This is a genomic window from Robbsia betulipollinis (assembly GCF_026624755.1).
Lineage (GTDB): Bacteria > Pseudomonadota > Gammaproteobacteria > Burkholderiales > Burkholderiaceae > Robbsia > Robbsia betulipollinis.
The window spans coordinates 747011-977696 of record NZ_JAPMXC010000001.1 but is presented as its reverse complement, the minus strand read 5'-3'; the positions used below and the strand labels follow the sequence as shown (position 1 = coordinate 977696).

At 66.2% G+C, this 230686-nt stretch carries 179 protein-coding genes, 7 tRNA genes and 8 pseudogenes (2 of these 194 cut by a window edge); 120 read left to right on the top strand and 74 right to left on the bottom strand.

Annotated elements, in window-relative coordinates; translation table 11 throughout:
• The 11 genes from truA to OVY01_RS04160 form a co-directional block, all read left to right on the top strand.
• Window positions 1–472, top strand: partial view of a tRNA pseudouridine(38-40) synthase TruA gene (gene truA / locus OVY01_RS04210; RefSeq protein ID WP_267845868.1) — the 3' portion only. Its footprint begins 329 nt before the window's first position; the window shows 472 of its 801 coding nt (coding positions 330–801); its start codon lies beyond the left edge, outside the window; it ends in the stop codon at window positions 470–472.
• Complete coding sequence (locus OVY01_RS04205) at window positions 460–1218, top strand: phosphoribosylanthranilate isomerase (protein WP_267845866.1); 759 nt, start codon at window positions 460–462, stop codon at window positions 1216–1218. Before truA ends, OVY01_RS04205 begins: the two co-directional genes overlap by 13 nt.
• 130 nt (window positions 1219–1348) lie before the next feature.
• Window positions 1349–2542 carry a tryptophan synthase subunit beta gene (gene trpB / locus OVY01_RS04200; RefSeq protein WP_267845864.1) on the top strand — a complete coding sequence of 398 codons (1194 nt, stop codon included), beginning with the start codon at window positions 1349–1351 and terminating at the stop codon, window positions 2540–2542.
• Between the two features lie 38 nt (window positions 2543–2580).
• Window positions 2581–3480: a DNA-methyltransferase gene (locus OVY01_RS04195; RefSeq protein ID WP_267845862.1), complete on the top strand. Its 900-nt coding sequence runs from the start codon at window positions 2581–2583 to the stop codon at window positions 3478–3480.
• Window positions 3467–4288, top strand: a complete 822-nt coding sequence (gene trpA, locus OVY01_RS04190; protein WP_267845861.1) for a tryptophan synthase subunit alpha — start codon at window positions 3467–3469, stop codon at window positions 4286–4288. Before OVY01_RS04195 ends, trpA begins: the two co-directional genes overlap by 14 nt.
• Window positions 4288–5172, top strand: a complete 885-nt coding sequence (gene accD / locus OVY01_RS04185) for an acetyl-CoA carboxylase, carboxyltransferase subunit beta (RefSeq protein ID WP_267845859.1) — start codon at window positions 4288–4290, stop codon at window positions 5170–5172. The genes trpA and accD overlap by 1 nt, the downstream gene beginning before the upstream one ends.
• Window positions 5173–5176: 4 nt before the next feature.
• A complete protein-coding gene (gene folC, locus OVY01_RS04180; protein WP_267845858.1) occupies window positions 5177–6493 on the top strand; it encodes a bifunctional tetrahydrofolate synthase/dihydrofolate synthase in 1317 nt (438 codons plus the stop codon).
• A gap of 213 nt (window positions 6494–6706) precedes the next feature.
• Window positions 6707–7633 carry an SPOR domain-containing protein gene (locus OVY01_RS04175; RefSeq protein WP_267845857.1) on the top strand — a complete coding sequence of 309 codons (927 nt, stop codon included), beginning with the start codon at window positions 6707–6709 and terminating at the stop codon, window positions 7631–7633.
• 155 nt (window positions 7634–7788) lie between these two features.
• On the top strand, window positions 7789–8352 hold the full coding sequence (locus OVY01_RS04170; protein ID WP_267847664.1) for a CvpA family protein: 564 nt from the start codon (window positions 7789–7791) through the stop codon (window positions 8350–8352).
• 131 nt (window positions 8353–8483) lie between these two features.
• The gene (gene purF / locus OVY01_RS04165; RefSeq protein WP_267845856.1) at window positions 8484–10031 is read left to right on the top strand and encodes an amidophosphoribosyltransferase; all 1548 of its coding nucleotides are present in this window, start codon (window positions 8484–8486) and stop codon (window positions 10029–10031) included.
• A 6-nt stretch (window positions 10032–10037) separates the two neighbouring features.
• The gene (locus tag OVY01_RS04160) at window positions 10038–11282 is read left to right on the top strand and encodes an O-succinylhomoserine sulfhydrylase (RefSeq protein WP_267845855.1); all 1245 of its coding nucleotides are present in this window, start codon (window positions 10038–10040) and stop codon (window positions 11280–11282) included.
• A 345-nt stretch (window positions 11283–11627) separates the two neighbouring features.
• Here OVY01_RS04160 and OVY01_RS04155 read toward each other — a convergent pair whose 3' ends face one another.
• On the bottom strand, window positions 11628–11834 hold the full coding sequence (locus OVY01_RS04155) for a hypothetical protein (RefSeq protein WP_267845854.1): 207 nt from the start codon (window positions 11832–11834) through the stop codon (window positions 11628–11630).
• Between the two features lie 76 nt (window positions 11835–11910).
• Here OVY01_RS04155 and OVY01_RS04150 point away from each other — a divergent pair, with 76 nt between their 5' ends.
• The 4 genes from OVY01_RS04150 (at window position 11911) to OVY01_RS04135 (ending at window position 15502) form a co-directional block, all read left to right on the top strand.
• Window positions 11911–12648 carry an ABC transporter permease gene (locus OVY01_RS04150; protein ID WP_267845853.1) on the top strand — a complete coding sequence of 246 codons (738 nt, stop codon included), beginning with the start codon at window positions 11911–11913 and terminating at the stop codon, window positions 12646–12648.
• A gap of 88 nt (window positions 12649–12736) precedes the next feature.
• Window positions 12737–13672, top strand: coding sequence for a glycine betaine ABC transporter substrate-binding protein (locus OVY01_RS04145; protein ID WP_267845852.1), 936 nt, complete (start codon window positions 12737–12739; stop codon window positions 13670–13672).
• Between the two features lie 10 nt (window positions 13673–13682).
• Window positions 13683–14336: an ABC transporter permease gene (locus OVY01_RS04140; RefSeq protein WP_267845851.1), complete on the top strand. Its 654-nt coding sequence runs from the start codon at window positions 13683–13685 to the stop codon at window positions 14334–14336.
• Window positions 14333–15502, top strand: a complete 1170-nt coding sequence (locus OVY01_RS04135) for an ABC transporter ATP-binding protein (RefSeq protein WP_267845850.1) — start codon at window positions 14333–14335, stop codon at window positions 15500–15502. Before OVY01_RS04140 ends, OVY01_RS04135 begins: the two co-directional genes overlap by 4 nt.
• Here OVY01_RS04135 and nagA read toward each other — a convergent pair.
• A complete protein-coding gene (nagA, locus tag OVY01_RS04130; RefSeq protein WP_267847663.1) occupies window positions 15499–16611 on the bottom strand; it encodes an N-acetylglucosamine-6-phosphate deacetylase in 1113 nt (370 codons plus the stop codon). The two genes, OVY01_RS04135 and nagA, sit on opposite strands and share 4 nt — an antisense overlap.
• 81 nt (window positions 16612–16692) lie before the next feature.
• Window positions 16693–17031, bottom strand: a complete 339-nt coding sequence (locus OVY01_RS04125) for an FKBP-type peptidyl-prolyl cis-trans isomerase (protein WP_267845849.1) — start codon at window positions 17029–17031, stop codon at window positions 16693–16695.
• A gap of 193 nt (window positions 17032–17224) precedes the next feature.
• Here OVY01_RS04125 and OVY01_RS04120 point away from each other — a divergent pair, with 193 nt between their 5' ends.
• Window positions 17225–18049 carry a sensor histidine kinase gene (locus OVY01_RS04120; RefSeq protein ID WP_267845848.1) on the top strand — a complete coding sequence of 275 codons (825 nt, stop codon included), beginning with the start codon at window positions 17225–17227 and terminating at the stop codon, window positions 18047–18049.
• 81 nt (window positions 18050–18130) lie between these two features.
• Here OVY01_RS04120 and treY read toward each other — a convergent pair whose 3' ends face one another.
• The 8 genes from treY to glgA form a co-directional block, all read right to left on the bottom strand.
• Window positions 18131–21097 (bottom strand): malto-oligosyltrehalose synthase, encoded by a 2967-nt coding sequence (treY, locus tag OVY01_RS04115; protein ID WP_267845847.1) that lies wholly within the window; start codon window positions 21095–21097, stop codon window positions 18131–18133.
• Complete coding sequence (gene malQ, locus OVY01_RS04110) at window positions 21094–23757, bottom strand: 4-alpha-glucanotransferase (protein WP_267845846.1); 2664 nt, start codon at window positions 23755–23757, stop codon at window positions 21094–21096. Before malQ ends, treY begins: the two co-directional genes overlap by 4 nt.
• Complete coding sequence (gene treZ / locus OVY01_RS04105) at window positions 23754–25643, bottom strand: malto-oligosyltrehalose trehalohydrolase (protein WP_267845845.1); 1890 nt, start codon at window positions 25641–25643, stop codon at window positions 23754–23756. Before treZ ends, malQ begins: the two co-directional genes overlap by 4 nt.
• A gap of 149 nt (window positions 25644–25792) precedes the next feature.
• Window positions 25793–27979, bottom strand: coding sequence for a glycogen debranching protein GlgX (glgX, locus tag OVY01_RS04100; protein WP_267845844.1), 2187 nt, complete (start codon window positions 27977–27979; stop codon window positions 25793–25795).
• 132 nt (window positions 27980–28111) lie between these two features.
• Window positions 28112–30409 (bottom strand): 1,4-alpha-glucan branching protein GlgB, encoded by a 2298-nt coding sequence (gene glgB / locus OVY01_RS04095; RefSeq protein ID WP_267845843.1) that lies wholly within the window; start codon window positions 30407–30409, stop codon window positions 28112–28114.
• Entirely contained in the window at window positions 30399–33788 is a 3390-nt protein-coding gene (treS, locus tag OVY01_RS04090; RefSeq protein ID WP_267845842.1) for a maltose alpha-D-glucosyltransferase, read from the bottom strand. Before treS ends, glgB begins: the two co-directional genes overlap by 11 nt.
• Window positions 33785–37399, bottom strand: coding sequence for a maltotransferase domain-containing protein (locus tag OVY01_RS04085; RefSeq protein WP_267845840.1), 3615 nt, complete (start codon window positions 37397–37399; stop codon window positions 33785–33787). Before OVY01_RS04085 ends, treS begins: the two co-directional genes overlap by 4 nt.
• Window positions 37400–37634: 235 nt before the next feature.
• On the bottom strand, window positions 37635–39254 hold the full coding sequence (glgA, locus tag OVY01_RS04080; protein ID WP_267845838.1) for a glycogen synthase GlgA: 1620 nt from the start codon (window positions 39252–39254) through the stop codon (window positions 37635–37637).
• A gap of 410 nt (window positions 39255–39664) precedes the next feature.
• Between glgA and OVY01_RS04075 the strand changes: the two genes are divergently transcribed.
• Window positions 39665–40873, top strand: a complete 1209-nt coding sequence (locus OVY01_RS04075) for a DNA topoisomerase IB (protein WP_267845837.1) — start codon at window positions 39665–39667, stop codon at window positions 40871–40873.
• Between the two features lie 53 nt (window positions 40874–40926).
• On the opposite strand, the gene OVY01_RS04070 is transcribed toward OVY01_RS04075, so the two are convergent.
• A complete protein-coding gene (locus OVY01_RS04070; RefSeq protein WP_267845835.1) occupies window positions 40927–41085 on the bottom strand; it encodes a DUF3309 family protein in 159 nt (52 codons plus the stop codon).
• 96 nt (window positions 41086–41181) lie between these two features.
• Window positions 41182–41409, bottom strand: a complete 228-nt coding sequence (locus tag OVY01_RS04065; RefSeq protein ID WP_267845833.1) for a hypothetical protein — start codon at window positions 41407–41409, stop codon at window positions 41182–41184.
• A gap of 38 nt (window positions 41410–41447) precedes the next feature.
• Here OVY01_RS04065 and OVY01_RS04060 point away from each other — a divergent pair, with 38 nt between their 5' ends.
• Window positions 41448–41939 carry a hypothetical protein gene (locus OVY01_RS04060; protein ID WP_267845831.1) on the top strand — a complete coding sequence of 164 codons (492 nt, stop codon included), beginning with the start codon at window positions 41448–41450 and terminating at the stop codon, window positions 41937–41939.
• Between the two features lie 29 nt (window positions 41940–41968).
• Here the strand turns inward: OVY01_RS04060 and OVY01_RS04055 are convergent, their stop codons facing one another.
• On the bottom strand, window positions 41969–43273 hold the full coding sequence (locus OVY01_RS04055; protein WP_267845829.1) for an EAL domain-containing protein: 1305 nt from the start codon (window positions 43271–43273) through the stop codon (window positions 41969–41971).
• A gap of 296 nt (window positions 43274–43569) precedes the next feature.
• Here OVY01_RS04055 and OVY01_RS04050 point away from each other — a divergent pair, with 296 nt between their 5' ends.
• Window positions 43570–43956 carry a hypothetical protein gene (locus OVY01_RS04050; RefSeq protein WP_267845827.1) on the top strand — a complete coding sequence of 129 codons (387 nt, stop codon included), beginning with the start codon at window positions 43570–43572 and terminating at the stop codon, window positions 43954–43956.
• Between the two features lie 97 nt (window positions 43957–44053).
• Entirely contained in the window at window positions 44054–45289 is a 1236-nt protein-coding gene (bamC, locus tag OVY01_RS04045) for an NlpB/DapX family lipoprotein (RefSeq protein WP_267845826.1), read from the top strand.
• A 50-nt stretch (window positions 45290–45339) separates the two neighbouring features.
• Here bamC and OVY01_RS23225 read toward each other — a convergent pair.
• From OVY01_RS23225 to OVY01_RS04025, 5 genes and pseudogenes are all read right to left on the bottom strand, one after another.
• Window positions 45340–45438, bottom strand: a pseudogene (locus OVY01_RS23225) (pentapeptide repeat-containing protein); the annotation flags it as partial.
• A 19-nt stretch (window positions 45439–45457) separates the two neighbouring features.
• Window positions 45458–45724, bottom strand: a complete 267-nt coding sequence (locus tag OVY01_RS04040; protein WP_267847662.1) for a DNA-binding protein — start codon at window positions 45722–45724, stop codon at window positions 45458–45460.
• Between the two features lie 235 nt (window positions 45725–45959).
• Window positions 45960–46793, bottom strand: a complete 834-nt coding sequence (locus tag OVY01_RS04035) for a YdcF family protein (RefSeq protein WP_267845825.1) — start codon at window positions 46791–46793, stop codon at window positions 45960–45962.
• Between the two features lie 109 nt (window positions 46794–46902).
• Window positions 46903–47157, bottom strand: coding sequence for a hypothetical protein (locus OVY01_RS04030; protein WP_267845824.1), 255 nt, complete (start codon window positions 47155–47157; stop codon window positions 46903–46905).
• Between the two features lie 205 nt (window positions 47158–47362).
• A complete protein-coding gene (locus OVY01_RS04025; protein WP_267845822.1) occupies window positions 47363–47761 on the bottom strand; it encodes a transposase in 399 nt (132 codons plus the stop codon).
• 459 nt (window positions 47762–48220) lie between these two features.
• Between OVY01_RS04025 and OVY01_RS04020 the strand changes: the two genes are divergently transcribed.
• The 10 genes and pseudogenes from OVY01_RS04020 to OVY01_RS23220 all read left to right on the top strand — a co-directional run bounded on the left by OVY01_RS04020 (window position 48221) and on the right by OVY01_RS23220 (window position 60796).
• On the top strand, window positions 48221–49141 hold the full coding sequence (locus OVY01_RS04020) for a LysR family transcriptional regulator (RefSeq protein ID WP_267845821.1): 921 nt from the start codon (window positions 48221–48223) through the stop codon (window positions 49139–49141).
• 103 nt (window positions 49142–49244) lie between these two features.
• Window positions 49245–50498, top strand: a complete 1254-nt coding sequence (locus tag OVY01_RS04015) for a pyridoxal phosphate-dependent aminotransferase (RefSeq protein ID WP_267845819.1) — start codon at window positions 49245–49247, stop codon at window positions 50496–50498.
• Between the two features lie 329 nt (window positions 50499–50827).
• Window positions 50828–51341 (top strand): annotated as a pseudogene (gene scpB / locus OVY01_RS04010) (SMC-Scp complex subunit ScpB); the annotation flags it as partial.
• 198 nt (window positions 51342–51539) lie between these two features.
• The gene (locus OVY01_RS04005) at window positions 51540–53330 is read left to right on the top strand and encodes a pseudouridine synthase (RefSeq protein ID WP_432422180.1); all 1791 of its coding nucleotides are present in this window, start codon (window positions 51540–51542) and stop codon (window positions 53328–53330) included.
• Between the two features lie 589 nt (window positions 53331–53919).
• Entirely contained in the window at window positions 53920–54387 is a 468-nt protein-coding gene (gene rimP / locus OVY01_RS04000) for a ribosome maturation factor RimP (protein WP_267847660.1), read from the top strand.
• On the top strand, window positions 54384–55868 hold the full coding sequence (nusA, locus tag OVY01_RS03995; protein WP_267845818.1) for a transcription termination factor NusA: 1485 nt from the start codon (window positions 54384–54386) through the stop codon (window positions 55866–55868). Before rimP ends, nusA begins: the two co-directional genes overlap by 4 nt.
• Window positions 55869–56000: 132 nt before the next feature.
• Window positions 56001–58973: a translation initiation factor IF-2 gene (gene infB, locus OVY01_RS03990; RefSeq protein ID WP_267845816.1), complete on the top strand. Its 2973-nt coding sequence runs from the start codon at window positions 56001–56003 to the stop codon at window positions 58971–58973.
• 123 nt (window positions 58974–59096) lie between these two features.
• Entirely contained in the window at window positions 59097–59471 is a 375-nt protein-coding gene (rbfA, locus tag OVY01_RS03985; RefSeq protein ID WP_267845814.1) for a 30S ribosome-binding factor RbfA, read from the top strand.
• 8 nt (window positions 59472–59479) lie between these two features.
• A pseudogene (gene truB / locus OVY01_RS23135) lies at window positions 59480–60469 on the top strand (tRNA pseudouridine(55) synthase TruB); the annotation flags it as partial.
• 132 nt (window positions 60470–60601) lie between these two features.
• A complete protein-coding gene (locus OVY01_RS23220; protein WP_432422219.1) occupies window positions 60602–60796 on the top strand; it encodes a tRNA pseudouridine(55) synthase TruB in 195 nt (64 codons plus the stop codon).
• A gap of 72 nt (window positions 60797–60868) precedes the next feature.
• Here OVY01_RS23220 and OVY01_RS03975 read toward each other — a convergent pair whose 3' ends face one another.
• The 4 genes from OVY01_RS03975 to OVY01_RS03960 are packed head-to-tail and all read right to left on the bottom strand — an operon-like array spanning window position 60869 to window position 65782.
• Complete coding sequence (locus OVY01_RS03975) at window positions 60869–62428, bottom strand: DHA2 family efflux MFS transporter permease subunit (RefSeq protein ID WP_267845811.1); 1560 nt, start codon at window positions 62426–62428, stop codon at window positions 60869–60871.
• A 12-nt stretch (window positions 62429–62440) separates the two neighbouring features.
• A complete protein-coding gene (locus tag OVY01_RS03970) occupies window positions 62441–63685 on the bottom strand; it encodes an HlyD/EmrA/EmrK family protein (protein ID WP_267845810.1) in 1245 nt (414 codons plus the stop codon).
• A 25-nt stretch (window positions 63686–63710) separates the two neighbouring features.
• Entirely contained in the window at window positions 63711–65213 is a 1503-nt protein-coding gene (locus OVY01_RS03965; RefSeq protein ID WP_267845808.1) for an efflux transporter outer membrane subunit, read from the bottom strand.
• A 56-nt stretch (window positions 65214–65269) separates the two neighbouring features.
• The gene (locus OVY01_RS03960) at window positions 65270–65782 is read right to left on the bottom strand and encodes a MarR family winged helix-turn-helix transcriptional regulator (RefSeq protein ID WP_267845806.1); all 513 of its coding nucleotides are present in this window, start codon (window positions 65780–65782) and stop codon (window positions 65270–65272) included.
• Window positions 65783–66146: 364 nt separating this feature from the next.
• Between OVY01_RS03960 and typA the strand changes: the two genes are divergently transcribed.
• From typA to OVY01_RS03930, 6 genes are all read left to right on the top strand, one after another.
• Window positions 66147–67967, top strand: coding sequence for a translational GTPase TypA (gene typA, locus OVY01_RS03955; RefSeq protein WP_267845805.1), 1821 nt, complete (start codon window positions 66147–66149; stop codon window positions 67965–67967).
• 395 nt (window positions 67968–68362) lie between these two features.
• Entirely contained in the window at window positions 68363–71218 is a 2856-nt protein-coding gene (locus OVY01_RS03950; RefSeq protein WP_267845803.1) for a 2-oxoglutarate dehydrogenase E1 component, read from the top strand.
• Between the two features lie 129 nt (window positions 71219–71347).
• Window positions 71348–72619 (top strand): 2-oxoglutarate dehydrogenase complex dihydrolipoyllysine-residue succinyltransferase, encoded by a 1272-nt coding sequence (gene odhB / locus OVY01_RS03945; protein ID WP_267845801.1) that lies wholly within the window; start codon window positions 71348–71350, stop codon window positions 72617–72619.
• A gap of 9 nt (window positions 72620–72628) precedes the next feature.
• Entirely contained in the window at window positions 72629–74059 is a 1431-nt protein-coding gene (gene lpdA / locus OVY01_RS03940; protein ID WP_267845800.1) for a dihydrolipoyl dehydrogenase, read from the top strand.
• 125 nt (window positions 74060–74184) lie between these two features.
• Entirely contained in the window at window positions 74185–75282 is a 1098-nt protein-coding gene (zapE, locus tag OVY01_RS03935) for a cell division protein ZapE (RefSeq protein WP_267845798.1), read from the top strand.
• A gap of 189 nt (window positions 75283–75471) precedes the next feature.
• Window positions 75472–76251: a transposase gene (locus tag OVY01_RS03930; RefSeq protein WP_267845796.1), complete on the top strand. Its 780-nt coding sequence runs from the start codon at window positions 75472–75474 to the stop codon at window positions 76249–76251.
• 52 nt (window positions 76252–76303) lie between these two features.
• Here the strand turns inward: OVY01_RS03930 and OVY01_RS03925 are convergent, their stop codons facing one another.
• A complete protein-coding gene (locus OVY01_RS03925; RefSeq protein ID WP_432422179.1) occupies window positions 76304–76891 on the bottom strand; it encodes a DUF2147 domain-containing protein in 588 nt (195 codons plus the stop codon).
• Window positions 76892–77345: 454 nt separating this feature from the next.
• On the opposite strand from OVY01_RS03925, the gene OVY01_RS03920 reads away from it, so the two are divergent.
• Complete coding sequence (locus tag OVY01_RS03920) at window positions 77346–78284, top strand: 2-hydroxyacid dehydrogenase (protein ID WP_267845794.1); 939 nt, start codon at window positions 77346–77348, stop codon at window positions 78282–78284.
• 68 nt (window positions 78285–78352) lie between these two features.
• On the opposite strand, the gene OVY01_RS03915 is transcribed toward OVY01_RS03920, so the two are convergent.
• Window positions 78353–79402, bottom strand: a complete 1050-nt coding sequence (locus tag OVY01_RS03915; protein WP_267845792.1) for an aldo/keto reductase — start codon at window positions 79400–79402, stop codon at window positions 78353–78355.
• Window positions 79403–79577: 175 nt separating this feature from the next.
• Between OVY01_RS03915 and OVY01_RS03910 the strand changes: the two genes are divergently transcribed.
• Complete coding sequence (locus OVY01_RS03910; protein WP_267845791.1) at window positions 79578–81008, top strand: MFS transporter; 1431 nt, start codon at window positions 79578–79580, stop codon at window positions 81006–81008.
• An 86-nt stretch (window positions 81009–81094) separates the two neighbouring features.
• Here OVY01_RS03910 and OVY01_RS03905 read toward each other — a convergent pair.
• Window positions 81095–81179: transfer RNA gene (locus OVY01_RS03905), tRNA-Leu, on the bottom strand.
• A gap of 104 nt (window positions 81180–81283) precedes the next feature.
• Window positions 81284–81368: transfer RNA gene (locus OVY01_RS03900), tRNA-Leu, on the bottom strand.
• A gap of 290 nt (window positions 81369–81658) precedes the next feature.
• On the opposite strand from OVY01_RS03900, the gene rnr reads away from it, so the two are divergent.
• The 4 genes from rnr (at window position 81659) to rpiA (ending at window position 87613) form a co-directional block, all read left to right on the top strand.
• Window positions 81659–84160 carry a ribonuclease R gene (rnr, locus tag OVY01_RS03895; protein ID WP_267845789.1) on the top strand — a complete coding sequence of 834 codons (2502 nt, stop codon included), beginning with the start codon at window positions 81659–81661 and terminating at the stop codon, window positions 84158–84160.
• A gap of 118 nt (window positions 84161–84278) precedes the next feature.
• The gene (gene rlmB / locus OVY01_RS03890) at window positions 84279–85022 is read left to right on the top strand and encodes a 23S rRNA (guanosine(2251)-2'-O)-methyltransferase RlmB (protein ID WP_267845787.1); all 744 of its coding nucleotides are present in this window, start codon (window positions 84279–84281) and stop codon (window positions 85020–85022) included.
• 172 nt (window positions 85023–85194) lie between these two features.
• Window positions 85195–86838 (top strand): HrpF/NolX family T3SS translocon protein, encoded by a 1644-nt coding sequence (locus tag OVY01_RS03885; RefSeq protein WP_267845785.1) that lies wholly within the window; start codon window positions 85195–85197, stop codon window positions 86836–86838.
• An 85-nt stretch (window positions 86839–86923) separates the two neighbouring features.
• A complete protein-coding gene (gene rpiA, locus OVY01_RS03880; protein ID WP_267845783.1) occupies window positions 86924–87613 on the top strand; it encodes a ribose-5-phosphate isomerase RpiA in 690 nt (229 codons plus the stop codon).
• A 15-nt stretch (window positions 87614–87628) separates the two neighbouring features.
• On the opposite strand, the gene OVY01_RS03875 is transcribed toward rpiA, so the two are convergent.
• Entirely contained in the window at window positions 87629–87907 is a 279-nt protein-coding gene (locus tag OVY01_RS03875; RefSeq protein WP_267845781.1) for an oxidative damage protection protein, read from the bottom strand.
• A gap of 63 nt (window positions 87908–87970) precedes the next feature.
• Window positions 87971–89341, bottom strand: coding sequence for an amino-acid N-acetyltransferase (gene argA / locus OVY01_RS03870; RefSeq protein ID WP_267845779.1), 1371 nt, complete (start codon window positions 89339–89341; stop codon window positions 87971–87973).
• A 22-nt stretch (window positions 89342–89363) separates the two neighbouring features.
• Between argA and hrpA the strand changes: the two genes are divergently transcribed.
• The 5 genes from hrpA to OVY01_RS03845 all read left to right on the top strand — a co-directional run bounded on the left by hrpA (window position 89364) and on the right by OVY01_RS03845 (window position 97788).
• Entirely contained in the window at window positions 89364–93743 is a 4380-nt protein-coding gene (gene hrpA, locus OVY01_RS03865; protein WP_284700738.1) for an ATP-dependent RNA helicase HrpA, read from the top strand.
• Window positions 93744–93840: 97 nt separating this feature from the next.
• A complete protein-coding gene (locus OVY01_RS03860; RefSeq protein ID WP_349293485.1) occupies window positions 93841–95013 on the top strand; it encodes a YVTN family beta-propeller repeat protein in 1173 nt (390 codons plus the stop codon).
• Between the two features lie 16 nt (window positions 95014–95029).
• On the top strand, window positions 95030–96061 hold the full coding sequence (locus OVY01_RS03855) for a sterol desaturase family protein (RefSeq protein WP_267845776.1): 1032 nt from the start codon (window positions 95030–95032) through the stop codon (window positions 96059–96061).
• A 64-nt stretch (window positions 96062–96125) separates the two neighbouring features.
• Window positions 96126–96941, top strand: a complete 816-nt coding sequence (locus tag OVY01_RS03850) for an EI24 domain-containing protein (protein ID WP_267845775.1) — start codon at window positions 96126–96128, stop codon at window positions 96939–96941.
• A gap of 37 nt (window positions 96942–96978) precedes the next feature.
• Window positions 96979–97788, top strand: a complete 810-nt coding sequence (locus tag OVY01_RS03845; RefSeq protein ID WP_267845773.1) for a competence/damage-inducible protein A — start codon at window positions 96979–96981, stop codon at window positions 97786–97788.
• A gap of 5 nt (window positions 97789–97793) precedes the next feature.
• Here OVY01_RS03845 and OVY01_RS03840 read toward each other — a convergent pair whose 3' ends face one another.
• Window positions 97794–98258 carry a rhodanese-like domain-containing protein gene (locus tag OVY01_RS03840; RefSeq protein WP_267845771.1) on the bottom strand — a complete coding sequence of 155 codons (465 nt, stop codon included), beginning with the start codon at window positions 98256–98258 and terminating at the stop codon, window positions 97794–97796.
• 422 nt (window positions 98259–98680) lie between these two features.
• Here OVY01_RS03840 and glnA point away from each other — a divergent pair, with 422 nt between their 5' ends.
• The 3 genes from glnA to ntrC all read left to right on the top strand — a co-directional run bounded on the left by glnA (window position 98681) and on the right by ntrC (window position 103100).
• The gene (glnA, locus tag OVY01_RS03835) at window positions 98681–100096 is read left to right on the top strand and encodes a type I glutamate--ammonia ligase (RefSeq protein ID WP_267845770.1); all 1416 of its coding nucleotides are present in this window, start codon (window positions 98681–98683) and stop codon (window positions 100094–100096) included.
• A gap of 243 nt (window positions 100097–100339) precedes the next feature.
• The gene (glnL, locus tag OVY01_RS03830) at window positions 100340–101485 is read left to right on the top strand and encodes a nitrogen regulation protein NR(II) (protein WP_267847657.1); all 1146 of its coding nucleotides are present in this window, start codon (window positions 100340–100342) and stop codon (window positions 101483–101485) included.
• A 73-nt stretch (window positions 101486–101558) separates the two neighbouring features.
• Entirely contained in the window at window positions 101559–103100 is a 1542-nt protein-coding gene (ntrC, locus tag OVY01_RS03825; protein ID WP_267845768.1) for a nitrogen regulation protein NR(I), read from the top strand.
• Between the two features lie 12 nt (window positions 103101–103112).
• On the opposite strand, the gene xth is transcribed toward ntrC, so the two are convergent.
• Window positions 103113–103928 (bottom strand): exodeoxyribonuclease III, encoded by an 816-nt coding sequence (gene xth / locus OVY01_RS03820; RefSeq protein ID WP_267845766.1) that lies wholly within the window; start codon window positions 103926–103928, stop codon window positions 103113–103115.
• Window positions 103929–104061: 133 nt separating this feature from the next.
• Here xth and OVY01_RS03815 point away from each other — a divergent pair, with 133 nt between their 5' ends.
• Together OVY01_RS03815 and OVY01_RS03810 are read left to right on the top strand one after the other, a co-directional pair.
• Complete coding sequence (locus tag OVY01_RS03815; protein ID WP_267845765.1) at window positions 104062–106305, top strand: VTT domain-containing protein; 2244 nt, start codon at window positions 104062–104064, stop codon at window positions 106303–106305.
• 42 nt (window positions 106306–106347) lie between these two features.
• The gene (locus tag OVY01_RS03810) at window positions 106348–107085 is read left to right on the top strand and encodes an endonuclease/exonuclease/phosphatase family protein (RefSeq protein ID WP_267847656.1); all 738 of its coding nucleotides are present in this window, start codon (window positions 106348–106350) and stop codon (window positions 107083–107085) included.
• Between the two features lie 68 nt (window positions 107086–107153).
• Here the strand turns inward: OVY01_RS03810 and fabI are convergent, their stop codons facing one another.
• Window positions 107154–107945, bottom strand: coding sequence for an enoyl-ACP reductase FabI (gene fabI / locus OVY01_RS03805; protein ID WP_267845762.1), 792 nt, complete (start codon window positions 107943–107945; stop codon window positions 107154–107156).
• A 98-nt stretch (window positions 107946–108043) separates the two neighbouring features.
• Here fabI and OVY01_RS03800 point away from each other — a divergent pair, with 98 nt between their 5' ends.
• The 5 genes from OVY01_RS03800 (at window position 108044) to OVY01_RS03780 (ending at window position 114924) form a co-directional block, all read left to right on the top strand.
• Window positions 108044–109960, top strand: a complete 1917-nt coding sequence (locus tag OVY01_RS03800) for an extracellular solute-binding protein (RefSeq protein WP_267845761.1) — start codon at window positions 108044–108046, stop codon at window positions 109958–109960.
• A 187-nt stretch (window positions 109961–110147) separates the two neighbouring features.
• The gene (locus OVY01_RS03795; RefSeq protein WP_267847655.1) at window positions 110148–111203 is read left to right on the top strand and encodes a microcin C ABC transporter permease YejB; all 1056 of its coding nucleotides are present in this window, start codon (window positions 110148–110150) and stop codon (window positions 111201–111203) included.
• Window position 111204: 1 nt separating this feature from the next.
• Entirely contained in the window at window positions 111205–112380 is a 1176-nt protein-coding gene (locus OVY01_RS03790) for an ABC transporter permease (protein ID WP_267845759.1), read from the top strand.
• A complete protein-coding gene (locus OVY01_RS03785; RefSeq protein WP_267845758.1) occupies window positions 112377–113972 on the top strand; it encodes an ABC transporter ATP-binding protein in 1596 nt (531 codons plus the stop codon). Before OVY01_RS03790 ends, OVY01_RS03785 begins: the two co-directional genes overlap by 4 nt.
• A gap of 202 nt (window positions 113973–114174) precedes the next feature.
• Window positions 114175–114924, top strand: a complete 750-nt coding sequence (locus OVY01_RS03780; RefSeq protein WP_267845757.1) for a C40 family peptidase — start codon at window positions 114175–114177, stop codon at window positions 114922–114924.
• Between the two features lie 201 nt (window positions 114925–115125).
• Here the strand turns inward: OVY01_RS03780 and OVY01_RS03775 are convergent, their stop codons facing one another.
• Window positions 115126–116184 (bottom strand): patatin-like phospholipase family protein, encoded by a 1059-nt coding sequence (locus OVY01_RS03775; RefSeq protein ID WP_432422178.1) that lies wholly within the window; start codon window positions 116182–116184, stop codon window positions 115126–115128.
• A gap of 275 nt (window positions 116185–116459) precedes the next feature.
• On the opposite strand from OVY01_RS03775, the gene gltX reads away from it, so the two are divergent.
• The 6 genes from gltX (at window position 116460) to OVY01_RS03745 (ending at window position 118929) form a co-directional block, all read left to right on the top strand.
• Window positions 116460–117932, top strand: a complete 1473-nt coding sequence (gene gltX, locus OVY01_RS03770) for a glutamate--tRNA ligase (RefSeq protein ID WP_267845755.1) — start codon at window positions 116460–116462, stop codon at window positions 117930–117932.
• A gap of 161 nt (window positions 117933–118093) precedes the next feature.
• Window positions 118094–118169, top strand: a tRNA-Ala gene (locus OVY01_RS03765).
• Between the two features lie 12 nt (window positions 118170–118181).
• Window positions 118182–118257 (top strand) — tRNA-Glu (locus OVY01_RS03760).
• Between the two features lie 83 nt (window positions 118258–118340).
• A tRNA-Asp gene (locus OVY01_RS03755) sits at window positions 118341–118417 on the top strand.
• Window positions 118418–118691: 274 nt separating this feature from the next.
• Window positions 118692–118767 (top strand) — tRNA-Glu (locus OVY01_RS03750).
• An 85-nt stretch (window positions 118768–118852) separates the two neighbouring features.
• A tRNA-Asp gene (locus OVY01_RS03745) sits at window positions 118853–118929 on the top strand.
• Window positions 118930–118993: 64 nt separating this feature from the next.
• Here the strand turns inward: OVY01_RS03745 and OVY01_RS03740 are convergent.
• The 5 genes from OVY01_RS03740 to trxA form a co-directional block, all read right to left on the bottom strand.
• Window positions 118994–120331, bottom strand: a complete 1338-nt coding sequence (locus OVY01_RS03740; RefSeq protein ID WP_267845753.1) for an MATE family efflux transporter — start codon at window positions 120329–120331, stop codon at window positions 118994–118996.
• Window positions 120332–120429: 98 nt separating this feature from the next.
• Window positions 120430–122160: an ArnT family glycosyltransferase gene (locus tag OVY01_RS03735; RefSeq protein ID WP_267845751.1), complete on the bottom strand. Its 1731-nt coding sequence runs from the start codon at window positions 122158–122160 to the stop codon at window positions 120430–120432.
• A gap of 342 nt (window positions 122161–122502) precedes the next feature.
• Window positions 122503–122805 (bottom strand): type B 50S ribosomal protein L31, encoded by a 303-nt coding sequence (locus OVY01_RS03730; RefSeq protein WP_267845749.1) that lies wholly within the window; start codon window positions 122803–122805, stop codon window positions 122503–122505.
• 213 nt (window positions 122806–123018) lie between these two features.
• Complete coding sequence (gene rho, locus OVY01_RS03725) at window positions 123019–124308, bottom strand: transcription termination factor Rho (RefSeq protein ID WP_267845746.1); 1290 nt, start codon at window positions 124306–124308, stop codon at window positions 123019–123021.
• 206 nt (window positions 124309–124514) lie between these two features.
• Complete coding sequence (gene trxA, locus OVY01_RS03720; protein WP_267845744.1) at window positions 124515–124841, bottom strand: thioredoxin TrxA; 327 nt, start codon at window positions 124839–124841, stop codon at window positions 124515–124517.
• 371 nt (window positions 124842–125212) lie between these two features.
• Between trxA and rpsF the strand changes: the two genes are divergently transcribed.
• The 7 genes from rpsF (at window position 125213) to OVY01_RS03685 (ending at window position 130070) form a co-directional block, all read left to right on the top strand.
• Window positions 125213–125605, top strand: coding sequence for a 30S ribosomal protein S6 (gene rpsF / locus OVY01_RS03715; RefSeq protein ID WP_267845741.1), 393 nt, complete (start codon window positions 125213–125215; stop codon window positions 125603–125605).
• A 66-nt stretch (window positions 125606–125671) separates the two neighbouring features.
• Window positions 125672–125971, top strand: a complete 300-nt coding sequence (gene priB / locus OVY01_RS03710; protein ID WP_267845739.1) for a primosomal replication protein N — start codon at window positions 125672–125674, stop codon at window positions 125969–125971.
• 3 nt (window positions 125972–125974) lie between these two features.
• On the top strand, window positions 125975–126250 hold the full coding sequence (gene rpsR, locus OVY01_RS03705) for a 30S ribosomal protein S18 (RefSeq protein ID WP_267845737.1): 276 nt from the start codon (window positions 125975–125977) through the stop codon (window positions 126248–126250).
• Between the two features lie 27 nt (window positions 126251–126277).
• Entirely contained in the window at window positions 126278–126730 is a 453-nt protein-coding gene (gene rplI, locus OVY01_RS03700; protein ID WP_267845735.1) for a 50S ribosomal protein L9, read from the top strand.
• Window positions 126731–126864: 134 nt separating this feature from the next.
• Window positions 126865–128250, top strand: coding sequence for a replicative DNA helicase (locus OVY01_RS03695; RefSeq protein WP_267845734.1), 1386 nt, complete (start codon window positions 126865–126867; stop codon window positions 128248–128250).
• Window positions 128251–128419: 169 nt separating this feature from the next.
• Window positions 128420–129046 (top strand): DUF47 domain-containing protein, encoded by a 627-nt coding sequence (locus tag OVY01_RS03690; RefSeq protein ID WP_267845732.1) that lies wholly within the window; start codon window positions 128420–128422, stop codon window positions 129044–129046.
• Window positions 129047–129059: 13 nt separating this feature from the next.
• Window positions 129060–130070, top strand: a complete 1011-nt coding sequence (locus OVY01_RS03685; RefSeq protein ID WP_267845730.1) for an inorganic phosphate transporter — start codon at window positions 129060–129062, stop codon at window positions 130068–130070.
• A gap of 109 nt (window positions 130071–130179) precedes the next feature.
• On the opposite strand, the pseudogene OVY01_RS03680 reads toward OVY01_RS03685, so the two are convergent.
• A pseudogene (locus OVY01_RS03680) lies at window positions 130180–130956 on the bottom strand (C40 family peptidase); the annotation flags it as partial.
• A 272-nt stretch (window positions 130957–131228) separates the two neighbouring features.
• Between OVY01_RS03680 and OVY01_RS03675 the strand changes: the two are divergent.
• A complete protein-coding gene (locus OVY01_RS03675) occupies window positions 131229–133280 on the top strand; it encodes a hybrid sensor histidine kinase/response regulator (protein ID WP_267845728.1) in 2052 nt (683 codons plus the stop codon).
• A 162-nt stretch (window positions 133281–133442) separates the two neighbouring features.
• Here OVY01_RS03675 and OVY01_RS03670 read toward each other — a convergent pair whose 3' ends face one another.
• The 10 genes and pseudogenes from OVY01_RS03670 to OVY01_RS03625 form a co-directional block, all read right to left on the bottom strand.
• The gene (locus tag OVY01_RS03670) at window positions 133443–135599 is read right to left on the bottom strand and encodes a PhoH family protein (RefSeq protein WP_267845725.1); all 2157 of its coding nucleotides are present in this window, start codon (window positions 135597–135599) and stop codon (window positions 133443–133445) included.
• A 486-nt stretch (window positions 135600–136085) separates the two neighbouring features.
• Entirely contained in the window at window positions 136086–136550 is a 465-nt protein-coding gene (locus OVY01_RS03665; RefSeq protein WP_267845723.1) for a peroxiredoxin, read from the bottom strand.
• Between the two features lie 18 nt (window positions 136551–136568).
• A complete protein-coding gene (locus OVY01_RS03660) occupies window positions 136569–137462 on the bottom strand; it encodes a polysaccharide deacetylase family protein (protein WP_267845721.1) in 894 nt (297 codons plus the stop codon).
• Between the two features lie 4 nt (window positions 137463–137466).
• Window positions 137467–138513, bottom strand: coding sequence for a bifunctional UDP-4-keto-pentose/UDP-xylose synthase (locus OVY01_RS03655; RefSeq protein WP_267845720.1), 1047 nt, complete (start codon window positions 138511–138513; stop codon window positions 137467–137469).
• A complete protein-coding gene (locus tag OVY01_RS03650; RefSeq protein WP_267845719.1) occupies window positions 138510–139514 on the bottom strand; it encodes a formyltransferase in 1005 nt (334 codons plus the stop codon). The genes OVY01_RS03655 and OVY01_RS03650 overlap by 4 nt, the downstream gene beginning before the upstream one ends.
• A 236-nt stretch (window positions 139515–139750) precedes the next feature.
• Window positions 139751–140722 (bottom strand): annotated as a pseudogene (locus OVY01_RS03645) (glycosyltransferase); the annotation flags it as partial.
• A 2-nt stretch (window positions 140723–140724) separates the two neighbouring features.
• Window positions 140725–141897: a DegT/DnrJ/EryC1/StrS family aminotransferase gene (locus OVY01_RS03640; RefSeq protein WP_267845718.1), complete on the bottom strand. Its 1173-nt coding sequence runs from the start codon at window positions 141895–141897 to the stop codon at window positions 140725–140727.
• Between the two features lie 130 nt (window positions 141898–142027).
• Window positions 142028–142399, bottom strand: coding sequence for an SMR family transporter (locus OVY01_RS03635; protein ID WP_267845717.1), 372 nt, complete (start codon window positions 142397–142399; stop codon window positions 142028–142030).
• The gene (locus OVY01_RS03630; RefSeq protein ID WP_267845715.1) at window positions 142399–144114 is read right to left on the bottom strand and encodes a glycosyltransferase family 39 protein; all 1716 of its coding nucleotides are present in this window, start codon (window positions 144112–144114) and stop codon (window positions 142399–142401) included. The genes OVY01_RS03635 and OVY01_RS03630 overlap by 1 nt, the downstream gene beginning before the upstream one ends.
• 92 nt (window positions 144115–144206) lie before the next feature.
• Window positions 144207–144584, bottom strand: a complete 378-nt coding sequence (locus OVY01_RS03625) for an Mth938-like domain-containing protein (protein ID WP_267845714.1) — start codon at window positions 144582–144584, stop codon at window positions 144207–144209.
• A gap of 436 nt (window positions 144585–145020) precedes the next feature.
• Between OVY01_RS03625 and OVY01_RS03620 the strand changes: the two genes are divergently transcribed.
• The 7 genes from OVY01_RS03620 (at window position 145021) to clpB (ending at window position 154200) form a co-directional block, all read left to right on the top strand.
• Entirely contained in the window at window positions 145021–146247 is a 1227-nt protein-coding gene (locus OVY01_RS03620) for a pyridoxal phosphate-dependent aminotransferase (protein ID WP_267845713.1), read from the top strand.
• Between the two features lie 75 nt (window positions 146248–146322).
• On the top strand, window positions 146323–147699 hold the full coding sequence (locus tag OVY01_RS03615) for a homoserine dehydrogenase (protein ID WP_267845710.1): 1377 nt from the start codon (window positions 146323–146325) through the stop codon (window positions 147697–147699).
• Between the two features lie 8 nt (window positions 147700–147707).
• Window positions 147708–149219, top strand: a complete 1512-nt coding sequence (gene thrC / locus OVY01_RS03610) for a threonine synthase (protein ID WP_267845709.1) — start codon at window positions 147708–147710, stop codon at window positions 149217–149219.
• Window positions 149220–149290: 71 nt separating this feature from the next.
• Window positions 149291–150679 (top strand): molybdopterin molybdotransferase MoeA, encoded by a 1389-nt coding sequence (locus OVY01_RS03605; protein ID WP_267847653.1) that lies wholly within the window; start codon window positions 149291–149293, stop codon window positions 150677–150679.
• A gap of 8 nt (window positions 150680–150687) precedes the next feature.
• Window positions 150688–150945: a molybdopterin converting factor subunit 1 gene (gene moaD, locus OVY01_RS03600; protein WP_267845707.1), complete on the top strand. Its 258-nt coding sequence runs from the start codon at window positions 150688–150690 to the stop codon at window positions 150943–150945.
• Between the two features lie 37 nt (window positions 150946–150982).
• Window positions 150983–151498, top strand: coding sequence for a molybdopterin synthase catalytic subunit MoaE (gene moaE, locus OVY01_RS03595; RefSeq protein WP_267845705.1), 516 nt, complete (start codon window positions 150983–150985; stop codon window positions 151496–151498).
• Between the two features lie 95 nt (window positions 151499–151593).
• A complete protein-coding gene (gene clpB / locus OVY01_RS03590) occupies window positions 151594–154200 on the top strand; it encodes an ATP-dependent chaperone ClpB (protein ID WP_267845703.1) in 2607 nt (868 codons plus the stop codon).
• A gap of 32 nt (window positions 154201–154232) precedes the next feature.
• Here clpB and OVY01_RS03585 read toward each other — a convergent pair whose 3' ends face one another.
• Window positions 154233–155345 carry an aldose epimerase family protein gene (locus tag OVY01_RS03585; RefSeq protein ID WP_267845701.1) on the bottom strand — a complete coding sequence of 371 codons (1113 nt, stop codon included), beginning with the start codon at window positions 155343–155345 and terminating at the stop codon, window positions 154233–154235.
• Window positions 155346–155545: 200 nt separating this feature from the next.
• Here OVY01_RS03585 and OVY01_RS03580 point away from each other — a divergent pair, with 200 nt between their 5' ends.
• Complete coding sequence (locus OVY01_RS03580) at window positions 155546–156016, top strand: gamma-glutamylcyclotransferase family protein (protein ID WP_267845699.1); 471 nt, start codon at window positions 155546–155548, stop codon at window positions 156014–156016.
• Window positions 156017–156156: 140 nt separating this feature from the next.
• On the opposite strand, the gene OVY01_RS03575 is transcribed toward OVY01_RS03580, so the two are convergent.
• Window positions 156157–157665, bottom strand: a complete 1509-nt coding sequence (locus OVY01_RS03575) for a DEAD/DEAH box helicase (RefSeq protein WP_267845698.1) — start codon at window positions 157663–157665, stop codon at window positions 156157–156159.
• Between the two features lie 498 nt (window positions 157666–158163).
• Here OVY01_RS03575 and tsaB point away from each other — a divergent pair, with 498 nt between their 5' ends.
• The 4 genes from tsaB (at window position 158164) to OVY01_RS03555 (ending at window position 161957) form a co-directional block, all read left to right on the top strand.
• Complete coding sequence (gene tsaB, locus OVY01_RS03570) at window positions 158164–159051, top strand: tRNA (adenosine(37)-N6)-threonylcarbamoyltransferase complex dimerization subunit type 1 TsaB (protein WP_267845696.1); 888 nt, start codon at window positions 158164–158166, stop codon at window positions 159049–159051.
• A 119-nt stretch (window positions 159052–159170) separates the two neighbouring features.
• Window positions 159171–159656 carry a ribosomal protein S18-alanine N-acetyltransferase gene (gene rimI, locus OVY01_RS03565; protein WP_267847652.1) on the top strand — a complete coding sequence of 162 codons (486 nt, stop codon included), beginning with the start codon at window positions 159171–159173 and terminating at the stop codon, window positions 159654–159656.
• The gene (locus OVY01_RS03560) at window positions 159643–160653 is read left to right on the top strand and encodes a uracil-DNA glycosylase (protein ID WP_267845695.1); all 1011 of its coding nucleotides are present in this window, start codon (window positions 159643–159645) and stop codon (window positions 160651–160653) included. The genes rimI and OVY01_RS03560 overlap by 14 nt, the downstream gene beginning before the upstream one ends.
• Window positions 160650–161957 carry a DUF1853 family protein gene (locus tag OVY01_RS03555; RefSeq protein WP_267845693.1) on the top strand — a complete coding sequence of 436 codons (1308 nt, stop codon included), beginning with the start codon at window positions 160650–160652 and terminating at the stop codon, window positions 161955–161957. Before OVY01_RS03560 ends, OVY01_RS03555 begins: the two co-directional genes overlap by 4 nt.
• Here OVY01_RS03555 and thiD read toward each other — a convergent pair.
• Window positions 161945–162751: a bifunctional hydroxymethylpyrimidine kinase/phosphomethylpyrimidine kinase gene (thiD, locus tag OVY01_RS03550; RefSeq protein ID WP_267845692.1), complete on the bottom strand. Its 807-nt coding sequence runs from the start codon at window positions 162749–162751 to the stop codon at window positions 161945–161947. The genes OVY01_RS03555 and thiD overlap by 13 nt on opposite strands.
• A 35-nt stretch (window positions 162752–162786) precedes the next feature.
• Complete coding sequence (gene lplT / locus OVY01_RS03545; protein WP_267845691.1) at window positions 162787–164094, bottom strand: lysophospholipid transporter LplT; 1308 nt, start codon at window positions 164092–164094, stop codon at window positions 162787–162789.
• A 369-nt stretch (window positions 164095–164463) separates the two neighbouring features.
• Here lplT and radA point away from each other — a divergent pair, with 369 nt between their 5' ends.
• The gene (gene radA, locus OVY01_RS03540) at window positions 164464–165879 is read left to right on the top strand and encodes a DNA repair protein RadA (protein WP_267845690.1); all 1416 of its coding nucleotides are present in this window, start codon (window positions 164464–164466) and stop codon (window positions 165877–165879) included.
• 51 nt (window positions 165880–165930) lie between these two features.
• Here the strand turns inward: radA and OVY01_RS03535 are convergent, their stop codons facing one another.
• Both OVY01_RS03535 and OVY01_RS03530 read right to left on the bottom strand, forming a co-directional pair.
• Window positions 165931–167532 (bottom strand): peptide chain release factor 3, encoded by a 1602-nt coding sequence (locus OVY01_RS03535; RefSeq protein ID WP_267845689.1) that lies wholly within the window; start codon window positions 167530–167532, stop codon window positions 165931–165933.
• A gap of 89 nt (window positions 167533–167621) precedes the next feature.
• On the bottom strand, window positions 167622–169700 hold the full coding sequence (locus OVY01_RS03530) for an ATP-binding cassette domain-containing protein (protein ID WP_267845688.1): 2079 nt from the start codon (window positions 169698–169700) through the stop codon (window positions 167622–167624).
• A 197-nt stretch (window positions 169701–169897) separates the two neighbouring features.
• Between OVY01_RS03530 and OVY01_RS03525 the strand changes: the two genes are divergently transcribed.
• The gene (locus OVY01_RS03525; protein WP_267845686.1) at window positions 169898–170389 is read left to right on the top strand and encodes a glutathione peroxidase; all 492 of its coding nucleotides are present in this window, start codon (window positions 169898–169900) and stop codon (window positions 170387–170389) included.
• 88 nt (window positions 170390–170477) lie between these two features.
• Here OVY01_RS03525 and cls read toward each other — a convergent pair whose 3' ends face one another.
• From cls to dapC, 6 genes and pseudogenes are all read right to left on the bottom strand, one after another.
• Window positions 170478–171911: a cardiolipin synthase gene (gene cls, locus OVY01_RS03520; protein WP_267845684.1), complete on the bottom strand. Its 1434-nt coding sequence runs from the start codon at window positions 171909–171911 to the stop codon at window positions 170478–170480.
• Window positions 171912–171999: 88 nt separating this feature from the next.
• Window positions 172000–172893 carry a 50S ribosomal protein L3 N(5)-glutamine methyltransferase gene (gene prmB / locus OVY01_RS03515; protein WP_267845683.1) on the bottom strand — a complete coding sequence of 298 codons (894 nt, stop codon included), beginning with the start codon at window positions 172891–172893 and terminating at the stop codon, window positions 172000–172002.
• A gap of 175 nt (window positions 172894–173068) precedes the next feature.
• Window positions 173069–174217: a succinyl-diaminopimelate desuccinylase gene (gene dapE, locus OVY01_RS03510; protein WP_267845681.1), complete on the bottom strand. Its 1149-nt coding sequence runs from the start codon at window positions 174215–174217 to the stop codon at window positions 173069–173071.
• A 170-nt stretch (window positions 174218–174387) separates the two neighbouring features.
• Window positions 174388–174726 (bottom strand): annotated as a pseudogene (locus OVY01_RS03505) (Spx/MgsR family RNA polymerase-binding regulatory protein); the annotation flags it as partial.
• Window positions 174726–175562, bottom strand: a complete 837-nt coding sequence (dapD, locus tag OVY01_RS03500; RefSeq protein WP_267845679.1) for a 2,3,4,5-tetrahydropyridine-2,6-dicarboxylate N-succinyltransferase — start codon at window positions 175560–175562, stop codon at window positions 174726–174728. The gene dapD and the pseudogene OVY01_RS03505, both read right to left, overlap by 1 nt.
• Before the next feature lie 58 nt (window positions 175563–175620).
• The gene (gene dapC, locus OVY01_RS03495; RefSeq protein ID WP_267845677.1) at window positions 175621–176826 is read right to left on the bottom strand and encodes a succinyldiaminopimelate transaminase; all 1206 of its coding nucleotides are present in this window, start codon (window positions 176824–176826) and stop codon (window positions 175621–175623) included.
• A 214-nt stretch (window positions 176827–177040) separates the two neighbouring features.
• Between dapC and smc the strand changes: the two genes are divergently transcribed.
• The 4 genes from smc to def all read left to right on the top strand — a co-directional run bounded on the left by smc (window position 177041) and on the right by def (window position 185353).
• On the top strand, window positions 177041–180607 hold the full coding sequence (smc, locus tag OVY01_RS03490; RefSeq protein WP_267845675.1) for a chromosome segregation protein SMC: 3567 nt from the start codon (window positions 177041–177043) through the stop codon (window positions 180605–180607).
• A 776-nt stretch (window positions 180608–181383) separates the two neighbouring features.
• Window positions 181384–182637 carry a cell division protein ZipA C-terminal FtsZ-binding domain-containing protein gene (locus OVY01_RS03485; protein WP_432422218.1) on the top strand — a complete coding sequence of 418 codons (1254 nt, stop codon included), beginning with the start codon at window positions 181384–181386 and terminating at the stop codon, window positions 182635–182637.
• A 53-nt stretch (window positions 182638–182690) separates the two neighbouring features.
• On the top strand, window positions 182691–184826 hold the full coding sequence (gene ligA, locus OVY01_RS03480) for an NAD-dependent DNA ligase LigA (protein ID WP_267845674.1): 2136 nt from the start codon (window positions 182691–182693) through the stop codon (window positions 184824–184826).
• Window positions 184823–185353: a peptide deformylase gene (gene def, locus OVY01_RS03475; RefSeq protein ID WP_267845664.1), complete on the top strand. Its 531-nt coding sequence runs from the start codon at window positions 184823–184825 to the stop codon at window positions 185351–185353. The genes ligA and def overlap by 4 nt, the downstream gene beginning before the upstream one ends.
• Before the next feature lie 44 nt (window positions 185354–185397).
• Here def and OVY01_RS23125 read toward each other — a convergent pair whose 3' ends face one another.
• The 3 genes from OVY01_RS23125 to map form a co-directional block, all read right to left on the bottom strand.
• Window positions 185398–186306: a pseudouridine synthase gene (locus OVY01_RS23125; protein WP_349293484.1), complete on the bottom strand. Its 909-nt coding sequence runs from the start codon at window positions 186304–186306 to the stop codon at window positions 185398–185400.
• Between the two features lie 1008 nt (window positions 186307–187314).
• On the bottom strand, window positions 187315–189849 hold the full coding sequence (locus OVY01_RS03465; RefSeq protein WP_489886428.1) for a [protein-PII] uridylyltransferase: 2535 nt from the start codon (window positions 189847–189849) through the stop codon (window positions 187315–187317).
• Window positions 189850–189994: 145 nt separating this feature from the next.
• Window positions 189995–190798: a type I methionyl aminopeptidase gene (gene map, locus OVY01_RS03460; RefSeq protein ID WP_267845661.1), complete on the bottom strand. Its 804-nt coding sequence runs from the start codon at window positions 190796–190798 to the stop codon at window positions 189995–189997.
• Window positions 190799–191157: 359 nt separating this feature from the next.
• On the opposite strand from map, the gene rpsB reads away from it, so the two are divergent.
• From rpsB to OVY01_RS03380, 16 genes are all read left to right on the top strand, one after another.
• Window positions 191158–191910, top strand: coding sequence for a 30S ribosomal protein S2 (rpsB, locus tag OVY01_RS03455; RefSeq protein WP_267845660.1), 753 nt, complete (start codon window positions 191158–191160; stop codon window positions 191908–191910).
• A gap of 80 nt (window positions 191911–191990) precedes the next feature.
• Entirely contained in the window at window positions 191991–192872 is an 882-nt protein-coding gene (gene tsf / locus OVY01_RS03450) for a translation elongation factor Ts (RefSeq protein ID WP_267845658.1), read from the top strand.
• 207 nt (window positions 192873–193079) lie between these two features.
• Complete coding sequence (gene pyrH, locus OVY01_RS03445) at window positions 193080–193793, top strand: UMP kinase (protein ID WP_267845657.1); 714 nt, start codon at window positions 193080–193082, stop codon at window positions 193791–193793.
• Window positions 193794–193900: 107 nt separating this feature from the next.
• Complete coding sequence (gene frr / locus OVY01_RS03440; protein ID WP_267845656.1) at window positions 193901–194461, top strand: ribosome recycling factor; 561 nt, start codon at window positions 193901–193903, stop codon at window positions 194459–194461.
• 31 nt (window positions 194462–194492) lie between these two features.
• Window positions 194493–195281 carry a polyprenyl diphosphate synthase gene (uppS, locus tag OVY01_RS03435; protein ID WP_267845655.1) on the top strand — a complete coding sequence of 263 codons (789 nt, stop codon included), beginning with the start codon at window positions 194493–194495 and terminating at the stop codon, window positions 195279–195281.
• Complete coding sequence (locus OVY01_RS03430; protein WP_267845653.1) at window positions 195275–196096, top strand: phosphatidate cytidylyltransferase; 822 nt, start codon at window positions 195275–195277, stop codon at window positions 196094–196096. Before uppS ends, OVY01_RS03430 begins: the two co-directional genes overlap by 7 nt.
• Window positions 196097–196156: 60 nt before the next feature.
• Entirely contained in the window at window positions 196157–197353 is a 1197-nt protein-coding gene (locus OVY01_RS03425) for a 1-deoxy-D-xylulose-5-phosphate reductoisomerase (RefSeq protein ID WP_267845652.1), read from the top strand.
• A 38-nt stretch (window positions 197354–197391) separates the two neighbouring features.
• The gene (gene rseP / locus OVY01_RS03420) at window positions 197392–198891 is read left to right on the top strand and encodes an RIP metalloprotease RseP (RefSeq protein WP_267845651.1); all 1500 of its coding nucleotides are present in this window, start codon (window positions 197392–197394) and stop codon (window positions 198889–198891) included.
• Between the two features lie 130 nt (window positions 198892–199021).
• The gene (gene bamA / locus OVY01_RS03415) at window positions 199022–201256 is read left to right on the top strand and encodes an outer membrane protein assembly factor BamA (protein ID WP_267847650.1); all 2235 of its coding nucleotides are present in this window, start codon (window positions 199022–199024) and stop codon (window positions 201254–201256) included.
• Window positions 201257–201344: 88 nt separating this feature from the next.
• On the top strand, window positions 201345–201869 hold the full coding sequence (locus tag OVY01_RS03410; RefSeq protein WP_267845650.1) for an OmpH/Skp family outer membrane protein: 525 nt from the start codon (window positions 201345–201347) through the stop codon (window positions 201867–201869).
• A 9-nt stretch (window positions 201870–201878) separates the two neighbouring features.
• Entirely contained in the window at window positions 201879–202979 is a 1101-nt protein-coding gene (gene lpxD, locus OVY01_RS03405) for a UDP-3-O-(3-hydroxymyristoyl)glucosamine N-acyltransferase (protein ID WP_267845649.1), read from the top strand.
• 2 nt (window positions 202980–202981) lie between these two features.
• On the top strand, window positions 202982–203506 hold the full coding sequence (fabZ, locus tag OVY01_RS03400) for a 3-hydroxyacyl-ACP dehydratase FabZ (protein WP_267845647.1): 525 nt from the start codon (window positions 202982–202984) through the stop codon (window positions 203504–203506).
• A gap of 4 nt (window positions 203507–203510) precedes the next feature.
• On the top strand, window positions 203511–204311 hold the full coding sequence (gene lpxA / locus OVY01_RS03395; protein ID WP_267845645.1) for an acyl-ACP--UDP-N-acetylglucosamine O-acyltransferase: 801 nt from the start codon (window positions 203511–203513) through the stop codon (window positions 204309–204311).
• An 11-nt stretch (window positions 204312–204322) separates the two neighbouring features.
• On the top strand, window positions 204323–205486 hold the full coding sequence (gene lpxB, locus OVY01_RS03390; protein ID WP_267845643.1) for a lipid-A-disaccharide synthase: 1164 nt from the start codon (window positions 204323–204325) through the stop codon (window positions 205484–205486).
• On the top strand, window positions 205486–206181 hold the full coding sequence (gene rnhB / locus OVY01_RS03385; protein ID WP_267845642.1) for a ribonuclease HII: 696 nt from the start codon (window positions 205486–205488) through the stop codon (window positions 206179–206181). The genes lpxB and rnhB overlap by 1 nt, the downstream gene beginning before the upstream one ends.
• A complete protein-coding gene (locus OVY01_RS03380) occupies window positions 206178–206978 on the top strand; it encodes a TrmH family RNA methyltransferase (RefSeq protein WP_267845640.1) in 801 nt (266 codons plus the stop codon). Before rnhB ends, OVY01_RS03380 begins: the two co-directional genes overlap by 4 nt.
• A gap of 6 nt (window positions 206979–206984) precedes the next feature.
• On the opposite strand, the gene ppsR is transcribed toward OVY01_RS03380, so the two are convergent.
• Window positions 206985–207803: a posphoenolpyruvate synthetase regulatory kinase/phosphorylase PpsR gene (ppsR, locus tag OVY01_RS03375; RefSeq protein ID WP_267845639.1), complete on the bottom strand. Its 819-nt coding sequence runs from the start codon at window positions 207801–207803 to the stop codon at window positions 206985–206987.
• A 303-nt stretch (window positions 207804–208106) separates the two neighbouring features.
• On the opposite strand from ppsR, the gene ppsA reads away from it, so the two are divergent.
• From ppsA to OVY01_RS03360, 3 genes are all read left to right on the top strand, one after another.
• Window positions 208107–210506: a phosphoenolpyruvate synthase gene (gene ppsA / locus OVY01_RS03370; RefSeq protein WP_267845637.1), complete on the top strand. Its 2400-nt coding sequence runs from the start codon at window positions 208107–208109 to the stop codon at window positions 210504–210506.
• Window positions 210507–210677: 171 nt separating this feature from the next.
• Entirely contained in the window at window positions 210678–211199 is a 522-nt protein-coding gene (locus OVY01_RS03365; protein WP_267845635.1) for an NfeD family protein, read from the top strand.
• Between the two features lie 80 nt (window positions 211200–211279).
• Complete coding sequence (locus OVY01_RS03360; RefSeq protein ID WP_432422217.1) at window positions 211280–212194, top strand: SPFH domain-containing protein; 915 nt, start codon at window positions 211280–211282, stop codon at window positions 212192–212194.
• Between the two features lie 42 nt (window positions 212195–212236).
• On the opposite strand, the gene smpB is transcribed toward OVY01_RS03360, so the two are convergent.
• The gene (smpB, locus tag OVY01_RS03355) at window positions 212237–212683 is read right to left on the bottom strand and encodes an SsrA-binding protein SmpB (protein ID WP_267845633.1); all 447 of its coding nucleotides are present in this window, start codon (window positions 212681–212683) and stop codon (window positions 212237–212239) included.
• A 90-nt stretch (window positions 212684–212773) separates the two neighbouring features.
• Between smpB and OVY01_RS03350 the strand changes: the two genes are divergently transcribed.
• Window positions 212774–213214, top strand: a complete 441-nt coding sequence (locus OVY01_RS03350) for a type II toxin-antitoxin system RatA family toxin (protein WP_267847648.1) — start codon at window positions 212774–212776, stop codon at window positions 213212–213214.
• Between the two features lie 49 nt (window positions 213215–213263).
• Window positions 213264–213584, top strand: coding sequence for an RnfH family protein (locus OVY01_RS03345; RefSeq protein WP_267847647.1), 321 nt, complete (start codon window positions 213264–213266; stop codon window positions 213582–213584).
• On the opposite strand, the gene OVY01_RS03340 is transcribed toward OVY01_RS03345, so the two are convergent.
• Window positions 213581–214543 carry a DMT family transporter gene (locus OVY01_RS03340; RefSeq protein WP_267845631.1) on the bottom strand — a complete coding sequence of 321 codons (963 nt, stop codon included), beginning with the start codon at window positions 214541–214543 and terminating at the stop codon, window positions 213581–213583. The two genes, OVY01_RS03345 and OVY01_RS03340, sit on opposite strands and share 4 nt — an antisense overlap.
• A 108-nt stretch (window positions 214544–214651) precedes the next feature.
• Here OVY01_RS03340 and guaB point away from each other — a divergent pair, with 108 nt between their 5' ends.
• The 3 genes from guaB to guaA all read left to right on the top strand — a co-directional run bounded on the left by guaB (window position 214652) and on the right by guaA (window position 218520).
• Window positions 214652–216112 carry an IMP dehydrogenase gene (gene guaB, locus OVY01_RS03335; RefSeq protein ID WP_267845629.1) on the top strand — a complete coding sequence of 487 codons (1461 nt, stop codon included), beginning with the start codon at window positions 214652–214654 and terminating at the stop codon, window positions 216110–216112.
• 3 nt (window positions 216113–216115) lie between these two features.
• The gene (locus OVY01_RS03330; RefSeq protein WP_267845628.1) at window positions 216116–216787 is read left to right on the top strand and encodes a hypothetical protein; all 672 of its coding nucleotides are present in this window, start codon (window positions 216116–216118) and stop codon (window positions 216785–216787) included.
• Between the two features lie 149 nt (window positions 216788–216936).
• A complete protein-coding gene (gene guaA / locus OVY01_RS03325; RefSeq protein WP_267845627.1) occupies window positions 216937–218520 on the top strand; it encodes a glutamine-hydrolyzing GMP synthase in 1584 nt (527 codons plus the stop codon).
• 141 nt (window positions 218521–218661) lie between these two features.
• Here guaA and OVY01_RS03320 read toward each other — a convergent pair.
• Together OVY01_RS03320 and OVY01_RS03315 are read right to left on the bottom strand one after the other, a co-directional pair.
• Window positions 218662–218986 (bottom strand): annotated as a pseudogene (locus tag OVY01_RS03320) (transposase domain-containing protein); the annotation flags it as partial.
• Complete coding sequence (locus OVY01_RS03315) at window positions 218962–219114, bottom strand: hypothetical protein (RefSeq protein WP_267847763.1); 153 nt, start codon at window positions 219112–219114, stop codon at window positions 218962–218964. The pseudogene OVY01_RS03320 and the gene OVY01_RS03315, both read right to left, overlap by 25 nt.
• Window positions 219115–219381: 267 nt before the next feature.
• On the opposite strand from OVY01_RS03315, the gene OVY01_RS03310 reads away from it, so the two are divergent.
• Both OVY01_RS03310 and OVY01_RS03305 read left to right on the top strand, forming a co-directional pair.
• The gene (locus OVY01_RS03310; RefSeq protein ID WP_267845626.1) at window positions 219382–220383 is read left to right on the top strand and encodes a glycosyltransferase family 2 protein; all 1002 of its coding nucleotides are present in this window, start codon (window positions 219382–219384) and stop codon (window positions 220381–220383) included.
• Window positions 220376–221938 (top strand): ArnT family glycosyltransferase, encoded by a 1563-nt coding sequence (locus tag OVY01_RS03305; RefSeq protein WP_267845625.1) that lies wholly within the window; start codon window positions 220376–220378, stop codon window positions 221936–221938. The genes OVY01_RS03310 and OVY01_RS03305 overlap by 8 nt, the downstream gene beginning before the upstream one ends.
• Window positions 221939–222013: 75 nt before the next feature.
• Here OVY01_RS03305 and OVY01_RS03300 read toward each other — a convergent pair whose 3' ends face one another.
• On the bottom strand, window positions 222014–222400 hold the full coding sequence (locus OVY01_RS03300; RefSeq protein WP_267845624.1) for a GtrA family protein: 387 nt from the start codon (window positions 222398–222400) through the stop codon (window positions 222014–222016).
• Between the two features lie 750 nt (window positions 222401–223150).
• Between OVY01_RS03300 and OVY01_RS03295 the strand changes: the two genes are divergently transcribed.
• Window positions 223151–223795, top strand: coding sequence for a glycosyltransferase family 25 protein (locus OVY01_RS03295; RefSeq protein WP_349293483.1), 645 nt, complete (start codon window positions 223151–223153; stop codon window positions 223793–223795).
• Window positions 223788–224018: pseudogene (locus OVY01_RS03290) on the top strand (transposase); the annotation flags it as partial. The gene OVY01_RS03295 and the pseudogene OVY01_RS03290, both read left to right, overlap by 8 nt.
• On the opposite strand, the gene OVY01_RS03285 reads toward OVY01_RS03290, so the two are convergent.
• On the bottom strand, window positions 224002–224418 hold the full coding sequence (locus OVY01_RS03285) for a hypothetical protein (protein ID WP_267845621.1): 417 nt from the start codon (window positions 224416–224418) through the stop codon (window positions 224002–224004). The pseudogene OVY01_RS03290 and the gene OVY01_RS03285 overlap by 17 nt on opposite strands.
• A gap of 171 nt (window positions 224419–224589) precedes the next feature.
• Window positions 224590–226461, bottom strand: a complete 1872-nt coding sequence (locus OVY01_RS03280) for a site-specific integrase (protein ID WP_267845620.1) — start codon at window positions 226459–226461, stop codon at window positions 224590–224592.
• A 656-nt stretch (window positions 226462–227117) separates the two neighbouring features.
• Between OVY01_RS03280 and OVY01_RS03275 the strand changes: the two genes are divergently transcribed.
• Window positions 227118–227693, top strand: coding sequence for a flavin reductase family protein (locus tag OVY01_RS03275; RefSeq protein WP_267845618.1), 576 nt, complete (start codon window positions 227118–227120; stop codon window positions 227691–227693).
• A 35-nt stretch (window positions 227694–227728) separates the two neighbouring features.
• On the opposite strand, the gene blaOXA is transcribed toward OVY01_RS03275, so the two are convergent.
• Window positions 227729–228550, bottom strand: a complete 822-nt coding sequence (gene blaOXA / locus OVY01_RS03270; RefSeq protein WP_267845617.1) for a class D beta-lactamase — start codon at window positions 228548–228550, stop codon at window positions 227729–227731.
• Between the two features lie 14 nt (window positions 228551–228564).
• The gene (locus tag OVY01_RS03265) at window positions 228565–229503 is read right to left on the bottom strand and encodes a LysR family transcriptional regulator (protein WP_267845616.1); all 939 of its coding nucleotides are present in this window, start codon (window positions 229501–229503) and stop codon (window positions 228565–228567) included.
• 123 nt (window positions 229504–229626) lie between these two features.
• Here OVY01_RS03265 and OVY01_RS03260 point away from each other — a divergent pair, with 123 nt between their 5' ends.
• Complete coding sequence (locus tag OVY01_RS03260) at window positions 229627–230562, top strand: DMT family transporter (protein ID WP_267845614.1); 936 nt, start codon at window positions 229627–229629, stop codon at window positions 230560–230562.
• A gap of 72 nt (window positions 230563–230634) precedes the next feature.
• Window positions 230635–230686: the 5' end (the start) of a glutathione transferase gene (gene yfcF, locus OVY01_RS03255; protein ID WP_267845612.1), read on the top strand. The gene runs 575 nt beyond the window's last position; only the first 52 of its 627 coding nucleotides appear in the window; its start codon is at window positions 230635–230637; its stop codon lies beyond the right edge, outside the window.

Genomic DNA, 230686 nt, shown 5'->3' with positions numbered 1-230686 from the left:
CGACTACGTGCTCTACGTTCATCCGGTGAATCCGACGCTGCTCGCCGGCCGGGTCGGATGGGTGCATACTCCGCTGGATGTGGACGCGATGCGCGCGGCGGCGGCGCGGCTGGTCGGCCGGCACGATTTCTCGGCATTCCGCTCGTCGGAGTGTCAGGCCAAATCGCCGGTAAAAACGATGCACGAGATCCTGGTGGCGGCGAACGGTCCCTTCATTCACTTCCGTTTCACCGCATCGGCGTTCCTGCACCACATGGTGCGCAACCTGGTGGGGTGTCTGATCGCGGTGGGACGCGGCAAGCAGGCGCCGGCCTGGATCGACGCGCTGCTCGAACACGGCGACCGCCGCCGCGCGGCGGCCACCTTCATGCCGGATGGCCTGTATCTGAGCCGCGTCGGCTATCCGGCGGAATTCGAGATACCTGCGCCGAATCTGGCGGCGCGCCCGGGAACCTGGCAATGGCCGAATTGAACCGTTCGCACGACACGGATGACGCCCGCGACGCGGACGACGGGCATCGCGCGAGCAATGTATCCGGCGTGCATGGCGCGCATCGTACCCGCATCAAGCTGTGCGGCATGACCCGCGCGGCGGACGTCGATCTCGCCGTGCGGCTTGGCGCCGACGCGATCGGCCTGGTGTTCTACGAGAAAAGCCCGCGCGCGGTGAGCGTCACGCAGGCCGCGGCGCTCGCGCGCCGTCTGCCGCCGTTCGTCGCGACGGTCGGTCTGTTCGTCAACGCCGACGCGGCGAGCGTCTGCCGGGCCGCGGAAGCGGGGCAGTTGTCGCTGTTGCAGTTCCATGGCGACGAGACGCCGGCGCAGTGCGCGCGCCTCGCCGACGCCGCGCGTTTGCCCTGGATTCGCGCGCTTCGCATCGGATCGACGACGACGCCCGCCGATTTGCTAAAATACGTGTCTCTCTATGCCGCCGCGCGTGGGCTGGTGCTCGATGCACTGGTCGACGGCTATGGCGGCGGCGGTCATCCTTTTGATTGGTCATGCATTCCAAAAGAACTCGGGCATCAGGTCGTTTTGGGTGGTGGATTGGACGCGCGAAACGTCGCTGACGCGGTTCGCCGGGTACGCCCTTACGCGGTGGATGTATCAAGCGGCATCGAAGCCGCGGGCGACGCGCAGGTGAAAGGCGTGAAAGATGCCGCGCGCATGGCGGCCTTCGTGCAGGCCGTGCGCGCGGCGGACCGGGACGCGGCGTGAGTATTGCGCGCCGCCCCCTGGTTCCCGTCGGGCACACGCGCCACCGATGCCTTCGCCCGATTCCGAACACCCGCGGTTGCCGACGCGGGTCCGACGATGTCCGGCACGAGCCGGACTCACTGGAGTGACCATGTACGATTTTCCCGATGCAAGCGGCCATTTCGGCAGCTACGGCGGCGTGTTCGTCGCCGAGACCCTGGTGCACGCGCTCGACGAGCTGAAGCGCCAGTATGAGAAATACAGCAACGATGCGGCGTTTCTCGCCGAATACCATTACGAGCTGAAACACTTCGTCGGCCGCCCCTCGCCGATCTATCACGCGAAGCGCTGGAGTTCGGAGCTGGGCGGCGCGCAGATCTTCTTCAAGCGCGAGGACCTGAATCACACGGGCGCGCACAAGATCAACAACGTCATCGGCCAGGCCCTGCTGGCGCGCCACATGGGCAAGACGCGCGTCATCGCCGAGACCGGCGCCGGGCAGCACGGCGTGGCCACCGCGACGATCGCCGCGCGCTTCGGCATGGAATGCATCGTCTACATGGGTTCCGAGGACGTGCGCCGCCAGGCGGCCAACGTCTACCGGATGAAACTGCTGGGCGCGACGGTGATCCCGGTCGAGTCGGGGTCGAAGACCCTGAAGGACGCGTTGAACGAAGCGATGCGCGACTGGGTGTCGAATGTCGAGAATACTTTCTACATCATCGGCACGGTCGCCGGTCCGCACCCCTATCCGATGATGGTGCGCGACTTCCAGCGCGTGATCGGCGACGAGTGCAAGGTGCAGATGCCGGAGATGACCGGGCGCCAGCCGCACAGCGTGATCGCCTGCGTGGGCGGCGGTTCGAATGCGATGGGCATCTTCTATCCGTACATCGATCTGCCGGACGTGGAACTGATCGGCGTCGAGGCCGCCGGGGACGGCATGGACTCGGGCCGGCATTCGGCATCGATCACCGGCGGTTCGCCCGGCGTGCTGCACGGCAACCGCACCTATCTGCTGCAGGACGAGGACGGTCAGATCATCGAGACCCACTCGGTCTCGGCCGGGCTGGACTATCCCGGCGTGGGGCCGGAGCACGCCTGGCTGAACGATCTAGGCCGCGCGAAGTACGTGACGATCACCGACGAGGAGGCGCTCGCCGCGTTCCACGACTGCTGCCGGATCGAGGGCATCATCCCGGCGCTCGAATCCAGCCACGCGATCGCCCACGCGGTGAAGATCGCCCCCACGCTGGCGAAAGATCAGTTGCTGCTGGTCAATCTGTCGGGCCGGGGCGACAAGGACATGCATACCGTCGCCGAACGCGGCGGCATCGTTTTCTAGTGTCTACGGGACCGTTCCTCCGCCCGCCATCGTCGTCGGTGATCGAGAATCTCGATTACTGCGCCGAGGTCGGCTCGATCGCGCGCGAATCGGTCGACCTGATCATCGCCGATCCCCCGTACGGGCTCGGCAAGGATTACGGCAACGATTCCGACAAGCTCGACGCCGACGATCACCTCGAATGGACCGAGCACTGGCTCGAAATGTCGATCCCGCTGCTCAAACCCAGCGGCTCGATGTACATTTTCTGCAGCTGGCAGTTCGCGCCGGAAATCTTCAGTTTCCTCAAGCGCCGGATGACGATGATCAACGAGATCGTCTGGGACCGGCGCGTGCCGAGCATGGGCGGCACGACGCGGCGCTTCAGTTCGGTGCACGACAATATCGGGCTGTTCGTGCGCAGCCGCCATTACCATTTCGATCTCGATCCGGTACGCGTGCCGTACGACGCGGCCACCAAGAAGGCGCGTTCGCGCAAGCTTTTCGCGGGCAGCAAGTGGCTGGAAATGGGCTATAACCCGAAGGATGTGTGGTCCGTGTCGCGGCTGCATCGCCAGCACGGCGAGCGCGTCGCGCATCCCACGCAGAAACCGCTGGAGATCATCGAACGCATGGTGCTGGCGAGTTGCCCGCCGGGGGGCACCGTGCTCGATCCCTTCATGGGCAGCGGCACGACGGCCGTGGCCTGCGCGCGGCAGGGCCGCCATTTTCTCGGGTACGAGATCAACGCCGACTATTGCGCGCTGGCACGGCAGCGGCTCGCGGCGCTGAGCGAGCCGTCCGCGCAACCGCTGCAGGCATCGCTGCGCGCGGGTGCCCCCGACCCCGCCGGCCATGCCGGTGCCGCAGCAGCCGGCGATGCCTTGCTCGCCGAGTATGACGACGACGCCGACGATGGCGCATCTTCTTCTGGGATTCCCACTCATGTCTCGTATTGAAAAGAGGTTCGCGGCGCTTCGGGCCGCGGGCAGGAAGGGCTTGATTCCCTTCATCACCGCGGGCGACCCGGATCCGGCGCGCACCGTGGAATTCATGCATGCGCTGGCCGCCGGCGGCGCCGACGTGATCGAGCTCGGCGTGCCGTTCTCCGACCCGATGGCCGATGGCCCCGTGATCCAGCGGGCCTCGGAGCGGGCGCTGTCGCACGGCGTGCGGCTGCGCGACGTGCTGGCCGACGTGCGGCGTTTCCGGCTCGACGACGATACGACGCCCGTGGTGCTGATGGGCTATGCGAATCCGATCGAGCGCATGGGCGTGAGCGAGTTCGCCGCGGCCGCCAGCGCGTCGGGCGTCGATGGCGTGCTGGTGGTCGACTATCCCCCGGAGGAATCGGTCGATTTCGCCCGGATCATGCGGGAGGCCGACATCGATCCCATTTTCCTGCTGGCGCCGACGTCGTCTGCGCAGCGCATCGCCGCGGTCGGCAAGATCGCCAGCGGCTACGTCTATTACGTGTCGCTCAAGGGCGTCACGGGCGCGGGAAACCTGGACGTCGCCGCGATCGCGGGTAGAATCCCGTCCATTCGCGAAACGGTGCCGTTGCCGATCGGCGTGGGCTTCGGCATTCGCGACGCACAGACCGCGCGGGCGGTGTCCGAAAGCGCCGACGCGGTGGTGATCGGCAGCCGGATCGTGCAGTTGCTCAGCGAGGCGCCGCCGGTCGAAGCGGTGCCGACGCTGACCCGTTTCATCGCAGAAGTCCGTGCGGCGCTGGACGCCCCGGCGAGAACCCAGGAGTCCCACTGATGAGCTGGCTCGATAAACTGCTGCCGCCCAAGATTCAACAGAACAACCGGGCCGGGCGCCGCGGCATTCCCGAAGGCCTGTGGATCAAGTGCCCGTCGTGCGAGGCAGTGCTGTATCGCACTGATGTCGAGGCGAACATGTATGTGTGTCCGAAGTGCGACCATCACATGCGCATCGGGGCGCGCGCGCGCATCGACACGCTGCTCGACGCCGAGGGCCGTTACGAACTCGGTCAGGAGATCGTGCCGGTCGACGCGCTGAAGTTCAAGGACAGCCGCAAATACCCGGAGCGCCTGAAGGACGCGATGGACGACACCGGCGAGACCGATGCGATGGTCGTCATGGGCGGCACCATCCATACGCAGCCGGCGGTGCTGGCCTGCTTCGAATTCTCCTTCATGGCCGGTTCCATGGGCTCGGTGGTGGGCGAGCGCTTCGTCCGTGGCGCGCAGAATGCGCTGGAACAGAACGCACCCTTCATCTGCGTGGCCACGTCCGGCGGCGCCCGGATGCAGGAAAGCCTGCTGTCGCTGATGCAGATGGCGAAGACCACGGCGATGCTCACGCGGCTGTCGGAGGCGAAACTGCCGTTCATCTCGATCCTCACCGATCCGACGATGGGCGGCGTGTCGGCGAGCTTCGCCTTTCTCGGCGATGTCGTGATCGCCGAGCCCAAGGCACTGATCGGCTTCGCGGGCCCGCGCGTGATCGAACAGACGGTGCGCGAGAAGCTGCCGGAGGGGTTCCAGCGCTCGGAGTTCCTGCTGCAAAAGGGCGCGATCGACATGATCGTCGACCGGCGCAGGATGCGCGACGAGGTGGCGCGCCTGATTGCCTTGCTGGGCCGCCAGATGCAGGACCCCGTGACCACGTCACCGGTCTGACGATATGCGCACCTTCCCGACGCTCGCGGCCTGGCTCGCCCATCTGGAAACCGCGCATCCGGTCGGCATCGACATGGGTCTCGCGCGCGTGCGGCGCGTGCAGGAGGCGCTCGATCTGACGCTCGACTGTCCGGTGATCACCGTGGCCGGCACCAACGGCAAGGGTTCGACCTGCACGCTGCTCGAGTCGATCCTGCTCGCGGGCGGCTACAAGGTGGGGTGCCACACGTCGCCGCATCTCCTGACGTTCAACGAACGGGCGCGGGTGAACGGCGAGTCGGCGAGCGACGCGGCGCTGCTGCCGCATTTCGAGGCGGTGGAGCGCGCGCGCGCGGGGTTGCGCGAACCGGTGTCGCTGACGTATTTCGAATTCACGCTGCTGGCGATCCTGCGGCTGTTCGCGACCTCGGGGCTGGACGTCGCGATCCTGGAAGTGGGCCTGGGCGGCCGGCTGGACGCCACCAACATCGTCGACGCCGACGTCGCGGTCATCACCAGCATCGATATCGACCATACCCAGTACCTGGGCCACACCCGCGAGGAGATCGGCCTGGAGAAGGCGGGCATCTTCCGCGCGGGACGCCCGGCGATCGTCGGCGACCCGCTGCCGCCGGAGAGCGTGATTCGCTACGCGCAGTCGCTGGGCGCCGATCTCTGGCTGGTGGGCCGGGATTTCCGCTACGAGACGATCGAAGGGGACCGTCAGCAGTGGTCCTACCTCGGGCGCTCGGCAAACCGCCGGGCGCTGGCGTTTCCCGCGCTGCGCGGGGCGAACCAGTTGCTCAACACCACCGCGGCCCTCGCGGCGCTGGAGGCGCTGCGCGCGCGCCTGCCGGTCACCGCGCAGGACGTGCGCAACGGCCTGGCGACGGTCGACCTGCCGGGGCGCTTCCAGGTGCTGGCGGGACGGCCGACGACGATTCTCGACGTCGCCCACAACCCCCACGCGGCGGCGGTGCTGGCGCAGAATCTCGGCAGCATGGGGTATTTCCCGTTCACCCATGCCGTGTTCGGCGCGATGGAAGACAAGGACATCGAGCGCATCGTCGCCACGCTCAAGGACGACATCGATCACTGGTACGTGACCGATCTGCCGACGCCACGCGCGGCCAGCGCGGCGCGCCTCGGTGCGGTGGCGCGCGACGCGCTGGGTGCCGCGGCGCTCGCGACGCCGGATCATTCGGTGAGCGAATTCGCCGCACCCGAACTGGCCTACAAGGCGGCGCTGGAGCGGGTGACGGAGAGTGATAGAATCGTCGTCTTCGGTTCGTTCGTCACCGTCGCCGGTGTGATGTCGTACCGCAGGTTGCAACAGCACTGAAGCGGGCCGTTCCTTTTCGGGACGGTCTCGCGCGTGCGTCAAATGGTCGCATCGTCCGACCACAACGGCCTGGGTCAGACCTGGGGCAGAGGGATTCAGCTGAGCTTTATGGGCATTTTTTCGTTCGGCAGGAAGAGGGGGGATGCGACGGCGGATTCGGTGCCGAATTCGACGTCGCGTCGCGGCAGGTCGACGCGGGCTGCGCGGTCCGAGATGCGGGACGCGGGTAGCGACGATGACGAAAGCGTGGCGCGCATCGCACGGGCATCGGCCGCACGCGAGCGTTCCGGGCGCAAGGTCGGCCAGGAAGCGATGCTCGATCCCACCCTGCCGGAAAAGCAGCGTGCGCGCCGCCGGCTGGTGGGCGCCGTCGCGCTGGTGCTGGCCGCCGTCGTGATCCTGCCGATGGTGCTGGATGCGCATCCCAAACCAGTCACTGGCGACATCGCGATTTCGATTCCCGCGCAGGACGCCCCGGCCGCGAGCGCCAAGCGCAGCAAGGTCGCGGACGGCGACGCGGATGCCGGCATCGCGAACCCGGGCGAGGCCGCCGCGCCCGACGCGGCGCCCGGCACGACCGAACTGCGTGGCAACGCCCCGGTGCCGGGCGGCGCGGAGGCGAACGCCGCGAATTCGGCGAAAACCGGCACGCCGGCAGCGAATACGGCGAATACGGCGAATACGGCGAATACGGCGAATACGGCGGTCGCCACCGGGACGGGCAGCGGTTCGGCCAGCCGGACGAACGGCGCTGCGCGCAGCGTGGGCGGAGCGGACACTGTCGCGAAGACGGGAGCCGTGCAGAGTCTGGCGTCGAAATCGTCCGCCACCGCCGCAGCGAAGCCTGCACGGCCAACGTCGGCGGGCGCGTCCGCCACCGCGGCCACGCTGCCGCCCACGCCTGCGACGCCCGGCAGCCGTTACGTCGTGCAGCTCGGCAACTTCGAGAGCGAGGCCGCGGCGCGGGACTGGGTCGGCAAGTTGAAAAACATCGGCGTGCCCGCATATGTCGAGCATACGAAACAGGCGGACGGCACGATGCGCGTGATGCTGCGCGCGGGTCCGTTTGCGGATCGCACGGTGGCGCAGGCGGCGGTGCTCAAGGTCCGACAGGCCGGCCTGTCGCAGGCAGGGCGCTAGAGCGTGTTCCTCCAGGGCCGTCGTGACCGCGCATCGACGACGCTTTCTACAAGGCGGGCCATCGGGGCCATCGGACTTATCCGTGACATCCCGGATGACCGGCCATGGCCCCGGACCCGGTGAGTGCCATGGCGAACGCGGCGGCGACGGGCGGAATGCTCACGGTGTTCGACTACGCGGTGCTGGCCGTCATCGTCCTCTCCGCCTTGCGGGGCGCGTGGCGCGGGCTGATCGCCGAAGCGTTCTCGCTGGTGGGCTGGATCGTCGCCTTCGTGCTGGGCGCACGCTACGCCGCGCGCATCGCGCCGTGGATTCCGGCGAACTGGCCCGGCGGCGCGTTGACGCAATGGCTGGTAGGATTCGCCGCGGTGACGATCGGGGTGATCCTGATCGCGGGTGTCGGCAATGCCTTGCTGGGCCGTCTGACCGAGGCGAGCGGGCTGCGCTCGGTGGACCGCTCGCTGGGGCTGCTGTTCGGCCTGGGGCGCGGTTTGCTGCTGGTGCTGCTACTGTACGTCGCGGCCGGATTCACCGAATTGCCGACGCTGCCTTTCTGGCGCGATGCCTTGCTGCGGACCTATGTCGAGCAGGGCGTGCTGAGCGCGAGGCCCTTCCTGCCGGCGCCGCTCCAGGCCTATGCACGGGTGGACGCGCGCAGCGGGCCGCCGCGCGCGTCGGACCCCGCCATGCAGGGCGATCCGATCGCGCCGCGGCCGTGAAGCGTGCAGGGCGCGCCCGAGCCGTGGACGGCGGCGCGAACGTTTTCCGGTAAGTTTCTTGCGCGGGCGCGGCTGGCGTTCCAGCCGTGCCCGCGGACGTTTTGCATTTTCTTTTAGGGATGGTTCCTGCCATGTGCGGCATCGTCGGCGTAGTCTCCAAGTCTCCCGTCAACCAGTTGATCTACGATAGCCTGCTGCTGCTCCAGCATCGCGGTCAGGATGCGGCGGGTATCGCAACGGTCGATGGCCGTAACTTTCATATGTACAAGGCGAACGGCATGGTGCGCGACGTGTTCCGCACGCGCAACATGCGCAGCCTGCCCGGCACCACGGGGATCGGCCAGGTTCGCTACCCGACGGCGGGTTCGGCGAGCAGCGAGGAGGAAGCGCAGCCGTTCTATGTGAACGCTCCTTACGGCATCATCCTCGCGCACAACGGCAATGTGACGAACACCGCGCAGTTGAAGGACGAACTGTATCGGATCGACCGCCGGCACATCAATACCAGTTCCGATACCGAGGTGCTGCTCAACGTCTTCGCGCACGAGCTGCAGTCGGCCAGCCCGGGCTACACGCTGGAACCCGATGCGCTGTTCAGCGCGGTGAGCGGCGTGCACCGGCGTGTCAAGGGTTCGTACGCCATCGTCGCGCTGGTGGCCGGTTTCGGCCTGCTCGCGTTCCGCGACCCGTTCGGCATCCGGCCCCTGTGCATCGGCCGCAACGACGGCCCGAACGGCACCGAGTGGATCATGGCGTCGGAATCGGTGGCGATCGAGGGCATCGGCTTCGAATTCGTGCGCGACGTCGCCCCGGGCGAGGCGGTCTTCATCGATCTCGCCGGCGAGTTCCATTCGCAGCAATGCGCGCTGGCGCCCAGCCTCAACCCCTGCATCTTCGAATACGTCTACCTGGCGCGGCCCGATTCCTGTCTCGACGGCGTGCCGGTCTACAACGCCCGGCTGAAGATGGGCGACTACCTCGCCAGCAAGATCCAGCGCGAGATGTCGCGGGGCGACATCGATGTCGTCATGCCGATTCCCGATTCGAGCCGTCCGGCGGCGATGCAGGTCGCCAACAGGCTCGGCGTCGAGTATCGCGAGGGCTTCTTCAAGAACCGCTACGTGGGCCGTACCTTCATCATGCCGGGCCAGGCGGTGCGCAAGAAATCGGTGCGCCAGAAGCTCAATGCGATGGGCATCGAGTTCAAGGGCAAGAACGTGCTGATCGTCGACGACTCGATCGTGCGCGGCACCACCAGTCACGAGATCGTCCAGATGGCGCGCGACGCCGGTGCGAACAAGGTCATCTTTGCCTCGGCCGCGCCGCCGGTGAAGTTCCCGAACGTCTATGGCATCGACATGCCGACGCGCGGCGAACTGGTCGCGCACGGCCGCACCGACGAGGAGGTCGCGCGCCTGATCGGGGCCGACGGACTGGTGTATCAGGACGTCGAGGACATGAAGCGCGCGGTGCGCGACATCAATCCGGCGTTGCGGGGTTTCGATGCGTCCTGCTTCGACGGCTGCTACATCACGGGCGACATCAATTCGGAATACCTGGACGTGCTCGAACGCGCGCGGCTCGCGCCCAACGCGCAGCAGGACCGCGAGGCGGCCGACGGCGGCAACGATTTCGAGCGCGTGCGTTCGCAACTGCATCTGCAACTCGCCGGAGACTGAACGCGCATGAACGACGAATCCACCCGCCGGCCCACGGATCTGCCGGCATCGGGCGACGCCGGGAGCCTGAATTTCGAGACGCTCGCGGTGCGCGCCGGCAGCCTGCGCACCGAGTTCAACGAACACGCCGAGGCGCTGTTCCTGACGTCGAGCTTTTGTTTCAAGAGTGCCGCCGAGGCCGCGCATCGCTTCGCCAACGCCGACGACGGGTTCACCTACTCGCGGGTGACGAACCCGTCGGTGGCGATGTTCCAGAGCCGTCTGGCCGCGCTCGAGGGCGGGGAAGCCTGTCTGGCGACCTCGTCCGGCATGAGCGCCATCCTGTCGGTGATGATGTCCGCCCTGCAGGCGGGGGATCACCTGGTTAGCTCGCGCAGCATCTTCGGCTCGACGATGCAGTTGCTGGCGAACATCCTCGTCAGGTTCGGCATCACCGCAACGTTCGTCGATGCGACGGATCTTTCGGCCTGGCGCGACGCGATTCGCCCGGAAACGAAACTGTTCTTCCTGGAGACGCCGTCCAATCCGCTGACGGAAGTCGCCGACATCACGGCCGTCGCGGAGATCGCGCACGCCGCCGGCCTGCTGTTCGTCGTCGACAACTGCTTCTGCTCGCCGGCCCTGCAGCGTCCGCTGGCGCTGGGCGCCGACGTCGTCGTGCATTCGGCGACGAAGTATATCGACGGGCAGGGGCGGGTGCTGGGCGGCGCGGTGGTCGGCTCGCGCGCGTTCGTGATCGATAAGGTATTTCCCTTCGTGCGCAGCGCCGGGCCGACGCTGTCGGCGTTCAACGCCTGGGTGCTGCTGCGCGGCCTGGAGACGCTGAGCCTGCGCATGGAACGGCAGTCGGCGAACGCGCTGGAGATCGCCACCTGGCTGGAAGCGCATCCGGGCGTGTCGCGGGTGTTCTATCCCGGCCTGGCGTCGCACCCGCAGCATGCCATCGCGATGCGGCAGCAAAGCGCGGGCGGGGCGGTGCTGGCGTTCGAGGTCGCGGGCGCGACGCCCGAGCTGCAGCGCGAGAACGCCTGGAGGGTCATCGATGCGACGCAGGTCTGCTCGATCACCGCGAATCTGGGCGACACGCGGACCACGATCACGCACCCGGCCAGTACCACGCATGGCCGCGTCACCCCCGAGGCACGTGCCGCCGCGGGGATCTCCGAAGGGCTGATCCGCCTGGCCGTCGGCCTGGAAAACGCCGGCGACGTGCGCGCCGATCTGGACCGCGGGCTGTCTGCCGCCGTCTAGGCGGACGCGCCGCATTGCCGCCGCCGGTGCGCCCTGCACCGCGCGGCGCGAGCGCACCGACATCTCTCCCCGTCGCCGCCGTTTCGTCGGCAGGCGGGCGCAACGAATGATTCGTCATGCTTATTTGAACGATACCGCATGGGCCCGGCGATCCCGTCAGCGGCCCCGCAGGAAGCGGCGATGCGTCAAGGGAAATGCGGTCGTATTTAAGATTAGTCTTCCTTTACAAAATCGCCAATTACCTGATTATGCTCGGGTAATTCCGAGATTCTCCGATGGCATTGGACAGCAATGTACTAATCGGTTACAATCCTGCCTCTACGAACAGTACGAAATCCAATCGCTTCAGCCCGCCAGGGTCGTTTTCTGTGCGCGGTGGAACGCCAGCATGACACGCTTCGCAGGTCGAAGCGTTGCCGCCGGACATCGGTCCGAAGGCAATTCAATCGCCGTCTTCAGGACGGTTTCCGTTTCGTCGTGAGCCGTACCGGCCTGTCCGGTGATCGGCTCGTCATCGGCGAACAGGCTCGGCAGGGCAGTCTTGTCTGTCATGCATTGTCAGCGCGACTCCGGTTCTTCCGGCATGCCTCGGCACGCCGTCGACCGGACTCGCCCACTCGGAATGGAAATGGAAAAAAACCTCTCGCACAAGGCGGGGAATCGCTACCGGCTCGGGCTGTCCGTCGCCGCCGTCGCGGTATTGTTGGCGGCGCTGCTGGCCTGGGTCGGTCCGAACACATTGCGTACCTATCACGAGGAGTTGTGGTTCGACCTCCGCGCGCATCTCTTCCTGGTGGGCTGGTCGATGCTTGCGGCCATTGCGACCGGCGTGCCGGCCGGCATCCTGCTCAGCCGGCCCCGGTTCGTGCGCCACGCGGAACGGCTCATGCAGATCTTCAACGTCGGCAACACGATTCCCTCGCTGGCGGTGCTGGTGCTCGCGCTCGCGGTGTTGGGCATCGGCAGCGGTCCCGCGATCCTGGCGCTCTGGCTGGCATCGGTGCTGCCGATCACCCGCAACACCTACGAAGGGCTGCGTCAGGTGCCGATGGCGATGCGCGAGGCGGCCACGGGCCTGGGCATGACGCGCACGCAGGCGCTGTTTCGCGTGGAGCTGCCCAATGCCCTGCCGATGCTGATGGGGGGCGTGCGTACCGCGCTCGCGGTGAACGTCGGTACCGCGCCGCTGGCGTTCCTGATCGGCGCGGACAGTCTCGGTACCCTGATCTTCCCGGGCATCTATTTGAACAACCACGCGGAATTGCTCCTGGGCGCGGTGGCGACGGCGCTGCTCGCCCTGGCTCTCGATCTGCTCGTCGTCGCCCTGACACGCGGCGCGCTCGCCGGACGCGGCGGCGCGCTTTGAAGACGGCGGCCGACGCCGTCGGCCGCGCTGCGGGATCGCGACACCGGCATGCTGCACGCTGCACGAAATGACATAGGAGTACGAATCGATGAAAAAGCATGGGTTGAAGCACTATTTTCTGTGGCTGTCCCTGATCGCGGCGCTATCGGTCGGGTTGCCGCTGCGCGCCGCGCGGGCGGCGGATGCGGCGGGCGCCGACACGCCGGTGGTGGTGGGCGGGAAGAATTTCACCGAGCAGTTGATCCTCTCGTCGATCACCGCGCAGTACCTCGATGCGCTTGGCTACCGCACGGTGTTGAAGAATGGCCTGGGCAGCACGCTGATGCGCGCCGCGCAGGTCAGCGGGCAGCTCGACGTCGTATGGGAGTACACCGGAACGTCGCTGATCCTCTACAACCACGTCAATGACCGGCTGGACGCGGCCGCCACCTATGCGCGCGTGAAAACGCTCGATGCCGCGCGTGGCCTGGTATGGCTCGATGAATCGGCGATCAACAATACCTATGCGATCGCGCTGCCGCGCGCCACCGCGGGGGACATGCGCACCCTGTCCGATCTCGCCGCCCGGATTCGCCGGGACGCGCCGAAGACGCGCCATCTGATCGCGATGGACGCCGAGTTCGCCGGCCGCTCGGACGGGCTGCGGCCGTTGTTGAAGCAGTACGGCATCGCGCTGCGCCGGCGCGACATCAAGCAGATGGACCCGGGGCTGGTCTATACCGCGCTCAAGAACGGGCAGGTGATGGCCGGCGTGGTCTACACCACCGACGGGCGCGTGCAGGGGTTCGGTCTGCAACTGCTCGAAGACGACGAGCATTATTTTCCCGCCTACCGCGCGACGCCGGTGGTGCGTCAGGCAACCCTCGACGCGCATCCGGCGCTCGCGGCGCAGCTCAACGCGCTGGCGGCGAAGCTTGACACGCCGACGATGACCGCGCTCAACGCGCGGGTCGACATCGATCAGCAATCGATCGCCCGGGTCGCGCACGACTTTCTGCGCAAGCAGCAACTGATTTCGCAATGAGGACCTACGCATGAATCTCGTCGCATTTCTTCGCGCCGACTGGCCCGAACTGCTTCACCTGACCCTGCAGCACGTCGAGCTGGTCGGCCTCGCGGTGGGCGCGGCCATCCTCGTCGGCGTGCCGGTCGGCGTGCTGATGAGCCGGCATCGCGGGCTGGCCTCGGCGATGCTGGCCGTGGGCACGGTGCTGCAGACCCTGCCGTCGATCGCGCTGTTCGGCCTGATGATCCCGCTGTTCTCGCTGATCGGCCAGGGCATCGGCACCCTGCCCGCGGTGGTCGCGGTGTTTTTGTACTCGCTGCTGCCGATCATGCGCAATACGCATCTGGCGCTCGTCGATGTCGACCCCGGCATTCGCGAGGCCGGCACCGGCATCGGCATGACCTTCGCGCAGCGCCTGCGGTATGTCGATCTGCCGCTGGCGGTGCCCGGCATCCTCAGCGGCGTGCGCACCGCGGTAGTGATGAACATCGGCGTGATGACGATCGCCGCGGTGATCGGCGCCGGCGGGCTGGGCGTGCTGATCCTGCATGCCATCAGCCAGAGCAATATGACCAAGGTCGCCGTGGGCGCGGTACTCGTGAGCGTGCTCGCGATCGTCGTCGACCTGCTGCTCGCGCGACTGCAACGGGCGCTGACGCCCAGGGGAATTCAACGATCATGATCGAACTACAAGGGCTGACCAAGACTTTCCGGCAAAAGGACGGCACCGAGGTGCATGCGGTGAACGCGGTCGACATGAAGGTGGAGGAGGGCGAGATCTGCGTCTTCCTGGGGCCGTCGGGTTGCGGCAAGACGACCACGCTGAAGATGATCAACCGCCTGATCACGCCCAGCGGCGGCCGGGTGCTGGTCAACGGCGAGGACACCGCGCAGGTCGACGAGGTGACGCTGCGCCGCCATATCGGCTACGTGATCCAGCAGATCGGCCTGTTCCCGAACATGACGATCGAGGAGAACATCACGGTCGTGCCGCGTCTGCTCGGCTGGGACAGGAAGCGCTGCCGCGAGCGGGCGCGCGAACTGATGTCGATGGTCGCGCTCGACCCGAACCGCTACCTGACGCGTTATCCGCGCGAACTTTCGGGCGGGCAGCAGCAGCGCATCGGCGTGATCCGGGCCCTGGCGGCGGACCCGCCCGTGCTGCTGATGGACGAACCGTTCGGCGCGGTCGATCCGATCAATCGCGAGTCGATCCAGAACGAGTTCTTCCAGATGCAGCGGCAGTTGAAGAAGACCGTGATCATGGTCAGCCACGACATCGACGAAGCGATCAAGCTGGCGGACAAGGTGGCGGTGTTCCGGGGCGGCCGGCTGGTGCAGTTCGACCATCCGGACACCCTGCTCGCACACCCGGCGGACGACTTCGTCAGCGCCTTTACCGGGCAGGACAGCACGCTCAAGCGCCTGCTGCTGGTGCGTGCCGGCGATGCGGCCACGCCCGCGCGCACGGTGCCCACGCACACGTCGCTCGAGCGGGCGCTGGCCCTGATGGACGACGCCGACGCGCGCTATCTGACGCTGACCGACGCCGGTGGCCGTGCGATCGGTTACCTCCGGCGGCGCGATGCCCGGGCCGCGGGCGGTGTCGCCGGAGACTGGCTCAAGGCGTTCTCGACGACCGCCGCGCCGGATGAAAATCTGCGCGTGGTGCTGTCGCGGATGTACGAGTTCAACGCTTCCTGGCTGCCGGTGATCGACGCGGACGGCGCCTATCTGGGCGAGGTGACGCAGGATTCGATCGCCGAATACCTGAGTTCCGGTCGCTCGCGCGGGCGCCTGCCGAACGCGGGCGCGATCGTCAGCCCGGCGGTGGCCGCGGCGGCCTAGGCCGGCACGCGTCGCCCTTCGACGTAGGTGGCGGCGACGGCCAGATCCGCATCGAGGATGACGATGTCGGCGAACGCGCCGGCCACCAGGTTGCCGCGTTCGCCGAGGCCGAGATACTCGGCCGGATAGCGCGACACGCGCGCCGACGCATCGGCGAGCGACAGCCCGATGGCGACCAGATTGCGCAATGCCTGGTCCATCGTCAGGGTGCTGCCGGCGAGGGTGCCGTCGGCCAGACGCACGGCACCCAGGCATTTGTTGACGGTCTGGCTGCCGAGCTTGTAGTCGCCATCGGGCATGCCGCATGCCGCGGTGCCGTCGGTGACGCAGTACAGCCGGGGAATCGCGCGCAGTGCCGCGCGGATCGCGCCGGGATGCACATGCAGGAGATCGGGGATCACCTCGGAGAACCGGGCATGGGCGAGGGCGGCGCCGACCGCCCCGGGCGCGCGGTGCAGCAGCGGCGACATCGCGTTGTAGAGGTGCGTGAAGCCCGCCGCGCCGTGCTCGAGCGCGCCGACCGCCTGCTCGTAGCTCGCGACGGTGTGCCCCAGCTGGACGCGAATACCGCGTTCGGCGAGCAGCGCGATCAGCGCGAGGTCGCCCTGGATTTCCGGGGCGAGCGTCACGACCCGCACCGGAGCGAGCGACAGGTAATGCAGGACTTCGTCGCGCACCGGTACCGCGGCCGCGTCGGGCTGCGCGCCCAGACGCGCGGGATTGATATAGGGGCCTTCCAGATGAATGCCGAGCACCCGGGCGCCGTCTCCCGGCGCTTCCCGGCAGACACGGCCCAGCTCGGCGAGCGTGACGTCGAGCACCGCGCGCGGCGCGGTCATCGTCGTCGCGAGCAGGCTGGTGGTGCCATGTTGTGCGTGCAGGCGCGCCATCGCGCGCAACGCCGCGCTGCCTTCCATGCAGTCCGCGCCGCCGCCGCCATGCACATGCAGATCGATGAAGCCCGGCACGATTCTCGGGCGGCCGGCTGCGGCAAACGGGGTCGCCGGGCTGGCCGGCGTGCCCTCGATCCGCCCGATGCGTCCCGTGCCGGTGTCGAAATGCAGTTTACCGTCGATCCAGCCGTCGGGCGTCAGGATGCAGCCGTCCAGCGCGGCATGCAGCGGATCGACGTGCGGATCGGCGGACGGGGTCGCGTGCACCGCGCGCGCCGGTGCCTGGTCCGGCATGCGTCAGACGGCGAGCAATTCGACTTCGAAGACCAGCGTCGCATTCGGCGGAATCACGCCGCCGGCACCGCGCGCGCCATAGCCGAGTTGCGCGGGAATCGTCAGGCGCCGTACGCCGCCGACCTTCATTCCCTGCACGCCTTCGTCCCAGCCGCGGATCACCATGCCGGAGCCGAGCGAAAACTTGAATGGCGCGTTGCGGTCCTTGCTGGAGTCGAATTTCTGTCCATCGGTGAGCCAGCCGGTGTAGTGAACGGTGACGTTGTCGCCGGATTTCGCCTCGGCGCCTTCACCGACGGTCAGATCGTCGTACTGCAGGCCGGATTCGGTCGTGACGGACATGCGCTTCTCCTGTGAATAAACGCTCATCTTACCTGATCGCCCCGCGACGAACCGCGCATGCCGAGGCACGGATTGACCGAAAACCCGACAAATGGCGGCCGTGTCGGAACAAACGGCGGTTGTATCGGAAGTGCGGCCACGAGTTTCCCTGTGCCGCATATAATGGCCGAGACTGCTCAGAGGAGATTCCACCTTGTCGAAGACGACCCCCGAACCCAGCGCCCTTGATCGACACGACGAGGGAACGCCAGGCATCGGCGCCACCAGTAGCGATATCCAGCAGGACTACGACATCGAGCACGCCGCGCGCGTGTCCGCCGAAGCCGCCGTGTTCATGCGCGATCGCGTACTCTCGATCGTCTCCCATGATCTGCGTGGTCCGCTCAATGCGATTCACAGTTGGGCGCATGTACTCGAACGCAAGCTGGCGAGCGAAGACCCCGGCATCGCGCGCGCAATCGCCGGGATCCGTACCGGTGTCGAGCAGCAGGTGAAATTGATCGAGGACGTGATCGACCGGACGCGTTCGGCCACGCGCAATCTGGTGCTGCATCAGGTGAGCGCGCCGATGCAGCCCCTGATCGAGGCGGAAGTGGCCAACATTCGCGCCACGGTCGCCCGCGCCCGGAACGTCGCCATCGCGCCGCAGTTGGCGCTCGACGGCGTGAGCGCGAATCTCGACACCGCGCGCTTCGGGCAGGCGATCTGGGCATTGCTCGCGTACGCGGTCGAAACCGTGGCGGCGGGCGGGACGGTCGAGTTGCTGGGCAAGATCGCGGGAGGACGTGTCGAGATCGCCGCGGTATTCGCGCCGGCGCCTGCGGACGCGACGCCGGGTGCCGCGCCGAAGACGGGCGGCATCTTCACCGAGACGCCCATCGATCTCGACAACGGCGCCTTGCCGCTGGCGCTGCCCACGCGCGTCGTCGTGGCGCACGACGGGGAGCTGTCCGACGAGGAGCTCGTGGACGGACGCCGCCGTATCGCCCTGCATTTCACAGGGCGACAGACGGGCTAGCCGGCCACGGCGAGGGAAGGGCCGGGAGGGCCGGGGTGACGACCGGCTGCGTTTCCCCGGACGTTCCCGGCCCTGCCTGCTTCAGGCTTCCACGGTCGACAACAGCGCGACGGGCAGTGCGGCCAACACTGCGCCGATCTCCAGCGTCGCCTGATTTCCGGCTGCGCGCTGCAAGCGATGCTGTACCTGTCCGAGGTGATCGAACAGCGCCGTTGCCTGCAACGCGGCCGGCAGCACCAGCCGGGTATCGCCCCAGGCCGCGGCGTCGACGCGCGGCAGCGTGGCCGCCACGCTGGCGCCGTCTCCGAGTGCATCGATCTGCTTGTCCGTTCCCAGCAGCCGCGCCGCCAGCCGCGTGACCACCGTGATCGCCCAGTGCGGGCCATGACGCCGTGCGAACGCCAGCACCGACCCCGCATGCGTGCCGGTCACTTCCAGCGGCAGGTAGTCGCCTTCCAGGAACAGCGCCGGCACGCGCTGGCGCAGCAGCAGCGCGCGATGAATCACGGTCTGCTTGATCTGTCCGTCCTGCCAGTGCGTGAGCATCTGCGCCGCCGGCAGGGCGGTTGCCTGTTCCAGCAAGCGGGCGCGCAGCGGGTAGTCGACCGGCCGCCGGTTGTCCGGGTCGACCAGCGTCATGTCCCACAATTCGGTGCCCTGGTACAGGTCCGGAATGCCCGGCGAGGTCAGCCGCAGCAAGGTTTGCTGCAGGCTGTTGATCACGCCCAGGGGCGCGAGCGCGCGGACGAAGTCGGACAACGCCTGCAGAAACCCGGCGCGCGCCTGCGGCGCCAGGATCGCGTTCAGAAAGGACCGACATGCCTTTTCGTACGGCTCGTTCGGCGCGAACCAGTCGGTGTCGAGCTTGGCTTCGCGCAAGGCTTTTTCCTGCCACGCCGCCACGCGCTCGGCAAGCGCCGCGATGGCCTCGGCGTCGTCCGCCGACAGGTCCGCCGGCCAGCACCCGAGCAGCGTCTGATACAGCATCGATTCGAAGCCCGGGCCCGGGCCGCCGTCGGCCGCCGGCGCATTCATCGCGGACCAGCGGTGCAGCGTCGCGGCCCATTGCGCGGGCAGCTCCGACAGCGCGGCGATTCGCGCGCGGACGTCTTCGCCGCGCTTGTGGTCGTGCGTCGCGGTCGTAAGCATCGCATGCGGGAAATGGGCCGCCCGGTCCGCATTGATCGCGTGAAACGCCGGCACTGACAAGGCGAAATCGTCCGGGTCGGCGCCTACCTCGTTGCGTGAGATCAGACGGCCGTAGCGGTAACAGGCGGTGTCCTCGACCGATTTCGCCGCCACCGGCGAGGTGAGTTGCGAGAACAACGTCAGTGCGATGCGGCGTTGCGCGATGCGTGGGTCGCGCGGGGTCTTGTCCGGTGCGCTTTCCAACCCGTCTTCGCCCGCGGCGTCGTCGTCCGGCGTTACCGCGTTGCCGGCACCCGGCTTGCCGGGTTTGGCGCCGTGCTTCGCGGGAGCGCCCAGCCATTCGTCGATCTGATCGAGCAAGGCATGATCCGCCGGCCGCAGGGCGGCCCGGGCGCCGTCGCGCGCGACCGAGAAGTACTTCTCGTCTTCCACGCTGCGGGTGAGTTCGACCGGATAGATCCGGTAGACGGGGTAATGCACGGCGAGTTCGGTCAGTACCCGGCGGATCGCGGTGAACGAGTAGTCGCGTGTGGACGGGTTGTCGCGTGCGATGCGGTGCAGGGCGCGCGCGGTGCGGTCGAGTTCGGCCGAGAGGTTTTCGGCCAGCACCTTGCGGCGCGCCGGCAGCGCTTCGTCGCTGAATCTCGGCGAGCGGCCGGAGACTTCCGCCCACGTTTGCGCGAGCGGCGCCGCGCCGTTCGCGTCATGCAGCAGCGCGCCGACGTCGTTCATGAAGTCGTAGCCCGTGGTGCCGTCGATCTGCCAATCCGTGCGCATCGCTTCGCCGCGGGCGAGGATTTTTTCCACGACCAGATAGGGCGGCATCGCGCGTAACGCCGCGGGGCGCTGCGCGTGCGCCGCTACCAGGCGTGCGGCCAGACGCTGACAATATTCGCGCGGCTCCGCCAGGCCGTCGACGTGATCGATGCGTACGCCGTCGATCAGACCCTCGGCGTAGAGCCGCAGCACCAGCGCGTGGCTGGCGTCGAAAACCTCCGCGCGTTCGACGCGCATTCCGGCGAGCGCGCTGATGTCGAAGAAGCGCCGCCAGTTGACCTCGTCGGCGGCCGCGCGCCAGGAGGACAGACGGTAATGCTGGTGATCGAGCAGGCGCTGCAGGGCCTCGCGCCCGGTCGGGGTGCCGGCGGCGAACGCTTCGAGCGCCGCGTCGACGGCCTTTCGACCGCTGTCGCTCGCGGCGAAATCGCGCAGCGCGTGCCGGCTCTGCTCGGCCTGCGCCTGGTCTTCGGGCGCGTTGCCGAGCCGTTCGAACTGCTCGCTCAGACGCCGCAGTTCGGGCGCCGCGGCGGATTCCAGGATGCGCGGGTAGTCGGTGGGACAGATGGGGAAACGATGCGAGTAGTAGTCGGCGTAGAAACGTCCGTCGGCGGCATCGAAATGCAGCACGATCTTCTCGCCCGCCAGCGCGTCGCCGAACGATTCGCCCAGAAAGGGCGCGAGCACCTTGCCGCGTAGCGCGGGGTCCGGCGAATGCCAGTCGATATCGAAGTAGCGCGCGTGCGCGGCATGTCGTCCCCATTCGAGGATGTCGCGCCACCACGCATTGTCGGCGCCGCCCACGCCCATGTGGTTGGGCACGATGTCGATGATCAGGCCCATGCCTTTCGTGCGCAGTGCCGCGACAAGCTGGCGCAGTCCGTCCTCGCCGCCCAGCGCCGCGTTCACGCGCGTGTAGTCGACCGTGTCGTAGCCATGGGTCGACCCCGGCTGCGAGGTGGTGATCGGCGAGGCGTACAGGTGGCTTACACCCAGCGCGGCGAAGTAGTCGATCGACTGCAACGCGTCGGCGAAGGTGTAATCCTTGTGGAACTGCAGGCGCAGGGTCGACTGGAGCGTCGAAGGCGGGGTCGGGTTCGGAGTCGGGATCGGGGAAGTCATGAACGGTGCGAGTGACGAGTCGAGTCGATGAGTCGGAGGCGCCCGTGCACCGGATCCGCATGCGGATCGGCGCCAAGCAGCCGGTTCAGGGAGAAAGGCAGGCGACGGCGCCAGTTGGGATGCTCGTCGGTCGAGCCAGGCAGGTTGGGCTGGTCCGCGAGCCCCAGCAGATCTTCCAGCGGGAACAGTGCGAGCGGCGCCGCGGTGGCCGCGACGAAACGCAGGATCGCATCCACCGGCGGGTGTTCGGGCTCGGGCGTACCGGCGGGGACGATCCCCGCGTCGCGCAAGGCGCGCCACAGCAGCGCACGGTCGCTCAGGCGCTCGGTCTGCTCGCGCTGCACGCCTTCCTGGCCGCCGCTGGACTGACCGATGCGCTCCCGCCAGACGATGTCGTGTCCCGCCCACCAGCCGGCGATGGTCGGCAGGTCGTGCGTGGTGGTCATGGCGATCGCGTCGGTGGACCAGGAATCCGGTGCGACGAACGGGTCGCGGACTTCGGAAACACGGTTCGCGAGGGACGCATCGTCGCCCGCGTCCGGTGCGTCGGGGGTGTCGGCGTCCAGGCTTTCAAGTTCCGCCTCCGGCTCGTCCGCCTCTGCCTGCGGCGCGTCCGCTTCCGGCGCCTCGGGCTCGTGCGCGTCGGCCTCGCCGGCCTCGTCGTTTTCGTCGTTTTCGTCGTTTTCGTCGGAGAGGCTGACGATGCCGGCGATATCGGTGACGGCCCCGAGGCCGGCCAGATCGCTCAGATCGGTGATGTCGGCGATGTCGGACGGGCCACCGATACGGGCACCCAGGACCGCATCATCCGTTCCCGGGACCTCGGGACTGGTACGTTCGAACCAGAGCACGCGCATGCCCAGCAGGCCGGCGCCCGCGAGCTGCTCGCGCAGCCCGTCCGGCACGGTGCCGAGGTCCTCGCCGATGACCACGGCATGGTAGCGCCAGGACTCCAGCGCCAGCAGCCGCAGCAGATCCTCGATCGGATACAGCAGGTAGGCGCCGTTGCGCGCGGATTCGCCTTCCGGAACCAGCCAGAGGCGTCGCAGGCCGAGGATGTGATCGACGCGGATCCCGCCCGCGTGGGCGAACGCATGACGCACCATATCGATGAAGGCGGCGAAACCGCCATTCACCAGCGCCCGGGGCGAGAAGGTGGTCAGGCCCCAGGCCTGGCCGGCCTGATTGAAAAGATCGGGCGGGGCGCCGACGGACAATCCCTGCAGCATCGATGCCGGATCGCTCCAGGTCTGGCTGCCGGAGGCATCGCATCCCACGGCCAGATCGGCGATCAGGCCGATCGGCATGCCCGCCTCGCGCGCGGCGCGCTGCGCATCCGCCAGGCCGGCGTCGGCCAGCCATTGCAGGAACAGGTGGAAGTCGATCTCGTCCCGGTGGGCGGTCGCGAAAGCGCTTACGTCCGGGCTGCCGACATCGCGCAGCGTGGCGGGCCAGCGGCGCCAGTCACGGGGATTCGGAGCATCTTCCGACGGCGACTCGGCACCCGTCCCGTTGGGCTCTTTCGCCTCGGCCGCCTGTGCGATCAGGTGCGCGTGCAGGGCCTCGAAGCGCGCGTGGTTTTCGAGCGCGTCGCCGCCGGCCTCGCAAAAACGCTTGAAGTCGTCGAGCATGGCGTCCTTGCCGGCACGCGCCTGATCGAACAGGACACGCAGGATGGCGAGGCGGGCCCGTGCAACGCCGGGCCAATCGATCAGCGGCGCGTTTTCCAGCTCGCTCAACGTCGGCGACAGGTCCAGCGAGGCGATGGCGGCGCGTGCGGCCTCCTGGCCGAACCGGGCCGCCGGGTCGATATGCAGCACGTTGACGAACAGGCGGCTCGACGGCGAGTACGGGCTGAACTTGCCGGGGTCGGCGGAAAACATCGCATGCATCGGGCTGATCGCCACCGCGCCGGCGCCCGCCTGCGCACCCTGGCGGGCGAGCATCTGCAAGGCGGTGAAGTCGCCCACGCCGGCGTCGCCCTCGCGGCGCAAACCGTAGACCTGGGCGCTGATGCCCCACACGCGCGGCGTGAACTGCACATGCGGCGTATGCGCGGGCAGCGCGCCCACGGCGCCGGCGGCCTCGGTCGCATCGGCTCCCGAGGCGGCAGGCGCATGGGCCAACGCATCGGCAACGCTGAAACAACGCGGCGGCGCGACGGCCAGGCGTACCTCGCGGTCGGCCAGTTTCAGGGTGTGATAGCCGGCGCGGTCGATCGGCGCGATCCGGACCGTGGCGGCGGTGGCGGCGGTGGCCGCATCGGCGGATGACGCCGCGGCGGTGCCGGGCAGGGCGGCGACGGTACCTTCGATACGCTCGCCATTCTCCAGCTCGACGCTATAGGGCGCGTGGGCCGGCACCAGGCCGGCGGGCAGCACGATATCTTCGCCGACCACCGCGGTCAGCAGGGGCGGCAGTCGCCGCGCGGGCGATTCGGCGTCCAGCGTGGCAAGGCTCTCGCGCAGCGTCGCCTCGCTGCGGCAGGGCAGTCCGAGCCGTTCGAGCAGCGTCGCCAGCATCGCGTCGGGAACGCGTTGCGCCGCGCCATGCGCGTCTTCCCAGTCGATCTGAAAGCCAGCGCGCTCGGCGAGCGTGGCGATGCCCGGCGGCAGGGCCGGTGCGTGATCGGGTTCGTGGTCCGGCGTGCGATCGTTCATTGTGGCGGCTCCGTGGTTCGTGCGGCATCGCCGGCCAGCTTCTCCAGCGTGACCACGCAGCTGTGCGCCGCCACGCGTCCCGCGGCAAGCGCCGCCCCGGCCTGTGCCGGGACTTGATAGATGGGCGTGGCCAACACCGCGGGCGCCGCTACGTCATCGGCCGACAGGTTGACGGCGATCGTGAGAATCGCGCCGGTGCCAAGCCGCCAGCGCGCGATGATGGCGCCGGCGCGGGGATCGGCGTCCGACGCCGCGAACACTTCGGCGCCAAGCGGCTGCGCGCCGCCATGCAGACCGGGAATCACGTGCTGGTGCCGGACCGCGAGCGCGTCGCGGTAGAACGCGAGCCAGGCCTGCGCATCGTCGTCGGTAGGCGTGCCCGTGGCCTGCGCGACGGCGTCGGCCGGCACGAAGCGCGGGCGCGAGCGCTCGAAGGTGCTCTCGGCGTTCGGGTCCGGAATTTCCTCCCGACGCGCTTCGTCGTTGAAGGCGGCGAACTTCGCGAATTCCTTGCGGCGTCCCTCGCGGACCGCATCCGCGAGCTCGCCGGAATATCCGGTGAAGAAGAAGAACGGTTCGCGCGCGCCGTTTTCCTCGCCCATGAACAGCATCGGAATTTGCGGCGAAAGCAGCATCAACGCGGTAGCCGCGCGCAGGGCATCGTCGTTGGTCAGGAGTCGCAAGCGTTCGCCGAAGGCGCGGTTGCCTACCTGATCGTGATTCTGCAGGAAGAAAACGAAGGCCGTCGGCGGCAGGGAAGCGCTCGGCTCGCCCCGGGTTTCGCCATCGTGAATCGGGGAAGCCTGACCCTGGTAGACGAATCCCTCGCCGAGCACGCGCGCGAGCTTGTGCAGCGGCTGCTCGGCGAATGCCTCGTAATAGCTTTCGGTCTCGCCGGTCAGCAGCACGTGCATCGTGTTGTGCGCGTCGTCGCTCCATTGCGCCTGGAAATGCTGAACCAGCAGGCTCGACGTGTTGCGCTCGTTTTCCAGTACGAGGTGCACATGACGGCCGTCTTCGACGCTGGACTGCACGCGCTCGGACAGCTCGCGCAGCCAGCCGTCGTTGTCGATCGCATGAACGGCGTCCAGGCGCAGGCCGTCGAAGCGGTATTCCATCAACCAGTACAGCGCGTTTTCGAAGAAGAAGTCGCGCACCTCGGGCCGGTCGAAGTCGATCGCGGGTCCCCACGGCGTGTGGGTACCGGCCTTGAAGAACGGTTCCGCGTATGCGTGCAGGTAGTTGCCGTCCGGGCCGAAGTGGTTGTAGACCACGTCCAGGAACACCATCATGCCCAGACCGTGCGCGGTATCGATCAGCGCTTTCAGCTCGTCGGGCGAGCCATAGGTCGCGTCGGGCGCGAAGGGCAGGACGCCGTCGTAGCCCCAGTTGCGCGCGCCCGGGAAATCGTTCAGCGGCATCAGTTCGACCGCGGTGACGCCTAGCGCCCGCAGCGCGGGCAGTTTTTCCATGACGCCGCGGTAACCGCCGCAGGCGCCCGCGTGCAGTTCGTACAGGACCGTTTCTTCCCACGGCAGACCGTGCCATTCGGGATGCTGCCAGTGGTAGCTGGTGGGGTCCACCACCACGCTCGGGCCATGCACGTCGTCGGGCTGAAAGCGCGACGCCGGGTCCGGCACGACGAGCGATTCGTCGAAGCGGTACTGGTAGCGCGCGCCGGGCTGGCAATCGGTTTCGATTTCGAACCAGCCGCCGGCGCCGGCGGTCATCGCGCGCGCGGGCTGGCCGTCGATTTCCAGCGCGACCGTGTCGCGGCTGGGTGCCCACAGGCGAAAGCGCGCGCGCTCCGCGCCGATCATCTGGGCGCCGAATGGCAGCGTGCGGGTGAAATGGTGACGGTTTGCGTCGATAGTATGTTCGGACATCCTCTTACTCCCTCGTTGGCGCCTGGTGTCCTGCGGGGCCCTCGCCACCGCACTACGCACGTGGCGCCCTGATGTTTGCGAATCCAGGTTTGCACATTCCGTGCCCGCTCCCATTGCCGCGCGACGTGACCCCGGCTATGACGTGCCTTTCACGGGTTCGTGACGCCCGGCATGGTCTGCGCGGCAGGGCGTACGGCACGCGCGGCCAGGATGGTCAATGCGTGCGCATGCATGAAGCAGGTATTGTCCACGGGCGGCGCCCAGGCCGGCGAGTCGGCCCGGGAACGGGGGGGTTCGGCGGTGTCGAGCACGATTCGCCAGTCGTAGGCCGGCGGCGGCAGCGTGAAAACCCCATCGGCGTCGCTTGCGTTGAACAGCAGCAGCAGGACGTCGAGCCGCCCGCTGGCCGATGCCCCGACGCGCCGACAGATGAGGGTGCGCCCCGTGGCGTCGTTCCATGCGTCGATCGTCATCGTTTGCCCCTGGTCGTCGAACCAGGCGACGTCGTGCAGGCCGGGCGCCAGCGCGTGCGTGCCGGTGAGGAAGTGCGGGTCGCGCAGTACGGGATAGGCGCGGCGCAACGCGGCCAGTTCGGCGACGAAGGTGGTGAGGGCGCGCTGTTCGGCACCGGCGGCCGCCTGCCAGTCGACCCAGGACAGGCTGTTGTCCTGGCAGTACGCATTGTTGTTGCCGTGCTGGCTGCGGCCGAATTCGTCGCCGGCGGCGAGCATTGGGGTGCCAAGCGAGACGAAAGGCATCGCGAGGATCGCGCGCAGCACCCGCGAGCGGCGCTGCACGATGGCCGGATCGTCGCTCGGACCCTCGACGCCCCAGTTCGCGCTGCAGTTTTCGTTGTGGCCGTCGCGGTTGTCCTCGCCGTTCGCGGCGTTGTGCTTGTGACAGTAGGTCACCAGATCGGTCGCGGTGAACCCGTCGTGCGAGGCGATATAGTTGATCGAGGCCCATGGCCGCCGGTGCCGGCGCTGGAAGAGGTCGGCCGAGCCCGTCAGGCGCGCGGCGAACTCGGGACGCTGGCCTGGGTCGCCGCGCCACAGGCGCCGCGCACCGTCGCGAAAGCGATCGTTCCATTCGCCGAAGCCTGGCGGATGGCAGCCCAGCTGATAGCCGCCGGGACCCAGGTCCCAGGGCTCCGAAATCAGTTTCAGGCGCGACAGTACGGGATCCTGCTGAATCGCGTCGAAGAAACCCGAGCCCGGATCGAAGCCCGTGCCTTCGCGACCCAGCGTGACGCCGAGGTCGAAACGAAAGCCGTCGATGCGAAACGCCTCGGCCCAGTAGCGCAGCGAATCCATCACCATCTGCAGCACGCGCGGGTGCGAGATGTTGACCGTGTTGCCGCAGCCGGTATCGTCGATATGGCGGCGCTCGTCGCCCGGCACGAGCCGGTAGTAACTGGCATTGTCCAACCCGCGCCACGAGAGCGTCGGCCCGAGCCCACTGCCCTCGCAGGTGTGGTTGTAGACGACGTCGAGGATGACTTCGATCCCGGCGGCGTGGAGCTTGCGGATCGCGACGCGCATCTCGTTGAGAGGCGGCAGGGTCGACAGCGAGGCGTTCGTCGCGGGGACCGAGCCCTGCGCGAGGTAGGAGGGCTCCGGGGCAAAGAACGACAGCGTGCTGTAGCCCCAGTAATTGCGCAGGCGTTTCTCGACCAGAAAGCGGTCCTGCAAAAAGGCGTGCACGGGCATCAGTTCGAGCGCGGTGACGCCGATCGCCAGCAGGTGATCGATGAAGGCGGGATGGGCCAGCGCGGCGAAGGTGCCGCGCTGGGGCGGCAGGACTTCCGCGCGGCTGGCGGAAATGCCGCGCAGATGGGCCTCGTAGATGACGGTATCGGACCACGGCCGCGCGGGGCGGCGGTCCTCGTTCCAGTCGAAATGGTCATTCACCACGACGCATTTCGGCATGCCCGCGGCGCTGTCGCGCCGGTCGAACGAAAGATCCTCGCGGTTGGAATTCAGCCGATAGCCGAACAGCGCGTCGGACCAGCGCAGGGCGCCCTGCAACTGTTTCGCGTAGGGGTCCAGCAGCAGCTTGTTCGGGTTGAAACGGTGCCCGTGATGCGGCTGGTAGGGGCCATGCGCCCGATAGCCGTAGAGCAGGCCGGGATGGACGTCGGGGAGATAGCCATGCCAGACCTCGTTGGTGCATTCGGGCAGCCGCAGGCGCGCGATCTCGCGTTTGCCGGACGGGTCGAAGATGCACAGATCGATCGCCGTGGCGTTCGCGGAGAAGACCGCGAAGTTGGTGCCGAGGCCGTCCCAGGTAGCGCCCAGTGGATAGGGCTGGCCGGAAAACAAACGGTCCGGAATCATCGAACACTCCTTGGCGGATACCGGCCGCACACGCATGCCGCCGCCCGGCGGCGGTGAACGCATGCCGCCGTGCAACATGACGTAACGGCCGCGCAGAATGCGCGGGCCTCATGCAGACGCCCGCGCGCAGGCTCAGGGTGAGGCGATGATGAGCGTCGCGAGCGGCGGCAGGGTGAAGGTCGCGGACCAGGGCTGACCGTGCGCGGGTTCGGCCGAGGCGCGCACGCCGCCGCCGTTGCCCAGGTTGGTGCCGCCATAGAGCGCCGCGTCCGTGTTGAGCACCTCGCGCCAGTAGCCCTCGTGCGGCAGGCCGATGCGGTAGTGTTCGCGCGGCACCGGCGTCAGGTTCGTGATCGCGACCACGGTGCTGTCGCCTTCGCGCCGCGCGAAGGCGAACACGCTGTTGGCCGAGTCGTTCTCGACCAGCCAGAAGAAACCGTCCGGATCGCTGTCGCTCGCGTGCAGGGCCGGCTCTTTCGTGTAGAGGCGGTTGAGGTCGCCCACCACGCGCTGGATGCCCGCGTGCAGATCGTCGTCGAGCAGATGCCAGTGCGGCATCGCGTCGTGGTTCCACTCGGCGAGCTGGCCCAATTCGCCGCCCATGAAGAGCAGCTTCTTGCCGGGGTGCGCCCACATGAAGCCGAGATAGGCACGCAGGTTCGCGAAACGTTGCCAGCGGTCGCCCGGCATCTTGCCGAGCAGCGAGCCCTTGCCGTGCACCACTTCGTCGTGCGAGAGCGGCAGCACGAAACGCTCGGAGTACGCGTACACCATGCCGAACGTCATCTCGTGATGATGATACTGGCGATAGAGCGGGTCGCACTGCATGAAATTGAGCGTGTCGTGCATCCAGCCCATATTCCATTTGAAATCGAAACCCAGACCGTTTTCGGCGACCGGCGCGGTCACCCCCGGCCAGGACGTGGATTCCTCGGCGACCGTGATCGCGCCCGGCGCATGCGCGTGCACTTCATCGTTCAGCCGGCGCAGGAAGGTGATCGACTCGTAGTTCTCGCGGCCGCCGTTGCTGTTCGGCACCCACTCGCCTTCCTTGCGGCTGTAGTCGCGATAGAGCATCGACGCCACCGCATCCACGCGCAGCCCGTCCACGTGAAAACGCTTCAGCCAGGACAGCGCCGAGGCCAGCATGAACGCCGAGACCTCGTTGCGCCCGAGGTTGTAGATCCAGGTGTTCCAGTCGGGGTGGTAGCCCTCGCGCGGGTCGGCATGCTCGTAAAGCGGCGTGCCGTCGAATTCGATCAGGCCGTGCGCATCGTTCGGAAAATGCGCGGGGACCCAATCGACGAGTACCGCTAGCCCCTCGTTGTGGGCACGGTCGACGAAGCGCGCGAATTGTTCCGGTGAACCGAAACGCGCGGACGGGGCGAACTGTCCCAGCGGCTGATAGCCCCACGAGCCGCCGAACGGGTGCTCGGCCAGCGGCAGGAATTCCAGGTGGGTGAAGCCGAGCGATTTCGCATACGGGATCAGCCGGTCGCCCAGTTCTTCCCAATTCAGCGCGCGGTTCTGTTCTTCCGGCAGGCGCATCCATGATTCGGCATGCACCTCGTAGATGGCGATCGGCGCGCTCGGCGTTTGCCGTGCGGCACGCCCGGCCATCCATTCGGCGTCGGTCCAGGTGACGTCCGCGTCGTCGGCGGCGACGATGGAGGCGGTGGCGGGCGGACGCTCGGTCTGGCGCGCGACCGGGTCGGCCTTGAGCGGCAGGACCCGGCCGTCGGCCGCGGCGATTTCGAATTTATAGCGCGTTCCTGCGCCGATGCCCGGAACGAAGATTTCCCAGACGCCGAAGCGCTGGCGCAGCCGCATCGGCTGCCGGCGGCCATCCCAGCCGTTGAAGTCGCCCACCACCGAGACCCGCCGCGCGTTCGGTGCCCAGACGGCGAAGCGCACGCCGCTCACGCCGTCGATCGTCAGCACCCGGGCGCCCAGGCAGAGCTCGACGCCAGCCGGATCGCCCCACGACAGGCGTTCCAGATCCTGGTCAGGCAGCAGCGTGCCGAACGCATAGGCGTCGGCGGTTTCCTGCGTGCCGCCGGCCCACTCGATGCGCAGGCGGTAGGGCGTGCTGCCCGCTGCCTGCCCGGGTGCCGAATCGAACGTCACCGGCCCGGCGAACAGGCCCGCCGGGTGCAGCAGCGTCAGCTCGCCGAGTGTCTTGCCCGTGGTGTCGATCGCCGTGACGCGTTGCGCGCCGGGCAGCATCGCGCGCACGAAGGTGCCGGCCTCGTTGGCATGCGCGCCGAGTACGGCGAATACATCCCAGTGGCGTGCTTCGACCAACGCATCGATGTCGTGCTGACCGAGGCCGGTCGCCGGCGACACGGCGGTCGCGGTGCCCGTCTCGATGGGGGACGCCGGCTCGATGGCCGGTGGCGTCTGCAACTCGCGCGGGGCCTTATCCTGCATGGTCTTCATCTCCGTCAAATTCAGTATTGCCCGCCACGTCGGAGGCGGCCGAGGTACTGGTGTCGCCCAGCAGGCGGGCGGCCAGCGCGGCCAGGCCGCGAATCGGCAGGTTCAGCCAGGTCGGACGATTGGCGGCTTCGTAACGGATTTCATAGGCGGCTTTCTCGACCAGGAAGAGATCGATCAACGCGCCCTCGGTCGCCGCGTCGGCAAGCGGCTGCGGTGCCTTGGCGATTTCCTGGCGATAGGCTTCCAGGAAGTGTTCGCGCGCCCGGGCGCTGAAACGCTCGAGCAGTGCGCGCCGGCGATCGGTGGCCGGCAGCGGCGCGAGTTCCGCGGGCATCGCGGCGGCGCCCGCGTAGGACAGGGAACGCAGCAGGCCGGCCACGTCGCGGAACGGGCTCATCTTGCGGCGCCGCTCGTCGACCGGCCGCGCAGGCTCGCCCTCGAAGTCGATCAGATAGGCGTCGAGCTGCGCCACCAGCACCTGGCCGAGGTGGAAATCGCCATGGATGCGCGTCTTCAGCGCCTGCGGCTTCTTGCCGACGATCTTGCCGACCGCGGCGAGCAGCTTCACGCGTCGCGCCAGCAGGCTCTCCGCGAGCGCCCGGCCGTCGGGATCGAGTTTGTCGAGACTGTGCGTCAGGATGTCGAGCGATTCGCTCAGGAGCGCATGGGTCTCGTCGACCCAGCCCTTGATGTCGGCCGCGCTCGCCACTTCGGGCGCGAACGCCGGATTGTCGCTGGGTTGCGCGAGCAACGCGTGCAGTTCGCCCAGACGCTTGCCGATCGAGCCGACCATCGCGCCGTAGTTCTCGATCGAATCGTGATACTCCTCGCTGCGCGCCGGCGTGGCGTTGGTGTTGGCGTCCATCGACACCGCCACGGCGAGGTCGTGCGTGACCCGGCGCAGATAATCGAGCGCCCAGTTCCACGCATCGCCCTGGTTCTCGATATATCCCTGCAGGATCGCCAGAGTGTTGGGCGTGCCGTGTTCGTCGACCCGCACCACCTCGCCGAGCAGCGGCGCGGTGTTGGCGAAGCCGCGTTCGGTCAGGTAACGGCTGACTTCCGCCTCGGGGTGGATGCCCGGCACGATGCGGCGCACCAGCTTGAGCACCGCCTGTTCGTCGATCACCAGCGAGCTGTTGCTCTGCTCGGCCGACAGCCAGCGGATCTCCAGCGGTTCGGCGAACTTCACCGCGTCGAGCGCCGAACTCGGTTCGAAGCGCACTTCGCCCTGCGGCGTCTGCACGCGCGCGTTCTCGCGCAGCATCCGGAGCATCGCCTCGGGAAGTTCGCGCAGTGCGAACGCGTCGGTCAGATGGCCGACGGTGCGTCCGCTGCGCAGACGGGCGAATGCCAGTTGCTGGGGCAGGGGCGACGTGGTCGAGCCGTCCCAGCAGATGCCCATCGGCAGGAAGTAGCGGTCGGTGCGCGTGCCCTGCTTGGTCTGCAGATCGACTTCGACCTCGGCCAGCATCAGGTTGGCGATGCCCGGCGCCATCAACGTGTAATACGGCAGGCGCACGGCCAGCAGCTTCGCGTCCTTGGCGGCGAACCAGCGGCGCATACCGAGATAGGTCGGCAGGACCTCGGTTTCGAGCGTGCGCTGCTGGGCGTCGGCGCTGGGCAGCTGCACGCCCTTGCGCACCACGAAGGTGACGAATTCGGAAAGTTGTTCGGAAGGCATGGTGCTCCATGTCGGACGTGCCGCGCCCGCACAAAGATTGAACCAGTAAAAGCCGTATGGCGGCAGCGTCAGCAGATAGGTCAGCTGGCCGATCGGCGGGAAGGCGGAGTCCGCGGTCAACTCCACCGGCACGTGTCCGGCGAACTCCGACAGATCGAGTTCGACCGCTTGCGGCGCGCTCGAGAGATTCGCCACGCACAGCAGCGGCGCTTCGCCGTCGAGTTCGCGCAGATAGGCCAGCACCTTGCGGTTGGCGGGCTTGAGGAAGCGCACCCGGCCCCGGCCGAACGCCTGTTTCGCGCGACGCGTGACCAGCATCCGACGCATCCAGTTCAGCAGCGAGTGCGGGTCGCGGCTCTGCGCCTCGACGTTGACCGCGTCGAAGCCGTACAGCGAGCCCATCACCGGCGGCAGCACCAGTTGCTCCGGATCGGCGCGGGAGAAGCCGCCGTTGCGGTCCGACGACCACTGCATCGGCGTGCGCACGCCGTCGCGGTCGCCGAGGTGGATGTTGTCGCCCATGCCGATTTCGTCGCCGTAGTAGATCACCGGCGTACCGGGCATCGACAACAGCAGCGAATTGATCAGCTCGATGCGTCGGCGATCGCGCTCCAGCAGCGGCGCGAGACGCCGGCGGATGCCCATGTTGATGCGCGCGCGGCGGTCGCTCGCATACGTGTTCCACAGGTAGTCGCGTTCCTTGTCGGTCACCATCTCGAGCGTCAGCTCGTCGTGGTTGCGCAGGAAGATCGCCCATTGACAGCCTTCCGGAATCTCCGGCGTCTGCCGCATGATGTCGGTGATCGGAAAGCGGTCCTCGCTCGCGATCGCCATGTAGATGCGCGGCATCAGCGGGAAATGGAACGCCATGTGGCATTCGTCGCCCTGGCCGAAATATTCCTGTACGTCCTCGGGCCATTGATTGGCTTCGGCCAGCAGCATCCGGTTCGGGAAGGCGGCGTCGAGACTCGCGCGGATCTTTTTCAAGACCGTATGCGTCTCCGGCAGGTTCTCGTTGTTCGTGCCGTCGCGCTCGACCAGGTACGGAATCGCGTCGAGCCGCAGCCCGTCCACGCCCATTTCCAGCCAGAACTTCATCACCGACAGCACTTCCTGCAGCACCTTCGGATTGTCGAAGTTCAGGTCCGGCTGGTGCGAATAGAAGCGATGCCAGTAGTAGGCGCCGGCGACCGGATCATGCGTCCAGTTCGAGGTTTCCGTATCGTTGAAGATGATCCGCGTGTCCTCGTACTTCTTGTCGGTATCGGACCAGACATAGTAGTCGCGGTGGTTCGAACCGGGCTTGGCCAGGCGTGCGCGCTGGAACCACGGATGCTGATCCGAGGTGTGGTTGATGACCAGTTCGGTAATCACGCGCAGCCCGCGTGCGTGCGCCTCGTGGATGAAACGCTTGAAATCGTTCAGCGTGCCGTAATCCTGATGCACGCCGCGGTAGTCCGAAATGTCGTAGCCGTCGTCGCGCCGCGGCGACGGGTAGAACGGCAGCAGCCAGATCACGTCCACGCCCAGTTCGGCGATGTAGTCGAGCTTGGACAGCAGACCGGGAAAATCGCCCACGCCGTCGTTGTTCGAGTCGAAGAACGATTTCACGTGAAGCTGATAGATGATCGCGTCCTTGTACCACAGCGCGTCGTCCTTCAATAAAGCCACTTTCTGGTGTTTCATTGTGCTGCTCCCAAGTCCTCTTCGTCGGCGTCGATGCGGCCGACGCCGCCCGGGATGCGTCCCGGAATCGCAGGCGCGAACACCCGACGGATCGCGAACGGCATGGCCTGCGGATCCAGACGGATGGTCTGGTATTTGCCGCGCAGTTCAAGCCGTTCGCCGCTGACCAGGTCGTCGGCGAGCAGCGCGTCATCGTCGCGCAGCTGCCATTTCCACAACGGCACTTCCACGTTCGATTCCTGTATCCCTTCCGGCACCAGCGAGATGGCGACCAGCAGCACGTTGTCGCGGTTCTCGGTCGCTTTCTCGAAGAACAATACGTTCGGATTCGACGATGGCAGGAACGTGATGTTCAGATGCGTGTGCAGCGCCGGATTGGTGCGGCGGATGCGGTTCAACAAGGTGATTTCGCGGATGATGTTGCCCGGGCGCTGCCAGTCCCAGCTACGGATCTGGTACTTCTCGGAATCCAGGTATTCCTCGCTGTTCGGCAGGGCCGCGGCCTCGCACAGTTCGAAGCCGCTGTAGACGCCCCAGACGCCGGCCAGCGTCGCCGCGAGCGCGGCGCGCAACACGAAGCCGGCGCGTCCCGAGCGCTGCAGAAAGCGCGGATTGATGTCCGGCGTGTTGACGAAGAAATTCGGCCGGAAATACTCGCGCACCGGCGTTTGCGTCAACTCCGTCAGATAGTCGACGAAATCCTGCTTGGTTTCGCGCCAGGTGAAATACGTGTAGGACTGCGAGAAACCCACCTTCGCCAGCCGGTTCATGACCTTGGGGCGCGTGAACGCCTCGGACAGGAAGATGACCTGCGGGTGCCGGCGGCGCACTTCGCCGATCATCCATTCCCAGAACGGCAGCGGCTTGGTGTGCGGATTGTCGACGCGGAAAATGTTGATGCCGGCGCCGATCCAGAACAGCACCACGTCGCGCAGTTGCAGCCACAGCTCGGGCACCGCGTCGGCCGCATAGAAGTCGGGGTTGACGATGTCCTGGTATTTCTTCGGCGGATTTTCCGCATAGCGCAGCGTGCCGTCCGGGCGCCAGGCGAACCAGGTCGGATGCTCCTGCAGCCAGGGGTGATCGGGCGAGCACTGAATCGCGAAATCGAGGGCGAGTTCCAGACCGTGGCAACGCGCGGCGTTGAGCAGGCTCTTGAAATCGTCGAAGCTGCCGAGTTCCGGATGAATCGCCGTGTGGCCGCCGTCCGCCGAGCCGATCGCGTAGGGGCTGCCGACGTCGTCGGGCCCCGGCGTCAGCGTGTTGTTCGGGCCTTTGCGGTTGGCCAAGCCGATCGGATGGATCGGCGGGAAGTACAGCACGTCGAAGCCCATCGCGCTGACGTCGGGCAGGCGCGGGATGACGTCGATGAACGTACCGTGGCGGTGCGGGTCGCCCGATTGCGAGCGGGGGAACAGTTCGTACCAGTTCGCATAACGCGCGGCCGCGCGTTCGGCCTGGATCGACAGCACGGCCGTGTGGCGCACCTGGAAATCGCGGTGCCGGGTCTGCGCGACCGCTGCGCGGGTCGCGTCGTCGAGCACGATCGCCAGCTTGCGTTCGGCCGAGGCGACGGCGAATTCCCGCATGACATCCTGCAGCGCCGCGGTCGGGGCAGTGATGGCGCGCTGGACGGTCTCGGGCTGGGCAACGGTTTTCGGAACGGCAGCCTTGACGGCGGGCTTCCTGCCCGCCCTGCGGTCCGCGGCCTGGACTTCCGGCGTCATCGCCGCTTCTTCCTCGCCGGCAATGCCGGCCGCGCCGACAGGGGCGGCAGCGTTCAGAATCGATTCGAACAGCAGGCGGGCTTCCTCGATCTCCAGCGCGACGTCCTGCTTGGCGGTCTGTTTCTTGACGATATGGTCGACCAGGGTGCCGAAGGTGTCGCGCCATGCTTCGATCGTGAACTCGTAGGCACCCAGGCGCAGCAGGGGCAAGCGCGTAGCCCAGCGGTCGTTGCCGAGCGGCCGCAACGGCAGTTCCCGCCATTCCTCGGTGCCCGCTTCGCGCCAGAGGGCGACCGCCGCGATCTTGTCGTGCCCGTCCATGAAGATGTCCGCTTCGAGCGGAACGCGTTCACCCACCACGCGTTTCGCCGGAAAGCGGCCACCGTCGACCGCCGGGCTGACCGCCTCGATGGCGATGCGCGGCACCTGCACGGCATCGATCGTCGAACGGCGATCCGTCGCCGCGTCGGCGGCGTTGCCGTGCGCCGGGGCATTGACGATCGCCGGCGAACGATGCGCGTCGAACAGGCGGATCGCGCCGGGCGCCAGGCGGAAGGGCCGCAGGGTCGCGAAACGGCCGGTATCGGAGGACGAGGCGGATTCGGCGCCGTGGTCGCTGCCGGAACCGAGCGACTGCAGCGGCGCGAACAGGGTGAACTCGCCGGGAATGCCTTCGATGAAGTGATGGGCGTTGGCGATCGTTTCCTGCTGCAAATCCGGGTTGACGACGATCAACACCGCACGTTCGGCCGTGCGCGGGTCGGGTCCGCTGGTACGCAGCAGGGCGGTGGCCCGCGCATCGGGTCCGGTCAGCGCGCTCAGTACGCCGGCACTGCCGAGCACCGGGACGCTCTGCATCAGGCGGTTCAATTCGGCGATCCGCTGCTGCAGGTCGAAACGGGGCTGGGCGAGGAGTTGTCGGAACTCGTCGCGTGCTACGTTGCGGGGGCCGTTGGCCGCGGTGTGATCGCGCCGGAAGGGCTGCGATGCGCCAAACTCGAAACCCATCGGCAACAGCCAGCCGGTGCCGATGCCGGCCACCGTGCTCAGCGCGCGTTCATAGGCGCGTTCGACGACCGCCACGCTCGCGGTGGCGGGCAGATCGGCGAACAGACGCCTGTCGAACGGCGCTTCGGGAAAACCGATCGGCGCCGCGACGCGGGCGAGCGCCGATTGTTCCTCGACCAGCCAGTCCGCGCGGAAATCCCACCAGCGCACCGACGAGAAGACCGAATCGAAACCCGCGTCCTCGAGGGCCGCGAGTTCGTCGCGTCCCAGACCGGGTGTCCAGGCGAGGAGGCGCGTCGGCGGATGGCTCTCACGCAGCGCCGCGCCCAGGCGGCGCCACACGTGGGCGGGAATGCCGCGCAGTGCGTCGAAACGGAAACCCGCGACGCCGACGTCGGCGTAACCGCGCAACTGGCCGGACCACCAGTCGATCAACTGGTCGGTCGCCTCCGGATTGCCGAAGTCGGCGAACGCGACGTGCTCCTGGCTGGGCGCGCGCGGGTCGATCCGGCGTTCGGGGCCGCCAGGCGGATGGAACCAGTGCGGCTGGTCGCGGTACAGTCCCGATTCGGCGGCGATGCGGTCGAGCGCGACGTCGAGCAATAGTGACATGCCGCGCGCGCGCGTGGCGTCCACCAGCCTGCCCAGCCAGGCGTTCGCATCTCCGTCGTCTTCGAGAGCGGGGTGCAGGCGATGATGGTCCTGGGTGACGAACAGATCGTTCGCGTCTCCAGGCAGGAATGGCGGGGCGATCAGTACGTGATCGAAGCCCATGGCCGCGGCGCGGTCCAGATGCGGACCCCAGTCGGTCAATGAGCCGAGAAGCAGGGGGTGGATGTAATAAATGCGGGGAGCGAAGGCGCTATCGAGGTCCATCGGCCGGATGTCTCCTGTTAAGGGCGATCCGTCGCGGCATGAAAGCGCATGTTCGGCCTGGTCGAACACGCGACTGCTTGCCCGGAAGATCGCCACGTTTATCACGTGACTCGACGATGCGGGGCAAAGGAAGCAGTCGCAGGGGCGTTGCTACTTCGTTTGTGTCTCCGACCACCGGTCTTGAATGTCGCCTGTTTGTCGTATTGTGTCGCATGCGGCGGTTCCGCCGCCGCACCTACGCGGTGCGTTGCGCGAGCACCGGCGTGTGCGCGCGCCGGCGGTCGCGTAGATCGTTCGCGGCGACCTGGCGCGCTACCGACGCCCGCACTTTCGGTAGCGATCGGCTCGGCCGTTCACCGCACAGGCCCGCGTACAGTGCCGCGTAGCGCGCTACCGGTGCGTCCCAGGTGAAGTCCGCGCGCATCGCGTTGCGTTGCAGGTTGCGCCAGGACGAGGGCCGCATGAATGCTTCGATCGCGCGGCTGGCCGCCTGCGTCATGGCATCCGCGGTCTCGCCGTCGAACAGAAAGCCGGTTGCCGCGCGCGGGAAGGGCGCGCCCGTGCGCTTGACGTCCGGTGCGGTATGCACCGACAGGTTGGGACCCTGGTCGACGATGCTGTCGGCCAGGCCGCCGACGCGCGACGCCACCGGAATCGTACCGTAGCGCATCGAGTACATCGGCGTCAGGCCGCAGGGCTCGAAACGGCTGCCATGCAGCAGGATGTCGGCGCCGGCATGCAGCAGATGCGCGCGCCGCTCGTCGTAGCCCACATACACCGCAACGCGGTCCGGATAGCGCTGCGCGAGGCGCATCATGGCCTGCTCGAGACGTACCTCGCCCTTGCCCAGCACGACCACCTGCAGACGCGGGTAATTTTGCATCAGGGCCTCGATCGAGTCGAGCGCCAGGTCGCCCATCTTCTGCCAGGTCAGGCGGCTGCCGATCGCCAGCAGCGGTACGAACGGGTCCGTCGGCAGGCCGAAGACCTGTTGCAACTCGCGCTTGCAGACGTGCTTGCCGCGCATTTCGTCGATACCGAAGTGCCGCGGGATCATCGGGTCGCGCGCCGGATCCCAGGTGTTGATGTCGATGCCGTTCATGATGCCGGAGACCTTCGCCGCGCATTCCTGCAGCACGCCTTCCATGAGATGGCCGAAACGCGGCGTCAGGATTTCGCGCGCGTAGGTCTCGCTCACCGTGGTGATGCGATCCGCATAGCGGATGGCGGCTTTCATGAAGCTCAACTGTCCGTAGAACTCGATGCTGTCGGACGAACGGGGATCGGCGGTCAGCAATTCCGCCGGAATGCCCAGTTGCGCGCCCATCTCGAGCGGATAGTTTCCCTGGAACGCGAGGTTGTGGATCGTGAAGACGCTGGGCGTCGTGACGCCGGCGAGTTTCATCAGCAGGGGCGTCAGACCGGCGTGCCAGTCGTGCGCGTGCACCAGATCGACCTTGCGCACGCCCGGCACACCCTGCGCCACGCGCACCGCGGCAGCGCTCAGCGTGGCAAAACGCACCGCATTGTCGGCCCACTCTGCACCATTTGGATCCTGGTAAAGGCTGCTGCGGTCATATAACGCATCGGCCCTGACCAGCAGCACCGGCATTCCGGTGTCGGGCATGCGGGCGCGCAGCAGCTCGGCGTCGCCGCCGGGCAGTCCCTCGAGCATGCAGACGTGCTCGACCTTGTCGGCGCGGGCGATCGCCTCGGGATAGCCGGGCAGGATGATCGTTGCATCGACGCCGCCTTCCTGCAAGGCCGGGGCGTATGCGCTCAGCATATCGCCCAGCCCGCCGGTCTTCGCTAGCGGCAGCGCTTCGGAGGCAACCAGAAGTACGTGAATTGGCAAGATAGTCTCCGGGGCTGGATCCAGCGTCGCTCCCTGGGGAGTCACGACGCGGCGTCGATTAATAATACTTCTTCGTTATTGTGTAAGCAATCGTCATGCCAGAATGGCCTCAGGCGAAACCCGCAGTCGATGCCATTGCTCCGTGGGGAGCGCCGGCGTCACCCCGCTTCGCCCGCTGTAAAACTGACATCGCGTGCTCGCCTTTTACACGCCGTTACACGGCTTGTGCGGGTTTTCGCACTGTGTCGCCCGGATGTTTCACGCGAGGAAAGTGTCGCGTTCCGGTCCGCGACGTTGCGTCACATCCCGCGACGGTCGAGCAGGGCAGTTTGGCATTTGGGCGTAGATTTTGCTAGTGCGACAGCCATCAGGATAGGATCGTGGCCAAGATAACCCCCTCAGCGCGCCCTGTGGCGCGCCCAATCGCCGACGCTGCCTGCCCGCCCTGTGCGGAAGCGCTGCCGGCGGATCTCCACTACGTAGACGATAGTCGGCCTGGCCTGACGCGGCGGCTCGTGCGCGGTGCATTCGCCTATTTCGATGTGCACGGACGGCCGGTCGATGCGCCGGCGGAAATTGCACGGATCCATGCGCTGGCCATTCCGCCTGCCTACCGGGATGTATGGATCTGCGCGGATCCCCGGGGTCATTTACAGGCGACGGGCCGGGACGCACGAGGTCGCAAGCAGTACCGCTATCATCCGCGGTGGCGTGAAGCACGCGATGCCAACAAATACGAACGGATGCTGGCGTTCGGCGCGGCGCTGCCCCGTATCCGCGCGCGCGTGAGCCGCGATCTGGCGCTGCGCGGTCTGCCGCGCGACAAGGTACTGGCCACCGTGGTGCGGTTGCTCGATACCACTTTGATCCGGGTGGGCAATGCCGACTATGCACGCGAGAACCATTCTTTCGGCCTGACGACCTTGCGTAACCGTCATGTGAAGATCCAGGCGGGGGCGGTGCGGTTTCAGTTTCGCGGCAAGAGCGGCGTCCACCACGACGTCGCGGTCACGGATCCCAAGGTCGCGCGCATCATCAAGCGTTGCATGGAGTTGCCGGGACACGAGTTGTTCCAGTATCTGGACGACGGCGGCGAGCGCCATACGGTGGACTCGTCCGCGATCAACGACTACCTGCGTGTCTGCTCGGGCGGCGAGTTCACCGCCAAGGATTACCGCACCTGGGCCGGGACCGTATTTGCGTTGGCGGCGCTACGTGCCCGGGCGTGGGATACGGTGGCCGACGCCCGCCATCATATCGTCGGTACCATCAAGGAAATCGCGACGCGCCTAGGTAACACGCCCGCCGTCTGCCGGCGCTGCTACGTGCATCCCGCCGTGCTTGAATACTACGAATCGGGCAGGTTGAATGCGGAGTCGGACAGTGCCTCCGTTCCGCTCGGCCGCGGCAAGCGCGGCTTGAAGCGCGACGAAGTTGCATTGACGGAATTTCTCAAGCAGTTGACCCGCGAGGCGAAACGCGTGACGCGGCAGGTCGCCCGGTCACCGGCGGCAACCATCGTGGGTGAGGAGAACGGCCGATTGAAGAAATTGCTGGAAGCATCGGCGGGCAAGCGTGCGCCGCGTGCAGGAGGTGGCCAGGATGGCAAGTGCGTGTGACACGCATCGGGCCGCCTGGCGCAGGGGGAGGCGCCAGGCGGCGCCCCGCGGACTTACAGGCGGCCGGTAAGTACCAGAATGATGACGATGATCACTACGATGCCGACGAAGCCGGTCGGACGATAGCCCCAGCTGCGGCTGTGCGGCCAAGCCGGAAAGGCGCCGATCAGCAACAGGATCAGGATGATCAGCAGAATGGTTCCAACGGTCATGATGCGTTCCTAGTGTGTGTTTGATTTTCTACCGCCAGCCTGACACCCCCGAGCGGTGGCATGATGGATCGCGGACTTCAATTGTATAAGCAATATTCAAACCAGTTGATTAATTACTATTAAAAACAGATACTTGAAAATAATTTCAAGCATCGCAGGGGAAAGCGCCGACAGGCTTTGCCAGGACGTTTCGGTATAATTTGCCGGATGCCGTGCACCGGCGCCGGGTTGCAGCATCGGGACGCGCGATGGCGGCGCGTGGCGAGCGATCCGTGACGTGAAGGCAGAACGCGACAATATGTTGATAATGAGAATTATTCTCATTAAACTGCATCCATTGTTCATTCGACCGGGCTTCCGCCATGACCCTCAGCAACGCTTCGATCGCAGCTTCCCGTCCCACGCGCGATGACGGCGCGCCTTCCGTGGTTCTGCTCGCCGGATCCGGCGATCCGGGTCATGCGTTTGCCTGGTGTGCGGCGATGCGCCGCTTGTTGGCGGCGGGGCAGCCCTTCGTCGTCGTGGATGATGGCGACCATACCGTAGAGAGCCCGGCCGACCGCCAGGCGCGGCGCTGCTGGATCCGTGCGCACGCCAGGGAACTGCAGGCCCGCTGTCTGGGATTGGTGGCGATCGAGCGCGAGGTCGAACGCCGCTCGCAAACGCGGCTGGCCCTCGGTGCGCTGGTCGAACCGCTCTCGGTGCGGGTGCTGGTGGTCTCTACCGAGGCGCTGGCGCGTCAACTGGCCGGCGTGTTGCTGATGGGCGCGCGCCCGGTCGCAACAACGCCGTGCGGCGACGGCAATCCGGCGCGGCGGGATACCGGGCCGTCCCGTTTGCGCAGCATCCGGTAGTCGCGGACGCCGAAATCGGCCCACGCGCGTCAGCGTACCGCCAGCTCCACCGGTGCATGCGTGGAGCGATCGTGGCGCGTCCAGTCGATGTCCGCGCACAGGACGTGCGTGTGGCCATCGGTCCCTGCATACGCCACCGAAAGCGTGACGCACAGATGGGCCTCGTTGATCGACAGATAGGGGCGCGTCGCCTGTACCTCGCCGCTGCCGGCAACCGCACGCTGGAAATAGGGGCGCCGGTCCCAGCGCGCGCCTTCCGAACTGAGCAGCGGCATGAAACGCTTTGCGCGCGGCCGCAGGGGCCGCATCGGCAACAGGTTGTCGCCGGTCTGCCGCCCGCGTTCGTCGAGTATGAAACAGCGCGCCGCGTCGGCCAGCCGCAGGAAGGGCGCGCACGCGTTCTCCACCGGCGCGCCTTCGGTCAGATGCCGTGCGGCGAGGGCCACGGCCGCCACGTAGGGCGCCAGTTCGTCCTTCTCGTCGCGCTCGCGTTCCGCGGTGCGCAGCCGGTATTGATCGATCAACTGATCGAAGCGCCGATAAGCTGCCGCGGGATCCGTTGCGCTGACGCTGGGCCGGGCGAAGTAGTGGCCCTGGACGAAGTCGACATTGGCCTCGATCGCGATCAGGGCTTCCTGTTCGCTGGCGATGCCCTCGACCAGTACCAGTCGTCCCGACTCATGAAGCAGGGCGACCAGGCCCGGCAGCACGCGCGCCACGTGGGGCTGCTGCGTGGCCTGCAACACCATGCTGCGGTCCAGTTTGACGATATCCGGCTGGACTTTCCACACGCGGTCGATATTCGAATGTCCGGCGCCGAAGCTGTCGATCGCGATCAGGAAGCCGTGACGCCGGAACAGCTGCACGGTTTCGAGCATCCGCCGTGGATCGAGATTGGGTTGTTCGAGCATTTGCAGGACCACGCGTTGCGGCGGAATGTCGAGGCGCTTCATTTCCTCGATGAGCGCAGTCCCGTGGCGGAAGTCGGCGATGGCGGCGGGATGGATGTTGAGGAACAGCCAACCCTGTTCCTGCTCCAGCCCGCGGAAATTGGCAAGGTGCAGCGACTGGCTCAGGCGGTCGAGTTCGAGCAGGTCGCCCAGGCGCGCGGCCTGGCCGAACACCTCCAGTGGCGAGACGCTTTGATTGAGTTCGTCGTGCGCGCGCAGCCGCGCCTCGTAGCCGGCGGCGCGCATGTGCGAGACGCTGAAGATCGGCTCGAAGGCGCTGAACAGCGTGAGGCCGCCGTAGCGGACGGTGCGCCGGCGGCCGTCGTCATCGATCAGCGGCCGCGGCGGCGTGGGCAGGTCTTCGGCGAGGGCAAAACCGATCATCGGCGGGTCCCCGCGTGGTGGACGTCCCTGGGATTCTCGAGCATGGTGTTCTCCGGGCAAGAAACGCCCTGTCTGGCGAGTCGAGAGCATAAAGCAAGGTTTGTGCGCGGTCGTCGCCCGCGCAATTTGTCGCGCGCGCCGGCAGTGCGGATGCGCGTCGCGGCATGGGGTCCTCATTCTGGTGCACGCGTCGGTGCGCTGGCGCACGTTAGCGTGCCTTGACAGCATTCTTTTGGCGCGGCGCAATGGAGATCCCTTCCCGTTCTCCGACACACATGCCAGGCAAATCACGCACTATGGATGCAGAGCGTTTCGTCGACGTCTGGGGCGCCGACATGGCGATGCTGATTCGCGAGGCATGGCCCGGGCTGCGCCATGTGGGTGCCCGCGTGATCGACGCGCAGCCAGGCTTCCTGCTCACGGCGGCGCGTCACGCAGCGGCGCCGTACGCGGCGCCGCTGGACGTTTTCCTGTTTCTCTCGCCTGCGGGCCTTGTCACCTTCGCGCAGGACGATCTGCGCGGCTATGCGCGCTTTACCGCGAATCTGCGGGGACTGGCGGCCTTGTGCGGTGCCTTCGAGGCGGATCTTCCGAGTGGTTCGCAACGCGCGCCGCGGATGCAGCGCGTGCCGTTCGACGCCTTCATCGCGCCCGGCGGCCCTTCGGAAATCGCCGGTAATTGACATGTCGAGCAAGTTTTTGGCACCTGACTGGAGGACATCGGTAAAATGCCCGGTTGATCCCCGCGGAAACAGGCCGTGGAGCCAGTCAAAGGATTCCATGAAACGTCAGTCAGTGTCATCTATCGAGGGTCGGTCGAATCGGCCCGCCCGCCGTTCGCTCAGCCGGGCAGCGGCGCGTTCGCTTCACTACGCCAGCGCAGCGCTGGTGTTGGCCACGCTGGTTTCGGCGTGCGGCACGCCGGATCCCCAGGCCATCGACTACAAGAGCACCGGCAAGCAGCCGAAGGCCCCGTCGCTCGCGATTCCACCGGACTTGCTGACCGATCCGCCCGCGCGTACCGACGCGCCTGCGGGTGGCGACGCTTCGTTGTCCGGATACAAGACCAGCCCCGGTACGCCGCCGATCGTTTCCCCGACGGTGTTGCCGCCGAGCCAGGGGCTGCACATCGAACGTGACGGCAGCCAGCGCTGGCTGGTCGTCACCGCGTTGCCGTCCCAGCAGCTCTGGGAGCGGATCCGTGCGTTCTGGCAGGAACAGGGCTTCGTGCTGACCGAGGATTCGCGCCAGCAGGGCGTCATGCAGACGGACTGGCTCGAAACGCATGCGCGGCTCGACCAGGGGCTGATCCGCAATACCTTGACGATGGCGGTCAACAACTCGTATGTGACCGGCGAGCGCAACCGCTTCCGTACCCGCCTGGAGAAAGGTCCGAACGGCGCGACGTATGTCTTCATCAGCCAGCAGGGGCTGCACGAGGTACTGACGGGCATGTCGAACGACGGCAGCCAGTGGGAAACCCGGCCGAACGATCCCGGCCTGGAAGCCGACTACCTCGGCCGTCTGCAGCGTGCGCTCGCCGAGGGGCCGAAGCGCGCGGCGGTGGGACCGGACAGCATGCCGGCACCGGCGCCCGCGGTGAAGGGGCGCGCGAAACCGGTCGCCGGCGACGAGCCGGTGGTGCCGCCTCCGGTATTGCCGGCCGGCGTCGCACCCACGGAAGGTGGCGTCGAGCTCGCCGAGGACTACGATCGCGCCTGGGCGCGCGTCGGTACGGCGCTCGACCGGGCCAATTTCACGGTCGACGGCCGTGACCGGGAGCATGGTTTGTACGCGATGCGCTATGTCGATCCGAACGATCTCGGCACCGCGGCCCAGGGCTTCTGGAATCAGGTGTTCCACGGCAAGAAGGAGAAGGTCGCCACGCAGTACGCGATCAACGTCCGCGCGCTGACGCCCAATTCGACCCGTGTGTCGATCCTCAACGCCCAGGGGCAGCCGGACAATTCGCAACTGGCCCAGCGCATCATGCGCCTGATCGTCGGCAATCTGTAACGAGTCGCCCACGATCGCGCCGTGCCGCTCTGCGCACGGCGCAAGCGCGTACGGCGCAAACGCGCACGGCGCAAACGCGCACGGCGCAAACGCGCACGGCGCAAACGCGCACGGCGCAAACGCGCACGGCGCAAACGCGCACGGCGCAAACGCGCACGGCGCAACGGGTCACTCCGTCTCGGGTATGTCCAGAATCAGGACGATCGTCCAGTCGGGACCGCCTTCGTGGTGGTACTGGCGCTCGACTACGATGAACGGCTGCTTGTTGTCGGCCGGGCCGAGGAACAGCACGTCGCCCTCGGCGGGCAGGCATTCGATCGGCGGCAGCGCGATCTGCGGCGGCTCGGCCGATTTCTGGCCGGTCGAGGGCATCAGGCGCTGGATCTTCTTCAGCGCGTCATCGGTCCATTCGATGTCGAATTCAATATTGCTCAGGGCAGGCTCCTCGCCGGACGCATCCGTTTGCACACCGAACCGGTGGGCATGGACCGTCCTGTGTATGGGGGTGATCGGGCGCGCGGTGCCATCGCCCGGTGGGCAACGGGCATGCCACGCCCGCCTTCATTATCGCTCAGAAGCGGGAGCAGGGCCGATGGCGAGCGGGCCGGCATGCCGCCATGCCGCCATGCCGCGTCCTGCAGTGCGTCCTACAGTGCATCCGGTAGTGCGTTCAGTAGATATGGAGCGCGTGATAAACGTGAAACTGCGCAATGCCGATCAGTTCGTGCACGGCCCCGCCGGCGCGATCGAGACCGCGGGCCGTCGGTAGCCAGCTGTAGCGCGGCGGGTAGGGCGGAGGCGTCACCGGCAGGGCGGAAAACCCGAAACGCTTGAAATACAGCAGCGCGCGCTGCATGTGCTGCGCCGTCGTCACGAGGACGATCGGGTCGTCCCGCGTATCGGGCAGCAGCGCCCGGACGAATTTCGCGTTCTGGTACGTGTTGAGGCTGCGGCGTTCGCGCAGGATCGACGCGGCCGGAACCCCGAGCGCGATGAGATCCGGGGCGTAATTGTCCGCTTCCGTCACGCCATGGTGTTGGGGGTTGCCGCCGCTGACGATGACCCGCACGGTTGCCGATCCCGTTTCCTTCCCCGTCGGCGCGCGTGCCGCGCTCGCTTGATGGTAGAGGCGCGCGGTCAGCGCGATCTTTTCGATCGCGTCGCCCTGGGGGCGCGGCGCGCCGCGCGGGCCGGTCAGCTCGGTGCCGCCACCCAGCAGGACGATCGTCGCGGAGGGCGGCGTCGCCGTGGCGGGCCATTGCGCGACATGCAGCATGCGGTCGTAAAGCGGGAGGGTCAGTCCCGTGCCGTTCAGCCAGATCCAGGCCGCCGCGGACAGGCTCGGCAGCGCCAGATGGCGCCGCGCGAAAGCGCGCGCCCGTGTTCCGGGTGGCAGGAAGCGGGGCGTTGTGGCCTTCCCGGTGTCTCCCGCAAAGGCGGCGTGCCAGCATGCGGCAACGCCAAGCAGCAGGAAGGGGAGCAGCGCGATTTCAAAGAGAATCATGGGAACCCGTCGGCAAATGCGTGCTCGCATTCTAGAGGGTGTGACGCGCCGCTTGTTCGAGGAATTTTCGGATCGGGCCATCCGCCGGGCTGGATGGCCCGCATGCGTGCTACGGGTTACGGTGCGGGGGCAGACCGCGGGATGCTTCCGCCACGTCCCGGCGCAGGTCGCCGCGTGGCGCGCCGAGCGATGCCGGCGAAGGGCGCGCACCGCCGTGCTCGACATGCGCCGACGTGCTGTCGACGGCCGTCGACCACGGAGTGTCGCTTGGCCAGTCGCCATGCAGTTGGGCTTGAACGGGAAGCGCGGTCGCTGCGGCGCTCAGTGCGCCGATCGCCAGGGCGATTCGAAGTGAGCGTGACATCGTATTCCTCCTGCCTCGGGGAGGCGATTGCGTCCGCTCGTGAGACGGACACGGTATACGATGACTTTACGGAACCCGGCACGGGCGTGCTGTAAATGTTGGTGACAAATGTATCGGCGGCGGGGGCCCTCGCCGCCGCGCTTTCGCAGCTGCCGTGGACGCGGGGCGCCGCTACCGGCTCGCGTGGCGGCCGATGCGGGAGGCGTCAGGCCATTTTGGCGGGCGCGCGCCAGGATTCGGGATTGGTCCAGAAGGCGCCCCGCAGACGGTCGCGGCTGGGCGGTGCAGGCGGCTTCACGGCGATCGATCCGGCGCGACCGCGCAGCGAGACGCTGCGGCCCGAGCAGGCCAGCAGCTTGACCATTTCCGTCAGCGTACCGTCGGTCTGCCATTCGTCGAAACGGCGCCGGCAGGTAGGGGGCGAGGGATAGCGACCCGGCAGTTTGGACCAGCCTTCGCCCGTGCTGAGCACCCAAAGCACCGCGTTCACGACGGCCCGTGGCTCGACGCGCGGACGACCGCGGCGTTCGCTGCGTTTCGGCTCATCGCTGAACAGCATCTCAACCAGTTCCCACTCGTGGTCTTTCAGGTCATCAAACAGCATGTCTCACCTCACGAAACAAATCGGGTCCGCCGTACTCGTTCGGCACCTGTCGTGCGTGCCTCCCCGTTCCGGCCCTGCGTCATACCGAGGCTCGTTCGAACCGACTCGATGCAGCGGCAGCATCGCGACTTCTGCATCCTCGGCGTTCGGTTTGCGTCTATGACCAGTAAAGCATCAGCCGTGCCATGTGCGGGAAAAGTGCCTGAAGAAGAACGTAAGCCTTTGTTATAAAAGGCATGGCGTGGCCGCAAGGATGCGCTCGAACCGGGATGTCGGACTATCGGGACAATCACCAATGTCGTGCATGCACCGGGGGCGTGCGCGATCCGCCCCGGCCCTTGCACCATCGCAGGCGATTTTCAGGGGCGCGCGCCGGCGCGGACGCATCGGGAACGGCGCGTCGCGGCGGATATGCTTTACTATCACCCGTCAATAAAAAGCGTTGTGCCCGAAAAACTTATGAACGTAACGTTGCGGCAGTTGCGAATTTTCGTGTCGGTGGCCCGGCACGGCAGCTTCAGCCGCGCGGGCGACGAGATCGGCCTGACGCAGTCCGCCGTGAGCCGGGGCGTGCGGGAACTGGAGGGGGAGCTGGGGTTGCGCCTGATGGATCGGACCACGCGCGACGTACAGCTGACCGGCGCGGGTCTCAATCTGCAGGCCACGGCCGCCCGTTTGCTGACCGATCTTGACGGCGCGTTGCGCGAAATCCGGGAAATCGGCGAGCAGCGGCGGGGCCGGGTCGTCGTCGCCGCGAGTCCGACCGTCTCCGCCCGCCTGATGCCCGTATGCCTTGCCCTCTGCGAGGTGCGCTATCCCTTCGTGAGCCTGGTATTGCGCGACGACGTGCAGCAGGACGTGATCGCCAGGGTGCGCTCCGGCGAAGCCGATTTTGGTGTGATCATCGGTCCCTTCGAAAGCGAGGATCTGATCGTCGAGGATGTCATGCGCGATTCCTTCGTGCTGATCTGCCGCTCGGACCATCCGCTGGCGGCCCGCACCGAAGTCGACTGGCAGGCGCTGTCCGGCATCAAGCTGGTGATGCTGGATCGCACGTCGGGGAGCCGGCCGGTGATCGACCGGCTGATGCGCCAGCGTGGCGTCGACGTTCACATCGTGCAGGAGCTGGCGCAGTCGGCAACGGTCTTCGGGCTGGTCGAGGCGGGCGTCGGTCTGAGCGTGCTGCCCTCGTTGTCGCTGCCGCTGCCCGCCGATGCCTCCCTGGTCGCGATTCCACTCGTGCCGCGCGGCGAGCGGACCATCGCCCGCGTGCGCCGCCGCGCGCGCTCGCTGTCCCCGGCGGCGGACGCGGTCTGGTCGCTGGTGGGCGAATGGCGCGACGGCAAACCGGTGCTCGTGCCGCCCGGTAAGGGCCCGTGAGCGCGCGGCGCCGGTACCTGCGTGCACCGCGCCGGCACCTGTACGCACCTGTTACCATGCCGGTTTTCCTCTCGCTTGCGAAGGATCGTCCAGGAACCCGCACATGAACCCTGCCGTCCCATCCGTCGCGTCCGCTGCGTCCGTCGAGTCCGTCGCGTCCATTACGCCGTCGGTGTCGACATCGCCGGTCGCGCGCGTCGCGGTCGCCGCGCTGCGCGCGTCGAAAATCCGGGAAGTCGCGAACGCGGGCCTGGGGCTGGCGGACGTGTTGCCGTTCTGGTTCGGCGAATCCGATCAACCCACGCCCGCCTTCATCGGCGACGCCGCACGGGCCTCGATCGCCGAGGGGCACACTTTCTACACGCACAACATGGGCAACGCGCCGCTGCGCGCCGCGCTCGCCGAGTATGCGACGCGCTTGCACGGCGCCACCGACAGTGAAAACGTCGCGGTGACCAGCGGCGGGGTCAGTGCCATCATGCTGGCCGCCCAGTTGCTGCTGGGCCCGGGCGACCGGCTGGTCGCCGTGACACCGGTGTGGCCGAACCTGGTCGAGATCCCGACATTGCTCGGCGCTGCGGTCGAGACCGTTTCGCTGGATTACGGCCCGCAGGGCTGGACGCTCGATCTGGACCGGCTGCTCGCCGCGCTCACGCCCGCCACCCGGGTGTTGCTGGTGAACTCGCCGAACAATCCGACCGGCTGGGTCATGCCGCGCGCCCAGCAGCAGGTCGTGCTCGATCACTGCCGCCGTCGCGGCATCTGGATACTGGCCGATGAGGTGTACGAACGCCTCTACTACGGAGCGGACGACGTTGCGCCGTCCTTTCTCGATCTCGCCGCGCGCGATGAACGCGTCATCGCCGTGAACTCGTTTTCCAAAGCCTGGCGGATGACGGGCTGGCGGTTGGGCTGGGCGGTCGCGCCCGCGGCGGTGATGCGGGACTGGGGCAAGCTGGCCGAATACAATACCTGTTGCGCGCCGGATTTCGTGCAGCGTGCGGGACTCGCGGCGGTGCGCGAGGGCGAGACGGTGGCGCAAACGTTGCGCGCGGAATTGCACGCCCGGCGCGATCATCTCGCGCGGGGCCTGTCGCAGGTGCCGGGCGTCGACGTGCGTGCCGCCGAGGGGGCGATGTATCTGTTCTTCCGCATCGCCGGCCATGTCGATAGCCTGGCTTTGTGCAAGGCACTGGTGCGGGACGCGGGTCTGGGCCTCGCGCCCGGTGCCGCTTTCGGCGATGAAGGCGAGGGCTTCGTGCGCTGGTGCTATGCCAGCGACATGTCCCGTCTGGACGAAGGCGTGCGGCGCTTGACGCGTTTCCTGGAAGCGCATCCGGGCACCGCCGGGACCTGACGCCCCGGCTGCCGCGACCGTGCGCGTCACGCGTCGCGCGAAGCGGCCGCGAGACGGGGCTTTACCCTCGCCGGTTTTTTTTGTAAGATGGTGGAAGATGCGAGCCGTCCGGTGCCTGACGACGTGCTCATCGTTCCTTCTGCCTCGCGCGGGTGCTGCTGGCGCTGCGCTCCAGACCCCGGTCCACGACGCGCGCGTTTCCGCTCGTACGCCGGCTGCACAACGCTTTCGTACCACAACGATCGATCGGCTATGGTCACTGCGCCTGCCATTCCCGCGCGCCGGTCCAGGTTGTTCGTATACGACCCAAAGGGTCCGACCTTGGTTTCATGAATACCCAAGAGGCGATGATCGTCCTCGAGACCGCGCTGATCTGTGCCCGCGAGCCGGTCAAGCTCGGCGAACTGCGACGTCTGTTCGACGAAGAGATATCGGCGGACACGGTGCGTTCCCTGTTGCAGGCGCTGGCGGAACGCTGGTCGGGGCGAGGCGTCGAACTGGTGGCGCTGGGATCGGGCTGGCGGTTTCAGAGCACGCCCGCGATGCAGCGCCACCTCGACCGGCTCATGCCCGAGAAACCGCCCAGATACTCGCGTGCCGTGCTGGAAACATTGGCGATCATCGCCTATCGACAGCCGGTCACGCGTGGCGACATCGAGGAAATCCGCGGTGTCACCGTCAACACTCAGATCGTCCGGCAGCTCGAGGACCGCGACTGGATCGAAGTCATCGGTCACCGTGATGTTCCGGGGCGGCCCGCCTTGTACGCGACCACCCGGCATTTCCTCGACGACCTGGGATTGAAATCGCTAGGCGATCTCCCGCCGCTGCTCGATCCGGCGCAAGCCGTCGACGGCGCACCGTCCGGGCCGACGTTCGCGGCGGTGGTCGAGCAGGCCGACCCGGCCGTCATCGGATCGCCCGATGCGCCGGATACGGATACGCCGGATTAAAACCTTGCCGCTCCCGGGACCCCGCTCGGGACCGGACGCCGCGCACGTCATGGACGACGCGGACCCTTCATTCATTTCAGAGGTGCTTTTGAAGCAGACCCACGACAGCGACGCCCCTCAGCAGGCGGACGACACCGGTGGCGCACGGCGCGAAAACTCTGGCCGCAACGATGGCATGCAGGGCGCCGCGCAGGACACGGGTGAAGAACGCCCGCGTCGCGGCCTGCGCCGCGGACCGCGCAGTCTGATCGCGCGGCGGCGTGCCGGCGGCGGCAAGAACAAGGCGGGCGATCCCGCGCAGCCACAGCCGCATGCGTCTCACGAGGCGGCGGGCGGTGCGCTGGCCGAAGGGGGCGAGGGCGCCGCCGCGGCACCGCCGCGCCGTGGCGCCCAGGGCCCGCGCGCGCCGCGTACGCCGCGCGCGCGAACCGGTGCCGACGCACCTGCCGGTACGACCCCGGCGCCGCGTGGCGCGCGTGCGCCGCGCGCACGCGAGGCCGCCCGGCCGGATGCCGCGGTCGCCGATACCAGCGACCTGTTCGCCTATGTCACCTCACCGGCGTTCGACGCCGACAATACGGATGCGTCGTTGCGGGCGCCGTTGCCGGGTCGCGGCCGCAAGCCCGCGCCCGTCAAGCGCGTGCTCGCGCCGGACGACGACGCGCCGAAGCTGCACAAGGTGCTGGCCGAGGCCGGCATGGGCTCGCGCCGCGAAATGGAAGAGTTGATCGTTGCCGGACGCGTAACGGTGAACGGCGAGCCCGCGCATATCGGTCAACGTATCCTGCCGGCCGATCAGGTCCGCATCAACGGCAAGCCGGTGCGCCGCAAACTTGCGAGCAAGCCGCCTCGCGTCCTCCTGTATCACAAGCCCGCGGGCGAGATCGTCAGTCATTCCGATCCGGAAGGCCGGGCATCGGTGTTCGACAAGCTGCCGTCGATGAAGACCGCCAAGTGGCTCGCCGTCGGCCGCCTCGACTACAACACGGAAGGGCTGCTGCTGCTGACGACGTCGGGCGATCTCGCCAACCGCTTCATGCATCCGCGGTACAACGTGGAGCGGGAATACGCGGTGCGCGTGATCGGTGAGCTGTCGGAGGCATCGCGCCAGCAACTGCTGTCCGGCGTCGAACTCGACGACGGTCCGGCGAGCTTCCTGCGTCTCTCGGACGGTGGCGGAGAAGGCACCAATCACTGGTATCACGTCGCGCTCGCCGAAGGACGCAACCGCGAGGTGCGCCGGATGTTCCTCGCCGTCGGTCTGACGGTGAGCCGTCTGATTCGCACGCGCCACGGTCCGATCACGTTGTCGCGCGCCGTACGCCGCGGGCGCTACGAGGAACTCGAGGAGTCGCAGGTCCGCGCATTGATGTCGATGGTAGGGCTCAAGGGCGCGACCGGCGACGAAGGCCGCGCCTCGCGCGCCGCCGCGGCGCCCGCGAAGCGCCAGCCGGATCCGATGCAGTCGTTCCTGGGCGTCATCGTCCCCGAGAACGGCGCAATGACCAATGCCGGCCGCTACAGTTACGGCAATGTCCGGCCGCGCCGTCCGTATGGCGCGCCGGGCGCCACGGGCGGGCCGGGCGGACCCGGCGCAGCGGGGGGAAAAGCCGGGGGCGGCGCACGCGTGCCGAGTCATGCCACGGCGAGCTTCCCGATGCGCGACCATTCGCGCGCCGCCGACCCCAACCGGCCGGTGCGCGAGGTCAACGGCAATGTGCGCGCCAAACCCGCGCGGCCTGCCACGCCGGGAGCCGCTCCCGGCGGCCGCGGCCGTAATGGCGGCGGAGGGCGTGGCGGCAATGGCGGCGGCAATGGCGGGCGCGGCGGCAGTGGCGGCGGCCACGGTGGAGGACACGGCGGCGGTCGCGGTCGCTGACGCGTTCACGACGCTTCCGGACGCTTCCGGACGCTTCCGGACGCGCGTCGCGTCGCGTCTTTTCGGCACCGATGACCTGTGCCAGTCAGCGTGTGAGGAGGTGGCCGACACCGCCACCCGGACGCTGCTGGATTGCTATTGCCCGCGAAAAAGCGTAGAATCCTAGCGTCGCCGAGGCTGAGTTTCCCGGCTGGCCGCCTTCTCCATCGAGCAGGACGAGCCAGCCGGGACGCGGCGGACCAGTCCGGGCGGAAACGTCGACCGGCAGGTTGGGCGGGAACGAAGGACCCGTCGTCCGCGAGGCCGGCGGGAAGTGATAAGCAGATGGGCGTGCGCCCATTTTTTTTTGCGCGAAATTTGTGCGAAGCACTTGGAAAGCGTTTTCTTGCAACGCTTTCACGGGTATTTTTCGCTACGAAACAGCGCGGCCGGCAGCGTCGATCTCGCATCAGACAGGTCGGACCCGAGGCGAGCGATCCGCATGTCGGACATCGCTCATGGGGTCCCGACGGCACGTGCGGGGCAGGAACGAAGCGCCGCGCCGGCAGCGGGCGGCGTCGCGCCCCGGCCAGGATTTACTGGGGTATTTGTGCAACTGACCGAACTGATTGAAACGGCTCTGGCCGGATTGGGCTATGAGCTTGTCGACCTCGAACGTTCGGGGGGCGGGCTGCTGCAGGTCTTCATCGACCATCCGAGCGGCGATGTCAGCATCGCGATCGAGGATTGCGAAAAGGCGACGCGCCAGCTGCAGCACGTCTTTACCGTCGAGAACATCGACTTCGATCGCCTCGAAGTTTCCTCTCCCGGCCTCGATCGGCCGCTCAAAAAGCTGTCCGACTACACGCGCTTCGCCGGCCTGGAAGTGGCGGTGACGCTGAAGCGCCCGGTCGACGGGCGCAAGAAGTTCGTCGGCGTGCTGCAATCGCCCCAGGGCGAAACCATCGGTTTGGAATTTGAAGGCAAGACGGGGCTCGCCGTGCTCGATTTTACGATCGCTGATGTCGATCGCGCGCGCCTGGTCCCCCACGTTGATTTTAGGAGCCGCAAACAATGAGTCGCGAAGTACTGATGCTGGTGGATGCGCTCGCTCGCGAGAAGAACGTGAACAAGGACGTCGTGTTCGCGGCGCTCGAAGCCGCGCTGGCGTCCGCCACCAAGAAGCTCTACGACCGCGACGTCGACGTTCGGGTTGAAATCGATCGGTCTTCCGGCGAGCACCAGACCTATCGTCGCTGGCTGGCGGTGCCGGACGAGGCGGGCCTGCAGGAGCCGGACAAGCAGATCCTGCTGTTCGAGGCGAAAGAGCAGGACCCGCAAATCGAGATCGATCAGTTCATCGAGGAACCGGTCGCGTCGATCGAGTTCGGGCGCATCGGCGCGCAGGCGGCCAAGCAGGTCATCCTGCAGCGCATCCGCGACGCCGAGCGCGAGCAGATCCTGAACGATTTCCTCGCGCGCGGCGACCTGATCATGACGGGTTCGGTGAAGCGGCTCGACAAGGGCAATCTGGTCGTCGAATCCGGTCGGGTCGAGGCGCTGCTGCGCCGCGACCAGATGATCCCGAAGGAAAACCTGCGGGTTGGCGACCGCGCACGGGCCTTCATCATGAAGGTCGACCGTACCGCGCGGGGTCCGCAGATCGAACTCTCGCGCACGGCGCCTGAATTCCTGATGAAGCTGTTCGAACTCGAAGTACCGGAGATCGAGCAGGGTCTGCTGGAGATCAAGGCCGCGGCCCGCGACCCGGGGATGCGCGCGAAGATCGCGGTCGTCGCGTACGACAAGCGGATCGATCCGATCGGTACCTGCGTCGGAATCCGCGGCTCCCGGGTGCAGGCGGTGCGCAATGAGCTCGGTGGCGAAAATGTTGACATCGTGCTATGGTCGGAGGATCCTGCGCAGTTCGTGATCGGCGCGCTCGCGCCCGCCGCGGTGCAATCTCTCGTCGTCGACGAGGAAAAGCACTCGATGGATGTCGTGGTCGACGAATCCGAACTGGCGATCGCGATCGGCCGTAGCGGCCAGAACGTGCGGCTCGCCAGCGAACTGACCGGCTGGCAGATCAATATAATGACGCCGGACGAGTCTGCTGCCAAGCAGACCGAAGAACGTTCGGGATTGCGCGAGCTGTTCATGGCGCGACTCGACGTCGACGAGGAAGTCGCCGACATCCTGATCGACGAAGGCTTCACCAGTCTCGAGGAAATCGCCTACGTACCGTTGAACGAAATGCTCGAAATCGAGGCGTTCGATGCCGACACCGTTCATGAATTGCGTAACCGCGCCCGCGACTCATTGCTGACGCAGGCGATCGCCAACGAGGAGAAGGCCGAGGGCATCGTCCCGGAGCTGGAAACGCTCGACGGCATGACCCCCGAACTGCTGGCGAAGCTGCGGGAAAACGAGATCCAAACGCGCGACGACCTGGCCGAGCTGGCGGTGGACGAAATCGTCGAGTTGACGAATCTGTCGACCGAGGACGCGACGTCGCTGGTGATGAAGGCGCGCGAACACTGGTTCCAGTCGGACGAATAAACCCGGGCCGCATGGTCCGGATGCACGAGTCAGCGATGAGGCCCGCATGATGCGCAGTTGAATCCGTATTAAGCACACATATGTGCACAGTCAACCGCAAGGAGTCTGGCTCCTTGCTTCCAAGAGGGATGAATGGCGAGCAACAACGTAGCCCAATTTGCCGCGGAACTTAAAATGCCTGCCGGCGTATTGCTGGAGCAGCTGCAAGCGGCAGGTGTCCAGAAGCAGAGCGCCGACGATGTCGTGTCCGAAACGGACAAGGCGCGGCTGCTGGATCACCTGCGTCGATCGCACGGGTCGGACGCGGATGCCGACAAGCGCAAGATCACGCTGACGCGCAGGCAGACGTCGGAGATCAAGCAGTCCGACGCGACCGGCAGGGCTCGCACCATTCAGGTTGAAGTGCGCAAGAAACGCGTCTTCGTCAAGCGCGACGACGAATTGCCTGAAGAAAGCCCGGCCGTCGATACCAGCGAAGCGGATCTCGCGGCGGCGGCGGAGCTGTCGCGGCGCGAGGAAGACGCACGCCGCGAAGCCGAGGCGCTCGAACGTCAGGCGGCCGAACTGCGTCTGCGCGAGGAAGCGATCGAACGCGAGGAGGCCGAACGCCACGCTCGCGAAGCCGCGGCGGAGGAAGGGCGTCGCCGTGCCGAGGAGGAGGCCGCCCAGCGTGCCGCCGATGCCGCAGCGCAAGCCGCACGGCTTGAAGCTGAACGTACAGCAACCCGACATGGCGAACCGACGCGTGCCGCGGGTGCTGGAGCAGACACAGTGACCAGCGCAGAACAGACCAGTCGCGACGAAGCCGCGGCAGCGCAACGTGCCGCCGAGAAGAAGGCAGCCGACGCAGCCCGCGAGACGGCCGAGCGCGCCGCCGAGGAAAAACGTCAGGCGGCCCGCGCCGAGCAGGGCGAGATCGCCCGTCGCCGCGCCGCCGCGGAAGCGGAAGCGGCCGCCATTCGCGAAATGATGAACACGCCGCGCAAGGCCAAGGTCGTCGAGCCGAAGCCGGTCGAGGTCAAGCCGGTGGAAGCCGCGAAGCCCGCCGACGCGAAGGGCACGCTGCATCGCCCGGCGCGTCCGGAAGGCGAAGCCGCCGCGCCGAAGAAGGAAGCGAAGACGGCGGTTGCCGCGCCGTCGACGACGACGGCCGCGCCGTCGAACGATCGCAAGAAAGGCAAGGCGGGAAGCTGGCAGGACGACGCGGCGAAACGGCGCGGTGGCCTGAAGACGCGCGGCGACGCGTCCGGCGGCGCCGATCGCAACTGGCGCGGTGGCCCGAAGGGTCGCGGCGGCAACCGTCACAACGACGACCGCTCGAACTTCCAGGCGCCCAGCGAGCCGATCGTGCGCGAAGTGCACGTGCCGGAGACCATCTCGGTGGCCGATCTCGCGCACAAGATGGCCGTGAAGGCATCCGAGGTCATCAAGGTGATGATGAAGCTGGGGCAGATGGTCACCATCAACCAGCCGCTCGATCAGGAAACCGCGATGATCGTCGTCGAGGAACTGGGCCATCGCGCGCTGGCGGCCAAGCTCGACGATCCGGAAGCGTTGCTGGTGAACGAAGGCGAAGCGCCGAGCAACGTGGAAGCGTTCGCGCGTCCGCCCGTCGTCACCGTCATGGGTCACGTCGACCACGGCAAGACCTCGCTGCTCGACTACATCCGCCGCGCGAAGGTTGCCGCGGGCGAGGCAGGCGGAATCACGCAGCATATCGGCGCATATCACGTCGAAACGCCGCGCGGTGTCGTCACCTTCCTCGACACGCCAGGCCACGAAGCGTTCACCGCGATGCGTGCGCGGGGCGCGAAGGCGACCGACATCGTCATCCTGGTGGTCGCGGCCGACGACGGCGTCATGCCGCAGACGAAGGAAGCGATCGCCCACGCGAAGGCGGGCGGCGTGCCCATCGTCGTCGCGATGAACAAGATCGACAAGCCCGACGCAAACGTCGAGCGCGTCAAGCAGGAACTGGTGGCCGAAGGCGTGGTGCCGGAAGAGTACGGCGGCGAGTCGCCGTTCATCGGCGTGTCCGCGAAAACCGGCGCCGGCATCGACGATCTGCTGGAAAACCTGCTGTTGCAGGCCGAAGTCCTCGAACTGAAGGCGCCGATCGAAGCGCCGGCCAAGGGTCTCGTGATCGAGGCGAAGCTCGACAAGGGCCGCGGCCCGGTCGCGACGATCCTGGTCCAGTCGGGTACGTTGCGCCGTGGCGATGTGGTGCTCGCGGGTTCGGCTTATGGCCGCGTGCGGGCGATGCTCGACGAAACCGGCAAGCCGACGAAGGAAGCCGGCCCGTCGATCCCGGTCGAGATCCAGGGTCTGTCGGAAGTGCCGGGCGCGGGCGAGGAAGTCATCGTCATGCCGGACGAGCGCAAGGCGCGCGAAATCGCGCTGTTCCGTCAGGGCAAGTTCCGCGACGTGAAGCTCGCGAAGCTGCAGGCGGCGAAGCTCGAGAACATGTTCGAGAACATGGGCGAAGGCGAGGTGCAGACGCTGCCGTTGATCGTCAAGGCCGACGTGCAGGGCTCGCAGGAAGCGTTGATCCAGTCGCTGCTCAAGCTGTCGACCCCGGAAGTGCGCGTGCAGATCGTGCACGGCGCCGTGGGCGGCATCAGCGAGTCGGACGTGAATCTCGCGACCGCGTCCAAGGCCGTCATCATCGGCTTCAACACCCGTGCCGACGCGCTGGCGCGCAAGCTGGCCGAGAGCAACGGCGTCGACATCCGTTACTACAACATCATCTATGATGCGGTCGACGAGGTGAAGGCGGCGATGTCCGGCATGCTGGCGCCGGAAAAGCGCGAGGAAGTCATCGGTCTGGTCGAGGTGCGGCAGGTGTTCCGCGTGCCGAAGATCGGTGCGGTCGGCGGTTGCATGGTGCTCGACGGTGTCGTCAAGCGCTCGTCGCAGGTCCGCGTGCTGCGCAACAACGTCGTGGTGCACACGGGCGAGCTCGATTCGCTCAAGCGCTTCAAGGACGATGTGCGCGAAGTGCGTCAGGGCTTCGAGTGCGGTCTGTCGGTCAAGAATTTCAACGAGATCACCGAGGGCGACCAGCTCGAGGTATTCGAAGTGACGGAAGTCGCGCGGTCGCTGTAAAGCGAACGCGGGTACCGATGTCCCGGGGGGCGCGGCCGAGGCCGCGGCCCCCTTTTTTTTGCTGGACCCGGTCCTGCCGGGTCCCGGTAGTACCCGGCCCCGCCGGGTTTTTGGAGGCGTTCGATGGCGAACAAGAAACAACGCAGCGGTGGTGCGCGCTCCACCAAGATCGCCGATCAGATCCAGCGGGATCTGTCGGAACTGATCATGCGCGAGATCAAGGATCCGCGCGTCGGCCTGGTGACCATCCAGAGCATCGAGTTGTCCCCCGATTACGCGCATGCGAAGATTTTCTTCACGACGCTGTCCGAGGACGTGCAGGCCACCCAGAAAGCGCTCAACGACGCATCGGGCTATCTGCACAATCTGCTGTTCAAGCGTCTGCATATCCATACGGTGCCGACGCTGCATTTCCATCACGACAAGACGCTCGAAAACGCATTCGAGATCTCGAAGTTGATCGATCAGGCGAATTCGACGCGCGCAAGGGACGACTGAGACGCACGATGGAGAACACCACCCCCCCCACCGGGGAAGACCGGTCCGACGACGAAGACCGCGCGGCGACGCGTGCGCCGCGGGGCGCGCGCAACGGTCTCCGGTCGCGCGTCGCGCGGGCCGCGCGTCCGCCGCGGCGCGTGCTCGACGGCGTGCTGCTGCTCGACAAGCCCATCGGTCTGTCGAGCCACGATGCGCTGCTGCGCGTGAAGGGCATGCTGCGCGCGAAGAAGGCGGGGCATACCGGCACGCTCGATCCGCTGGCCTCGGGCCTGCTGCCGCTGTGCTTCGGCGAGGCGACCAAGTTTTCCCAGGACCTGCTGGACGCCGACAAGTATTACGAGGCGACCCTGCGGCTGGGCGAACGCAGCGACACCGGCGACGCCGAGGGCGCGATCGTCGAGACGCGCCCGGTGACGTGCGATCTGGCGGCGGTCGATGCGGTGATCGCGCGTTTTCGGGGCGACATCGAGCAGGTGCCGCCGATGTATTCGGCGATCAAGCGCGACGGCAAGCCGCTGTACGAGTACGCGAGAGCGGGACAGACGGTCGAGCGGGACGCGCGCCGGGTCACGATCCACGCGCTGGAACGCCTGTCGGACGCCGCCGAACTGGCCGGCGCGCAGGAGGTGCGCGTGCGCGTGCATTGCAGCAAGGGCACCTACATCCGCACGCTGGCGGAGGACATGGGCGAGGCGCTGGGGTGCGGCGCGCATCTGCGCGCGTTGCGGCGCACGCGCGTGGGCGCGCTCACGCTCGACCAGGCGGTGACGCTGCAGGCGCTTCAGGACCGGTTGGAGGGCGATGGCCGGGCGATGCTGCCGGATGTCGCGGCGGGAAGGGCGGCGGATGCGGCGAATACGGCGGATGCGGCGGATGCGGCGGATGAGCTGCACGGCGCGCGGGGGCCGGAGATGGCGGGGGGGCGCGTCGACGAGCCGTCGGGCGACCCCGCTTTGGCGCCGGCGGCACCCGGCGAGACTGCCGGCTTCGTGCCGGCGCTCGACCCGGGCGGCTTGCTGCAACCCATCGATGCGTTGCTGTCCAGCTACCCCGCGGTTCTGCTGAGCGCCGAACTCGCGGTGCGGTTCCGTCATGGGCAACGCCTGCGTCTGGATGCGCACGCGCCGATGCGCTGGCCATCGCCATCCGGGGCGGCCGACGGCGGCATCGCCAACCCGGCGGCCAGCGCGGCGCTCGACCCGGCGACCGAGGACATCGGCCGGGTCCGCGTCTACGGGGCGAACGACCGTTTGCTGGGCACGGCGACGCTGGTTGCCGGACGTCTGGCGCCGGAGCGTCTGGTGGGAACGGACGGCGCCTGAGTGGCGCGACATCCTGCGGCGCGCGGAAGGCGTCGCCAGGCATGCCTGCCCGACGGGCGCCGTCGGCGTCGTTCAATGCGCGGCCGAGGCCGCCGCCCCCGCGTCGCCTTCCGCTTTCTGCCGCTGGGTGATCCAGACCAGCGCGATCAGCGCGAGAAAGATCCCGGCCGACAGATAGAACAGGTCGTCCACGCCCATCGTCGACGCCTGCTGGCCGAGCGCGGCGTTGAAAGCGCCCAGCGCCTGCGTATGCGACATGCCGAGCGACTGCATCCGGTCGATCGCCTGCGTGAAGGTCGGGTTGTACGGCGTGGCCTGTTCGATCAGGCGGGCGTGGTGTAGCGACGTGCGCCGGTCCCACGCGGTCGTGAACACCGACGAGCCGATGCCGCCGAACATGATCCGTACGAAATTGAACAGCCCCGACGCCGCCGGGATCCGCTCGCCCGGCAGGCCGGACAGGGTGATGGTCACCAGCGGAATGAAAAAGCCCGCGAGCGCGGCGCCCTGGATCAGCGTGGGCACCATCAGCGAAAAGGTATCGACATCGGTCGTGTAGCGCGAGCGCATCCAGAATACGATCGCGAAGATGACGAAGGCGCTGGTGGCCATGTAGCGCGGGTCGGTGCGGGTCAGCAGGCGCCCGGCCAGCGGCGAGAGCAGGATCGCGAAGACACCCACCGGCGCGAGCACCAGGCCCGCGTTGGTGGCGGTGTAGCCGAGCGTCGTCTGCAACCAGAGCGGAATCAGCACCAGATTGCCGAAATAGAGCCCATAGCCGACCGCCAGCGCGATCGTGCCACCGGTGAAGTTGCGTTTCGCGAACAGCGAGAGGTCGACCACCGGATGCGTGGCGGTGAGCTCCCAGATCACGAAGACGGCGAACCCGACGAGCGCGATCAGGCCAAGGACCACGATGGTCGGCGAACTGAACCAGTCGAGGTCCTTGCCCTTGTCGAGCATCACCTGCATGCAGCCTACCCAGACGACGAGCAGGAACAGGCCCAGCTTGTCGATCGGCAGCGCGCGGACCGCCGATTCGCGGCTGCGGTAGACGAACCAGGTCGCGACGGCCGCGACGATGCCCACGGGGACATTGACGTAGAAAATCCAGGGCCAGGAATAGTTATCCGAGATGTAGCCGCCGAGGATCGGTCCCGCGACCGGCGCGACGAGGGTCGTCATCGACCAGAGCGCCAGCGCCATCGGCGCCCTGGCGCGGGGGTAACTGCCGAGCAACAGCGATTGCGATAGCGGGATCATCGGCCCGGCCACCGCGCCCTGCAGCACGCGCGCGGCGAGCAGGAAGGGCAGCGTGGGCGCAAGGCCGCACAACCAGGACGCGATCACGAACAGCACGATCGAGATGAAGAACAGCTTCACCTGGCCGAAACGCTGGGTGAGCCAGCCGGTCAGCGGCACCGAGATCGCATTGGCGACGGCGAACGAGGTGATCACCCAGGTGCCCTGGTCGGACGCCACCCCCAGGTCGCCCGATATCGCCGGAATCGACACGTTGGCGATCGAGGTGTCGAGGACGTTCATGAAAACGGCCAGCGACACGGCGACCGTGCCGAGCACGAGGGCGCCGCCGGTCAGGGGTTCGTGGGCGCGGGGCGCGGTGGCGGCCATGGCGCTAGGCGTTCACGAGCGGGTATTGCCGATATTGGCCGCGATGATGCGCGCGATCTCGGCATCCGCCTGCGCGCCGTACTGCGCGAAGACATCGGTCTGGTAGACGGTGTTCGGCACGTTGCCGAGCTGGTCGTGTTCCTGGTCCTTGATGGTCACGTCGACATTCATCGACAGGCCGATACGCAACGGATGCGCCTGCAGTTCCTGCGGATCCAGCGCGATGCGCACCGCCAGGCGCTGTACCACCTTGATCCAGTTGCCGGTCGCGTTCTGCGCCGGCAGCAGGGCGAAGGCGCTACCCGTACCCGCCGAGAAACCCTGCACGTGACCATGGAACACCTGCTTGCCGCCGTAAACGTCGGCGGTCAGGTCGACCGGCTGGCCGATACGCATGTGGCGCAGTTGCACTTCCTTGAAGTTGGCGTCCACCCAGACACCGTTGAGCGGCACGATCGCCATCAACGGGGTGCCCGGCGACACGCGCTGGCCAACCTGCACCGCGCGTTTCGCGACATAGCCGCTGACCGGCGCGGGCAGGGTGTTGCGGGCGTAGTTCAGGTAAGCGTCGCGCACGCGCGCGGCGGCAAGCTTGACGTTGGGCTGGTTGCTCACGGTAAGGCGGTCGGTCAGCGCGCGGTTCGACACGAGCTGTTGCTGGGCTGCGTCGACCGCCGCCTGGGCGCTGCGCACCGCATCCCGCGCGTGGGAGATTTCCTCGCCCGACACCGCGCCGGTCTGCGCGATCGCGAGGCGCCGTTGCAGATCCGATCTGGCCTTCGCCAGGTCGGACTGGCGCTCGGCGACGGTCGCCGAATACGCGTTGTTGTTCGCATACAGCGTGCGGCCCTGCCGCACCGCCTGCGCCAGATTCGCCTCGGTCTGTTCCAGCGCGACCTTGGCGTCGGCGTCGTCCAGGCGCACCAGCGGATCGCCTTGCTTGACGGTTTGCGTATCGTCGGCGTTGACGGCGATCACGGTGCCCATGACCTGCGACGTAATCTGCACGACGTTGCCGTTGACGTAGGCGTCGTCGGTTTCCTCGTGGAACTGCGCGACGAGGAAGTAATAAAAGCCGTAGGCGACGGCCGCGACGATCACGATCAGCGCGACCAGCAGCAACCACCATTTGCGGCGGCCACTGGGCTTGGCGGGCGGCGGATTGGGCGCCTGACCGGGTGTCTGATTCGGCGTCTGATTGGACGTCTGATTGGGCGGGGACGTCGGCGTCCCGGCGGCCGGTTGGGGGGTGCTCATCGTGTGCTCCGGTTCTTATTCGAGATCATGTAGGCGAGGTCATTGCATCGAGGGCGTCACGCCGGGGCGGCGGCGCGCTGTCGAAGCCGCCCCCCAGCGCCTTGATCAGGCCGATCTGCTGGTCGCGCCGCTGGGACGCCAGCGTCACCAGCGTCTGGCGCTGCTGCAGCAGCGCCCGATCCGCGTCGAGTACCTGCAGTTGCGTCGACAGGCCGCCCTGGTAGCGGATCACGGCGAGCTGATAGGCCTTCGCGGCGGCGTCGTAGGCCGCCTGCGCGTCGTGCTGCTGCTGCTCGATCGAGCGGATCTGCGCGATCTGCGTGGCGACTTCGGTCAACGCGCGCACCAGCGTGTCGTTGTAGGTCGCGACGGCCGTATCGAAAGTCGCGTACCGGTCCTTCAGTCGGGCGCGCAGCGCGCCGGCGTCGAAGATCGGCAGATCGATCGCCGGACCCACCTGGATCTGCCGGCTGCCGAACTGCAGGAAATGGCCGAAGCCGAAGGCATCGAAACCGGCGGCTGCCGACAGATTGATATCCGGATAGAAGTCCGCCTTGCCGATGGTCACGCCTTGCGTAGCGGCGTCGATGCGCCAGCGCGCGGCGACGATGTCCGGGCGCCGCGACAACAGGTTCGCGGGCACGTTGTCGGGCAGCGCCGACACCGGCAACGGCTGCATCTGCGGACGGGCGATCGCCAGCCCCCGGTCCGGCCCCTTGCCGAGCAGCGCGCCCAACTGATAGCGCATGACGGTGATGCTTCCCTGAAGCTGGGAGACGAGGGTATTGCTGGTTGCGATCTGCGTGTCGGACACGCGCGTCTCGACCTGCGTGTCGAGCCCGGCGGAAAAGCGCGCGGCACTGATCTGGCCGAGCGCCTGGCGTTCGCGCGCCTCGGCCTGGGCGACGTCGAACAACGCATACTCGCGTGCCAGCGCGTTGTACTGCTGCGCGACCGAGGTCGCCAGCGCGAGCCGGGATTCCTGCTCCTCGGCCGCGCTCGCGCGTTGCTCGGAGATCGCCTGCGCGAGACCGGCGCTATTCTTGCCCCACAGATCGAGTTCGTACGACGCGGACAGCGAGGCGTTGTTCTCGGTGTACCAACTGCCGCCATAGGGTTCGGGATAGAGTGCGTTGCCCGAATACAGTTCCCGCTTCACCGAATAGTGCCCGTCGACCCGAGGATAGCGTCGCGCGTCGGCGCCGGCGGCGTAGGCGGCGGCGCGGTCCAGGCGCGCACGGGCCTCGGCGATCGACGGGTTGTTCGCCAGCGCTTCTGCGATCAGGCTGCTCAGTTGCGTATCGCCGAAGTCGGCCGCCCAGTTCATCGTCGGCCACTGGCCGCCTTGCGTCGGCAGGCTTTGCGCGGTGTCGATCCGTGCGACATCGAGCGGCTGTTTGTCGCTGCGAATGCCGGCATAGTTCGCGCAGCCGGCGAGGGAGGCGAGGCCCGCCGTGGCCAGCAGCAGCGCGCCCGCGCTGCGCGACAGCCGCGCGCGGGCGCGAAAAGACAGGGAAGGTGGATTCATGGCTTGGGCCAGTGCGTGAAACCGGTCTACCGTCGGGGTCGCCGCCACGCGGGCGCTCACTTTCCGGTACACGTTTGGTGATTGAGGATGATTTTTTTGAGCAGACGCTGCAGCGCGTCGGCCTCGTCCGGCGTGAAACCCGCCAATATTTTTTCCAGCATGTCGGTGTAGATAGGCTGCAACCCCTCCAGCATCGCATGGCCCGCCGCGCTCAGCGCGACATCGACGACGCGCCGGTCCGCCGCGCTGCGGGTACGTGCCACCAGGCCGCGGCTCTCGAGCTTGTCGAGCAGACGTGTCACGGCGCTGGCGTCGAGGCCGACCTCCCGCGCGAGATCGGCGCCGCTGCGTTGCCCCCGGCGCAGCAAAATCAGCATGCTCGCCTGCGTGCTGTTCAGCTGGAAACGCGGTAGCGTCGCGGCCTGCACCTCGGATGTCATCAACGCGCGCACCCGGGAAAGCAGATAGCAGACCGACTCGTCCGCGTACGGCTGCGACCGGGACGGTGGTGGCGCTGAAGGCCGCGCGGAACGCGGCGGCGCATCCGGGTAATCGGTTTTCGAATGCAAGATGCGTGCAATGACAATGATTGAAAGGTCACGCATTATAAGGATGGATGCCGTGGCAGGCAATGTGCGTTTGCCCGTGTGATCGTCCGGCGACATTGCCTCGCGGGCAAACGCGTGCTTAGCAAAGCCCGAATACCGTGCTATAATCGCTTGTTCCGGAATGGGCGTGCGCTAGGCCAGCATCTCTGTGACAGCGTCGGCGTACAACAATGTCCGATTCGCTTTGTCATCGGCGGTGCCATCGGGGTCGATCATCGGCTTCGGCGCCGCGTCTGCCATCGCGTTCGCAATTACACACGCTCCTGACCGTCCCTATACGTCCCGCACGTACCGATTCCACGCTTCCACGCTTCCGAGTTCCTCAATGAGCCGCGCGCTTCGCAATATCGCCATCATCGCCCACGTCGACCATGGCAAAACGACGCTTGTCGACAAACTGCTCCGTCAATCGGGCACCTTCCGTGAGAACCAACAGACCGCCGAGCGGGTGATGGATTCGAACGATATCGAAAAAGAACGCGGCATCACGATTCTCGCGAAGAACTGCGCGGTCGAATACGAAGGCACGCACATCAACATCGTCGACACGCCGGGACACGCCGACTTCGGCGGTGAAGTCGAGCGCGTGATGTCGATGGTCGACTCCGTGCTGCTGCTCGTGGACGCCGTCGACGGCCCGATGCCGCAGACGCGTTTCGTGACGATGAAGGCCCTGGCGATGGGTCTGCGTCCCATCGTGGTGATCAACAAGATCGACCGTCCGGGCGCGCGTCCGGACTGGGTCCACGGCGAGACCATGGACCTGTTCGACAAGCTGGGCGCCACGGAAGAGCAACTCGACTTCCCGGTGGTCTACGCCTCGGCGCTGAACGGCTATGCGAGCCTCGATCAGGATGCGCGCGAAGGCGACATGCGTCCGCTGTTCGACGCGATCCTGGAGCACGTGCCGGTTCGCCCGGCCGACCCGGACGCGCCGCTGCAGCTGCAGATCGTCTCGCTCGACTTCTCGACCTTCCTGGGCAAGATCGGCATCGGCCGCGTCAACCGTGGCCGTGTCAAGCCCGGCCAGGCGGTGACCTATCAGTTCGGCGCCGACGACGCGCCGAAGAGCGGCAAGATCAACCAGGTGCAAGGCTTCAGCGGCGTGGACCGCGTCCAGTTGCAGGAAGCCCAGGCAGGTGACATCGTGCTGATCAACGGCATCGAGGGCGTCAGCATCGGCGCCACGATCTGCGACGTCGGCACGCCCGAGCCGCTGCCGCTGATCAGCGTCGACGAACCCACGCTGACGATGAATTTCATGGTCAATTCCTCGCCGCTCGCCGGCCGGGACAAGAAGACCAAGTTCGTGACGAGCCGTCAGATTCGCGACCGCCTCACGAGCGAGCTGCGTCACAACGTGGCGCTGCGCGTGAAGGACACCGACGAAGAAGGTTCGTTCGAGGTGTCGGGCCGCGGCGAACTGCACCTGACCATCCTGATCGAAAACATGCGCCGTGAAGGCTATGAGCTGGGCGTGTCGCGTCCGCGCGTGGTGATCAAGGAAATCGACGGCGTGAAGATGGAGCCGTACGAAAACCTGACCGTCGATGTGGAAGACGAGCATCAGGGTGGCGTGATGGAAGAACTCGGCCGCCGCAAGGGCGAGTTGTCCAATATGGTCTCCGACGGTCGCGGCCGCACGCGCCTGGAATATCTGATTCCGGCGCGCGGTCTGATCGGTTTCCAGGGCGAATTCCTGACGCTCACGCGCGGCACGGGTCTGATCAGCCATACCTTCAACGGTTTCCAGCCGGCCAAGGAAGGCAAGATCGGCGAGCGCCGCAACGGTGTGTTGATCTCGCAGGACGACGGCGACGCCGTGGCCTACGCGCTGTGGAAGCTGCAGGACCGCGGCCGCATGCTGGTGGAACCGGGCGACCCCCTGTACGAAGGCATGGTCATCGGCATCCACAGCCGCGACAACGACCTGGTGGTGAACCCGATCAAGGGCAAGCAGTTGACCAACGTGCGTTCGTCGGGTACCGACGAAGCCGTGCGTCTCGTGCCGTCCATCAAGACGACGCTGGAATACGCGGTGGAATTCATCGACGACGACGAGCTGGTGGAAGTGACGCCCGAGTCGATCCGGATTCGCAAGCGCTTCCTGAAGGAACACGAGCGCAAGCGCGCCGGCCGCGACTGAGCTTTTGCATGAGACGGGTGCATTGAACGATGCACCGGGACGCAGCAGATGAGCGCCCCGGGCGGGAAAGCCCCCGGCGGCGGATTCCAAAAAATCCGCCGCCGGGGGCTTTTCGTTTACGGGGCGATACGGGGTGATCGTGCCGCCGCGGTCGGGCCTCGTCCGCCTGGATCCTCGCCGTTCGGCAATGCGCATCGTCACGCGGGCCGGGCTTTTCTGTCGCCGCGATGCGACGGCGTGACGCAGGCCCACGGCCAATCATGCTATGCTTCGCGGTGTAGCTCGGTCCTTTCCAGCACAACTTGATTCGCATCCGCTTAACGGTCAGGCCGTGTCGCGGAAGGGTTCTGTAACCCGCTATTTCTCGAGAAACTCGAAGAAAAGTGAGCGTAAAAATGATGAAGCAATCCCGGTCGAACTCCTACCTGTTCGGCGGAAATGCTCCGTACGTCGAAGAGATGTACGAGGAATATCTGAACAATCCCGCGGCCGTGCCCGACACGTGGCGCGATTATTTCGACGCCCTCCAGCACGTGCCCGGCGTGGACGGCAGCGCGACCAACGATGTCGCGCACACGCCCATCATCGAGTCGTTCGCGCAACGCGCGCGCTCGAACGCCTTCCTGCCCCGCATCGGCGAGCCCGGTCTGGCCACCGCCGGCAAGCAGGTATTCGTGCAGTCGCTGATCGGCGCCTACCGCTTTCTCGGCGCGCGCTGGGCGAATCTCGATCCGCTCAAACGCCAGGAACGCGCGCCGATTCCCGAACTCGAACCCCGGTTCTACGACTTCACCGAAGCCGACATGGACCAGGAGTTCAGCGCGAACAACCTGTATTTCGGCTATGAGAAGGCCAGTCTGCGGCAGATCCTGCAGGATCTGCGCGACACCTACTGCGGCACGCTCGGCGTCGAATTCATGTACATCAGCGACCCCGAGCAGAAGCGCTGGTTCAAGGAGCGCCTCGAGCGCCGCCGCTCGGCGCCGAATTTCAGCGCGAAGAAGAAGACGCACATTCTCGAACGTCTGACCGCGGCCGAAGGCCTGGAGCGCTACCTGCACACGAAATACGTGGGCCAGAAGCGTTTCTCGCTCGAAGGCGGCGAAAGCTTCATCGCGGCGATGGACGCGCTGGTGCACCACGCCGCGTCGCGCGGCGTGCAGGAAGTCGTCATCGGCATGGCGCACCGCGGTCGTCTGAACGTGCTGGTCAACACGCTGGGCAAGATGCCGGCGGACCTGTTCGCCGAATTCGAAGGCAAGCACGTCGACGATCTGCCGGCCGGCGACGTCAAGTACCACAAGGGTTTCTCGAGCGATATCGCCACCGAGCACGGCCCGATCCACCTGTCCCTCGCGTTCAATCCGTCTCATCTCGAAATCGTCAACCCGGTGGTCGAAGGTTCGGCGAAGGCACGCATGGACCGCCGCGCCGACCTCGAGGGCCGCGAAGTGCTGCCGGTGCAGGTCCATGGCGACGCCGCGTTCGCGGGCCAGGGCGTCGTGATGGAAACGCTCAACCTTGCGCAGACCCGGGGTTACGGCACGCACGGCACCGTGCATGTCGTGATCAACAACCAGATCGGCTTCACCACGTCGGATCCGCGCGACTCGCGCTCGACCCTGTACTGTACCGACGTCGTCAAGATGATCGAGGCGCCGGTGCTGCACGTGAACGGCGACGATCCCGAGGCGGTGGTGTTCGCGATCGAACTGGCGGTGGATTACCGCGCCGAGTTCCATCAGGACGTCGTCATCGACATCGTCTGCTTCCGCAAGCTGGGTCACAACGAGCAGGACACGCCGGCGGTCACGCAGCCGCTGATGTACAAGAAGATCTCGCAGCACCCGGGCACGCGCGCGTTGTACGCGGAGAAGCTGGTCGCGCAGCAGGTGCTGCCGGCCGACGGTCCGGATGAGCTGGTCAAGGCCTACCGTACCGCGATGGACGAAGGTCACCACACGGTCGACCCGGTGCTGTCGAACTACAAGAGTCAGTATGCGCTCGACTGGGTGCCGTTCCTGAACCGCAAATGGACCGACGCCGCCGATACGACGGTGCCGCTGGCCGAGCTGAAGCGCATCGGCGATGCGATCACCCGCATTCCGGAAGACTTCAAGGTGCATCCGCTGGTCGGCCGCGTGATCAGCGACCGCCGCGAGATGGCGCTGGGCAACAAGCCGCTCGATTGGGGCATGGGAGAGCATCTCGCGTATGCGTCGCTGGTCTGCTCAGGCTATGCGGTGCGACTCACCGGCCAGGACAGCGGCCGCGGCACCTTCAGCCATCGTCATTCGGTGCTGCACGACCAGAATCGCGAACGCTGGAACGACGGCACCTATATTCCGCTGCAGAACGTCGCGCCGAATCAGGCGAGCTTCACCGTGATCGACTCGGTGCTGTCCGAGGAAGCGGTGCTGGGCTTCGAATACGGCTACTCGACCTCCGAGCCGAACACGCTCGTCGCCTGGGAAGCGCAGTTCGGCGACTTCGTGAACGGCGCGCAGGTCGTGATCGACCAGTTCATCTCCAGCGGCGAAGTGAAGTGGGGCCGGGTGTCCGGTTTGACGATGCTGCTGCCGCACGGCTATGAGGGCCAGGGTCCGGAGCACTCGTCGGCGCGTATCGAGCGTTTCCTGCAACTGTGCGGCGAGACCAATATGCAGGTGGTGCAGCCGACCACGCCGGCGCAGATCTTCCATCTGCTGCGCCGTCAGATGATCCGCCAGTTCCGCAAGCCGCTGATCATCTTCACGCCGAAGTCCCTGCTGCGCCACAAGGAAGCGATCAGCTCGCTCGACGAGCTGGCCACCGGCACCTTCGAGCCGGTGATCGCCGACAAGAACGAGGTGGTCGTCGAAGCGTCGAAGATCAAGCGGGTGGTGGTCTGCTCGGGCCGCGTCTACTACGATCTGATCGCGCATCGTCGCGAAACCGTCGCGAACCACGTCGTGATCCTGCGCGTCGAGCAGCTGTATCCCTTCGCCCACAAGGCGTTCGAAGCGGAAATGAACAAGTACCCGAACGTCACCGAGGTCGTGTGGGTGCAGGACGAGCCGCAGAACCAGGGCCCGTGGTTCTATGTCGAGCACCATCTGCTGGACGGCATGAAGGAAGGGCAGAAGCTGGCGTACAGCGGTCGTCCGGCTTCGGCGTCGCCGGCGGTCGGCTATTACGCGAAGCATTACGAGCAGCAGAAGGTGCTGATCGAGGGCGCGTTCGGCCGTTTGAAGAGCACGCTGACGAAGTAAGGCGCGGCTGCAAGGCCCACAAGCAAAGCGACGAGCGGATGATCCGCGCCGCCGGACGCACCACGCGGGGACGCCCCGCGTGGCGTCCGGGCCCAATCCCCATTTTGCATTTTCTGTTCAGAGAGAAATATGGCTATCGTTGAAGTCAAGGTCCCACAATTGTCGGAATCCGTCGCCGAAGCGACACTGATCGAGTGGAAGAAGAAGGTCGGCGATCCGATCGGCCAGGATGAAATCCTGATCGAAGTCGAAACCGACAAGGTGGTGATGGAAGTGCCGGCGCCGTCCGCCGGCGTGCTGGTCGAACTGATCGAGCAGAACGGCGCGACCGTCGGCGCCGATCAGGTGATCGCCCGTATCGATACCGAAGGCAAGGCCGGCGCGTCGGCGCCCGCCTCGTCGGCACCCGCCGCCCCGGCACCCGCCGCCCCGGCTCCGGCCGCGCAGCCCGCCGCGACGCAGGCCGATGTCGCCGTTGCCGCCGCTACGCCGACCTCCAGCACCGCTTCGCCGTCCGCTGCGAAGATCCTGTCCGAGAAGGGCCTGAACGCCAACGAAGTGCCGGGCAATGGCCGTGACGGCCGTGTCACGAAGGGCGACGCACTGGGCGCCGCACCGAAGGCCGCCGCAGCGCCGGCGGCTCCCGCGCCGTCGCTTGCGCAGGTGAAAGCACCGGCGAGCGGCGAGCAGTGGCTCGACGGTCGTCCGGAGCAGCGCGTGCCGATGTCGCGCCTGCGCGCACGGGTGGCCGAGCGTCTGCTGCAATCGCAGCAGACCAACGCGATCCTCACCACCTTCAACGAAGTCAATATGCAGCCGGTGCTGGATCTGCGCGCCCGCTACAAGGACCGTTTCGAGAAGGAACACGGCGTCAAGCTGGGCTTCATGTCCTTCTTCGTCAAGGCGGTTGTGCACGCACTGAAGAAGTACCCGGTCGTCAACGCCTCGGTCGACGGCACCGACATCGTGTACCACGGTTACTTCGACATCGGCATCGCAGTGGGTTCGCCGCGCGGCCTGGTGGTGCCGATCCTGCGCAACGCCGACCAGCTGAACGTGGCCGACATCGAAAAGAAGATCGCCGAATTCGGTCAAAAGGCAAAAGACGGCAAGCTCTCGCTCGAAGACCTGACCGGCGGTACCTTCTCGATCTCCAATGGCGGCGTGTTCGGTTCGATGCTCTCGACGCCGATCATCAACCCGCCGCAGTCGGCGATCCTCGGCGTGCATGCGACGAAGGACCGTGCGGTCGTCGAGAACGGCCAGGTCGTGGTGCGGCCGATGAATTATCTGGCGATGTCGTACGACCACCGGATCATCGACGGCCGCGAAGCCGTGCTCGCGCTGGTCGCGATCAAGGAAGCGCTCGAAGACCCGGCACGTCTGCTGCTCGACATCTAAGGAACGTTCATGTCACAAGAATTTGACGTCGTCGTCATCGGCGGCGGTCCCGGCGGCTACATCGCCGCGATTCGTGCGGCGCAACTCGGCAAGTCGGTTGCCTGCATCGAGAAATGGAAGAATCCGCAGGGCGAGATGAAGCTCGGCGGCACCTGCCTGAACGTCGGCTGCATTCCGTCGAAGGCCTTGCTGGCCTCGTCGGAGGAGTACGAAAAGGTCCAGCATCACCTGGCCGACCACGGCATCAATGTGTCGGGCGTGGCGCTGGATCTGGCGAAGCTCCAGGCGCGCAAGGACGGCATCGTCTCGAAGATGACCAAGGGCATCGAGTTCCTGTTCCGCAAGAACAAGATCACCTGGCTCAAGGGGCAGGGCGGTTTCGTCTCGAAAAGCGACGCGGGCTATCAGATCCAGGTCAGTGGCGAGGGCGAGGCGCAGACCGTCACGGGACGTAGCGTGATCATCGCGACCGGCTCGAAGGCACGGCATCTGCCGAACCTGCCGGTGGACAACCGGATCGTGTCCGACAACGAAGGCGCGCTGGCCTTCGACTCGGTGCCGCAGAAGCTCGCGGTGATCGGGGCCGGCGTGATCGGCCTGGAGCTGGGCTCGGTGTGGCGCCGTCTGGGTGCCGACGTCACGGTGCTCGAAGCGCTGCCGACCTTCCTGGGCGCGGTGGACACGTCCGTCGCGAAGGAAGCGCAGAAGCAGCTGACGAAGCAGGGCCTGAAAATCCATGTGGGCGCCAAGATCGGCGAGGTCAGCGCCAGCGACGCGGGCGTGTCGATCCAGTACACCGACAAGGATGGACAGGCGCAGACGCTGCAGGCGGATCGTCTGATCGTCTCGGTGGGCCGCGTGCCGAACACCGATGGTCTGGGACTCGAGAACATCGGCCTCGCGCCGAACGAGCGCGGTTTCATCGACGTCGACGCGTCGTGCCGCACCACGCTGCCGAATCTGTACGCGATCGGCGACGTGGTGCGCGGGCCGATGCTCGCGCACAAGGCCGAGGACGAAGGCGTGCTGGTGGCCGAGATCATCGACGGGCAAAAGCCGCATATCGACTACAACTGCATTCCGTGGGTGATCTACACCTCGCCGGAAATCGCCTGGGTCGGTCAGACCGAGCAGCAGTTGAAGGAAGCGGGCCGCGAGACCAAGGCCGGACAGTTCCCGTTCATGGCCAATGGCCGTGCGCTGGGGATCGGGTCGTCGGACGGTTTCGTCAAGGTCATCGCCGACGCGAAGACCGACGAAATCCTCGGCGTGCACATCGTCGGTCCGAACGCATCGGACCTGATCGCCGAGGCGGTGGTGGCGATGGAGTTCAAGGCGGCGTCGGAAGACATCGGCCGGATCTGCCATCCGCACCCGTCGTTGTCCGAGGTGATGCGCGAGGCGGCGCTGGCGGTCGACAAGCGCGCGCTGAACATGTAATGCGGTACATTTAACCCTTGCGCATGTGACAAGCAAAGGCGACCTTCGGGGTCGCCTTCTTCATTTTCGGGCTTGACAAGTGGAAGCAAGCAAAAGCAGGCCGAAGCAGGCCGGAGGCCTACAGCATGAATGTCAGCGAATACTACGAAAAAGAGCTAGCGACGCGCGGCTACCAGTCCGACGACGCGCAGCGTGCCGCGGTGGCGCGGCTGCAGCAGTGTTACGACGAGTGGGTAACGTACAAGGGGCAGCGTGCCAACGTGTTCCGGCGCCTGGTGAGCCGTCCGGCTTTGCCCAAGGGCGTCTATATGTGGGGCGGCGTGGGACGCGGCAAGAGCTTCCTGATGGACAGCTTCTATTCGGTCGTGCCGCTCACGCGCAAGACGCGTCTGCACTTCCACGAGTTCATGCGCGAGGTGCACCGCGAACTCGAAGGGCTCAAAGGGCGGGCGGACCCGCTCGAGGAGCTTGCCGTGCGCATCGCGAAGCGCTTCCGGCTGATCTGCTTCGACGAATTCCACGTCTCCGACATCGCCGACGCGATGATGTTGTACCGTCTGCTCGACCCGCTGTTTCGCAATGGCGTGCAGTTCGTGATGACGTCCAACTACGCGCCCGACACGCTCTATCCGGACGGGCTGCACCGCGACCGGCTGCTGCCGGCGATCGAACTGATCAAGACGCATCTGAGCGTGCTCAATGTCGACGCTGGTATCGATTATCGTCGCCGTACCCTGTCGCAGGTCGTCGCCTATCACACACCGACCGGCGCGGCCGCCGACGAGTCGATGCGGCAGGCGTTCCGCGAACTGGCCGCCGTGCCCGACGAGAGCCCGATCCTGAATATCGAGAAGCGGGAGCTGCACGCGCTGCGCCGGGCCGACGGCGTCGTCTGGTTCAACTTCGCGACCTTGTGCGGTGGCCCGCGTTCGCAGAACGATTATCTCGAACTGGCCAGCCGTTTTCATACCATTTTTCTGTCGGACGTGCCGCAGATGTCGCCGCGCATGGCGTCCGAAGCGCGGCGTTTCACCTGGTTGATCGACGTTCTCTACGATCACAAGGTCAAGCTGATCATGTCGGCCGAGGTCGCCGCGGACGCGCTCTATCCGGAAGGCTCGATGGCGAACGAGTTTACGCGGACCGTCTCGCGCATCACCGAAATGCAGTCGCGCGAATATCTGGAGTCCGAACGAAGAATGGTCGATACGTCGCTGACCTGAGAGAGCCCGCGCCCGCCTGTGCGCGGGCGCGGACGTTTGCCTGCGTATTATCTAGAAATTCCGACGTATCCTATTTCTAAATAGTTGCGCCGCCGATAACTTTCTCCTTACGATCCGCAAGGCTCCACGGCGACCCGCCGCGGTGGCTGCCCGTCCCCGGCCGGATCGTTCAGCCAGCAGGAGAAAGTGATGCAACCTTACCGACAGGTGACGGATGAAGAATGGGCACGCGTCGAACCCCTGATCCCGGAGCTCAAGTACAACCCGACGCGGGATCCGCGAGGCCGCCCGATGACGAGTCGGCGGGATTGCCTCAACGCGACGATCTGGGTGATGTACAGCGGTGCGTCCTGGCAGACGCTGCCGCGCCGCTACCCGTCGTATCAAACCTGCCACCGCAGCTTCAAGGCCTGGTACGACGCCGGTGTGCTGCATCGTATCGCCCACACCCTGTTCGGTACCGCGGCGGACAGCTTCCTCGAGGTTGTCGCTGCACGCATCCGTAGTGGCACACGGGCGCGTCTGGTGTTGAAGGCGGCCAAAGCAACCAAAGCAACCAAAGCGGCCAAAGCAACCAAAGCGGCCAGATCGACGATAAAGGCCGATTCGACTTCCAGTCGGCAGGCCGCACCGGGCGGGCGCGGAAGCCGCCGGAAAGGGGCGAAGCCGCCCTCCGCTAAGCAGACGGGTCCCACGACACGTCCCTCCGCGAAACCGGCGAATGATGCGCGGGCGCTTGCAGCCCGGCGGATACCCGCCGAGGCCGTGGTGCCGCGCCAGGCGCTCGCCCGCAAAGCCGCCGTGCGTGGTCCGGCCGTCGGAAAAATCGCCACGCGGCGGACGGTGGCCACGGCGGAACCCGGCAGCGCGACGGCTACGGGAACCGCTCTCGCCGGGAAGGGCCGCGTTCGCAAGGCGACCCGTGCGCCCGCCGGGGCGCGTTCGCAGGAATTGGCAGGCGCAGCCTGACGGTACGGAAGCGCGAAGAGGAAGCCGTCGGAGCCGTCGGGGCCGCCGGTTGTCAGCGCCTGGCGGTCGGATCCGGCGCGGTGTCCCGAATCCAGGTCTGCGAGCGGCCGAGCAGGGGGACGCCCAGGTAGCCGCGGACGATCAGGTGCTCGCCGTGGTCGGCGAGTTGCAGGCGGCAATGGTAGGTCTTGCCGTTTTCCGGATCGAGGATCTCGCCTCCTTCCCATAAATCGCCGTTCTGCCGCAGATGGCGAATGATGGTCAAACCCTGCATCGGTTGATCCTTGCGTTCATCGGTACATGCCGTACAGCGTTTGTCGGGATGGTGGTTGCGGCCCAGACCGGTCAGGATGTGGCCGGTGAGCGCGCCGGAAGGGTCGCGCGTGATCTCGATAAGCGCCTTGGCCTCGTGCGTGTGATCGTCGATCGTGCGCCAGACGCCCACGGGGGAGGTCATGTCGGCCGCGTCCTTGGCTGCGCCCTCGGCCGCGCCGCGGTCGGACGTGTCGGCGGCGGCATGCGCCGCGGTGCCGGCGATCAAAACGGACGCCGTGCAACATAGCGCCACCATCACCGCGCCGCGTACGGCACGCCGTCCCCGGGCCAGGACCCGCCGGGATTCGCTGTGCATCCTCTTCATCGTTTGTCTTTCCTTTGCAATGTTGCTTGGCCGGGCGGGAGCGGACACGCGTCGCATATCGGCATCCGGATGGCCCGCCAGCGTGGAGGATAAGGCAAATCATGGCTGCGGGTCGATCCTGGCGCGCCCGGGGCTGGCGATCGGGACGATTCCCAGTCGGGGGCGGCCACCTGCGCCGCCAGCGGCGATCACGTGCGCCGCGCGTCGAATGTCGGGTCGGGATGTCGGGTCGGGAAGAAAACACCGTGAGCGCGAAGATGCGACACGCTATTTGACGTGATATTTGAATTCAGTAGACTGGACGACCATCAACGAAAAGCGGGCCCAGCGGAACGCGCGCTGGACCGCAGGATCAGGCATCGAGCGAGCGCCGGGAGCGAGGCGGGCGTCGCAGCGGGCGTCGAAATACCCGTCGCCAGCCCGCTCGCTGGGTGCTTTCACGGAGTGTGCAGGAATGGTTTTGCTGATCAAGTCCGGCGGTGCCGAGGCGATTCCCGAATGGCAATCGCTGTTGGCCGAACTTGCCCCCGATCTGGTAGTGCGCGGCTGGGACGACCCGACGGTCGCGCCCGATCGCGTACGCTATGCACTGGTGTGGGAACCGAATGCCGGCCGTCTGGCGCAGTTCCAGAATCTGGAGTTGATCGTGAGCAGCGCGGCGGGCGTTGACCATATCCTGGCCGACGCGACCGTGCCCCGGCACGTGCCGATCGTGCGGATGGTCACCGGCGAGACGGGCGAGCGTATGGCGGATTTCGTCACGATGGCCGCCTATGCATTGAGCCGCGATCTGCCCCGCATCGTCGCGGCGCAACGCGAGCAGCGCTGGGATGCGTCCCTTACCGGGCGCATGGCGAGCGAGACGACCGTCGGCATCATGGGCTTGGGAGAACTGGGGCGCGCGTCGGCGACGCGGCTGGCGGCGAGCGGTTTCCAGGTGATCGGATGGGCCCGCTCGCCGAAATCCCTGGATCGGGTGCAGTGCTACGTCGGGCGCGGTGAATTCGACGCGTTCCTGAGCCGTTCGCAGATTCTGGTCAATCTCCTGCCCGATACCGATGAAACGCGCGGCATCGTCGACGCGTCGCTGCTCGCGCGCCTGCCGCACGGCGCGGCGATCGTCAACGCAGGGCGCGGCAGCCAGCTCGATCCGGCGGCCTTGCTCGCGGCGCTCGACACCGGGCAGGTAGGCAGCGCGATGCTCGACGTCTTCGATGTCGAGCCGTTGCCCGCGAACCATCCGCTATGGCGGCATCCGAACGTGATCGTCACTCCGCATGTCGCCTCCGCAGTTTCGCGCCGCGCGAAGGCACGGCAGGCAGCGGCGGCCATCGCCGCGCACCGTGCCGGCATGCCGGTTCCGCACCTGTACGAGCGCGAACGCGGTTACTGAGATGACGGCGGGAGAGATGGCGGCGGGACGGGCCATGGTCCGTCCTCGGGCACGGCCTCGGAGCGGACTCAGACGGGGTGACGTGCGCCGGCAAGCTGCTTGCGGCGGTATTCGCCCTGACGCTCGAACATCCAGCCCGGGTACTCGGGCGGCAGCGCGCTGACCTTGCCCAGCTTTTCGAGTTCCTCGGCACTCAGCGATACGTCGCACGCGGCGATGTTGTCGTCGAGTTGCGCGATCTTCTTGGCGCCCACGATCACGCTGGTCACCACCGGCTGGTGCAGCAACCAGGCAAGGGCGATCTGCGCGACCGAGACCTTGTGCGTTTCGGCGATTTCGCGCATCACGTCGATGCAGTCGTATGCGCGGTCCTTGTTCACCGGCGGGAAATCGAAGAGCGTGCGGCGGCTGCCGGCCTCGCCTTCCTGCTCGCGGCTGTACTTGCCGCTCAGCAGGCCGCCGGCCAGCGGACTCCAGACCATCAGGCCAAGGCCTTCGCTTTGCAGCGCCGGCACCAGTTCCCGTTCCAGATCGCGCCCGGCGAGAGTGTAGTACGCCTGCAGACTCTCGAAGCGGGCGAGACCGTGGCGTTCGGATATACCGAGCGCCTTGACGATTTGCCAGGCAGCCCAGTTCGACACGCCGATGTAGCGCACATGCCCATGCTTGACAAGCGTGTCGAGCGCGCCGAGGGTTTCCTCGATCGGCGTCGCCGGGTCGAAACCATGCAATTGGTACAGGTCGACATGGTCGAGCTGCAACCGTTTGAGGCTGGCCTTGACGCCGTCGATGATATGGAAACGCGAGCTGCCGCGGGCGTTCGGACCCTTACCGGTTTCGCTGAAGACCTTGGTTGCCACCACCACGTCGTCGCGCGGGATTTTCAGGTTCTTCAGGGCCTGTCCGGTGATCTCTTCCGAAACGCCCCCCGAGTACACGTCCGCGGTGTCGATGAAGTTGATGCCGGCGTCCAGCGCGCGGCCGACCAGGCGCTCGGCATCGCCTTGCTGCAGGTCGCCGATGTTTTTCCAGATGCCGTCGGTGCCGCCGAAGGTCATCGTGCCCAGGCATAGCTCGGAAACGAAAAGACCGGTACGGCCAAGTTTGTTGTAGCGCATTCGGGATGCTCCGTGAAGGGTGAGGGGAAAACGGCGGGGAACCTTCAGCATAGCGCGGCCGACGCGATGCCGCTGCGGGCGGGCTGAACGCGGGGCCGAATGTGGAAGCAAACGCGGAACCGACGCCGAAACGACGTTATGATGTCGGGGGCCTGACTTCCGAAATCTGGGAAACGTGGACACTGTCGAAGAACAACATGCATTCCGCCTGGTGGCGGCGGTGGTCGCCAGCGCCCTGTTCATGCAGAACGTCGACGCGACGATCGTCGCGACCGCGTTGCCGAGCATGGCGCGCGAACTGCAGACCAGCGCGGTAAGCCTGAGCAGTGCGATCACCTCCTATCTCATCGCGTTGACGGTCTTCATTCCGGTCAGCGGCTGGGTGGCGGACCGCTACGGCGCGAAACGGGTCTTCCTGTGCGCGATCGCCACTTTCACGCTGGCCTCGGTTCTGTGCGCCGTCTCGACCGGCATGGGAGAACTGATCGCCGCGCGCATCGTGCAGGGCATCGGCGGCGCGATGATGGTGCCGGTCGGGCGCCTGATCCTGTTTCGCCGCGTGCGGCGCGAGGAATTGCTCTCGGCCACCACCTGGCTGACGATGCCGGCGCTGATCGGCCCGGTGCTCGGGCCGCCGCTGGGCGGCTTTCTGACCGACAGCCTGGGCTGGCAAAGCGTGTTCTGGGTCAATGTGCCGGTGGGCGCCGTCGGGCTGCTGCTCGCCTGGCGACTGATTCCTGACACCGCCGCGCCGCGCCCGCCGGCACCGGATTTGATCGGCATGACGCTGATCGGCGTGTCCCTGACCAGCCTGATGGTGGGTATCGAGACATTCGGGCGCGGCGTGCTGCCACTCGGCGTGGCGCTGTGTTGTATTCTCGCCGGCCTGCTGTGTTTTTGCCTGACCGTGTGGCATTGCCGGCGCACGGCGCATCCCGCGATCGATTTCTCGCTGCTGCGCATTCCCACGTTTCACGTCTCGACCGTCGCCGGTAGCCTGTTTCGCGCCGGTGCGGGCGCCTTGCCGTTTCTCGTCCCGCTCACGCTGCAACTCGGCTTCGGGCTGAGCGCATGGCGCAGCGGCGTGATCACGCTTGCGAGTTCGCTGGGGTCCCTGTGCATGCGACCGATGACGTCCCTTGCGTTGCGGTATTGGTCGGTACGGGCGGTATTGATCGGGAGCAGCCTTTCGTTTGCGGCGATGCTGCTGGTCTGTGCGACCTTGTCGGCATCCTGGCCGCAAAGCGCGATTTTCGCGCTCCTGCTGCTCGGCGGACTGAGCCGCTCGCTGGGCTTCGCGTCGATGGGCGCGCTGGCATTCGCCGATGTTCCCCCAGCGCAATTGTCGGCGGCGACGTCGTTCCAGGGCACGGCGCAGCAACTGATGAAGGCGGTCGGGGTGGCGGTGGCGGCGGGATCGATGCAGTGCACGATGTGGCTCACGGGACAGGCGCACGCGCAGCGTCTCGATTTCGCCTGCGCGTTCGTGACGGTCGCCGTGATGGTCGCCGTGTCCTGGCCGATGTTCGCGAAATTGTCGCCGCAGGCGGGCGCGGGCATTTCGGAAGGGAAGCGGCGGGAGAAGGGGAAGGAGAAGGGAAGGTGAGAGCGTGGAGCGCGCAGGCGCCCTTTCCGGGCAAAAACCAAACCGGATGAAAAAAAAGGCCCGCATGCGCGGACCTTTTTTGAAATTGGTGCCCAGAAGAGGACTCGAACCTCCACACCTTGCGGCACACGGACCTGAACCGTGCGCGTCTACCAATTCCGCCATCTGGGCTTTTGCAAAACCGAAAAATGTCGGCCCTACACTTTAAACAGAAAAGCCCGCTGATGCGGGCTTGACGGTAAAACATCCTATCATCGGTGCTTCAGGAACATCGTTGGTGCCCAGAAGAGGACTCGAACCTCCACACCTTGCGGCACACGGACCTGAACCGTGCGCGTCTACCAATTCCGCCATCTGGGCCAACTTGCTGCGCTTGTTTCTGACTGCATCCAACGAGGTGCCCATTATATAGACCTTTGAACCGCTGTCAAATAATTTCGCGTGCATGGCCGAGGGACCGCATAGACAGCGCATCCACGGCGGTTTTACCGTCGTCGCACGATAGGAATCGGGGCAGGGGCGAGGCTGGTGTTAGAATGTTCAGCCAGTACGTGCCGCCGCATGACGGTTATTCCGTGACGGTGCAAGATGATCTTGCCCACGCGACCGCACGCATCCTCCCCGTTTTCGATCAGGTAAGACACATCCGCGTGAAAAGCCGACAGTCCCGGGACAGAAGCACCGACAAGCCCGCCATCAAATTCGCCTATACGGTGCCCAGCCGCGAGGAAATCCTCGGAACCTTGCGGACCGCCACCGAGCCCCTGACCGGCGACGCCGTCGCCGACGCGTTGTCGATCAAGCAGGAAGAGCGCGATGGCTTCTTCAAGCGGCTCAACGCCATGGAGCGCGACGCGCAGTTGCGCATCGACGCGCGCGGCATCGTGCAGCTCGCGAACGCGGACAGTTTCGTCGCGGGCCGGGTGCAGGGGCATCGCGACGGCTTCGGCTTTCTGATTCCGGACGACGCGACCGACGACCTCTTCCTGTCGCACCAGGAAATGCAGAAGGTGATGCACGGCGACCGCGTGCTGGCGCGCATCACCGGGCAGGACCGGCGCGGGCGTCCCGAAGGACACGTGGTCGAGATCACCGAGCGGGCGGTGACGCGCGTGATCGGCCGCCTGATCCAGGAAAACGGCGCCTATGTGGTTGCGCCGGAGGACAAGCGCATCGGCCATGACGTGCTGATCCCGGCGAACGCGCTGCATGGCGCGAAGGTCGGACAGGTCGTCAGCATCCAGATCCAGGATTATCCGAGCCGGCACGCGCAGGCTGTCGGCAAGGTCGTCGAGGTGCTCGGCGAGATCGACGATCCCGGCATGGAGATCGAGATCGCGGTGCGCAAGTACGGCGTGCCGCACATCTTCTCCGACGCGGCCCAGGCGCAGGCCTCGCGGCTGCCCGACGAGGTGCGCGCCGCGGACCTGAAGCAGCGCGTCGACCTGCGCGACGTGCCGCTGGTCACGATCGACGGCGAGGACGCGCGCGACTTCGACGATGCGGTGTACTGCGAGCCGGTGAAGATCGGACGCACCACCGGCTATCGCCTGCTGGTCGCGATCGCCGACGTGTCCCATTACGTGAAGCCGGGCGAGGCGCTCGATGTCGACGCGCTGGAGCGCAGCACCTCGGTGTATTTCCCGCGCCGGGTGATTCCGATGCTGCCGGAGAAACTGTCGAACGGGCTGTGTTCGCTCAACCCGGCGGTGGACCGCTGCGTGCTGACCTGCGACATGCTGATCACCGCGAAGGGCGAGGTCAAGGCATACCAGTTCTATCCGGCGGTGATCCATTCCGCCGCGCGCCTGACGTACAACGAAGTCGCGGCCGTGCTGTCGAACACCAAGGGTCCGGAAGCGGCGAAGCGTGCGGCGATCCTGCCGCATCTGCAGGATCTTCATGCGGTGTACCGCGTGCTGCTCGAATCGCGCAAGCGGCGCGGCGCGATCGATTTCGACACGACCGAAACGTACATCGTCTGCAATCCGCAGGGCAAGATCGAGCAGATCGTGCCGCGTACCCGCAACGATGCGCACAAGCTGATCGAGGAATGCATGCTGTCGGCGAACGTCTGCGCCGCCGATTTCCTCAAGCGCAACAAGCATCCGGGCCTGTACCGGGTGCATGCCGGCCCGAGCGCGGACAAGCTGGAGAACCTGCGCACCTTCCTGCGCGGCGTCGGCCTGACGCTGAATGGCGGCGACACGCCGCACGCGAGCGATTTCGCGGCGGTGGTGCAGCAGATTCGCGATCGGCCGGATGCGCCGATGCTGCAGACGATGCTGCTGCGCTCGATGCAGCAGGCGGTTTACAGCCCGGAGAATCTGGGCCACTTCGGCCTGGCCTACGAGGCGTACGCGCACTTCACCAGTCCAATCCGGCGCTACCCCGATCTGCTCACGCATCGCGCGATCAAGGCGATCCTCGCGGGCGGCAAGTACGTACCGGACGCGGGCAGCGTGACGCTGAACACGGCGGTGTCGTCGAAGATGCGCAAGTCGCAGAAAGCCGCCGAGGCGAAGAACGCCGCCAACGCGGCGAGCGCGGCGGTTGCCGTGAAGAAGCCGACGCGCACGAAAGCGGCGGCCGGCACGGCGATCTGGGAAGCGCTCGGCCTGCATTGCTCGTCGAACGAGCGGCGCGCCGACGAGGCCTCGCGCGATGTCGAGGCCTGGCTCAAGTGCTATTTCATGCGGGACAAGCTGGGCGAGGAGTTCGGCGGCTCGGTGAGCGGCGTGGCGTCCTTCGGCATCTTCGTAACGCTGGATTCGCTGTTCGTGGAAGGGATGGTGCATGTCTCCGAACTGGGCACCGACTACTTCGAATACGACGAGGTTCGCAACGAACTGCGCGGCGAGCGCACCGGCATGCGCTATGGCTTGACCGATCGCGTGCGCATCCAGGTCGGCCGGGTCGATCTGGACGCACGCAAGATGGATTTCCGTCTGGTCACCGATACCCCCGAGCGGCCGGCCGGCATGCCCGGCGGCAAGCCGTCGAAGAAAGCCGCGAGCGCACCCACGCCCGAGGTGAAGGCTGCGCGCGCGGCTCGCAAGGGCGGTGGCAGCAACGGTAACGGTAACGGCGGCGGGCGCCCTGCGGGCGATGCGCCACCGGGCGGCCGTTCGCGCTCGCGCCGCAAGCGCTGAGTCGCTTTGATCTGCGCGGATCTACGCTGAAGCGGCACGGAAGCCGCGCCGCATGATGTCATCTATCGCCTGCCGGTTCACGCCGGCGGGCGTCTTTATTTTTTTGCAGGACACCAGCATGGCCCAATCCAAGATCCTCTACGGTTTTCACGCGGTCACCGCGCGCTTGCGGCACGATGCCGCCTCCGTCGTCGAGGTGTACTACGATCAGGATCGGCAGGACCGCCGGATGAAGGAATTCCTGGCGACCGCCAAGGAGCAGGGCGTGCGTCTGATCGCCGCGAAGGGCGTGCGGCTCGACGGCATGGCCAGCAACCTCAAGCATCAGGGCGTGGTGGCGCTTGCGCCGGATGTGCCACTCGCGCAGTCCCTGACCGAACTGCTGGATGTCGTGCAGGGTCCCGCCTTGCTGCTGGTGCTCGATGGCGTGACCGATCCGCACAATCTGGGTGCCTGCATGCGGGTAGCGGATGCTGCCGGCGCGCATGCGGTGGTGGCGCCCCGCGACCGTGCGGTCGGCTTGAACGCCACGGCGGCGAAGGTCGCGAGCGGAGCGGCGGAAACCATGCCCTATATCACCGTGACGAACCTCAGCCGCGCGCTGCGCGAGTTGAAGGATGCCGGCGTCTGGATCATCGGCACGTCCGGAGACGCGACGGCCAGCGTCTACGAGACGCGTCTGGAGGGTCCGGTCGCGATCGTGATGGGTGCCGAGGGCGAAGGCATGCGCCGCCTGACGCGGGATCTGTGCGACGAGGTCATGCACATTCCGATGCTGGGCAGCGTCGAGAGCCTGAATGTCTCGGTGGCTTCCGGGGTGTGCCTGTTCGAGGCCGTGCGGCAGCGTCTCGCCAAGAAATAGGCACGGTCGTCCCGGGTCGCAGCGAGCCGCGCTGCGCTGCGCTATTTTCGGTTTTTTGGGGCTTGTTTCGTTATCGGCAGGGGAGTCGCGCGCGCGGGGATCTAGAGTGCTAGCGAACGCAGGCGCGCGCCACGCGCCCTTCTTCCGCCAGTGCCGATCCAGGAGAATCCCAATGGATGTCGTTTCGAACCCCCGCATTTCATCCGCCGACGCATCCTCGTCGGGCCTAAACAGCGCGGACGATGTCTCCGGTCTGGACGAGAAGAACGAGGCGATTCATGTATGGATGAACGGTGGCACCTTCACCCGTCCCATGGGTTTGTCGCAGGGCGGCGAAGCGTCCTCCAGCAATGGCCTCGGGCATGTCGGCTTGTCCACCATTGCCCAGGGCGCGGCATCGGGCAGTGAATCGCTCGGCACGAGTCATTCGCAAGGCCTCTCGCTGCGCGAGGGAACGGTCGTCCGACCCGACGCCAGCACGACAGCCGGCAGCAGCAGCGCCATCACGGTCGGCGCCTTGGCCGGGGGCGCGGCCCTGGCCGGCGGCGCGATCGCGGCGGGGGGAATCTCCTTCAGACCGGTCTCCACCACCTTCTTGCCGACATCGTCGCGCGTGTCCACGTCCGACACGGCGTCGAGCGCTTCCAGCGATACTGATTCGACCATGAGCGACGATTCGGTGTCGACGGCGTCGAGCCAGTCTTCCGTGTATAGCGAAAGCGCGTCAGTGGAGAGCAAGGATGCGCTCGACCCGACGACGACGACCGGAACCACGGCCTCCGACAACAGCACCGCCACCAGCATCGACACCGCCGTCAGCAATAGTCTCGCCGCCGACGGCAGCCTCACCACGGCCGTTGATGCCAACCTCGCCGCCCAGGGCACCACCACCTCAGCCACGAGCGCCGACACCAGCACCGATACCGACACCAGCACGGATTCCGGCAGCGACACCACGATGCCAAGCAGCACGGATGTCCGGCCGAGCGGCGACACCCGCAGCGCCGAGGACATCGTCAACAGCAACACCACGCTGAAGAACATGGGAAATCAGGAGAGCATCCTGAGCAATCTCAAGAAGCAGTGCGGTGACTGGACCGACCCGTCGCTGACGCCCGATCAACGCGCGGATGCCGCCTATCGCGCGAGCGAGGTCGTCAACTACGTCAAGAGCTCGGCGGCCTCTGACGGCACCGCGCGTTCCACCGATGTGACCGAGGACGGCAAGATCGACGGCTTCACCTCGAGCGGACAGGCGCGGCATGGCACCGAGGCCGGCATCATGAAGGATTTCGGCGAGAAGGGCTATTCGTCGCTGCCGACCGACCACCGCTTGCCGACGACGACCGACCCGTACGTCAATAAGGACGGGACGACGAAGAGCAATGCGAAGGTGATCGGCGAAAAGATCGCGAAGGTGCTGCTGAGCATCGTCAAGGTGGTCATGAACATCGCCTCGCAGTTGCTCAGCGTGGTGGCCGATTTGAAGATTCCCGGTCTGAGTCAGCTTGCCGCGGCGGCGTCGGCGGGTACAGAAGCCGTGAGCGGCGCGGCCAATATCGGCGTCACCGCGCTCGACGGCGGCGACGTCAAGGCGGCCGCGAAGCAGATGGGTATCGATGTCGCCGAACAGGCGGTCAGTTCGCTGACCGCGCCGGGTGTCGGCAAGGCGGTGGGTAAGGGTATCGAGGAAGGCGTGGAAGCGGCGGAAACCACCGCGCAGCGGGCGAAGGAAGCCGCCAAGGCGGGCGCGGAACAGGTCGCCGGGCAGGTATATGGGCAATATGGCCCGTCGCCCAGCTCGCTGTTGAGCTGACCGCGCGCGTGCCCAGCGCGGTGTTCAACCGAAAAGCCGGCTTCTTTCGCTACACTAGCGGCTCCCTTCTTTCTCGAACATCGCGATGACCCAGGATGAATTGAAACGGCAGGTCGGCCAGGCGGCCGTCGAGTATGTACTGGCGCACACGGGCGCGGGCGTCGTGCTCGGCGTGGGTACCGGCAGCACCGTCAACTGCTTCATCGACGCGATGGCGCCGCATCGCGACCGCTTCCAGGGGGCGGTATCGAGTTCGCTCGCGTCCACGCAACGCCTGGAACATCACGGCTTCACCGTCATCGATCCGAACGCGGTCACGTCGGTCCCGGTCTATGTCGACGGCGCCGACGAGATCGATCCCCGGGGCAATATGGTGAAGGGCGGCGGCGGAGCGCTGACGCGCGAGAAAATCCTGGCATCGCTGGCCGATGTCTTCGTATGCATCGCCGACGCCTCCAAGCGCGTGCCGGTGCTGGGCGGTTTTCCGCTGCCCATCGAGGTGGTGCCGATGGCGCGTGCGTTGATCGAGCGCCGCGTGCGGGCGTTGGGCGGCATGCCGACACTGCGCGCAAACCCTGACGGCACCGCCTTCGTGACCGACAACGGTCATCAGATCCTGGACGTGCGCGGGCTGACGGTCGGCGACCCGCTGGCATTCGAGCAGCAGGTGAACGCCTGGCCGGGGGTGCTGACGATGGGGGTGTTCGCGCTGCAACGCGCGGACATGGGGCTGTTCGCGACCGCCACGGGCATCGAGACGGTTCGCTTCGGCTGAGCGGCGGGCGCCCGCTCAGTTCGCGCTGGGCGGCGGCACGAAACCGTTGACCGCGTCGGCGCCGTCGCCGAAGAAGAATTTCTCGGTCTGCTTCATCAGATACTGGCGCGCACGCGTGTCGGCCATGTTCAGGCGGTTCTCGTTGATCAGCATGGTCTGCTGCTTGAGCCAGTCCTGCCAGGCCTGCTTCGACACGCTTTCATAAATGCGCTTGCCGAGTTCGCCCGGAACGGGCGGGAAGTCGAGTCCGTCGGCGTCGATGCCGAGCTTCGCGCAATGGACGATGCGAGCCATGTCAATCTCCTTCAGGGGGTGAGACGCAGGCGGCGCGACCTCGTGCGCGGCGCCTGCGCGGATTCAAAGCGGCTTGATCAGCACCAGCGACTTGCGCTGCCAGTTGTACAGCCGGCGCCGGTCTTCCGGCAGGTCGTCGACGCTGGCCTTGACGAAGCCGCGTTTCAGGAACCAGTGTTCGGTACGGGTCGTGAGCACGAAGATGCGGTTCAGGCCGCGCGCGCGGGCGCGTTGTTCGATGCGTTTGAGCAGGCGTTCGCCATCGCCCGATCCCTGCGCTTCGGGCGAAACGGTCAGGCAGGCCATCTCGCCGATGCGTTCCTGCGGATAGGCATAGAGCGCGACGCAGCCGAACAGCACGCCGTCATGCTCGATCACCGAGAAATGGTCGATATCGCGTTCGAGCTGATGCCGGTCGCGGCGTACCAGCGTGCCGTCGGTTTCGAGCGGCTCGATCAGCTGGATGATGTTGCCGACATCGTCGGGCGTGGCCTCGCGCAGGCTTTCCAGATTCTCGTAGGCGATCATGCTGCCCACGCCATCGTGCGTGAACAGCTCCAGCAGGATCGAGCCGTCGAGCGCGGACGGGATCAGGTAGGCACGCGGCACGCCGCTGCGGCAGGCGCGCACGACATGCTTCAGATAGAAATCCGTGTTCTCGTCCACCGTGCCCGACTCGCGCAGGCGCTGGGCATCGTCGAAGGAGAGTTCGCGCAGCAGCTTGCCGTCCGCGGCGCTCACGCCCTCGTTCTCGGTGATGAAGATCAGCTTGTCCGCGCGCAGCGCGATCGCGGCGGCGGCAGCCACGTCTTCCATCGCCAGATTGAACGCCTCGCCGGTCGGCGAGAAGCCCAGCGGCGAGAGCAGCACGAGCTTGCGGTTGCTCAGCGAATGGCGGATCGAATCGGCGTCGATCTTGCGCACGATGCCGGTGTGCTGGAAATCGACGCCATCGACGATGCCCACCGGCCGCGCCGTCACGAAATTGCCCGACACGATGCTGATGTGCGCGTGCGCCATCGGCGTGTTGGGCAGGCCCTGGCTGATCGCGGCCTCGATATCCAGCCGCACTTCGCCGGCGGCTTCCTTCGCGGATTCGAGCGCCGGGGCGTCGGTGATGCGAATGCCGCCGGAGAACTGCGAGTCCAGGTGGCGCAACCGCATCGAGTCCTCGACCTGCGGCCGCGAGCCGTGCACCAGCACGATCTGCATGCCCATCGCGTGCAGCAGCGCGATGTCCTGGACGAGCGCGTTCAGGCGCCCCTCGTGGACCAGTTCGCCGCCGAACGCGACCACGAAGGTCTGGTTGCGGAATGCGTGGATATAGGGGGCGACCGAGCGCAGCCAGTCGACGAACTGGGCTTGCGACGATGCGTGCGCCGCTGCTTGGGCCGCTGCATCGGCGGCGATGACGGGATCGGATTGCGAATTCATGGCGCGATTATAATGCGCTGCTATGCCGAACGCTGCCAAACCTTCTCGCCCCGAGCGACACCCCCCCGCGCAAACGGGCAATGCCACCCCCGCCACGTCCGCCGAGGGGGCCGTCGCGAACCTGCCGCGGCGGTCCGCCGCGAAGCCGGCGCGCGCAGAACCGCGCCCGGTGGTGCCGCCGAATCCCGTGGGCGTCATCACGTTTCCCGAGGCGCTGCCGGTTTCCGCGCGGCGCGAGGAGATCGCCCGCGCGATCCAGCAGCATCAGGTCGTGATCGTCAGCGGCGAGACCGGTTCCGGCAAGACCACGCAGTTGCCGAAGATCTGCCTGGCGCTGGGACGCGGGCGCGGCGCGGGCGGTACCGGTCTGATCGGGCACACGCAGCCGCGCCGCATCGCGGCGTCCGCGACCGCGCGCCGCATCGCCGACGAACTGCGTTCGCCGCCCGGGGAGATCGTCGGCTACAAGGTGCGTTTCAACGACACCCTGTCGCCCGGCGCGTCGGTCAAGTTGATGACCGACGGCATCCTGCTGGCCGAGACGCAGTCCGACCCGATGCTGCGTGCCTACGACACGCTGATCATCGACGAGGCGCACGAGCGCAGCCTGAACATCGATTTCCTGCTGGGCTATCTCAAGCAGTTGCTGCCCCGGCGCCCCGACCTGAAGCTGATCGTCACCTCGGCGACCATCGACGCCGCGCGTTTCGCCCGCCACTTCGGCGTCGCGCGGCCGGTGTGGGTGAGCGCCGGCATGCGGGCCGACGCGCAGAAGGCGCCGGCGCAGCCGGACGCGACGGACGCGACGGACGACATCGTGCCGGCGCCGTCGATCGAGGTCAGCGGCCGCCTGTACCCGGTCGAGGTCCGTTATCGTCCGGTGCAGGCGGATGTCGTGCCGGCGCAGCCCGGCGGCGGCCCTGGCGGCCGTATCGCGGGCGGCCCGGCCGAGGGAGCGGCCGCCGCCCGGCGTCGCGCCGAGCAGGGCGGACGCGACGGCGGCCGGGGCGGGGCGCGACAGTCCGAGCGCGACATGATCGACGGCATCGTCGACGCGGTCGACGAACTGGCGCGTACGGGTCCGGGCGACGTCCTCGTCTTTCTGGCCGGAGAGCGCGAAATTCGCGAGACGGCGGAAGCGTTGCGCAAGCACCATCCGCCCCATACCGAGATTCTGCCGCTGTTCGCCCGGCTCTCGGCCGCGGAGCAGGAACGCGTGTTCCGCACGTCGAACGCGCGTCGCATCGTCCTCGCGACGAACGTCGCCGAGACCTCGCTGACGGTGCCAGGGATCCGTTACGTCGTGGATACCGGGCTGGCGCGCGTCAAGCGCTATTCGTATCGCAACAAGGTAGAGCAGTTGCAGATCGAGCCGATCTCGCAGGCCGCCGCGAATCAGCGCGCGGGCCGTTGCGGACGGGTGGCGGACGGCATCTGCATCCGGCTCTACGAGGAAACGGATTTCACCGCCCGCGTGCGCTTCACCGATCCGGAAATCCTGCGCTCGTCGCTGGCAGCGGTGATTCTGCGGATGAAATCGCTGCGGCTCTCCGATATCGAAGCATTTCCGTTCCTGGAGCCGCCGCCGGGCCGCGCGATCGCCGATGGCTATCAGCTGCTCGCCGAACTGGGCGCGGTCGACGACGACAACGCGCTGACCGCGCTCGGGCGCGAACTCGCCCGGCTGCCGCTCGATCCACGGGTCGGCCGGATGATCCTGGCGGGGCGCGACAACGGCGCCTTGCGCGAAATGCTCATCATCGCCGCGGCGCTGTCGGTGCAGGATCCGCGCGACCGGCCGCTGGAGGCGCAGGAAGCGGCCGATACCGCGCACAGGAAGTTCGCCGACGAGCGCTCGGAATTCATGGCCTGGCTGAATATCTGGAAGTGGTTCACCGAGGCGGTCGAGCACAAGAAAACCAATCGGCAGCTGGTCGACAGCTGCCGCGCGAACTTCCTCTCGCATCTGCGGTTGCGCGAGTGGCGCGATGTCCACACGCAACTGATGACCGTGGTGCGCGAGCAGGGCTGGCGCCTGGCGGAAACGGATGCCACCTACGAACAGCTGCACGGCTCGCTGCTGGCCGGCCTGCTGGGCAATATCGGCATGAAGGCCGAGGACGAACCGCATTATCTCGGCGCGCGGGCGATCAAGTTCCATCTGTGGCCCGGCTCGACGCTGGGCAAGAAGGCGGGCAAGTGGGTGATGGCCGCCGAAATGATCGAGACCACCCGGTTATACGCGCGCTGCGTCGCGAAGATCGAGCCGGAGTGGATCGAACGGGTGGGTGCGCACCTGCTGCGCAAATCGCTTGCCGAGCCGCATTGGGAGAAGAAGGCCGGGCAGGTGGTGGCCTTCGAGCGCGCGACGCTGTACGGGCTGCCCATCTACCAGCGCCGCCGCGTCGAGTTCGGCCGTCAGGATCCGGCGCGTGCGCGCGAGCTGTTCATTCGCGCGGCGCTGGTCGAGGGGGAATTCGAGACCCGGTTGCCGTTTTTCGCGCACAACCGCAAGCTGCTGGCCGAGATCGCCCAGCTCGAGCACAAATCGCGGCGCCAGGACGTACTGGTCGACGACGAACTGATCTTCGCCTTCTACGATCAGCAGATTCCGCCCGGCGTGTACACCACGGTCGATTTCGAGAAGTGGTATCGGCAGGCATCGCGCGGACCGACCGCGGGCGAGACGGCGGCGCCTGGCGGCGCGCGCCTGCTCTACCTGTCGCGCGACGACCTGATGCGTCACGAAGCCGCCGGCATCACGACCGATCTGTTTCCCAAGCGCGTGCGCATCGCCGGTCACGAAATGGCGCTGGCCTACCATTTCGAACCCGGTTCGCCACGCGATGGCGTCACGCTCGCGGTGCCGCTGTTCGCGCTCAACCAGGTCAGCGCGGTGCGGTGCGAATGGCTGGTCGCGGGCATGCTCAAGGAGAAGGTGCAGGCCTTGCTGAAATCTCTGCCGCAGAAACTGCGGCGCCATTGCGTGCCTTTGCCGGAATACGCCGCGGGCTTCGTCGAGCGCCACGCGGCGCGCGTCTACGCGCCATCGGTGGCGAGCGGGGCACCGTTGAACGAAGGCGTGATCGATGCATTGCTGGGCGATGTCCGCCAGCAGAAGCAGGTACAGGTTCGCGCGACCGACTTCAAGCTCGAGACGCTGGCGCCACACCTGTTCATGAATTTCAAGGTGATCGACGAACACGGCCGGCAACTGGCGATGGGGCGCAACCTCGCGCAGCTGCGGGTGGAGTTCGGCGGGCAGGCGCAGCAGCTGTTCGCGGAGATCGCGCTGGCGGGCGTGCAACGCGACGGCGACGAGGAGGACGGCGCCGATGCGATCGCCGCGGACCCGGGCAACGCCGTCGCGCTGCCCGGTCGCGGCGCGCGGGAGACGCGCCCGAACGCCGGTACCGCGGGCGCGCGCGGTACCGCGCCAGGCACCGCCGGTCAGTCGTCGGCGCGAAGGACCGGAACCGAAAAAGGCGCGGCCGTGCCAGTCGCCGGTACGTCGGGCGTAGGTACGTCGGGCGCTGGCGCGAACGCGGCACTCTACGAAAACCTGACCAGCTGGAACTTCGGCAAGCTGCCCGAGTTGCTGGAGATCCGTCGCGGCGGCAACACGCTGTACGGCTATCCCGCGCTGGTCGACCGCGGCACGCATGTCGAGGTGCAGGTCTTCGATTCGCCGCAGGAGGCGGCCCCGACGCATCGCGCCGGCTTGCGCCGCCTGTTCGCGCTGCAACTGCGCGAGCCGCTGAAGTTTCTCGAAAAGAACCTGGCGGGCCTGCAGCAGATGGCGATGCAGTTCATGTCGCTGGGCACGCTCGAGGAACTGCGCCGGCAGGTGATCGACTGCACGATCGATCGCGCCTGTCTGGCCGAACCGCTGCCGGACGACGAAGCGAGCTTCGCCGCGCGGCGCGACGAGGGGCGCGGCAGGCTGTCGCTGCTGGGGCAGGAGGTCGCGCGCCTGGTCGGCACGATCCTGACCGAATACACCGATGTCTCGAAAAAACTGCTGCAGGCGAAAAGTTTCGTCGCGGCGCACGACGACATGCAGCAGCAGTTGCAGGCGCTGGTGCACAAGCGTTTCATCGCCGACACGCCGTACCCGCAGCTTGCGCATTTTCCGCGTTATCTGAAGGGCATTGCATTGCGCATCGTCAAGCTGAAGGCCGACACGCAACGCGATGCGCGGGCGAGCGCGGAATTGACGCCGCTCAAGCAGCAGTACCAGCGCGTGGCGAGCCAGTGGCGCGCGGGCGCGGACCCCCGTCTGGACGAGTTCCGCTGGCTGCTCGAGGAGTTGCGCATATCGCTGTTCGCGCAGGAACTGAAGACGCCGATGCCGGTCTCCGTCAAGCGTCTGCACAAGGTCTGGGAGTCGATGCAACGCTAGCGGGCCTGTAAGGGTGCATAACACCCTCTATGTGTTGCGCGGCGTTCCACCCGTCCTGAAAAGCTCTACAATAACGGCACTTCTGCTAGGGAATTCCATGCGTTTCTCGCTTTTCGGTCGTTTTGGCCGACGTTTCGCCGTCGCGGCAGCCGCCGCCGACGTTTCTTCGCGGACCCCGGACGGCGCGCGGCGCGCGACGTCTCCCCGGACGGCGTACGGCGGCATGCCGGCGCTCAGGCGGGGGCTGTCGGCGGCGTGCCTGACGCTCGCCGGCCTGGGTGGATTGGGCGGGGCGACGTACGCCGTTCCGGCGCTGGCGGCCGATACCGCGCCGCTGCCTGGCGCGGGTGCCGGCACCGTGATCATCCTCAATTCCGCCGAGGCGAGCATCTCGCTGATCGATGAGGCCAGCGCGAAGGTGACGAGCACCTTCGCGGTGGGCAAGGAGCCGCATCACCTGATGGCGACGCCCGACAACAAGTCGCTGATCGTCGCCAACTCGATCTCGAACAATCTGGTGTTTCTCGACCCCAAGACGGGTCAGATCCAGCGGTGGGTCGAGAATATCGAGGACCCGTACCAAATCGGTTTCTCGCCCGACAAGAAGTGGTTCGTGACCGCGGGCCTGCGGCTCGATCGCGTCGATCTGTACCGCTACGACGGGCAGAACCTGACGCTGGCCAAGCGTCTGCCGCTCGCCGTCATGCCCAGCCACATCGCCTTCACCCGCGACAGCCGCATCGCGTTCATTTCGCTGCAGGTGTCCGGCGAAATCGCGGCGATCGACCTCGCGACGCAGACGGTGTTGTGGAAAATGAAGGTCGGCCCGGTGCCGGCAGGCATGTGGATGACGCCCAACGACCAATACATGCTGGTCGGCATGACCGGCGCGGACTACGTCGCGGTGGTCGACTGGCGTAACCAGAAGGTGATCAAGACGATCCACACGGGCCGCGGCGCGCACAATTTCCGCTCGCTGGCCGATGGCCGGCACGTGGCCGTGTCGAACCGGATGGAAAGCTCGATCTCGATCATCGACGAGCAGACGCTGACGAACGCCGGCGACATCACGGGCTTGATGCCCGGCCCGGACGACATGGAACTGTCCGCGGACCGCCGCTATCTGTGGGTGGGCTTTCGTTTCGCCAAGCACGTCGGCGTGATCGATCTGACCACGCGCAAGCTGGTGCGTACGATCCCCGTGGGACGCTCGCCGCACGGGATCTATTTCTTCAATCGCGCGCCGTGGACGGGCCCGAACGGCGGTTGAGTAGCGAGGAAGTGCCATGTTCCATACCCTGTTTTCCGCCGCGGACACCCTGGTTTCGTGGTTGCAAACCGAGATATTCACCACCATCGTCGAGCCGCTGTTCTACAAGGTCGGCTTGATGGACTACGACGAAGACACCTACGACGCGTTGTACTGGTTCATCATCGCGATCTGCGAGATCGGCCTGATGTACGCGGTGTTGCGCCCGCTCGAAGCCCTGTGGCCGGCCGAGCGCTGGACCGACCGGCGCAGCGTGCGGGTGGACGCGATCTATACCTGGATCACCCGGCTGGGCGTCATCAACGTGCTGTTCTTCTTCTTCCTGCAGCCGCTGTTCGACTCCGCGCAGGAAGCGCTGCGCATGCACGGCATTCACAATGTCGATCTCGATTCCCTGTGGCCCGGCATGGCGCGACGGCCGCTGGCGAGTTTCCTGTTCTATCTGATCGTGCTCGATTTCGCCGGCTACTGGTACCACCGCTGGCAGCATCGTTTCGGCTGGTGGTGGGAATTGCACGCGGTGCATCACAGTCAGCGGCAGATGTCCCTGTGGTCCGATGACCGCAACCATATCGCCGACACGCTGATCGAGGCCGGCTTCTTCGCGTCGATCGCGTTATTGATCGGCGTGCAGCCGTCGCAATTCGTGCTGCTGCTGGCCGCGAGCCAGATCGCGCAGAGCGTGCAGCACGCCAATACCCGGATCGCCTTCGGGCCGGTGCTGGAACGACTGGTCGTCAGTCCCGGGTTCCACCGACGGCATCATGCGATCGGCTATGGGCACGAGGGCGTCTGGTATGGCTGCAATTTCGGCGTGCTGTTTCCGTGGTGGGATATGCTGTTTCGCACCGTGTCGTGGAACCGGCAGATCGAGCCCACGGGCATCCGTGACCAGCTCGACACGCCGCACGGCGCCGGACGCAACTATGGAGAGGGCTTTTGGTCGCAACAGTGGCTGGGAATGGGGCGCTCGGCGCACCGCGTCGGATTGTGGCTGAGCGGCCGGGGCCGGCGCAACGACGAGGAACGCTCGGGCGCGAACGGATGAGCGCGGGAACCGCGCCGGACGGGGCGATTCCCGCCTTTCGCCACGGTCTCGCGGGAGCGCGCGCATGAACGACCTGCTCGGTTCGCTGTTGCGCGCGCTCGCCGGCCTGCTGCATCCGCGCGTCTGGTGGCTGACCGCCGCGCCCTTCGTCATGTCGGCGCTTCTGTGGGGGCTGCTCTTCTGGTATGGCTGGGAATGGGCGGTCGCACGGACCCAGCACTGGCTCGGGCAATGGCCGGCGCTCGGTTCGATCGAGAGCGCGATCGCCTTCATCGGGCTGAGCGGCCTGCACTTCGTCTTCGCGCCTTTCCTGGTGGTGGCGCTGGCCATCCCGCTGATCATCGCGACCATTCTGGTGGTGATCGGCGCGACGTCGATGCCGTCGATCGTCTCGCATCTGGGCCGCCGGCGTTACGCGGCGCTCACCCCGCGCCATGGCGGCGGCTTTCTGGGCAGCATGCTGCATTCCCTTTCGGTCACCGCGATCTTCTTCGTGCTGATGGTGCTGAGCGCGCCGCTGTGGCTGATCCCGCCGTTCTTCGCGATCCTGCCGCCGGTGCTCTGGGGCTGGCTGACCTATCGCGTCATGAGCTATGACGCGCTCGCCGAGCACGCGACGCCGGACGAGCGGCGGCGCCTGATACGCCGCCACCGCTGGCCGCTGGTCGCGATGGGTATCGTCACGGGACTGCTGGGGGCGGTGCCGGCGATGGTCTGGGCGTCCTCGTTGATCGCGATCGTGCTGTTTCCCATCGTCGCGGTGATTTCCATCTGGCTGTACGTGCTGATCTTCGTGTTTTCGGGGCTGTGGTTTACCCACTACTGCCTGGCGGCGCTGTCGGTCATGCGCGCGAACGACGCGGCGGCCGCGCCTCTGTAGAATGATCGGGCACCTCACCTACTGAAAAGGATTCGGCATGGGCTTCGGCATCATCATCGTCGGCGACGAAATCCTGTCGGGACGCCGCGCGGACAAGCATCTCCCGAAATTCATCGAACTGCTCGGCGCGCGGGGCCTGGCGCTCGACTGGGCCGAATACGTGGGCGACGAACGCGCGCGCATCACGGCCACCCTCAGGCGCACGTTCGCCTCGGACGACGTGGTCTTTTCCACGGGCGGCATCGGCGCGACGCCGGACGACCATACCCGGCAATGCGCCGCCGCGGCGCTTGGCGTGCCGCTCGTGGTGCATCCCGAGGCCGAGGTCCTGATCTTCCAGCGCACGCGCGAGATGAATGGCGGCGCCGAACCCGATATGCGCACGCCCGAAAATCAGCATCGCCTGCAGATGGGCGCGTTTCCCGCCGGGGCGACGCTCATCCCCAACAGCTATAACCGGATTCCCGGCTTCTCCGTCGCCAACCACCATTTCGTGCCGGGTTTTCCGGTGATGGCCTGGCCGATGATGGAATGGGTGCTGGATACGCACTATGCGCCGCTGCACCATCACGATGTGCGCCTTGAACGCTCGGTGCTGGTCTTCGGTTTGATGGAATCGGCGATCGCGCCGCTGATGGCATCGATCGAAAGCGAATTTCCGACGGTGCGGGCGTTCAGCCTGCCCAGCGTCGGCGACGCCGAACGGGGGGCCGTCTATGCGCGCCGCCATATCGATCTGGGCGTGAAGGGAGGCGCGGCGGTGGTCGACCAGGCCTTCGCCCGGTTGCGCGACGGCGTGCAGGCACTGGGGGGCGAGATGGTCGATCCGCCCGCCAGGGCGTCCTAGCCTCGCTAGGCGCCGATCCAGGGCAGGCCGCGGTAGCACCATCCGGCAACGGACTTGCGGTGCCCCTGCGCGTCCTTGCCACCTTCGAATCCTTCCAGCACGTCGAATGCCGCGGTGAAGCCTTCCTGCGCAGCAAGAGCCGCGGCCGCCTTGGAACGGGCGGCGCTACGGCATAGCAGCAGCATCGGCGTATGCGCCGCGGCAATGTCCCGCAACGCCGCCAGGAAGTGCGGATTGCGCGCGCCGGCCGGATAGTCGATCCATTCGATATGCGCATACTGGCTGGCCGCCACCAGCGGGCGTCCGACCCAATCCAGTTCGGCGCGGGTGCGCAGGTCGATCAGACGCGCTTCCGGTACCTGTTCCAGGAACGCGAAAGTCTCGGCCGGCGTCAGCGCGCCGGCGTAGGGCAGGGCATCGTCGGCAGCGCGCTGCGCGGCGGTGGCGAGCAGGTGATCGACAGTCGTCATCGTGGCTCACTCTAAAAGGACCATTCTAGCGCCTCGTTGATGATCGAGTTGCCGTCGCCTTTCGTATTCCCGACATTCCGGCAGGGCCTGACGAGCCGAATCCGCTCCGCGCATGCTGGATCAAATCGCCGATTCGTCCTATATTGGTGCTTGCCTTAAAAAAGTGCATGCATTGGCACCAATGCAGTGCATTCGATCGGCTGCGCATGCATCGAACAAGGCACGAAGGCATGCCCTGGGCCACTGGCAACGGGCGAGTCCGCCACAGGCGGGTCGCGACGCCTCGTTTAGGTGCACGGGCATAGTTCATGCTCTGATTGATGCTTTCGTGGCAGGCACCCGCCGACCTGGCTGGAATCGCCGGCCGGCAAACACGTTGGCGGCGACCTCGCCGTCGCATGAGACATATCTGGAGATAGGTAATGAGCAAAACCGTGGCCGACGTCATCAAGCTCGTCAAGGACGAGGACGTCAAGTTCGTCGACTTCCGCTTCACCGACACCAAGGGCAAGGAACAGCATGTGTCGGTCCCGGTCTCGCACTTCGACGAAGACAAGTTCGAAAGCGGCCACGCTTTCGACGGCTCGTCCATCGCCGGCTGGAAGGGCATCGAAGCATCGGACATGCTGCTCATGCCGGACTCGAACACGGCCTACGTCGACCCGTTCTACGAGGAAACCACGCTCGTGCTGTCCTGCGACGTGGTCGAGCCGTCCGACGGCAAGGGCTACGAGCGCGATCCGCGTTCGCTGGCCAAGCGCGCCGAAGCCTACCTGAAGAGCACGGGCCTGGGCGATACCGCCTACTTCGGTCCGGAGCCGGAATTCTTCATTTTCGATTCGGTGCGCTGGAATACCGACATGTCGGGCTCCTTCGTCAAGATCGGTTCGGACGAAGCGCCGTGGTCGTCGAACGCGAAGACCGAAGGCGGCAACACCGGCCATCGCCCGGGCGTCAAGGGCGGCTATTTCCCGGTGCCTCCGGTCGACACGTTCCAGGATATCCGCTCGGAAATGTCGCTGCTGCTCGAACAGGCGGGCGTGCCGGTCGAGGTGCATCACCATGAAGTCGCAGGCCAGGGTCAAAACGAACTGGGCACGAAGTTTTCGACGCTGGTGCAGCGCGCCGACTGGACGATGCTGCTGAAGTACATCGTGCACAACGTCGCGCATACCTACGGCAAGACGGCGACCTTCATGCCGAAGCCGGTCGTGGGCGACAACGGCTCGGGCATGCACGTGCACCAGTCGATCTGGAAGGATGGGCAGAATCTGTTCGCTGGCAACGGTTACGCCGGTCTGTCGGAGTTCGCGCTGTACTACATCGGCGGCATCATCAAGCATGCGCGCGCGCTGAACGCGATCACGAACCCGACGACGAACTCGTACAAGCGTCTGGTCCCGGGTTTCGAGGCACCGGTCAAGCTGGCCTACTCGGCCCGCAACCGCTCGGCGTCGATCCGCATTCCGCACGTCTCCAGCCCGAAGGGCCGTCGCATCGAGACCCGGTTCCCGGACCCGATGGCGAACCCGTACCTGGCGTTTTCCGCGCTGATGATGGCGGGTCTGGACGGCGTGCAGAACAAGATCCATCCGGGCGAGGCCTCGGACAAGAATCTGTACGACCTGCCGCCGGAAGAAGACAAGCTGATCCCGACGGTCTGTTCGAGCCTGGAGCAGGCGCTCGAACATCTCGACAAGGATCGCGAGTTCCTGACGCGCGGCGGCGTCTTCACCGACTCGATGCTCGATGCCTATATCGCGCTGAAGGAAGAGGAAGTGACGCGTTTCCGGATGACGACGCATCCGATCGAGTTCGAAATGTACTACTCGCTGTAATTCGCCGGTGGCGGGGGCCGGCACCTGCGCGACGTCCGCGCGGCGTCGGCGCCCGACGCGGCAGACCAGGCGGGAGTGCCGGCATTCGCCGCAGAGCGCCGTACGGAAGAAAGGGGACGGCGCGACCGCCCCCTTTTTTGTTGGCGCTCCCGGTCGACAACCGGGGAGCGAACGAACCCCGCCGCCGCGGCTTTGTGGGTCTCCATGATGGCATTGAAAAACCCGATTGTGCTCAAAAAACTGATGCGAGGCCGCAGCGTGACGCCTGTCGGCGCGGACGCGGCCGTGGGACCGTCCGTGCTGGCCGAAACCGGCCTGTTGCCGGGGCTGGAGGCGTTGCCTTCGGTGGTGCTGGTTCTCGACCGCCGCGACTTGCGGATCGCGTTCGCGAATCTGGCTGCCGAAGCGATGCTCGAACTGTCGCGGCGACAACTGGTGCAGATGACCTGGGACGATCTGTTCACGAGCGAGCACGCGCCGCTGGCTTCGATCGCCGCCATCAGCGCCAATACCCAGGACTATTTCCAGACGACCCACCTCGATGCGGTGATGGCACGGCCGGGTCACGAACCGCTGCGGGTACAGGCGATCATCGGTGTGCTGGAATCGGCACCCGAATATCTGCTGATGGAGTTGTTCGAGAACGAGCAGAAGCTGCGCAACGACCGCGAGGAGCGGCTGCTCGACTTGAGCGCCGCCAACAAGCAGTTGATCCGCAATCTTGCCCACGAGATCAAGAATCCCCTGGGGGGGATCCGTGGCGCGGCGCAACTTCTCGAATTCGAACTCGACGAGCTGCCCAACGCGCGGGAATTGAAGGAATACACGCAGGTCGTCATCAAGGAGTCGGATCGCCTGCAAACGCTGGTGGACCGCCTGCTGGAGCCGCACCGTCATCCGCACATCGTGCGCGACGTCAATATCCACGAGGTATTCGAACGCGTGCGGGCGGTGATCCTCGCCGAGTTTCCGCGCGGGCTGACGATCCAGCGCGATTTCGACGTGTCGGTCCCCGATCTGCGCGGCGACAAGGAACAGCTGATCCAGGCGGTGCTCAATATCGTACGCAACGCCGCCGAGGCGCTGCGCGGACAGATCGCCGAGGGCACGGCGATGATCGAGTTTCGTACCCGTATCGCGCGGCGGGTGACGATCGCCAAGCGTCAGTGCAAATTGGCACTGGATTTGCGCATCACGGACAACGGGCCGGGCATTCCCGAGGATATTCGTGACCGGATCTTCTATCCCCTCGTCTCGGGACGCGAAGACGGCAGCGGCCTGGGCCTGACGCTAGCGCAGAATTTCGTCCAGCAGCACGACGGGCTCATCGAATGCGAAAGCCGGCCCGGCAAGACGGAGTTTCAGATCACCCTGCCGCTGCATTGTTGACCTCACGCCTCATCACCCCGATGGACATCGGTCCGAGTCTCCCGGGCGGGCGACCGCCCATTTCAAGAACACTATGAAGCCGATCTGGATAGTAGACGACGACCAATCGATCCGATGGGTACTCGAGAAAGCGCTCGCGCGCGATAATTTCGCGACGCGCAGTTTCAGCAATGTCCGCGACGCGATCGGCGCGCTGGAATTCGACAGCCCGCAGGTGCTGGTGTCGGATATCCGCATGCCGGGAGGCTCGGGGCTGGATCTGCTGCAGCGCGTGCGCGAGCGCCTGCCGGGCCTGCCGGTCATCATCATGACGGCGTTCTCCGATCTCGACAGCGCCGTCGCGGCCTTCCAGGGCGGCGCCTTCGAGTATCTGGCCAAACCGTTCGACATCGATCGCGCGGTCGAGTTGATCCGGCGCGCGGTGGAGGAAAGCCTGCGCGGCGAGCATCCGGCGGACGACCGTCCCTCGGAAGCGCCGGAAATGCTCGGCCAGGCCAGCGCGATGCAGGACATGTTCCGGGCGATCGGGCGCCTGTCGAATTCGAGCGCGACCGTATTGATCACCGGCGAGTCCGGCACGGGCAAGGAACTGGTGGCGCGGGCGCTGCACCGGCACAGTCCGCGCGCCGGCGGCCCCTTCATCGCCTTGAACACCGCGGCGATTCCCAAAGACCTGCTCGAATCCGAGTTGTTCGGGCATGAACGCGGGGCGTTCACCGGCGCGCAGGCAATGCGCCAGGGCCGGTTCGAACAGGCGGAAAACGGCACCTTGTTTCTCGATGAGATCGGCGACATGCCGTTCGACCTGCAGACCCGCCTGCTGCGGGTGCTCTCCGACGGGCAGTTCTATCGCGTGGGCGGGCACAATCCACTGCGCGCGAACGTGCGCGTCATCGCCGCGACGCATCAGAACCTGGAAACGCGGGTACGCCAGGGCATGTTCCGGGAGGATCTGTATCACCGGCTCAACGTGATCCGGCTGCGGCTGCCGGCGCTGCGCGAACGCAGCGACGACATCGCCTTGCTGGCCCGGCATTTCCTGCTCAAGAGCGCGCGCGAGCTGGGCGTCGAACCCAAGCGCGTGACGGACAATGCGCTGGCGTTTCTCTCCGCGCTGCCGTTTCCGGGCAATGTCCGGCAACTCGAGAATCTGTGCAACTGGCTGACGGTGATGGCGCCGGCGCAGACCATTGAGATCAAGGATCTGCCGCCCGACCTGTTGCCCAACGCGGCGGGCCCGCAGAGCGGCGCGCCGATCGGCGTGGAGATGCCCGGTGCCGGCGTGGAGTACGGTGCGGCGCTCGCGGGCAGCTTCGTTCCGGTATCCGGGCACGACCTGGCGGAGGCGGGCGCCGCGGTGGCGGCGGGTGCCGTGCGAACCGCGGGCGACGGCGCGGCGGCCGGTTGGGAGGGCGGGCTGCGCAGCGAGGTCGCGCGTTTGCTGCGCGACAATGCGCCCGACGTGATGGATCGTGTCACGCGCCGGTTCGAGGCGGCGGTCATCAGGGAAGCGCTGGATTTCACGCGTGGGCGCAAGGTCGAGGCGGCCGAGCGGCTCGGCATCGGCCGCAACACGATCACCCGCAAGATCCAGGAACTGGACCTGGAACCCTAGGCGCTCGGACCCTTACGCGCCGCCGGCCATCGGGATCTGGCTATCCCCGGCATCGGCCAGCGTCGCCGTGACGGGGGCGTGGTCGGATGGCTGTTCCCACGCACGGGGGGTCCTGTCGATCTCGCAGGCCGTGCAGCGCGCGGCGAGCGGGGGACTGAGCAGCACGTGGTCGATTCGCGCGCCGGCGTTGCGGCGAAACGCGAACATCCGGTAATCCCACCAGCTGAAGTGCTTGTCCGCCGGTTCGAACATCCGGAAACTGTCCACCAGGCCCAGACCGGTCAGCGCCACGAAGGCCGCGCGCTCCTGCGGCGACACCAGATTCTGTCCCTCCCACTTCGCCGGGTCGAGCACGTCGCGGTCGTCGGGCGCGATATTGAAGTCGCCCGTCAATGCCAGCTGCGGGTAACGCTGCAGTTCGCCCGCGATCCATTCCTGCAGGGCGGCAAGCCACTGTATTTTGTAGACGAACTTTTCGGTGCCGGGCGCCTGCCCGTTTGGAAAATACGCGGAAATCACGCGCACGCCGTCGAGCGTCAGCGCAATCACGCGCTGCTGCGGGTCCTCGAAGCCGGGAATGTTGCGCACCAGGTCGCTGTCGTCGATCTCGACCCCGTCGCGCACGAGAATCGCCACGCCGTTATAGGTTTTCTGACCGGCGTAGAAGCTCCGGTAGCCGGCGGCGGAAATTTCCGTGACCGGGAACTTGTCGTCGGTCAGCTTCAGTTCCTGCAGGCACAGGGCATCGACCGGATGGGCCGCCAGCCAGGCGAGCACATGGGGCAGGCGAACTTTCAGGGAATTGACATTCCACGTCGTGATTTTCATGTGAATCCAGGGTCCGGGCGGCGGTGTGGTACCGTCGCGAATCCGGCATTCTCCCATTCCTGCGCGCGCTTGCGTCGAAAGCGCGCGGGTGGCGCGCGTGCCTGTCTTGAAAACCTTGTATGAATCGAGCCGGATGACGTCTTCCCACCCGCCACACGTGCCGCCCACGTCGTCTTCCGCGCCGTCCGCCACATCCACCGACATTCCCCCGGCTGCGGCGCCCGCCTTTTTCCAGCCGGGCAGCAACTGCTGGCGCGTCGAGCACGCCGAGCGTTTCCGGATGCTGGTCGACGGCGAAGCGTATTTCACGGCGCTGCGCGCGGCGATCGTCAATGCGCAGCAGACCGTCTTCATCCTGGGCTGGGACATCGACAGTCGCATGCAGCTCGTCCCTGGCGGGGCCAACGACGGATTTCCCGCGCCCCTGGCCGAGTTTCTGCACGCGATCGTCGCGCGTCGGCGCAATCTGCGCATCTATGTGCTGAGCTGGGACTTCGCCATGCTCTATGCCTTCGAGCGCGAATGGCTGCCGGTATTCAAGATGGGCTGGCGCGCGCACCGGCGTTTCATTTTCCGACAGGACGGACGACATCCGTTGGGCGGTTCGCAGCACCAGAAAGTGGTGTTGATCGATGACCGCCTGGCTTTCGTCGGGGGACTCGATCTGACGCGCTCGCGTTGGGATACATCCGAGCATGCCGCACAGCAGCCGCTGCGACGCGACGCGAACGGCCAGGCGTATGGGCCATTTCACGACGTCCAGGTGATGTTCGACGGCGCCGCCGCCGCCGCGATCGGCGATCTGGTGCGCGAGCGCTGGCTGCGCGCGAACGGCCGCCGCGTCGCGCTGCGCACCGCCCAGATGCAGGCCAGCGCGCACGATCCCTGGCCGCGTGGCTGCGAGGTCGACATCGAGCATGTCGATCTGGCGATCTGCCGCACCGAGCCGGAATACGCGGGCCGCCAGCCGGTGCAGGAAATTCGCCAGATGTACGTGGACGGGGTGAACCGGGCGCGCCGCCATATTTTTTGCGAGAACCAGTATTTCACCTCGGGCATCGTCGGCGCGGCCTTGTTGCGGCGTTTGGCCGAACCCGAGGGGCCGGAGGTGGCGATCCTCTCGCGCCGCGTCGAGGGCGGCTGGCTGCAGGAAGCCACGATGGGCGTGCTGCGCGCGCGTCTGCACCGCAGCCTGAAGCAGACCGCACACGGCGCCACGCGCTATCGCATGTATTGCCCCGTGGTACCGGATCTGGGCGTAGCGTGCGTCAATGTCCACAGCAAGGTCATGGTGGTCGACGACGATCTGCTGTTCGTCGGCTCGGCCAATCTGAACAACCGGTCGATGGTGCTCGATACCGAATGCAATGTCGCGCTCGACGGCGCCGGCGACGCGCGCATCGGCGCCGCGATCGCGCGCATGCGCAACCGTCTGCTCGCCGAACATCTGGGCGAATCGGTCGAGACGGTCGCCCGGCAGATGACGCTGGGCGGCTCGCTGATCGGTGCGATCGAGAGCCTGCGCGGGCAGCCCCGCACGCTCGCGCCGCACGACCCCATCGTCGCGCCGGATCTCGACGCCCTGGTGCCGGGGGAGTCGGTGATCGACCCGGAAACGCCGATGGCGCCGGAGCAGCTGATCGCGCAATTCATGCCGGAGATGCCGCATCGGCGCTTTGGCGGGCATTTCGGCGGGCGTTTTGCGGCGCTGGGCGTACTGGCCTTGTTGATCGTCGTGGCCGTGGGGGCCTGGCACTGGACGCCGCTGGGTCATTACCTGAATATCGCCGCGCTGGCGCAGCTCACGCAACGGGTGTCCGCCTTGCCCTTCAGTCCGCTGATCATCATCGGCGCCTACATGGCGGGCGGTCTGGTCGCCGTGCCGATCACGCTGCTGATCGCCGCGACGGGGCTCGCATTCGGCGCGTTCGAGGGCAGCGTCTATGCGCTCGCCGGGACGATGGCGAGCGCGGCGTTGACCTATATGGTCGGGCGCTGGCTGGGACGCGATACCGTGCGACGGCTCGGCGGGTCGCGGCTCAACGGCCTGTCCGAACGCCTCGCCCGGCGCGGTCTGGTCGCGGTCGTCATCGTGCGCCTGCTGCCCGTGGCGCCGTTCTCCGTCGTCAACGCCATCGCCGGCGCGTCGCAGATCGGGCTGCGCGACTTTCTGCTGGGAACGCTGATCGGCATGGGACCGGGCATCATCGTCACGGTCGCGTTCGCGAACCGGCTGGTCAGCGCGATCCGTCATCCCACCTGGGGTGCGTTTCTCGTGCTCGCGGGCATCGGCGTCGCGCTGGTGGGTCTGTCCGTGCTGCTGCAGCGCTTTTTCAAACGCCGGGAGAAACATTCGCCCGCAACAGGTAAGGTCTAAGCAAGGAGTTGCATCATCGAAAGCCTGGATTCCCGCGACGTGCTGGTCGGCGGCGTCGCCGAGCGCGCGCATACGCGCGCGGCGCACGATTCGCCGTGGCCTCTGAAGATCGCCACCTACAACATCCATGGCGCGGTGGGCACCGACGGGCGCTTCGCGCCCGAACGGATCGCGGCCGTGCTCACGGAAATCGGCGCCGACGTGATTGCCCTGCAGGAGGTGCCGCTGGGCGGCGACGCGACGCCGGATGTGCTCGCGCATCTGGCGCGGCATACCGGTTTTCATGCGGCGGCGGGTGCGACGCTGTCCTCGCCCGCGCGACGCTATGGCAATGCCGTGCTGAGCCGCTACCCGGTGATGTCGCAACGTGCGATCGACCTGTCCTTCGGTTCGCGCGAGCCGCGCGGCGCGCTCGATGCCGATATCGACTGCCAGGGCCACCCGATCCGCTTCATCGCCACCCATCTGGGACTCAGTGCCGCCGAACGGCGCAGCCAGGTGCAGCGGCTGCTGGCGGCGTTCGACACGCGGGACATGCCGGTCATCCTCACCGGCGACCTGAACGAATGGTTTCTCTGGGGACGGCCGTTGCGCTGGCTGGTCACGCATTTCCAGCGCACGCGGGCGCCGCGCACCTTTCCCTCACGCTTTCCGATGTTCGCGCTGGATCGCATCTGGGTGCGGCCGGCGGACCGCCTGGTGCGCGTGGCGGTTCACCGCACGGCCATGGCGCGCATTGCATCGGACCATCTGCCGCTGGTGGCGCAGATCGACGGATAACCCGCGGTCCGGCGGCCGGCCGCGCCTGGCCGGCCGCGCCTGGCCGGCCGCGCCTGGCCCAGACGCAGTTACTCCGCGTCGGGGATCATCCCGCCGACGACCGTGCTGAAGCCGCAATCGACGTGGGTGATCTCGCCCGTCATGCCCGAGGAGAGGTCCGACAGCAGGAAGGCGGCGACGTTGCCGACCTGGTCGGTAGTCACATTGCGGCGCAGCGGCGCGTTGTGCTCGACGAAATCGAGGATCCGGCCGAAGCCCTTGATGCCGCTGGCGGCCAGCGTCTTGATCGGACCGGCGGAGATGCCGTTGACGCGGATGCCGCGCGGACCGAGCGATGCGGCGAGATAGCGCACGCTGGCTTCCAGCGACGCCTTCGCCAGACCCATCGTGTTGTAGTTCGGCACGACGCGCTCCGCGCCCAGATAGGTCAGCGTCAACAGCGCGGCGGTAGGCGACAGCATGTCGCCCGCGGCCTTCGCGAGCGCGCCGAAGCTGTAGGCGGATATGTCGTGCGCGACGCGGAAACCCTCGCGCGAGAAGCCGTCGAGGAAATCCCCGGCGATGGCCTCGCGCGGCGCGAAGCCGATCGAGTGGACGATGCCGTCGAGCTGAGGCCAGTGTGCCTTGAGCGAGACGAAGAGGGCGTCGATCTCGGCATCGTCGGCGACGTCGCAGGGAAACACGAGCGTGCTGTCGAATTCCTTCGCCAGGTCGGTGATCCGTTCCTTGAAGCGCTCGCCCACGTAGGTGAAGGCCAGTTCGGCGCCTTCGCGCTTCGCCGCCTGGGCAATGCCGTAGGCGATCGAGCGGTTCGACAGCAGCCCGGTGAGCAGAATGCGTTTTCCAGCGAGGAAGCCCATGAATTCTCCGTATACTTTGGTCAGTTGATCTGGTCGGTCGGGCCGGACAGGCGGCCGCGCGGCTTCGATTCTCTCATACTGTGCCTGGCGCGCGACGCATGGCGCGGGCGCCAGGCACCCAGGAGCCAGAGATTTTCAAGATACTGACAGCACTCGCCTGCGTGATCGAACTTGGCGGATTCGGCGGGCTGGGCGGCGCGTGCGGCGCCGCGCGGGCCGCCCCGGCCATCGCGCAATATGGCGCGCCGCGCTACGCGCCGGGTTTCACGCACTTCGACTATGTCGATCCGCATGCGCCGAAGGGCGGCACGCTGACGCTGGCCAACCCGAACCGCATCACGCGCTTCGACACCTTCAATCCCTATATCCTGCGCGGCAACCCGGCGCCCGGCATCGACCTGTTGTTCGACACGCTCACCGTGGGCAGCGGGGACGAGGCGTCGAGCGCCTACGGCCTGCTCGCCGACGATATCGCGGTGGCCGCGGATGGCCTGTCCGTGCGTTTCCATATCAATCCGGCCGCGCGTTTCTCGAACGGCGACCCGGTCACGGCGGCGGACGTCAAGTATTCGTTCGATACGCTGATGAGCCAGGCCGCCGCGCCGAACTACCGCGCCGTCTGGGCGGACGTGTCGCGCGCCACCGTCATCGATCCGCAGACCGTGCGCTTCGACTTCCGGCATGCCGGCCGCGAGCTGCCGCTCACGATCGGCGCCCTGCCGGTGTTCTCGCCGAAGTGGGGGCAGCGTGCCGACGGCAGCCATCCGCCGTTCGACGCGATCGCCCTCGAGAAGCCGATCGGCAGCGGGCCGTACACGATCGCCAGCTACAGCGGCGGCACGCAGATCGTGCTGCAGCGCAATCCCCGTTATTGGGCGGCCGACCTGCCCGTACGGCGTGGCATGTTCAATTTCGACCGGATCGTCTACAAGCTGTATGGCGACCCCGCCGCGCGGCTCGAAGCGTTGAAGGCAGGGGAGTTCGACGCCAGCGTGGCGGTGCTCGCGCGCGATTGGGTGCGCGGCTATACCGGCGGCCGCTTCAACGACGGGCGTCTGATCAAGCGGGTCTTCAAGCATTCGAACGATGCGGGCATGCAGGGTTTCTTCGTCAACATCCGCCGGCCGCTGTTCCAGGACGTGCGCGTGCGCCAGGCGCTGGACCTCGCGCTCGATTTTCCCTATCTCAACCGGCAGCTGTTCTACAACCAGTACAGCCGTAGCGACAGTTTCTTCACCAATAGCGAGCTGGCGGCCCACGGATTACCGGACGCAGGCGAACTCGCACTGCTTGAGCCGCTGCGCGCGCAACTCGATCCCGCCGTGTTCGGTCCGATGGCGCTGCAACCCGATACCGCGCCGCCCGGATCGCTGCGCGACAATCTGCGCCGGGCGCGCACGCTGCTGGCGGCGGCCGGTTGGACCTATCGCGACGGCGCGCTGCGCGACCGGGCGGGTCAGCCGTTCGTTTTCGAGATACTGGACGACAGTGGCGGCGCGTTCGGGGCGGTGGTGGCGTCCTATGCGCGCAACCTGGCGAAACTGGGCATCACCGTGAATTTCCGCACCACCGATTTCGCGCTCTACCAGCAGCGTCTGCAAAACTTCGATTTCGATATGACGACGCTGGCCTGGCCCGGCAGCCAGAGCCCGGGCAACGAACTGCTCGATAACGTCGGTAGCGCCGCGGCCGGCATTCCCGGCTCCGGGAATCTCGTCGGCATCCATTCCCCCGCGGTCGACGCGCTGGTGCAGGCGGTGCTCGCGGCGCGTACCCGGCCGGCGCTCGTGGATGCCGCGCGCGCGCTCGACCGGGTGCTGATGCACGGGTACTATGTGGTGCCGCAGTGGTATTCGCCGGTGCACCGTGTGGTCTATCGGCGCGGGCTGGCGTTCCCGACGACGCTGCCGCTCTACTACGACGCGGCAGGCTGGATCCTGTCGACCTGGTGGGAAGCGCCGAAGGCCGCGGCGGTTTCGGGCGCTTCGGCCGTGTCGACCCGTCCGGATTCCTGAAACCGGTCGTCGGGCCCGCCCGCCAGGCTCGCGGAAGACTCGCATGAAGACCCGCGTGAAGACTCGCTGTCGAGCCTGCTCGCGCGATCCCGTGCGACGAACCCGTCCGCCGAGACGACATGGCACGCCGCCTCTCCCGGCGTCGTCTGTCTCAATTCAATCCTGACCGGAGCGCCCGCCCCAGATGATCTGGCCGTATATTTTGAGACGACTGCTGCTGATCGTGCCGACCCTGCTGGGTGTCGTGACGGTGACCTTCATCGTGATCCAGTTCGTGCCCGGCGGTCCGGTCGAGCAGATGATGGCGCAATTGCACGGTGGCATGCACGGCGGCGAGGCGTCGGGAGGCGGCGCGGCAAGCGTCTATCACGCGCGCCGCGGCATGGAGGCGAAGCAGGTCGCGGAACTGCGCGCGCTGTATGGCTTCGACCGGCCGCCGCTCGAACGCTACTGGACCATGCTCAAGCGCTTCGCGCGCTTCGACCTGGGGCAGAGCTACTACTATCACCAGAGCGTCGTCTCGCTGATCGTCTCGAAATTGCCGGTGTCGATGAGTCTCGGCCTCTGGACCTTCTTTCTGAGTTATCTGATATCGGTGCCGCTGGGCATCGTCAAGGCGGTGCGCGACGGGTCGCGTTTCGACACGGTGACGAGCGTGATCGTACTCGTCGGCTATGCGATTCCCGGCTTCGCGCTGGGCGTGCTGCTGCTCGTGCTCTTCGGTGGCGGCTCCTTCTGGCAGATCTTTCCGCTGCGCGGGCTGACCTCGGACGACTGGGCGTCGCTGAGCGTCGGCGGCAAGGTGCTCGATTATTTATGGCACATCGCGCTGCCGGTGACCGCGTCGGTGCTGGGCGCCTTCGCGGTGCTCACGATCCTGACGAAGAACGCGTTTCTGGAGGAGCTCGGCAAGCAATACGTGATCACCGCGCGCGCCAAGGGCCTGCCGCAACGGCGCGTGCTGTTCAAGCATGTGTTTCGCAACGCCTTGCTGCCATTGGTGACGGGTTTTCCCGGCGCCTTCATCGGCGCCTTCTTCACCGGCAGCCTGCTGATCGAGACCCTGTTCTCGCTCGACGGGCTGGGCCTGCTGTCGTACGAGGCGGTGATCCGCCGCGATTATCCGGTCGTGCTGGGTACGCTCTATCTGTTCACGCTGATCGGCCTTGCGACCAAGCTGGTGGCGGATCTCTGCTATGTCTGGATCGATCCGCGGATCCGTTTCGAATCGATGGAGCGCTGACATGACGCGGCGATTTCCGGCGCGCGCGCCAGGCAGGGCGGACGTTGGGGCAGGTGGTGGCTCAGATGGCAGCTCCGATGGCAGCTCCGATGGCGGCGCGGGACAGCGGCCGCCGCGCGACGGTGCCGGCCGCGATGCGCATCCCGTGCTCGCGACCTGGCGGCGCTTTCGCCGCCAGCGCCTCGGTTTTTACAGCTTCGTCATCTTCATGACGATGTTCGGCGTGAGTCTGGCCGGCAATCTGCTGTCGAACGAGCATCCGATCGTCGTCAAATACCAGGGACACTGGTATTTTCCGATGCTGAAGAGCTATCCCGAACGTACCTTCGGCGGCGATTTCGCGACGCCGACCGACTATCTCGACCCTTTCATCCGTGCACGCCTCGCGGCGCCGGGCAACATCGTCGTGTATGCGCCGAACCGCTACTCGGCGAACACGCTGAACTATTTCGCGAAGCAGCCCGATCCGGCGCCGCCCTCGCGCGACAACTGGCTGGGCACCGACGACCGGGGGCGCGACGTGTTCGCGCGCCTGCTGTTCGGTTTCCGCGTCTCGGTGCTGTTCGCGCTGGCGCTCACGGCGGTGGGCACCGTGCTGGGGATCGCCGCCGGCGCGGTCCAGGGTTTCTTCGGCGGGCGCATCGATCTGTTCTCGCAGCGCCTCATCGAGATATGGGGGTCGCTGCCCGAGCTCTACCTGCTGATCATCTTCGCGTCGATTTTCCAGCCCTCGCTGCTGCTGCTCCTGGTGCTGCTCTCGGTATTCGGCTGGCTCGATCTCTCGGACTACGTGCGTGCCGAGTTTCTGCGCAACCGGATGCAGGATTACGTGCGCGCCGCCCGCGCGATGGGCTTGTCGAACGCGCAGATCATCTGGCGCCATGTATTGCCCAACAGCCTGACGCCGGTCATCACCTTCCTGCCGTTTCGCATCAGCGGCGCGATCCTCGCGCTCACGAGCCTCGATTTCCTCGGGCTCGGCGTGCCGTCCTCGGTGCCGAGCCTGGGCGAACTGCTCGCGCAGGGCAAGGCGAATCTGGACGCCTGGTGGATTGCGGCCGCGACCTTCGGCCTGCTGGGGTTCACACTGCTGCTGCTGACGTTCATGGGCGATGCCCTGCGGCGCGCGCTGGACACGCGCCGCATCGATTTCGCGCGGGCAGGGGGGCAGGTATGAGTTCCCCCTTGCTGGCGGTCGACGATCTGAAGATCGCCTTCGGCGCGCGTACCGTGGTCGACGGCGTGACCTTCTCGATCGGCGAAGGCGAACGGTTCGCGCTGGTGGGGGAGTCCGGTTCGGGCAAGAGCGTGAGCGCCATGGCGATTCCGCGCCTGCTGCGCGATGCGCGTATCGAGGGCGGCCTGCGTTTCGCCGGGCAGGACCTGATGCAGGCGAGCGAACGGACCCTGCGCGGGCTGCGCGGCGCGCAGATCGCGATGATCTTCCAGGAGCCGATGACCGCGCTCAATCCCTTGTTCACGATCGGCGCGCAGATTGCGGAGACCCTGACCCTGCACGAAGGACTGAACGCCGCGCAGGCCGCGCGGCGCACGCTGGCGCTGCTGGCGCGATGCGGCATCGCCGAGCCGGCGCGGCGCGCGCAGCGCTACGCGCACCAGCTCTCCGGGGGCGAGCGGCAACGCGCGATGATCGCCATGGCGCTCGCCTGCCGGCCGCGGCTGCTGATCGCCGACGAGCCCACCACCGCGCTCGACATGACGATTCGCGCGCAGATCGTCGATCTGCTGCTCGACCTGCAGCGCGATGCGGCGACGACGCGGCCGATGGCCGTCTTGCTGATCACGCACGACCTCAATCTGGTGCGGCGTTTCGCGCAGCGCGTGGCGGTGATGGAACGCGGCCGGATCGTCGAATCGGGCGATGTCGGGTCGATCTTCGCCGCGCCCGCGCACCCGTATACGCGGCGCCTGCTGGACAGTCTGCCGCAACGCGACGTGCGCCCGCTCGCAGCCGGCGCGCCGGTCGTGATGCGCGCCGACGCGGTGTCCGTGACGTTCGCCACGCCGCGCGGCGGGAAGCTGTCGGGATGGCGCCGCGCCGCGCCGACGATCGCGCTGGATGCCGTCGATCTGGTCGTGCACCAAGGCGAGACGCTGGGCGTCGTCGGCGAATCGGGGTCGGGCAAATCGACGCTGGCGATGGCCCTGCTCGGCCTGCAGCGGCTCGCCGGCGGGACGGTCGAATTCAATGCCCGGCCGCTTGCCGCCTACCGGGGTGCGCGCCGCACCGAGCTGCGCGCGGGACTCCAGGTGGTGTTCCAGGACCCCTACAGCGCGCTGTCGCCCCGGCAGACGGTGGGACGTATCGTCGGGGAGGGACTGGCGCTGCACCGGCCGGATCTGGACGCCGAAACGCGGCGCGCGCGCGTCGTTGCCACCCTGGCCGAGGTCGGTCTGGACGCCGATGTCCTGCACCGCTATCCGCATGCGTTCTCGGGCGGCCAGCGGCAGCGCATCGCGATCGCGCGTGCGCTGGTGGTGGAGCCGCGCATGCTGATCCTCGACGAGCCCACCAGCGCGCTCGACGTCTCGGTGCAGCGGCAGGTGCTGGCGTTGCTGGGCCGCCTGCAACGCGAACGCGACCTGGCCTATCTGTTCATCAGCCACGACCTGGACGTCATCGCCGCGGTCTCGCATCGGATTCTGGTGATGCGGGCGGGGCGCGTGGTGGAAGAGGGGGAAACCGGCGCGTTGCTGGCGGCGCCGCATCATCCGTATTCGCGGGCGCTGTTTTCTGCGGCGCGTTAGCCCGTTTTTTGGGGCGAGGCGGAATGAAATTTGCGCGGAAAAGCCCGAAAAGCGGCCTTGTAATGAAAAAGTGCGTTTAATTTACCTGTTCTTCGGGTATTTTTTGCAAATTTTGGCAAAGCGGTTGACGACCGTTATTGATCTGGTAATATCGCCCAAAGATTTCTCCGTCCGTTATTTCTTTGGCAAAAATTACCGACCGATGCATCTACGCACCGCCAACCATTTTCTCGCCCGCTTCGCTGCGGGTATGCTGACCAGCGTTCTCGTCCTGGCCGCGCAAAGCGCCACCGCGGACGAAACGATGGTGAGCCAGCTCCCCGCCACACCCGCTTCCTCGCAAGTTTCAGCCGCACCCCCCGCCACCAATTCCGCCGCCTCGCTCTCCTCGCAGACCCTGCCCGCCGCTTACGCGACCTCGCAAGGCGCGCCCGCGTTGTCGGCGAACCTGCAGGGCACGAGTGGCGCGGACGCGCCGCGTCCGTCCTTTCTGGCCGGCGTGGCCAGCAAGGCCGGCGACGTCGTGGTCGGCGCGCTGAACCTGATCGGCGTGCGCTATCGCTGGGGCGGCAATACGCCGGATTCGGGTCTGGATTGCAGCGGTTTCGTGCGCTATGTTTTCCAGGACACGCTGAACTTCACGCTGCCGCGCCGTGCGGTGGAAATGAGTCGCGTCGGCGAGAAGGTCCGGTTCAACGATCTGAAGCCGGGCGACCTGGTGTTCTTCAACACCGTCGCACGCACGATCTCCCACGTCGGCATCTATATCGGTCATGACAAATTCGTGCATTCGCCGTCGACCGGCAGCACGATCCGCGTCGACGAGATGAACGACCGGTATTGGGAAACGCGTTTCCGTGGCGCGCGTCGCGTGTCGCTGGGCAACGGTTCCGATGACGTCAACGGCGACATCGCGGCGCGTCTGCAACAGGCGGCACGGATGTCGTACTGATCTTTCGCGTAGGCACGACCTGGGCGCGACGATTGCGCCTCGGTCGCCGCGCCGCGTCTCCGGACCGTCCGTCGCGTCATGCGCCGGACGGTTCCGTCGTTTACGGGGCACGGCGTGTCTCCACCGGTGCCGCCGATACCGTGACCGCCGATGCCGCGGTCATCGGTCCTGTCAGGGCCAGCGTGTCCCGGTGGGTGTGTTTCAGGCCGCCGCCAGCTTCGCGCGTAGCGTCGGCAGCATGCGCGCCACGGCTTCCTCGCCCGCCAGAATCGCCAGATTGCGCTGCTCGAAATCGCTCCCGCCCATCGCCGGCAGGTTCGGGCGGATCACCACGTTCGCGTATTTGTCGAGTTCGTACGCTTTGATCGTCTGCCCCATGATCGTGAACGTCTGCATCAGCACGTCGAACGAACTCGCCGTCGTCTGCGTGTCGGGCCGGGTCGAGATATCGACCGCGATCACGAAGTCGGCGCCCATCTTGTGGGCGAACGCGGCCGGCACCGGGCTGACCAGACCGCCATCGACATAGTCGCGCCCGCCGATGCGCACCGGTTCGAAGATCGACGGCACGCTGCACGACGCACGCACCGCCTGCCCCGTATTGCCGCGCTGGAACAGGATCGGTTCGCCGTTGGCGAGATCGGTGGCGACGATGCCCAGAGGCCGGCGCATCTGCTCGATCGGCCTGCCGCCCACCGCCTTTTCGACGAAGGCCTGGAGCGCCACGCCCTTGAGCAAACCGCGCGCGCGAAACGGCAACGCCCAGTCGCTCAGCGACGCCGGGTCGAGGTTCAGGGCGAGACGATTCAGTTCGAGGCCGCTCATGCCGGTGGCATACAGGCTGCCAACCACCGAGCCGGCGCTGGTCCCGGCGATCAGGTCGGCCCGGATACCCTGGGCCTCCAGCGCCTTGATCACGCCGATATGCGCAAAGCCGCGCGCGGCGCCGCCGCCGAGCGCCAGTCCGATGCGCGGGGAGCGCGTGCGTGCCGGGGCGGGTGGGAGCGCGTTCGATGCGGCGCCGCCTGCCTGCTGCGACGGCGCCACGGTGGTGCAGGCGCTCAGCATGCCGCCGAACGCCGTCGTGAGCAGGCCGCCGGCCAGCGAGAGGTTCAGGCGCCGACGCGTCGTCGACGCGGGCGGGGGGAGGGCAGGGTGTGTGGCCAAGTCGGGTCTCGAGGTGCGTCGGTAACGGTATGCAAGGCAGGTGGCGGCATGCCGCGCAGCGCCCGGCCGGACGCATTGGCCGGCGCGGCGCATGCGCCACATTATAGAATTCGCCCGGGCGCGGCGCACCGGGGATGCCGCGGGAATTGCAAGCGACTGTAAGCGCCATCGCGCTTCGCGGCGCGCGGCGCGCGGTACGGGAAGCGCGCGACGTGGCTGCTATAATCGCCTCGTCACGCGAGGGCCGTCGGCCGTCCCGCGGGCTTCTTTCATTGCCGCTTTCTTTCGTCGTTGTGTCCCAGGCAGGTGCCGCATCGTTTCACGCCGCCCGCGCCGGGTCTTCCGCTTCCGCTTCCTTCTTCTCCGCCATGACCGAACCCCTTGCTGCTCCCGTCCCGTCCCGTCATCCCGGCACCGCACCGGCCGATGCACCGACCGACGCGTCGGGCCAGGCCCCCGTGCGCACGCGTTTCGCGCCCAGTCCCACCGGCTTCATCCATCTGGGCAACATCCGCTCGGCGCTGTACCCATGGGCCTTCGCGCGCAGCAAGGGGGGGGTGTTCGTGCTGCGCATCGAGGACACCGACGTCGAGCGTTCGAGCGAGGCCGCGGTGCAGACGATTCTCGACGGCATGGCATGGCTGGGGCTCGATATCGACGAGGGGCCGTTCTACCAGATGCAGCGCATGGACCGGTACCGCGAGGTGCTGGCCCAGATGCTCGCGCGCGGTCTTGCGTATCACTGCTATACCTCGACCGAGGAACTCGACGCGCTGCGCGACACGCAGCGCGCGAACGGCGAGAAGCCGCGCTACGATGGCCGCTGGCGGCCGGAGGAGGGCAAGACGCTGCCGACGCCGCCCGCCGGCGTCGCGTCCGTCGTGCGCTTTCGCAATCCGCCGGGAGGCTCGGTGGTGTGGGACGATGCCGTCAAGGGGCGCATCGAGATCGCCAATGCCGAACTCGACGATCTCGTGATCGCGCGGCCCGACGGCACGCCGACCTACAATTTCTGCGTGGTCGTCGACGACGCGGACATGCGCATCACGCATGTGATCCGTGGCGACGACCATGTCAACAATACGCCGCGCCAGATCAACATCCTGCGCGCGCTCGGCTACACGCCGCCGGTCTACGCGCATCTGCCGACGGTGCTCAACGATGCCGGCGAGAAGATGTCGAAGCGCGCCGGCGCGATGAGCGTCATGCAATACCGCGACGAAGGCTATCTGCCCGAGGCGGTCGTCAACTACCTGGCCCGGCTGGGCTGGGCGCATGGGGACGCGGAAATCTTCTCGCGCGAACAGTTCATCGCCTGGTTCGATCTGGCGCATCTGGGCAAGTCGCCCGCGCAATACGATCCGGAAAAGCTGAAATGGCTGAACAGCCATTACCTCAAGGCCGCCGACAATGCGCGGCTCGCCGAACTTGCCCGGCCGTTCGCCGCGGCAGCGGGTCTCGACATCGACGCGGGACCGAACTGGCTCGACGTCGTCGCGCTGATCAAGGACCGTGCATCGACGCTCAAGGAGCTCGTCGAAAGCGCCGCGATGTTCTATCGCGCGCCCGCGCCGGATGCCGACGCGCTCGCGGTGCATCTGACCCCGGCGGTGCGCCCAGCCGTCGCCGCGCTGCGCGAGGCCTTGCAGACGGTCGAGTGGACGCGGCCGGCGATCGCCGCGGCGTTGAAAACGGTGCTCGCCGGGCAGGGCATCAAGATGCCGGTGCTGGCGATGCCGGTGCGCCTGCTGGTGGCGGGCACGACCCATACGCCATCGATCGATGCGGTGCTGACGCTGTTCGGGCGCGAGCGGGTGATCGACCGGCTCGCGCATGTTTGAGCGAACGGCATAGCGGCGCGGACGACCGGTGCGGGCGACCGGCGCGGGCGACCGGCGCGGGTCGCTTGGCATGGCTTGCCGGATGCGCGATGTGGAAGACGACTATTTTTCCGAAAGTCCTTTACAGCAAGCCGATCGGTGCATATAATTTCGTCTCTGTCGGGGGTATAGCTCAGCTGGGAGAGCGCTTGCATGGCATGCAAGAGGTCAGCGGTTCGATCCCGCTTACCTCCACCAGACAAAGTTTTAGTCCCCATCGTCTAGAGGCCTAGGACATCACCCTTTCACGGTGAGTACAGGGGTTCGAATCCCCTTGGGGACGCCAGACATCGGAGGCGGTCGGGCAATAAGCCGGCGTGCTTCCCATCCCGCTGCGGGATACCGCGAACGGATGACGATGTAAAGTTTGGAGTGGTAGTTCAGTTGGTTAGAATACCGGCCTGTCACGCCGGGGGTCGCGGGTTCGAGTCCCGTCCACTCCGCCAAAAGAAAAGCCCGTTCAAGCACGACTTGGGCGGGTTTTTTTCTTCCATGGCCTGGTTTGAACGCGATAAGCAGTAATGCAGGATAAGTAAGTCAGGCAGGTGATCGGTGCAAAAAACGATCAAAAAATGCTTCACAAACGCAAGAAGCCTCACTATAATACGGGTCTTTCGCAGCAAACGCTTCTTGCAAAGAGCGGTAAAAGCGAAAAATCAATACGGAATCGAGGCGAACGTATCGTCGTATCGAAGAGGGTACGGGCGCCAGGCAGGTGTAGTCCCCATCGTCTAGAGGCCTAGGACATCACCCTTTCACGGTGAGTACAGGGGTTCGAATCCCCTTGGGGACGCCAGACATCGGAGTAGCGGTCGGGCAACAAGCCGGCGTGCTTCCCATCCCGCCGCGGGATACCGCGAACGGATGACGGTGTAAAGTTTGGAGTGGTAGTTCAGTTGGTTAGAATACCGGCCTGTCACGCCGGGGGTCGCGGGTTCGAGTCCCGTCCACTCCGCCAGCAGTAAAGCGAAACCCCATAGCGCTCATGCGTTATGGGGTTTTTGCTTTGGAGCCGCCCGTGGCTAACGCCTGACGACCACGCGGAGATACAGCACCAGCATGGCTGCGGCGACCGCCAGGCTCGCGGTGTTCGCGATCCAGAAGCCGTTGGCGCCGGTCAACCAGACGGGCAGCACGCCCAGGGTGTCGAAGCCCATCGCGTAGCCGCCACCCAGCCCCACGCCCCACAGGGCGACGGCATAAATCACCGTGGGCACGACGGTGACACGGTAGCTGCGCAAGACGAACGATGTGGTGGCCTGCACCGCATCGAAGCAATGATAGGCGGCGACGATCAGCAGCAGGCCCGCGGCGGTGTGCGCGACCGTCGCGTCGTTGGTGTAGGCGCCGGCGATGCCGTGCCGTGTCGCCGTGACGAGCGTCGCGTAGCCCAGCCCGATCGCGCCCGCGAGCAGAATCCCGTGCCGGGAAATCGTGCGTGCCCGGTCGCGCTGCCCCGCGCCCAGTGCCTGCGCGACCAGGGTCGCGGTGGCGATGCCGATCGACAGCGGCGTCATGTACAGCACCGCGCCCACATTGCCGGCGATCTGATGGGCAGCGAGCGTCGGCGTGCCGAAGCGGGTGATGAAGATCGCCATGAAGGTGTAAGACGTCACCTCGATCAAATAGGACAGACCCATCGGCAAACCGAGCCGCAGCAACTCGCCCAGTTGCCTCGCATCGGGCCAGGAAAAGCGTGCGAAAATCGCCAGCGGCCGATAGGGCTGCCCGCGCGCGAGCAGGATCATCCCCAGCACCGCCTCGATCCAGTTGATCGCCGTGCTCGCCAGCGCGCATCCCAGGCCGCCCAATGCGGGCACGCCCAGGCCGCCGAAGATCAGCCAGTAGTTCGCCGGGATCTTAACCAGCAATGCGACGATCTGCACGCCCATTACGAAGCGGGGACGGCCGATGGCGGTCGACACGCCGCCGTAGATGCGAAAGGCAAGACTGGCCGGCAGGCCGAAGGACAGGATGCGCAGGTAGCCGGTCGCGCGTTCGGCCAGCACCGGCGGCGCGTCGGACAGGCGCAGCAACGGTTCCGGAAAATACAGTACGACCATGCCCAGCGCCGCCAGCGCCAGCGAGAGCCAGGCGGATTGCCGCACCACCTCGCCGATCTCGGGCAGGCGCTTCGCGCCGAAGAGATTGCCGGCGATCGGCGACAGCGCGGCGAGAATCCCGAACAGCGCGACATAGATACTGACGTAGATCGAGCCGCCCAGCCCGAGCGCGGCCAGATCCTGCGCGGAGAAGCGCCCGACCATCGACGTATCGATGACGGCGAAGGCGATGGCCGCCAGCTGGCCGATCAACAACGGCCAGGTGAGGTGAAGGATGGCCCTGACGTCAGACAGCAAGGGCAGGTCTCCCCTTGCTGTCCGGACAGGCCCGATTCGGCCCGCGCGCCGCAGCCACCGGGACGATATGGCCTATCACGATGCGTGGCGGATACTGCTTACCGGACACGTTTCGCGGCGGGTTCCAGCACCCGGACATACAGCCGGAAGCGTTCGTCGCGATCGGCCGCGCGGCGGCCTTCCCAGACCCGCTTCCATTGGTACGGCCGCACGTCGGCGGGGGCCCAGTAGTCCTCGTCGTCCTGCCGCAGCAGCACGTCGCAGTCCTCGCCATGAAAGCCGAAGCGCATCGACTGGAAATAGCCGAACGACGCGATCTGCGCGTCGCCGAGCCGTACCGGGGTGATGCAGCGATAGTCGCTGGGCAGATGTTCGGCGATCTGCGCGGCGACGTCGCGATAGGTCCGGCTGTAGTTGATGAAGGGCATCCACAGCGTCATCAGCAGCACCCACATCAGCGTCGTGCCCGCGCTCGAGAGCACCACGCCGCGCCACAGCACCTCCGGTCGGGTCGCGAGCCGCCAGCGAACGATGGCCATCCAGCACAGGGTCACGACCAGCGCCGTCGCCAGCGCGATCAGGCGGAACGAGGGCTCGAAACCGGGGATCTGGCGCGCCAGATTGCGGGCGATCGCGGCCGGATGCCCGGTCACGGCCGCTGTCCAGACGAGCCAGACGAAACCGCCGAGAACCGTGAAGCTGAGCACCGCGAACCAGTCGATCGCATTGATCGCGCCGCGCTTGAGCGTGGGCAATCCGAAGGCCGCGAGCATCGCCATGCCCGGCAGCAGCAGCATGAACAGTTTGTTGGTCTGGTGGCTTTGCAGCACCACCAGCACCAGCAGCGGTACCATGATCGCCATCGGCGCGAGCACGTGCGGCGCGCGCCGCATGCCTTTCCAGCTCCACCAGGACCATAGCGCGAGCGGCCAGGCGGGCCAGGTGAACAGGGGCAGGTTCTTCAACGCGTAGAACAGCACGTTGTTCAGCGGCCCGGCGTAGAAATCGAAGTTGCCGTGGATCCACGCGCGCAGGAAGCGCTGGCTGGCATCGCCGTCATAGAACGTGGCCACGAGCGGCCAGGACGCGGCAATGACGAGCGCGACCGGGAGGCCGAGGGCGAGCAGAGTGCGGCCCCGGAAATGCGGGCTGAGCAGGGCGACGCCAAGCAGGCAGGCGCCCATCACCGTGGGCAGCAGGGGGCTCGCCGCGAGCGTGAGCAGACCCAGTCCCGCGCCCCAGAAGATCGCGCCCTGAACGGGTTTGTCGACCGCACGCGCCATCCCGTAGAGAATCATCGAGACGCAGAGGAACTGCGCGAGCTGCGGGGTGGTTTCATGACCGCGCTCGGCCAGGCCGAAGCAGGCGAGCAGGATCAGCAGGGCGCCATCGGCGATCGTGCGGCCGAAGTCGCCCGGCAGCGGCTCGCCGCCGAACGCGTACTTGAACGGCTGTACCTCGCCGCGGCGCCCCAGCAGATAGGTGCCGTACCAGACGAAACCGCAGCTCAGCGAAAACAGCAGTGCGGTGACCACGCGCGCGGCGCTGCCCGGGGCGATGAACGGCAGCAAACGGATGGCGCCCGCGCCCAGCCAATAGCTCAACGGCCCGTCGGCGGGCATCGGCTTGCCGAACAGGTTCGGGAACAGCCAGTCGTGCAAATGGCCGGAGGCCAGCGTCCACATCACGCCGAAACCCGTCGCGTCCTCGTTCTTCCAGGGGTCGCGCCAGAACAGGCCGAATGCGGCATAGACCACGCAAATCGCCAGCAGGGCGGCGCGCGGCAGGGGGCGGGTCGCGGAGGCGGTGAGGCGGACGACGGATTTCATGCCGGTTGTCATGCGATAAGGCCGTGGTGCAGGTTGCTTGGATTGCCTGGATTGCTTTTGCGCCCGCCGCTGCCCCGCGACGGCGGGGAACGGGAGAACGGACGTCAGGTCCTGCATTCTAGCGCGCGCATCGCCCGCCAGTGAAATCGTTGCACAGACCACGAAAAGCCTGTCGTTTCGAAGGATCCCGCGTTCGGCCATTCCGATGGTCCGGCGCGCAGACAATAAAAAAGGGCAGCCGTGGCTGCCCTCGACGCGTCCCGAGTCGGTGACGCTTGCGCCGGATACCGGCGCACGGCCCTCATGCGTGACGCGTGTCCCTCATGCGCGCCTGGCGGGCAATCAGGCCTGCGCGTCCGCTTCCGGCGCGGCGCTGTCTTTCGCGGCGACCTTGCCCGTGGCGCGGCTGCCGAACTTCTGGCGGAAGCGCTCGACGCGACCGCCCGTGTCCATGATCTTCTGGGTGCCGGTGTAGAACGGGTGGGATTCCGACGAGACTTCGATCTTCGCCAGCGGATATTCCTTGCCGTCTTCCATCGTGATCTTGTCGCGGGTCTGGATCGTCGAGCGCGTGATGAACTTGAAGTCCGAGGACAGATCCTGGAACACCACGTCGCGGTAGTTCGGGTGCGTATTGGCTTTCATGTCAACTTCCTGGGTCGGGCGGTAGCCAGCTCGCCGGCACATGCCGCAAGCCACTTGCCTTCGGTGAAAAAAACGAAAAATGAGCGGTGCGTCGGTGAAAACGCGTAACGACGTTCGGACCCGCTCCGGGCGAAGCCGCCGATTATGCCAGAAATCGCGCCATTCCGGCGTAATCGACACCGCGCCGGCAGGATCGACCGGTCAGCGGCGCAATCAGCGGCGCATCATGTCGAAGAACTCCGAATTGTTCTTCGTTTCCTTGACCTTGCCCAGCAGCATCTCCATCGCGACGATATCGTCCATCTCGGAGATGACCTTGCGCAACGGCCACAATTTCTTGTGCAGCACTTCCGGATCGATCAGCAGATCCTCGCGGCGCGTCCCCGACTTGTTCAGGTTGATCGCGGGATAGATGCGCTTTTCGGCAAGGCGCCGCTCGAGGTGCACTTCCATGTTGCCCGTGCCCTTGAATTCCTCGTAGATCACGTCGTCCATCCGGCTGCCGGTCTCGATCAGCGCGGTGCCGATGATGGTCAGCGACCCGCCTTCCTCGATATTGCGCGCCGCGCCGAAGAAACGCTTCGGCCGTTGCAGCGCGTTCGCGTCGACGCCGCCGGTCAGCACCTTGCCCGATGCCGGCACCACCGTGTTGTAGGCGCGCGCCAGACGGGTGATGGAGTCGAGCAGGATCACGACATCGAGCTTCATCTCGACCAGACGCTTGGCCTTCTCGATCACCATTTCGGCGACCTGCACGTGGCGCGAGGCCGGCTCGTCGAAGGTCGAGGCGATCACTTCGCCCTTGACCGAGCGTTGCATTTCGGTCACTTCCTCGGGGCGCTCGTCGATCAGCAGCACGAACAACTGCACTTCGGGGTGATTCGTCGCGATCGCGTGCGCGATGTGTTGCAGCATCACGGTCTTGCCCGACTTCGGCGACGCGACCAGCAGCCCGCGCTGACCGCGGCCGATCGGCGCGATCATGTCGATGACGCGGCAGGTCGTGTTCTCGGTGCGGCTGGACAGCGCGCCGCGCGACTTGTCGTCGGTCGTCTCGCATTCGAGCTTCAGCGGCCGGTTGGGATGCAGCGGCGTGAGGTTCTCGAACATGATCTTATGTTTCGAGGCCTCCGGCGGCATCATGTTGACCTTGTCCACCTTGACCAGCGCGAAGTAGCGCTCGCCGTCCTTCGGCACGCGCACTTCGCCTTCGATCGTGTCGCCCGTATGCAGATTGAAGCGGCGAATCTGCGAGGGGCTGATGTAGATGTCGTCGGTGCTCGCCAGATACGACGTTTCCGGCGAGCGCAGGAAACCGAATCCGTCCGGCAGTACCTCGAGCGTTCCGTCGCCGTAGATCGTCTCCCCGGTCTTCGCTTTCTTCTTCAGAATCGCGAACATCAATTCCTGCTTGCGCAGACGATTCGCGTTTTCGATCTCGAGACCATTGGCCATCTCGATCAGTTCGGAGACGTGCTGTGATTTTAGCTCGGATAAATGCATACAGATTGACCGCCAGGGAGGGGATACGACGAATTGAGGAAGAAGTGAGCGAGCGCTCGGGGACGTAGAGACGTTGGAGTTCTAATTCTATCATGCCGCCAGAGTCGCTCTGGACGCGGGCCGGCTAGAGGCCGACATCTGTTCTCACATTGTAACAGACGCCGGCGCTGGCACAACAAGTTTACCGCGAAGACACACGCGCAAGCTTACAGATGGCTGTCGAGGAAGGCGGTCAGTTGCGATTTCGACAATGCGCCGACCTTCTGCGCGGCCACGGCGCCATTCTTGAACAGAATCAGCGTCGGGATGCCGCGCACGCCGAACTTGGCCGGCGTCGACGGATTTTCGTCGACATTCAGCTTGGCGATTTGCAGGCGATCGCCGTAGTCCTTCGCGACTTCGTCGAGAATCGGGGCAATCATCTTGCAGGGGCCACACCATTCCGCCCAGAAATCCAGCAGAACCGGCTTCTCGGCCTTGACGACGTCGCCGTCGAACGAGGCGTCGTTGATGTGTTTGATGTTTTCGCTCATGGATGAAATAACCTTGTTGCGTCCGGTTACGCGACTAGATCGGCGCGCGTCTATGGACTAGTTTGTCAAGATACACCAAAACGTGGAAAGTTTCCGGTGACCTCCGCGTCCAGGCCGACCGTTTCGAAGCGCATCCCGTGCTGCATGCGTGCGACCCGTCGCATATGGGTGCGTTTGGCGAAATGCAAAGGCAGACCCGGGAGACGCGCGCCCCCCATGCCACGGGAACGCGCGCGGCGGGTGTGTCGCGGGAGCGGGCGACGCGTTCCGGCGGCCTTTTCAATTCCCGCGGGGTCGGCTATACTCGCGTGTTCCCCTTGCCACACCGGCGTCCTGGACGGGCGGGTGGCTATAACCCGAAAGGAGCGCGTATGTCGCGTCACTACGAAATCATCTTTATCGTACATCCCGATCAGAGCGAGCAGGTTCCCGCCATGATCGAGCGGTACAAGTCCACGATCACCGCCCAGGGCGGTTCGATCCACCGTGTCGAGGACTGGGGCCGTCGTCAACTGGCCTATCAGATCGAGAAGCTGGTCAAGGCGCACTATGTCTGCCTGAATGTCGAATGCGGCCAGGAAACGCTGGAAGAACTCGAACATGCATTCAAGTTCAACGATGCCGTGCTGCGCCACCTGATCGTCAAGCAGAAGAAGGCGGAAACCGCGCCCTCGCCGATGATGAAGGAAGTGCAGCGCGAAGAAGCCAGGAAGTCGGCATCGGCGCGCCCGACCGAGTCCGCCAGCGCACCGGCGGCTGCCTGAATTGACCGGGTGCTTGCCTGAACGCGGATTCGCGCAGGCCGTCATGCGGATCTTCGGATCTGCACGATGAATCGTCTGGAACTGGACGCGGCCGTGGTGGAGCGCGAGATCTTGCGCTACACACCGGCCGGTATCCCGATGCTGGGGGTGCTGTTGCAGCATGCGTCGAGCGTGACCGAAGCCGGTCTCGCGCGGCAGGTCGAGATGACCTTGCCCGCGCTGGCGGCAGGGACGCTCACCGATGCGCTCCAGCGTCTCGAACTGGGAAAGACGGTCCGGTTCGGCGGTTTCCTGGCACTGCGGCGGCGCAACGCCCGGACACTGGTTTTTCACATCACAGAATTGCAAGACATAGGAAAGGACTAGATCATGGCTCGTCCCACTGGAAAGAAGTTTGAAAAGCGTCGTCAACAGCAGAACCCGCTGTTCAAGCGCAAGAAATTCTGCCGTTTCACGGCGGCTGGGGTCGATCAGATCGACTACAAGGACATCGACACGCTGAAGGACTTCATCGGCGAGAACGGCAAGATCACGCCGGCCCGTCTGACGGGCACGAAGTCGCGTTATCAGCGTCAGCTAGGCACCGCGATCGAACGCGCGCGTTTCCTCGCGCTGCTGCCGTACACCGATCTGCACAGGGGCTAAGCGCCCGGCGCCACAGGAGAAGAAGAAATGGAAGTCATTTTGCTGGAAAAGACCGCGAACCTTGGCAATCTGGGCGACATCGTCCGCGTCAAGGATGGCTATGCACGCAATTTCCTGCTGCCGCGCAAGGTGGCACGTCGTGCGACCGCTGCGGCGATCAAGGAATTCGAAGTGCGCCGCGCCGATCTGGAAAAGATTGCCGCTGAAAAGCTGGCGACCGCGCAGTCCGCTGGCGAAAAGCTGGCAAGCCTGACGATCCAGTTGTCGCAGAAGGCCGGCGTCGACGGCCGTCTGTTCGGTTCGGTGACGAACGCGGACATCGCCGCCCAGCTGAACAAGCAGGGCATCGCCGTCGAGAAACAGCAGGTTCGTCTGCCGGACGGCCCGCTGAAGACGGTGGGCGAGCATCCGGTGCAGGTTCTGCTGCATTCGGACGTCGTCGTCGACGTGAACGTCACGGTGATCGGCGAGACCGTCTAAGGACATTTCCTTCCTCCGGGAAGGAGACGCGACGCCAAGGCAAAGGCCGGTTCTCCGGCCTTTGCCTTTTTTCATGTCCGGATGCGCCTGTCGCCCCCGCTGTCCGCCGTCCGACCGATCTATAATCGATCCCCATGAACGCTCCCAAAGACCCGCAGCTCGAATCCCTGAAGGTTCCGCCCCACTCGATCGAGGCCGAACAGTCGGTGCTCGGCGGCCTGTTGCTCGACAACGCCGCCTGGGACCGTATTGCCGATTTCGTCTCGGAAGGGGACTTCTACCGGTACGACCACCGGATGATCTTTCAGCATATCGGCAAGCTGATCTCCACCGCCCGTCCCGCGGACGTGATCACCGTCTTCGAATCGCTGACGCTGGCCGGCAAGGCCGACGACGTGGGCGGGCTGTCGTACCTGAATTCCCTGGCGCAGAACACGCCGAGCGCGGCGAATATCCGCCGCTACGCGGAGATCGTGCGGGACCGGGGCGTATTGCGCAAACTGGTCACCATCGCCGACGACATTTCCGGCGGAGCCTTCAATCCTCAGGGCCGGGAAGTGCGGCAGCTGCTCGACGAAGCGGAATCGAAGATCTTCGCCATCGCGGAGGAAGGCGCGCGCTCCCAACAGGGTTTTCTCGAGATCAAGCCGCTGCTCTCGCAGGTCGTCGAGCGTATCGATACGCTGTATCACCAGGACAATCCGAGCGACGTCACCGGCACGCCCACGGGCTTCGTCGATCTTGACCGGATGACCTCCGGGATGCATGGCGGGGAGCTGATCATCGTCGCGGGCCGCCCGTCGATGGGCAAGACCTCGCTGGCGATGAATATCGGCGAATATGTCGCGATCGAATACGGTTTGCCGATCGCCGTGTTCTCGATGGAAATGCCCGGCAGCCAGCTGGCGATGCGCATGCTGGGCTCGACCGGACGTCTGGACGCGCATCGGCTGCGCACCGGCAAGCTGACCGACGAGGATTGGCCCAAGCTCACGCATGCGGTGCAGAAGATGGGCGAGGCGCAGATCTTCATCGACGAACAGGGCGGACTGAACCCGATGGAACTGCGCGCGCGTGCGCGCCGTCTGTCGCGGCAATGCGGGCAGTTGGGCCTGATCGTGATCGATTACCTGCAGTTGATGTCCGGATCGAGCAGCGGCGAAAACCGCGCCACGGAGATTTCGGAGATTTCCCGCTCGCTGAAAAGCCTGGCGAAGGAACTGAACGTGCCGGTGGTGGCGTTGTCGCAGCTCAACCGCAGTCTCGAGCAGCGCCCGAACAAGCGTCCGGTGATGTCCGATCTGCGCGAATCGGGTGCGATCGAGCAGGATGCCGACGTCATCCTCTTCATCTACCGCGACGAAGTCTACAATCCGGATAGCCAGGACAAGGGCACCGCCGAGGTCATCATCGGCAAGCAGCGTAACGGTCCGATCGGCACCGTGCGGCTGACCTTCCTCGGGCAATTCACGAAATTCGACAATTTTGCCGGTGGCAACGCCTTCTTCCAGAACGAATGAGCAGGTCGGAAGCGCCATGACGATGAGACCAATCTGGAATCGTCAGGCGACGAAAGCGCGTTGAAAAGATTGCTGCACGCCGGGGACCCGCGCGTGCGCACCCGCGGTTACAATACGACTTTTTTGTGACAGGTAGGCCCGGAACGCGGGTCCGCCGCGGGGTGTCCTTATGTTTGGTCGGTTCATGCCTACCGAAGGCAAGTTTTTCGAGATCTTCAACGCGCACGCGAAATGCATGGTGGAGGCCGCCCGTGAACTCGAGGCGCTGGTCGACAATATCGAGCGCGCGGAGATTCACAAGCAGAACGTCCAGATCAATGAGAAGCGTGCCGACAAGCTGACGCACGAAACGATCGACCTGCTGCACAAGACTTTCATCACGCCGCTCGACCGCGACGAGATCCACAAGCTGATCACGACGATGGACGACATCATCGACCTGATCGAGGATGTCGCCACCGCGGTCTGGCTGTACGACGTGAAGAGCCTGACCGCCGAGGCGAGCCAGCTCGCGCATATCTGCGTGTCGTGCTGCGAGCGCGTCCAGGACGTGGTCGCGCGGCTCGCCGACATGAAGGACGCGGCGGCCATCCTGCAGGTATGCGAAGAAATCGACCGGCTCGAATCCGACGCGGACCGGGTGCTGCGCGCGGCGATGTCCAAGCTCTTCCGCGAGGAGGACGACGTCAAGACCCTGATCAAGCTCAAGGCGATCTACGAATTGCTCGAGCAGGTCACCGACAAGTGCGAGGATGTGGCGAACATCATCGAAGGCATCGTGCTAGAAAACGCATAATGGACCTGCGCTGATGGCATCGATACATTTGGCGGTATGGACGGTCGTGATTCTGGTCGCGGTCGCATTGATCTTCGATTTCCTGAACGGCTTCCACGACGCGGCGAACTCGATCGCGACGGTGGTCTCGACAGGCGTGCTGAAGCCCCAGCAGGCCGTCGCCTTCGCCGCGCTGGCGAATGTGATCGCCTATTTCCTGTTTCACCTGAAAGTGGCGGCGACCGTCGGGCGCGGCACGATCGATCCCGCGATCATCGATCAATACGTGATTTTCGGCGCGTTGATGGGAGCGATCGGCTGGAACATCATCACCTGGGTATTCGGCATTCCGTCGAGTTCCTCGCATGCGCTGATCGGCGGTCTCGTGGGCGCGGCGCTGGCGAAGTCCGGACCGCATTCGCTGAACGTCGACGGGTTGCTGAAGACGGTGTCCTTCATCTTCATCTCGCCGTTGCTGGGCTTCATTCTGGGTTCCTGCTTCATGCTTGCGGTGTCGTGGATGTTCTTCCGCACGCCGCCGTCGCGCGTCGACCGGAAATTCCGCCGGCTGCAACTGTTCTCCGCGGGACTCTACAGCCTTGGGCACGGCGGCAACGATGCGCAAAAGACGATCGGCGTGATCTGGATGCTGCTGATCGCCACCGGTTACGTCTCGGCGACGGCCGACGCGCCGCCCGCCTGGGTGATCGCGGGGTGCTATTTCGCGATCGGCCTGGGCACGCTGTTCGGCGGCTGGCGCATCGTGCGCACGATGGGGCAGAAGATCACCAAGCTCAAACCGGTCGGCGGTTTCTGCGCCGAGGCCGGCGGGGCGATCACGCTGTTCCTCGCTTCCTGGCTGGGCATCCCGGTTTCCACCACGCATACCATCACCGGCGCGATCGTCGGCGTGGGGGCGACGCGCAAGCTCTCGGCGGTGCGCTGGGGGGTGGCCGGACGGATCGTCTGGGCCTGGGTGCTCACCATTCCCGCGTCCGCGATACTGGCTGCCATCGCGTGGTGGATCGGGCGCTGGCTGTTCTAGGGCGGCTTGCGGCGCGGTGGTGCGGACTCCGCCGCTGCGGGGCGGAGTCCGTTCAATAGCCGCGGTTGACGATACGGGCGATCGGGTCGTCCTCGACGGTATTGCGCAGCGCCGTATCGGGTGCACCGCCACGATTGTCCGGGTTGGCATTCTCGGCATGGGCGATCGCCATGGCGATCGGATCCGCTCCGGCGGGCGCCGCGTGCAGGCTGGCATCGGGTACGGCGGCCAGCGCCCGCGTCGGCATGATCGATGGCGGCGGGGCGGCCGGCGCGAGCGGCGAGTCGATCACCGGCGCCGCGCCGCGGCCCGCGACGCGGCGGATGCCGTCGAAGCGCTTCGCCCAGTACGGGTTCGTCACGTAGTCGATTCGCACCGTGCCGCCGGTCGACGGTGCATTGACGAAACGATAATCGCCCACATAGACACCGACGTGCGAATGTGCGCGGCCGGTCGTATTGAAAAAGATCAGGTCGCCGGGCGCCACCGCGTCGGGCGCGATGCTCACGCCTTCGCGACTCATGTCGGCGGTCGTGCGGGGCAGGTCGACGCTGGCGGCACGCTCGACGACGTAGCGCACCAGTCCGCTGCAGTCGAATCCGGCGGCGGGCGTATTGCCGCCCCATCGATACGGCACACCGACCAGGCCCATCGCCTGCATCGATATCTCCTCCTGGCCGACGCTGTGATCGACGAAACGCGGGAAGCCGCTGGGCGGCGATTGCGGGCCCCAGCCGTCGAGCTTCAGATGTCCGCTGCGCTCGCCCGCCGCCACCGGGGTCCGGTCTTCCCGCGGCACGCTCGAACATGCCGACAGGACCACCACGCCCAGGGTGACGAGGAGGTGGCATCGCGCGTGGAACGGAAGCTTCGAGGAACAGGGCATGCGCTATCGCTGTGAAGAGGTGCCATTCGACCGGTCCTGCGGCGGGCGGCGCACTTATCTTAGCTTTGGGGTGAAAGGGCCGCAAGCGATCGTGCGCGGCACCCTGAAGAAACAACGCATGGCGTGCCGCGCCGCGACGCGCGCGGTGCGGCACGCAAGGCCGTTTCGGAATCGACGATGGCATAATCGCATGCTGTCGATGGTGCCAAGGCGAGGCCGGCGGATCTTTTTCCGCCAAGCACGGAGGGCTGGCGCCTTACGCTGGATATTTTATGAATGAACCTTTTTCTTTTCTCCTTGGCGGCGGCGAAATGGGTGAGCGCATGCGCGCCCACGATTGGGCACGCACATCCTTCGGCGCGCCCGAAACCTGGCCGCAGTCGCTGTGCTCGGCGGTTTCGGCCTGCCTGAATTCCCCCATGCTGGGAACCATCCTGTGGGGCCCGGAACTGCGCATGCTGTACAACGATGCGTATATTCCCTCGATGGCGGACCGGCATCCACGGGCACTGGGCATGCCGGTCGACGAGGTATGGGGCAGCGCGTGGGACCAGGTCAGCGCGCCGTTCTATCGCGCGATGGCGACGGGCGAGGGCTTCTCACAGAACAACGTGGAAATTCCGATGATCCGGCGCGGGCAGGCTGAAAAAACCACCTGGAATTTCAGCGCGGCACCCATTCGCGGCGAAGGCGGCCACATCGTCGGACTGCTCAATCAGGGCGTCGAAATCACCGAGCAAGTGCGGGGCGAGCAGGCATTGCGCCGTCTCAATGAGACGCTGGAAGCGCGCGTGGAGGAGCGTACGCGCGATCGCAACCGCCTCTGGGAACTCTCGTCCGACATCATGCTGCGCTGCGGGTTCGATGGCGTGGTGGCGGCGTCGAATCCGGCCTGGAAAGAAGTCCTGGGGTGGGAGGAGAGCGAGCTGGTCGGTACCGAGATATTCACGCTCGTGCATCCCGACGACATGGAACGCACGCGCAGCGGCGCGCGCACCCTTGCACGGGGCGGCTCGCATACCCGCTTCGACAATCGCTACCGTCACAAGGATGGGACCTACCGGTGGATTTCATGGTCCACCCGCCCCGACGACGGCAGCATCTACGCGGTCGGCCGGGATTTCACCGCGCAGCGGGAACGGGAGGAGGCCCTGCAATCGGCGGAGAACGCGTTGCGCCAGGCGCAGAAAATGGAGGCGGTCGGGCAATTGACCGGAGGGCTGGCGCACGATTTCAATAATCTGCTCGCCGGCATCAGCGGCAGTCTGGAGTTGCTGCAGGTCCGGCTCGATCAGGGCCGGCACGGCGAAGTGGGACGCTATGTCGCCGCGGCACAGGGCGCCGCCAAACGCGCCGCTTCGCTGACGCACCGCCTGCTGGCATTTTCGCGGCAGCAGACGCTCGATCCCAAGCCGGTCGACGTCAACCGGCTCGTCGCGGACATGACGGAATTGATTCGCGGCACCGTGGGCCCCGCGATCGATGTCGTGGTACGCGAAGCCGACGACTTGTGGCGTGTGCGGGTCGACCCCTCGCAGCTGGAAAATTCGCTGCTCAATCTGTGCATCAACGCGCGCGACGCATTGCCGGATGGCGGCCGTATCACGATCGCTACCGCGAACGAATGGCTGGATCGACAGGCGGCGTTCGCCCATGGCCTCGCCGAAGGACCTTATCTCTCTTTACGCGTGTCGGACAATGGCACCGGCATGTCCGCCGACGTCATCTCGAAAGCATTCGACCCTTTCTTCACGACCAAGCCCATCGGCGAAGGAACCGGGCTGGGGTTGTCGATGATTTACGGTTTCGCCAAGCAGTCCGGTGGTCAGGTCCATATTCATTCGGAACTGGGAAAGGGCAGCACCGTGTGCGTCTATCTGCCGCGGTATCAGGGCGATCAAGCGTGCGGTACGGAGCCGCGCGGCCCCGGTGCGCTGATCCGGTCCGGGAAAAAAGAAACGATCGTCGTGGTCGACGACGAGCCGACCGTGCGCGCGCTGCTGGTGGAGGTGCTGGAGGAGCTGGGCTATGGCGTCATCGAGGCGGCCGATAGCCTGACGGGCCTGCGTATCCTGCAATCCGATGCGCACATCGATCTCCTGGTAAGCGATGTCGGCCTGCCTGGCGGGATGAATGGCAGGCAGATGGCGGATGCGGCGCGGATCGCGCGGCCCGGGCTGAAGGTGCTGTTCATTACCGGGTATGCCGAGAACGCCGCGCTTGGCGAGGGACATCTGAAGCACGGCATGGCGGTCATCACGAAGCCGTTTCAGGTACAGGCCCTGGCGGAACGCGTGCAAACGATGCTGTCGATGCAGGATTAGCGAGCGGATTTCAGGCGCCGGTCCCAAACGCGAGCTTCAAACGCGCCGGCAAAGAAAAAGCCCGCTCCGGCAGGGTGCCGGAACGGGCTTGGGTATGGCGTTCGGATGCATCGTTCGGATGCATCGTCCTGGCGCCGGACGAACCGCCCGGCGCCCGGTGGGTTAGAGAATCTCCGACGCGTAGTCCGCCAGACGCGAGCGTTCGCCGCGCGCCAGCGTGATGTGACCACCGTGCGGCCAACCCTTGAAGCGGTCGACCACATACGTGATGCCGGAACTGCCTTCGGTCAGATAAGGCGTGTCGATCTGCGCGATATTGCCCAGGCAGACCAGCTTCGTGCCAGGGCCCGCACGCGTGACCAGCGTCTTCATCTGCTTGGGCGTCAGGTTCTGCGCCTCGTCGATGATCACGTACTTGTCGACGAAGGTCCGGCCGCGCATGAAGTTCATGCTTTTCACCTTCAGACGCGAACGCACCAGATCCTGGGTGGCGGCGCGGCCCCATTCGCCGGCCGAGTCGTCGCTCTTTTGCAGCACTTCGAGGTTGTCGTCGAACGCGCCCATCCACGGCTGCATCTTCTCTTCCTCGGTACCGGGCAGGAAACCGATGTCCTCGCCGACCGGCACCGTCGCGCGGGTGACGATGATCTCGTTGTAACGCTTGTCGTCGAGCACCTGCGCGAGGCCCGCGGCCAGCGCGAGCAGCGTCTTGCCGGTACCGGCCTGGCCGAGCAGGCTGACGAAATCGACTTCCGGGTTCATCAGCAGGTTCAGCGCGAAATTCTGCTCGCGGTTGCGCGCGGTCACGCCCCAGACGTTGTTCTTGTTGTGGCTATAGTCGCGTAACGTCTGCAACAGGGCGGTGCGGCCGTTGACCTCGCGTACGATCGCGTGGAACGCCGGTTCGCCGTTGCTGGTCTCCAGGTAGACGAACTGGTTGACCAGCATCGAGGCGACCGACGGTCCGGTCACCCGGTAATACGTCGTGCCGGTGCGCACGTCCTGCCAGCTCTCCATGCCTTTCGCATGGCGCATCCAGAAGTCCGCCTGCAACGCCAGCACGCCGGTGTACAGCAGGTCCTTGTCTTCCAGCACCTGGTCGTTGAAGTAGTCCTCGGCAGGCAGTTGCAACGCATGCGCCTTGATGCGCATATTGATGTCTTTCGACACCAGCACGACCTCGCGGTCGGGTCGCTCGCGCGTGAGGGCGCGCACCACGCCGAGGATCTGGTTGTCGGCCTTGCCGGCGGGCAGCCCTTCCACCGGATCGATGCGTTGCAGCGTGGTCTGGAAGAACAGACGCCCGCCGGCTTCGCGGTTGCCGAGGCGCGAGAGTTGCAGGCCGGCCTGGATATCGGCGCCGCCGGCCACCAGCCCGTCGAGCAGACGGCTGACCTGACGGGCATTGCGCGCGACTTCCGACATGCCCTTCTTGTTGTTGTCCAGTTCCTCGAGCGTCATCATCGGCAGATAGATGTCGTGCTCTTCGAAGCGGAACAGGCAGCTCGGATCGTGCAGCAGGACGTTCGTGTCGAGCACGAACAGCTTGGCACGCACCGGCGGCGGTGCGGTGCGTGGCGCGGCGCCTGCGCGGCCGCCCGGCTGCTGGCCATGGCGTTGCGCGGGACGCTGCGCATCGCGTGCTTCACGGGTTTCGCGTGCATCGCCGCGCGGCGCATCGCGCCCGTGCTGCGGCAGGCGCTGCGCGAGCTTGTCGTCCAGCGCGGTGCGCACCGGCGTGTCGGGCACGACCGATGGTGCCGGCTGGGCGGCGCTGTTCGCGGCCCCACCGGGCGTGGCCACCTGCGCCGGACGGGGAGCGGCGGGTCGCGCATCCGGCTGACGACGTTGCTGTCGTGCGTCGGTGGGCGCGGCCGCCGTGGGCGTGGCCGCGACGGCCGGCACGGGGACGGCAGCCGCCGCCGCGGCATCGGCCGCCGCGGCATCGGCCGCCGCGGCACCGGCCGCCGGTGCCGTGGGCGCCGGGGTTTGCTGCTGCAACAGCGCGGCGGTACGCTGTTTGCGCGCGGGTGGCCGGGCGCCGCGGTCGGGCTGCGCGACCGCGGTCGCGTCGCTCGCCTGCGTCGCCGGCGCAACGAGATCCTGGAGCGCGGGCGGCATCGAAGCCGGCGCGGCGATGCCGGCCAGCTCGGCGCTGGCGCTCGGCAGGTATTCGATGCTCGCGTCGCTTGCGGCAGGCGTGTCGACCAGTGTTTCGGCGGCGGTTTTCTTCGCCGTCTTGGTGGGGCGCGCGCGGGCCTTGTACTGGTCCGCGGGCAGGAGATCGCCGAGTTTCGACGGCAGGGTAGGCAAAGGCATGTGGGTCTCCTAGAGGAGTCGAATCGACAGTGCGCGTCGCGTGGCCGCTGACACATGCCAGGGCCAGACGACGATACGGGGCGCATGGCGCCGGGCACGGAGTTTCGTGGAAATTGCCTGTTTGCCGGTCAAGGGCTCCTTCATGGGATGAAGTGAAGACTCACGCGGGACCGGGCGCCAGGGCGCCCGGCGGAAATGCGCGCCGGCGCGGCCGCGCGTGCTTCCCGCCGCGGATGCGGCAGTGCACGCGGCCGCGAACGGCGTCCTGTGAAAGCAAAAAGCCGCCATGCCTCGAAGCGGCGGCGGCTTTTTCCCGAGCAACGACAGAACGGGGTCGGATTGCAATGGCTGGAGCGCAGTGCTGGAGCGATGGCCTGGAACAAATTCTGGTGGGTAGCTGGATGAAGCGAGGCGCTATCGGACAAAGGGGGCGGCGCCCGTCTTCTTCCGGGCGGATCGCGCCGGTTGATCCAACTATATCCCGGCTCAAAGCGCTTGTACAGCCGCGAGGACCTCGTCCACGTGGTCGGGGACCTTGACGCCGCGCCACTCGATGCGCAGTACGCCGTCGGCGTCGACGACGAAGGTGGAGCGCTCGATGCCGCGAACGTCGCGCCCGTACATCTTCTTTTGCTTGATGACGCCGTACAGATTGCAGATCGCCTCGTCGCCGTCGGATACGAGGGCGAACGGCAGATCCAGTTTTGCCTTGAAATTCTCATGCGAACGGATGCTGTCGCGCGAAATGCCGACGATCACCGCATTGGCCGCCGCGAAGGCGGGTTCGTTGTCCCGAAACTGGAGGCTTTCGGTGGTGCAGCCGGGGGTACTGTCCTTGGGGTAGAAAAACAACACGACCTTCCTGCCGCGCAACGCGGACAGGACAAACGTGGCATCGCTCGTCGCCGGCGCGGTGAAATCGGGCGCCAGGGTGTCAAGGGCAATCGGCATAAGCGGGTTTTCCTGTTTTTATGGCTGCACCATCAACTCGCCCGAACGGCCGGGGATCTCACCCCAGGCGAAGGGGCGGGCGGGCAAGGCGCGCAGATCGAGCGCCGCGTAATATTCCGCCATCGAGACCAGTTGATGCCCCTGGCGCTGCCAGCCTTCCAGAAGGCGGCGAAACACCGGGGCGAGTTTCTGGCCTTCGAGTTCGGCGTGGAGCGTGAAAATCTGGTCCGTCGCACAGCCGTCGGTGCGCGCGAGCAGCGCGGCGTCGACATTGCCCGCGTCCACGCCATCGATGCCGATCAGCTCGTCGAGCGTCGGCAGCGTGGTGGGCATCTGCACGTGGTTCAGCGTGCGGCCCGCGACGATCGGATGATAGGGCGTGTCGCCCCGACCGTCGGAGGCATAACGCATGCCCCAGCGCTCGATCGTCTCGAGCCCATGGCCGTTCATCTGCCAGCCGGCCGCACCGTGCGTGGCCGGGGCCGCGCCGAAGATCTCGACGAAGCGGTCGAAGGCCTTCTGCATCTGCGCGTCGGTCCAGGCGCGATCGCGCCCGCGCACATTGTCCTGCCAGTAGACGTGGTCCCAGCAATGGATGCCGACCTCGAAACCCGCCGCCTGCACCGCGCGCATTTCATCGGCGGCGCGCCGGCCGATGTCCGGGCCGGGCAGCAGGGTGCCGTAGAGCAGCGTCTTGATGCCGTAATGCTCGACCACCGACGTGCGCGACACCTTTTTCAGGAACCCGGGACGAAAAACCCGACGCATCGCCCAGCCGGTGTGGTCGGGCCCGAGGCTGAACAGAAAGGTGGCGTGTGCCTGCATCTGCCGCAGCATGCTCACCAGCGCCGCCACCCCTTCCCGGGTACCGCGCAGCGTGTCGACGTCGATCTTGAGAGCGATTCGCGCCACGGGCTTATTCGACCAGGGCCCGCGCTTCGCCGAACGCCGACCGGTATGCTTCGAACACCGCGCGCAGCGAGTCGTCCATGTTCATCGTCGGCTGCCAGCCCAGTTCGCTCATCGTGTTGTCGATCTTCGGCACGCGGTGCTGCACGTCCTGGTAGCCCGTGCCGTAATACTCGCCCGACGACGTCTCGACCACTTTCACGGCCTTGCCACCCGCGCGGTATTCGGGAAATTCCGCCGCGAGGGTCAGCATTTTCTCGGCGAGTTCGCGTACCGAGATGTTGTTGGCCGGATTGCCGATATTGTAGATCTTGCCGCTGGCGATGCCGTTCGGATTCTCGATGATGCGCATCAGCGCCGAGATGCCGTCGCCGATCCAGGTGAACGCGCGCTTCTGCGCGCCGCCGTCGACGAGGTTGATGTTTTCGCCACGCACGATGTGGCCGAGGAACTGCGTGACCACGCGCGAACTGCCTTCCTTCGCGGTGTGGATCGAGTCCAGACCCGGCCCCATCCAGTTGAACGGGCGGAACAGCGTGAAGTTCAGGCCTTCCTGCATGCCGTAGCCCCAGATCACCCGGTCGAGCAGCTGCTTCGAGCACGCGTAGATCCAGCGCGGCTTGTTGATCGGACCATAGACCAGCGGCGAGCTCTCGGGGTCGAATTCGGCATCCGGGCTCATGCCGTAGACTTCCGAGGTCGACGGAAACACCAGGTGCTTGCCGTACTTGACCGCGGAACGGATGATCGGCAGGTTCGCCTCGAAGTCCAGTTCGAAGACGCGCAGCGGCTGCTGCACATAGGTGGCGGGCGTCGCGATGGCGACCAGCGGGAGGATCACGTCGCACTTGCGCACGTGGTACTCGACCCACTCCTTGTTGATGGTGATGTCGCCTTCGAAGAAGTGCATGCGCTCATGCGCCGCCAGGTCGCCCAGGCGGTCGCTCTGCATGTCCATCCCGTACACGTCCCAGTCGGTCGTCTCGAGGATGCGCTTCGACAGGTGGTGGCCGATGAAGCCGTTGACACCGAAAATCAGAACCTTTTTCTTCATGAGTCGCGAATAGGAGAGGTGAGTCGTGACCAATCGTCCGCCCGGACGGGCTCGCCGTTCAGCCGCAGATCGCGGATCGCGATGGTGTGTGCGTCACCGCACACTCCGAAAAACGCATTATCCACCAGGTGCAAGCCGGGCGGCAAATCGGCGAGATCGGGACGGTCCCGGGCGAGTCGCGCATCCGCCACGACGAAGCGGCGGGTAGCGGCCCCGGTGCCCGTGCCGGGGGCGCCGGGGCCGTCCGGCGCGGCGGTGCGCTCGGGGAAGTCGAAGAAAGCGCCCGGGTACGGCGGCGCGACGGCGCGGATCAGGTTGTAGACGTCCTGCGCGGGACGCGACCAGTCGATGCGGCCGTCCTCGGGCTTGCGCCCGCCGAAGTAGGACCCTTGCGCGAGATCGTTCGGCAACCGCGCGGCGGTGCCGGCGATCAGCGCGGGCAGCGCCCGCCAGAGCGTCTGCTCGGCGGCGACCGTGACTTTCTCGAAAACCTGGTGCGCGGTGTCGTCGGGGAGGATCGGCACCATGCTCTGGCCGATGATGGCGCCGGCGTCGGGTTTCACCGTCATCTCGTGGAGCGTCGCGCCGGTTTCGGTCTCGCCGTGGATGATCGCCCAGTTGACCGGCACCCGGCCGCGGTAGCGCGGCAGCAGCGAGCCGTGCAGGTTGAACGCGCCGCGCGGGGCGAGGGCGAGCACCGCCGGCGGCAGCATGTTGCGGTAATAAAACGAAAAGAGGAAATCGGGCGCCGCGGCGCGTACCGCGTCGAGCAGCAGCGCGTCGTCGCCGGCGCCCGGGCGAATCGTCGGGATGCCATGCTCGGCCGCGACCGTGGCCACGCTCTCGAACCAGATGTTCTCGGCGGGGTTGTCCTCGTGCGTGACGAGCAGCGCCACATCGATGCCGCGCGCGAGCAACACGCGCAGGCACCGCGCGCCGACGTTGTGATAGGCGAAGACGACGGCGCGTCGTCCGGCGGCGGGTGTCGGGGCGGCGCTCATTCCCGGATGTCCCGAAGCGCGGCGTCGTCGCGCGACCCGGAGGCGGCCGGCGGCGTCGCGGGAGCCGACGCGGCCGGTGCCTCGGGCGTGGCGGATGTCGCGGGCGCAGCGGACGAACCCGGCGTGACCGGCGCAACCGGCGCAACCGGCGCAACCGGCGCAACCGGCGCGACCGGCGCGACCGGCGTGGCGCGCGGCAATGGCCGCTCGACGTTCAGCGGCAGCGTGGTGACGGACCTGCCGTTCGCGGCCGGCGCGGTGGTCGCGCGCTCGCCGCCCGCTTCGAGCAGGGTCTGCACCAGATAACGGGGACGGGCCCGCACCTGCTGGTAGATGCGGCCGATGTACTCGCCCAGCAGGCCCAGCGCGAACAGCACGACGCCGAGCAGGAAGAAGTTGATCGCGAACAGCGTGAACACCCCCTCGACTTCCGAGCCGAGGAGGAAGCGCCGGATCAGCAGCAGCAGGAACAGCGCCGCCGAACCGGCCGACAGGATGAAGCCGACGATCGACAGCATCTGCAACGGCACCACGCTGAAACCGGTGACCAGATCGAAGTTGAGCCGGATCAGCGAATACAGCGAGTATTTCGATTCACCGGCGAAACGTTCCTCGTGGGCGACATCGATTTCGGTCGGATTCTGCGCGAAGGTGTAGGCCAGTGCCGGGATGAAGGTGTTGATCTCGCCGCAACGGTTGATGGTCGCGACGATGCGGCGGCTGTAGGCGCGCAGCATGCAGCCCTGGTCGGTCATCCTGATGCGGGTGATGCGCTCGCGCAGCCGGTTCATCGCCGCCGACGCCTTGCGCCGGAAGACCGAGTCCTGACGTTGCGCGCGCACCGTGCCGACGTAGTCGTAGCCCTCGCGCATCTTCGCGACCAGCTTGGCGATTTCTTCCGGCGGATTCTGCAGGTCGGCGTCGAGGGTGACGATGATGTCGCCGCGCGCATGCTCGAAACCGGCGAGGATCGCCATGTGCTGGCCGTAGTTGCCGTTGAGCAGGATCACGCGGCTGACGTCCTCGCGCAGCGCGAACTGGTCGGCGAGCATCGCCGCGGAGCGGTCGCGGCTGCCGTCGTTGATGAAGATGACCTCGTAACGCGCGTCCAGCGCATCGAGCGCCGGGTACAGGCGCTCGAACAGGGCGCGCAGGCCGGCCTCTTCGTTGTAGACCGGAATGATGACGGAAAGCTCGGGAGGCGTCATGGCTAGCGCTTGTCGGTGGAGGCGGGGGAGGAATAGATCGCGTTGACGGCGGCGGCGACCCGGTCGACATCGGCCATCTGCATCGTGGTGAACAGCGGCAGCGTGACGATGCGCGCGCCCACGCTCTCCGTGTGTTCCAGCGTGCCGGGCCGGAAGCCCAGGTCGTGATACAGCTTGAACAGGTGGATCGGCGGATAGTGGGCGCCGCTGCCGATCTGCCGCGCCTTGAGTTCGGTCATGAAGGCGGCGCGGTCCGGACGCGACGGGTCGCCGGCGACGGGGGCCGGCAGCACGACCTGGAACATGTGCCAGTTGCTGTTGTCGAAATCGGCGGGCGGCAGGCCCATGCCGGCCGCGCAGGCCGCGCCGTTTTCCAGCCCCGCGAAGTAACGGCGGGCCAACTCGCGGCGCACGCGCGTGAAACGCTCCAGATGCGGCAACTGGCCCAGTCCGACGCGGGCGGCGACATCGCTCAAATTGAACTTGCCGCCCAGCACGTCGACGTCCATGCCGTCGATGCCGTTGCGCGTGACGCCGTGTAGCCGGTATTTCTCGGCGAGCCGTGCCTCGGCGGCGTCGTTGAGCACCAGTGCGCCGCCCTCGATCGACGTCAGGTTCTTGTTCGCGTGAAAGCTGAATGACACCAGGTCGCCGAAGCTGCCGATCTCGCGGCCCTGCCACGAAGCGCCGAACGCCTGCGCCGCGTCTTCGATGACGCGCAGGCCGTGCTGCCGGGCGATCGCGTAGAGGCGGTCCATGTCGACCGGCAGGCCGGCCAGGTAGACCGGGATCAAGGCCCGCGTGCGCGGCGTGATCGCCGCTTCCAGCAGATCGAGATCGATGTTGCGGGTGACCGGGTCGATATCGACGAACACGGGCGTGGCGCCCACCTGAAGCACGACATTGCTGGTCGCCGCCCACGACAACGACGTCGTGATGACTTCGTCGCCGGGACCCACGCCGGCGATGCGCAGGCCGATTTCCAGCGTCGCGGTGCCGCTGTTGAAGGTGCGCACCGGCCGGCCGCCGAAGCGCGCCGACAGCGCCGCCTCGAATTGCTGGTTCTGCGGGCCGGTGGTGATCCAGCCGGAGCGCAGCACGTCGACGACGCCGGCGATGGTGGCTTCGTCGATTTCCGGGCGCGTGAAGGGAAGGAATTCCGGTGTCTGGCTCATGATGGGTGGGCTCACGGAGGGGACGGCCGATGCCGGGAATGGCGGTTCGGCCAAAACGGCAGGGCGCGCGCGCGACCCGCGCCGGTGGGGCGGGGCCGGCGGTCGCGCCCGGAGAGGATGCGGGCGTGCATCAGGTGCGGGCCAGCACGTAGACGCCGACCAGGACGATGCCGATGCCGAGCAGGCGCTGCATCGTCAACGCCTCGCCGAACAGATAGTACGCGGCGATGGCGTTGACCACATAGCCGAGCGACAGCATCGGGTAGGCGAGCGAGACGTCGACGCGCGACAGCGCCATGATCCAGACCACGACGCTGACGACATAGCAGGCGAGACCGCCGACGATCGGCCATTGCGTGCCCAGGCGCAGCGCGATCGGCAACAGGTTGGCGCGGGAAAATTCGAAATGGCCGACGGCGTTGGTGCCGGCCTTCAGCAGCAACTGCGCGCAGGCGTTGAGCAGCACGCCCGTGACGATCAGGGTAAAAGCGATCGGGGTCATCAATGGTTTTCCGAAGCGATGGCGGGGGCCGCATCGGGCGAACGGGACACGACCACGCGGCGTTCGTCGCGCGCGATCACCGTCATCGGCAGACCTGCGGCGGCCAGTTCCCGGTAGCGCGACGGCGCCATCACGGCGAGGCCGGTGCCGCTGCGGCGCCAGAGCGTCTGCCAGGCGTCGATGGTCGGCACCCACTTCTGCGGTTCGACGCCGATACCGAACGAGAGTTCATCCTCCCGCTGGACCATGATCATCGTATGGCCGACGTAGAACGGCAAGGTGTGATCGAGCAGATCGATCGAATAGAACGGCGTGTTCGCCGGCAGGCGGGCGATCGCGGCCTTGACCGCGGGGGCCAGCAGCACGCCCGAGCTGGCGCGGCCGAAGATCTCGTGCGCGTTGCCGCCGATGCCGGCAAGCAGGAACCAGGCGGCGGCGAACACGACCGTGGCTTTTGCGGGTGCCGCCGGCAAGGACGAACGGTTGCACCATGCCGCCAGCGCGACGCCCGCCAGCGCCACGGCCAGCGCGATCCAGAGCCAGGTCTGGAAGTGGCGGTAGAGTGCGTTCGGGGTACGTGCGTCGCCGAAATTCGACAGATAGACCACGCCGATCGCCGCCGCGATCAGAAAGACCGCGTAGCCGGCGAGATGGCGTTGCCAGTGCGCGCGGCTCAGCGTCGGCAGGTAGCGGCCGATCAGCAGCGCCAGCGCCGGCGCCACCGGCAGCGTGTACGACACCAGCTTCGATTTCGACAGGCTGAAAAAGAGGAAGATGAAGACCGCCCAGACGCAGATCATGATGACCGGCGAGAAATTATTCGGCTGCCGCGGCAGGCGCAGGGCCTGCCACACGCTCTGACCGAAGACCGAGAGCCAGGGCAGAAAACCGACGAGCAGCACCGGCACGAAATAATAGGGCACGCCGGCGCGGTGGTGATCGGGCAGCAGGAAGCGTCGAAAGTGTTCGTTGATGAAGAAGAAATCGAAGAATTCCGGATTGCGCGACTGCACCAGGATGAACCACGGCGCGGTGATCGCCAGGAAGATCAGCAGGCCGCTGAACAGATAGAGGCGCCGCCAGACGGCGCCGTCGCGCGCGAATGCCGAGTACAGGACCAGCACCGCGCCGGGCAGGACGATGCCGATCAGGCCCTTGCTCAGCACGGCGAGCGCCATCGACGCCCAGCACAGCCACATCCAGCCGCGCGTCGCGCCGGTCGACAGGCCCGGGCGCTGGGCGAGCAGGAGGCTGCACAGCGTCAGCGTCATCATCAACGACAAACCCATGTCGAGCGCGTTGAAATGACCCATCAGGTTCCAGTAGGGGCTGGCGGCCAGCGCGACCGCGGCGAAGAAACCCGCGGCGGGATTGAACACCCGCGCGCCCGTGTAGCCCACCACCAGCACCGCGCCATAGCCGCTCAACGCCGTCCACAGCCGCGCCTGCCAGTCGCCGATGCCGAAACCGGCATAGGCGAGCGCGGTCATCCAGGTTTGCAGCGGCGGTTTCTCGAAATACTTGTAGCCGTTGTAGCGCAGCGTCACCCAGTCGCGGTCGACGAACATTTCCCGTGCCATCTCGGCATAGCGGCCCTCGTCGCTGGGAATCAGGTGGCGGATGTCGAGCTGACCGAACCAGAGAACGGTGAACGCCGCGATCAGCAGGAAGAACACGCCCCGGGACAGCGGCGACCAGGAATTTTGATGATCCATGTGGGCAGAAAGCGACGATGCGACAGTAAGGGTCCCGCAGCAGCCGGGGTGGAGCGGCGGAGCGGGCAATGGCCTGCCGACGCCGCACGCGGTCAGACCGGCGCGATCAGCAACGCGGCGGCCGCCCGCCGGCCCTCGGAAACCAGAATGTTGAAGGTCCGGCACGCGGCGCTCAGGTCCATCGTCTCGACGCCGATGCGTTGCGCCGACAGCGCCGCGAACAGACGCGGATGACCGAAACGCAGACGCTCGCCGGTGCCGAACAGTACCAGTTCCGGCGACGCTTGCGCGAGCAGGTCGAAATCGGCCGGACGCAGGGTCTCGAACCCGCCGACCGGCCAGGGCAGGACCGGCCCCTGCGGGAACAGCAGCAGGCTGTGCGTGAAGCGCTCCTTGTTGACCTCGACGTAGTCCCGTCCGTATGCCGTGACGTTGTTCAGTTCCGCATTCGATTCCTGCTGTAGTTTCAAAGCGATCTTCCTGTTGCGGTCCGCGGCATGGCGATGTTCGGCGCAGGCCCGGCCTTCGAGCCGATCCGCCCGGGTCTCCCGTCTGGAGGCCGTCCGGCGCGGGAATTCTGTCATAATCGCTCGAATTATAACTTTTCGAGGAAGCGGGCTGCGCACTTTTGGTGGCCTGGTCCGAACGGCGCCGCCGGCGCGGGTTTCGGGCGTTCGCGGCAGCGGAACCTGCCGGATTCGGCGCGAGGCGGCGCCGGGGGAGCGGCCGCGGCGACCCGCGCGAAGGGCGTTCCCGCGTGCGTGGCGTGTCGCCTTGCCGGCCCGCCGCACCGGTGTCCGGCGGCGCATCGCGGCGCCGCCGGGCGATGCGCCGGATACACGGGCGCCGCGTCGCCCCGGTCCGCCTTCCAGAGTAAAACAACGTATTCCATACCGTGTTGACGCCGTGAAATCCATTCTCAAATCGCACAAGCTGTCGAACGTCTGCTATGACATCCGTGGGCCGGTCCTCGACGAGGCGCGCCGTCTCGAAGAGGAGGGACAGCGCATCATCAAGCTGAACATCGGCAACCTCGCGCCGTTCGGCTTCGAGGCGCCCGACGAAATCGTCCAGGACATGATCCGCAACCTGCCGGCGTCATCCGGCTATTCGGATTCGAAGGGCGTGTTCGCCGCGCGCAAGGCCGTGATGCACTACACGCAGAAACAGCGCGTGGCGAACGTCGGACTCGACGACATCTATATCGGCAACGGCGCGTCCGAGCTGATCGTGATGGCGATGCAGGGGCTGCTCAACGAAGGCGACGAGGTGCTGGTGCCGGCGCCGGACTACCCGTTGTGGACCGCCGCGATCAGCCTCTCGGGCGGCACGCCGGTACATTACCTGTGCGACGAGGGCAGCGGCTGGCTGCCGGACATCGACGACATGCGCGCGCGCATCACGCCGAACACGCGGGCCATCGTCGTCATCAACCCGAACAACCCCACCGGCGCGCTTTATCCGGACGCGCTGCTGCTGGAGATCATCGAGCTGGCGCGCCAGCACGACCTGATCCTGTACGCGGACGAGATCTACGACAAGATCCTGTACGACGGCGCGACGCATACCGCGATGGCGGCGCTCTCCGACGACGTGCTGACCATCACCTTCAACGGCTTGTCGAAAAGCTATCGTTCGTGCGGCTTTCGCGCGGGCTGGATGGTGGTTTCCGGCGACAAGCGTCACGCGCGCGACTACATCGAGGGGCTGAACATCCTGGCGACGATGCGGCTGTGCGCGAACGTGCCCGGCCAGTACGCGATCCAGACCGCGCTGGGCGGCTATCAGAGCATCGACGACCTGATCGCGCCCGGCGGGCGGCTGTACAAGCAGCGCGACATGGCGCATGCCATGCTCACCGCGATCCCGGGCGTGAGCTGCGTGAAGCCGAAGGCGGCGCTGTATCTGTTCCCGCGGCTCGACCCGGCGGTCTATCCGATCGCCGACGATCAGCAGTTCATTTTCGACATGTTGCGCGAGGAGAAGGTGCTGGTGGTGCAGGGCACCGGCTTCAACTGGCCGCGGACCGACCACTTCCGCGTGGTTTTCCTGCCGAATGTCGATGACCTGGCGCTGGCGATGGAGCGCATCGCCCGTTTCCTTGACGGCTATCGCAAACGCCATACGGCCTGAGCGCCGGCACCGCGCCAAGCACCGGCGCGGGCAAGGCAGGCGCGCATTTTTTCATCCTTATCAAAGAACTGCCGAATGGAATCGATCAAAGCGGGAATACTGGGCTTCGGCACGGTGGGCTGCGGCACCTATGCGGTGCTGCGCCGGAATCAGGAAGAAATCAGGCGCCGCGCCGGCCGCGGCATCGAGATCACGCGCATCGCCGTGCGCAGCGTCGAGCGTGCCCGCGCGGCGCTCGACGCGCTCCCGCGCACCGGCGCCGCCGGTACGCCCGCTGCCGGTACGCCCGCTGCCGGTATGCCCGCCGCCGGTACGCCCACGATCGACACCGATTTCGAGGGGCTGGTCGCGGACCCGTCGATCGATATCGTCGTCGAGACGATCGGTGGCACCGAGCGCGCGCGCGAACTGGTGCTCGCCGCCATTGCGCATGGCAAGCACGTCGTGACCGCGAACAAGGCACTGCTCGCGATCCACGGCACGGAAATCTTCCAGGCCGCGCACGCGCGTGGCGTGATGGTCGCGTTCGAGGCGGCGGTGGCGGGTGGTATCCCGATCATCAAGGCGCTGCGCGAAGGCTTGTCCGGCAACCGGATCGAATGGATCGCCGGCATCATCAACGGCACGACCAACTTCATCCTGTCGGAGATGCGCGATCGCGGCGTCGATTTCGCCACGGCACTCGCCGACGCGCAAAAGCTCGGCTACGCCGAGGCCGACCCGACCTTCGACATCGAGGGGGTGGACGCCGCGCACAAGCTCACGCTGATGAGCGCGATCGCGTTCGGCGTGCCGATCCAGTTCGACCGCGCGTACGTCGAGGGCATCAGCCGGCTCGACGCGATCGACCTCCGCTATGCCGAGGAACTGGGCTACCGGATCAAGCTGCTGGGCATCACGCGGCGCAGCGCCGACGGCATCGAGCTGCGCGTGCACCCCACGCTGATTCCCTCCAAGCGCCTGATCGCCAATGTCGAAGGCGCGATGAATGCGGTCGCGGTGCAGGGCGACGCCGTCGGCACGACCCTGTATTACGGCAAGGGCGCGGGTGCCGAGCCGACCGCCTCGGCGATGGTCGCCGATCTGGTCGATGTCACGCGGCTGCATACCGCGGACCCCGAGCACCGCACGCCGCACCTGGCGTTCCAGCCTGACCAGTTGTCCGATACGCCCATCCTGCCGATCGACGCGATCAAGAGCGCCTACTACCTGCGCCTGCGCGTCGCCGACGTGACCGGCGTGCTCGCCTCGATCGCGACGACGCTGGCCGACCTCGGCATCTCCGTCGACGCGCTGCTGCAGAAGGAGTCGCGCGAGGGCGAGGGCGAGACCGATCTGGTGGTACTCACCCACATCACGCTGGAAGGCAATCTGCGGCGCGCGATCGCGCAGATCGAGACCCTGGAGACGGTCGTCTCGCCGGTCACCTTGCTGCGCACCGAAAACCTGTAGGAACCGTCATGCATTATGTTTCGACCCGCAGCACCCGCACGGACCGCGCCGGGCGCGACAGCCCCGCCGGACACGTCGCCTTCTCGGACATCCTGCTCGCCGGGCTGGCGCCGGACGGCGGCCTGTACATGCCGGAGGAATACCCGAGCGTCAGCGTCAAGGATCTGACGCGGTGGCGTGCGCTGCCGTATGCGGACCTCGCCTTCGAGATCCTGTCGCGTTTCTGCGACGACATTCCCGCCGCGGACCTGCATGCGCTGACGCGACGCACCTATACCCCCGAGGTGTACTGCAATCTGCGCGACGGCCAGCGCGCGGCGGACATCACGCCGCTGCGCATGCTCGGCGAGGAAGCTGCGCCGGGTGGCGGCACCACGTCGCTGTCGCTGCTCGAACTGTCCAATGGTCCGACACTGGCGTTCAAGGACATGGCGATGCAGCTGCTCGGCAACCTGTTCGAGCACGTGCTGGCGAAGCAGGGCGCGTCGCTGAACATCCTCGGCGCGACCTCCGGCGACACCGGCAGCGCCGCCGAGTACGCGATGCGCGGCAAGCAGGGCGTGCGCGTGTTCATGCTGTCGCCGCACAACAAGATGAGCCCGTTCCAGCGCGCGCAGATGTTCAGCCTGAACGACCCCGGTATCTTCAATCTGGCGCTCGAGGGTGTGTTCGACGATTGCCAGGACATCGTGAAGGCCGTCTCGAACGACCATGCGTTCAAGGCGCGCCACCGGATCGGCACGGTCAACTCGATCAACTGGGCGCGCGTCGTCGCGCAGGTGGTCTATTACTTCAAGGGCTACTTCGCCGCGACCGAGGGGCAGGCCTATCCGGAGGACGGCGTGCTGCCGGAAGTGTCGTTCACGGTGCCCTCGGGCAATTTCGGCAATGTCTGCGCCGGCCACATCGCCCGCATGATGGGTCTGCCGATCCGCCGTCTGGTGGTGGCCACCAACGAGAACGACGTGCTCGACGAGTTCTTCCGCACCGGTCACTATCGGGTGCGCACCGCCGCCGAGACGCGCCAGACCAGCAGCCCGAGCATGGACATCTCCAAGGCGTCGAATTTCGAGCGTTTCGTGTTCGATCTGCTCGGGCGCGACGGCGAGCGGTTGCGCGCGCTGTTCCAGGACGTCGAGTCGCAGGGCGGTTTCAGCCTGGCCGAGGGCGCAGAATTCGGCCGGATCGCGGACTTCGGCTTCGCGTCCGGGCGCAGCGTGCACCAGGACCGTCTGGCGACGATTCGCGACGTCTTCGCGCGCTACAGCACGATGATCGACACGCACACCGCCGACGGCGTGCATGTCGCGCGCGCGCATCTCGAAGCGGGCATTCCGATGATCGTGCTGGAGACCGCGCAGCCGGTCAAGTTCGGCGAGACGATCCGCGAGGCCTTGCAGCAGGAGCCGGAGCGGCCGCAGGCCTTCGTCGGCATCGAGGCATTGCCGCAGCACGCGACGGTGCTTGCCGCCGATGTCGCGCAGGTCAAGGACTTCATCGCGGCACGCACCGGCTGCTGAAGGCCAGGCCGGTTATTTTCGGGAATCGATCGATGAACCAAGCGGGACCGGGGGCGCGCGTCGACGCGCCGATGTTGACCACCGCGCAGGCGCTCGATGCGCTGCTCGACGCCGCGCGCATGCTGGCGGACACGGAGACGATCGCGCTCGAGCAGGCCAACGGCCGCGTGCTCGCTTCGCCGATCGTTGCGACGCTGGACGTGCCTCCGGCCGATGTCAGCGCGATGGACGGCTATGCGGTACGGCTGGCGGACCTGGCGCCGGACGTGGTTCCAGGACTTCCGCCCGGGGCATCCTCACCTGGGGCATCTTCACCTGGGGCATCCCCGCCCGGGGCGTTCCCCCTTGGGGCATCCCCGCCCGGTGCATCGTCGTTCGGCGCTCCCTTGCCTGTCTCGCAGCGCATTCCCGCGGGCACCGCGCCGGCGGCACTGGCGCCCGGCAGCGTCGCGCGCATTTTCACCGGCGCCCCGGTGCCTGCCGGCGCCGACACCATCGTGATCCAGGAAGACGCGCGGACCGATGGCGGCACCGTGCGCTTTGCCGCCGACGCGGCGCGCGCTCCCGGGCAGTGGATCAACCGGCGCGGCGCGGACATTCGTGCCGGCGCGGTGATCCTGGACGCGGGCACGCGGCTGACGGCGCAGGCGCTGGGTCTCGCCGCCTCGGTCGGCGTCGCGCAGGTGCGCGTGGTGCGCCGGTTGCGGGTCGCGCTGGTGTTCACCGGCGACGAACTGCGGCGCCCGGGCGAGACGCTGGTGCCGGGGGCGATCTACAACTCGAACCGTTACACGCTGGGCGGTCTGCTCGACAACCTGGGCTGCGTGGTGACCGACTACGGCATCGTCGCCGACCAACTGGAGGCCACGCGCGCCGTCCTGCGCGAGGCCGCCGCCGGGCACGACCTGGTGTTGACCAGCGGCGGCGTCTCGGTGGGCGAAGAGGATCACGTCAAGCCGGCGGTCGAGGCGGAAGGGCGCCTCGCCCTGTGGAAGATCGCGATGAAACCCGGCAAGCCGCTGGCCTTCGGTGCGCTGCGGCGCTTCGCGGCCGACGTGAATAACGCAACTAACAGCCACGACGCAACGAGCCACGACGCAACCAACGCAACGATTGCCGGGGAAGCCTACTTCATCGGCTTGCCCGGCAATCCGGTGTCGACCTTCGTGACGTTCCTGCTGTTCGTGCGGCCCTTTCTGCTGCGAGTACAAGGCGTGCGCGCGGTCGCGCCGCGCAGCCTGCGGGTGCGTGCCGATTTCACGGTGCGCGGCGACCGGCGCAACGAATTCCTGCGTGCGCGTCTGAACGACCAGGGCGGGCTCGACCTTTTTCCCAGCCAGAGTTCGGCGGTACTGACGTCCACGGTATGGGGCGACGGACTGGTCGACAATCCGCCAGGGCAGGCAATCGCCCCGGGCGATACGGTTCGCTTCCTGCCGTTTTCCGAATTGCTGTACTAGAGGGCGTCATGCATATCGAATTACGGTTTTTCGCCGGCGTGCGTGAAGCGCTCGGACTGTCCCAGGAGCGGGTCGAACTGCCGGCGCAGATCACGACGGTCGGCGACGTGCGCGCCTGGCTGCGCCTGCGCGGCGGCGTCTGGGCCGAGACGCTGGCCGAAGGGCGCGCGTTGCGCATGGCGTGCAATCACGAAATGACCGACGCCTCGACGCGCCTCACCGAAGGGTGCGAGGTGGCGTTCTTTCCGCCGGTGACCGGCGGTTGACCGGGGGTTCCGTCCGCCGAGCGGACAGGAGAGGCAGATGACCATCAGGGTGCAGGAAGCGGATTTCGATTTCGGCGCGGAAATCGCGGCGTTGCGGATCGGCCAGCCGCGCGTGGGAGCCGTGGTCGGTTTCGTCGGCGCGGTGCGCGATCTCAACGATGGCGCCGCAGTCGATTCACTCGAACTCGAACACTATCCCGGCATGACCGAGCGCGCCCTCGAGCAGATCGTCGAACGCGCGCGGGCGCGCTGGGCGCTCGCGGGCGTGACGGTGATTCACCGCGTCGGTCCGCTCGCGCCCACCGACCAGATCGTGATGGTCGCGGCGGCGTCCGCGCACCGCGGCGATGCGTTCGCCGCGTGCGAATTCATCATGGATTATCTGAAGACCGAAGCGCCATTCTGGAAAAAGGAAGGCGTGGGCGAAACGCGCCGGTGGGTCGACGCGCGCGTGAGCGACGCGCAGGCGCGCGCGCGCTGGGGTGAGGCGGGGCCGTCCGCCGACGCGGCGGTGAGCGCCGCGCCGATCGGCCCCCGCACGGTCGAAAAATAACCGCTGGCAGGCCGCTGCGGCATCTTGAAATTTTTACCGATCGGCCGCATCTGGTGTGTATTGATGAATACCAGAATCCTGCGGAGGTTTTCAAGATGAGAATCGACAAGCTGACCACGAAATTCCAGGAAGCGCTGTCCGACGCGCAAAGCCTGGCGGTCGGACGTGACAACCAGTATATCGACCCCCTCCACGTGCTCGTCGCGCTGCTCGCGCAGAACGACGCGGCGGTACGCTCGCTGCTCGCGCGCGCCGGCGTGGCGATCCAGGCGCTCTCCACCGGCCTGAACGCGGCGCTCGACCGCTTGCCGAAGGTCGAGGGTACCGACGGCAACGTCCAGGTCAGCCGCGAGCTGACGGGCCTGTTCAACCAGGCGGACCGCGAGGCGCAAAAGCGCGGCGACGCCTTCATCTCCACCGAGATGTTCCTGCTGGCCGTGGCCGACGACAAGGGCGGCGCCGGGCGCGTGCTGCGCGAGCACGGGCTCACGCGCAGCGCGCTCGAGGCGGCGGTGACGGCGGTGCGCGGCGGCGAGCCGATCAACAGCGCCGACGGCGAGAGCCAGCGCGAGTCGCTGAAGAAATACACGACGGATCTCACGGAGCGCGCGCGCGCCGGCAAGCTCGACCCGGTGATCGGGCGCGACGACGAAATCCGCCGCTCGATCCAGATCCTGCAGCGGCGCACGAAGAACAACCCGGTGCTGATCGGCGAACCGGGCGTGGGCAAGACGGCGATCGTCGAGGGGCTGGCGCAGCGCATCGTCAACGGCGAGGTGCCGGAGTCGCTGAAGAACAAGCGCGTGCTGGTGCTGGACATGGCCTTGCTGCTGGCCGGGGCGAAATATCGCGGCGAATTCGAGGAACGCCTGAAGGCGGTGCTCAACGACGTCGCGAAGGACGAGGGCAGCACGATCGTCTTCATCGACGAGATCCACACGATGGTCGGCGCGGGCAAGGCCGAGGGCGCGATGGACGCGGGCAATATGCTCAAGCCGGCGCTCGCGCGCGGCGAACTGCACTGCATCGGCGCGACGACGCTCGACGAATACCGCAAGTACATCGAGAAGGACGCGGCGCTCGAACGGCGTTTCCAGAAGGTGCAGGTCGAGGAGCCGTCGGTCGAAGCGACGATCGCGATCCTGCGCGGGCTGAAGGAAAAGTACGAACTGCACCACGGCGTCGAGATCACCGACCCGGCGATCGTCGCCGCCGCGGAAATGAGTCAGCGCTACATCACCGACCGCTTCCTGCCCGACAAGGCGATCGATCTGATCGACGAAGCCGCCTCGCGCATCAAGATGGAAATCGACTCCAAGCCCGAGGAGATGGACCGGCTCGACCGGCGCCTGATCCAGTTGAAGATCGAGCGCGAGGCGGTGCGCAAGGAAAAGGACGAGGCGTCGCAGAAGCGTCTCGGTCTGATCGAGGCGGAGATCGAGCGGCTGGGTCGCGAGTATGCGGACCTGGAGGAAATCTGGACCGCGGAGAAGGCGGCGGTGGAGGGCAGCGCGCACCTCAAGGAAGAGATCGAGCATGCCCGCGCGGAGATCGTGCGCCTGCAGCGCGAGGGGCGTCTGGACAAGGTCGCCGAACTGCAGTACGGCACGGTGCCGCAACTCGAGGCGCGGCTGAAGGAGGTCACGCAGGCCGAGGCCAGCGGTACGGCGGGCGCCGCGGCGTCGGCGCGCCCGCGCCTGTTGCGTACCCAGGTGGGTGCGGAGGAGATCGCCGACGTGGTCTCGCGCGCGACTGGCATCCCGGTGTCGCGGATGATGCAGGGGGAGCGCGAAAAGCTGCTGCACATCGAGCAGAAGCTGCACCAGCGGGTGGTCGGCCAGGAAGAAGCGATCGATGCGGTCGCCGATGCGATCCGGCGTTCGCGCGCGGGTCTGTCCGATCCGGACCGGCCGTACGGTTCCTTCCTGTTCCTCGGGCCGACGGGCGTGGGCAAGACCGAACTGTGCAAGGCGCTGGCGGGTTTCCTGTTCGATTCGGAAGAGCATCTGATCCGCATCGACATGAGCGAGTTCATGGAGAAGCACAGCGTTGCGCGGCTGATCGGCGCGCCGCCGGGCTATGTCGGCTACGAGGAAGGCGGGTATCTGACGGAACTGGTGCGGCGCAAGCCGTATAGCGTGATCCTGCTCGACGAAGTCGAGAAGGCGCACCCGGACGTGTTCAACGTGCTGCTGCAGGTGCTCGACGACGGCCGCATGACCGATGGCCAGGGCCGTACGGTGGATTTCAAGAACACGGTGATCGTGATGACGTCGAACCTGGGGTCGCAGTTGATCCAGGCGATGGTGGGTTCGCCGCAGGACGAAATCCGCGCGGCAGTCTGGGACGAGGTGAAGCTGCATTTCCGGCCCGAGTTCCTGAACCGGATCGACGAGGTCGTGGTGTTCCACGGACTGGATCGCAGCAATATCGAGGCGATCGCGAAGATCCAGTTGCGCGTTCTTACCGAGCGCGTGGCGAAGCTGGACATGCAGCTGGACGTATCCGACGCGGCGCTCGCACAGGTCGCCAAGGTAGGTTACGACCCCCTGTTCGGCGCACGGCCCCTGCGGCGCGCGATCCAGCAGGAGATCGAGAACCCGGTCGCGAAGCTGATCCTGTCGGGGAAATTCCAGGCCAAGGATGTCATCCCGGTGGACTTCGCCGACGACGCGTTCAGCTTCGACCGCGTCGTCCACTAGGCGTCGGGCGCGATCGCCGCCGGCCGGCGGTTTTACCGGACGCTCGTCCGGTAGACCGTCGTCTGGCGGTACGTGTCGCCGGGGCGCAGGGTCACCGCCTCGGCGGCCCGCGACGAATCGCTCGCTGCGCTGCCCCCTCGGGTATCCACTCCGGCACCATCGGGCATGCCATTGATCTGATTCGGCCAGGCCTGCGCTTCGAAGCAGATCGCATCGAACGCGCGGTGCCGTAATCCCCCCTTGCCGTCCACGCCTTCCAGGTTGCTGGCGGTATAGAACTGCAGGCCGCGCTCCGTCGTCGAGACGGTCAGTTCGCGGCCGCTGACCGGCTCGAAAGCGCTCGCCACCTCGCGCAGCGGCACGTACCGGTCGGTGGCCGCGCCCAGCACGAAGCAGTGATCGATGCCGTGGATCGCGCGCGTGGCCGCATCGTTGATCTCCAGCTGCGCCCGCACGTTCGCGCCGCGACGGAAATCGAAGGCGGTGTCCATGACGTCGCGCAGCGCGACGGGGATGCCGGTGGCATCGGTCGCCAGGATGCGGTCGGCCGCGATCCTGACGACGTGGTCAAGCGCCGTGCCGGTGGCGGCCAGGTTGAAATACGGATGACTGGTGAGATTGATCGGTGTGGGCGCATCGCATTGCGCGTGATAGTCGAGACGCAGCGCACCCGTGACGTCGAGACGAAAGTCCACCCGAACCGTCAGACGCCCCGGAAAACCGGCATCGCCATCCGGTGACACGTGGTGCATGCGCACGCCATCGTCGAGACGTTCGGCCCGCCATACGGCCCGGTCGAAGCCGCGTACGCCGCCGTGCAGGGAGTTGACGCCGTCGTTCGCCTCCAGTTCATACACCCGTGTGTCGAGGGTGAAACGCGCATCCGCGATGCGGTTGCCCCAGCGGCCGATCAGCCCGCCCATGTGCGTGTCGCTCGCGAGATAGTCGGCAGGCGTTTCGAAACCGAGCAGGATATTGGCGAGTCGACCTTCGCGATCCGGCGCGAGCCAGTGCAGCAGGGTCGCGCCCAGGGTGCTGATCGCAACCTCGACGCCGTTCGGCGCTGTCAGCGTATAGCGTTCGACCGCCTCGCCAGTGGGCAATTGCCCCCACGGGTCGCAGCGTACGGTGATGTGGGCATGCATCCAGGTATTCCTCCGAAGCGGGCGGTGGTTCGCGAACCGGGTGCTGCGCGGACCGTCCTTCCGGGTACAGATACGCAAGAGCCGGACCCTCGCGCGGTCGCCCCGGAAATTGCCAGGCGCGCGCAATCGCATTATTGTTCATTGCCGCGTCTGCGGCGAAGAATGTTTCCCTTCGACACGCCGCTCAAGGTTGCCCTTTCATGTCCCCGTCCGATTCGCCTGCGTCATCCGCTATGTATGTTTTCGTCTACGGTACGTTGCGCGAAGGCGAGATCAACGATATCGCCCGCGCCGCCGAGCGTCATGCGCTGGCGCCGCCGGTGCGCATCGGTGCGGCCGCAACCCACGGCCGTCTGTTCGATTTCGGCGCCTATCCGGGTTTGCTGTCGGGAGCGGACGCGCACGCCGACGCGATCGGGAACGCACGGGTCGTCGGCGACGTGTTTCGGATCACGTCGGCGTTGCTGCCGGTGCTCGACGCGATCGAGGGGATCCGTGCCGACGGCCGCGATATCTTCTACCGCGCGCAATGTGTGGTGGAGGCGGGTGGCACGCGTCTGACGTGTTATTTTTACCCGGTCGACCCGGCGGCGACGCGGGATCGACCGCTGATTCCGCAGGGTGACTGGATCGCGTATCGCCGGGCGCGTGACGGCGCGGGCGGTATCTGAGCATGGCCGCCGCGTAAAAAAAAACGGCCCTCCGTGGAGTGCCGTTTTCTGTATCGACCGGTGCGCCGTGCCGCCGCGCGCCGGTCCTGTCTGACGATGACGCCGCCCGGCACCGTGATGGCGGGCGGCAGGTCGCCGACTTAGCCGCGACCGCGCGAACCGTCGGTATCGCGACGGCCGGCGTAGCCGCCGCCGCTACCGCTGCGCGGACCCGAGCTGCTGCCACGGCTCCAGTCGCCACCGTTACCGCTCGGGCGACCTGCGCCACCGCCGAACGACGGCTTGCGACCGGCACCCGGCGCACCCGACGGACGGGCACGGCCACGCGGCGCGGTCGACATCGACGGCGTGCGACGCGGCTCGAAACCGGCGATCACCGAGACCGGCAGCGGTTGGTGCGTGAAACGCTCGATCCGCTTCACGGCCTGCGCTTCGGCGTGATGCACGAGGCTGATCGCGGTGCCGGTGCGGCCCGCGCGGCCGGTACGGCCGATGCGGTGCACGTAATCTTCCGCGAACTTCGGCAGGTCGTAGTTGAACACGTGCGTGATGCCCGGGACGTCGATGCCGCGTGCGGCGACGTCGGTGGCCACCAGCACGCGCACCTTGCGCTCGCGCAGCGCGTTCAGCGTACGGTTGCGCGCGCCCTGCGGCAGGTCGCCGTGCAGCGCGGCCGACGAGAAGCCCGCGTCCGTCAGACGGTTCGCCAGCAGGTCGGCGTCGCTCTTGGTCGCGGTGAACACGATCGCCTGGTCGAGCGACGTGTCGGCCAGCAGGTGCGACAACAGACGGTCCTTGTGCGCACGATCGTCCACCCAGTGGAACGACTGGGCGATGTTCGCCTTCTGTTCCGGACGCTGGGCGATCTCGATGCGGATCGGGTCTTTCAGCAGGCGCTTGGTCAGCGAGCTGATCTTGCCGTCGATCGTGGCCGAGAACAGCAGCGTCTGGCGGCTCGGCGGCGTGGCGGCGACGATCGTCTCGATGTCGTCGATGAAACCCATGTCCAGCATGCGGTCGGCTTCGTCCAGCACCAGCATCTGCAGCTGCGACAGGTCGATACGGCCGCGTTCCAGATGGTCCAGCAGACGGCCCGGCGTTGCCACCAGGATCTCCGGCTGCTTGGCCAGCAGCGCGAGCTGTTGGCGATACGGCACGCCGCCCAGGATGCTGACGGTGCGCAGACGGCGCAGATGCTTGCCGTAGGTTTCCGATGCGACGGTGACCTGCATGGCGAGTTCGCGCGTGGGCGTCAGGACCAGCAGGCCCGGACGGGCGGCTTGCTGAACCGGGCGACGGCGGGCCTCGCCTTCCGCGCGCGGGGCGCGCGGTGCGGCCGCGGCGGCCAGTGCGGCTTCCGAGAAGCGCTGGATGGCCGGCAGCATGAACGCTGCGGTCTTGCCGGAGCCGGTCGGGCTGGACACGAGCAAATCGCGGCCGGAGATGGCAGCGGGGATCGCTTGTTCCTGCACGGCCGTCGGCACCGTGTAACCGGTGGCGATCAGTGCAGAGACAATCTCCGGCGCAAGACCGAGCGCCGCGAATGCTTCACCGCTTGCCGGAGCAGCCGTTACTTCGGGGGCGCTTTCGGTCGTGGCGATGGGGGCAATGATCGCGTCGTCGTTCTGATTCGATTGGCTAAAAGTCATGTATTCGAAGTCCTCGAGTGTAAATGAGGCGTCGGCGCCAATCGGCGTCGCCAAGTCGTCGAATGCAAGGAGCAAAACGAAAAACGGGGCGTGGCCAGCCGGATGGAACCCCGATGGGGGACCGCTGGCCGTCGTTAGAACCTATCGGACATCAAACAGGGTCACGCGCATGAAGCGCCGGCCTGCTTTATCGTGAACCGTGTCCGGAAGCGGGACAGGGAGCAGTGGGGACAGTTTCTAAACTGGATTGGGGCATAACGCAAATCCGCTTGTGGTGGCAAAAGCCCGGAGCCGCAAGCGAGATCAGATTATAGCGCGTTTTCATTGTCAACGCCATAGGCATCTTCGTCAGGTATAAAAGAGACGAACGGCCCGCGCGCGTTCGTCGTCCGGCGCACCGGCACACACGCGGGTGGCGCGGCAGGGGTACGTGTCCGTCGACGCACGCGTGGCTCGCAAGTGGCGCGCGGGGTGGGTGCGCACGGTTACAATACGCGCATGGAACGTCTCGCCCTTCTCGCTATCGATACCTCGTCCGAATGCTGTTCGGTCGCAGTGTGTGTTTCTCATCATGCGCTGCCGCCCGGTCCGGACGCCGCGGTGGTCGCCGTGCCGGGCGTCTGCACCATCGACGACGCGCATCTCGGCATACGCCGTTTCGTCGCCGAACGGCAAACCGGCGCGGTGTCCAGCAGTTGGCTGCTGCCCGCCGTCGACACGGTGCTGGACGCCGCCGGCCTGACGCTGCGCGAATGCGGTGCGCTGGCGTTCGGGGCGGGGCCGGGGTCGTTTACGGGTTTGCGCACGGCTACGGGCGTCGCGCAGGGGCTCGCCTTCGGCGCAGATCTGCGCGTCCTGCCGGTGAACACGCTGATGGCCTGCGCCGAGGCGGCGCGCCATGCGGGCGTCCTGGGCACGGGCGAGGGCGCGATCGAACGCGTCTTCGTCGCCATCGACGCGCGGATGTCGGAATGCTATAGCGCGGCATTCGAGTCCGACGCGCAGGGCGACTGGCACGCGCTGGCGCCCAACCGCGTGGGTCCGCCCGAGGCGGCGGTTGCGCCATGGACCGATACGGCATCGCCGTATGCCGTGGTGGGCAACGCGCTGGACGTGTTCGGCGTGCGGCTGGCCGCGGCGGCGGGCGCCGCGCGCACCGCTGCACAGGTCCGCTCGGGGGCCGCTGCGCTCGCCGCCATTGGCTGGCGTGCCTGGCACGCGGGGCGCGGGATGGCCCCGGCGGCGGCGCTGCCGGACTATGTGCGCGACAAGGTGGCGTTGACGACCCGGGAACGCGAGATCGAACGCGCCCGGCGCGACGCCGAACGTGGCGTCCAGGGCGACGCGGGCGGCGCCGCCGCCGCCCGTCCGTCCACCGATGCCTGAAACCGCCGCTACCGAACGTATGCCGAACGATGCCTGCCGAGAATGCCGATGAGGTTTCTGCCGTGAACGCCCAGCCGGTCCCGCCGCCGATTCCCCCGGCCGCGCCCCTGTTCCGGGCGATGCGCGTCGACGACATTCCGCAAGTCGTGGCGATCGAAACACGCGCGTATGAATTTCCCTGGACCCAGCAGAACTTCGTCGACTCGCTGAACGCGGGCTATCTGGGCGTGGTGGCGGTGGCGCCGCAGCCGCGGGATCCGACGTCGGGCCCGGCCGCCGACGTACTGCAGGCGTATGCGATCCTGATGCCGGCCATCGACGACCTGCATATCCTGAATCTGTGCGTCGCGCCCGCTTCCCAGGGCCGGGGCCTGGGACAGCGTCTGCTCGCCGAGATCCGGCGCATCACGCTTACCCTGCATATCCCGACGCTCCTGCTGGAAGTGCGGCCGTCGAACACGCATGCGATCCGGCTGTACGAACGTTCCGGCTTTACCGAGATCGGGCGCAGGAAGAACTATTACCCCGCCCGCAACCGCGTTCGCGAGGACGCGATCGTCATGCGGGCCAGACTCAAACGGAGCGACGTCGATGCATCCCGTTGATCCGCTGCTCGAAATCCTCGGCCTGTCCGCGATCTGGCAGCGTCGCGAGACCGTGGCGCCGCCGGCCGCGGCCGTCCACCCGGCCGGCATGCCGCACGATGCGCCGGGCGCCATGCCGGACGACGCACCGACCGCCATGCTGGCGGCCCCGCCCGCCGCGCCGCGCGGGCAGGTGACCGGCGTTGCCCTGCCGGATCGCGCGGCCCCGACTGCCGCTCCGACAGTTGCTCCAACGGCCACCCCGACGGCGGCACCAATGGCCGCACCAATGGCCGCACCAATGGCCGCACCAATGGCCGCACCAATGGCCGCACCAATGGCCGCACCAATGGCCGCCCCGACGGCGCCGACCTCCGACAGCGTATCGATGCCGGAAGCCGGCGGCGTGGACGACATTGCGTCCCTCGATATCGATGCCCTGCGGCAACGCGTCGCGCATTGCACCCGCTGCCGGCTGTGCGAGACCCGTACCCATGCGGTGTTCGGCGTGGGCGACCTGGGTGCCGACTGGATGATGATCGGCGAAGGGCCCGGCGCGACGGAGGATCAGGTGGGCGAACCGTTTGTCGGTCAGGCCGGCAAGCTGCTCGACAATATGCTTCGCGCACTGGATCTGAACCGTGCCTCGGGCGTGTTCATCACGAACGTGGTGAAGTGCCGGCCACCGGGCAATCGCGATCCGCTTCCCGACGAAATTGCCGCATGCGCGCCTTATCTGCGCCGCCAGATCGCCCTGGTGCAACCCCAGGTGCTGCTCGCGCTCGGCCGTTTCGCCGCGCAGTCGCTGGTGCAAAGCCAGGCGAAAATCGGTGCGTTGCGCGGTACGGTGCATCGTCACGAGGGCGTGCCGGTCATCGCGACCTATCACCCGGCCTATCTGCTGCGCGCGATGACCGACAAGGCAAAGGCATGGCAGGACCTGTGCCTCGCGCGCGACACGCTGCGCGCGCGTCTGGCGACGTCCTCCCCGCGCACGCCGCCGCAGGGCGGGGCGTGACGCCGCTCGCGCACGCCGACGATCGCTTCGCGCCGCCGGACCCGGCTCCCGGCGGCGCGGCGGCCGGTTCCGGCGAGACCGCGGCGCCGTACGATGCCGCCCGATGCGACGATTTCACGGTGCCGGTGGTGCGCGACCTGTGCTGGCTGATGCGCTCCCCGGCATTGCTGTCGCGGGGGGCATTCGGCGAACAACTCGCCACGCCCTTCGATACCGGTTCTTTCGGCCCGGACGCGCCGGCGCGGCTGCACGCGGTGCTGGCACGGCTCGATGCGGACCCGACGCCCTTGTTCGATGCGCTCGCGGCCGCGCCGGAGCGCCGCCTCGGGCGATACGCCGAACGTCTGCTCGCGGTGTGGCTGCGGCAGATGCCGGACGTGAGCGTGGTCGCGCTGAACCTGGCGGTGCGGGAGGCGAAGCGGACGCTGGGCGAATGCGATGCCTTGTTTCGTACTGCCCCTGGGCGGCTGGAGCACTGGGAGATGGCGGTCAAGTTCTATCTGCGCATCGACCCGCTTCGCGGCACGCGCGACGAACCCATCGCGCCGGTCGAATCGGTCGGCGCCGCGACGGACGATGCTGCCCTCGGCCGCTTCGCGGGGTGCGACGCCTATGTGGGCGTCGGTCTGGCGGATCGCCTCGACTGGAAGTTGCGCCATCTGGTCGAGCACCAGTTGCCCTTGAGTCAGCGCGCCGAACTGGTCGCGTTGGGCGGGGGCGCGTGGCAGGCGCGGATGTTCGTGAAAGGGCGGCTTTTCCACCCGCTCGCGCAGTGGCGGAACACATCCGCCGACGGGGCCGGTGGCATCGCGGATGACAAGCTGCATGACGTGCGCCCTGCCATGAGCGACAGCGCGCCCGCGCTTGCACCGGATCACCTGCGGGGCTGGTGGGCGACCTACGACGAGTGGTGTGCGGCAAGCGCGGGTTCCGCGTGCCGCTGGACCACGCTCGCACGCCTGGACGGGCTTGCGCCGCAGCGTATCGACCCCGCGCGAGCCTGGTCGGCCTCCGCCTTCGCGCGCCAGCTGGCGACACGATTCGCGTCCGGTGCCCCGGGGGACGACGCGCAGCGGACGGTCGCCTGGCCGGTCCCGGTGGTGGCGCTCCCCCCCGGCATGGCGCCGGACCCCGCGGTCGATGCGGGTACGGTGCGCGATGCCGACGGTTCCGTCTACGGCGGCGCTGCCGTTCGGGATGCGCACGATGCGATCGGCGAGCTATCCCGCGGCTTCATCGTGCCCAATGACTGGCCGACACGCGCGCGACGTTTCCGTCGTACGGGGCAGCGTCACCACCAGTGATGGAAATGGTGCACCGGGCCGATGCCCTGGCCGACCTGCAGGCGCTCCGCGCGCAGCAGCGCCTGCGTCAGGTAGGCCTTGGCCTCGTTGACGGCGCTTGGCAGGTCGGGCCGCTGGGGCCGCAGTGCCGCGATGGCCGCCGACAGCGTGCAGCCGGTGCCGTGCGTGGCGCGGGTGGCCACGCGCGCCGCTCCCAGCCTGGCGCTGCCGCTGGCGTCGACGAGCCAGTCGGGGCTGTGACTGCCGCCCAGATGTCCGCCTTTGAGCAATACCGCATGGGCGCCCAGCGCGCGCAGGGCCCGCGCCTGGCGCACCATCGATTCCTCGTCGTGTACCTCGGCTTCGCCAAGCAGCACGGCGGCTTCGGGGAGGTTCGGCGTGATCAGCGTGGCCAGCGGCAGAAGCGCGTCGCGCAGCGCGTGCACGGCGTCCGCGGCCAGCAGCGCCTGGCCGTTCTTGGACAGCATGACGGTGTCGAGGATGACGGTGGCGGGGCGATGACGGCGCAGGGCCGCGGCGACGCACTGGACGATGTCGGCATTGGCCAGCATGCCGATTTTCACCGCGTCGATGCGCAGATCGGTGAAAACCGCGTCGAGCTGGGCCGCGACGAAATCGGCCGGCGGCACATGGATGGCGCGCACGCCCAGGGTGTTTTGCGCGGTCAGCGCCGTGACGACGCTCGCGCCATAGGCACCGAGCGCGGAAAAGGTCTTCAGGTCGGCCTGGATGCCGGCCCCGCCGCTGGAATCGGAGCCGGCGATCGTCAGGACGTTGGGCGGAGTCTGGGACATGCGCATCTCCCCGGCGGTACCCTCCCGCCGCAATCTCAGTGCCGGTCTTCGCCGATCAGGGCGACCGAGTCGAAGCGGCGTTGATTGAAACGGTGCCGCTGCATGACCAGCAGCATCATGAGGCTGACGAACATGCCGAACAGCACGATCACGATCCAGATCGGCGTGTTCAGCCAGATCAGCACCGCGTACAGGCACAGCATCACGAGCACGGACAGGTTTTCGTTGAAATTCTGCACGGCGATCGAATGGCCGGCCGACAACAGCACGTAGCCGCGATGCTGCAGCAGCGCGTTCATCGGCACGACGAAGAAGCCCGCCATCGAACCCACCGCGAGCAGGAAGACATAGGCCAGCACCAGATAGGCAGGCAGCGCGTGCCGGCCCAGATGCCAGGCCCAGTCCTGCGGGAACAGATCGCGCGTGAAGAACGCCATCATCGTCACGCCCGCGCCCATCGCCACGCCTACCGGCAACACCGTGAGCGAGCGCCGCAGCGGCACGCGCGCGGCGGCGGCCATCGCGCCCACGGCCACGCCCACCGCGAAGATGGCCTGCAGCACCGCGCCCTGCGACAGCGTCATCCCCAGCGCCACTTCGGCCCATTTCAGCACGATGAACTGCAGGGTGGCGCCGGCGCCCCAGAACAGCGTGGTGACCGCGAGCGAGATCTGCCCCAGCTTGTCGTGCCACAGCGTGACGAAGCAGTCGGCGAAATCGCTGATCAGCTTGAGCGGGTCGCTCTCCTGCTTGCGGTAGCGCGCTCCGGTGTCGGGGATGCGCAGATTGAAGGCCGCTGCCAGGATGTAGACGAACGTGATGACCAGAATCGCGGCGCTGGCGTTCGAATGCACGCCCGGGACGCCCAGATGGATAATGTGGCGAGCGACGACCGGGCTGATCAGCGTACCGCCCAGCACGGTGCCGAGAATGATCGAGGAGACGGTCGTGCCTTCGATCCAGCCGTTGGCGGCCACCAGTTTCTCCGGCGGCAGCAGTTCGGTGAGAATGCCGTACTTGGCCGGCGAATAGGCCGCCGCGCCGAAGCCGACGATGCCGTAGGCCAGCAGCGGGTGGGCGCCGAAAAGCATCACCAGGCAACCGAGGACCTTGATCGTATTCGTCACGAACATCACCCAGCCCTTGGGCCGGGAATCCGCGAAGGCGCCAACGAAGGCTGCCAGGACGACGTAGGACAACACGAAAAAGAGCTTCAGCAGCGGTGTCATCCATCCCGGTGCGTGATGATTGTTCAGCAATGCGATTGCCGCGATCAGCAAGGCGCTGTCGGCCAGCGACGAAAAAAACTGCGCGGCCATGATCGTGTAAAACCCTTTCTTCATCGGATAGCTTGCTGTCCTTTCCGGTCATGGGCGCCGCGCCGCCGTCGAGGCGCCGCGTTGCGTTCGCGTTATGTCTGCATCGAGCGTCCGTCCGGACTTTTGCAGCACGACGCGAGCGGCATGGTCGGGCATCGCCAAAATCGATCATGCGCCCGGCTTTATAACACGAAAATGTTGAGTTTCGGGCACCAGGCCCGCATATGGAAAACGCGGATCCCCTCCGGGGAAAGCTTCATGGCGCTCCGGCATCCCGGCATTCGTGAAGCGACCTCCGAAGCCGCTATCATTCTATTCTGACATGCCCGGCACAACTTGATTGGCTGGCACCGCTTCGCGCGGTGCCGTCCAGTCCGAAATCATGGAGTCAAGGTGGCAAAGTCCAAAACCGTCTTTACCTGCACAGCGTGCGGACAGCAGTCGCCCAAATGGAGCGGGCAATGTCCGGGCTGCAATGCCTGGAACACGATGGTGGAAACCGTGGCCGACGCGGCCGCGCCGAACCGGTTTCAGTCGCTCGCCAGGGCCTCGCCGGTGCGTTCGCTGCACGAGATCGAATCGGCCGACGTGCCGCGCTTTTCCACGGGCATCGGCGAATTCGACCGGGTGCTGGGCGGCGGTCTGGTCTCGGGTGGCGTGGTGCTGATCGGCGGCGACCCCGGCATCGGCAAATCGACGCTGCTGCTCCAGGCGCTCGCGAGCCTCGCGCAGACCCGGCGGGTGCTGTACGTGAGCGGCGAGGAGTCGGACGCGCAGATCGCGCTGCGCGCCGAGCGGCTGGGGCTGATGGAACACCGCACGGAGGGCGGCGCCCGCCAGCCGGGAGCCGGCGCCGGGCCGCAAGGCCAGGATCTGCGCCTCTACGCCGAGATTCAGCTGGAGAAGATCCAGGCGGCCATCGAGACCGAGCGGCCGTCGGTGGCGGTGATCGATTCGATCCAGACCGTGTATTCGGAAGCGTTGACGTCGGCGCCGGGCTCGGTCGCGCAGGTACGCGAATGCGCGGCGCAGTTGACGCGCCTGGCGAAGCAGACCGGGGTGACGATCATCCTGGTCGGGCACGTGACGAAGGAAGGCGCGCTTGCCGGGCCGCGCGTGCTGGAGCATATCGTCGACACGGTGCTGTACTTCGAGGGCGACACCCATTCCTCGTATCGCCTGATTCGCGCGTTCAAGAATCGCTTCGGGGCGGTCAACGAACTCGGCGTGTTCGCGATGACCGAACGGGGTCTGCGCGGCGTGTCGAATCCCTCCGCGCTGTTTCTGTCGCAGCATGAGCAGACGGTGCCGGGGTCATGCGTGCTGGTGACGCAGGAGGGCACGCGCCCGCTGCTGGTGGAGGTGCAGGCGCTGGTCGATACCTCGCATGTGCCGAACCCGCGCCGTCTCACCGTGGGACTCGATCAGAACCGGCTGGCGATGCTGCTCGCGGTGCTCAATCGCCATGCGGGCATCGCCTGTTTCGATCAGGACGTGTTTCTCAACGCCGTGGGCGGCGTCAAGATCACCGAGCCGGCGGTCGACCTCGCGGTGCTGATGGCCATCCATTCGTCGATGCGCAACAAGGCGCTGCTCAAGGGGCTGGTGACATTCGGCGAGGTGGGGCTGGCGGGCGAGATCCGGCCGTCGCCGCGCGGTCAGGACCGCTTGAAGGAGGCGGCGAAGCTGGGTTTCACCCATGCGATCGTGCCCAAGGCGAACGCGCCCAAGCAGCCCATCGACGGAATCAAGGTGATCGCCGTGGAGCGCATCGAGCAGGCGATCGACAAGGTGCGGGATCTGGAGTGAGGCGAAGACGTTGCGGACCGGATGCCGACAGGACGCCCGTGCCGGGCCGCGTCAGTGCGTGCTGCCCAGCACCGCGCCCGACAGTTCGCGCATTTCGCTGAAGACGATCGCCGGGTAGGTTTCCTTCAATGCCGCGATTTCCGAGGGATGCGCGGCGAGGAGGGTCATCTGCTCGGCCGCGTCGTAGGCCATCCGCCCGGCATTGAACTCGATGAAGCGTTTCATCGCCGTGGCGTCCGTCGAGGATACCCAGCGCGAGAGCCGGTAGCGCGACGGCGAGAAGCGCACTTCCACCCGATACTCGCCCGCCAGCCGGTGTGAGACGACTTCGAACTGCAGCGCGCCAACGGCGCCCAGCAGCGTCGGGCCGCCACGCATGGGCCGGAATACCTGGATCGCGCCTTCCTCGCTCAGATGCCGCAGCGCTTCGCTCAACTGCTTCGCGCGCATCGGGTCGAGCGCCTCCACCGTCTGGAAAATTTCCGGCGAGAAGAAGGGCAGACCCGAGAATTCCAGCATCTCGCCTTCGGTCAGCGTGTCGCCCAGGCACAGCGTGCCGTGGTTCGGGATGCCGATGATGTCGCCCGGATAGGCTTCTTCGGTGATTTCGCGCCGTTGCGACAGAAAGCTCACGACGTTGCTGGTCTTGATCTTCTTGCCGGTGCGCGTGACGGTCAACGCCATGCCGCGGTCGAACTTGCCCGAGCATACGCGCACGAAGGCGACCCGGTCGCGGTGCTGCTGATCCATGTTTGCCTGGACCTTGAAGACCATGCCGGTGAAACGCGCCTCGGCCGGGTCGACCGGGCGCTGCACCGCCTCGCGCACCTTGGGCGGGGGCGCCAGGTCGACGAGCGCGTCGAGGATCTCGCGAATGCCGAAGTTGTTGATCGCCGAGCCGAACAGCACCGGCGACTGCTTGCCGGCCAGAAAGAGTTCGCGGTCCAGCGTGGGCGTGGCGCCCGCGACCAGTTCGATCTCGTCCTTCGCGCGCAGCCAGGTCTCGCCGAACTGCTCGACCGCGCGCGGGTCGTCCAGACCCTGCAGCGTCACCGAATCGTCGGGCCGCACCGCCTCGCCGGCGCGAAACGCGCGGATCTGCGAGCGTTGCAGGTCGTAGACGCCGCGAAAATCCTTGCCGGTGCCGATCGGCCAGGAAAACGGGATGGCGGCCACACCCAGGTGATCCTCGACCTCGCTCAACAGTTCGAGCGGTGGTCGTACGTCGCGGTCGAGCTTGTTGATGAAGGTGATGATCGGCGTGCGCTGGCGGCGGCAGACCTCGAGCAGTTTGAGCGTTTGTGCCTCCACGCCGTTCGCGCCGTCGATGACCATGACCGCCGCATCGACGGCGGTCAGCACCCGGTACGTGTCCTCGGAGAAGTCCTGGTGGCCCGGGGTGTCGAGCAGGTTGACGACGGCATCGCCGTATTCGAACTGCATCACCGAACTGGCGACCGAGATGCCGCGCTGCTTTTCGATCTCCATCCAGTCGGAGGTGGCGAAGCGCTTGCTCTTGCGCCCCTTGACGGCGCCGGCGATGTGGATCGCGCCCGAGAACAGCAGCAGCTTCTCGGTCAGCGTGGTCTTGCCGGCGTCCGGGTGCGAGATGACCGCGAACGTGCGGCGTCGGTTCACTTCGGAGAGTGACATGTTCTTATCCGTGCTAGAAATGAGGGTCGTCGCGCGTCGCCGGCTTGCCGGTTGCAAGCCGCCATGACGCACGGTTGTGTCCGATGGGCCTACGCGTCCATCTGCTCCAGTTCCTCGAGCGCCTGCAGCCACGCGTTTTCGACATCGGCGATCCTGCCCGTGAGTTCGCCCTGCTTGCGCAGCGCGTCGGTCAGGGCGCTCTTGCGCGCCGCATCGTAGCTCGCGGGGTCGGCGATCAGCGCATCGAGCGTCGCTTTCTGCGCGTTCAGCGTCTCCAGGTCCTTTTCGAGCGTCTGGATGCGCATCTGCAGCGGTTTGCGTTGCGAGGCCGACTGCTGGCGGGCCGCGGCGTCGAGGCGACGCTGCTCGCGGCGCTTCGCCGGGTCGCTTTCCTCGGGCACCGCGCGGGGCTTGTCGGCCGCTGCCTGCGCAGCCGCCTGGGCCGCGGTCGCCGCGGCGGCCTGGGCCTGCGTCGCCCGCGCCTGCTCGGCGGACGCCGCCTGACTTGCCACATAAGCGGCGGTGGCGGCCGCGCTCGCCGCGCGGGATTCCGCCATCGCGCGAATCCGCGCCGAATCGAGCAGCCAGTCCTTGTAGTCGTCGAGGTCGCCGTCGAACGGCTTCACCTCGCCATGGCCCACCAGCAGGAAGGCATCGGTGGTGGCGCGCAACAGGTGACGGTCGTGCGACACCAGGATCAGCGTGCCGTCGAACTGCGCGAGCGCGGTGGTCAGCGCATGACGCGTTTCCAGATCGAGGTGATTGGTCGGTTCGTCGAGCAGCAGCAGGTTCGGCTTGCGCCAGATGATCAGCGCGAGCGCCAGACGGGCCTTTTCGCCTCCCGAAAAGCGCTCGATCGACGACGTGGCCATGTCGCCGTTGAAGTTGAAACTGCCCAGGAAGTTGCGCAGTTCCTGCTCGCGCGCGCCGCCGGCGATGCGCGACAGATGCTGCAGCGGACTGTCGTCCGAACGCAGCGTCTCCAGCTGGTGTTGCGCGAAGTAGCCGATTTCCAGCCCCTTGCCGCGCGTGACGTCGCCGGCGAGCGTCGCGAGTTCGCCGAACAGCGTTTTGATCAGGGTCGACTTGCCCTGGCCGTTCGCGCCCAGCAGGCCGATGCGCTGGCCGTTCTGGATCGACAGCTTGACGTGCGAGAGGATGGTCGTCGTGCCTTTCGTGTCGCCCACGCCGCCCTGGCCCTGGTAGCCGCAATCGACGTCGTCGACCACCAGCATCGGGTTGGGCGCCGCGTCCGGCTCGCGGAACGAGAAGGTGAAGGGCGAAGACGCGTAGACCGGCGCGATGAGTTCGATGCGCTCCAGCGCCTTGACGCGGCTTTGCGCCTGCCGGGCCTTCGACGCCTTCGCCTTGAAGCGGTCGACGAAGCTTTGCAGGTGTTCGATCGTCTTCTGCTGTTTCTGGAAGGCGCTCTGCTGCAGCGCGATCTGCTGCGCGCGCAGGATCTCGAACTGGCTGTAGTTGCCGCCATAACGCTTGATCTGGCGGTTTTCCAGATGCAGCGTCGTGCCGGTGACCGCGTCGAGGAATTCGCGGTCGTGCGAAATCACCAGCATCGTGCCGGGGTAGCGCCGCAGCCAGTCCTCGAGCCAGACGATCGCGTCGAGGTCGAGGTGATTGGTGGGTTCGTCGAGCAGCAGCAGGTCCGAGCGGCACATCAGCGCCTGCGCAAGGTTCAGGCGCATGCGCCATCCGCCCGAGAAGCTCATGACGCTGCGGCCGATCTCCACCTGCGAGAAGCCGAGCCCCGCGAGCAGCGTCTCGGCGCGCGAACGCGCGGTGTAGCCGTCGACATCGGCGAGCGCGGCGTGCGCCTCGGCCTCTTCGTTGCCGTCGCCCGACGCGGACGCCGCGTCGATGCGGGCCTCGATCGCGCGCAGCTCGGCATCGCCGTCGAGCGTGTAGTCGAGCGCGCTGCGTTCGATCGCCGGCGTTTCCTGCGATACGTGGGCGACCTGCCAGGTCGGCGGGAAGGAGACGTCGCCGCCATCGGCCTGCAGGCGGCCCAGCAGCACGCCGAACAGCGTCGATTTGCCGGCGCCGTTGGCGCCGATCAGACCGGCTTTCTCGCCCGGGTTGAGCGTGAAGGTGGTGTTCTCGAAAAGCGGCTTGACGCCGCGGGCGAGGCTAAACTGATTGAAACGGATCACGGAGGGCAGCCAGGCGAGAGGGCAAAACCGCTATTCTAGCCGCCCCGGGGATTCCCGCACGGATGTTCGGTCCGGCTCGCCCGCCAGCGTCGCCCTGGGCACGGCGTGCGGAAGCGCAAAGCACGTCTGCGCGGAGTGCAATAAACTAGGCGCTCGTCAGCCGCCGTCGAGAAAAGCGCATAACTCCTCTAGAGGCCATGGTGGACAAAACTATCTACGATTTCCGCGCCACGGCGCTAAACGGCGAGTCCGTGGCATTGTCGCGCTATGCCGACAAGGTGCTGCTGGTCGTGAACACCGCAAGCCATTGCGGTTTCACCTCCCAGTACACGGGCCTGCAGCAGCTGCACACCCGGTTCGCCGACAGCGGCTTCGAGGTGCTGGGTTTCCCGTGCAACCAGTTCGGGCGTCAGGAGCCGGGCGACAGCGAGACGATCGGCGCGTTCTGCACGCAGAATTTCGGACTCAGCTTTCCGCTGTTCGAGAAGATCGAGGTCAATGGCGAGCATGCGCATCCGTTGTTTCGCTGGCTGACCGGCATGCGCCCGGGCATGCTGGGAACGGAAGGCATCAAATGGAACTTCACGAAGTTCCTGATCGACCGCCATGGCAGGGTGGTGGAGCGCTATGCGCCGATCACCAAGCCCGAGGCGATCGCCAGCGATATCGAAAAGCTGCTGGCGGCGTAATGTGCCCCCCCGGGCCCGCCCTGGCGCCCGGTTGCATCGGGCGCATCGTCGGACGTGCCGGTCAGGCGCATCGACCGCCCCGCGAAGGTCAGAGTATCGGCGAAAACAGGCAGGCGACGCGCATCGCCGCCCGCTTCAGTGCCGGTGCCCGGCGGAATTCGTCGAGTCCGACCGGAAGCGATTCGGCGAAATCCGCCAGCAGCATCGTCTCCACCTCGGCCGCGAAACCGCGATCGATCGTCAGCACCGTCAGTTCGAAATTCAGGCGAAACGAGCGGTTGTCCAGATTCGGACTGCCCACGGCCGCGGCGATATCGTCGATCAGCACGACCTTCTGGTGCAGAAACCCCGGCTGGTAGCGGAACATCCGCACGCCGGCGCGCACCGCTTCGCTGGCATGGACGGTGGACGCGGAGAACACCACCAGGTGGTCGCGCCGCGCCGGGATCAGGATGCGTACGTCCACGCCGCGCATCACCGCGAGCTTCAGCGCGGTGAAGACCGCTTCGTCGGGGACGAAATAGGGGCTGGTGAGCCAGATCCGTTGCTGGGCGGAATTGATCGCGTTGACGAAGAACAACGAACAGGTCTCGAATTCGTCCGCGGGACCCGTGATGATCGCCTGGCAGCACATGTTCGCGTCGTGGACGGTGTTGCACCGGATCAGGTCGGGCACGCGCTGCGTCGCCCAGAACCAGTCCTCGACGAACACGAACTGGATGCTCGACACCACCGGCCCGGCGATATCGATATGCGTGTCGCGCCACGGCGACAGCGGCGGCTTCTCGCCCAGATACTCGTCGCCCACGTTATGCCCGCCGACGAAGGCGCGCTCGCCGTCGATGACCACGAGCTTGCGGTGGTTGCGAAAGTTCAACTGGAAGCGGTTGACGAAACGGCGCGTGGCGAACTTGTGCGCCACGACGCCCCCGGCGCGCAGTTCGCGGATATAGCGGCGCGACAGGTCGTGCGACCCGATGCCGTCGTACAGCAGATAGGTTCGCACGCCGCGCGCCGCGCAGCCGAGCAGCGCGCGTTTGAGGCGCTGGCCGATGCGGTCGTCGCGCACCACGAAAAACTGCACCAGCACGTAGTGCTTGGCGCCCTCGATGGCTGCGAGGATGGCGTCGAAGGTCTGGGTACCATTGATCAGCGTGCTCACGCGGTTGCCCGCCAGCAGCGGCATGCCGCTCAGGCGATCGAAGGCGTGGGTCGCGCCGTCGCCGAGCGCGGCCGTCGCGCGGCCCGTGGCGTCCGGGTCCGCGGGGCCGTCGGGCAGGTCGGCCAGCGCGCGCAACTGACGGTTGCCGCTGCGGCGCGCGTCGATATAGCCCGCGAAGTGGCTTTGCCCGAGAAACAGATAGGGCACGAGCGTCAGATAGGGCATCGTCACCAGCGCCACGGCCCAGGCGATCGCGCCTTGCGAGGTGCGCGTATAGACGACGGCGTGCACCGCCGCCACGACGCCGCTGAGATGGATCAGCAGCACCAGGGTGCCCAGGTCGATCATGCTGAAATGCATCGGCTCTCCGCTTGGGTGGATGGCATGGGCATGCCGGCTGGCGCGTGCGTCGCGGTGCCCACGGGCATCCCGTCGGCGCCCGCCGCGCTCAGTCGGGGAGGTCGCCCGCGTGCAGCAGGAAGACCGCGTCGTCGCCGGCGCTGGTCGAGAGCCAGACTGGATCGAGCCCGCCGAAGGCCGCTTCCGCGTAGCGGCGCTCGTTGCCGATCTCGACCACCAGCACGCCGTCGTCGGTCAGCCAGTTGCGGGCTTCCTCGACGATGCGGCGCACCACGTCCATGCCGTCGTCGCCGCCGGCCAGCGCGAGCGTGGGTTCGCGCCGGTATTCGTCGGGCAGGCGGGACATGGAGTCGGTGTTGACGTAGGGCGGATTGGCGAAGATCAGGTTGTAGCGCCGGCCGGCCGGCAGCGGTGCGTACAGATCGCCCTGGAACAGCGTGATGCGCTCGGCGAGCGCATAGTCGTCGACGTTGCGGCGCGCCACCGCGAGCGCGTCGGCGCTCAGATCCACGGCATCGATCGTCGCGGCGGGAAAGGCATCCGCGGCGAGCACCGACAGGCATGCCGAACCCGTGCACAGTTCCAGCACCGCGTCGACGCCATGCGGCTGGCTGATCCACGGCGACAGGTGCTCGATCAGCAATTCGCCGATCAGCGAACGCGGCACGATCGTGCGTTCGTCGACGTAGAAACGATAGCCGTGCAGCCAGGCTTCCTGCGTCAGATAGGCAGCGGGGATGCGATCGGTCGCGCGCTTCTCGATCACGTCGAGCACCTTGGCGATTTCCGTGTCGGTGAGGGTTGCGTCGAGGAAGGGGTCGAGCATGTCCAGCGGCAGGCTCAACGTATGCAGCAGCAGATAGGCGGCCTCATCGTAGGCATTGGCGTTGCCGTGGCCGAACGCGAGTTTGGCCTGGCCGAAACGGGTGACGGCGTAGCGCAGCAGATCGCGCAGGGTCGAGAAAGGGTATTGCGTCGTCATCGGGCGCGCCTGGAAAGCGAAGTGGGAGAAACGACCCCGCGCGGCGGGATCGGGAATGGGAATGGAAGCGGGAATGGCAAACGGGGATGGCCGGGGAAAACGCGGCCGGATGACCGGCGCGTGCCGGCGTGCGGGCACGCAGGGGCGCGGGCGTGCGTCCGGCGGCAGGCGGCACTCATGCGACGAGCGTCTCCAGCGTGCGGCGGTAGATATTCTTCAGCGGCTCGATCGCGTCCAGCGCCACGTGTTCGTCGATCTTGTGGATGCTGGCGTTGACCGGGCCGAATTCGACCACCTGCTCGCATAGCGTCGCGATGAAGCGGCCGTCGGAGGTGCCGCCGGTCGTCGACAGGGCGGCCCGCACGCCGGTCTCGGCATGAATGGCGGCCCCGATCGCGTCCGACAGGTCGCCCTGTGGCGTGAGGAAAGGCTGGCCACTGAGATGCCAGTCGATCGTGTAGTCGCCGGCGTCCAGCCCGTGCCGCGCGAGGATGTCGGCGACCCGGGCCTTCAGCGTGTCGGCGGTGTTCTCGGTCGAGAAGCGGAAGTTGAAGTCGATCACCGCCTCGCCGGCGATCACATTGCTCGCGCCGGTACCCGCATGGTAGTTCGATATCTGCCAGCTGGTGGGCGGGAAGTAGGCGTTGCCCGCGTCCCAGACGGTGTCCACGAGAGCGGCCAGCGCCGGCGCGGCCATATGGACCGGATTGCGCGCCAGATGCGGATAGGCGATATGCCCCTGCACGCCGCGCACGCGCAGACGCCCGGACAGACTGCCGCGCCGGCCGTTCTTGATCGTGTCGCCGAGCGTGTCGACCGAGGTCGGCTCGCCGACGATGCAGTAGTCGAGCCGCTCGCCGCGTGCGCGCAGCGCTTCGACCACCTTCACCGTGCCGTTCACCGACGGGCCTTCCTCGTCGCTGGTGATCAACAGCGCGACGCTGCCCGCGTGCCGCGGATGGGCGGCGACGAATTCCTCGATCGCGACGACGAAGCCGGCGATCGAGGTTTTCATGTCCGCCGCGCCGCGGCCGAACAGCTTGCCGTCGCGGCGCGTCGGCGCGAAGGGCGCGGAGGTCCATTCGGGCAGCGGACCGGTGGGTACGACGTCGGTATGCCCGGCGAAGACCAGCAGCTTGCCCTCGCGGCCCTGCGCGCCCCGGCGCACCGCCCAGAGATTGACCACGTCGCCGAACACCAGCGTTTCGCATTCGAAGCCGACCGCGCCGAGCCGCTCGCGCAGACGCGCCTGGCAATCGCCGTCCGCCGGGGTGATGGAGGGCCGGCGGATCAGGTCTTCGGCCAGGGACAGGGTAGCGCTCATCGGGTGGTCTGCGGGGTTGACGGCAATCGACGATGGGGAAGCGGCGGTCATCGCGCTGCCGCATCCCGGGAGGCGGGCGCCGGCGTGGCGCGCAGCGCGGCGTCATATGCTTCGGGCGCGAAGCCCACGGCAAGCACGCGGGCGACGGGCTGCGCGCCCGGGATGGCGTCGGCGGCGTCGGTGGCGCCGGTGGCGTCGGCTGCCATGTCGGTCTCGGCGACCAGCACCGGGCGCTTGATCAGCGATGGCTGCGCCACCATCAGCGCGATCGCGCCGTCCTCGGTCGCGGCCCGCGCGCGCGCCACGTCGTCGAGCGCGCGCCAGGTCGTGCCGCGCCGGTTCAGCAGCGTGTCGAGCGGCACCTCGGCGAGCCAGGCGCGCAAGGTGTCGGCGGCAACGCCGGCTTTCCTGTAGTCGTGGAAGACATACGGCTGCCGCCGGGCGTCGAGCCAGTCGCGCGCCTTTTTGACGCTCGCGCAGTTCGGAATGCCATAGACGCGAAGGGCCATCAATCGCCTCGCAGCAACTCGTTGAGCGAGGTCTTCGCACGCGTCTTCGCATCCACCTTCTTGACGATGATCGCCGCGTACAGGCTGCAGTTGCCTTCCTTCGACGGCAGGTTGCCCGGCACCACGACCGATCCCGCCGGCACGCGCCCGTACATCACCTCGCCGGTCTCGCGATCGAAGATCTTCGTGCTTTGACCGATATAGACGCCCATCGAGATCACCGAGTCGCGCTCGACGATCACGCCCTCGACGATTTCCGAGCGCGCGCCGATGAAGCAGTTGTCCTCGATGATGACCGGATTCGCCTGCAGCGGCTCGAGCACGCCGCCGATGCCCACGCCCCCCGACAGGTGCACGTTCTTGCCGATCTGCGCGCAGGAACCGACGGTCGCCCAGGTGTCGACCATCGTGCCTTCGTCGACATAGGCGCCGATATTCGTGTACGACGGCATCAGCACGACGTTGCGCGCGATGAAGGCGCCGCGGCGGGCCACGGCCGGCGGCACGACGCGAAAGCCGCCCGCGGCGAAGTCCGCGGCGGTGTAGTCGGCGAACTTGCTCGGCACCTTGTCGTAGAACTGCGTGAAGCCGCCGGCCGCCATCGGCTGGTTGTCTTCCAGGCGGAACGACAGCAGGACGGCCTTCTTCAGCCACTGGTTGACGACCCAGCCGCCGGGGGCGTCCGCGTCCGGCGCGGCCACGCGCGCGCGGCCCTGGTCGAGTTGCGCGATCGCCTCGGCGACGGCGGCGCGGATCTCGGCCGGCGCGCGCGCGGGGGACAGTTCGGCGCGGATTTCCCAGGCGTCGTCGATAACCTTCTGGATGTCTTGTGTCATGTGCGTCTCTTGCGAAAATGGGTGAATCGGTCGTAAGGGGAACGGCGGCCGCATCGGCTCAGGCGCGTGCGTGCCGCCGGCAGAATTCGACGATGCGCCTGGCGCCCGCCACGCACTCGTCGTATTCGGCGACCAGCGCCAGGCGCACATGGCCGCTGCCGGGGTTGACGCCCGCGGCTTCGCGCGCGAGGTAGGAACCGGGCAGCACCGTCACGTGGGTCTGCGCGTACAGCGCGCGGGCGAACGCGACATCGTCGAGGCCCGTGCGGCGCACGTCCGCCCACAGATAAAAGCCGGCATCGGGCAGGCGCACGTCCAGCACCTCGGCGAGCAGCGGCGTGACGGTTGCGAACTTGCGGCGGTACTGCGCGCGATTGTCCACGACGTGCTGTTCGTCGCGCCAGGCGACCACGCTCACGTCCTGGACCGTCTGCGACAGCGCGCTGCCGTGATAGGTGCGGTACAGCAGATAGGGGCGGATCAGGTTCGCGTCTCCCGCGACGAAGCCCGAGCGCAGGCCCGGCACGTTCGAGCGCTTGGACAGGCTCGTGAATGCCAGCAGGCGGTCGAAGCCGCGCCCGAGTTGCTGCGCGGCTTCCAGCGATCCGAGTGGCGGCGTGTCGTTGAAATAGATCTCGGAGTAGCACTCGTCCGAGGCGATCACGAACCCGTACCGGTCGGACAGCGCGAAGAGTTCGCGCCAGCCGTCGAGCGACAGCGTCGCACCGGTCGGATTGCCCGGCGAACAGACGTAGACGAGCTGGGTGCGCGCCCAGACCTCGGCCGGCACGGCGGCATAGTCGCACGCATAGCCGTTCTCGGCGAGACAGTTCGCGAACCACGGCGTCGCGCCGGCAAGCAGCGCCGCGCCTTCGTAGATCTGATAGAAGGGGTTCGGACAGACCACCACGGCGTCGCCGCGCGTCGGATCGACGACCGTCTGCGCGATCGAGAACAGTGCCTCGCGGGTGCCGGCGACCGGCAGGATCTGCGTCTTCGGATCGACCTCGACATTGCCGTAGCGGCGCGTGAGCCAGTCGGCCGCGGCGGCGCGCAGCGCGTCGCCGCCCGCCGTCGCGGGATAGACCGCCAGGCCGCCCAGCGCTGTCCGATAGGCGTCGAGAACGAAGGACGGTGTGGCGTGTTTCGGTTCGCCGATGCCAAAGCTGATCGCGGCGAGGGCCGGGGGCGGCACGACATCGGCGAACAGCTTGCGCAGCTTTTCGAATGGATAGGGCTGCAGGGTATCGAGAAGCGGGTTCACGAGGCGGTCTCGTCAGGGCGCGAATGGGGGACGATTATAGCGCGACCTGCGCCGCGCGGGGCCGGGGCGCGGCGCGCGCGATGGTATCATCCGGGGCAATTCGGCGGAGCGCGCCCCATGCGCCCCTCGTGCATGCGCCCTGTGCGCGGCACGCGCAGGAGCGCCCCGTTTCCCGCATGGGCTGACCGCCCACCCTGCATTCCATTCGAGCGCCGTGCGTCTTACTTCGATCAAACTCGCTGGTTTCAAGTCTTTCGTCGATCCTACCCAGTTCCAGGTACCCGGCCAGCTCGTCGGCGTGGTCGGACCGAACGGGTGCGGCAAATCGAACATCATCGACGCCGTGCGCTGGGTGCTGGGCGAGTCGCGCGCTTCGGAACTGCGCGGCGAATCGATGCAGGACGTCATCTTCAACGGCTCGACGAACCGCAAGCCGGGCAGCCGCGCGAGCGTCGAACTCGTGTTCGACAACACCGCGCATCGCGCCGGCGGCCAGTGGGGCCAGTACGGCGAGATCTCGGTCAAGCGCGTGCTCACCCGCGACGGCACGTCCAGCTATTACATCAACAATCTGCCGGCGCGCCGCCGCGACATCCAGGACATTTTTCTCGGCACGGGTCTGGGGCCGCGCGCGTACGCGATCATCGGGCAGGGCACCATTTCGCGCCTGATCGAGGCCAAGCCGGAGGACCTGCGCGTCTTCCTGGAAGAAGCCGCGGGCGTGTCCAAGTACAAGGAACGCCGGCGCGAGACCGAAAACCGGCTGCACGACACACGCGAGAATCTCACCCGGGTCGAGGACATCGTGCGCGAGTTGAGCGCGAACCTGGAGAAGCTGGAGGCGCAGGCGCTGGTCGCCGAACGCTACCGCAGCCTGCAGCAGGAGGGCGACGAAAAACAGCGCCTGCTCTGGCTGTTGCGGCAGACCGAGGCGGAAAACGAGCGGCAACGGCATCGGCGCTCGATCGAAGCGGCACAAAACGAGGTCGCCTCGCAAACCGCGCGGCTGCGCGAGATCGAGGCTGATCTGGAGACGCTGCGCGCGGCGCACTACACCGCCAGCGACACGGTGCAGGGTGCGCAGGCGCTGCTCTACGAAGCCAATGCCGAGGTGTCGAAGATCGAGGCGGAAATTCGCTTCATCGTCGACGCGCGCAATCGCACCACCGCGCAGATCGGCGCGCTCGACGCGCAGCGCCAGCAATGGCAGACGCAGGCGCGCAACGCCCGCGCGGACATCGACGCCGCCGAGGACGCGCTGGCGCTCGCCCAGGGCCGCAGCGAACAGGCGCAGGCGGATGCGGCGAGCGCCGCCGAAACGCTGCCGGAACTGGAGACGCGCTGGCGCGCGGCCCAGGCGACGCTGACCGAAGCGCGCGCCGGCATCGCGCGCACCGAACAGGCGCTCAAGCTCGAGGCCGCGCAGCGGCGCAATGCCGAGCAGCAACTGCAGCAGCTCGACGCGCGCCGCGAGCGCCTGCGCCGCGAAGCGAGCGGACTCGACATGCCCGACGCGACCCGGCTCGAAGCGGCGCGGGCGCAGCTTGCCGAGCAGGAAGCGGTGCGCGACGCCGCGCTCGAGCGGCTGGCCGAGGCGCAGACCACGGTGCCGCAGCGCGATGCCGAGCGGCGCCGGGCCGAGCAGCAGGCACGCGACGAAACGGCGCGCATCGCGCAGCTCGATGCCCGGCTGGGCGCGCTGCGGGCCCTTCAGGAGAGCGTGCAGACCGAGGGCCGCGTGCAGCCCTGGCTCGACAAGCACGAATTGCAGACCCTGCCGCGGCTCTGGAAGCGTTTGCAGGTGCAGCGCGGTTGGGAAACCGCGGTGGAATCGGTGCTGCGCGAGCGGCTGGCCGCGCTCGAAATCTCGGATCTCGACCGGGTCCGGGCGCTCGTCGCCGACGCGCCGCCGGCCAAGCTGGCGTTCTATGCGCCGCCGCCGGCGGGTCGGATGCCCCCGGCGATCGAGGGTTTGCGTCCGGGTTTGCGTCCGGGTTTGCGTCCGTTATTGTCGCTGATTCGCATCGACGATCCAGGTCTGCGCGCGGTGCTGGGCGACTGGCTCGCGAGCGCGTACGCGGCCGACGATCTCGCCGCGGCGCTGGCTGCGCGCGCGCAGCTGCCCGACGGCGGTTGCCTGGTCGTGCCGGCCGGGCACCAGGTCAGCCGTTGCGGCATCGCCCTGTACGCCGCCGATTCCGAGAACGCGGGCATGCTCGAACGCGCACAGGAAATCGACAATCTGTCGCGCGAGGTGCGGGCCCAGGCGCTGCTGGCCGATGAAGCCAGACTGGGCGCGGCCCGCGCCCAGGCCGAGTACGAACGTGCGGCGCGCGACGAGGCCGATCTGCGCCTGCGCGCGGATGCCGCCACGCGCGATGCCCATGCGCTGCAGCTCGACGTCCTGACGCTCGCGCAGGCATTCGAGCGCTTCACCACGCGCAGCACCCAGATCGGCGCGGAACTCGAGGAAATCGACGCGCAGCGCGACGAGCAGCGCGCGGCGGTCGCGGCCGCCGACCTCGCGTTCGAGGCGCACGACGCCACGCTGGCGGAGATCCAGGCGCGCTTCGAGGATGAGCAGAGCGCATTCGAGCGCCTGCAGGAAGACCTCGACGTGGCGCGTCAGCGCCTGCGCGATCTCGAGCGCGGCGCGCAGGACGCCGGTTTCGACGAGCGCAATCTGGCCGCGCGGATCGGCGAACTGCAGCGCACGGTGGAACTGGGCGTCGAGCAGCTCGAACGCATCGAACTCGAACTCGAGGACGCGCGCGCTGAACTCGCCGGCATCGAGGACAAGACCGCCGACACTGGCCTGCAACAGGCGCTCGCGGTACGCACGCAACGCGAGCAGGCGCTCGCCGCGGTGCGCACCGAGACCGATGCGCTGACCCTGCAGCTGCGCCAAACCGACGAGGCGCGCCTGAGCACCGAGCGCTCGCTGCAGCCGCTGCGCGAGCGCATCACCGAATTCCAGCTGAAGGAACAGGCCGCGCGCCTGAGCGGCGAGCAGTTTGCCGAACAGCTGGCGGCCGCGGCGGTGGGAGCCGCGGCGGTCGATATCGACGCGTTGCGCGCGCGTCTCGCCGCGCAGCCGGACGCTCAGCCGAAGCCGGCCTGGTTGCAGGCGGAGGTCACCCGGATCAACCAGGCGGTCCAGGCGCTGGGCGCGGTCAACATGGCGGCGTTGGAGGAATTGACCACGGCGCGCGAGAGGAAGGGCTTTCTCGACGCGCAGTCGGCCGATCTCGTCAGCGCGATCACGACGCTGGAAGACGCGATCCACAAAATCGACCAGGAAACGCGCGAACTGCTGCAGGGCACCTTCAACGAGGTGAACCGCCACTTCGGCGAACTCTTCCCGCGGCTGTTCGGCGGAGGCCAGGCGAAACTGGTGATGACCGGCGACGAGATTCTCGATGCGGGCGTGCAGGTGCTCGCCCAGCCGCCGGGCAAGAAAAACACGACGATCCATCTGCTCTCGGGCGGCGAGAAGGCGCTGACCGCCACCGCCCTGGTGTTCGCGATGTTTCAGCTCAACCCCGCGCCGTTCTGTCTGCTCGACGAAGTCGACGCGCCGCTCGACGATGCGAACACCGGACGCTTCGCGAACCTGGTGCGCGCGATGTCCGAGAAAACGCAGTTCCTCTTCATTTCGCACAACAAGATCGCGATGGAGATGGCGCAGCAATTGATCGGCGTGACGATGCAGGAGCAGGGGGTGTCGCGCATCGTTGCGGTCGATATGGAATCGGCTGCGGGATTCGTCGACAATAAGTAGCCGGGGGTAAGGAATGGCTGCCCGGGTGCGGCCGGGCAGCGACGCCTGGCCGAACCTCGGAACGGTCGATGCGGTTTGAACCTCAAACCGGTAAATGCGGTTTAATAAGGCTAGCCAATGAGCTGGGTCGACTCACACTATAACGAACGGGCCGGGTCCCCGACGCGGCGGCGGCGCCAGAGTGCGCCGATTTTGCGCGCGGGATCCGGCACGCAAAAATCAAGGGAGCGTGCATGAACGAGTTGCAACTCGGATTGGTCGGCGCGGGCGCGGCGATCGTGATCGGCGTCGTGGTCTATAACGGTCTGCAGGGCCGGCGGGCGCGGCGCCGCCTGCCGCGCACGATGCCGGATGGTCCCGCCGAGGTTCCCCCCCTCACGCCGCTCGACGCGCACGAGGAACACCCCTTCATCCACGCGACGACGACGCCGCGCCGTGAACCGGCGAGCACGCCCGCCGCGGCGCCCGCGTCGGCATTCGCCGCCACAGGGCCCGCGCCGGCGGGTGCGTCCGCCCGCGCGCCTGTTGGCGCGGCGGCCAGCGTGACGACGGCAGCGTCCGGTGCCGGACCGACTGGCGTGGCGAAAGCCGCGTCCGGCGACATGGCAGCGGGCGAGGGCGTTCTGCCGCTGGCCGGCGATTCGCGGCGCGAGCCGACCTTCGGCGGCGTCAACGATCTGATTTCGCCCGCCGACGTGCCGGCGGGCGCGGCCGCGGCGGAATGGGCGGCGGGCGCGGAACCCCCCATGGATGCTGCGTTGCCGCCGAGCGCGGCCATGAGCGCGCCGACGTCCCCGGCCGTTACCGCGACGGTAGTGCAGAACGCCGGTACACCGCCGACGGATGCGGCCGTCGCCAGCCGGGTGTCAGTCACGAATACGGCGCCGCTCGACGCGCGCGTCGTGGCGTCGCACGCCGCGGCGCGGGATGACGCGTCCACGGTCAGCGACCACCGCGCGCAGGGCGCCGATATCGATGCCGCGACCCCGCGTGCCGTGGGCGCGGCTGCGCCGCCGGATACGGCCGTAGCGGTCGCGGCCGATGCGCCAGACATCAGCGCTACGGTGGATGCAGCAGGTGCGGGCACCGCTGGCGGCGCTGCCGTGGATGCCGACGTAGTGCTGCCGCGCGAGCCGGAACAGCGGCGCGAACCGGTATTGAGCCCGATCGAACCGGACCCCCAGAGTCCCGCGACGACCGTTTCGAATCTGCCGCCCGTGGTGGTCGATCGCCGCATCGACTGCATCATCGAGCTGGAACCTGGCGAAACGGTATCCGGCGAGCGCATCATCCCGCTCGCGATCCGGTTCCGTCGCGCGGGCAGCAAGCCGGTGTACGTCGAAGGCCGCGACCAGGACGGCCACTGGGGCACGCTGCGCCCCGGCAACCAATATGGAAAACTGCGCGCGGCGGTGCAGCTGGCGAACCGCGCCGGCCCGTTGAACGAGCTGGAATTCAGTGAGTTCGTTGGCGGCGTGCACCGCCTGGCCGACGCGCTGGATGCCGCCGCCGAGTTCCCGGACATGACCGAAGTCGTGCAGATGGCCCGCGAACTCGATGGCTTCGCCGCGCAGTGCGACGCGCAGCTTTCGGTGAACGTCCTGTCGGACAACGCGCCCTGGTCGGGCAGCTACGTGCAGGCGGTGGCGTCGCAGGACGGTCTGCTGCTGTCGCGTGACGGCACGCGCTTCGTCAAGCTCGATGCGCAACAGAACCCGGTCTTCACGTTGACCTTCGAAGGCACGAACTTCCTGCGCGACGACCTGACCTACAAGGGCGGGCACATGATCACCCTGCTGCTCGACGTGCCGGTTGCCGACGAGGACATTCTGCCCTGGCGGCTGATGTGCGACTACGCGCGCTCGCTCGCGCAGCGCATCGGTGCGCGGGTCGTCGACGATCAGCGGCGGGTACTGCCGGATGCGTCGTTGCAGGCGATCGACGAACGCCTGATGACCCTTTACGCGCGGCTGGAAACGGCCGGCATTCCCGCCGGCTCCGCCGCCGCGCGCCGTCTGTTTTCGTCCTGACGCATTTGCCTGCCCGGGAGGGCGGGCGTTCGGCATTTACCTGATTTATTGCGATGAAACCCATGATTGCGGAACCGTCCGAGGAGCAGCCGCCCGAGCGTGCCATCTGGCTGCGCGCGGAACTCGAACGGCTCAACCACGCGTATTACGTCCGGGACGATCCGGCGGTGCCCGATGCCGAATACGACCGCCTGTTCGATGCGCTGCGGCGGCTCGAAGACGCGCATCCGGATCTCGTCACGCCCGATTCGCCGACGCAGCGGGTGGGCGGCATGGCCATCGCCGAATTCGCCAGCGTGGCGCACAGCGTGCCGATGCTGTCGCTCAACAATGGTTTTCTCGAAGAGGATGTGATCGCCTTCGACCGGCGCGTGAGCGACGCGCTGGAGAAGCTGCGCGAACGACGCGACGCGAGCCAACCGGACGCAAGGGCGGAATCCGCCGAAACGTCCGAAACGTCGGAGCCGGCCGGGGACGTGCGCCCTCCCGTCGACTACGCATGCGAGTTGAAGTTCGACGGCCTCGCGATGTCGCTGCGTTACGAACGGGGCGAGCTGGTGCGCGGCGCGACGCGCGGCGACGGCGCCACCGGCGAGGACGTGACCGACAATATCCGCACCGTGCGCGCGATTCCGTTGCGCCTCAAGGGGAAAAATCCCCCGGCGGTGCTGGAAGTGCGGGGCGAGGTGCTGATGTTCAAGCGCGACTTCGAGAAACTCAACGCACGGCAGCGCGACGCCGGCGAGCGCGAGTTCGCGAACCCGCGCAACGCGGCGGCCGGCAGCCTGCGGCAGCTCGATTCGAAAATCACCGCCAGACGGCCGTTGTCGTTTTTCGCCTACGGCATCGGCGCGCTCGAGGGCGCCGCCATGCCCGCCACGCATGCCGCCTTGCTCGAATGGTATGAAACGCTCGGCATTCCGGTTTGTCGGGAGCGCCAGGTGGTGCAGGGCGCTCCCGGCATGCTGACCTTCTTTCACGATGTCGGCGCGCGCCGCGCCGCCTTGCCCTACGACATCGATGGCGTCGTCTACAAGGTAAACCGCGTCGCCGAGCAGGTCGCGCTCGGCTTCGTCTCGCGCGCGCCGCGTTTCGCGCTGGCGCACAAGTTTCCCGCGCAGGAAGCGCTGACGGTATTGTTGGGCATCGACGTGCAGGTCGGGCGCACCGGCGCCATCACGCCGGTGGCGCGGCTCGCGCCGGTGTTCGTGGGCGGCGCGACCGTGACCAATGCGACGCTGCACAACGCCGACGAGATCGCGCGCAAGGATATTCTGATCGGCGACACCGTGATCGTGCGGCGCGCCGGGGATGTGATTCCCGAGGTGGTGGGCGCGATTCCGGACCGGCGCCCGGCCGACGCGCGCGCTTTCGTCATGCCGGTGCAGTGTCCCGTGTGCGGCTCGGCGATCGAAAGGCTGCCCGACGAAGCGGTTTCGCGCTGCACGGGCGGCCTGTTCTGTCCGGCGCAGCGCAAGCAGGCGCTCTGGCATTTCGCGCAGCGCCGCGCGCTCGATATCGACGGCCTGGGCGACAAGATCGTCGACCAGCTGGTCGAGCAGCAACTGGTGCGCACCCCGGCGGATCTGTTCAAGCTGGGTTTCGGCACGCTCGCGGCGCTCGAACGCTTCGCGGACAAATCCGCGCAGAACCTGCTCGATTCGCTGGCGCATGCGCGCGCGACGACCCTGCCGCGTTTCATCTTCGCGTTGGGCATCCGGCAGGTCGGCGAAAGCACGGCAAAGGAACTCGCCCGGCATTTCGGCAATCTGGACGCGTTGATGCGCGCCGACGTGACGCAATTGCTGGCGGTCCGGGACGTGGGGCCCGTGGTGGCCGAATCGCTCGCCCGGTTCTTCGCCGAAGCGCATAACGTCGAGGTGATTGAGCAATTGCGTGCAGCCGGTGTACATTGGCAGGAAGGCCCGGGCATCGAGACCGCGCCGCCGGGCCGTCTGGCCGGCAAGACCGTGGTGCTGACCGGCACGCTGCCCACCTTGAGCCGCGACGACGCGAAAGCCCTGCTCGAAGCCGCCGGTGCCAAGGTGGCGGGTTCGGTCTCGGCGAAAACGCACTATGTGGTGGCCGGTGCCGATGCCGGCAGCAAGCTCGTCAAGGCCGAGACGCTCGGTGTGCGCATACTCGACGAAGCCGCGATGCAACAACTGCTCAATGGAGAAATCGAATGATTCGTGACATTCTGAAAATGGGTGACCCGCGCTTGTTGCGCCTGGCCCAGCCCGTCGACGATTTCGATACGCCGGAGCTGCATGCGCTGGTTGCCGACATGTTCGACACGATGCGCGCGGCCAAGGGCGCGGGGCTCGCCGCGCCGCAGATCGGCGTGGATCTGCAGGTCGTGATATTCGGCTTCGGGACGGTGCAACGCTATCCGGATGCGCCGCCGGTGCCGGAAACGGTCCTGATCAATCCGGTGATCCTGCCGGTGTCGCAGGACATGGAGGAAAGCTGGGAGGGGTGTCTGTCGGTGCCCGGCATGCGGGGCATGGTGAGCCGCTATTCGATGATCCGCTACGAGGGTTTCGACCAATACGGCAATGTGATCGACCGCGTCGCGGGCGGTTTTCATGCGCGGGTCGTCCAGCACGAATGCGATCACCTGATCGGCAAGCTGTATCCGATGCGGATGACCGACTTTTCCCAGTTCGGTTTCGTCGACGTGCTGTTTCCCGAGCAGGAACTCGCCGACGACTGAACGGCGCGCGGTCCGATGGCCTGATACCGACCCCGCGCCGTGCGTCAGAAAACCTCGTTTTCCGCAAGATAGCGCCATTCGCCGACCGGCAGCGAGCCGAGCATCACCTCGCCGATACGCACCCGTTTCAGACCGACGACTTCCAGGCCCACGAGTTCGCACATGCGCCGGATCTGACGTTTTTTGCCTTCGTGCAGCACGAAGCGCAACTGCTCGCCGTTTTGCCAGTCGACCTCGGCCGGGCGCAGCGCGACGTCTTCCAGCGACAGCCCATGCCGCAGCAGCGCGAGTTTGTCCGCCGGGAAATGCGCCTGTACGTTTTCCTGGTGCGTGCCGTAGGTTACGCGGACCAGATACTCCTTTTCGACCTCGGACGCTTCGCCGATCAGGCGCTTCGCGATCCGACCGTCCTGCGTGAAGACCAGCAGGCCGGTCGAATCGATATCCAGGCGCCCGGCGGGCGCGAGCGCGCGCAGGTGCACATGCTCGAAGCGATGCCGGCTGGCATCGAGAATCCAGCGGTTGTCCGGCAGGATCAGCGCCGCGGCGGGAGGGTGACCATCTTCGGGCTGACCGGAGACATGGCCGACCGGCTTGTGCAGGAGGATCGTAACCAGACGGTTCTGCTGTTCCCGCGCCTGCCGGATGACTTCGACATGCTGTTCCGGGCGCACCCGGATGCCCAGCGTATCGACGCGTTCACCATCGACGCGGACCCAGCCCTTTTCGATCCATTCGTCCGCTTCGCGGCGCGAACACAGGCCGAGTTCCGACATCCGCTTGGACAGACGCAGCGTGCCGTCATCCTCGCGGGGCGTCGCCGCGACGGTGGGCACCGCCGCGGTCGCGGGTGTGCGGGCATCATGCGAAGGGCCGGCCGGGGGGCGGCCTTTTTCCTGGCGGGGCGACCGGTCCGACGAAGCGGGACGGTTCGCGGAGAAGGGGCGGGTCATGCCGCTTGCGGGCGATCGCGCCGCGCTGGGGCGCGCACCGTCGCGCGGGGGCCGTGCGGAATCCGACCGCGCGCCGTCACGCGGAGGGCGTGCGGAATCGAACCGCGCACCGTCCCGCGGGGGCCGTGCGGAATCCGACCGCGCACCGTCACGTGGAGGCCGTGCGGAATCCGACCGCGCACCGTCGCGCGGAGGGCGTGCGGAATCGAACCGCGCGCCGTCGCGCGGCGGCCGGCCGCCCGCATCGGCCGCCCGGCCTGCATAGGGTTGCCGGGGGCGTGTGCCTGCATCGCCTGCCGACGTTCTGGTGCCGTCCGCCGCCGGTTTGGGACGCACGGTACCGCGCGGCGTATAGGGCGCGCGGCGTTCCAGCATCGGCGCGCCACCCGCCGCGGCGGGTCGTTCGCCGTTGCGGCCTGCCCAGGGTTTGCGCGGCGCGGCGCCGTCGGCACCGGTGCGCGGCGCGGCGCGGTCGCCGGCGGGACGGCCGACCCCGGAGCGCGCCGGCGACCGGGCACCGGCGCGGCCCTCGCCGCCGCGTTCACTGCCGCCGCGTTCACCGCCGCGCGCGCTGCCCGCAGTGTCGGTGCCGCGACGCGCTTCGGCGCCGCGCGTGCGTTCGACGGGCCCGCTGCTCCCGGCACGCACCGGCGACGGGTCGGGTTTCGGCGGTCGCGGGCGACGCGGCGCGCCCGGGCGAACCGGTGAGCGGTCCGTGCTGGTGGGGCGAGGGTGAGAAGCGGTCAGTTTGGTGCGCATGGCGAGAAGTGAGAAAAGCAAAACGGCGGAGGCCGGGGCGCGTGCGGCGTGCATCACCGGCAGCGAGGACGACACAGCGGACGACACAGCGGACGACACAGCGGACGACACAGCGGACGACACAGCGGACGACACAGCGGACGACACAGCGGACGACTCGGCAGGCGGCACGGCGCTGGCCCGGATACCGCGAGAATCAAAAGAAGAAATGACATGGGCGCGTTCCTGCCGCGCGCGCCAGGCCGGAGGTCAAATCGCGATCGCGCCCAGCAGTTCGGTCTCGAGCCGGATCTGGGTGCGGCTGTCGGCGAGTTGCCCCCCCTCGATCAGGAACACGTCCTCCACCCGGTCGCCGAGCGTATCGATGCGCGCCGCGCGCACGCCGATGTGATGCTCGGCCAGCACCTTCGCGATCGAATACAGCAGACCCGCCCGGTCGTTCGCGGACAGCGACAGGATGAAGTACTGCCCCCGCTCGTCCGGACGCAGATCGATCCGGGGCGTCATCGGGAAGGCACGCGACAGCCGCGACAGCCGCCCTTTCGACAGGTCCGGCAGTCCCTTGCTGGATTGCAGCTGCGCCGCCAGTTCCTGTTCGACGAGGTTGGCGATGTCGCGGTGATGCGCTTCCATATTCGGATCCGACACGAGGAAATCGTCGAGCGCATAGCCATGCCGGGTCGTGTGTATCAGCGCCTGCTGCACCGATAGCCCATGCCGGTTGAAATAGCCGCAGATACTGGCGAACAGGTCGGGGCGATCCTTCGAATAGACGAGCACCTGCAGCCCTTCGCCGATCGGAGAAGGGCGGGCGCGCACGACCGGCATGTCGGTGGTGACGAAGGGCAGCAGTTTCTGCGTCTGCCAGGCGATCTCGCCCGGCTCGTGCCGCAGGAAGTAGCTGACGTCGAGTTGCTCCCAGAGCGGTGCCTCGGCGCCGGGGGGCACCAGCTTGAGCCGCAGTTCGGCCCGTGCCGCTTCGCGCCGGCGCGCCAGATCGCTGTGCGAATCCGGCGCGGCGCCGCCCAGGACCTGCCGGGTCAGACGGTACAGGTCTTCCAGCAGCTTGCCCTTCCACGCGTTCCATACCTTCGGGCTGGTGCCGCGGATATCCGCCACGGTGAGCAGATACAGCGCGGTCAGGCGCCGCTCGCTGGCGACCAGGTCCGCGAACGCGTTGATCACCGCCGGGTCGCTCGTGTCCTGCTTCTGCGCGACCTGGCTCATCGTCAGATGATGCTCGACGAGCCAGACGATCAGCGCCGAATCGTTCTCGTCGATGCCGTGCTCGCGGCAGAAACGCCGTGCATCGGTCGTGCCGAGAATCGAATGGTCGCCGCCGCGTCCCTTCGCGATGTCATGGAACAACGCCGTGACATACAGCACCCAGGGGCGCTCGAAATTCGCGAACAGATCGCTGCAGAACGGGTATTCGTGCGCATGCTCGCTGCTGCCGTAACGGCGGATGTTGCGCAGCACCGTCAGGATGTGTTGATCGACCGTGTAGACGTGATACAGGTCATGCTGCATCTGGCCGACGATTCGGCCGAAATTCGTCAGATAGCTGCCCAGCACGCTGGTCTGGTTCATCAACCGCAACGCGCGCGTGATGCCGGCGGGCTGTTGCAGGATTTCCAGGAACAGCCGGCGGTTTTCCGGGTCGCGCCGCCAGCCGAGCGTCATGCGGTTGCGCGAGTTGTAGAGCGCGCGCAGCGTGCGTGCCGACAGACCCTTGACGCCCTGGATCTTCTCGTACAGCAGAAACGCCTCCAGGATCGCCGTCGGCTCGCGCTCGAACAGATCGTCGGCGATGATCTCGATCATCCCCTGCTTCTCGACGAAGTGCCGGGACAGCACCCGCGTGATGCCGCTCTGGTCCGGGTTGAGCCGCGCCTCGATATTCTGGATCAGGATCGTCGACAACTGCGTGACCGCCTTCGCCGCCCAGTAGTACCGGCGCATCAGCGGTTCGCTCGCGCGCCGGCTTGCGCTCGCGCGATAGCCGAACGCCTCGGCCAGGGCCGTCTGCAGGTCGAACACCAGCACGTCCTGCCGGCGGTTGGCGAGGATGTGCAGGCGCGCGCGCAGCGTCTTCAGGAAGAACTCGTTGCGCCGCAACTCCTGCGCCTCGTGCGCGGTGATCAGCCCCGATTGCTCGAATTCCTGCCACGTCGAACCCAGGCCGGCGGCGCGCGCCATCCAGACGATGACCTGGAGATCGCGCAGGCCGCCCGGGCTTTCCTTGCAGTTCGGTTCGAGACTGTATGGCGTGTCCTGGTATTTCGCATGCCGCTGCCGCATCTCCAGCAGTTTCGCCTGGAAAAAGGTTCGCGGATCGAGCGCATGGCGCGTCTCGCGCAGGAACCGCTCGAACAACTGCGTGTTGCCGACGATGCGCCGTGCTTCGAGCAGGGACGTCTGCACGGTGATGTCGGCGACCGCCTCGTCGATGCACTGGTCGATGGTGCGCACGCTGCTGCCCACGTCCAGGCCCAGATCCCATGCGCAACCGATGAAGCGCTCGAGCCGCCCGGTCAGCGCTTCGTCCGGCTCGACGGGCAGCAGGACGAGGATGTCGATATCCGAATGCGGCGCGAGTTCGCCGCGCCCGTAGCCCCCCACGGCCACCAGTGTCAGGCCGCCCGGCAGGTGGCAGTCCTGCCAGATCGCGCTCAGCGTGCGGTCGGCGTTGCGCGCCAGGCCCCGCATCAGCGTATCGATCTTGCCGCTGGCCCGGTATTTCTCGATCTGGGCCGCCTTGTCGGCACGAAACGCCTGCCGCAGGTCCGCATCGGAAAGGGTCCCGGTTTCGGGGAGAGGGGACGAGGGCGGCTGGGCTGGCAATTTCATGTTCGCTTGGTTCGACGACGCCGGGGACGGCGCCAGGGACGGCGCCGGAAAGCGCGTCACGACGCCCCGGGGCCAGGAATCAGGCCGGCAGGGTTTCCGGCCGGGGCTGCGTCAACGCGGACTGCGTCAGCACCTCGTGGCCGTCCGCCGTCACGAGCACCGTGTGTTCCCACTGCGCGGACAGGCTGCGGTCGCGCGTCTTGACCGTCCACTGGTCCGGCATCGTGCGAATGTCGCGGCGCCCGGCGTTGATCATCGGCTCGATCGTGAAGATCATGCCCGCCTTCAGTTCCAGGCCCGTGCCGGGCCGCCCGTAGTGGACGACCTGCGGATCCTCGTGAAACACGGTGCCGATCCCGTGACCGCAGTATTCGCGCACGACGCTGAACCCGGTCGCCTCGGCGTGACGCTGGATCGCATGGCCGATGTCGCCGAGCCGGGCACCCGGACGCACCTGGTCGATGCCGAGCCACATGCATTCGAAGGTCGTCTGCACCAGGCGCCGCGTGAGGATCGACCCCTCGCCGACGATGTACATCCGGCTCGTGTCGCCGTAATAGCCATGCTTGATGACGGTGACGTCGATGTTCAGCGCGTCGCCGTTCTTCAGCGCCTTCTCGCCGGGGATGCCGTGGCAGATGACGTCGTTGACCGAGATGCAGGTCGCCTTCGGGTAGGGCGGATAGCCCGGCGGCTGGTAATTCAGCGGGGCCGGCACCGTCTGCTGCACATTCGTCATGTACTCGTGGCAGAGCCGGTCGATCTCGCCGGTCGTGACGCCCACCTTGATGAAGGGCGTGATGTAATCGAGAACCTCGCTGGCGAGTCGGCAAGCGACGCGCATCTGGGCGATGTCCTGTTCGGTTTTCAGCGAGACGGCCATGATTGTTTCTGTATTGCGATCGATCGTGCATTATCTCACAGTCGGCCCCCCGCCTGTCGCTTGAGTTCGACCCATGAACGGTGCTACAATCGCCGGCTGGGTTTTGCGCGCCACATCGGCCAAGCCCGGGCGACGGGGCGGTCGTCCCGACTCCGACCCGCTACGGCAGCCAGGCGAGCATCGCGCGGCGGCCGGGCAGCCGGCGGGTCGACGACCGCCCGTCGCAATGTCGTAAATCGCAAGCCGGCGCATCCAGGGTGTTCGCGCGGCGACGCGGGTCCGCTTCCCTCACGGGATCGGGCGCCACGCCGCGCGGATGTCGCAGCCGGTTTAAGACCCAACCCTCTAGGAGATTCACCATGGCCGTTTCGATGCGCGAAATGCTCGAAGCCGGTGTCCATTTCGGTCACCAAACCCGTTTCTGGAACCCGAAGATGGCGCCGTTCATCTACGGTTCCCGCAACAAGGTGCACATCATCAATCTGGACAAGACGCTGCCGTTGTTCAACGACGCGTTGAAGTATGTCCGCCAGCTGTCGGCCAATCGCGGCACGGTGCTGTTCGTCGGCACGAAGCGCCAGTCGCGCGACACGATCGCCGCGGAAGCCGCGCGCGCCGGCATGCCTTACGTCAACAGCCGCTGGCTGGGCGGCATGATGACGAACTTCAAGACCCTGAAGGCGTCGATCAAGAAGCTGAAGGACATGGAAGCGCAGGTCGAGGCGGGTGACCTGGAGCGCATGACCAAGAAGGAAGGCCTGCTGTTCGAACGCGAGATGAGCAAGCTCGAGCGTTCGATCGGCGGCGTGAAGAACATGCCGGGCATCCCCGACGCGATCTTCATCGTCGACGTCGGCTACCACAAGATTGCCGTCGCGGAAGCGAAGGCGCTGGGCGTGCCGGTCATCGCGGTGGTCGACACGAACCACTCGCCGGACGGCCTGGAATACATCATCCCGGGTAACGACGACTCGAGCAAGGCGGTCGCGCTGTACGCGCAGGCCATGGCCGACGCGGTCCTGGAAGGCCGGGAAACCGCGGTCAAGGACACCGTCGACGCCATCCGTGGCGAAGCCGGCGACGAATTCGTCGAGGTCAGCGCCGAGGCGTAATCACTTGCGTCGATAGCAAAAAAGGGGCTCTCGACAAGCCCCTTTTTTTTGAGTCAGTCAAAAGAATCAAGGAGCAAGAAATGGCAGCGATTACTGCAAGCATGGTGGCGGCACTGCGCGCGAAGACCGACGCGCCGATGATGGAATGCAAGAAGGCGTTGACCGAGGCCGAAGGCGACATGGACCGCGCGGAAGAACTGCTGCGCGTCAAGCTGGGCAACAAGGCCAGCAAGGCCTCGTCGCGCGTCACCGCCGAAGGCATCGTCGTCTCGCACATCGCCAACGGCGTGGGCGTGCTGGTCGAGCTGAACTGCGAAACCGACTTCGTCGCGAAGAACGACGACTTCCTGGCATTCTCGCGTTCGATCGCCACGATGATCGCCGAGCAGAATCCCGCCGACGTCGCCGCGCTGCTGGCGCTGCCGCTGGAAAGCGGCACCGTCGACTCGGTGCGCGCCGCGCTGATCGGCAAGATCGGCGAGAACATGACGATCCGCCGTTTCACGCGCTATGAAACCAGCAAGAAGCTGGCATCGTACCTGCACGGCGCGCGCATCGGCGTGCTGGTCGAGTACGAAGGCGGGGAAGACCAGGTCGGCCGCGATGTCGCGATGCACGTGGCTGCGATGAAGCCGGTGTCGGTGTCGTCGAAGGACGTGCCCGCCGATCTGATCGCGAAGGAGCGCAGCATCGCCGAGCAGAAGGCCGCCGAATCGGGCAAGCCGGCCGAGATCGTCGCGAAGATGGTCGAAGGCAGCGTCCAGAAGTACCTGAAGGAAGTCTCGTTGCTCGACCAGACCTTCGTGAAGAACGACAAGCAGACGATCGAGCAGATGCTGAAGGCCGCGGGCGCCACGGTGTCGGCGTTCACCCTGTATGTGGTGGGCGAGGGCATCGAGAAGCGTCCGGACGACTTCGCCGCCGAAGTGGCGGCGCAGGTCGCGGCCGCCAAGCAGGGCTGAGGCAAAACCTCGGACCCTGGGGTGCCGGTCGCCAGAACCGGCCCCGCTTTTCACGCCGCACGCTCCCGGTAGGCGGCATCCGCCGCCGGGAGCGCGGCAAGACCGTTGCAGACAGTTACGAAGCGCTTGCACTTCGTTCTTGCTCCGTAACGGTTTCCTCTCTACAGTTCTACCGTTGCCGACGCCGGCGTTATCAGGAAATCATCCATGTCCACTTCCTATAAGCGCGTTCTATTGAAGCTGTCCGGCGAAGCATTGATGGGCGACGACGCCTTCGGCATCAATCGCACCACCATCGAACGCATGGTCGCGGACATCGCCGAGGTCGTCGGGCTGGGCATCCAGGTCGCCGTGGTGATCGGCGGCGGCAATATCTTCCGCGGTGTCGCGGGAGGCGCCGCCGGGATGGACCGCGCGACCGCCGACTACATGGGCATGCTCGCCACGATGATGAACGCGCTGGCGCTGCAGGACGCGATGCGCCATGCGGGCATCATCGCCCGCGTCCAGTCCGCGCTGCGGATGGACCAGGTGGTCGAGCCGTACATCCGTCCGCGCGCGATCCGCCAGCTCGAAGAGGGCAAGGTCGTCATTTTCGCCGCCGGTACGGGCAATCCCTTCTTCACGACCGACACGGCCGCCGCGCTGCGCGGCGCGGAGATCGGCGCCGAGGTGGTGCTGAAGGCGACGAAGGTCGATGGCGTCTACTCCGCCGACCCCAAGAAGGACCCGACCGCCGTACGGTACTCGACGATCTCGTTCGACGAAGCGATCGGCCGTAACCTGCAGGTGATGGACGCCACCGCGTTCGCCCTGTGCCGTGATCAAAAGTTGCCCATCCGGGTATTCTCGATCGTCAAGCCCGGCGCGTTGCGCCGGATCGTGCTCGGCGAGGACGAGGGTACGCTGGTTCACGTTTAAACTGCCCGCGGCGCGGAGGCGGCGCCGGGTCTGTCGTCGCTTTCCGGCGCCGCCCCCGACAGCCCGCCCAGGCGCATCGCGTGGCGGATTTGGTTTGGAGAAGATTCATGACAGTGAATGACATCAGGAACAATGTCGATCAGAAGATGCAGCGCACGATCGACGCGTTCAAGGCCGACTTGGCCAAGATCCGCACGGGTCGTGCGCATACCGGCCTGATCGATCACATCCAGGTCGATTACTACGGTTCGAACGTGCCCATTTCCCAGGTCGCGAACGTGACGCTGATCGATTCGCGCACCATCGGCGTGCAGCCGTGGGAAAAGAAGCTGGTGCAGCCCGTCGAAAAAGCGATCCGCGATTCCGACCTGGGTCTGAACCCGTCGACGCAGGGCGACGTGATCCGCGTGCCGATGCCCATGCTGACCGAGGAGCGTCGGCGCGAGCTCGTCAAGGTCGTCAAGAACGAGGCGGAGTCCGCGAAGGTGGCCGTGCGCAATCTGCGCCGCGATGCCAACGACCAGGCGAAGAAGCTGGTCAAGGACAAGGATATCTCCGAGGACGATGAACGCCGTTCGCAGGACGACGTGCAGAAGCTGACGGACCGTTTTGTCGCCGAAATCGACAAGCTCGTGCAAATCAAGGAAGGCGAGATCATGACGGTATAAAGCCGTCGCTCGCTGCATAACCCTGGCGCCCATGACTCATACGAGCTCAACCATTCGCGTGCCCGACCCTTCGTCGGTGCCGCAGCACATCGCGATCATCCTCGATGGAAACGGCCGGTGGGCGCAAAAGCGCCGCCTGCCGCGCGTCGCCGGCCACACCAAGGGCGTCGATGCGGTACGCAAGACCATCGAGCTGTGCATCGATCGCGGCGTCGAGTTCGTGACCCTGTTCGCCTTCAGTTCGGAAAACTGGCGTCGCCCGAAGGATGAGGTGTCCTTCCTGATGCGGCTTTTCATCGCCGTGCTCGAGCGGGAAGTCGCGCGCATGCACGCGAACGGCATCCGTCTGCGCATCGTCGGCGATCTCTCGCAGTTCGAGCCGCGCATCCGCGACCTCGCTAACCGTGCCGAACTGAAGACCGCGCAGAACACCAAGCTGACCCTGACGATTGCCGCGAATTACGGCGGGCGCTGGGACATCATGCAGGCGATGCAGCAAATCGCCGAGAAGGCCGTGGCGAGCGGCGCGGTACCCGTGATCGACGAGGCGCTCGTCGAAGCGCACCTGTCGATGGCCTATGCGCCGGAACCGGATCTGTTCATCCGCACCGGCGGGGAGCAGCGCGTGAGCAATTTTCTGCTCTGGCAGCTCGCCTATACGGAACTGTACTTCACCGACATGTTCTGGCCCGACTTCAACGAAGCGGCGCTCGACGCGGCCATCGCATCGTACCAGCGGCGGGAACGCCGTTTCGGGCGGACCAGCGCGCAGATTTCCGGCGCCGAAGCGGCGACGTCCACGGGTTCCCAATCATGCTGAAAGCACGCCTGCTCACCGCCATCGTTCTGTTGGCGGTGTTCGTTCCGGTCACCCTGTTTGCGCCGATCGGCCTGTTTCGCGCGCTGATCGGCATCGTGCTGGTGTTTGCCGCGTGGGAGTGGGCGCGCCTGTTGAAGTTCAAGGACTACGTGCCGGTGTTCTACGCGGTGCTCGCCGCGCTGGCCATGCTGGCCAGCCTGACGACGGCCACGCAGGGCGGCGAGCCGGTGGGCCTGTACAAGGCGGCCGGGTTGTTCTGGCTGCTGGTGGTGCCCTATGCATTCGTGCGCCGCCCGGTGCTGGCCGCCGGCGCGTGGCGCGTGTTCATGCTGGTGGCGGGCATCGTCCTGTTGCTGGCAAGCGGCCACGCACTGGTGGACGCCCGCATGCGCGGCGTCGGTTTCGTGCTGTCGCTGCTGCTGGTCGTCTGGGTCGCGGACATTGGCGCCTATTTCACCGGACGGCAGTTCGGCCGCCGCAAGCTGGCGGTGACGATCAGCCCCGGCAAGAGCTGGGAGGGTGCGATCGGCGGCGCGATCCTGGTACTGGTGCTGGCGGCCGTGGGCATTGCCACGCAGTTCGCCGCGCCGACGCTCTTCACCGCGTACGCGGCGCGCTTCGGCGTGCCGCGCGCGATGGTCTGCGTGCTGGTGCTCGTGGTGTTCAGCGTCCTTGGCGACCTGTTCGAGTCGTTGCTCAAGCGTCAGGCGGGTGTGAAGGATTCCAGCGCGCTGTTGCCCGGACACGGCGGCGTGCTCGACCGGGTCGATGCCTTGCTGCCGGTGCTGCCCATCGCCATGTGGTTTCTTTCCTGACGCCCGGGCGTGCTGCGCCGCCCGACGTCGTTGCCGGGTTCTCTGAGGTCTGCGCTCTTTATGAAACAACGAATTACGCTGCTCGGTTCGACGGGTTCGATCGGCCACAGCACGCTCGACGTGATCGGGCGTCATCCCGACCGCTTTTCGCTGCATGCGCTCTCCGCGCACCGTAACTGGGAAAAACTCGCCGAGCAGTGCGCGCGCTTCCGTCCCGCCGTCGCGGTGACGGGTTCCGCCGAAACGGCGCGGCTGCTCGAACACCGCCTGCGGGCCGAAGGCATCGCGACGCAGGTCGAGCATGGTCCCGCAGCGCTCGAGCGCATCGCCGCGGCCGACGCGTGCGACGCGGTGGTCGCCGCCGTGGTGGGCGCGGCCGGGCTGCCGAGCGCGCTGGCCGCCGCACGCGCGGGCAAGCGCATCCTGCTGGCCAACAAGGAAGCGCTCGTCATGTCGGGCGCGTTGTTCATCGCCGCGGTGCGCGATAGCGGCGCGGTGCTGCTGCCGCTCGACAGCGAACACAATGCGATCTATCAGTGCCTGCCGCTGCAGGCCGGGCCCCAACACACGCCGCACGCGGGCGTGGAGCGCATCATCCTGACCGCGTCGGGCGGTCCGTTTCGCACCCGCGACCCCGCGACGCTGGCCGACGTCACGCCCGACGAAGCCTGCGCCCATCCGAACTGGGTGATGGGCCGCAAGATTTCGGTCGATTCGGCGACGATGATGAACAAGGGCCTCGAGGTCATCGAGGCGCACTGGCTGTTCGGGCTGCCGGCGTCGCGCATCGAGGTGCTGATCCACCCGCAGAGCGTCATCCATTCGATGGTCGCCTACGCCGACGGCTCGGTGCTCGCGCAGCTCGGCAACCCCGACATGCGCACGCCGATCGCGCATGCGCTGGCCTACCCGGAGCGGATCGTGTCCGGCGTCGCGCCGCTCGATCTCGCCGCCATCGCGACGCTCACGTTCGAAAAACCGGACGCGGCGCGCTTCCCCTGCCTGGGGCTCGCGTTCGCGGCGCTGGAACAGGGTGGCACCGCGAGCGCGGCGCTGAACGCGGCGAACGAAATCGCGGTCGACGCGTTTCTGTCGCGCCGGATCGGCTTCGCGGCGATCGCAGCGATCGTCGACGCGGTACTGTCGGCGATGCCGCACGGCGCGGCGGCGACGCTGGACGACGTGCTGGCGGCTGACGGGACCGCGCGCCGTCTCGCGACGCAGGAACTCGAACGGCACGCCCGGCAGGGCGGCTGACCAGGATGGCGGACCCGAAGCGGGCGTGGAGCGTGTAAATGGAACTGATCACCGCGGTACTGGGTTTCATCGTCGCGCTCGGCATCCTGGTGGTGGTGCACGAAATGGGCCATTTCACCATCGCGCGTCTGGCCGGCGTCAAGGTCCTGCGCTTCTCGATCGGCTTCGGGCGGCCCGTTTTCCAGCATGTCGCGCGCAATGGCACGCAGTGGTCGGTAGGCTGGCTGCCGCTGGGCGGCTACGTCAAGATGCTGGATGAACGCGATGCCGCGGGCATGACGGACGCCGCGGGGAGCGCGAACGCCGCGGCCGATCCGGCGCCCGGTTTCGCCGCCGGGGCGCGGCAGGACGCGGCCATCGATCCGCGCGACCTACCGCACGCATTCAACCGGCAATCGCTGGCGAAACGCTTCGCGATCGTCGCGGCGGGACCCGTGGCGAACTTTCTGCTGGCCATCCTGCTTTTCACGGTCCTGTATCTGCACGGCCTGCCGGAGCCGGTCGCGCTGATCGGCACGCCACCCGTGGCGAGCGCCGCGGCGCGCGCCGGCTTGAGCGGCGGCGAAACCGTCGTCGCGCTGCGCCACGCCGACGACGGCCGCATCGAGGCCATACGCTCCTGGCCGGAGCTGCAACGGCGCCTGGGCGTCGCCGCCACGCGGGAGCGTGCGCTGACGGTGATCGCGACGCGGGACGGCGCGCGCAGCGATTACCCGCTGACGTTGTCCCGCACCAGCGGCGTGCCGGAGAATGCATCGGGAGCGGCAGCGCAGGACGCGGCGCGCGACGACGCAGACGGCGCGGGCGCCGCGCTCGTGCAGCGCCTGGGCCTGCTGCCCGGCGGCAGCGCGCCGGAGGTCGCCTCGGTCGAAGCGGGCAGCCCGGCGGCGCGCGCAGGCCTGCGCGTGGGCGACACGGTGCGGCAGGTCAACGGCGCGCCGGTCACCGATGCGGGCGCCCTGGTGGCGCTCATGCGCGCAAACGGCGGTCGCGACGTGCGTCTGGGCATCGAGCGCGCCGGCCGGGCACAGGCGCTCGTACTGGTACCTGCGGTGGTCGCCGATCCGCAGTCCGGCCAGCCCATCGGGCGCATCGGCGCCGGGCTCGGCACGCGTCTGCCGATGGTCAGCATCGCCTACGGGCCGCTGGACGCACTGGGGATGGGCGCACGACGCACATGGGACGTCGCCGCGGATTCGTTCCGCATGTTCGGCAGGATGCTGACCGGCGCCGCGTCGCTGAAGAATTTGAGCGGACCGGTCACGATCGCCGACTACGCCGGAAAGAGCGCCAGGATGGGCCTGTTGGCCTTTCTTTCCTTCATGGCGCTGATCAGCATCAGCCTGGGCGTGTTGAACTTGCTGCCAATTCCCGTGTTGGACGGGGGGCATTTGTTATATTATGCGGTCGAAGCCGTGACGGGCCGCGCGCCATCCGAGCGCTGGCAATCCATCTTGCAACGTGCCGGTTTGTTTTGCATCGTCGCGTTATCCGTCGTTGCCCTGTTCAACGACCTGACACGGCTGAGTCATCTCTGACCTCATTTTCGGCCGACGACATTCCTGGTCGCGGCGCAATACTTCCATTGAATCGGGAGATAAGTTGTTGAAATCTCATCACCTCGTGCCGAAGTCGGTCGCGGCCGCCGTATTTGCAGCGCACAGCCTCATGGCCCACGCGGCGGCGCCATTTGTCGTCCAGGATATTCGACTCGAAGGGTTGCAGCGCGTCGAAGCCGGTACGGTCTTCGCCTACCTCCCGATCAAGAAGGGTGACACCTTCACCGATGAAAAAGCATCGCAGGCGATCCGCGCGCTGTACGCGACCGGCTTTTTCAACGATGTTCGCGTGTCCGTGCAGAACCAGGTCGTGATCGTGCAGGTGGCCGAGCGGCCGTCGATCGCCTCGGTGGATTTCTCCGGTACCAAGGAGTTCGACAAGGACACGCTGGCGAAGGCGCTGCGTTCGAGCGGCCTGTCGCAAGGGCGGTATTTCGACAAGGCGCTGGCCGACAAGGCCGAGCAGGAGCTCAAGCGTCAGTACCTGACGCGCGGCTATTACGCAGCGGAAGTGACCACCACCGTCACGCCGGTCGACCGCAACCGCGTCGCGATCCTGTTCTCGGTGATCGAGGGGCCGAGCGCGAAGATCCGTCAGGTCAACTTCATCGGCAACAAGGCCTTCAAGTCGAGCACGCTGCGCGACGAGATGCAGCTGTCGACGCCGAACTGGTTCTCCTGGTACACGAAGAACGATCTGTACGCGAAGGACAAGCTCACGACCGATCTCGAGCACGTGCGCTCGTATTATCTGGATCGCGGCTATCTCGAATTCAGCATCGAGTCGACCCAGGCGTCGATCTCGCCCGACAAGAAGGACATGTACCTGACGCTGAGCGTGCACGAGGGCGAACCTTACCAGGTATCGGCCGTGCAACTCACCGGGGAGCTGCTCGACAAGAAGGCCGAACTCGAAAAGCTGGTGAAGCTGAAGGCGGGGGACCGCTTCTCGGCGTCGAAGCTGCAGGACTCGACCAAGGCGATCGTCGACAAGCTCGGCCAATACGGTTACGCGTTCGCCAACGTCAACGCGCAGCCGCAGATCAACCAGCAGAACCACACGGTGGCGCTGAATCTGCAGGTCGAGACCGGCCGGCGCGTCTACGTGCGGCACGTCAACATCACCGGCAACAGCCGCACGCGCGACGAAGTCGTGCGTCGCGAAATGCGACAGTTCGAATCGTCGTGGTTCGACAGCAGCCGCCTGAAACTGTCGCAGGACCGGATCAACCGCCTCGGCTATTTCACCGACGTGAATGTGACGACGACGCCCGTGACCGGCACGACCGACCAGGTCGACGTCGATGTCGCGGTGAAGGAAAAGCCGACCGGCGCGATCACGCTGGGCGCGGGCTTCTCGTCGAGCGACAAGGTCGTGCTGTCGGCCGGCGTGACGCAGGACAACGTCTTCGGCTCGGGCACCAGCCTGGCGGTGAACGTCAACACGTCGAGCTACTACCGGACGTTGAACGTCACCCAGACCGATCCGTATTTCACCGTCGACGGCATCAGCCGGATCACCAGCGTCTACTACCAGACGTCGGAGCCGCTGTATTACTCGACCAGCAGCAGCTTCCGGATCATCACCGCCGGCGCCGACCTGAAGTTCGGCATACCGTTCTCCGAACTCGACACCGTGTTCTTCGGCATCGGCTTCAAGCAGTACCGGCTGGACGTCGACTCCGCGACCCCGACGGCGTACAAGGATTATGTCGCCAGCTTCGGCCGCATCTCCAACGTCGTGCCGGTAACCGTGGGCTGGTCCCGTGACAGCCGCGACAGCGCGCTGATCCCCAGCCGGGGCTACTATACGCGCGCGAATCTCGAAATCGGCACGCCGCTGGGCAGCAGCAAGTACCTGAAGCTGGACTTGCAGCAGCAATACTACTATTCGTTCGCGCGCGGCTTCGTGTTGGGCCTGAACGGGCAGTTCGGCTATGGCAAGGGTCTGGGCGGCGATCCCTATCCGATTTTCGAGAACTACTTCGCCGGCGGTATCGGCTCGGTGCGGGGCTACGAGCCGAGTTCGCTGGGTCCGCGCGACGCGTCGACCGGCGATCCGATCGGCGGTGCGAAGCTGCTCGTCGGCAACGTCGAGCTGACCTTCCCCTTGCCCGGCACCGGTTACGACCGCACGCTGCGCGTCTTTACCTTCATGGATGCGGGTAACGTCTGGGGCGATTCGCAGAACATCAACTTCGGCGATCTGCGCTACGGCTATGGTCTCGGTCTGGCCTGGATTTCGCCGATCGGCCCGTTGAAGATCAGTCTGGGTTTCCCCCTGGTCAAGAAGGAAGGCGACAAGTATCAGAAATTCCAGTTCCAGATCGGCACGGCATTTTGATCGCGGCATGCGGGTGCGCTTTGCGTCGCCCGCATGCCTGGCATGAGAGAGGACTTGCTTGGTGACCTGTAAATTGATTCGATTTCCCATGCCGCACGCGAAGGTTGGCAGAACGACCAGCGCGGCGGCATGTCTGCTGCTGGGGCTGTGGTTGGCCGCACCCTTGGCGCATGCCCAGGAGCATATCGCCGCGGTCAATTCCGATCGGATCCTGCGCGAGTCGGCACCGGCGAAGGTCGCGATGGCCCGCATCGAGCAGGAATTCGCGAAGCGCAAGGCGGATATCGACAACGGCACGGCGAAGCTGCGCGCGCTGTCCGAGAAGATGGACCGCGACGGCGCGTCGATGAGCGACGCCGAACGTTCGAAGCAACAGCTGCTGCTCTCGCAGATGGATCTGGACCTGCAGCGCAAGCGCCGCGAGTTCGGCGAGGATTTCAACCAGCGTCGCAACGAGGAGCTGCAGTCGGTGCTCGACCGGGCCAATCGTGCGATTCGGCAGATCGCCGAGCAGAACAAATACGATCTGATCGTCCAGGAAGCGGTGTACGTCAACCCGCGTATCGACATTACCGACAAGGTCCTCAAGCTCCTGGCGACATCCGGCAACTGAGGATCAAGCATGGCACTTACCGTCCAACAGCTGGTTGCCCGCTTTGGAGGCACACTCCAGGGCGACGGCGCGCGTACGATCAGCGGTCTCGCGCCGCTCGACCGCGCCCAGGCGCATCAACTCGCCTTCCTGGCCAACCCGAAATATCTGTCGCAAGTGGCGCTCAGCGCGGCGGGCGCCGTGCTGGTGTGCGCAGCGGACCTCGCGTGCCTGTCGCCCGAGGAGCGGGCCGCGAGCACGGCCTCCTGGATCGTCACGCCCAAGCCCTATGCGTATTTCGCGCGCGTCGCGCAGTTTTTCGTCGCGGCGGCGGAACCCGTGGTGCCGCCCTGCGTGCATCCCAGTGCCCAGGTCGATCCGGCGGCGACGGTGGCCGCCAGCGCAACGGTGGGCGCGCATGTCGTGATCGAGGCCGGGGCGGTGATCGGCGAACGCGTGCGGATCGACGCGAACACGGTGGTGGGACGCGGCACGCGGCTCGGTGACGGCACGCGGCTCTACCCGAACGTCACGGTCTATCACGGCTGTGTCATCGGCGCGCGCGTCATCGTGCATTCGGGCGCGGTGATCGGCGGCGACGGCTTCGGCTTCGCCCCGGACTTCGCCGACGACACGCGGCCCGATGTCGAGGGCGAGTGGGTCAAGATTCCGCAGGTCGGCGGCGTGCGCATCGGCGACGACGTGGAAATTGGCGCGAACACGACGATCGATCGCGGCGCGATGGCCGATACGGTGGTCGAGCATGCGGTGAAAATCGACAATCTGGTGCAGATCGCGCACAACTGCCGGATCGGCGCCTACACGGTGATTGCCGCCTGCGCGGGCATCGCCGGCAGCACGGTGATCGGCCGGCACTGCATGATCGGCGGGGCGGTGGGCATCGCCGGGCACGTGACGCTGGGCGACCGGGTCATCGTCACGGCCAAATCCGGCGTCTCGAAATCGCTCCCGCGCGCGGGTGTCTACACCAGCGCCTTCCCGGCGATCGAGAACGCGGACTGGAACAAAAACGCAGCGGTCATGCGCAATCTCGACAAGATGCGCGACCGCGTCAAGCAACTGGAAGCGGCCGTCGCGGCGCTGCAAGCGGGCCCAAAAGCAGAGCAGTAGCCATGGAACTCAATAAAATCAATCTCGACATTCACAAGATCATGACGTTGCTGCCGCATCGTTATCCGATCCTGCTGGTCGACCGCGTGCTGGAACTGGTACCGCACAAGTCGATCAAGGCATTGAAGAATGTCAGCATCAACGAGCCGTACTTCGTCGGTCATTTCCCGACGCGTCCGGTGATGCCGGGCGTGCTGATCCTCGAGGCGCTCGCCCAGGCCGCCGCGCTGCTCACCTTCGCCGAGGGCGACCAGCCGCACGATCCCGCCACCACGCTGTACTACTTCGTGGGCATCGACGGCGCCCGCTTCAAACGTCCGGTCGAGCCGGGCGACCAGTTGATCCTGGACGTCGACTTCGAACGCTGCCGCAGCAATATCTGGAAATTCAAGGCGCGCGCGACCGTGGACGGCGTGCTCGCCGCCGAAGCGACATTGATGTGCACGATCCAGCATACGGACAAGTTGACGGCGGCCGCGTCCCAGGCGGCGTCGAACGTCCCCCCTCAGGAAGAACGGACGGTATAACGCAATGACTTCCGGAACCAATCGGATTCACGCGACCGCGGTCGTGGAAACAGGCGCAGACATCGATCCCTCCGTGACGATCGGGCCGTTCGCCGTCATCGGGCCGAACGTGCGGATCGGGGCGGACAGCACGGTGGGTTCGCATACGGTCATCGAGGGTTGCACGACGATCGGCCAGGGCAACCGGATCGGTCATTTCGCGTCGATCGGCGGCGCGCCGCAGGACATGAAGTACGCGGGCGAGCCGACCCGGCTGGAAATCGGCGACCGCAACGTCATCCGCGAGTTCACGACGATCCATACCGGCACCGCGCAGGACGATGGCGTTACCCGGATCGGCAACGACAACTGGATCATGGCGTATGTCCATATCGCGCATGATTGCGACGTCGGCAACCACACGGTGTTTTCCAGCAACGCGCAGATCGCCGGTCATGTGAGCGTGGGCGACTGGGCGATTCTCGGCGGCATGTCGGGCGTGCACCAGTTCGTGCGCATCGGCGCGCACGCCTTTCTCGGCGGCGCCTCGGCGCTGGTGCAGGATCTGCCGCCCTTCGTGATCGCGGCCGGCGAGAAGGCCCAGCCGCATGGCATCAATAGCGAAGGGCTGCGCCGGCGCGGGTTTTCCGCGCCGGAGATCAGCGCGCTGCGCTCGGCGTACCGGACGATCTACAAGAACGGTCTGTCGCTGGAAGAGGCACGCACGCAGTTGCGAAGCGACCTGGCGCGTCTCGAAGACGGCCAGGCTCACGTGGGCGCCTTCCTCGATTTCATTGAATCGGCGAAGCGCGGCATCATCCGCTGAACGGATTTCTCATGACGGCAAGCGCACCCCTGACGGTGGCGATGGTCGCCGGCGAAGCGTCGGGCGATCTGCTCGGCGCGGCGTTGCTGGGCGGTCTCGCGCACCGGTTGCCGGATGGCAGCCGGTGCGCGGGCATCGGCGGCCCGCGGATGAGCGCCGCCGGCTTCGACGCGCGCTGGCCCGCCGAACGCCTGGCGGTGCGGGGCTACGTCGAGGCGCTCGGCCAGATTCCCGGCATCCTGCGGATCCGCCGCGCGCTGACGCAGTCGCTGCTCGCCGATCCGCCCGCCGTCTTCGTCGGTATCGACGCGCCGGATTTCAATTTTGCGCTCGAGCACACCCTCAAGCAGGCCGGCGTGCCGACCGTGCATTTCGTCAGCCCCTCGATCTGGGCATGGCGGGGTGGCCGGATCAAGAAGATCGCCAAAGCGGTCGACCACATGCTGTGCGTGTTCCCGTTCGAGAAGGCGATCTACGACAAGGCGGGCGTGCGCGCGACCTACGTCGGCCATCCGCTCGCCGACATGATCCCGATGCGGCCCGATCCGGCAGCCGCGCGCCTGCGCCTGGGCCTCGCCCCCGACGGCCCGCTGATCGGCGTGATGCCAGGCAGCCGCCGCTCGGAAATCGCCCTCATCGGGCCGGCATTCTTCGGCGCGATGGCGGTGATGCACCGGCGCGAGCCGGGCGTGCGCTTCGTGCTACCGGCGGCGTCGGCGGGCGTACGCGAACTGCTCGCGCCGCTGGTCGCCGCCCACCCGGATCTGCCGCTGACGATCACCGACGGCCACTCGCACGCGGCGATGGAAGCGGCGGACGCGCTGCTGATCAAGAGCGGCACGTCGACGCTCGAAGCCGCGCTTTACAAGAAACCGATGGTGATCTCGTACAAGGTGCCCTGGCTGACCGGACAGATCATGCGTCGGCAGGGTTATCTGCCGTATGTCGGCCTGCCGAACGTGCTCGCGGGCCGCTTCGTGGTGCCGGAAATCCTGCAGCATTTCGCGACCCCCGAAGCGCTCGCCGATGCGACCCTCGAACAGTTGCATAACGAAGCCAACCGCCGCGAACTGACCGAACTGTTCAGTGAGATGCATGTCGCGCTGCACCGCAATACCGCGGAACTCGCGGCAGAGGTGGTCGGCGACGTCGCCTCGCGGCGGGAAGGGCGGTAATGGCGAAACCGGTAACGGCATCCCCGCGCACGGTACGGGCGCAGCAGAAGGCCGCCGCGCGCGCGCGGCAGGTCGCGCAGGCGGTGTTCACGTTCGATATCGCGGGCGAGCTGGCCTGCGGCGTCGACGAGGCCGGCCGCGGGCCGCTGGCCGGGCCGGTGGTGGCCGCGGCGGTGATCCTCGACCCGGCGCGGCCGATCGCCGGTCTGGACGATTCGAAGGCGCTGTCGGCGAAGGTGCGCGAGCGGCTCTATGCGGACATCGTCGAGCGGGCGATGGCGTTCTCGGTCGCCGAAGCCAGCGTCGACGAGATCGATGCGATCAACATCCTGCAGGCGACGATGCTGGCGATGCGGCGCGCGGTCGAGGGGTTGGGCATCACGCCGCAGGTGGCCTACATCGACGGCAACCGCTGCCCGACGCTGCGGGTGCGCGCGGAAGCGATCATCGGCGGCGATGCGCTGCTGCCGTCGATCTCCGCGGCGTCGATCCTCGCGAAGGTGACGCGCGACCGAATGCTGCACGCGCTGCACGAGGTGCACCCGCAATACGGCTTCAATGCCCATGTCGGCTACGGTACCCGGCAGCATCTCGACGCGTTGCGCGAGCATGGGCCCTGCCGGCATCACCGGCGCTCGTTCGCGCCGGTGCGAGAGGCCTGGGCCACACGCGAATGGCCGCTGCAAAACCGATGACGCCGATCAGTTCGCGGGCCAATCCGTTGTTCAAGCGGCTGCGCGCGCTCGCGGCGTCGGGCCAGCGGCAGCGCCGCGAGGGCGTCGCGCTGCTCGAGGGCCCGCACCTCGCCGAGGCGTTCCTGAACGCGGGCGGCCATCCGGACCTGTGCATCGTCGCGCAGGGTGGGGCGGCGCGGCCGGAGATCGCGCGTTTGATCGAACGCATCGCGGCGCGCGACGGCGGCGCGCAGCGCGTGGCCGGCTTCGACGACGCGCTGTTCGATCAGATCTCGCCCGTGGCGAACGGCGGGGTCGGCGTGATCCTGATGGTCGCCGCGCCGCGCGCGGTCCTGCCCGAGCGCATCGACATGCGCTGCGTCGTGCTCGACGGCGTGCAGGACGCGGGCAACGCCGGGTCGATTCTGCGCAGCGCGGCGGCTGCCGGCATCCGGTTTGCGTTCTGCATGCCCGGCACCGCCAATGCCTGGTCGACCAAGGTATTGCGCGCCGCGATGGGGGCCCATTTCGAGATGACCCTCGTCGAGGAAGTGGACCCTGCGGCGCTGGCCGCCCGGCTCGCCGTGCCCGTCGCGATCACCGATTCCCATGGCAGCGCGTCGATCTACGCGGCCGATCTGCGGCCCGATCTCGCCTGGGTCTTCGGCAACGAAGGCGCCGGCGTCTCCGCGTTCTGGCGTGCCCATGCGGCATTGCGGCTGACGATTCCGCAACCGGGCCGAATCGAGTCACTGAATGTCGCCGCGGCCGCTGCCGTGTGCCTGTTCGAGCAGTGTCGGCAACGGGCCGCGGCCTGACGCCCGCTAATAGGTCGCCTTGTCGATCATCTTGATTTCCTGCAACACCGTCGTCGCGATTTCCTCGATCGATTTGTGCGTCGACGACAGCCAGCGGATGTTCTCGCGGCGCATCAGCGCTTCGGCCTCGTTGATCTCGTAGCGGCAGTTCTCGATCGCCGCGTATTTGCTTCCCGGGCGCCGCTGGTTGCGGATCTCCGCGAGCCGCGCGGGATCGATAGACAGCCCGAACAGCTTGGACTTGTAGGCGGTCAGCCCGCCGGGCAGCGTGCGCCGCTCGAAATCCTCCGGGATCAGCGGATAATTCGCCGCCTTGACCCCGTACTGCATCGCCAGGTACAGGCTGGTGGGCGTCTTGCCGCAGCGCGACACGCCCACCAGGATCACGTCGGCCTCGGCCAGGTTGCGGTTCGACTGGCCGTCGTCGTGTTCGAGCGAGTAGTTGATCGCCTCGATCCGGTTCTTGTACTCGTCCGTATCGGCCTTTTTGTGGCCGCGGCCGATCTCGTGGCTGGATTTCACCCCAAGCTCGTTCTCGAGCGGTTCGACGAAGGTCTGGAACATGTCCAGCACGAGCGCGTTCGCGCCCTTGACGATGGCGTTCGAGACGCTGTCGACCAGCGTCGTGAAGACGATCGGGCGCTTGCCGTCGGCGGCGATCGCGCTGTTGATCGTGCGGGCCGCCGCGTAGGCCTTGTCCGCGTCGTCGACGAAAGGGACCCGCACCAGGCGGAACTTCATGTCGAATTGGGACAGGATCGAGTGCGCAAACGTTTCGGCAGTGATCCCGGTGCCGTCGGAAACGACGTATACGGTAGGCGGCATGATGGTCGTCGGTAGAAATCGGGGCCCGGCCGCGTTCGCGCAACAGGGAGAAGGTCGTGCCGCGCAGACGCCGCGGCCGGCATCGGCGTCGTGCCGCGGGCGCATTGCGAAAAACCGTTCGGTAACGCGCGTCGCAACTCCTCGCGCCCACGGTAGAATAGCGACAACCTGTTCGATAAGCAATTGCGGCCGCCGGCGCGCGACGGCTTATCAAACAGGTTGCGCGGACCGATCGTCCCGGGCAGCACCGGGCGCGCATCCGTCCATGCGACAAGAATTTTCTTTTTACTTTAGGGGCTTTACATGACGCAAACCACCCAACAGGGGACGGGCACCGCCTTGGTCGTACCGTTCGAGCAATTGCGAATGGGCGACGTCGACACCGTCGGCGGCAAGAATTCCTCGCTGGGCGAGATGATCAGTCAGCTCGCGGAAGCCGGCGTCAGCGTGCCGACCGGTTTCGCGACCACGGCGCAGGCGTTCCGCGATTTCCTGCATCACAACAACCTGACGCAACGCATCGCCGACCGCCTGCTGTCGCTCGACACCGACGACGTCAAGTCGCTCGCCGTCGCGGGCGGCGAGATCCGTCAGTGGATCATCGACGCGCCGTTGCAGCCGGCGCTCGAGCAGGGCATCCGCGAGCAGTTCGACGTGCTGACCGGCAGCTCGCCGGCCGAGCTGTCGTTCGCCGTGCGTTCGTCGGCCACCGCCGAGGACTTGCCGGACGCGTCGTTCGCCGGGCAGCAGGAAAGCTATCTGAACGTCGAAGGCATCGACGACGTGCTGATCACGATCAAGCAGGTGTTCGCCTCGCTGTACAACGATCGGGCGATCTCCTATCGCGTGCACAAGGGCTTCGAGCACGCCGAAGTGGCGCTCTCGGCCGGCGTGCAGCGCATGGTGCGCTCGGACGTGGGCGCCTCGGGCGTGATGTTCACGCTCGACACCGAATCGGGCTTTCGCGACGCGGTGTTCATCACGTCGAGCTACGGGCTGGGCGAGACGGTGGTGCAGGGTGCGGTCAACCCCGACGAGTTCTATGTCTTCAAGAAGACGCTGGCCGACGGCAAATACCCGATCATCCGCCGCTCGATCGGCTCGAAGCTGATCAAGATGGAATTCACGCAGCCGGGCGAAACGGGGCGCGTGAAGACGGTCGACGTGCCGAACGACCAGCGCAACCGCTACTCGATCACCGACGAGGACGTCATCACGCTGGCGAAGTACGCGGTCATCATCGAGAAGCACTACCAGCGCCCGATGGACATCGAGTGGGGCAAGGACGGCCGCGACGGCAAGATCTTCATCCTGCAGGCGCGTCCGGAGACGGTCAAGAGCCAGGCGGCCGGCAAGGCCGAGCAGCGCTACAAGCTCAAGGGCCAGGCGCCCGTGCTGACCACCGGCCGCGCGATCGGTCAGAAGATCGGCGCGGGCCCCGTGCGGGTCGTGCGCGATGCCGCCGAGATGGACCGCGTGCAGCCGGGCGACGTGCTGGTCGCCGACATGACCGACCCGAACTGGGAGCCGGTGATGAAGCGCGCCGCGGCCATCGTCACGAACCGCGGCGGCCGGACCTGCCACGCGGCCATCATCGCCCGCGAACTGGGCGTGCCGGCGGTGGTGGGCTGCGGCAACGCGACCGATCTGCTCAAGGACGGCGCGCTGGTCACGGTCTCGTGCGCCGAGGGCGACGAAGGCCGGATCTACGACGGCCTGCTGGAAGCGGAGGTGACCGAGGTCGAGCGCGGCGAAATGCCGCCGATTCCCGTCAAGATCATGATGAACGTCGGCAATCCGCAACTGGCATTCGATTTCAGCCAGCTGCCGAACGCCGGCGTCGGCCTGGCGCGTCTCGAATTCATCATCAACAACAACATCGGCGTGCATCCGAAGGCGATCCTCGACTATCCGAACGTCGACGCCGACCTGAAGAAGGCCGTCGAAAGCGTCGCGCGCGGTCACGCATCGCCGCGCGCCTTCTATGTCGACAAGCTGACCGAGGGCATCGCCACGATCGGCGCCGCGTTCTATCCGAAGCCGGTGATCGTGCGTCTGTCGGACTTCAAGTCGAACGAGTACAAGAAGCTGATCGGCGGCACCCGCTACGAGCCGGACGAGGAAAACCCGATGCTGGGCTTCCGTGGCGCGTCGCGCTACATTTCCGAGGCGTTCGCCGAGGCGTTCGAGATGGAGTGCCGTGCGCTCAAGCGCGTGCGCGAGGACATGGGTCTGACCAACGTCGAGATCATGGTGCCGTTCGTGCGCACCCTGAACCAGGCCGAGGCCGTCGTCGGGCTGCTCGCCAAGTACGGCCTGCGCCGTGGCGAGAACGGTCTGCGTCTGATCATGATGTGCGAAGTGCCGTCGAACGCGATCCTGGCCGATGAATTCCTGGAATTCTTCGACGGTTTCTCGATCGGTTCGAACGACCTGACGCAACTCACCCTGGGCCTGGACCGCGATTCCGGTCTGGAACTGCTGGCGAAGGACTTCGACGAGCGCGATCCGGCGGTGCGCTTCATGCTCAAGCGTGCGATCACCGCGTGTCAGGCGAAGGGCAAGTACGTCGGCATCTGCGGGCAGGGTCCTTCCGACCATCCGGACTTTGCCGAATGGCTGGCGAAGGAAGGTATCGCCTCGATTTCGCTGAACCCGGATTCGGTGGTCGAGACGTGGAAGGCGTTGGCCAAGGTACTCTAAAGCCAGCGCGACGCGCGCGCCTCCCTTCGGCCCGATGAACGTGCTGGCGCCGCGAAGCGGAGACGACGAGCGGCGCCAGAAATGGCCATCGGTCTGATAGGGAAAGGATCCGAAAGGTGATATAAAAACACCGGCGACCATCGCCGGTGTTTTTTTTCGTGGAGACGAAGCATGACGCTGTCGGGGCTGCTGTTCGCCGATCCGTGGAACTGGCTGTGGTGGGCGGGGGCGGGCGTGCTGCTGGTCGTCGAATTGATGAGCGGCACCTTTTATCTGCTGATGATCGCGCTCGGCTTGGTGGCGGGCGGACTGGCCCGTCTGGCCGGGGTGTCATGGTCCGGGCAACTGGTCGTCGCCGCGGTGTGGGCCGTGCTGGCGATTGCCGGCGTGCGCAGCTGGCGCCGCCGGAGACATCGGCGCACCGACGGAAGCGGCGGCGTCGCCGGCGGTTCCGGTTACGTGCTGCGCGACGATCCGGAGCCGGGCGTCACGGCGTCCGGTGCACCTGCCGACGCCGCGATGAACCTCGATATCGGCGCCCGGGTCTATGTCGCGCGCTGGGATGGCGGACGCGGCCGCGCGCGCTATCGGGGCGCGGACTGGGACGTGGCGCCGGCAGCGGGCGTTGCCGAATCGGTCGGCTGGTACCGGATCCAGCGGATCGACGGCATCTGCCTGATCCTGGCGCATTGACGGCCGGGAACGCGGGCAGGACGCGATCGTAGCATCGGGAACCAACGAACACACAGAAGGAGCGCGTAGCGATGATCGAAATGAATGTGGTGGCCGTGGTGCTGCTGGTGGTGGTGATATTCATCGCGGCGCAGACGATCAAGATCGTGCCGGAGCAGCACGCCTGGGTCGTCGAACGGCTCGGACGCTACCATGCGACGCTGCGCCCCGGTTTGACGATCGTCGTGCCCTTCATCGACCGCGTTGCCTACCGGCACGTGCTCAAGGAGATCGCGCTCGACGTGCCCAGCCAGATCTGCATCACCCGCGACAATACCCAGTTGCAGGTCGACGCGGTGCTGTACTTCCAGGTGACCGACCCGATGAAGGCGTCCTACGGCGCCAGCAACTTCATCATGGCGATCACGCAATTGTCGCAAACCACGCTGCGCTCGGTGATCGGCCGGCTGGAACTGGACAAGACCTTCGAGGAGCGGGCCGTGATCAATCGCAGCGTCGTCGACTCGCTCGACGAGGCCGCGGGCAATTGGGGAGTCAAGGTCTTGCGCTACGAGATCAAGGACCTGACCCCGCCGCAGGAGATCCTGCGGGCGATGCAGTCGCAGATCACCGCCGAGCGGGAGAAGCGCGCGCTGATCGCCGCGTCCGAGGGGCGTCGTCAGGAGCAGATCAATCTGGCGTCGGGCGCGCGCGAGGCGGCGATCCAGCAGTCCGAGGGCGAACGCCAGGCGGCCACCAACCGTGCGCAGGGCGAGGCATCGGCGATCACCGCGGTGGCCGACGCGAACGCGCAGGCGATCCAGACCATCGCCGCGGCGATCCAGTCGACCGGCGGCATGGACGCGGTGAACCTGAAGATTGCCGAGCAATACGTGAACGCCTTCGGCAATCTCGCGAAGGCGGGCAACACGCTGATCGTGCCGGCGAACCTCGGCGAGATGAGCAGCATGATCGCGTCGGCGTTGCAGATCGTGCAGCCGATCGTGCGCAAATGATCGCCTTGCCCGGGTGACGCGCCGGGCGGGCGGGAAAATGGTTCAGGACGACACCCGCAGCACACGCGCCTTTTCGCGGTTCCAGTCCCGATCCTTCTCCGTCTGCCGCTTGTCGTGCTGCTTCTTGCCCTTCGCCAGGCCGATCTCGCACTTCACCAGCCCGCGCGCGTAGTGGAAATTGAGCGGCACCATCGTATAGCCCTTCTGCTCGACCTTGCCGATCAGCTTGCGGATCTCCGCCGCATGCAGCAGGAGCTTGCGCGTGCGGGTCGCATCGGGGTGAATGTGCGTGGACGCCGAGCCGAGCGGGCTGATGTGCGCGCCGATCAGGAACAGCTCGCCGGCGCGGATCACTACGTAGCCTTCCTTGATCTGCGCGCGTCCGGCACGGATCGCCTTCACCTCCCATCCCTCGAGCACGATGCCGGCCTCGTAGCGCTCCTCGATGAAATAGTCGAAGTGGGCGCGTTTGTTGTCTGCGATGCTCATCGATGGATGTTCGCCAAGTCGGATAAAATCACGATTCTAGCAAATGCCCGCCCGCGACGACGACAAGCTCGCCGCAGTTTAAAAGCCCCTATGGCCGACGTCCAGAAAACGCTTCTCATCCGACACTCTGCCGAGCAGATGTACGACCTCGTCACCGACGTGGCCGATTACCCCAATTTCCTTCCCTGGTGCGGGGGCGTCGAGATTCAGCACCAGGACGAGACGAGCATGGATGTGCGCATCGCCATCAATTTCAAGGGCCTGAAGCAGCATTTCGCCACGCACAACGTACAGGAACGACCCACCCGGATCGACATGCAGTTCGCCGAGGGCCCCTTCAAGAATTTCAGCGGCAGCTGGCGTTTCACGCCGTTGCGCGAGGACGCCTGCAAGATCGAATTCGCGCTGCACTATGAATTCGCCAACTTCTTCGTCGAGAAGATCATCGGCCCGGTGTTCAGCATCATCGCCAACACCTTCGTCGATTCCTTCGTCAAGCGCGCCGGGGTGCGATATGCCAAACCCGGCTGAGCGCAGCCCGGCTGAGCGTAGCCCGGCCGAACGCGGCCCGGCCGGGCAAATGCACGTGCAGGTCTGTTATATGACGCCGTCCGTGCAGGCCTTGATCGACGTCGAACTGCCCCCGGGTGCGACGCTCGCCGAGGCGATTCGCGCGAGCGGACTGTGCGCGCGTCATCCCGAAATCGACCTGAGCACGCAGAAAGTGGGTGTGCACGGCAAGGTGCGGGCGCTCGACGAGCGCCTCGCCGCGCACGACCGCGTCGAAATCTGCCGCCCGCTGACCGTCGATCCGAAACTCGCGCGTGCGCGGCGGGTCGCCAAGGCGCGCAAGGGCGGTTCGGTGGAAGGCCGCAAATGGGCGAACCGGGAATATCGTTAGCGGTTTTTCCCGGCGCGGTGCCGGCGCACCGACCAGACCACGCCGCACACCAGCAGGCCGATCGCAGCGATTTCCAGCGGCCGCGGCCCGCGCCGCGCGTACAGGAAGCCGTAGAGCAGCGCGAACAGCGTTTCGAAGACGATCATCTGACCCGACAGCGTCAGCGGCAGCGCACGGCTCGCCAGATTCCAGAGACCGTTGCCGAGCCATGACGCCCCGAACGCCAGCGCCATATTGACGCACCAGAACAGATGCCAGCGTCCGGCGGGCAATGCCGTCAGGCCCAGGGTCGACGCCAGCGGCGCGGGCAGGCAGGCGAGCGCCAGCCAGACGAGCGCGCCCAGCGCGCCGCTGACGATGCCCCAGAGCAGCGACCATTCATTGCCCGAGAACTGTGGCCTGGTTTGTAGCGCCCGCGCATTGTCGAGCGCGAAGCGGGTCCAGCTGGCGAGCGCGCCCAGCGCCGCGGCGATGCCCAGCAGTGCGCTCCAGCCACCGCGCGTGCTCGGGGATGCGTGGCGAAAGACGTCGATATTGATGCAGGCGATCCCGGCCGCGATCACCAGCAGGGGTGCCGCCAGCCGGCGCAACGGCGTCGCGTGGGCACCCCGGTCGCCTCCACCCAGCGTGCCGCAGAGGGTGATCGTCACGGGCAGCGTGCCGATGATCAACGATGCCGGTGCGATGCCCACGTATTGGACACTCACGCTCAGCAGGAAGTAATAGAGGAGGTTGCCGGTAAGCGCCAGCTGCACCAGCAGCGCAAGGTCGGCGGCGCGCACCTTGCGCGCCAGCGCGCGAGCGCCGGGCAGTGCGATGGGCAGGGAGATCAGGCCGTAGGCCAGATAGCGGCCGGCGACCATCTGCACCGGTGCGAAGTCGGGCAGCAGCAGCGGCGCGAGGAAGACCGTGCCCCACAGCGCCCCCGCGGACACGCCATAAAAGATGCCCTGGCGCATCGCGACAGCCTTTGCCTGAAAAAAAGGTCAACCAGAATAACACGGGCTCCCCATATCGGGAATGGGTCGCCTCGCGTATAATCTGCTTTTGCGCCTATAGGATTCGCCATGCGTCTAATCCAAACCGCACTCACGTTCGATGATGTGCTCCTCGTCCCCGCGTTCTCCAGCGTCCTGCCGCGAGAAACCGATCTCAAAACCAGGCTGACCCGCAACATCGCGTTGAACATCCCGCTCGTGTCCGCGGCGATGGACACGGTGACCGAGGCACGCCTGGCGATCGCGATGGCCCAGGCCGGCGGCATCGGGATCGTGCACAAGAACCTGACGGCGGTTGAGCAGGCCCGCGAAGTGTCGCGCGTCAAGCGGTACGAGTCCGGCGTCGTGCGCGACCCGATCACCGTCACCGGCGACATGAAGGTGCGCGACGTGCTCGAACTCTCGCGTCTGCATGGCATCTCCGGTTTTCCGGTGGTCGAGGGCCCGAAGGTGATCGGCATCGTCACCAACCGCGACCTGCGTTTCGAGTCGCGCCTCGACGTCGAGGTGCGCACGATCATGACGCCGCGCGAGAAGCTGATCACGGTCAAGGAAGGTGCCCCGCTGGGCAAGGCGAAGGAGTTGATGCATGCGCACCGGCTCGAACGCGTGCTGGTCGTCAACGACGCGTTCGAACTGCGCGGTCTGATGACCGTCAAGGACATCCTCAAGGCCACCGAGCATCCGGTCGCCAGCAAGGACGAGCAGGGCAAGCTGCGCGTGGGCGCGGCGGTGGGCGTGGGCGCGGACAGCGAGGAGCGCATCGATCATCTGGTCAAGGCTGGTGTCGACGTGATCATCGTCGACACCGCGCACGGCCACAGCCAGGGCGTGCTCGAACGGGTGCGCTGGGTCAAGGACACGTATTCGGGCGTCGACGTCATCGGCGGCAACATCGCCACCGCCGCCGCCGCGCGCGCGCTGGTCGAATACGGCGCCGACGGTGTCAAGGTCGGCATCGGTCCCGGCTCGATCTGCACCACGCGGATCGTTGCCGGCGTCGGCGTGCCGCAGATCACCGCCATCGCCAATGTCTCGGAAGCGCTCAAGGGCACGGGCGTGCCGCTGGTGGCCGACGGCGGCGTCCGGTTCTCGGGCGATGTTTCGAAGGCGCTCGCAGCCGGCGCGCATTGCGTCATGATGGGCGGCGTATTCGCCGGCACCGAGGAGGCGCCGGGCGAAGTCTTCCTGTACCAGGGGCGCTCGTTCAAATCGTATCGCGGCATGGGGTCGGTCGGCGCGATGAAGGACGGCGCCGCCGATCGCTATTTCCAGGACAGCTCGGCCAATATCGAGAAACTCGTACCGGAAGGCATCGAGGGTCGGGTCGCGTACAAGGGTTCGGTCAATGCGATCCTGTTCCAGATGACGGGCGGCGTGCGCTCGAGCATGGGGTATTGCGGCTGCCGGACGATCGACGAACTGCATGACAAATCCGAATTCGTGCAGATCACTGCCGCCGGCATGCGCGAGTCGCACGTGCACGACGTGCAGATCACCAAGGAAGCGCCCAATTACCAGTCGGAGTAAGTCATGAAGCCCTTGCTGCGTACGCTTCTCGCCGTCGATGCGATCGTCGTCCTGCTGTTGGGGCTCCTGTTCCTCGCCAGCCCCTGGCTGGTGCGCTCGGACCTGTTGGCGGGCTTCGCGAGCACCCCGGCGGTCTTCGGACAATTGTTCGGCGTGGTGCTGCTCGGGCTGGCCTGGATGCAGGGCAGCGCTGCGCGCAATCCCGCGCTGACCGCTCCGGTAGCGCGCATCGTGGGCAACACGCTGGGTGTCGCCGCCCTGGTGTTTCTGGTATGGCTGATCGCGCTGGGCGTACCGGTATTGCCGGTGCGGGCCCAGCGTCTTGCCATCGTGCTTGCCGTCGGCTTGCTGCTCCTCGGTCTGGTGCAGGCCCGCATGGGCATCACCGTGATGAAGCGCGAACGCCTGCAGGCGGTGGGTGCGGTGTCGGCCGCGCGCGCCGAAGCCCGTGCCCGTGTCGATGGCGATCCCTATATCGGCACGCCGCCGACGGCGGTTTCGCGCGACGCCACCGAGGCGCGCTTCACCGGCGGCCCGGGCACGATCGACCCCTTGTCCCCCGCGGCGGCCGCCGTGTCCGGCGCGCACCGCGAGCCGCGCATCGTTACCGCCGACATCGACGCCGCCGAACGCCGCGAACGCGAGCGGCGGACCGACGTTCCGCCCGCGTTCTGATGCGGCGCCGTACGCGCCGCTCGGGCAAACCTTCCCCGCGGCATGCGTGCCTGTCACCCGTCGGCACACCGTACACCTTGCGCGGTGTGCCGACGGCCTCTCTTTTCCATTAGCGCATGTCTTCCATGCGAGCCACGATGCACGCCACCATGCATGACAAAATCCTCATTCTCGATTTCGGCTCCCAGGTCACGCAACTGATTGCCCGGCGAGTGCGCGAAGCGAAGGTCTATTCGGAGATCCACCCGTACGACGTCAGCGATGCCTTCATCCGCGAATTCGCCCCCAAGGGCATCATCCTCTCGGGCGGGCCGAGTTCGGTGACCGAAGGCGATACGCCGCGGGCGCCGCAAGCCGTTTTCGAGGCAGGCGTGCCCGTGCTCGGCATCTGTTATGGCATGCAGACGATGGCCGAGCAGCTTGGCGGCAAGGTACAGAGCAGTTCGCACGGCGAATTCGGCTATGCCGCGGTCCGTGCGCATGGTCACACCCGGCTCCTCGACGGCATCGAGGACTACCAGACCGCCGAAGGTCATGGCATGCTCGACGTCTGGATGAGTCATGGCGACAAGGTCGACGCGATGCCGACCGGCTTCAAACTCATGGCGTCCACGCCGTCCTGCCCGATCGCCGGCATCGCCGACGACGAACGCGGTTTCTACGGCGTGCAGTTTCACCCGGAAGTCACGCACACCAAGCAGGGCGCCGCCTTGCTGCAGCGCTTCGTGGTCGATGTCTGCGGCGCGCGCGCCGATTGGGAGATGGGCCACTACGTCGACGAAGCGATCGCCAAGATCCGCGAGCAGGTGGGCGACGAGCAGGTGATCCTCGGACTGTCCGGCGGCGTCGATTCGTCGGTGGCCGCCGCGCTGCTGCATCGCGCGATCGGCGAGCAGCTCACCTGCGTCTTCGTCGATCACGGGCTATTGCGCTACAGGGAAGCCGAGCAGGTCATGAAGACCTTCGGCGACCATCTGGGCGTCAAGGTCATTCATGTGGACGCGAGCGACGTCTTTCTCGGCAAGCTGGCCGGCGTGACCGACCCGGAAGCCAAGCGCAAGATCATCGGCCGCGAATTCGTCGAGGTCTTCAAGGCCGAGGCCGCGAAGCTGACGTCGGCGAAATGGCTCGCGCAGGGCACCATCTACCCGGACGTGATCGAATCGGCCGGCCATGGCAAGAAGGGCGCATCGAAGATCAAGAGTCACCACAATGTCGGCGGCTTGCCGGAAGATCTGCAACTCAAGCTGGTCGAGCCGTTGCGCGAACTTTTCAAGGACGAGGTACGCGCGCTGGGCATCGAACTGGGCCTGCCCGCGGAGATGGTGCACCGTCATCCGTTCCCCGGCCCCGGCCTGGGCGTGCGGATTCTCGGCGAGGTGAAGCGCGAATTCGCCGACCTGCTGCGCCGCGCGGATGCGATTTTCATCGAAACGCTGCGGGACTTCGTCGACGAGAAGACCGGCAAGAGCTGGTATGCGCTGACGAGTCAGGCGTTTGCGGTGTTTCTGCCGGTGAAGAGCGTGGGCGTGATGGGGGACGGGCGGACGTATGAATATGTGGTGGCGCTGCGGGCGGTGCAGACGCAGGATTTCATGACCGCGCATTGGGCGCATTTGCCGCATGAATTGCTGGGCCATGTCTCGAACCGGATCATCAATGAGGTTCGGGGGATCAACCGGGTGGTTTACGATATTTCGGGGAAACCGCCGGCGACGATCGAGTGGGAGTGAGGGGGGCTTGGTTTTAGGTAGCGCCTGGTAGGACCGCAGTGAAAGAAAAAGCCCTGCACATGCAGGGCTTTTTTGGGACACTGAAGGGGGCAGGTTCCGGTTCATAATCGTTTTCTAGCAAGATCACGGATTTCTACGATGGACGAACGCAACGTTCGCCAATCCCTGGAAAGCTGAAACATAGATGAAGTCCGATACCCACGGTTGGTTCGGACGCTTGACCTTCAACACGCGCTGAACCCGGTCAAATGGACATGGCGCTGGCGTGTCCGGCATCGTGGCGCGCACCGTCTTGCCACGCCGCGCGCCTTGCAATCCCAGGCGCTTGAGGGCTCGACCGTACACCGTGCGAGACAGATGCCTTCGGGATTCCTCCGCTTCAAGACCTCGTCGGCCTCATAGACCCGCCAATTCGTACTCAGACGCGCTCGATATCGGCCGTCAGTGCGCTGTCGGGTTGCGCCCTTGTATGCATCGCTGTAGCGGTCGATATACGCCTTCACGACTCCAGCCGGCGAATTGAGGGATATGGTCCTGTGCCATGCGCACCGCGCGCTCGCGCATCGCTGGTGAAAATTGGTTCGTCTTGTTCATGGCACTTGTCTCTCAAGAATCGGTGCTTCTCGAAAACCCGGTGCCATTCACAGAGACCGTATTCGGTAATTTAAGCGGCGGTATAACGAGACAGTTCGCGGATTTTTATTAAGATGATACTCTGCTAGACGCCGTATCTCTTTGGCGCCAGTTTCGATTGAGCATGACCAAGTTTTGCTGTGCATATCGTTACGAAAATCTTAAGCTTGATACTAAAAAAATAACGCTGCTACTCATTTGCGAGTGGAATATGGGAGACTACAGGGTATGAAACTTGCCATCGTTATTCCTTGCTTCAACGAAGAAGAAGTCTTTTCCGAGTCAGTGAAGCAATTCACTGCTTTGGTTCAACGCATGGTGGACCTCGGAAAGGTATCGGACGACAGTCACATCACGTTTGTGGATGACGGGAGCCGTGATAGTACGTGGGCGCTAATCGATGCCGAATCTCGCATAAATCGTCGCGTCCGAGGTATTAAACTCACGCGCAACAGAGGACATCAAAACGCGGTGCTTGCTGGTCTGCTAAGTGTGGATGGCGACGCTATCGTGACGATCGATGCAGATCTGCAGGACGACATATCCGCGATAGAACGTATGGTCGACGAGCACGCTGCGGGTTGCGATATTGTCTACGGCGTTCGCTCGGACCGCACATCGGATACGCTATTCAAGCGGCAGACGGCAACATCGTTCTACCGTCTTCTAGCGCTGATGGGCATTGAGACGATACATAACCATGCGGACTTCCGCCTGATGAGTCGTCGGGCAGTCGAATGTTTGCGAGAGTTTCCGGAATCGAATGTCTATTTACGCGGTTTAATACCCCTTATCGGATTTCGCAGTACTTCGGTAATGTACGAAAGAAAGGAGCGATTCGCAGGGGAGTCTAAATATCCAATAGGGAAGATGCTGGCGCTTGCTTTTGAGGCAATCACATCTTTTTCGACGGCGCCACTGAAAGCCATTAGCGTTATCGGTACGGCCATATTTTTGCTGGCTATGGTAATGCTAGGCTGGGCACTATGGGTAGCCATTCTTACCGATAGAGCTGTTCCGGGCTGGACGTCGACATTGATCCCGGTTCTTTTCCTTGGCGGTATGCAGATATTGATACTTGGCATCATTGGTAGCTATCTTGGAAAGGTGTACGGAGAAGTGAAACGTCGGCCGCGTTTCCAGATTGAAAAAACAAGCAGGGAAACGGATTCGGCCCGATCCACGGTGCCTACCCTCACGACTTCCGAAATCGAGGCATTCAATGATTGAGCGTCAATCCGTAGGCAACTTGGCGGAGCCGTCATCGCGCTTGCAGTCTGCAAGAAGTAAGTCTCTCGTCCAGACACTGACTTGGCTCGTACTGGCCCTTGCGATGGCCGGTCCGATCATTTTCTCTAGACTTGGCACCAAGACAATTGAAATTTGGGATGAGTCCCGCGTTGCGGATAATGCAATAGAAATGGCCAGATCCGGGTTGTCCTTCATAACGACGTATCAAGGGGCAATTGACTACTGGAATACCAAGCCGCCGCTGGTGGTATGGTTGGAAGTATGTTCCGTTCGGCTGTTTGGAGAAAATGAGTGGGCCGTACGCTTTCCTTCCGCGGTGGCGGCTTTACTTACCGTATTGATGATCTACTGCGTGCTGGCGCGTCGCGTATCGCCCATGACGGGGTACGTCGCCGGCGGTATGCTCGTTAGCACCATCGGGTATATTGGTTATCATGGCGCACGGGCTGCTGATTATGACGCAACGTTGACGTTGTGGACCACGGCAATGCTCATCAGCGCTCATGCTTATATTCGCTCGGAGTCGCGCTTTCGCTCGCTCTGGATGGCCGCATGCGCAGTTAGTATGGCATTGGCGTTCCTCACCAAGACGATCGAAGGACTCATATTCCTACCCGCAATCTTGGCATACGTCTTCGTGGAAAAAAGAGGCCGTGCCGTATTTTCTGACCCTCTGTTCTACCTTGGTATCGTCTTCGTCGCGGTTTGCGGCATTGGGTACTATTACCTCAGAACGAAGATGGACCCGCCGTATTGGTCAGCGGCATGGCAGAACGATTTCGGACGCTACTCGAGCGCCAAGGAGCATAACAGCTTCGGTCCTCTCTTTTATCTGAAAAATCCAAAGCAATTCCCGTGCACAGTAGTGAGCTTGCTGATCTCGATCTATTTGGGATGGAAGGACAGCGGCTGGAGGCGCAGTTTTGCGATTTTTTTGGGGATGACGGAAGCGTTCTATCTTTTCATCATTTCAGCGGGAACCACGAAGCTCATCTGGTACGAGCAGCCGATGGCGCCGCTGGGCGCCATGATCGTTGGCCTGGGCTTTTCGTACGGCGTCGAATATGCGGGAAGACGTTTCAAGGGGATGTCATCTCGTGCCTTTAAAACGCTTTTGACGATAGGGCTCCTGTTGTTTGGCGCGTTGGTGGTTACATACAACGTCATCGCAGAAAATCATCGTGAAACGCAAGAAAGGCACTCGCCCGATCCTAAAAACTATGATGAATTCTTGCGCAACGCCGTATTTCAAAATGGACCGGCTCGGTCCCTCATCGTCATTCAAAAGACCTTTCACAACGACCAGGATCTTGCGTTTTACAACGCGCCAACAGTGTTTTATGTAACGACATTGCAGCACAAGGGCTGGAAGATCGATGCCATTTCGCCGTCTCAGACAATACCGAAAGGCTATGACGAAGCGTTGGTGTGTGATGACCTTCGACAGGAAGAAGAAAAGCAGGGGCGATTGAAGGTGGTGACGGCGGGTGCTGACTGTACGCTGTATTCCGTGCTCGCTTCCAAACCGGCGTGAATGCGGACATCCATGACGTGCCGCTCAGCTCGGCACTGATCCGCGCCGCCGGCGTCGGGTCCGCCATGCAGACGTTCAGCGAGAGACGCTGCGAAATGCCCACCATCGGCTAGCCGAAAAGTTGAAAGCCAAACCGATGGCGGTTGTGACTACCTGGGCGAACCAGGCGTTCCAACCCGCGCCGTCGACCCACCATGCCATCAAGGCGGTGTTCAACGACCAGCCGATGACCAGTATGACAAGATAGCGAGGCGCCGTCGCGCTGTGAGAGCCGGCGGATTTGAACGTAAAAAGCCTATTCAACAGGTAGTTTGCGATTGCGCCAAAGATATAGCCAATTGCCGATGCGACGCCTGCCGATGTCTGAAGCAGGGACACACCTAGCCAGAGTATCGCGTATTGCACGGCAGTCCCAACGACACCGACACTTGCAAATCGCAGCAATTGATGATGTACGCGCATGTCGCTACGATCCTTCCATTGCACTTAGATGACGTCGGGCTATGCGTTGACACAGTAGCCGCTGGGATGTTGAGCCGCCACGATAGCGGATTCGTCTCGCTAAGCTGGTTGAGTCTTCCTGAATCATACTTTACTTTTCGTAGGAAGAATCCCAAAACATCACCATCGACGTTCAATCAACCGGATGGGTAGGACGGCGCATGCGATGTTAAGAGGAGAATGCACGTAAAACCCCGATCCGGTTCGTGTGTCGAGAAAGCACTGCAATGAGCACGATTGCTCGGGACATCGGGAAGCCACCGGCGATCGTCCATTCCTATTGGATGGCGCAGACATCAGCCTGCTTGAACGCCACAGGATTGTACAACGCCACCTGCACGTTTTCCAAAATCGTTAAGGTATGCTTAATGGAAGACTGGCGGGCGAAGAACGGCAGGGACGGCTCGTGGTCGCGAGGGGGGCGCGAAACCATGCGGCGCTGTTGGGCATTCGCATGGCGGATACACATTGTCGCGTTTTCTGTGAAAACGCCGGGCAGCTAGCGCGTCATCGATTGTTGCGCCGGCCACCCTGCCACGTATTGGGTTACATCGAGTAACTAAAAATTAGGGAAAAATCCATGAAAAACATAAATTAATATGCTATTTGTTTAGTATGACGAATCTATAAAATGGGCGAATTCTTATGTCGTAATGGGGACAAAATGTTTCGATTTTTCGGTATAAAAGACGACTTCGAAACTGAAGTTGGATGCCTGCGATGTTGTGTAAAACAGCTTACATCTGTATTTCGTTGCCAGGGGCGTTGGAGCGACGTGCCTTCATGAAGGAGCAATTTTCCAGATTGAAAATTCCCGCGCGTTTTTTCGACGCCATCGGCATCCGTCCCGGGTCTGTCGACAGGATCCCGGGGTACGACTCGGCGAAACGCCTGCATCGTTTCGGGTACGGTCTCACGCCGGGCGAGATCGGCTGTTATCTGAGCCATCGAGCCGTGTGGCGTCGATTTCTGGACTCCGATAGCGACGTCTGTTGCGTGCTGGAGGACGACGGCGTGTTGCATGGCGACTTCTCCGAGAGGGTCGCGGATATCGTCATGGCACGCGCGCATTGGGATTTTGTGCGTTTATACAGTCTTTACCGGCGCGGGGCCCGCCCGTACTGCGTCACCGCGGGATCGAGGCAACTGAACTGGGTCGCGTGTTCCGCGATGAGCACGCTTGGATACCTCCTGACGAGAAGTGCGGCGGAAAAGCTGCTGATCCACACGCAAGACATGATGTTCACGATCGACGAGGTCATCGACCGCCATTGGGAGCATGGTCTTCGGCTGCTCGGAGATGACCTGTCATGTCGAATTGGCCCGGCAATTGAACTTGGATATCTGGTTCGCTGATCCGTACGCGCCATGGCAACGCGGCAGCAATGAAAACACGAATGGTCTGCTACGTCAGTTCTTGCCCAAAGGGATCGACCTGTCGGGAGTGAGCCAGATGCAACTCAACGACATTGCCAGATTGCTCAATGGCCGTCCTCGTCAGACACTGGGCTGGAAAACCCCGGAAGAAGTCATGGCAATGGAGTTGGCCGCCGAAGGATTCGCTAACCGTTGCACTTGACTGTTGAGACCGCCGTTTGAGGCGCAACCGGCGCAAGACTGATCGTCATGTGGGCAGAAAAATCTGCACCTTCGTCTCTTCGCTTAATGATCTCTCGCCTTTCCCTTCTCATCGGATCCGACAATACTAAATTGGGAGCAGCTTTGTCTGATCGGTTGATCAGCAAAATCAAAAATTCTAACTCTTCAAACCGAAGATCCGCGAGATAGCACAGCTCCGTACTTTTACGATTCTTCATGGAAAGAAGGTCGTCCGCCGCTCTCAATTTTTTGACAATTTTGAAGAGATCGGCAAGTGTGTGTGCTTTTAGGCCCATGAGCTTCCCGGCCCGTCCCAGAGACGTATATGTTGTAACCTTTATATCAAAGAACATGACTAACCGTTCGTCGTCTCGTTGCATAATTACTCCTGTTCTTCAAAGGGCAACTTTCATAAGACCGAAAGTCTTGTAACCAAGCGTACTCTAACTAGAGCGTGTTATGAACTTTTTCGGGAGTTCAGTATCGTAGCGGATGGTAACCACCCGAAAATTAATGGATGTTCCAGATAGAATTTTCCAAAAATTGGGCCTTTACCCCATACTTTCGAGCGCGCGGATACGTCGATCGAGCTCAGTTGTGACGTAGATGGAAGTCGTTGCCGGCGATGCATGCCCAAGATTTTCCTGGACGATATCGAGCGGAATCCCCGCCTCGATCGCCTGAGTCCCGAAGGTGTGTCGTAGCCAATGCGTGGAAGCACGGCCAATGCGCGCGGCAGCATGCGGATCGCTCTCGACGAGATCGCCCGCTGCGCCCTCGAAGATTTTCTTGAAAGCCAACGCCAGCGCTGGACTTGCCAGCGCCGTCAGCGCTTCGTTTTCTAAGCGGCCAATCAAAGGCGTTTCAGGCTCGTTCTCTTCAGGCGACTCGTTTAACCCTCGCGCACGAAGATAACATCGTAGCGCTTCCATCATGATGCGGGTCATCGGAACCGTTCGGCGCTTCGCGCGCTTACCGATCACGCTTAATGTCCAAGCAGTGCCGAGTTGGTCATCGACCCACCGCGGATGCAGTCCTCCCAAAGTGGCAGAACACATTTCCGATAAACGCAGGCCGGTTGCCATTCCCAACATCAAGATGAAGCGCGCCCGCTCGCCGGTGGCGGTTCCAGCAGTGCGCTCGACATAAGCCAGTAAATGGTCACATTGGGCGCGGGTCAATGCATGATGAGCCTTGATGCGGCCGGCCTCTTTCTCTTCGGCCGACTTCCGCACACCTGTCCAGGCATTGAAGTCCAGATAGCGCATGTCCGTCAGCCACTGGAAAAAAGCTTGCAGAACGGCATGCGCGCTCGCTCGGCTCGATGGTGATAGTTGACCTGCAAATGGCCGCCAATGCGTTGACCACCGCGGCGTGCGGCGGGCACCAATCCAGTTGACCGGTATATTACTCAGAAAAGCCCGATAAGCCGCAATGTCCGAGACATCCAGCGACGACAATGGCTTTCCCTGTTCGAGGACCGCCCAGAGCAAAATCCGCTCGGACTGCGTGCGATACGCGCGCCAGGTGTGGGATGCCGGATCGTACAATTTCAGCCAGGCGTGAATCGCGGCCAGGTCGTCATGGGCGCCGGTTTGGTTGCGATCGTGGGGCGCGCGGTTGGTACCGGCGCTGCCGTCGAGCGTCGCTGGCATAGTCATCGCTTCCAAGGGCGCAATATCGCTCACCGCGGAGCGTTCGGCATAGAGGAGCTTGCGCGAGACGCTGCGCAGCGGTTGCGTCACCCGCACTGACAAGGGTCCGAGCGTGGTGCGATTGGCTTCCACCCATCGCACGATCCGCCCTGCCCCTTCCCGTCCGAGTCCTTTGACGTGCCGGTACCAGCGCTCACCGAAACCATTGAGCACGTCGACCAGCTGCTGCAGCGAAAACGCCCCCGCCGCCTCCAACCGCGCGGCAATTGCCGGCTCAAACCAGCCGGAAAGCGCGTGTGAGAGTTGCGGCGCCTCGACGACTGCCGTTTGCAGCCGTCGCAGCGCGTCCAAGCGCCGCGTATGGAGACGTACCCCTCGGCGTTCCTGCCGCGTTTGTACCGCGTTCGGATACTGCTTTATATATAGAGCGCGCAGTTCCTCCTCGCTGTACACACCGTCGACATCGACGGTTTCGCGAAACTCATCCAACGATGGCATGTTCACCGGATCGGCAGCAGCACCAAGCGACTTTGGCAAACGCAGAAGCCGAACGGCTTCGCGATCGCCGGTACGCCGGGCAGCGGCGGCCAGTTCATCCTGGAGCCAGCGCAGCAGTGCCCGCACCTTACGCGGATCCTTTCCCGAATTCAGATAGAGATCGGCGAGAACCGGCAGATCCAGGGCCACCGGGCCCTCGAGGTAGGCACGATAGAAGGCAAAATGGGCCAGGCTGAGGGCACGGGGGGCCGCCGGCGAAACGTGCGTCATGGTGTTGGGCTGAATGAACAGATTCGGCGTGAAGAACGTTGGGCGGTGTAGCTGGCAAACGGTGCTTCTGCGGGGTGCGAGCGCGGGCGAAAGGTGACCTACTCCGACCTGCTTTCCATGGCATCGCGGGCCAGGCGACGGGCCGCGCCCGTCTCGACACGCCAAGCTCAACCGCCTAAACGGCGGCCGCCGCATTTTTCCCTGCTTTTGCGCTCATCTTAACAGTTTTCGATCACCTACCACTTATGATAATTCTTATTATCGCAAGTCTAATTCTCCCAACTTCCGCGACCATATTTTAAAAAAAAAATAAAAATCAATAACTTAATATATCTCAAACAATGAAATCTCGTTTTATAAAAAAACCAAACATAACGAATTATTAATTATATAGTGCACGAAATATCAAACCAACGACAAGCCCCGCAGTCACCTGAATTCAGCATCACAACGTGTCTCCGTTGCAACCCATAACCAGCGGGTCACGCCAACCGACCACGTACCGATGCTTAGCGTCACCGTTCTGCCGCGACCGCCAACGGATATCCGCCTATTGAGGCAAAATCCATAAAGCGATCAAACTCTCTGCGTATTCACGAATCGCGCGTTCGCGATCATGTCCCTCGCCTTTCCATCCCGAATACCCCCAACCCACCATGACCCACTTCAAAACCGTCGCCCTCGAACACGCCAGCCGCCTTCTCAACCACGGCCCAACCGTCCTGGTGACAAGCGCCGACGGCGCCCGCCGCAACGTGATGGCTGCCGCGTGGTCGATGCCGGTCGAATTCACGCCGCCGCGTATCGCCATCGTCATCGACAAGCAGACGTTCACAAGGGAATTGATGACCGCAAGCGGCATGTTCGGCATCTGCATTCCCGGCGTCGCGGCGGTCGATCTTACTTTTGCGGTAGGCAGCAGCAGCGGCAGGACCGTCGATAAATTCGCACGTTATGGCATTGTCGCGGCATCTGGTCCGGTGCTGGGCGTACCGGTCATCGAGACGGGTTGCGCGGCCTGGCTGGAATGCCGATTGATTCGCGAGCCGCATACCGAGGAGGCGTACGACACCTGCTTCGGCGAGGTCGTGGCAGCCGCCGCGGATACGCGGATCTTCGAAAACGGCCATTGGAACGTCGACGAGTCGAATGGCGACCTGCATACGATTCATCACCTGGGCGCAGGCAAGTTCGTGCGGGCGTCCGGCATGCTGTCCGCCGCGCCGCTATAGCCGGGGATCGACGCGGCAAGGGAAACGCCGCCGCCTCATCGGCCCAACGGCGCGAACGACGTGGCGAATTCGCTCAAAAATGCCGCGCGCGCACGGCCGCCCGCCGGCAACTCACCCGGACGCGACGCGTCGTCCTGAATCAGCCGCGCGAACACCAGCGTCCGGTCGTCTTTCGATGCCCAGCCGACGAACCAGCCCCAGCCATGTGCCTCGTCATCCGTGCCGTCGGCTTTCCGCGGAAAGCCGGTGCCGGTCTTGCCATGGACATCCCAACCGCCAGGCAGGCGCGCTACCTCGGTGATCCGGGTGGTCATGTCGAATGCGTGAGCACTCACCGGCAGCGTCCGATTCACCAGATTTTGGAGAAAATCCACTTGTTCCAGCGGTGATATCAGCAACGACGAATCGATCCAGGCATGGGTCAGTCCGTCATGCCTGGCATCCCCGGACACGTCGGCGTTGCCATAGTGGAAGGCCCCGGTATAGTCCGCGAAACGCTTCATCCCGAGGAAGCGTGTCACCTGCTGTGAGTACCAGACGACCGAATACGCTAGCCAGCGCGTCGGATCGGTCGGCTGCCGCCACGCGGCGCCGCCCCAATCGGGGTAACCGGCTTGAAAAGGCAACACCGGGGTATGTTCATCCTTGAGAAAGCCCGCATCGTAGCCCATGAGACTGAGCGCGATCTTGAACGTGGAGGCGGGCGTAAAACGGCTGGTGCAGTCGCCTTCGCGCAGCAGCAGCCTGCCGGTGCCAGCGTCGGCGACCACCATGCAAATGGTGTGGGCGGAGGCCGCCGACGTGATGCAGCAGCCAGCCAGAAATATCGAGACGAAACGTCGTTTACCGTTGTGCACATCCTCTCCTTGCGTTACGCAAAGCCCAGGCGATCGGCATCACCGCCCATGCGCGCGACGAGATAATCGATCAACACCCGCACCTTCGGCGGCAAAAATCGATTGGGCGAATACAGCAGCCATATCGCGCCCACGTACGCGCGCGCCGCCAGTTCCCAGTCGCCCAGCACCGTCACCAGTTCCCCGCGCTGTAAGGCCCCTGCCGCGGTGAATTCCGGCAGGTTCGCGATACCGAACCCTTGTTGCGCGGCGTCGAGTCGCGCGCCCGCATGATTGGCGACATACCGCCCACGTACCTCGACCGTGTGCGTTTCCTTGCCACGACGAAACCGCCAGCGATGGTCGTCGGCGGTTTCGCCCAGGTACAGGCAGTCATGGCCGACCAGGGCCCGCGGGTGATCCGGCGTGCCGCGTGCCTGGAGATAGGCCGGCGCGGCGCAGAGCAGCCAGCGTACCGACCCGAGCCGTCGCCCGGCCAGTCCGGGAGGCGGGTGGTCCGTCAGGCGGATGACCAGGTCGATGTCGTCATCTAGCGGATCGACGTCCTCATCCGCATAACGCAATTGCAGGTCGACGTCCGCATAGGTCTGTAAAAAACCCGGGACGAGGGGATGGATGACGGTTTTCGCGAACGCGGTCGGCGCGCTGATGCGGACTTTTCCCTGCGGCCGGCCGGCGAGCGCGCCAGCCGCGTCGATGGCGGCCGATGCCGCGCCGACCATGTCACGACAGTGGCGCGCGACGAGTTCTCCGGATTCCGTCACGCGCACCTTGCGCGTCGAACGCTCGAGCAAACGCGTGCCCAGGGCGTCTTCCAGGCGTTTGATCTGCCGACTGACGGTGGAGGGTGTCGTGCCGAGCTGACGCGCGGCCATCGAGAAGTTGCCGGCCTCGACCACGCGGGCGAAGACGGCCATGTCGGGGAACAGCGCGAAGCGTTCCGTTGGCGTCATGGGTCGTATCACGAAAAAAGAGAAAAAATTGATGCATCCATCGCATAAATCCTGTGCACGGTTGCGTGATTATCGCCGCACGTGCATTGCCCGACAATGCGGACATGTCTACCGGAAATCGCCATGTCGAAGCAAAACCGTCTGCCGCTACTGTCCGATGTCCTGCTGCTCGCCGTCGCGATGGTCTGGGGAAGCAGCTATGGGGTGGTCAAAGGTGCCCTCGCGGTCTATCCCGTGCTGGGCCTGCTGGCGCTGCGTTTCGGCCTGACCTTCGTGCTGCTGGCGCCCGCGCTGCGTCCGCTGCGTCATGCCGACGCGCGGGCGTGGCGAGGCGTCCTGGGCGCGGGCGGGCTGTTGCTCGGGGTGTTTCTGGCGGAGACCTTCGGCGTGCTGCTGACGCGTGCCGCCAATGCGGCGTTTCTGATCAGCCTCAGCGTGGTGTTGACGCCGCTGGTGGAGTGGCGGCTGCTGGGGCGCAGACCGGGTCGCATGGAATGCGGGGCGGCCGGGCTGTCGCTGCTGGGCGCGTGGCTGCTTGCCGACGATGGCGGATGGCGCTTTCATGGGGGAGACGCGCTGATCCTGGTCGCGGCGCTACTGCGCGCGCTGAACGTGTGCGTGTCCAAGCGGGTCATGCGGGATGCGACGCTGCCGCCGTTGTCGGTCACGGCGGTACAGTCCGGCGTCGTGGCGCTTGGCAGCACGACGATCGCGCTCCTGTTCGCACCGGGACAGTGGCGGCACGTTCCATCCTTCACGACGCACGGGACTTTCTGGGTGAGCGTGGTGTATCTTGTTTTGGCCTGCACACTGTTCGCCTTCTTCGTTCAAAACCATGCGATCAAGCGCAGTAGTCCGACGCGTGTGGCGTTGTTGATGGGCAGCGAACCGGCGTTCGGGGCGCTGTTCGCCTGCTTGTGGCTGGGCGAAAGAATATCGGCCACGGCATGGATCGGCGGTGGAATGATCGTTTTCGCTTCGCTGCTCGCGACGGTGCGGTGGCGCAGGTCGGTCCCGCACGATACGACCCATCGCGTTCCGATACCCGATCAGGCGTGACGAATATCGGATCGCCGCGACCGCCTCGCCGAAGGCGCGACCTTATACACCAGTTTATTTCGGGAGAAAACCGTGACATCGTCAGACCTGCTTTTGTACACCGATGCGCAATTCGTCAGCCCCT

Coding starts and splice junctions, on each gene's coding strand:
- ligA (WP_267845674.1), top strand. CDS start 182,691: ATGAAACCCATGATTGCGGAACCGTCCGAGGAGCAGCCGCCCGAGCGT.
- OVY01_RS04030 (WP_267845824.1), bottom strand. CDS start 47,157: ATGTCACGCTCACTTCGAATCGCCCTGGCGATCGGCGCACTGAGCGCC.
- OVY01_RS03380 (WP_267845640.1), top strand. CDS start 206,178: ATGACGCCGATCAGTTCGCGGGCCAATCCGTTGTTCAAGCGGCTGCGC.
- guaA (WP_267845627.1), top strand. CDS start 216,937: ATGCATGACAAAATCCTCATTCTCGATTTCGGCTCCCAGGTCACGCAA.
- OVY01_RS04035 (WP_267845825.1), bottom strand. CDS start 46,793: ATGATTCTCTTTGAAATCGCGCTGCTCCCCTTCCTGCTGCTTGGCGTT.
- OVY01_RS03360 (WP_432422217.1), top strand. CDS start 211,280: ATGAATGTGGTGGCCGTGGTGCTGCTGGTGGTGGTGATATTCATCGCG.
- rpsB (WP_267845660.1), top strand. CDS start 191,158: ATGGCCGTTTCGATGCGCGAAATGCTCGAAGCCGGTGTCCATTTCGGT.
- OVY01_RS03635 (WP_267845717.1), bottom strand. CDS start 142,399: ATGACCCCGATCGCTTTTACCCTGATCGTCACGGGCGTGCTGCTCAAC.
- OVY01_RS23220 (WP_432422219.1), top strand. CDS start 60,602: ATGCGCTGGCCATCGCCATCCGGGGCGGCCGACGGCGGCATCGCCAAC.
- glnA (WP_267845770.1), top strand. CDS start 98,681: ATGAGCAAAACCGTGGCCGACGTCATCAAGCTCGTCAAGGACGAGGAC.
- OVY01_RS03260 (WP_267845614.1), top strand. CDS start 229,627: ATGTCGAAGCAAAACCGTCTGCCGCTACTGTCCGATGTCCTGCTGCTC.
- lpxD (WP_267845649.1), top strand. CDS start 201,879: ATGGCACTTACCGTCCAACAGCTGGTTGCCCGCTTTGGAGGCACACTC.
- OVY01_RS03615 (WP_267845710.1), top strand. CDS start 146,323: ATGGAATCGATCAAAGCGGGAATACTGGGCTTCGGCACGGTGGGCTGC.
- dapD (WP_267845679.1), bottom strand. CDS start 175,562: ATGACACAAGACATCCAGAAGGTTATCGACGACGCCTGGGAAATCCGC.
- OVY01_RS03525 (WP_267845686.1), top strand. CDS start 169,898: ATGGTGGACAAAACTATCTACGATTTCCGCGCCACGGCGCTAAACGGC.
- rseP (WP_267845651.1), top strand. CDS start 197,392: ATGGAACTGATCACCGCGGTACTGGGTTTCATCGTCGCGCTCGGCATC.
- trxA (WP_267845744.1), bottom strand. CDS start 124,841: ATGAGCGAAAACATCAAACACATCAACGACGCCTCGTTCGACGGCGAC.
- OVY01_RS03915 (WP_267845792.1), bottom strand. CDS start 79,402: ATGCGCTACAACAAACTTGGCCGTACCGGTCTTTTCGTTTCCGAGCTA.
- OVY01_RS04135 (WP_267845850.1), top strand. CDS start 14,333: ATGATCGAACTACAAGGGCTGACCAAGACTTTCCGGCAAAAGGACGGC.
- OVY01_RS03690 (WP_267845732.1), top strand. CDS start 128,420: ATGTTTGGTCGGTTCATGCCTACCGAAGGCAAGTTTTTCGAGATCTTC.
- glnL (WP_267847657.1), top strand. CDS start 100,340: ATGCGAGGCCGCAGCGTGACGCCTGTCGGCGCGGACGCGGCCGTGGGA.
- purF (WP_267845856.1), top strand. CDS start 8,484: ATGTGCGGCATCGTCGGCGTAGTCTCCAAGTCTCCCGTCAACCAGTTG.
- OVY01_RS03410 (WP_267845650.1), top strand. CDS start 201,345: ATGCCGCACGCGAAGGTTGGCAGAACGACCAGCGCGGCGGCATGTCTG.
- OVY01_RS03785 (WP_267845758.1), top strand. CDS start 112,377: ATGAGTTCCCCCTTGCTGGCGGTCGACGATCTGAAGATCGCCTTCGGC.
- lpdA (WP_267845800.1), top strand. CDS start 72,629: ATGTCACAAGAATTTGACGTCGTCGTCATCGGCGGCGGTCCCGGCGGC.
- OVY01_RS03780 (WP_267845757.1), top strand. CDS start 114,175: ATGCATCTACGCACCGCCAACCATTTTCTCGCCCGCTTCGCTGCGGGT.
- OVY01_RS03930 (WP_267845796.1), top strand. CDS start 75,472: ATGCAACCTTACCGACAGGTGACGGATGAAGAATGGGCACGCGTCGAA.
- OVY01_RS03920 (WP_267845794.1), top strand. CDS start 77,346: ATGGTTTTGCTGATCAAGTCCGGCGGTGCCGAGGCGATTCCCGAATGG.
- OVY01_RS04170 (WP_267847664.1), top strand. CDS start 7,789: ATGCTCACGGTGTTCGACTACGCGGTGCTGGCCGTCATCGTCCTCTCC.
- OVY01_RS04065 (WP_267845833.1), bottom strand. CDS start 41,409: ATGAGAATAATTCTCATTATCAACATATTGTCGCGTTCTGCCTTCACG.
- lpxB (WP_267845643.1), top strand. CDS start 204,323: ATGACGGCAAGCGCACCCCTGACGGTGGCGATGGTCGCCGGCGAAGCG.
- rnhB (WP_267845642.1), top strand. CDS start 205,486: ATGGCGAAACCGGTAACGGCATCCCCGCGCACGGTACGGGCGCAGCAG.
- OVY01_RS03850 (WP_267845775.1), top strand. CDS start 96,126: ATGAACGACCTGCTCGGTTCGCTGTTGCGCGCGCTCGCCGGCCTGCTG.
- OVY01_RS03575 (WP_267845698.1), bottom strand. CDS start 157,665: ATGACTTTTAGCCAATCGAATCAGAACGACGACGCGATCATTGCCCCC.
- glgX (WP_267845844.1), bottom strand. CDS start 27,979: ATGATTCCGGACCGTTTGTTTTCCGGCCAGCCCTATCCACTGGGCGCT.
- OVY01_RS03685 (WP_267845730.1), top strand. CDS start 129,060: ATGGCATCGATACATTTGGCGGTATGGACGGTCGTGATTCTGGTCGCG.
- OVY01_RS03840 (WP_267845771.1), bottom strand. CDS start 98,258: ATGACGACTGTCGATCACCTGCTCGCCACCGCCGCGCAGCGCGCTGCC.
- xth (WP_267845766.1), bottom strand. CDS start 103,928: ATGAAAATCACGACGTGGAATGTCAATTCCCTGAAAGTTCGCCTGCCC.
- OVY01_RS03845 (WP_267845773.1), top strand. CDS start 96,979: ATGGGCTTCGGCATCATCATCGTCGGCGACGAAATCCTGTCGGGACGC.
- moaE (WP_267845705.1), top strand. CDS start 150,983: ATGACCATCAGGGTGCAGGAAGCGGATTTCGATTTCGGCGCGGAAATC.
- frr (WP_267845656.1), top strand. CDS start 193,901: ATGACAGTGAATGACATCAGGAACAATGTCGATCAGAAGATGCAGCGC.
- OVY01_RS03295 (WP_349293483.1), top strand. CDS start 223,151: ATGCCTGCGATGTTGTGTAAAACAGCTTACATCTGTATTTCGTTGCCA.
- OVY01_RS04015 (WP_267845819.1), top strand. CDS start 49,245: ATGAACCCTGCCGTCCCATCCGTCGCGTCCGCTGCGTCCGTCGAGTCC.
- rho (WP_267845746.1), bottom strand. CDS start 124,308: ATGCATTTATCCGAGCTAAAATCACAGCACGTCTCCGAACTGATCGAG.
- OVY01_RS03330 (WP_267845628.1), top strand. CDS start 216,116: ATGAAGCCCTTGCTGCGTACGCTTCTCGCCGTCGATGCGATCGTCGTC.
- OVY01_RS03265 (WP_267845616.1), bottom strand. CDS start 229,503: ATGACGCCAACGGAACGCTTCGCGCTGTTCCCCGACATGGCCGTCTTC.
- OVY01_RS04175 (WP_267845857.1), top strand. CDS start 6,707: ATGCGGGACGCGGGTAGCGACGATGACGAAAGCGTGGCGCGCATCGCA.
- OVY01_RS04205 (WP_267845866.1), top strand. CDS start 460: ATGGCCGAATTGAACCGTTCGCACGACACGGATGACGCCCGCGACGCG.
- OVY01_RS03305 (WP_267845625.1), top strand. CDS start 220,376: ATGATTGAGCGTCAATCCGTAGGCAACTTGGCGGAGCCGTCATCGCGC.
- smpB (WP_267845633.1), bottom strand. CDS start 212,683: ATGAGCATCGCAGACAACAAACGCGCCCACTTCGACTATTTCATCGAG.
- rpiA (WP_267845783.1), top strand. CDS start 86,924: ATGACCCAGGATGAATTGAAACGGCAGGTCGGCCAGGCGGCCGTCGAG.
- bamC (WP_267845826.1), top strand. CDS start 44,054: ATGAAACGTCAGTCAGTGTCATCTATCGAGGGTCGGTCGAATCGGCCC.
- priB (WP_267845739.1), top strand. CDS start 125,672: ATGAATCGTCTGGAACTGGACGCGGCCGTGGTGGAGCGCGAGATCTTG.
- OVY01_RS23125 (WP_349293484.1), bottom strand. CDS start 186,306: ATGACCCGCCCCTTCTCCGCGAACCGTCCCGCTTCGTCGGACCGGTCG.
- OVY01_RS04070 (WP_267845835.1), bottom strand. CDS start 41,085: ATGACCGTTGGAACCATTCTGCTGATCATCCTGATCCTGTTGCTGATC.
- rpsR (WP_267845737.1), top strand. CDS start 125,975: ATGGCTCGTCCCACTGGAAAGAAGTTTGAAAAGCGTCGTCAACAGCAG.
- rimI (WP_267847652.1), top strand. CDS start 159,171: ATGCGCGTCGACGACATTCCGCAAGTCGTGGCGATCGAAACACGCGCG.
- tsf (WP_267845658.1), top strand. CDS start 191,991: ATGGCAGCGATTACTGCAAGCATGGTGGCGGCACTGCGCGCGAAGACC.
- OVY01_RS03585 (WP_267845701.1), bottom strand. CDS start 155,345: ATGCATGCCCACATCACCGTACGCTGCGACCCGTGGGGGCAATTGCCC.
- OVY01_RS03855 (WP_267845776.1), top strand. CDS start 95,030: ATGTTCCATACCCTGTTTTCCGCCGCGGACACCCTGGTTTCGTGGTTG.
- rplI (WP_267845735.1), top strand. CDS start 126,278: ATGGAAGTCATTTTGCTGGAAAAGACCGCGAACCTTGGCAATCTGGGC.
- typA (WP_267845805.1), top strand. CDS start 66,147: ATGAGCCGCGCGCTTCGCAATATCGCCATCATCGCCCACGTCGACCAT.
- folC (WP_267845858.1), top strand. CDS start 5,177: ATGCGCACCTTCCCGACGCTCGCGGCCTGGCTCGCCCATCTGGAAACC.
- OVY01_RS03790 (WP_267845759.1), top strand. CDS start 111,205: ATGACGCGGCGATTTCCGGCGCGCGCGCCAGGCAGGGCGGACGTTGGG.
- nusA (WP_267845818.1), top strand. CDS start 54,384: ATGAGTCGCGAAGTACTGATGCTGGTGGATGCGCTCGCTCGCGAGAAG.
- clpB (WP_267845703.1), top strand. CDS start 151,594: ATGAGAATCGACAAGCTGACCACGAAATTCCAGGAAGCGCTGTCCGAC.
- bamA (WP_267847650.1), top strand. CDS start 199,022: ATGGCCCACGCGGCGGCGCCATTTGTCGTCCAGGATATTCGACTCGAA.
- OVY01_RS03430 (WP_267845653.1), top strand. CDS start 195,275: ATGCTGAAAGCACGCCTGCTCACCGCCATCGTTCTGTTGGCGGTGTTC.
- OVY01_RS03815 (WP_267845765.1), top strand. CDS start 104,062: ATGACGTCTTCCCACCCGCCACACGTGCCGCCCACGTCGTCTTCCGCG.
- OVY01_RS03605 (WP_267847653.1), top strand. CDS start 149,291: ATGTTGACCACCGCGCAGGCGCTCGATGCGCTGCTCGACGCCGCGCGC.
- OVY01_RS03655 (WP_267845720.1), bottom strand. CDS start 138,513: ATGAAGAAAAAGGTTCTGATTTTCGGTGTCAACGGCTTCATCGGCCAC.
- OVY01_RS03630 (WP_267845715.1), bottom strand. CDS start 144,114: ATGGATCATCAAAATTCCTGGTCGCCGCTGTCCCGGGGCGTGTTCTTC.
- OVY01_RS03340 (WP_267845631.1), bottom strand. CDS start 214,543: ATGCGCCAGGGCATCTTTTATGGCGTGTCCGCGGGGGCGCTGTGGGGC.
- OVY01_RS03800 (WP_267845761.1), top strand. CDS start 108,044: ATGGCGCGGGCGCCAGGCACCCAGGAGCCAGAGATTTTCAAGATACTG.
- OVY01_RS03350 (WP_267847648.1), top strand. CDS start 212,774: ATGGCCGACGTCCAGAAAACGCTTCTCATCCGACACTCTGCCGAGCAG.
- odhB (WP_267845801.1), top strand. CDS start 71,348: ATGGCTATCGTTGAAGTCAAGGTCCCACAATTGTCGGAATCCGTCGCC.
- OVY01_RS03285 (WP_267845621.1), bottom strand. CDS start 224,418: ATGCAACGAGACGACGAACGGTTAGTCATGTTCTTTGATATAAAGGTT.
- OVY01_RS03875 (WP_267845781.1), bottom strand. CDS start 87,907: ATGGCTCGCATCGTCCATTGCGCGAAGCTCGGCATCGACGCCGACGGA.
- OVY01_RS04145 (WP_267845852.1), top strand. CDS start 12,737: ATGAAAAAGCATGGGTTGAAGCACTATTTTCTGTGGCTGTCCCTGATC.
- OVY01_RS03885 (WP_267845785.1), top strand. CDS start 85,195: ATGGATGTCGTTTCGAACCCCCGCATTTCATCCGCCGACGCATCCTCG.
- OVY01_RS03365 (WP_267845635.1), top strand. CDS start 210,678: ATGACGCTGTCGGGGCTGCTGTTCGCCGATCCGTGGAACTGGCTGTGG.
- trpB (WP_267845864.1), top strand. CDS start 1,349: ATGTACGATTTTCCCGATGCAAGCGGCCATTTCGGCAGCTACGGCGGC.
- thrC (WP_267845709.1), top strand. CDS start 147,708: ATGCATTATGTTTCGACCCGCAGCACCCGCACGGACCGCGCCGGGCGC.
- OVY01_RS03695 (WP_267845734.1), top strand. CDS start 126,865: ATGAACGCTCCCAAAGACCCGCAGCTCGAATCCCTGAAGGTTCCGCCC.
- OVY01_RS03675 (WP_267845728.1), top strand. CDS start 131,229: ATGAATGAACCTTTTTCTTTTCTCCTTGGCGGCGGCGAAATGGGTGAG.
- OVY01_RS03315 (WP_267847763.1), bottom strand. CDS start 219,114: ATGAACAAGACGAACCAATTTTCACCAGCGATGCGCGAGCGCGCGGTG.
- OVY01_RS03560 (WP_267845695.1), top strand. CDS start 159,643: ATGCATCCCGTTGATCCGCTGCTCGAAATCCTCGGCCTGTCCGCGATC.
- OVY01_RS03535 (WP_267845689.1), bottom strand. CDS start 167,532: ATGTCACTCTCCGAAGTGAACCGACGCCGCACGTTCGCGGTCATCTCG.
- ntrC (WP_267845768.1), top strand. CDS start 101,559: ATGAAGCCGATCTGGATAGTAGACGACGACCAATCGATCCGATGGGTA.
- def (WP_267845664.1), top strand. CDS start 184,823: ATGATTCGTGACATTCTGAAAATGGGTGACCCGCGCTTGTTGCGCCTG.
- malQ (WP_267845846.1), bottom strand. CDS start 23,757: ATGAACGATCGCACGCCGGACCACGAACCCGATCACGCACCGGCCCTG.
- OVY01_RS04160 (WP_267845855.1), top strand. CDS start 10,038: ATGAACGACGAATCCACCCGCCGGCCCACGGATCTGCCGGCATCGGGC.
- OVY01_RS03300 (WP_267845624.1), bottom strand. CDS start 222,400: ATGCGCGTACATCATCAATTGCTGCGATTTGCAAGTGTCGGTGTCGTT.
- OVY01_RS03670 (WP_267845725.1), bottom strand. CDS start 135,599: ATGCCTTTGCCTACCCTGCCGTCGAAACTCGGCGATCTCCTGCCCGCG.
- OVY01_RS04150 (WP_267845853.1), top strand. CDS start 11,911: ATGGAAAAAAACCTCTCGCACAAGGCGGGGAATCGCTACCGGCTCGGG.
- OVY01_RS03730 (WP_267845749.1), bottom strand. CDS start 122,805: ATGAAAGCCAATACGCACCCGAACTACCGCGACGTGGTGTTCCAGGAT.
- OVY01_RS03345 (WP_267847647.1), top strand. CDS start 213,264: ATGCACGTGCAGGTCTGTTATATGACGCCGTCCGTGCAGGCCTTGATC.
- OVY01_RS03735 (WP_267845751.1), bottom strand. CDS start 122,160: ATGAAATCCGTCGTCCGCCTCACCGCCTCCGCGACCCGCCCCCTGCCG.
- OVY01_RS03425 (WP_267845652.1), top strand. CDS start 196,157: ATGAAACAACGAATTACGCTGCTCGGTTCGACGGGTTCGATCGGCCAC.
- OVY01_RS03975 (WP_267845811.1), bottom strand. CDS start 62,428: ATGGCCGCCACCGCGCCCCGCGCCCACGAACCCCTGACCGGCGGCGCC.
- accD (WP_267845859.1), top strand. CDS start 4,288: ATGAGCTGGCTCGATAAACTGCTGCCGCCCAAGATTCAACAGAACAAC.
- OVY01_RS04085 (WP_267845840.1), bottom strand. CDS start 37,399: ATGGACCTCGATAGCGCCTTCGCTCCCCGCATTTATTACATCCACCCC.
- cls (WP_267845684.1), bottom strand. CDS start 171,911: ATGCATTTCAGCATGATCGACCTGGGCACCCTGGTGCTGCTGATCCAT.
- OVY01_RS03580 (WP_267845699.1), top strand. CDS start 155,546: ATGTCCCCGTCCGATTCGCCTGCGTCATCCGCTATGTATGTTTTCGTC.
- OVY01_RS04050 (WP_267845827.1), top strand. CDS start 43,570: ATGGATGCAGAGCGTTTCGTCGACGTCTGGGGCGCCGACATGGCGATG.
- moaD (WP_267845707.1), top strand. CDS start 150,688: ATGCATATCGAATTACGGTTTTTCGCCGGCGTGCGTGAAGCGCTCGGA.
- zapE (WP_267845798.1), top strand. CDS start 74,185: ATGAATGTCAGCGAATACTACGAAAAAGAGCTAGCGACGCGCGGCTAC.
- argA (WP_267845779.1), bottom strand. CDS start 89,341: ATGAATTCGCAATCCGATCCCGTCATCGCCGCCGATGCAGCGGCCCAA.
- infB (WP_267845816.1), top strand. CDS start 56,001: ATGGCGAGCAACAACGTAGCCCAATTTGCCGCGGAACTTAAAATGCCT.
- rpsF (WP_267845741.1), top strand. CDS start 125,213: ATGTCGCGTCACTACGAAATCATCTTTATCGTACATCCCGATCAGAGC.
- OVY01_RS03650 (WP_267845719.1), bottom strand. CDS start 139,514: ATGAGCGCCGCCCCGACACCCGCCGCCGGACGACGCGCCGTCGTCTTC.
- OVY01_RS03925 (WP_432422179.1), bottom strand. CDS start 76,891: ATGAAGAGGATGCACAGCGAATCCCGGCGGGTCCTGGCCCGGGGACGG.
- prmB (WP_267845683.1), bottom strand. CDS start 172,893: ATGACGACGCAATACCCTTTCTCGACCCTGCGCGATCTGCTGCGCTAC.
- treY (WP_267845847.1), bottom strand. CDS start 21,097: ATGACTTCCCCGATCCCGACTCCGAACCCGACCCCGCCTTCGACGCTC.
- fabI (WP_267845762.1), bottom strand. CDS start 107,945: ATGGGCTTCCTCGCTGGAAAACGCATTCTGCTCACCGGGCTGCTGTCG.
- treS (WP_267845842.1), bottom strand. CDS start 33,788: ATGAAACACCAGAAAGTGGCTTTATTGAAGGACGACGCGCTGTGGTAC.
- thiD (WP_267845692.1), bottom strand. CDS start 162,751: ATGTCCCAGACTCCGCCCAACGTCCTGACGATCGCCGGCTCCGATTCC.
- fabZ (WP_267845647.1), top strand. CDS start 202,982: ATGGAACTCAATAAAATCAATCTCGACATTCACAAGATCATGACGTTG.
- OVY01_RS03485 (WP_432422218.1), top strand. CDS start 181,384: ATGAGCGCGCCGACGTCCCCGGCCGTTACCGCGACGGTAGTGCAGAAC.
- map (WP_267845661.1), bottom strand. CDS start 190,798: ATGGCCGTCTCGCTGAAAACCGAACAGGACATCGCCCAGATGCGCGTC.
- OVY01_RS03280 (WP_267845620.1), bottom strand. CDS start 226,461: ATGACGCACGTTTCGCCGGCGGCCCCCCGTGCCCTCAGCCTGGCCCAT.
- OVY01_RS03950 (WP_267845803.1), top strand. CDS start 68,363: ATGATGAAGCAATCCCGGTCGAACTCCTACCTGTTCGGCGGAAATGCT.
- OVY01_RS04140 (WP_267845851.1), top strand. CDS start 13,683: ATGAATCTCGTCGCATTTCTTCGCGCCGACTGGCCCGAACTGCTTCAC.
- treZ (WP_267845845.1), bottom strand. CDS start 25,643: ATGTCCGAACATACTATCGACGCAAACCGTCACCATTTCACCCGCACG.
- guaB (WP_267845629.1), top strand. CDS start 214,652: ATGCGTCTAATCCAAACCGCACTCACGTTCGATGATGTGCTCCTCGTC.
- OVY01_RS03860 (WP_349293485.1), top strand. CDS start 93,841: ATGCGTTTCTCGCTTTTCGGTCGTTTTGGCCGACGTTTCGCCGTCGCG.
- glgB (WP_267845843.1), bottom strand. CDS start 30,409: ATGCAGGATAAGGCCCCGCGCGAGTTGCAGACGCCACCGGCCATCGAG.
- trpA (WP_267845861.1), top strand. CDS start 3,467: ATGTCTCGTATTGAAAAGAGGTTCGCGGCGCTTCGGGCCGCGGGCAGG.
- tsaB (WP_267845696.1), top strand. CDS start 158,164: ATGGAACGTCTCGCCCTTCTCGCTATCGATACCTCGTCCGAATGCTGT.
- rlmB (WP_267845787.1), top strand. CDS start 84,279: ATGGCCCAATCCAAGATCCTCTACGGTTTTCACGCGGTCACCGCGCGC.
- pyrH (WP_267845657.1), top strand. CDS start 193,080: ATGTCCACTTCCTATAAGCGCGTTCTATTGAAGCTGTCCGGCGAAGCA.
- OVY01_RS04125 (WP_267845849.1), bottom strand. CDS start 17,031: ATGTCCGTCACGACCGAATCCGGCCTGCAGTACGACGATCTGACCGTC.
- uppS (WP_267845655.1), top strand. CDS start 194,493: ATGACTCATACGAGCTCAACCATTCGCGTGCCCGACCCTTCGTCGGTG.
- OVY01_RS04155 (WP_267845854.1), bottom strand. CDS start 11,834: ATGACAGACAAGACTGCCCTGCCGAGCCTGTTCGCCGATGACGAGCCG.
- OVY01_RS04025 (WP_267845822.1), bottom strand. CDS start 47,761: ATGCTGTTTGATGACCTGAAAGACCACGAGTGGGAACTGGTTGAGATG.
- lplT (WP_267845691.1), bottom strand. CDS start 164,094: ATGAAGAAAGGGTTTTACACGATCATGGCCGCGCAGTTTTTTTCGTCG.
- OVY01_RS04060 (WP_267845831.1), top strand. CDS start 41,448: ATGACCCTCAGCAACGCTTCGATCGCAGCTTCCCGTCCCACGCGCGAT.
- ppsR (WP_267845639.1), bottom strand. CDS start 207,803: ATGCCGCCTACCGTATACGTCGTTTCCGACGGCACCGGGATCACTGCC.
- OVY01_RS04020 (WP_267845821.1), top strand. CDS start 48,221: ATGAACGTAACGTTGCGGCAGTTGCGAATTTTCGTGTCGGTGGCCCGG.
- OVY01_RS03970 (WP_267845810.1), bottom strand. CDS start 63,685: ATGAGCACCCCCCAACCGGCCGCCGGGACGCCGACGTCCCCGCCCAAT.
- OVY01_RS03275 (WP_267845618.1), top strand. CDS start 227,118: ATGACCCACTTCAAAACCGTCGCCCTCGAACACGCCAGCCGCCTTCTC.
- OVY01_RS03775 (WP_432422178.1), bottom strand. CDS start 116,184: ATGCGCCGCGCCGGCCAATGCGTCCGGCCGGGCGCTGCGCGGCATGCC.
- rbfA (WP_267845814.1), top strand. CDS start 59,097: ATGGCGAACAAGAAACAACGCAGCGGTGGTGCGCGCTCCACCAAGATC.
- OVY01_RS03965 (WP_267845808.1), bottom strand. CDS start 65,213: ATGAATCCACCTTCCCTGTCTTTTCGCGCCCGCGCGCGGCTGTCGCGC.
- OVY01_RS03640 (WP_267845718.1), bottom strand. CDS start 141,897: ATGAGCCAGACACCGGAATTCCTTCCCTTCACGCGCCCGGAAATCGAC.
- OVY01_RS04055 (WP_267845829.1), bottom strand. CDS start 43,273: ATGATCGGTTTTGCCCTCGCCGAAGACCTGCCCACGCCGCCGCGGCCG.
- hrpA (WP_284700738.1), top strand. CDS start 89,364: ATGCCGAACGCTGCCAAACCTTCTCGCCCCGAGCGACACCCCCCCGCG.
- gltX (WP_267845755.1), top strand. CDS start 116,460: ATGACCGAACCCCTTGCTGCTCCCGTCCCGTCCCGTCATCCCGGCACC.
- OVY01_RS03310 (WP_267845626.1), top strand. CDS start 219,382: ATGAAACTTGCCATCGTTATTCCTTGCTTCAACGAAGAAGAAGTCTTT.
- dapE (WP_267845681.1), bottom strand. CDS start 174,217: ATGAGCGCTACCCTGTCCCTGGCCGAAGACCTGATCCGCCGGCCCTCC.
- lpxA (WP_267845645.1), top strand. CDS start 203,511: ATGACTTCCGGAACCAATCGGATTCACGCGACCGCGGTCGTGGAAACA.
- ppsA (WP_267845637.1), top strand. CDS start 208,107: ATGACGCAAACCACCCAACAGGGGACGGGCACCGCCTTGGTCGTACCG.
- OVY01_RS03665 (WP_267845723.1), bottom strand. CDS start 136,550: ATGCCGATTGCCCTTGACACCCTGGCGCCCGATTTCACCGCGCCGGCG.